209 protein-coding genes, 1 tRNA gene and 2 riboswitches (1 of these 212 cut by a window edge) are annotated in these 228,171 nt (G+C 71.2%); of the genes, 141 read left to right on the top strand and 69 right to left on the bottom strand.

Going from position 1 to position 228,171, the window contains the following annotated elements; all coding sequences use genetic code 11:
- Positions 1-325, bottom strand: the beginning of a protein-coding gene (gene thiO / locus DMB42_RS04010) for a glycine oxidase ThiO (protein ID WP_125630629.1). 854 nt of this gene lie to the left of the window's left edge; 325 of the gene's 1,179 nt are visible here — the first part of the coding sequence; its start codon is at positions 323-325; its stop codon lies beyond the left edge, outside the window.
- Positions 315-431: riboswitch (TPP riboswitch) on the bottom strand. Its footprint overlaps the gene before it by 11 nt.
- A gap of 58 nt (positions 432-489) precedes the next feature.
- Between thiO and DMB42_RS04005 the strand changes: the two genes are divergently transcribed.
- Genes DMB42_RS04005 through thiE form a run of 3 tightly spaced genes read left to right on the top strand, consistent with a single transcriptional unit; the run spans position 490 to position 2,671 of the window.
- Positions 490-1,653, top strand: a complete 1,164-nt coding sequence (locus DMB42_RS04005; protein WP_260477460.1) for an NAD(P)/FAD-dependent oxidoreductase — start codon at positions 490-492, stop codon at positions 1,651-1,653.
- A gap of 30 nt (positions 1,654-1,683) precedes the next feature.
- Positions 1,684-2,058 carry an Rv2175c family DNA-binding protein gene (locus tag DMB42_RS04000; RefSeq protein ID WP_125630625.1) on the top strand — a complete coding sequence of 125 codons (375 nt, stop codon included), beginning with the start codon at positions 1,684-1,686 and terminating at the stop codon, positions 2,056-2,058.
- Positions 2,036-2,671, top strand: a complete 636-nt coding sequence (thiE, locus tag DMB42_RS03995; RefSeq protein WP_125630623.1) for a thiamine phosphate synthase — start codon at positions 2,036-2,038, stop codon at positions 2,669-2,671. Before DMB42_RS04000 ends, thiE begins: the two co-directional genes overlap by 23 nt.
- Before the next feature lie 59 nt (positions 2,672-2,730).
- Here the strand turns inward: thiE and DMB42_RS03990 are convergent, their stop codons facing one another.
- Entirely contained in the window at positions 2,731-3,798 is a 1,068-nt protein-coding gene (locus DMB42_RS03990; RefSeq protein ID WP_125630621.1) for a polyprenyl synthetase family protein, read from the bottom strand.
- A gap of 85 nt (positions 3,799-3,883) precedes the next feature.
- Between DMB42_RS03990 and metF the strand changes: the two genes are divergently transcribed.
- Positions 3,884-4,804: a methylenetetrahydrofolate reductase [NAD(P)H] gene (gene metF, locus DMB42_RS03985; protein WP_125630619.1), complete on the top strand. Its 921-nt coding sequence runs from the start codon at positions 3,884-3,886 to the stop codon at positions 4,802-4,804.
- Positions 4,805-4,985: 181 nt separating this feature from the next.
- On the opposite strand, the gene DMB42_RS03980 is transcribed toward metF, so the two are convergent.
- Both DMB42_RS03980 and DMB42_RS03975 read right to left on the bottom strand, forming a co-directional pair.
- Positions 4,986-5,549: an N-acetyltransferase gene (locus tag DMB42_RS03980; RefSeq protein WP_125630617.1), complete on the bottom strand. Its 564-nt coding sequence runs from the start codon at positions 5,547-5,549 to the stop codon at positions 4,986-4,988.
- A gap of 10 nt (positions 5,550-5,559) precedes the next feature.
- Positions 5,560-6,036 (bottom strand): YbaK/EbsC family protein, encoded by a 477-nt coding sequence (locus DMB42_RS03975; RefSeq protein WP_125630615.1) that lies wholly within the window; start codon positions 6,034-6,036, stop codon positions 5,560-5,562.
- A gap of 124 nt (positions 6,037-6,160) precedes the next feature.
- Here DMB42_RS03975 and DMB42_RS03970 point away from each other — a divergent pair, with 124 nt between their 5' ends.
- Together DMB42_RS03970 and DMB42_RS03965 are read left to right on the top strand one after the other, a co-directional pair.
- A complete protein-coding gene (locus tag DMB42_RS03970) occupies positions 6,161-6,997 on the top strand; it encodes a L,D-transpeptidase family protein (RefSeq protein WP_125630613.1) in 837 nt (278 codons plus the stop codon).
- A 77-nt stretch (positions 6,998-7,074) separates the two neighbouring features.
- The gene (locus tag DMB42_RS03965; protein ID WP_125630611.1) at positions 7,075-8,778 is read left to right on the top strand and encodes a hypothetical protein; all 1,704 of its coding nucleotides are present in this window, start codon (positions 7,075-7,077) and stop codon (positions 8,776-8,778) included.
- On the opposite strand, the gene DMB42_RS03960 is transcribed toward DMB42_RS03965, so the two are convergent.
- Together DMB42_RS03960 and DMB42_RS03955 are read right to left on the bottom strand one after the other, a co-directional pair.
- Entirely contained in the window at positions 8,761-9,255 is a 495-nt protein-coding gene (locus DMB42_RS03960; RefSeq protein ID WP_125630609.1) for a hypothetical protein, read from the bottom strand. The genes DMB42_RS03965 and DMB42_RS03960 overlap by 18 nt on opposite strands.
- Positions 9,256-9,344: 89 nt before the next feature.
- A complete protein-coding gene (locus DMB42_RS03955) occupies positions 9,345-9,944 on the bottom strand; it encodes a TetR/AcrR family transcriptional regulator (RefSeq protein ID WP_125630607.1) in 600 nt (199 codons plus the stop codon).
- Between the two features lie 93 nt (positions 9,945-10,037).
- Between DMB42_RS03955 and DMB42_RS03950 the strand changes: the two genes are divergently transcribed.
- The 3 genes from DMB42_RS03950 (at position 10,038) to DMB42_RS03940 (ending at position 12,382) form a co-directional block, all read left to right on the top strand.
- A complete protein-coding gene (locus DMB42_RS03950; protein WP_125630604.1) occupies positions 10,038-11,216 on the top strand; it encodes a cytochrome P450 in 1,179 nt (392 codons plus the stop codon).
- 6 nt (positions 11,217-11,222) lie between these two features.
- A complete protein-coding gene (locus DMB42_RS03945) occupies positions 11,223-11,414 on the top strand; it encodes a ferredoxin (RefSeq protein ID WP_125630602.1) in 192 nt (63 codons plus the stop codon).
- Positions 11,415-11,995: 581 nt separating this feature from the next.
- Positions 11,996-12,382: an SAV_6107 family HEPN domain-containing protein gene (locus DMB42_RS03940; protein ID WP_229824032.1), complete on the top strand. Its 387-nt coding sequence runs from the start codon at positions 11,996-11,998 to the stop codon at positions 12,380-12,382.
- 277 nt (positions 12,383-12,659) lie between these two features.
- On the opposite strand, the gene DMB42_RS03935 is transcribed toward DMB42_RS03940, so the two are convergent.
- From DMB42_RS03935 to DMB42_RS03900, 8 genes are all read right to left on the bottom strand, one after another.
- On the bottom strand, positions 12,660-13,154 hold the full coding sequence (locus tag DMB42_RS03935) for a transcriptional regulator (RefSeq protein WP_026214021.1): 495 nt from the start codon (positions 13,152-13,154) through the stop codon (positions 12,660-12,662).
- Between the two features lie 301 nt (positions 13,155-13,455).
- Complete coding sequence (locus DMB42_RS03930; RefSeq protein ID WP_125630598.1) at positions 13,456-14,322, bottom strand: universal stress protein; 867 nt, start codon at positions 14,320-14,322, stop codon at positions 13,456-13,458.
- Between the two features lies 1 nt (position 14,323).
- Entirely contained in the window at positions 14,324-15,745 is a 1,422-nt protein-coding gene (locus tag DMB42_RS03925) for an amino acid permease (protein WP_125630596.1), read from the bottom strand.
- A gap of 9 nt (positions 15,746-15,754) precedes the next feature.
- The gene (arcC, locus tag DMB42_RS03920) at positions 15,755-16,690 is read right to left on the bottom strand and encodes a carbamate kinase (protein ID WP_125630593.1); all 936 of its coding nucleotides are present in this window, start codon (positions 16,688-16,690) and stop codon (positions 15,755-15,757) included.
- Complete coding sequence (gene argF, locus DMB42_RS03915; RefSeq protein ID WP_125630591.1) at positions 16,691-17,695, bottom strand: ornithine carbamoyltransferase; 1,005 nt, start codon at positions 17,693-17,695, stop codon at positions 16,691-16,693.
- 10 nt (positions 17,696-17,705) lie between these two features.
- Positions 17,706-18,950, bottom strand: coding sequence for an arginine deiminase (locus tag DMB42_RS03910; protein ID WP_125630589.1), 1,245 nt, complete (start codon positions 18,948-18,950; stop codon positions 17,706-17,708).
- Positions 18,947-20,362, bottom strand: a complete 1,416-nt coding sequence (locus DMB42_RS03905) for an amino acid permease (protein ID WP_125630587.1) — start codon at positions 20,360-20,362, stop codon at positions 18,947-18,949. Before DMB42_RS03905 ends, DMB42_RS03910 begins: the two co-directional genes overlap by 4 nt.
- Positions 20,363-20,466: 104 nt before the next feature.
- On the bottom strand, positions 20,467-20,682 hold the full coding sequence (locus tag DMB42_RS03900; protein WP_125630585.1) for a DUF3040 domain-containing protein: 216 nt from the start codon (positions 20,680-20,682) through the stop codon (positions 20,467-20,469).
- Between the two features lie 225 nt (positions 20,683-20,907).
- Here DMB42_RS03900 and pyrR point away from each other — a divergent pair, with 225 nt between their 5' ends.
- The 36 genes from pyrR (at position 20,908) to DMB42_RS03720 (ending at position 60,521) form a co-directional block, all read left to right on the top strand.
- Positions 20,908-21,453 carry a bifunctional pyr operon transcriptional regulator/uracil phosphoribosyltransferase PyrR gene (gene pyrR / locus DMB42_RS03895; RefSeq protein ID WP_125630583.1) on the top strand — a complete coding sequence of 182 codons (546 nt, stop codon included), beginning with the start codon at positions 20,908-20,910 and terminating at the stop codon, positions 21,451-21,453.
- Positions 21,450-22,367 (top strand): aspartate carbamoyltransferase catalytic subunit, encoded by a 918-nt coding sequence (locus DMB42_RS03890; RefSeq protein WP_125630581.1) that lies wholly within the window; start codon positions 21,450-21,452, stop codon positions 22,365-22,367. The genes pyrR and DMB42_RS03890 overlap by 4 nt, the downstream gene beginning before the upstream one ends.
- Positions 22,364-23,653: a dihydroorotase gene (locus DMB42_RS03885; RefSeq protein ID WP_125630579.1), complete on the top strand. Its 1,290-nt coding sequence runs from the start codon at positions 22,364-22,366 to the stop codon at positions 23,651-23,653. The genes DMB42_RS03890 and DMB42_RS03885 overlap by 4 nt, the downstream gene beginning before the upstream one ends.
- Positions 23,650-24,756: a glutamine-hydrolyzing carbamoyl-phosphate synthase small subunit gene (carA, locus tag DMB42_RS03880; RefSeq protein ID WP_125630577.1), complete on the top strand. Its 1,107-nt coding sequence runs from the start codon at positions 23,650-23,652 to the stop codon at positions 24,754-24,756. The genes DMB42_RS03885 and carA overlap by 4 nt, the downstream gene beginning before the upstream one ends.
- On the top strand, positions 24,743-28,030 hold the full coding sequence (carB, locus tag DMB42_RS03875) for a carbamoyl-phosphate synthase large subunit (RefSeq protein ID WP_125630575.1): 3,288 nt from the start codon (positions 24,743-24,745) through the stop codon (positions 28,028-28,030). The genes carA and carB overlap by 14 nt, the downstream gene beginning before the upstream one ends.
- Positions 28,031-28,067: 37 nt before the next feature.
- Positions 28,068-28,919 (top strand): dihydroorotate dehydrogenase electron transfer subunit, encoded by an 852-nt coding sequence (locus DMB42_RS03870; protein ID WP_229824031.1) that lies wholly within the window; start codon positions 28,068-28,070, stop codon positions 28,917-28,919.
- A complete protein-coding gene (locus DMB42_RS03865) occupies positions 28,909-29,886 on the top strand; it encodes a dihydroorotate dehydrogenase (protein ID WP_125630572.1) in 978 nt (325 codons plus the stop codon). Before DMB42_RS03870 ends, DMB42_RS03865 begins: the two co-directional genes overlap by 11 nt.
- Positions 29,883-30,581 (top strand): orotidine-5'-phosphate decarboxylase, encoded by a 699-nt coding sequence (pyrF, locus tag DMB42_RS03860; protein ID WP_125630570.1) that lies wholly within the window; start codon positions 29,883-29,885, stop codon positions 30,579-30,581. The genes DMB42_RS03865 and pyrF overlap by 4 nt, the downstream gene beginning before the upstream one ends.
- Positions 30,582-31,035: 454 nt before the next feature.
- Positions 31,036-31,359, top strand: a complete 324-nt coding sequence (gene mihF / locus DMB42_RS03855) for an integration host factor, actinobacterial type (protein WP_020541698.1) — start codon at positions 31,036-31,038, stop codon at positions 31,357-31,359.
- A 115-nt stretch (positions 31,360-31,474) separates the two neighbouring features.
- The gene (gmk, locus tag DMB42_RS03850; protein ID WP_260477501.1) at positions 31,475-32,068 is read left to right on the top strand and encodes a guanylate kinase; all 594 of its coding nucleotides are present in this window, start codon (positions 31,475-31,477) and stop codon (positions 32,066-32,068) included.
- 5 nt (positions 32,069-32,073) lie between these two features.
- Entirely contained in the window at positions 32,074-32,343 is a 270-nt protein-coding gene (gene rpoZ, locus DMB42_RS03845; RefSeq protein ID WP_043638590.1) for a DNA-directed RNA polymerase subunit omega, read from the top strand.
- Between the two features lie 8 nt (positions 32,344-32,351).
- Positions 32,352-33,545 (top strand): bifunctional phosphopantothenoylcysteine decarboxylase/phosphopantothenate--cysteine ligase CoaBC, encoded by a 1,194-nt coding sequence (coaBC, locus tag DMB42_RS03840; RefSeq protein WP_125630566.1) that lies wholly within the window; start codon positions 32,352-32,354, stop codon positions 33,543-33,545.
- Positions 33,546-33,774: 229 nt separating this feature from the next.
- Positions 33,775-33,993 carry a hypothetical protein gene (locus DMB42_RS54755; RefSeq protein ID WP_260477459.1) on the top strand — a complete coding sequence of 73 codons (219 nt, stop codon included), beginning with the start codon at positions 33,775-33,777 and terminating at the stop codon, positions 33,991-33,993.
- A gap of 128 nt (positions 33,994-34,121) precedes the next feature.
- The gene (metK, locus tag DMB42_RS03830) at positions 34,122-35,309 is read left to right on the top strand and encodes a methionine adenosyltransferase (RefSeq protein ID WP_125630562.1); all 1,188 of its coding nucleotides are present in this window, start codon (positions 34,122-34,124) and stop codon (positions 35,307-35,309) included.
- 307 nt (positions 35,310-35,616) lie between these two features.
- On the top strand, positions 35,617-38,145 hold the full coding sequence (locus DMB42_RS03825; protein WP_125630560.1) for a primosomal protein N': 2,529 nt from the start codon (positions 35,617-35,619) through the stop codon (positions 38,143-38,145).
- A 49-nt stretch (positions 38,146-38,194) separates the two neighbouring features.
- Complete coding sequence (locus DMB42_RS03820; RefSeq protein ID WP_125630559.1) at positions 38,195-39,664, top strand: hypothetical protein; 1,470 nt, start codon at positions 38,195-38,197, stop codon at positions 39,662-39,664.
- 37 nt (positions 39,665-39,701) lie between these two features.
- Positions 39,702-41,048, top strand: a complete 1,347-nt coding sequence (locus tag DMB42_RS03815) for a hypothetical protein (protein ID WP_125630557.1) — start codon at positions 39,702-39,704, stop codon at positions 41,046-41,048.
- 38 nt (positions 41,049-41,086) lie between these two features.
- Positions 41,087-41,635 carry a peptide deformylase gene (gene def / locus DMB42_RS03810; RefSeq protein ID WP_125630555.1) on the top strand — a complete coding sequence of 183 codons (549 nt, stop codon included), beginning with the start codon at positions 41,087-41,089 and terminating at the stop codon, positions 41,633-41,635.
- A gap of 2 nt (positions 41,636-41,637) precedes the next feature.
- Entirely contained in the window at positions 41,638-42,567 is a 930-nt protein-coding gene (gene fmt / locus DMB42_RS03805) for a methionyl-tRNA formyltransferase (RefSeq protein WP_125630553.1), read from the top strand.
- Complete coding sequence (locus DMB42_RS03800) at positions 42,554-44,020, top strand: RsmB/NOP family class I SAM-dependent RNA methyltransferase (RefSeq protein WP_125630551.1); 1,467 nt, start codon at positions 42,554-42,556, stop codon at positions 44,018-44,020. The genes fmt and DMB42_RS03800 overlap by 14 nt, the downstream gene beginning before the upstream one ends.
- A gap of 65 nt (positions 44,021-44,085) precedes the next feature.
- The gene (rpe, locus tag DMB42_RS03795) at positions 44,086-44,748 is read left to right on the top strand and encodes a ribulose-phosphate 3-epimerase (RefSeq protein ID WP_125630549.1); all 663 of its coding nucleotides are present in this window, start codon (positions 44,086-44,088) and stop codon (positions 44,746-44,748) included.
- 665 nt (positions 44,749-45,413) lie between these two features.
- Complete coding sequence (locus tag DMB42_RS03790) at positions 45,414-46,391, top strand: ABC transporter permease (protein WP_125630547.1); 978 nt, start codon at positions 45,414-45,416, stop codon at positions 46,389-46,391.
- Positions 46,392-47,231: an ABC transporter permease gene (locus DMB42_RS03785; RefSeq protein WP_229824028.1), complete on the top strand. Its 840-nt coding sequence runs from the start codon at positions 46,392-46,394 to the stop codon at positions 47,229-47,231.
- A complete protein-coding gene (locus tag DMB42_RS03780; protein WP_125630545.1) occupies positions 47,228-49,297 on the top strand; it encodes an ABC transporter ATP-binding protein in 2,070 nt (689 codons plus the stop codon). The genes DMB42_RS03785 and DMB42_RS03780 overlap by 4 nt, the downstream gene beginning before the upstream one ends.
- Positions 49,294-51,003, top strand: coding sequence for an ABC transporter family substrate-binding protein (locus tag DMB42_RS03775; RefSeq protein WP_125630543.1), 1,710 nt, complete (start codon positions 49,294-49,296; stop codon positions 51,001-51,003). Before DMB42_RS03780 ends, DMB42_RS03775 begins: the two co-directional genes overlap by 4 nt.
- Positions 51,004-51,090: 87 nt before the next feature.
- Complete coding sequence (locus DMB42_RS03770; protein WP_125630541.1) at positions 51,091-51,903, top strand: oxygenase MpaB family protein; 813 nt, start codon at positions 51,091-51,093, stop codon at positions 51,901-51,903.
- 77 nt (positions 51,904-51,980) lie between these two features.
- A riboswitch (FMN riboswitch) is annotated at positions 51,981-52,111 on the top strand.
- 104 nt (positions 52,112-52,215) lie between these two features.
- Entirely contained in the window at positions 52,216-53,406 is a 1,191-nt protein-coding gene (ribD, locus tag DMB42_RS03765; RefSeq protein ID WP_260477458.1) for a bifunctional diaminohydroxyphosphoribosylaminopyrimidine deaminase/5-amino-6-(5-phosphoribosylamino)uracil reductase RibD, read from the top strand.
- A complete protein-coding gene (locus DMB42_RS03760; RefSeq protein WP_125630539.1) occupies positions 53,406-53,996 on the top strand; it encodes a riboflavin synthase in 591 nt (196 codons plus the stop codon). Before ribD ends, DMB42_RS03760 begins: the two co-directional genes overlap by 1 nt.
- Positions 53,993-54,637, top strand: coding sequence for a nicotinamide mononucleotide transporter family protein (locus DMB42_RS03755; RefSeq protein WP_125630537.1), 645 nt, complete (start codon positions 53,993-53,995; stop codon positions 54,635-54,637). The genes DMB42_RS03760 and DMB42_RS03755 overlap by 4 nt, the downstream gene beginning before the upstream one ends.
- The gene (locus DMB42_RS03750) at positions 54,634-55,887 is read left to right on the top strand and encodes a bifunctional 3,4-dihydroxy-2-butanone-4-phosphate synthase/GTP cyclohydrolase II (RefSeq protein ID WP_125630535.1); all 1,254 of its coding nucleotides are present in this window, start codon (positions 54,634-54,636) and stop codon (positions 55,885-55,887) included. The genes DMB42_RS03755 and DMB42_RS03750 overlap by 4 nt, the downstream gene beginning before the upstream one ends.
- Entirely contained in the window at positions 55,884-56,351 is a 468-nt protein-coding gene (gene ribH / locus DMB42_RS03745) for a 6,7-dimethyl-8-ribityllumazine synthase (protein WP_125630533.1), read from the top strand. Before DMB42_RS03750 ends, ribH begins: the two co-directional genes overlap by 4 nt.
- 19 nt (positions 56,352-56,370) lie before the next feature.
- Complete coding sequence (locus DMB42_RS03740) at positions 56,371-56,844, top strand: PH domain-containing protein (protein ID WP_185844446.1); 474 nt, start codon at positions 56,371-56,373, stop codon at positions 56,842-56,844.
- Positions 56,845-56,932: 88 nt separating this feature from the next.
- Complete coding sequence (locus DMB42_RS03735) at positions 56,933-57,799, top strand: MoxR family ATPase (protein ID WP_125630531.1); 867 nt, start codon at positions 56,933-56,935, stop codon at positions 57,797-57,799.
- Positions 57,792-58,865 (top strand): VWA domain-containing protein, encoded by a 1,074-nt coding sequence (locus DMB42_RS03730; RefSeq protein ID WP_125630529.1) that lies wholly within the window; start codon positions 57,792-57,794, stop codon positions 58,863-58,865. The genes DMB42_RS03735 and DMB42_RS03730 overlap by 8 nt, the downstream gene beginning before the upstream one ends.
- Entirely contained in the window at positions 58,858-59,949 is a 1,092-nt protein-coding gene (locus DMB42_RS03725; RefSeq protein ID WP_125630528.1) for an XdhC/CoxI family protein, read from the top strand. Before DMB42_RS03730 ends, DMB42_RS03725 begins: the two co-directional genes overlap by 8 nt.
- Positions 59,949-60,521 carry an NTP transferase domain-containing protein gene (locus tag DMB42_RS03720; protein WP_125631210.1) on the top strand — a complete coding sequence of 191 codons (573 nt, stop codon included), beginning with the start codon at positions 59,949-59,951 and terminating at the stop codon, positions 60,519-60,521. The genes DMB42_RS03725 and DMB42_RS03720 overlap by 1 nt, the downstream gene beginning before the upstream one ends.
- On the opposite strand, the gene DMB42_RS03715 is transcribed toward DMB42_RS03720, so the two are convergent.
- Positions 60,518-61,405 (bottom strand): endonuclease/exonuclease/phosphatase family protein, encoded by an 888-nt coding sequence (locus tag DMB42_RS03715; protein WP_125630526.1) that lies wholly within the window; start codon positions 61,403-61,405, stop codon positions 60,518-60,520. The two genes, DMB42_RS03720 and DMB42_RS03715, sit on opposite strands and share 4 nt — an antisense overlap.
- A 93-nt stretch (positions 61,406-61,498) precedes the next feature.
- On the opposite strand from DMB42_RS03715, the gene DMB42_RS03710 reads away from it, so the two are divergent.
- Positions 61,499-62,539, top strand: a complete 1,041-nt coding sequence (locus tag DMB42_RS03710) for an LLM class F420-dependent oxidoreductase (protein ID WP_125630524.1) — start codon at positions 61,499-61,501, stop codon at positions 62,537-62,539.
- Positions 62,540-62,786: 247 nt separating this feature from the next.
- Positions 62,787-64,085, top strand: a complete 1,299-nt coding sequence (locus tag DMB42_RS03705) for a dicarboxylate/amino acid:cation symporter (protein WP_185844444.1) — start codon at positions 62,787-62,789, stop codon at positions 64,083-64,085.
- Between the two features lie 71 nt (positions 64,086-64,156).
- Here DMB42_RS03705 and DMB42_RS03700 read toward each other — a convergent pair whose 3' ends face one another.
- On the bottom strand, positions 64,157-64,366 hold the full coding sequence (locus DMB42_RS03700; RefSeq protein WP_125630520.1) for a helix-turn-helix transcriptional regulator: 210 nt from the start codon (positions 64,364-64,366) through the stop codon (positions 64,157-64,159).
- Positions 64,366-64,971, bottom strand: coding sequence for a DUF2975 domain-containing protein (locus tag DMB42_RS03695; RefSeq protein ID WP_125630518.1), 606 nt, complete (start codon positions 64,969-64,971; stop codon positions 64,366-64,368). The genes DMB42_RS03700 and DMB42_RS03695 overlap by 1 nt, the downstream gene beginning before the upstream one ends.
- A 152-nt stretch (positions 64,972-65,123) precedes the next feature.
- Between DMB42_RS03695 and DMB42_RS03690 the strand changes: the two genes are divergently transcribed.
- The 8 genes from DMB42_RS03690 to DMB42_RS03655 all read left to right on the top strand — a co-directional run bounded on the left by DMB42_RS03690 (position 65,124) and on the right by DMB42_RS03655 (position 72,029).
- The gene (locus DMB42_RS03690) at positions 65,124-66,683 is read left to right on the top strand and encodes a serine/threonine-protein kinase (protein WP_125630516.1); all 1,560 of its coding nucleotides are present in this window, start codon (positions 65,124-65,126) and stop codon (positions 66,681-66,683) included.
- A gap of 43 nt (positions 66,684-66,726) precedes the next feature.
- Entirely contained in the window at positions 66,727-67,764 is a 1,038-nt protein-coding gene (locus DMB42_RS03685) for a Xaa-Pro peptidase family protein (protein ID WP_125630514.1), read from the top strand.
- 25 nt (positions 67,765-67,789) lie between these two features.
- Positions 67,790-68,350, top strand: a complete 561-nt coding sequence (efp, locus tag DMB42_RS03680; RefSeq protein ID WP_125630512.1) for an elongation factor P — start codon at positions 67,790-67,792, stop codon at positions 68,348-68,350.
- A 1-nt stretch (position 68,351) separates the two neighbouring features.
- A complete protein-coding gene (nusB, locus tag DMB42_RS03675) occupies positions 68,352-68,762 on the top strand; it encodes a transcription antitermination factor NusB (RefSeq protein ID WP_125630510.1) in 411 nt (136 codons plus the stop codon).
- 168 nt (positions 68,763-68,930) lie between these two features.
- Positions 68,931-69,269 (top strand): MmcQ/YjbR family DNA-binding protein, encoded by a 339-nt coding sequence (locus DMB42_RS03670; RefSeq protein WP_125630508.1) that lies wholly within the window; start codon positions 68,931-68,933, stop codon positions 69,267-69,269.
- A 94-nt stretch (positions 69,270-69,363) separates the two neighbouring features.
- Positions 69,364-70,119, top strand: a complete 756-nt coding sequence (locus DMB42_RS03665) for a methyltransferase domain-containing protein (RefSeq protein ID WP_125630506.1) — start codon at positions 69,364-69,366, stop codon at positions 70,117-70,119.
- A gap of 32 nt (positions 70,120-70,151) precedes the next feature.
- Positions 70,152-71,393: a DNA polymerase IV gene (locus tag DMB42_RS03660; RefSeq protein ID WP_125630504.1), complete on the top strand. Its 1,242-nt coding sequence runs from the start codon at positions 70,152-70,154 to the stop codon at positions 71,391-71,393.
- Positions 71,394-71,633: 240 nt separating this feature from the next.
- The gene (locus tag DMB42_RS03655) at positions 71,634-72,029 is read left to right on the top strand and encodes a DUF3040 domain-containing protein (protein ID WP_125630502.1); all 396 of its coding nucleotides are present in this window, start codon (positions 71,634-71,636) and stop codon (positions 72,027-72,029) included.
- 78 nt (positions 72,030-72,107) lie between these two features.
- Here DMB42_RS03655 and DMB42_RS03650 read toward each other — a convergent pair whose 3' ends face one another.
- Genes DMB42_RS03650 through DMB42_RS03640 form a run of 3 tightly spaced genes read right to left on the bottom strand, consistent with a single transcriptional unit; the run spans position 72,108 to position 76,767 of the window.
- Complete coding sequence (locus tag DMB42_RS03650) at positions 72,108-74,534, bottom strand: DUF3488 and transglutaminase-like domain-containing protein (protein WP_125630500.1); 2,427 nt, start codon at positions 74,532-74,534, stop codon at positions 72,108-72,110.
- A complete protein-coding gene (locus tag DMB42_RS03645) occupies positions 74,531-75,793 on the bottom strand; it encodes a DUF58 domain-containing protein (RefSeq protein WP_125630498.1) in 1,263 nt (420 codons plus the stop codon). Before DMB42_RS03645 ends, DMB42_RS03650 begins: the two co-directional genes overlap by 4 nt.
- Positions 75,790-76,767 carry a MoxR family ATPase gene (locus DMB42_RS03640; protein WP_125630496.1) on the bottom strand — a complete coding sequence of 326 codons (978 nt, stop codon included), beginning with the start codon at positions 76,765-76,767 and terminating at the stop codon, positions 75,790-75,792. The genes DMB42_RS03645 and DMB42_RS03640 overlap by 4 nt, the downstream gene beginning before the upstream one ends.
- A 466-nt stretch (positions 76,768-77,233) precedes the next feature.
- On the opposite strand from DMB42_RS03640, the gene mraZ reads away from it, so the two are divergent.
- The 18 genes from mraZ (at position 77,234) to DMB42_RS03550 (ending at position 98,412) form a co-directional block, all read left to right on the top strand.
- Positions 77,234-77,665 carry a division/cell wall cluster transcriptional repressor MraZ gene (gene mraZ, locus DMB42_RS03635; protein ID WP_125630494.1) on the top strand — a complete coding sequence of 144 codons (432 nt, stop codon included), beginning with the start codon at positions 77,234-77,236 and terminating at the stop codon, positions 77,663-77,665.
- A 219-nt stretch (positions 77,666-77,884) separates the two neighbouring features.
- Complete coding sequence (gene rsmH, locus DMB42_RS03630; protein ID WP_125630492.1) at positions 77,885-78,850, top strand: 16S rRNA (cytosine(1402)-N(4))-methyltransferase RsmH; 966 nt, start codon at positions 77,885-77,887, stop codon at positions 78,848-78,850.
- Positions 78,840-79,331 carry a hypothetical protein gene (locus tag DMB42_RS03625; protein WP_125630490.1) on the top strand — a complete coding sequence of 164 codons (492 nt, stop codon included), beginning with the start codon at positions 78,840-78,842 and terminating at the stop codon, positions 79,329-79,331. The genes rsmH and DMB42_RS03625 overlap by 11 nt, the downstream gene beginning before the upstream one ends.
- Positions 79,328-82,009, top strand: coding sequence for a penicillin-binding transpeptidase domain-containing protein (locus DMB42_RS54750; protein ID WP_260477457.1), 2,682 nt, complete (start codon positions 79,328-79,330; stop codon positions 82,007-82,009). Before DMB42_RS03625 ends, DMB42_RS54750 begins: the two co-directional genes overlap by 4 nt.
- Positions 82,010-82,049: 40 nt before the next feature.
- Positions 82,050-83,582 carry a UDP-N-acetylmuramoyl-L-alanyl-D-glutamate--2,6-diaminopimelate ligase gene (locus DMB42_RS03615; protein WP_125631205.1) on the top strand — a complete coding sequence of 511 codons (1,533 nt, stop codon included), beginning with the start codon at positions 82,050-82,052 and terminating at the stop codon, positions 83,580-83,582.
- Positions 83,579-85,009: a UDP-N-acetylmuramoyl-tripeptide--D-alanyl-D-alanine ligase gene (murF, locus tag DMB42_RS03610; protein ID WP_125630488.1), complete on the top strand. Its 1,431-nt coding sequence runs from the start codon at positions 83,579-83,581 to the stop codon at positions 85,007-85,009. The genes DMB42_RS03615 and murF overlap by 4 nt, the downstream gene beginning before the upstream one ends.
- Positions 85,006-86,064 carry a phospho-N-acetylmuramoyl-pentapeptide-transferase gene (mraY, locus tag DMB42_RS03605; protein WP_125630486.1) on the top strand — a complete coding sequence of 353 codons (1,059 nt, stop codon included), beginning with the start codon at positions 85,006-85,008 and terminating at the stop codon, positions 86,062-86,064. The genes murF and mraY overlap by 4 nt, the downstream gene beginning before the upstream one ends.
- On the top strand, positions 86,061-87,431 hold the full coding sequence (gene murD, locus DMB42_RS03600) for a UDP-N-acetylmuramoyl-L-alanine--D-glutamate ligase (protein WP_125630484.1): 1,371 nt from the start codon (positions 86,061-86,063) through the stop codon (positions 87,429-87,431). Before mraY ends, murD begins: the two co-directional genes overlap by 4 nt.
- Complete coding sequence (gene ftsW, locus DMB42_RS03595; protein ID WP_125630482.1) at positions 87,421-88,722, top strand: putative lipid II flippase FtsW; 1,302 nt, start codon at positions 87,421-87,423, stop codon at positions 88,720-88,722. Before murD ends, ftsW begins: the two co-directional genes overlap by 11 nt.
- A 12-nt stretch (positions 88,723-88,734) precedes the next feature.
- On the top strand, positions 88,735-89,811 hold the full coding sequence (gene murG / locus DMB42_RS03590; RefSeq protein ID WP_125630480.1) for an undecaprenyldiphospho-muramoylpentapeptide beta-N-acetylglucosaminyltransferase: 1,077 nt from the start codon (positions 88,735-88,737) through the stop codon (positions 89,809-89,811).
- A complete protein-coding gene (gene murC, locus DMB42_RS03585; RefSeq protein WP_125630478.1) occupies positions 89,808-91,205 on the top strand; it encodes a UDP-N-acetylmuramate--L-alanine ligase in 1,398 nt (465 codons plus the stop codon). Before murG ends, murC begins: the two co-directional genes overlap by 4 nt.
- Positions 91,206-91,278: 73 nt before the next feature.
- A complete protein-coding gene (locus DMB42_RS03580; protein ID WP_125630476.1) occupies positions 91,279-91,941 on the top strand; it encodes a cell division protein FtsQ/DivIB in 663 nt (220 codons plus the stop codon).
- Positions 91,942-92,276: 335 nt separating this feature from the next.
- Positions 92,277-93,761, top strand: a complete 1,485-nt coding sequence (gene ftsZ / locus DMB42_RS03575) for a cell division protein FtsZ (RefSeq protein WP_125630474.1) — start codon at positions 92,277-92,279, stop codon at positions 93,759-93,761.
- Positions 93,762-93,912: 151 nt separating this feature from the next.
- Positions 93,913-94,605 (top strand): YggS family pyridoxal phosphate-dependent enzyme, encoded by a 693-nt coding sequence (locus DMB42_RS03570; protein WP_125630472.1) that lies wholly within the window; start codon positions 93,913-93,915, stop codon positions 94,603-94,605.
- A gap of 138 nt (positions 94,606-94,743) precedes the next feature.
- Positions 94,744-95,244 carry a cell division protein SepF gene (locus DMB42_RS03565; RefSeq protein WP_125630470.1) on the top strand — a complete coding sequence of 167 codons (501 nt, stop codon included), beginning with the start codon at positions 94,744-94,746 and terminating at the stop codon, positions 95,242-95,244.
- A gap of 80 nt (positions 95,245-95,324) precedes the next feature.
- The gene (locus tag DMB42_RS03560; protein ID WP_125630468.1) at positions 95,325-95,618 is read left to right on the top strand and encodes a YggT family protein; all 294 of its coding nucleotides are present in this window, start codon (positions 95,325-95,327) and stop codon (positions 95,616-95,618) included.
- A 107-nt stretch (positions 95,619-95,725) separates the two neighbouring features.
- On the top strand, positions 95,726-96,601 hold the full coding sequence (locus DMB42_RS03555; protein WP_125630466.1) for a DivIVA domain-containing protein: 876 nt from the start codon (positions 95,726-95,728) through the stop codon (positions 96,599-96,601).
- A 62-nt stretch (positions 96,602-96,663) separates the two neighbouring features.
- The gene (locus DMB42_RS03550; RefSeq protein ID WP_125630464.1) at positions 96,664-98,412 is read left to right on the top strand and encodes a hypothetical protein; all 1,749 of its coding nucleotides are present in this window, start codon (positions 96,664-96,666) and stop codon (positions 98,410-98,412) included.
- A gap of 100 nt (positions 98,413-98,512) precedes the next feature.
- On the opposite strand, the gene DMB42_RS03545 is transcribed toward DMB42_RS03550, so the two are convergent.
- Positions 98,513-99,181 (bottom strand): nucleotidyltransferase domain-containing protein, encoded by a 669-nt coding sequence (locus DMB42_RS03545; RefSeq protein WP_221761994.1) that lies wholly within the window; start codon positions 99,179-99,181, stop codon positions 98,513-98,515.
- An 86-nt stretch (positions 99,182-99,267) separates the two neighbouring features.
- Complete coding sequence (gene ileS, locus DMB42_RS03540; RefSeq protein ID WP_125630462.1) at positions 99,268-102,408, bottom strand: isoleucine--tRNA ligase; 3,141 nt, start codon at positions 102,406-102,408, stop codon at positions 99,268-99,270.
- 438 nt (positions 102,409-102,846) lie between these two features.
- Between ileS and DMB42_RS03535 the strand changes: the two genes are divergently transcribed.
- Genes DMB42_RS03535 through DMB42_RS03525 form a run of 3 tightly spaced genes read left to right on the top strand, consistent with a single transcriptional unit; the run spans position 102,847 to position 104,760 of the window.
- Positions 102,847-103,236 (top strand): TraR/DksA C4-type zinc finger protein, encoded by a 390-nt coding sequence (locus DMB42_RS03535; protein ID WP_185844443.1) that lies wholly within the window; start codon positions 102,847-102,849, stop codon positions 103,234-103,236.
- Positions 103,200-103,838: a signal peptidase II gene (lspA, locus tag DMB42_RS03530; RefSeq protein ID WP_260477456.1), complete on the top strand. Its 639-nt coding sequence runs from the start codon at positions 103,200-103,202 to the stop codon at positions 103,836-103,838. The genes DMB42_RS03535 and lspA overlap by 37 nt, the downstream gene beginning before the upstream one ends.
- Positions 103,831-104,760 carry an RluA family pseudouridine synthase gene (locus DMB42_RS03525; RefSeq protein ID WP_125630458.1) on the top strand — a complete coding sequence of 310 codons (930 nt, stop codon included), beginning with the start codon at positions 103,831-103,833 and terminating at the stop codon, positions 104,758-104,760. Before lspA ends, DMB42_RS03525 begins: the two co-directional genes overlap by 8 nt.
- Before the next feature lie 5 nt (positions 104,761-104,765).
- On the opposite strand, the gene DMB42_RS03520 is transcribed toward DMB42_RS03525, so the two are convergent.
- Genes DMB42_RS03520 through DMB42_RS03495 form a run of 6 tightly spaced genes read right to left on the bottom strand, consistent with a single transcriptional unit; the run spans position 104,766 to position 111,434 of the window.
- Complete coding sequence (locus DMB42_RS03520; protein WP_125630456.1) at positions 104,766-106,031, bottom strand: serine/threonine-protein kinase; 1,266 nt, start codon at positions 106,029-106,031, stop codon at positions 104,766-104,768.
- 9 nt (positions 106,032-106,040) lie between these two features.
- Entirely contained in the window at positions 106,041-106,352 is a 312-nt protein-coding gene (locus DMB42_RS03515) for an AzlD domain-containing protein (RefSeq protein ID WP_125630454.1), read from the bottom strand.
- Positions 106,349-107,011 carry an AzlC family ABC transporter permease gene (locus tag DMB42_RS03510; protein ID WP_125630452.1) on the bottom strand — a complete coding sequence of 221 codons (663 nt, stop codon included), beginning with the start codon at positions 107,009-107,011 and terminating at the stop codon, positions 106,349-106,351. The genes DMB42_RS03515 and DMB42_RS03510 overlap by 4 nt, the downstream gene beginning before the upstream one ends.
- A gap of 10 nt (positions 107,012-107,021) precedes the next feature.
- Positions 107,022-107,885, bottom strand: a complete 864-nt coding sequence (locus DMB42_RS03505) for an AraC family transcriptional regulator (RefSeq protein WP_125630450.1) — start codon at positions 107,883-107,885, stop codon at positions 107,022-107,024.
- A gap of 47 nt (positions 107,886-107,932) precedes the next feature.
- Positions 107,933-109,672, bottom strand: coding sequence for a serine/threonine-protein kinase (locus tag DMB42_RS03500; protein WP_125630448.1), 1,740 nt, complete (start codon positions 109,670-109,672; stop codon positions 107,933-107,935).
- Between the two features lie 10 nt (positions 109,673-109,682).
- On the bottom strand, positions 109,683-111,434 hold the full coding sequence (locus tag DMB42_RS03495; RefSeq protein ID WP_185844442.1) for a serine/threonine-protein kinase: 1,752 nt from the start codon (positions 111,432-111,434) through the stop codon (positions 109,683-109,685).
- A gap of 286 nt (positions 111,435-111,720) precedes the next feature.
- On the opposite strand from DMB42_RS03495, the gene DMB42_RS55935 reads away from it, so the two are divergent.
- Complete coding sequence (locus tag DMB42_RS55935; protein ID WP_125630444.1) at positions 111,721-112,629, top strand: chorismate mutase; 909 nt, start codon at positions 111,721-111,723, stop codon at positions 112,627-112,629.
- Positions 112,630-112,662: 33 nt separating this feature from the next.
- Here the strand turns inward: DMB42_RS55935 and DMB42_RS03485 are convergent, their stop codons facing one another.
- Positions 112,663-113,706, bottom strand: coding sequence for an SGNH/GDSL hydrolase family protein (locus DMB42_RS03485; RefSeq protein WP_185844441.1), 1,044 nt, complete (start codon positions 113,704-113,706; stop codon positions 112,663-112,665).
- A 126-nt stretch (positions 113,707-113,832) separates the two neighbouring features.
- Positions 113,833-115,197: an amino acid permease gene (locus tag DMB42_RS03480; RefSeq protein WP_221761993.1), complete on the bottom strand. Its 1,365-nt coding sequence runs from the start codon at positions 115,195-115,197 to the stop codon at positions 113,833-113,835.
- A gap of 169 nt (positions 115,198-115,366) precedes the next feature.
- Here DMB42_RS03480 and dnaE point away from each other — a divergent pair, with 169 nt between their 5' ends.
- The gene (dnaE, locus tag DMB42_RS03475; protein ID WP_125630441.1) at positions 115,367-118,894 is read left to right on the top strand and encodes a DNA polymerase III subunit alpha; all 3,528 of its coding nucleotides are present in this window, start codon (positions 115,367-115,369) and stop codon (positions 118,892-118,894) included.
- 118 nt (positions 118,895-119,012) lie between these two features.
- Positions 119,013-120,389 (top strand): amidase, encoded by a 1,377-nt coding sequence (locus tag DMB42_RS03470; protein ID WP_125630439.1) that lies wholly within the window; start codon positions 119,013-119,015, stop codon positions 120,387-120,389.
- Here DMB42_RS03470 and DMB42_RS03465 read toward each other — a convergent pair.
- The gene (locus DMB42_RS03465; protein ID WP_125630437.1) at positions 120,386-120,898 is read right to left on the bottom strand and encodes a hypothetical protein; all 513 of its coding nucleotides are present in this window, start codon (positions 120,896-120,898) and stop codon (positions 120,386-120,388) included. The genes DMB42_RS03470 and DMB42_RS03465 overlap by 4 nt on opposite strands.
- Positions 120,899-120,961: 63 nt before the next feature.
- Here DMB42_RS03465 and murA point away from each other — a divergent pair, with 63 nt between their 5' ends.
- Both murA and DMB42_RS03455 read left to right on the top strand, forming a co-directional pair.
- Positions 120,962-122,272, top strand: coding sequence for a UDP-N-acetylglucosamine 1-carboxyvinyltransferase (gene murA / locus DMB42_RS03460; RefSeq protein WP_260477455.1), 1,311 nt, complete (start codon positions 120,962-120,964; stop codon positions 122,270-122,272).
- A 19-nt stretch (positions 122,273-122,291) separates the two neighbouring features.
- Positions 122,292-124,613: a transglycosylase domain-containing protein gene (locus tag DMB42_RS03455; RefSeq protein WP_260477454.1), complete on the top strand. Its 2,322-nt coding sequence runs from the start codon at positions 122,292-122,294 to the stop codon at positions 124,611-124,613.
- A 16-nt stretch (positions 124,614-124,629) separates the two neighbouring features.
- Here DMB42_RS03455 and ybaK read toward each other — a convergent pair whose 3' ends face one another.
- Both ybaK and DMB42_RS03445 read right to left on the bottom strand, forming a co-directional pair.
- Entirely contained in the window at positions 124,630-125,085 is a 456-nt protein-coding gene (ybaK, locus tag DMB42_RS03450; protein WP_125631198.1) for a Cys-tRNA(Pro) deacylase, read from the bottom strand.
- Between the two features lie 61 nt (positions 125,086-125,146).
- Positions 125,147-125,884, bottom strand: a complete 738-nt coding sequence (locus DMB42_RS03445) for a helix-turn-helix transcriptional regulator (RefSeq protein ID WP_125630435.1) — start codon at positions 125,882-125,884, stop codon at positions 125,147-125,149.
- A 54-nt stretch (positions 125,885-125,938) separates the two neighbouring features.
- On the opposite strand from DMB42_RS03445, the gene DMB42_RS03440 reads away from it, so the two are divergent.
- The gene (locus tag DMB42_RS03440) at positions 125,939-127,060 is read left to right on the top strand and encodes an MFS transporter (RefSeq protein ID WP_260477453.1); all 1,122 of its coding nucleotides are present in this window, start codon (positions 125,939-125,941) and stop codon (positions 127,058-127,060) included.
- Here DMB42_RS03440 and DMB42_RS03435 read toward each other — a convergent pair.
- The 3 genes from DMB42_RS03435 to DMB42_RS03425 form a co-directional block, all read right to left on the bottom strand.
- Entirely contained in the window at positions 127,057-128,511 is a 1,455-nt protein-coding gene (locus tag DMB42_RS03435) for a serine protease (RefSeq protein ID WP_125630433.1), read from the bottom strand. The genes DMB42_RS03440 and DMB42_RS03435 overlap by 4 nt on opposite strands.
- 131 nt (positions 128,512-128,642) lie before the next feature.
- Complete coding sequence (gene ligD / locus DMB42_RS03430) at positions 128,643-129,656, bottom strand: non-homologous end-joining DNA ligase (RefSeq protein ID WP_125630432.1); 1,014 nt, start codon at positions 129,654-129,656, stop codon at positions 128,643-128,645.
- A gap of 48 nt (positions 129,657-129,704) precedes the next feature.
- Entirely contained in the window at positions 129,705-129,899 is a 195-nt protein-coding gene (locus DMB42_RS03425; RefSeq protein ID WP_125630430.1) for a hypothetical protein, read from the bottom strand.
- A 392-nt stretch (positions 129,900-130,291) separates the two neighbouring features.
- Between DMB42_RS03425 and hisD the strand changes: the two genes are divergently transcribed.
- The 9 genes from hisD to hisF are packed head-to-tail and all read left to right on the top strand — an operon-like array spanning position 130,292 to position 136,329.
- Positions 130,292-131,608 (top strand): histidinol dehydrogenase, encoded by a 1,317-nt coding sequence (hisD, locus tag DMB42_RS03420; protein ID WP_125630428.1) that lies wholly within the window; start codon positions 130,292-130,294, stop codon positions 131,606-131,608.
- Positions 131,609-131,640: 32 nt separating this feature from the next.
- Positions 131,641-132,726 (top strand): histidinol-phosphate transaminase, encoded by a 1,086-nt coding sequence (locus tag DMB42_RS03415; RefSeq protein WP_125630426.1) that lies wholly within the window; start codon positions 131,641-131,643, stop codon positions 132,724-132,726.
- Positions 132,723-133,316 carry an imidazoleglycerol-phosphate dehydratase HisB gene (gene hisB, locus DMB42_RS03410; RefSeq protein ID WP_125630424.1) on the top strand — a complete coding sequence of 198 codons (594 nt, stop codon included), beginning with the start codon at positions 132,723-132,725 and terminating at the stop codon, positions 133,314-133,316. The genes DMB42_RS03415 and hisB overlap by 4 nt, the downstream gene beginning before the upstream one ends.
- On the top strand, positions 133,313-133,468 hold the full coding sequence (locus DMB42_RS52950) for a hypothetical protein (protein ID WP_185844440.1): 156 nt from the start codon (positions 133,313-133,315) through the stop codon (positions 133,466-133,468). Before hisB ends, DMB42_RS52950 begins: the two co-directional genes overlap by 4 nt.
- Positions 133,465-134,100 carry an imidazole glycerol phosphate synthase subunit HisH gene (gene hisH / locus DMB42_RS03405; protein WP_221761992.1) on the top strand — a complete coding sequence of 212 codons (636 nt, stop codon included), beginning with the start codon at positions 133,465-133,467 and terminating at the stop codon, positions 134,098-134,100. The genes DMB42_RS52950 and hisH overlap by 4 nt, the downstream gene beginning before the upstream one ends.
- On the top strand, positions 134,097-134,426 hold the full coding sequence (locus DMB42_RS03400; RefSeq protein WP_125630421.1) for a hypothetical protein: 330 nt from the start codon (positions 134,097-134,099) through the stop codon (positions 134,424-134,426). The genes hisH and DMB42_RS03400 overlap by 4 nt, the downstream gene beginning before the upstream one ends.
- Positions 134,427-135,149, top strand: a complete 723-nt coding sequence (gene priA, locus DMB42_RS03395) for a bifunctional 1-(5-phosphoribosyl)-5-((5-phosphoribosylamino)methylideneamino)imidazole-4-carboxamide isomerase/phosphoribosylanthranilate isomerase PriA (protein ID WP_125630419.1) — start codon at positions 134,427-134,429, stop codon at positions 135,147-135,149.
- Between the two features lie 32 nt (positions 135,150-135,181).
- Entirely contained in the window at positions 135,182-135,571 is a 390-nt protein-coding gene (locus DMB42_RS03390; RefSeq protein WP_260477452.1) for a Rid family hydrolase, read from the top strand.
- The gene (gene hisF, locus DMB42_RS03385; RefSeq protein WP_125630416.1) at positions 135,568-136,329 is read left to right on the top strand and encodes an imidazole glycerol phosphate synthase subunit HisF; all 762 of its coding nucleotides are present in this window, start codon (positions 135,568-135,570) and stop codon (positions 136,327-136,329) included. The genes DMB42_RS03390 and hisF overlap by 4 nt, the downstream gene beginning before the upstream one ends.
- Before the next feature lie 39 nt (positions 136,330-136,368).
- Here the strand turns inward: hisF and DMB42_RS03380 are convergent, their stop codons facing one another.
- The 3 genes from DMB42_RS03380 to DMB42_RS03375 form a co-directional block, all read right to left on the bottom strand.
- Complete coding sequence (locus DMB42_RS03380; protein WP_125630414.1) at positions 136,369-137,730, bottom strand: glutamine synthetase family protein; 1,362 nt, start codon at positions 137,728-137,730, stop codon at positions 136,369-136,371.
- A 62-nt stretch (positions 137,731-137,792) separates the two neighbouring features.
- Entirely contained in the window at positions 137,793-137,954 is a 162-nt protein-coding gene (locus DMB42_RS52945; RefSeq protein ID WP_185844438.1) for a hypothetical protein, read from the bottom strand.
- Between the two features lie 163 nt (positions 137,955-138,117).
- The gene (locus tag DMB42_RS03375; RefSeq protein ID WP_125630412.1) at positions 138,118-138,747 is read right to left on the bottom strand and encodes a TIGR03085 family metal-binding protein; all 630 of its coding nucleotides are present in this window, start codon (positions 138,745-138,747) and stop codon (positions 138,118-138,120) included.
- 117 nt (positions 138,748-138,864) lie between these two features.
- On the opposite strand from DMB42_RS03375, the gene DMB42_RS03370 reads away from it, so the two are divergent.
- Positions 138,865-140,667, top strand: coding sequence for an ABC transporter ATP-binding protein (locus DMB42_RS03370; protein WP_185844471.1), 1,803 nt, complete (start codon positions 138,865-138,867; stop codon positions 140,665-140,667).
- A complete protein-coding gene (locus tag DMB42_RS03365) occupies positions 140,664-142,442 on the top strand; it encodes an ABC transporter ATP-binding protein (protein WP_125630409.1) in 1,779 nt (592 codons plus the stop codon). Before DMB42_RS03370 ends, DMB42_RS03365 begins: the two co-directional genes overlap by 4 nt.
- An 8-nt stretch (positions 142,443-142,450) precedes the next feature.
- On the opposite strand, the gene DMB42_RS03360 is transcribed toward DMB42_RS03365, so the two are convergent.
- Positions 142,451-142,852, bottom strand: coding sequence for an ATP-binding protein (locus DMB42_RS03360; RefSeq protein ID WP_125630407.1), 402 nt, complete (start codon positions 142,850-142,852; stop codon positions 142,451-142,453).
- A complete protein-coding gene (locus tag DMB42_RS03355) occupies positions 142,845-143,681 on the bottom strand; it encodes an MEDS domain-containing protein (protein ID WP_125630405.1) in 837 nt (278 codons plus the stop codon). Before DMB42_RS03355 ends, DMB42_RS03360 begins: the two co-directional genes overlap by 8 nt.
- A 152-nt stretch (positions 143,682-143,833) precedes the next feature.
- Between DMB42_RS03355 and DMB42_RS03350 the strand changes: the two genes are divergently transcribed.
- The 9 genes from DMB42_RS03350 (at position 143,834) to trpA (ending at position 150,198) form a co-directional block, all read left to right on the top strand.
- Positions 143,834-144,202, top strand: coding sequence for an STAS domain-containing protein (locus tag DMB42_RS03350; RefSeq protein ID WP_185844437.1), 369 nt, complete (start codon positions 143,834-143,836; stop codon positions 144,200-144,202).
- 8 nt (positions 144,203-144,210) lie between these two features.
- On the top strand, positions 144,211-144,546 hold the full coding sequence (gene hisI / locus DMB42_RS03345) for a phosphoribosyl-AMP cyclohydrolase (protein ID WP_125630401.1): 336 nt from the start codon (positions 144,211-144,213) through the stop codon (positions 144,544-144,546).
- Positions 144,547-144,554: 8 nt separating this feature from the next.
- Entirely contained in the window at positions 144,555-145,181 is a 627-nt protein-coding gene (locus DMB42_RS03340; protein WP_125630399.1) for a TIGR02234 family membrane protein, read from the top strand.
- A gap of 108 nt (positions 145,182-145,289) precedes the next feature.
- The gene (locus DMB42_RS03335; protein WP_125630397.1) at positions 145,290-145,934 is read left to right on the top strand and encodes a DUF4190 domain-containing protein; all 645 of its coding nucleotides are present in this window, start codon (positions 145,290-145,292) and stop codon (positions 145,932-145,934) included.
- A gap of 143 nt (positions 145,935-146,077) precedes the next feature.
- Complete coding sequence (locus DMB42_RS03330; RefSeq protein WP_125630395.1) at positions 146,078-146,650, top strand: CD225/dispanin family protein; 573 nt, start codon at positions 146,078-146,080, stop codon at positions 146,648-146,650.
- 31 nt (positions 146,651-146,681) lie between these two features.
- A complete protein-coding gene (locus tag DMB42_RS03325) occupies positions 146,682-147,113 on the top strand; it encodes a DUF2752 domain-containing protein (RefSeq protein WP_125630393.1) in 432 nt (143 codons plus the stop codon).
- Positions 147,114-147,232: 119 nt separating this feature from the next.
- Entirely contained in the window at positions 147,233-148,072 is an 840-nt protein-coding gene (gene trpC, locus DMB42_RS03320) for an indole-3-glycerol phosphate synthase TrpC (RefSeq protein WP_125630391.1), read from the top strand.
- Positions 148,073-148,092: 20 nt separating this feature from the next.
- Positions 148,093-149,316: a tryptophan synthase subunit beta gene (trpB, locus tag DMB42_RS03315; protein ID WP_396981095.1), complete on the top strand. Its 1,224-nt coding sequence runs from the start codon at positions 148,093-148,095 to the stop codon at positions 149,314-149,316.
- Positions 149,317-149,403: 87 nt separating this feature from the next.
- Positions 149,404-150,198 (top strand): tryptophan synthase subunit alpha, encoded by a 795-nt coding sequence (gene trpA, locus DMB42_RS03310; protein ID WP_125630389.1) that lies wholly within the window; start codon positions 149,404-149,406, stop codon positions 150,196-150,198.
- A 91-nt stretch (positions 150,199-150,289) separates the two neighbouring features.
- Here trpA and DMB42_RS03305 read toward each other — a convergent pair whose 3' ends face one another.
- Positions 150,290-152,020 (bottom strand): beta-galactosidase family protein, encoded by a 1,731-nt coding sequence (locus tag DMB42_RS03305; RefSeq protein ID WP_125630387.1) that lies wholly within the window; start codon positions 152,018-152,020, stop codon positions 150,290-150,292.
- A gap of 105 nt (positions 152,021-152,125) precedes the next feature.
- Here DMB42_RS03305 and DMB42_RS03300 point away from each other — a divergent pair, with 105 nt between their 5' ends.
- The 7 genes from DMB42_RS03300 (at position 152,126) to DMB42_RS03270 (ending at position 158,369) form a co-directional block, all read left to right on the top strand.
- On the top strand, positions 152,126-152,965 hold the full coding sequence (locus DMB42_RS03300) for an AraC family transcriptional regulator (protein WP_125630385.1): 840 nt from the start codon (positions 152,126-152,128) through the stop codon (positions 152,963-152,965).
- Between the two features lie 144 nt (positions 152,966-153,109).
- Positions 153,110-153,616, top strand: a complete 507-nt coding sequence (locus DMB42_RS03295) for a MauE/DoxX family redox-associated membrane protein (protein WP_125630383.1) — start codon at positions 153,110-153,112, stop codon at positions 153,614-153,616.
- On the top strand, positions 153,588-154,352 hold the full coding sequence (locus tag DMB42_RS03290) for a thioredoxin domain-containing protein (protein WP_125630381.1): 765 nt from the start codon (positions 153,588-153,590) through the stop codon (positions 154,350-154,352). The genes DMB42_RS03295 and DMB42_RS03290 overlap by 29 nt, the downstream gene beginning before the upstream one ends.
- A gap of 27 nt (positions 154,353-154,379) precedes the next feature.
- Entirely contained in the window at positions 154,380-155,408 is a 1,029-nt protein-coding gene (gene lgt / locus DMB42_RS03285; RefSeq protein ID WP_125630379.1) for a prolipoprotein diacylglyceryl transferase, read from the top strand.
- Positions 155,405-156,109, top strand: a complete 705-nt coding sequence (locus DMB42_RS03280) for a VIT1/CCC1 transporter family protein (protein ID WP_125630377.1) — start codon at positions 155,405-155,407, stop codon at positions 156,107-156,109. The genes lgt and DMB42_RS03280 overlap by 4 nt, the downstream gene beginning before the upstream one ends.
- A complete protein-coding gene (locus tag DMB42_RS03275; RefSeq protein ID WP_125630375.1) occupies positions 156,106-157,779 on the top strand; it encodes a hypothetical protein in 1,674 nt (557 codons plus the stop codon). Before DMB42_RS03280 ends, DMB42_RS03275 begins: the two co-directional genes overlap by 4 nt.
- Entirely contained in the window at positions 157,776-158,369 is a 594-nt protein-coding gene (locus tag DMB42_RS03270) for a hypothetical protein (RefSeq protein ID WP_125630373.1), read from the top strand. Before DMB42_RS03275 ends, DMB42_RS03270 begins: the two co-directional genes overlap by 4 nt.
- A 26-nt stretch (positions 158,370-158,395) precedes the next feature.
- Here the strand turns inward: DMB42_RS03270 and DMB42_RS03265 are convergent, their stop codons facing one another.
- The gene (locus DMB42_RS03265) at positions 158,396-159,934 is read right to left on the bottom strand and encodes a bis-aminopropyl spermidine synthase family protein (protein ID WP_260477451.1); all 1,539 of its coding nucleotides are present in this window, start codon (positions 159,932-159,934) and stop codon (positions 158,396-158,398) included.
- Positions 159,935-160,258: 324 nt separating this feature from the next.
- On the opposite strand from DMB42_RS03265, the gene gltB reads away from it, so the two are divergent.
- The 7 genes from gltB to pyk all read left to right on the top strand — a co-directional run bounded on the left by gltB (position 160,259) and on the right by pyk (position 172,228).
- Complete coding sequence (gltB, locus tag DMB42_RS03260; RefSeq protein WP_125630371.1) at positions 160,259-164,764, top strand: glutamate synthase large subunit; 4,506 nt, start codon at positions 160,259-160,261, stop codon at positions 164,762-164,764.
- A gap of 14 nt (positions 164,765-164,778) precedes the next feature.
- The gene (locus DMB42_RS03255; RefSeq protein WP_125630369.1) at positions 164,779-166,257 is read left to right on the top strand and encodes a glutamate synthase subunit beta; all 1,479 of its coding nucleotides are present in this window, start codon (positions 164,779-164,781) and stop codon (positions 166,255-166,257) included.
- A 106-nt stretch (positions 166,258-166,363) separates the two neighbouring features.
- The gene (locus DMB42_RS03250; RefSeq protein ID WP_125630367.1) at positions 166,364-166,945 is read left to right on the top strand and encodes a TetR/AcrR family transcriptional regulator; all 582 of its coding nucleotides are present in this window, start codon (positions 166,364-166,366) and stop codon (positions 166,943-166,945) included.
- 91 nt (positions 166,946-167,036) lie between these two features.
- Complete coding sequence (locus DMB42_RS03245) at positions 167,037-168,488, top strand: MDR family MFS transporter (RefSeq protein ID WP_125630365.1); 1,452 nt, start codon at positions 167,037-167,039, stop codon at positions 168,486-168,488.
- A 223-nt stretch (positions 168,489-168,711) separates the two neighbouring features.
- Positions 168,712-170,415, top strand: coding sequence for a S8 family serine peptidase (locus DMB42_RS03240; RefSeq protein WP_260477450.1), 1,704 nt, complete (start codon positions 168,712-168,714; stop codon positions 170,413-170,415).
- Positions 170,412-170,762 (top strand): DUF2784 domain-containing protein, encoded by a 351-nt coding sequence (locus tag DMB42_RS03235; protein ID WP_125630363.1) that lies wholly within the window; start codon positions 170,412-170,414, stop codon positions 170,760-170,762. Before DMB42_RS03240 ends, DMB42_RS03235 begins: the two co-directional genes overlap by 4 nt.
- A gap of 35 nt (positions 170,763-170,797) precedes the next feature.
- Positions 170,798-172,228: a pyruvate kinase gene (gene pyk / locus DMB42_RS03230; protein ID WP_125630361.1), complete on the top strand. Its 1,431-nt coding sequence runs from the start codon at positions 170,798-170,800 to the stop codon at positions 172,226-172,228.
- Between the two features lie 66 nt (positions 172,229-172,294).
- Here pyk and dapD read toward each other — a convergent pair whose 3' ends face one another.
- Positions 172,295-173,257: a 2,3,4,5-tetrahydropyridine-2,6-dicarboxylate N-succinyltransferase gene (gene dapD / locus DMB42_RS03225; RefSeq protein ID WP_125630359.1), complete on the bottom strand. Its 963-nt coding sequence runs from the start codon at positions 173,255-173,257 to the stop codon at positions 172,295-172,297.
- A 25-nt stretch (positions 173,258-173,282) separates the two neighbouring features.
- Entirely contained in the window at positions 173,283-173,705 is a 423-nt protein-coding gene (locus DMB42_RS03220) for a pyridoxamine 5'-phosphate oxidase family protein (protein ID WP_125630357.1), read from the bottom strand.
- Between the two features lie 211 nt (positions 173,706-173,916).
- Here DMB42_RS03220 and DMB42_RS03215 point away from each other — a divergent pair, with 211 nt between their 5' ends.
- Complete coding sequence (locus DMB42_RS03215) at positions 173,917-174,510, top strand: TIGR03086 family metal-binding protein (RefSeq protein WP_125630355.1); 594 nt, start codon at positions 173,917-173,919, stop codon at positions 174,508-174,510.
- A 97-nt stretch (positions 174,511-174,607) separates the two neighbouring features.
- Here the strand turns inward: DMB42_RS03215 and DMB42_RS03210 are convergent.
- Positions 174,608-174,680: transfer RNA gene (locus tag DMB42_RS03210), tRNA-Leu, on the bottom strand.
- 88 nt (positions 174,681-174,768) lie between these two features.
- On the opposite strand from DMB42_RS03210, the gene DMB42_RS03205 reads away from it, so the two are divergent.
- The 3 genes from DMB42_RS03205 to DMB42_RS03195 all read left to right on the top strand — a co-directional run bounded on the left by DMB42_RS03205 (position 174,769) and on the right by DMB42_RS03195 (position 178,337).
- Positions 174,769-175,353, top strand: a complete 585-nt coding sequence (locus tag DMB42_RS03205; RefSeq protein WP_260477449.1) for an ANTAR domain-containing response regulator — start codon at positions 174,769-174,771, stop codon at positions 175,351-175,353.
- A 151-nt stretch (positions 175,354-175,504) separates the two neighbouring features.
- Positions 175,505-176,797 carry an ABC transporter substrate-binding protein gene (locus DMB42_RS03200; protein ID WP_125630353.1) on the top strand — a complete coding sequence of 431 codons (1,293 nt, stop codon included), beginning with the start codon at positions 175,505-175,507 and terminating at the stop codon, positions 176,795-176,797.
- A 232-nt stretch (positions 176,798-177,029) separates the two neighbouring features.
- Positions 177,030-178,337 carry an ABC transporter substrate-binding protein gene (locus DMB42_RS03195; protein ID WP_125630352.1) on the top strand — a complete coding sequence of 436 codons (1,308 nt, stop codon included), beginning with the start codon at positions 177,030-177,032 and terminating at the stop codon, positions 178,335-178,337.
- Between the two features lie 3 nt (positions 178,338-178,340).
- Here the strand turns inward: DMB42_RS03195 and DMB42_RS03190 are convergent, their stop codons facing one another.
- A complete protein-coding gene (locus DMB42_RS03190; protein WP_125630350.1) occupies positions 178,341-179,054 on the bottom strand; it encodes a hypothetical protein in 714 nt (237 codons plus the stop codon).
- 325 nt (positions 179,055-179,379) lie between these two features.
- Between DMB42_RS03190 and DMB42_RS03185 the strand changes: the two genes are divergently transcribed.
- Entirely contained in the window at positions 179,380-180,675 is a 1,296-nt protein-coding gene (locus DMB42_RS03185; RefSeq protein WP_125630348.1) for an ABC transporter substrate-binding protein, read from the top strand.
- A gap of 47 nt (positions 180,676-180,722) precedes the next feature.
- Here the strand turns inward: DMB42_RS03185 and DMB42_RS03180 are convergent, their stop codons facing one another.
- The 6 genes from DMB42_RS03180 to DMB42_RS03155 form a co-directional block, all read right to left on the bottom strand.
- The gene (locus DMB42_RS03180) at positions 180,723-181,124 is read right to left on the bottom strand and encodes a hypothetical protein (protein ID WP_125630346.1); all 402 of its coding nucleotides are present in this window, start codon (positions 181,122-181,124) and stop codon (positions 180,723-180,725) included.
- A gap of 59 nt (positions 181,125-181,183) precedes the next feature.
- Positions 181,184-182,035 (bottom strand): ABC transporter ATP-binding protein, encoded by an 852-nt coding sequence (locus tag DMB42_RS03175; RefSeq protein ID WP_396980835.1) that lies wholly within the window; start codon positions 182,033-182,035, stop codon positions 181,184-181,186.
- Complete coding sequence (locus tag DMB42_RS03170; protein WP_125630344.1) at positions 182,032-182,970, bottom strand: ABC transporter ATP-binding protein; 939 nt, start codon at positions 182,968-182,970, stop codon at positions 182,032-182,034. The genes DMB42_RS03175 and DMB42_RS03170 overlap by 4 nt, the downstream gene beginning before the upstream one ends.
- Positions 182,960-183,958: a branched-chain amino acid ABC transporter permease gene (locus tag DMB42_RS03165; RefSeq protein ID WP_125630342.1), complete on the bottom strand. Its 999-nt coding sequence runs from the start codon at positions 183,956-183,958 to the stop codon at positions 182,960-182,962. Before DMB42_RS03165 ends, DMB42_RS03170 begins: the two co-directional genes overlap by 11 nt.
- Before the next feature lie 16 nt (positions 183,959-183,974).
- Entirely contained in the window at positions 183,975-185,264 is a 1,290-nt protein-coding gene (locus DMB42_RS03160) for a branched-chain amino acid ABC transporter permease (protein ID WP_260477448.1), read from the bottom strand.
- 389 nt (positions 185,265-185,653) lie between these two features.
- A complete protein-coding gene (locus DMB42_RS03155; protein ID WP_125631184.1) occupies positions 185,654-186,004 on the bottom strand; it encodes a PaaI family thioesterase in 351 nt (116 codons plus the stop codon).
- A 131-nt stretch (positions 186,005-186,135) separates the two neighbouring features.
- Here DMB42_RS03155 and polA point away from each other — a divergent pair, with 131 nt between their 5' ends.
- The 7 genes from polA to coaE all read left to right on the top strand — a co-directional run bounded on the left by polA (position 186,136) and on the right by coaE (position 196,283).
- Positions 186,136-188,826: a DNA polymerase I gene (gene polA, locus DMB42_RS03150; protein ID WP_125630340.1), complete on the top strand. Its 2,691-nt coding sequence runs from the start codon at positions 186,136-186,138 to the stop codon at positions 188,824-188,826.
- A 117-nt stretch (positions 188,827-188,943) separates the two neighbouring features.
- Entirely contained in the window at positions 188,944-190,047 is a 1,104-nt protein-coding gene (locus DMB42_RS03145) for a polysaccharide deacetylase family protein (protein ID WP_125630338.1), read from the top strand.
- 192 nt (positions 190,048-190,239) lie between these two features.
- Positions 190,240-191,721 (top strand): 30S ribosomal protein S1, encoded by a 1,482-nt coding sequence (rpsA, locus tag DMB42_RS03140; protein WP_125631182.1) that lies wholly within the window; start codon positions 190,240-190,242, stop codon positions 191,719-191,721.
- A 120-nt stretch (positions 191,722-191,841) separates the two neighbouring features.
- Entirely contained in the window at positions 191,842-192,963 is a 1,122-nt protein-coding gene (locus DMB42_RS03135; RefSeq protein WP_125630336.1) for an epoxide hydrolase family protein, read from the top strand.
- 194 nt (positions 192,964-193,157) lie between these two features.
- Positions 193,158-195,050: an alpha/beta hydrolase gene (locus tag DMB42_RS03130; protein ID WP_125630334.1), complete on the top strand. Its 1,893-nt coding sequence runs from the start codon at positions 193,158-193,160 to the stop codon at positions 195,048-195,050.
- 122 nt (positions 195,051-195,172) lie between these two features.
- A complete protein-coding gene (locus DMB42_RS03125; protein WP_125630332.1) occupies positions 195,173-195,634 on the top strand; it encodes a GNAT family N-acetyltransferase in 462 nt (153 codons plus the stop codon).
- A 46-nt stretch (positions 195,635-195,680) separates the two neighbouring features.
- Positions 195,681-196,283 (top strand): dephospho-CoA kinase, encoded by a 603-nt coding sequence (coaE, locus tag DMB42_RS03120; protein ID WP_125630331.1) that lies wholly within the window; start codon positions 195,681-195,683, stop codon positions 196,281-196,283.
- On the opposite strand, the gene DMB42_RS03115 is transcribed toward coaE, so the two are convergent.
- Positions 196,284-197,066 (bottom strand): SDR family NAD(P)-dependent oxidoreductase, encoded by a 783-nt coding sequence (locus DMB42_RS03115; RefSeq protein ID WP_125630329.1) that lies wholly within the window; start codon positions 197,064-197,066, stop codon positions 196,284-196,286.
- Between DMB42_RS03115 and DMB42_RS03110 the strand changes: the two genes are divergently transcribed.
- The gene (locus DMB42_RS03110) at positions 197,043-197,657 is read left to right on the top strand and encodes a TetR/AcrR family transcriptional regulator (RefSeq protein ID WP_125630327.1); all 615 of its coding nucleotides are present in this window, start codon (positions 197,043-197,045) and stop codon (positions 197,655-197,657) included. The genes DMB42_RS03115 and DMB42_RS03110 overlap by 24 nt on opposite strands.
- Here DMB42_RS03110 and DMB42_RS03105 read toward each other — a convergent pair.
- Positions 197,630-203,218, bottom strand: a complete 5,589-nt coding sequence (locus DMB42_RS03105; protein WP_125630325.1) for a TIR domain-containing protein — start codon at positions 203,216-203,218, stop codon at positions 197,630-197,632. The genes DMB42_RS03110 and DMB42_RS03105 overlap by 28 nt on opposite strands.
- 57 nt (positions 203,219-203,275) lie before the next feature.
- On the opposite strand from DMB42_RS03105, the gene DMB42_RS03100 reads away from it, so the two are divergent.
- Entirely contained in the window at positions 203,276-204,448 is a 1,173-nt protein-coding gene (locus DMB42_RS03100) for an SLC13 family permease (RefSeq protein ID WP_125630323.1), read from the top strand.
- Between the two features lie 10 nt (positions 204,449-204,458).
- Here DMB42_RS03100 and DMB42_RS03095 read toward each other — a convergent pair whose 3' ends face one another.
- Genes DMB42_RS03095 through DMB42_RS03085 form a run of 3 tightly spaced genes read right to left on the bottom strand, consistent with a single transcriptional unit; the run spans position 204,459 to position 206,967 of the window.
- Complete coding sequence (locus DMB42_RS03095) at positions 204,459-205,262, bottom strand: inositol monophosphatase family protein (protein ID WP_125630321.1); 804 nt, start codon at positions 205,260-205,262, stop codon at positions 204,459-204,461.
- Between the two features lie 10 nt (positions 205,263-205,272).
- Entirely contained in the window at positions 205,273-205,893 is a 621-nt protein-coding gene (locus tag DMB42_RS03090; RefSeq protein WP_125630319.1) for a hypothetical protein, read from the bottom strand.
- A 9-nt stretch (positions 205,894-205,902) separates the two neighbouring features.
- On the bottom strand, positions 205,903-206,967 hold the full coding sequence (locus DMB42_RS03085) for a hypothetical protein (protein WP_260477447.1): 1,065 nt from the start codon (positions 206,965-206,967) through the stop codon (positions 205,903-205,905).
- Positions 206,968-207,146: 179 nt separating this feature from the next.
- On the opposite strand from DMB42_RS03085, the gene DMB42_RS03080 reads away from it, so the two are divergent.
- Positions 207,147-208,085: a PIG-L family deacetylase gene (locus tag DMB42_RS03080; RefSeq protein WP_125630317.1), complete on the top strand. Its 939-nt coding sequence runs from the start codon at positions 207,147-207,149 to the stop codon at positions 208,083-208,085.
- Between the two features lie 40 nt (positions 208,086-208,125).
- Here DMB42_RS03080 and DMB42_RS03075 read toward each other — a convergent pair whose 3' ends face one another.
- The 3 genes from DMB42_RS03075 to DMB42_RS03065 are packed head-to-tail and all read right to left on the bottom strand — an operon-like array spanning position 208,126 to position 211,776.
- Positions 208,126-208,899, bottom strand: coding sequence for a sporulation protein (locus DMB42_RS03075; protein ID WP_125630315.1), 774 nt, complete (start codon positions 208,897-208,899; stop codon positions 208,126-208,128).
- 10 nt (positions 208,900-208,909) lie between these two features.
- Positions 208,910-210,151 carry an SPFH domain-containing protein gene (locus DMB42_RS03070; RefSeq protein ID WP_125630313.1) on the bottom strand — a complete coding sequence of 414 codons (1,242 nt, stop codon included), beginning with the start codon at positions 210,149-210,151 and terminating at the stop codon, positions 208,910-208,912.
- On the bottom strand, positions 210,148-211,776 hold the full coding sequence (locus DMB42_RS03065; RefSeq protein WP_125630311.1) for an SPFH domain-containing protein: 1,629 nt from the start codon (positions 211,774-211,776) through the stop codon (positions 210,148-210,150). Before DMB42_RS03065 ends, DMB42_RS03070 begins: the two co-directional genes overlap by 4 nt.
- Before the next feature lie 212 nt (positions 211,777-211,988).
- Between DMB42_RS03065 and DMB42_RS03060 the strand changes: the two genes are divergently transcribed.
- Both DMB42_RS03060 and uvrB read left to right on the top strand, forming a co-directional pair.
- Positions 211,989-212,222 carry a helix-turn-helix transcriptional regulator gene (locus tag DMB42_RS03060; protein ID WP_125630309.1) on the top strand — a complete coding sequence of 78 codons (234 nt, stop codon included), beginning with the start codon at positions 211,989-211,991 and terminating at the stop codon, positions 212,220-212,222.
- Between the two features lie 35 nt (positions 212,223-212,257).
- Positions 212,258-214,366, top strand: a complete 2,109-nt coding sequence (uvrB, locus tag DMB42_RS03055; protein ID WP_125630307.1) for an excinuclease ABC subunit UvrB — start codon at positions 212,258-212,260, stop codon at positions 214,364-214,366.
- Between the two features lie 199 nt (positions 214,367-214,565).
- Here uvrB and DMB42_RS03050 read toward each other — a convergent pair whose 3' ends face one another.
- Entirely contained in the window at positions 214,566-215,150 is a 585-nt protein-coding gene (locus tag DMB42_RS03050) for a TetR/AcrR family transcriptional regulator (RefSeq protein WP_125630305.1), read from the bottom strand.
- An 85-nt stretch (positions 215,151-215,235) separates the two neighbouring features.
- Between DMB42_RS03050 and DMB42_RS03045 the strand changes: the two genes are divergently transcribed.
- From DMB42_RS03045 to DMB42_RS03035, 3 genes are all read left to right on the top strand, one after another.
- Positions 215,236-216,114 carry an NmrA/HSCARG family protein gene (locus DMB42_RS03045; RefSeq protein WP_125630303.1) on the top strand — a complete coding sequence of 293 codons (879 nt, stop codon included), beginning with the start codon at positions 215,236-215,238 and terminating at the stop codon, positions 216,112-216,114.
- 341 nt (positions 216,115-216,455) lie between these two features.
- Positions 216,456-217,061 (top strand): PepSY domain-containing protein, encoded by a 606-nt coding sequence (locus DMB42_RS03040; RefSeq protein WP_185844436.1) that lies wholly within the window; start codon positions 216,456-216,458, stop codon positions 217,059-217,061.
- Between the two features lie 417 nt (positions 217,062-217,478).
- On the top strand, positions 217,479-218,423 hold the full coding sequence (locus DMB42_RS03035) for a heme A synthase (RefSeq protein ID WP_125630299.1): 945 nt from the start codon (positions 217,479-217,481) through the stop codon (positions 218,421-218,423).
- Positions 218,424-218,478: 55 nt separating this feature from the next.
- Here the strand turns inward: DMB42_RS03035 and DMB42_RS03030 are convergent, their stop codons facing one another.
- Positions 218,479-219,351 (bottom strand): serine protein kinase RIO, encoded by an 873-nt coding sequence (locus tag DMB42_RS03030; protein ID WP_125630297.1) that lies wholly within the window; start codon positions 219,349-219,351, stop codon positions 218,479-218,481.
- 249 nt (positions 219,352-219,600) lie between these two features.
- Between DMB42_RS03030 and DMB42_RS03025 the strand changes: the two genes are divergently transcribed.
- Positions 219,601-220,161 carry a hypothetical protein gene (locus tag DMB42_RS03025; protein ID WP_260477446.1) on the top strand — a complete coding sequence of 187 codons (561 nt, stop codon included), beginning with the start codon at positions 219,601-219,603 and terminating at the stop codon, positions 220,159-220,161.
- Positions 220,162-220,421: 260 nt separating this feature from the next.
- Here DMB42_RS03025 and DMB42_RS03015 read toward each other — a convergent pair whose 3' ends face one another.
- Both DMB42_RS03015 and DMB42_RS03010 read right to left on the bottom strand, forming a co-directional pair.
- Complete coding sequence (locus DMB42_RS03015; protein WP_125630295.1) at positions 220,422-221,627, bottom strand: hypothetical protein; 1,206 nt, start codon at positions 221,625-221,627, stop codon at positions 220,422-220,424.
- Positions 221,624-222,196, bottom strand: a complete 573-nt coding sequence (locus DMB42_RS03010) for a SigE family RNA polymerase sigma factor (RefSeq protein WP_125630293.1) — start codon at positions 222,194-222,196, stop codon at positions 221,624-221,626. The genes DMB42_RS03015 and DMB42_RS03010 overlap by 4 nt, the downstream gene beginning before the upstream one ends.
- A 330-nt stretch (positions 222,197-222,526) precedes the next feature.
- Here DMB42_RS03010 and DMB42_RS03005 point away from each other — a divergent pair, with 330 nt between their 5' ends.
- Both DMB42_RS03005 and DMB42_RS03000 read left to right on the top strand, forming a co-directional pair.
- On the top strand, positions 222,527-223,036 hold the full coding sequence (locus DMB42_RS03005; RefSeq protein ID WP_125630291.1) for a SigE family RNA polymerase sigma factor: 510 nt from the start codon (positions 222,527-222,529) through the stop codon (positions 223,034-223,036).
- Positions 223,036-223,701 carry a hypothetical protein gene (locus DMB42_RS03000; protein ID WP_125630289.1) on the top strand — a complete coding sequence of 222 codons (666 nt, stop codon included), beginning with the start codon at positions 223,036-223,038 and terminating at the stop codon, positions 223,699-223,701. Before DMB42_RS03005 ends, DMB42_RS03000 begins: the two co-directional genes overlap by 1 nt.
- Positions 223,702-223,947: 246 nt before the next feature.
- Here DMB42_RS03000 and DMB42_RS54105 read toward each other — a convergent pair whose 3' ends face one another.
- On the bottom strand, positions 223,948-224,637 hold the full coding sequence (locus DMB42_RS54105; RefSeq protein WP_221761991.1) for a TetR/AcrR family transcriptional regulator: 690 nt from the start codon (positions 224,635-224,637) through the stop codon (positions 223,948-223,950).
- A gap of 123 nt (positions 224,638-224,760) precedes the next feature.
- On the opposite strand from DMB42_RS54105, the gene DMB42_RS02990 reads away from it, so the two are divergent.
- Both DMB42_RS02990 and DMB42_RS02985 read left to right on the top strand, forming a co-directional pair.
- Positions 224,761-225,222: a DUF6640 family protein gene (locus DMB42_RS02990; RefSeq protein ID WP_221761990.1), complete on the top strand. Its 462-nt coding sequence runs from the start codon at positions 224,761-224,763 to the stop codon at positions 225,220-225,222.
- Positions 225,219-225,848 carry an NAD(P)-dependent oxidoreductase gene (locus tag DMB42_RS02985; protein WP_221761989.1) on the top strand — a complete coding sequence of 210 codons (630 nt, stop codon included), beginning with the start codon at positions 225,219-225,221 and terminating at the stop codon, positions 225,846-225,848. Before DMB42_RS02990 ends, DMB42_RS02985 begins: the two co-directional genes overlap by 4 nt.
- A 36-nt stretch (positions 225,849-225,884) precedes the next feature.
- Here the strand turns inward: DMB42_RS02985 and DMB42_RS56290 are convergent, their stop codons facing one another.
- From DMB42_RS56290 to DMB42_RS02965, 3 genes are all read right to left on the bottom strand, one after another.
- Positions 225,885-226,049: a DUF4186 family protein gene (locus tag DMB42_RS56290; RefSeq protein ID WP_125630285.1), complete on the bottom strand. Its 165-nt coding sequence runs from the start codon at positions 226,047-226,049 to the stop codon at positions 225,885-225,887.
- 26 nt (positions 226,050-226,075) lie between these two features.
- Complete coding sequence (locus tag DMB42_RS02975) at positions 226,076-226,483, bottom strand: VOC family protein (RefSeq protein WP_125630283.1); 408 nt, start codon at positions 226,481-226,483, stop codon at positions 226,076-226,078.
- Between the two features lie 800 nt (positions 226,484-227,283).
- The gene (locus DMB42_RS02965; RefSeq protein WP_125630279.1) at positions 227,284-227,622 is read right to left on the bottom strand and encodes a hypothetical protein; all 339 of its coding nucleotides are present in this window, start codon (positions 227,620-227,622) and stop codon (positions 227,284-227,286) included.
- Positions 227,623-228,171: the final 549 nt, after the last annotated feature.

Raw genomic sequence — 228,171 nt, 5'->3', positions numbered from 1 at the left:
CGACGTCGAGAGTGCCGTCGGCGCGCAGGTCGAGCCCGCGCCGCGCGGCCTCCCCCGGCCCGCTCCCCCCGAACTCCTCATCCAGGCCCGCGTCGGCGGCCAGCTCGTCGGCGAACGCCGGCCAGCGGCCCAGTGAGGCGGCCCCCAGCCGCAGCAGCGGCTCCTCGGTGTAGGAGACCTCGCTCACCGGGGCCAGCATCCCGGCCGCCGCGTGGGAGGCCCCGCGCGCCGGGGCCGGGTCGACCACCGTGACGGGCAGCCCCTCGCGGGCCAGCCGCCAGGCGACCGACAGCCCGATGACCCCGCCGCCCACGATCACATTCATCCGCGCTCCCTTCGCCGGCATGATCCGGATCAGGTGTCTTGCGGTCGAAGGCCCGGTCAAGCCTTCCTCTCAGCCCGGTCACGGCCGGACTCCCGCGCGTCTTGCGCCTCCAGCCTACGGCCTCGGCGCGACGAGCCGGCACGGCCCCCGTTATGGTCGTGAACGTGAACCATGTCGTAGTGGTGGGAGCGGGCCTGGCCGGGCTGCGCAGCGCCGAGGCCCTGCGCGGGCGCGGATTCGCCGGACGGATCACGCTGATCGGCCAGGAGCGCCATCGGCCGTACGACCGCCCGCCCCTGTCCAAGGCCGTTCTGTCCGGCGCCGCCGACTCCAGCTTCCTGGAGGCCGACCTGGAGTCGCTGGAGGTGGACTTCTGGCCGGGCGTCACCGCCAAGGCGCTGCGCGAGGGCGTCCTGGAGACGACCGAAGGGCAGCTCGGCTACGACGGCCTGGTCATCGCCACCGGAGCCGAACCGATCACCGTGCCCGGCGACGGCCCGCAACACGTCCTGCGCACCCTCGACGACGCCCACGAACTGCGCGCCAGGCTCGTTCCAGGGGCCCGCGTGGCGATCATCGGCGCGGGCTGGATCGGCGCCGAGGTCGCCACCGCCGCCCGCAAGGCCGGCTGCGCGGTGACCGTGATCGAGGCCGGCCCCACCCCGCTCGCGAACGCCGTGGGCCCGGAGATCGGCGCCCGCACCCAAGGCTGGTACGACGGCATCGACCTGCGCCTGGACACCATGGTCGACGAGGTGGACGAAGGCGGCGTACGCCTGGTGGGCGGCGAGTTCGTCGAGGCCCACGTGGTCGTCACCGGCATCGGCGTGCGCCCGGCGATCGAATGGCTGGCCGGCTCCGACATCGACCTGCACAACGGCGTCGTCACCGACGAGCACCTGCGCACGTCCATGCCGGGTGTGGTCGCCGCCGGCGACTGCGCCGCCTGGTGGTCGCGCCGCTACGGCACCAGGCTCAGGGTCGAGCACTGGGACACCGCGCTCGGCTCGCCCGAGGTCGCCGCCGCCACCCTGCTCGGCGAGGAGGCCGTCTACGACCCGGCGCCGTACTTCTGGTCCGAGCAGTTCGGCCACATGGTCCAGTACATCGGCCACCACCCCTCCGGCGACCGTCTGCTCTTCCGCGGCGGGCCCGAGGGCAAGTGGTCGGCCGTCTGGCTGACGCCCGGCGACACCCTCGCCGCGGTGCTCGCCGTCGACCGGCCACGGGACTACGTGCAGGGCCGTAGGATCATCGAGGGCGGACACCGCCTCGACACGGAACGCCTGGTAGATCCAGATGTCCCCCTACGGGATTGTGTTGTTTGAGCAAGGACGGCATGTGGTAGTTGTGGTTTCGTGACGCTTTCTGTTGCACAGATCGACCGGGAGACCGACCAGCTCGTAAGCGAGTGGCTCACTCTCCCCGAAGTGGCCCGGCGCCTCGACCTCTCAATCGGGCGGGCCAAGCAACTCCTCAAGGACCACAAGCTGCTCGGCGTGCGCCGCGGCGGCGGCGGGCCGCAGGTGCCCGCGGTGTTCCTCGACGGGAAGGACGTGATGAAGGGCCTGCCCGGCACACTGACCGTGTTGCAGGACGCCGGCTTCGACGATGTCGAGTCGCTGCGCTGGCTCTTCACCCCAGACGAGTCCCTGCCGGGGTCGCCCATCGAGGCGATCAAGGCCGGCCGTCACACGGAGGTCAAGCGGCGTGCCCAGGCCCTCGGTTTCTGAGGCCCGCCTCTATCTCTGCACCGACGGCCGCCGCGACCGCGGTGACCTTGCAGAGTTCCTCGATTCGGTGCTGGCCGGCGGCGTGGACATCATCCAGCTGCGGGAGAAGGGCCTGGAGGCACGCGAAGAACTCGCGCTCCTGGAAGTCTTCCGCGACGCCTGCGACCGGCACGGCAAACTGCTGGCCGTCAACGACCGGGCGGACATCGCCTACGCCGCCCGGTCCGACGTGCTCCACCTGGGGCAGGACGACCTTCCCGTGACGGTCGCGCGAGAGATACTCGGCGACGACATCGTCATCGCCCGGTCCACCCACTCCGCCGCCGAGGCGTCCGCCGCGGCCGTGGAGGAGGGCGTCGACTACTTCTGCTGCGGCCCTGTCTGGCCGACGCCGACCAAGCCGGGCCGCCACGCGCCCGGCCCCGATCTGCTGCGGCACGCGGCCTCGCTGGGAACGGCGCGGCCGTGGTTCGGGATCGGCGGCATCGACCTCGGCAACCTCGACGCGGTCATGTCCCACGGCGTGAGCCGCGTGGTGGTCGTACGCGCGATCACCGACGCGGAGGACCCGGGGGCGGCGGCGGCCGAGTTCGCCAAACGCCTGACCCCCTAGAACCGGCCCCTGGAGGGCACCGGACGTCCGTCCGGAGGCGGGCGCCCGCCTCCGGCGCGTCAGGTCTTGCGGGACGTCGCGGCGATGGCCAGCCCGGTCAGCGCCGTGCGCGCCTCGGCCGTGACGGGCGCCTGGTCGAGCGCCTCCAGGGCTTCGGCGAGGTATCCGGCGATCAGGTCCTCGCACTCCTGGAGCGCGCCGCTGTCCTCGATGATCTCGCGCAGCACGCGCACGCCGTCCTCGTCGAGCGCGGGGTCGCCGAGCAGCCGGCGCACCGTCGCGGCCGCCTCCGGCTGGGCCCCGGCCAGGGTACGGGCCACCAGCATCGTGCGCTTGCCCTCCCGCAGGTCGTCACCGGCCGGCTTGCCGGTCTGGGCCGGGTCGCCGAACACCCCGAGGATGTCGTCCCTGAGCTGGAAGGCGATGCCGACGCGGCGGCCGTAGCCGGTGCACAGCTCGTCCATCCAGGGGTGGAGCGCGCCGGCGGCCAGCACCAGGCCGAGCCTGAGCGGCTGCTCCACCGAGTACTTGCCGCTCTTGAACAGCGCCACCCGCAGGGCCGACTCGAAGGTGTTCTCGCCGTGGGCCTGCTCCAGCAGGTCGAGGTACTGGCCGCACATCAGCTCGGTGCGCATGTGGTCGTGGACGGGCTGCGCGGCGGCCAGCGACGCCGGCGGCAGGCCGCTGGTGCGCCACATCTCGCCCGACCAGACCAGCAGCAGGTTGCCCAGCAGGATGGCGGCCCCTTCGCCGAACTGCTCGGGCGAGCCGTGCCAGCCCTCCTTCTCGTGCAGGGTCTGGAAGCGGCGGTGGGCGGCCGGCATGCCCCTGCGCAGGTCGCTCTTGTCCATCACGTCGTCGTGCACGAGCGCGCTGGCCTGCAACAACTCCAGCGAGGCGGCGGCGGTGAAGATCCCCGGCACGTCGGCGCCGCCCGCGCCGCGCCAGCCCCAGTAGCAGAACGCGGGACGCAGGCGCTTGCCGCCCGCCAGCAGGTCGCCGGCGGCGCTCCGGAGTGGTTCGAGCTCGGCGTCGCCGGAGGCGGGCAGCTGCCGTTCGACGAACTCCCCGAGTGCGCGCTCCACCTGGGTGCGCAGGGTGTCCATGCTCGCGGCGTGAGTGGTCATGCCTTGAGACTAGTGGGCCCCGGCTAAGGGTCGGGTCCCCGGTCTAGGGGCGGCCGATCCGGACACCGGCCTGTACGCTTGGCACATGGCGCTTGGTCGACCCTCCATCCTGCCCGATCGTGTACCCACCGTCCGCGAGCTGCTCGCCGCCGGTGGCCGGTCGTTCTCCTTCGAGTTCTTCCCGCCGAAGACCGACGAGGGCGAGCGGCAGTTGTGGAAGGCGATCAGGGAGCTGGAGTCGCTGCGGCCCACGTTCGTCTCGGTGACCTACGGCGCCGGCGGCTCGACCCGCGACCGCACGGTCGACATCGTCGAGCGGCTGGCCCACGACACCACGCTCACCCCTGTGGCGCACTTCACGGCGGTCAACCACTCGGTGCGTGAGCTGCGTCACCTGATCGGCCGCTTCGCCGACGCCGGGGTGCGCAACATCCTGGCCGTGCGCGGCGACCCGCCCGGCGACCCGGGCGCCGACTGGGTGCAGCACCCCGAGGGCGTGCTCTACGCCGAGGAGCTGGTACGCCTCATCCGGCAGGCGGGCGAGTTCTGCGTCGGTGTGGCCGCCTTCCCCTACAAGCACCCGCGCTCGGCCTCCGTCGAGTCCGACACCGAGTACTTCGTGCGCAAGTGCCGCGCGGGGGCCGACTACGCGATCACCCAGATGTTCTTCCAGGCCGACGACTACCTGCGCCTGCGCGACCGGGTGGCGGCCCAGGGTTGTGAGACGCCGATCATCCCGTGCATCATGCCGGTCACCCAGATGAGCACGATCGCGCGTTCCGAGCAGTTGTCGGGCGCGCCGTTCCCGCCGGACGTGGCGGCCCGCTTCGAGGCGGTGGCCGACGACCCCGCAGCGGTGCGGGCGCTCGGCATCGACCATGGCGCGGAGTTGTGCCAGCGGCTGCTCGACGAGGGCGCCCCGGGCATCCACTTCATCACGTTCAACCGCTCCAGCGCCTCGCGCGAGGTGTTCCAGCGCCTGACGCCGGTCGCCGCGACCGCCTGACCGGTACGACGGGCACGAGCGGAGTCCCGCCACCCGCCCGCAGGGGGACCGGGCGGGTGACGGGCAGGGGGCGGTATCCACTAGGTAACGTGTCCGTCACTTTCCGTCATCAAGATGCCCTTGGGCATGGCCCGGCAAACCCCGCAAGTGCTGGCTTTACCTGCGGCGATGTGGGCCGGCGTCAGCCGAGGGGGAGCGGGCGGCCCACGATCGCGTACTCCTCGTGGCCGCCGGGGAAGACGAAGCGGGTCAGCAGGTCGGCGAATCCCATGCTCGCGTAGAGGTGGCGGGCCGCCGTGGGACGGTCGTGGGTGGACAACACGGCCGAACGCTCGGCGCGGCCGGCGCACAGCGTCCTGATCATCGCCCGGCCGACGCCCTTGCCCTGGTGGTCGGGGTGCACGTGGATCTCGGCCAGCTCGAAGGCGTGACCCATCCAGGCGTGCGCCGCCTGCTCGCCCTCGTGGTCGGCCAGTGCCCTGATCACCACGTCGTGCCACCACTGCCCGGTCGTGCCGCGGAAGCCGTACGCGAAGCCGACGGTCTGCGGGGGCGTTTCACCGGACGAGTCTCGCAATTCTGCGAAATAGCACTGGAAATGCGGATATGTGCCGTGATTTCGCATGATTGTCTTGCGGCCGGCGATCTGCTCGGGGGGCGGGTTCATCGCCGCCGTGTAAATGTCGATCACCGTGTCCAGCCGTTCGGTGAACTCGGCGGGCCCCGCCCCGCGAAACTCGATCACCCGTCGCACACTACTCGACGTCCACCGGGGCGCCGCCGGTGATCGTCACCAACTCCTCGAACGTCGTCGGGAACACCGTCAGCGGGTGTCCGCCGGCCGCCCACACCACCTCGTGCTTGCCGAGCCAGTTGTCCACCAGGGTGCGGACCGGGGCCGGATGGCCGACCGGGGCCACACCGCCGATCGGCTGGCCGGTGGCGGCCCTGACGAACTCCGGCGTGGCCCGGCGTACCCGGGCGACCCCCGCCGTGCGGGCGATCAGCTCGACGTCCACGCGGTGGGCGCCGCTGGTCAGGACCAGCAGCGGCGCGCCGTCGGCGTCGAAGATCAGGCTGTTGGCGATCGCGCCCACCTCGCAGCCGAGCTGGGCGGCGGCGGTCGCCGCGGTCGGCGCCTTCTCGGGCAGGACGACGATCTCCCCGGCGGCCCCCAGCGCGCGCAGGGCGGCCTCCACGACGACGGCGTTCGACGGCAACTTCTCAGACATGAGGACACTCTAAACAGATTGACCGCCTTATTACCTGTTCATGGTAGGTGGTGTAGGGTCCTTCGATCCGGATTTTTCGTGATAAAGAGAGGTGGTACGGGTGGGGGCTCGACGGTTGCCCGGAATGGCTGCTCTGTTGACGGCTGGGGCCGTCGTACTCACGGGCTGCGGCGCGCAGCCGGTCACATCCGCCGCGACGCCGCCCCTCTCCACAGCGACGACCGGTACGACGACCGGTACGGCGACCGGCACGGCGGGCTCCCAGGCGGGCCCGGCCGCGGCGCCTGCCGCAACACCCGCCGCCGCGCCCGTCGCGGCGCCGCGCAAGACGCTGAAGCTGGGCGCCAAGGGCACCTCCGTCGCCTGGCTCCAGCGGCGCCTGGCCGCCCTCGGCTACCTGCCCGGCAAGGCCGACGGCCGCTACGGCGGCACCACCCTGGCCGCCGTCTGGGCCTTCCAGAAGGTCAACGGCATCAAGCCGACCAGTACGATCGCCCGCGGGACGTGGGAGGCGCTGGAGCAGCCGAAGACCCCCAAGGTCCTGGTGCGCAACGGCAAGCCCACCCGCGCCGAGGTCGACCTGACCAAGCAGATCATGGTCTTCTACGTCGGCGGCCAGGTGAAGCTGATCACCCACGTCTCCTCCGGCAGCGGCGTCCCCTACTGCGAGACCACCACCTGGCAGGGCAAGGAGCAGCGCTTCTGCGGCTCGGCCCGTACGCCGACCGGCGACTTCCGCACCACGTGGCGCGCGAGCGGCTGGCACAAGTCGTACCTGGGGCAGTTGTACAACCCGATCTTCTTCAACGGCGGCATCGCCTTCCACGGCGCGCTGTCGGTGCCGCTCTACCCGGCCTCGCACGGCTGCGTGCGCATGCCGATGAACGTGGCCGAGGTGCTGCCCGGACTGCTCGGCAAGGGTGTTCCGGTGCACGTGCGAGGTGCGTTCAGGCGCGTGTGACGTCCGCATAACCGGATCCGGTTACGGCCGGGTTATCCGCCTTTTGCTGGACTTCCCCCGACTTCAAGGGGGATTCGATGACGATGTCCATGGTCCGTGTTCCGGCCCCTGTCCCGCTGAGGCGGGGCGGGGGCCGGTCGCGTACGTGGTGGCTGCTCGCGGCCGGGTGGGCCGCGCAGGTCGCGCTGCGGCTCTGGTTGTTCCGGCAACACGCCGGGCCCGTGGCCAACCCGGACGAGACCGGCTATTTGATCGCCGCCCGTTGGCTGGCCGGGGGGCCGGGGGCCGATCTCAGCGGGTCCACCTTCTACCAGGGCGGTTATCCGCTGGTGCTGGTGCCGGTGTTCTGGTTCGTACGGGATCCGGTGGTGGCCTACCGGCTGGTGGTCGTGGTGGGGGCGATGGCGGCGGCGGGGGCGTTCCCGCTGGCGTACCTGCTGCTGCGGCGGCTGGGGACGGGCGGGCGGGCGGCGACGGTCGCGGCGTTCGCGGGCGGGCTGGCGCCGTCGCTGCTGGTGTTCTCGGGGCTGGCGCTGGCCGACGCGATTCTGCCCACCGTCGTCCTGGCGTGGCTGGTCGCGCTGCACGACCTGGCGGCCAGGGGGCCGGCATGGGCGGGCGCGCTGGCGGGCGGCCTCGGCGCGTACGCCATGGCGGTGCACCTGCGGGGGACGGTCGTCCTGGCGGTGACCGTGCTGACGCTGGCGGGCCTGTACGTCGCCCGCCGCCGCGCTGGCGCGGTGGCCGGGCTGGCGGTCGCCGGGGTGGGGGCGGCGGCCGGGGTGCTGCTGAACCGGGTGTTGTCCGGGGCGCTGTACCCGGGCGGGGCGCGTGACCTGTCGGGACTGCTGGCCGAACGGGTGGGCGGGCTCGCCGGGCAGGCGTGGGCGCTGGCGGGGGCGGCCGGGCAGCTCTGGTACCTGATCGCGGCCACCTGGGGGCTCGCCGGGGTCGGGCTCGCGGGCGCCGCCGCCCTCGTGGCGCGACGGTCCGCGCCCGGGCCGCACCGCCTGCTCGCGGCCGTCCTGCTGGCCACCACCCTGGGCATCGCGTACGCCTCCTCCGCCGCGCTGCCCGACGAGCACCGGGTCGGCAACCACGCCTACGGCCGGTACCTGGCCTGCGTGGCGCTCGCCTGGACGCTGGCCGGGCTGCTCGTGCTGGTCAGAACCGGTCGCCGGGCGGTCGTATGGCACACACTCGCGGCGGCCGGGCTGCTCACGGCGACCGGCGGCGTGGTGGCCTGGTACGCGGGGGACCGGCTGCGGGGTTCGGCCTACATCGCGTTCGACTTCCCCGAGGTGATCTTCCTCACCCGGGTGCGGGACTCGTTCGACCTGATCGCGGCCTCGGCCGTGGCGCTCGCCCTGCTGGCGGCCCTGACGGGAGCGGCCCTCCTGACGGCCCGCCGGGCCTGGCCGGCGGTCGTGGCGGTGCTCGCGATGATCAACGTCGCCTTCGCCGCCGACCTGGCCCCGAAGTCCGCGCCCGCCGCCGGGGCCGACTGGCTGCCCGCGCTCACGGCCTCCGGCCGCGTGGCCGTGGACCGGCGGGTGCGGTGGAACGTCTGGGTCCCGCTGTCCTACCGCGTCTCCTGGACCGAGGTCGAGCACTACGACCGTACGCCGCCGGCCGGCGTCTGCACGGCCGTCGTACCGCCCGACGTGGGGCCGCCGCCGGAGGGGTGGGCCGCGACCGGCGCGGGCGGCGTCCGCCAGGGCTGGACCACCTGGGTGAACGACCGCTGCCCCGGTGACGGGACGTCAGCGCGCGGACGGTGACGCCGCGCCGTGCGCCCGGGCGGCCGTACGGACCGCGCCGACCACCTGGGCCAGGGCCGCCGCGAGCAGGAGAAGGGCCGAGCCCGCCTGCCACGGCGGCAGCGCGTCCGCGAAGGCCGGACTGCGGTAGAACGCCGCCAGCCTCGGCACGGGGTTGTAGAGGGCGACGGCGACCCCGAGCGCGTAAGGCACGACGAGGACGCCCGACAGGACCAGCAGCGGGCTCCTGCCCCGGCCCCGGCGGCGCAGCAGCACGCCCACCACGGCGAGCCCGGCCGCCGCGAGACCGGCCACCAGCGCGACGCCCTTGACCACCCACCAGAGGTCCGCGCCCAGCGCGGTCAGCCCGCCGGACGTGATCCGGCCGCCCGCGGCTCGCGAGGCCGTGCTGATCGCCGCGTGATTGACGGCCGCGTACGTCGCCACCAGGACCGGTCCCGACAGCAACAGCGCGAGGCTGCCCGGCCGTGCCCGCATCGATCTCCCCTCACGCAGCCTTCACCGTGCGGCCAGCCTGTCAGACCGCCGCGACCCCGCGCCACCCGGGCCGCGCCACCGGGGCCGAGCTAGCGGGAGAGGCCGCGCAGGGCGACGTCGGCGGCCCGGCGGGCGGCGTCGCGGGCCTCCTCCACCGGGAGGCCGTCGGCCAGCGTGGACATCACGGCCAGCTTCACCGCGCCTATCAGCGCGCCCACCACCGCCGCGGCCTCGACCGGGTCGAGCCGGTCGGGGTAGGCCTCCCGCAGCACCCGGGCGAGCCGGAGCTGGCTGTCGTACAGCAGGTGCAGCGCCCGCGCCTGCAGCGGCGGCTCGCTCATGATGAGCCGCAGGCGCATTGAGACGTGCTCGGACCAGACCTCCTGGCCCTCGCCCGACGGCGACAGCGTGTCCTCGATGAGGTCGCGCAGCAGGGCGGCCGGCTCCTGACCGGGCGCGGGCGCGCGCAGGAACGCCAGCGCGCGCTCGATCCCGTACTCGGAGTCGTAGAAGAGCACGTCCTCCTTGCTGGCGAAGTAGCTGAAGAAGGTGCGCGTGGAGACCTCGGCCGCCGCGGCGATCTCCGCCAGCGTGGTCTCCTCGTAGCCCTTCTCGTCGAACAGCCGGAGCGCGGCCTCGATCAGCGCTCGGCGCGTGCGCTGCTTCTTGCGCTCCCGCAGTCCCACCATGACGGAACTCTACACCGGTAAACGAATTTCATGCATTGAAGTTTTGCATCGGATGAGGTTTTCTGGAGAGCGAGCTCGGAAAGGAGCCGCAGCATGTCCGAACTGACCTTTCCCACCGCCCGCCGGCGGCCGTTCGACCCGCCGGACGAAGCCACGGCGCTGCGACAACAGGGGGCGATGCATCGCCTGACCTTCGCCGACGGCCACCTCGGCTGGCTGGTCACCGGCTACTCGGCGGCCCGCTCGATACTGGCCGACCCCCGCTTCAGCAACCGCCCCGAGAACCACCACCCCGTGGTGCCCGCCCGCATGCGGCTTCTGCAGAACGTGCCGCCCGGGTTCTTCCTGCGCATGGACGCGCCCGACCACACGCGCTTCCGCAAGCTGCTCATGGGACAGTTCACCGTCCGCAGGATGAAGGAGCTCGAACCCAGGATCGAGGAGATCACCGGTTCCTGCCTGGACGCCATGCAGGCCGCCGGACCGTCCGCCGACCTGGTGCAGTCCTTCGCGCTGCCGATCCCGTCGCTGGTGATCTGCGAGCTGCTGGGGGTGCCGTACGAGGACCGCGCGGAGTTCCAGGAGGACACCAAGGTCCTGGTCAACCTGGAGACCAAGGCCGACGACGCCCTGGCCGCGTTCTCCCGGATCGGGGCGTACCTGTCGGGGCTGATCGGGCGCAAGCGGGCGGAGCCGGCCGACGACCTGCTCAGCGGGCTCGTCGAGAGCGGGGAGCTGACGCACGAGGAGCTGACCGGGGTCGCGTTCCTGCTCCTGGTGGCCGGGCACGAGACGACCGCCAACATGCTGGGGCTGGGGACGTACGCGCTGCTCACCAACCCCGACCAGCTGGCCGCCATGCGCGACGACCCCTCGGTGGTGGACAACGGCGTCGAGGAACTGCTGCGGTACCTCACGATCATCCACCTCGGCCCGGTGCGCAGCGCCCTGGAGGACGTCGAGATCGAGGGCCACCTGGTCAGGGCGGGCGATTCGGTCGCCTTCCACCTGCCCGCGGTGAACCGCGACCCCTCCCGCTTCCAGGACGCCGACCGCCTCGACGTCCACCGGCCGGCCGGCGGGCACCTGACGTTCGGCCACGGCATCCACCAGTGTCTCGGGCAGCAGCTCGCCCGGGCCGAGATGCGCATCGCGTACCCGGCGCTGCTGCGGCGCCTGCCTGGCCTACGCTTGGCCGTAACACCCGAGGAGGTGCCGATGCGCTCGGACATGAGCATCTATGGAGTGCACCGCCTCCCTGTCACTTGGTAGGTCACGATGAAGATCACAGCGGATACGTCGGTGTGCATCGGGGCGGGCATGTGCGCCCTGACCGTGCCGGAGGTGTTCGACCAGAGTGAGGACGAAGGCACGGTGGTGCTGCTTCAGGAGGTTCCCGCGGAGGGGCAGGAGGAGGCCGTGCGGCGCGCGGTGTCCTTGTGCCCGTCCGGCGCCCTGTCCGTCTCCTGACCTGGCGCTCTGTCCAACCTCCTGACCTGGCGCCTGGCTCGTCTCCTGGCCTGGCGTCCGTGCCGGTCTGACCGTTCCGCCGCCGCCACCGTCCTCCGGTGGCGGCGGTTTCTTCTTGCCCGGGACGCCTGCTGATGATCGTGCCGCGAACAGGGGGAGGTTGTGGTACGGAACGGCGCTTGGCGTCCATGGTCATCGAACCTGTGTTCGTGGAACAGGTTGACACCGAGCGTGATCGAAATTATGTTCGACCTAGTGACGGTGAGGCTCGCGGCTCAACGTCACCCCAGGACCTGGTCGCGGGCCGTTCGCTTCCCCAAGCGATCCCCGCGGCCGGGCTCCACGGGCGAAGGGCGCGTCCTCGTCGTCGGCGGAGACGAGTTGGGCGTGTCCTGGCCGGACGGGGAGAGGGGAAGCTCCTCGTCCGGCCGGCTCGGCGGAAATGTCGGTGGCGTCTGCGATTGTTGGCCTCACCGGCGGAGACGCCGGCCGCCGCCCACGACTCCAAGGAGGCGCGCAAGATGGCACCACGGCCTAGAGACACCCCCGGGCCCCGGCTGTCGCCTGCGGTTCGGGCACACTTGACCGACTCACGTTCCTGCCTGGTGGAGGCGACCACCGCCCGCACCCCGGCATCCCGATACGTGGCCGCCCACCTGGCGGCCCTTCGAGCGGCGGCGGCGATCCTGGCCGCCCGGCCACGTCCCATGGAAGGCCGCAGGCGCCGCCTGCGCAGCGCGTGGGAGCTGCTGCCCGAGGCCGAGCCCCATCTCGCCGAGTGGGCCGCCTACTTCTCCGTGAGCGCCGCCAAGCGCGCGGCCGCGGAGGCCGGCGTGGTCCGTGGCATCAGCGCGGCCGACGCCGACGAGATCCTGGCCGAGGCCGAGACGTTCGTGTCCACGGTGGAAGACCTGCTCGGCGTGCCCGTCCAGCCCCAGCTTCCCGCAGAGGTCCCGCTGGCGGGCTGACCCCGCCGCCCGGCTCTCCAGGCGAGGCCGCCGCGCGGAGGGGCGTGGGTGGCGGGGTCCAGCAGGCCGACGACGCGAGGAAAGGCGGCCGGCGCTGACGCACGCCCGCGTCCTTGCCGGCGTACGCCGGGGTCGGTGGCGTACGTGGGCGCCTTCGAGGTGGCGTCGTGATGATCGCCGTTGCTCCGTGCGGGGAGTTCTCCTGCGAAGGCGCCCTGGTACGACGGAGGGCCCGCCAGGGGAATTGACGGGCCCTTCGGGGGTGAAGCGGTGAAACCTAGAACGACTCGACGGCCCGGCGGGCCTCGGCGTCGAGCACGCCCCAGCTGATGAGCTCCTCGGTCAACTCGCTGGGCGACTTGTCATAAATCACGGCCAACGAGCGCAGGTCCTCCTGGCGGATCGACAGGACCTTGCCGTTGTAGTCGCCACGCTGGCTCTGGATGGTGGCGGCGTAACGGGCAAGAGCTCCGGCCTTCTCCTTCGGCAGTGTCGCCAGGCGCTCCAGGTCGATCACAAGCTTGGGAGTCGGCCCGAGCGGGCTCGGCGCGGCGCCTCCGGGCAGCAGCTCGGAGACAGGCACCCCGTAGAAGTCGGCAAGCTCGGCAAGCTTCTGCACCGTGACAGCTCGGTCGCCACGCTCGTAAGAGCCCACGACCACGGCTTTCCACCTGCCGCGCGACTTCTCTTCGACTCCGTGCAGGGACAGGCCCTGCTGGGTGCGGATGGCGCGGAGTCGTGCACCCAGCGACTTTGCGTACTCAGACGGCATCGTGTTGGCCCCCCGGCTCTCGTATGTAGCGCTCTCAGTAGATTGTGCTCCCTTGCGGCATATGCCCCAGCCACCGGGGGGTACGGTGCCAGGCTCGGCACCATCGGTAGCCGTGGCCCTGGGTTTACCCCAGAACGCCGCGCGGTGTGGTTACGCACAGTGACGGTAAAGGGGTGGGAGCCTAAGGTCAAGCTGATTGGAAAAAAGATGCCGAATCCGGTCCGGGAGGGAACGCAACAAACGCCCCTCTTGTACCGATGGCCACACTACTTCGTCATAGTTTGACGAGTGAAATCGAACGTCAGGTCTCGCGGGTCAGAATCATGACCGGGCAGGTCGCGGCCTGGACGATCTTGATGGACGTGTCGCCCAGAAACACCCGCCGCAGCGGCCCGGCCTCGCTGGAGGCGCACACGATCAGCTCGCCGGGCAGCCACGTGGTCGTGCCGAGGGCCTGTGCCACGTTCCGGCCCTCCAGGAGCTCCACCTCGACCTGGAGCCTGCGCCGCTGGCCCCGTGCCGCCGCGCGCAGGTCCGACGCGGCCTGGTCGCGCAGCCGTACGAGCATCTCCTCCTCGATCCTGGCGCGGCGGCCGGTCCTGAGCACCAGCGTGACCAGCCGCAGCGAGATGTTCAGGGCGACGGCCGCCTTGGCCGCGCCCTTGACGGCGGCGTCGGCGCCGGGGCCGCGGCGGTAGGCGACGGTGATGCGTTCGAAGGCGGCCGGCGGCTCCTCGCCGTAGCCGCGCGGCGCCAGCAGCACGGGCACCGGCGAGGAGTGCAGGAGCTGGTCGGCGGTGCTGCCGACGGTGATGCGGGACCGGCCGCCGCCGGGCGCCGAGCCGATCACCACGACGTCCGCGCCGAGCCTGCGCGCGACCTCCACCAGCCCGCGGCCGCTGCCCTTGTTGGTGTGGCGCACGTACTCGGCCTGGTCGCCGGCCAGCTCGCGGGCCTGGGCGACGTCGTTCTCGGCCTGCTCGCGCAGGTACGCCCGCCAGGCGCCCTCGTCGGCGCGGGCGGGGCCGGGCGTGGTCGCCACCGGCGGCTGGACGGTCGCCACCGTCAGGCTGCCCGCGGTCTGCCGGGTCAGCAGGACAGCGAGCGCGAGCCCGTCCATGCCCCGCGGCTCGGCGATGTACCCGGCCAGCACCTTGTCGAACTTCATGTCACCGCACCTCGGCATTCAGCCGCGAATGTCCGTAGCCGTACAGGAAATAGCAGATCAGGCCGAGCAGCATCCACAGGCCGAAGGCGGCCCACGTGACGCCCGCCAGCCCGGCCATGACGATGACGCAGAACAGCGCGCCGAGCACCGGGGTGAGGGGGAAGAGCGGCGTACGGAAGCTGCGGGGCAGCTCGGGGCTGCGGTAGCGCAGGACCAGCACGCCGACGTTGACGATGAAGAAGGCGAACAGGGTGCCGATGCTGGTGGCCTCGGCGAGCTGCCCGCGCGGCACCAGCCCGGCCAGGACCGAGATGAACAGGGCCACGATCAGCGTGTTGGCGACCGGCACCTGGTGGCGCGGGTTCACCCGCTGGAAGACGCGGGGGATGAGCCCGTCGCGGGACATCGCGAACAGGATGCGGGTCTGGCCGTAGATGACCGTGAGCACGACGCTGGCGATGGCGATCACCGCGCCGAAGGAGACGATCAGGCCGGGCCAGGTCGCGCCGGTGGCCTGGTCGACGATCTGCGACAGGCTCGCCTCGCTGCTCTCGGGGTCGAACTCGGTCCACGGCTTGGCCCCGATGGCGGCCACGGCGACCAGGACGTACACGGTGGTGACGATGGCCAGGGACAGCAGGATGGCCAGCGGCAGGTCGCGCTTGGGGTTCCTGGCCTCCTCGCCGGCGGTGGAGGCGGCGTCGAAGCCGATGTAGGAGAAGAACACCTGCGAGGCGGCCGCGGTGATCCCGGCGACGCCCAGGGGGGCGAACGGGGTGAAGTTCCCGGCCTCGAACGCCGTGAACGCCACCGCGCAGAAGAACACCAGCACCGCGATCTTGATGAGCACGAACACGGCGTTGGCCATGGCCGACTCCGAGGCGCCGTAGAGCAGCAGCCAGGTGGCCAGCAGCACGATGAGGATCGCGGTGACGTTGACGACGCCGCCGTCCTGGCCGGGGGAGTGGGTGATCGCCGCCGGCAGCGTCCAGCCGAACAGGCTGCGCAGGAACGCGTTGAGGTACTCGCCCCACCCCACCGCCACGGCCGCGACGGACACCGCGTACTCCAGCATGAGGCACCAGCCGCACACCCACGCCACCAGCTCGCCCAGCGTCGCGTACGCGTAGGAGTAGGACGACCCGGACACCGGGATCGTCCCGGCCAGCTCGGCGTAGGACAGGGCGGAGAACAGCGCCGTGATCGCGGCCAGCACGAACGCCAGCACCACCGCGGGCCCGGCCTTGGGCACCGCCTGCCCGAGGATGACGAAGATGCCGGTGCCCAGCGTGGCGCCGACGCTGAACAGGGTGAGCTGCCACAACGTCATCGTGCGCCGCAGCTCGCCGCCCTCGCCCTGCCCGCCCTCGGTCACGATGCGCTCGGTCGGCTTGGTGCGCAGCAGCCGTGCGGCCAGTGTCACATCGGTCTCCTAGAGGGTGCTCGTCAGCGGCCACATCCCGTTGGGCGTGACGATGGTGCCCGCGGAGCCGGTGAGTATGTCCTCGGCGTCGTCGAGGCTGCCGATGGCGGCCATGTCGCCGGTGGTCTCGACGAACCGGCACACCGCGTCCACCTTCGGCCCCATCGAGCCGGCCGGGAAGCTGAGGCCACGCAGTTCGTGCGGGGTGGTGTGGGCGATCTCGGTCTGGCCGGGCGCGCCGAAGTCGCGCATCACCCGCGGGACGTCGGTCAGGATGAGGAAGGCGTCGCACTCCAGCGCCTCGGCCAGCATCGAGGCGGTGAGGTCCTTGTCGATGACGGCCTCGACGCCGGTCAGCCGGCCGCGCTCGTCGCGTACGACCGGGATGCCGCCGCCGCCCGCGCAGATCACCACGACGCCCTCGCGGATCATCTTGCGGATCAGCCGGGTCTCCACGATGCGCTGCGGGGTGGGGGAGGGGACGACGCGGCGCCAGTACTGGCCGTCGGGTTTGACCGTCCAGCCGTACTCGGCGGCCAGCTTGCGGGCCTCGTCCTCCTCGTAGACCTGGCCGACGAACTTGGTGGGGTCGGCGAAGGCCGGGTCGACGGCGGTGACCAGGGTCTGGGTGACCATGGCCAGCACCTGGCGGCCGGGCAGGGCGTTCTGCAGCGCCTGCTGCATCCAGTAGCCGATCATGCCCTGCGTCTGCGCGCCCAGCGTGTCGAACGGGTAGGGGCGGCTCAGGCTGGGGTCCGCGGCGCTCTCCAGCGCCAGCATGCCGACCTGGGGGCCGTTCCCGTGGGTGATGACCAGCTCGTGCTTGTCGGCGAGCTGGGCCAGCGTCCTGACGGCGGTGGCGATGTTGTCCCGCTGGACGTCGGCGTCCGGTTTCTGACCGCGCTTGAGCACCGCGTTGCCGCCGAGTGCGACGATGACCCGCATTCAGTCCCCCAGGGTTGCGACCATGACCGCTTTGATGGTGTGCAGCCGGTTCTCGGCCTCGTCGAAGACGATGGAGCGCGGCGACTCGAAGACGTCGTCGGTCACCTCCAGGGCCTCCAGGCCGGTCTTGGCGTAGATGTCGGCGCCGACGCTCGTCTCCCGGTCGTGGAAGGCGGGCAGGCAGTGCATGAACTTCACGTCCGGATTGCCGGTGGCCCGGATCGCCGCCTCGTTCACCTGGTACGGCAGCAGCAACTTGATCCGCTCGTCCCACACCTCCTTCGGCTCGCCCATCGACACCCACACGTCGGTGTAGAGGAAGTCGGCGCCCCTGACGCCCTCGGCCACGTCGTCGGTGAGGGTGATCCGGGCGCCGGTGGACTTCGCCAGCTCCACGGCCGGCCCGACCGCGAGGTCCCGGTCGGGCCGCAGCGACGGCGGGGAGACGAGGCGGATGTCCAGGCCGAGCAGCGCGCCGGTGACCAGCAGCGAGTGGCCGGTGTTGTTGCGCGCGTCCCCCAGGTAGGCGAGGGATACCTCGCGCAGCGGCTTGTCGGTGTGCTCCTGGACGGTGAGCATGTCGGCCAGCATCTGCGTGGGGTGCCACTCGTCGGTCAGGCCGTTCCACACCGGCACGCCGGACAGCGCCGCCAGGTCCTCGACGTAGGACTGCTTGCTGCCCCGGTACTCGATGCCGTCGAACATCCGGCCCAGCACCCGCGCGGTGTCCTTGACCGACTCCTTGTGCCCGATGTGCGAGCCGGCCGGGTCGAGGTAGGTGACGTGCGCGCCCTGGTCGTGGGCGGCCACCTCGAACGCGCAGCGTGTGCGGGTCGAGGTCTTCTCGAAGATCAGCGCGATGTTCTTGCCCCGGAGCCGCTGTCGCTCGATCCCCGCGTACTTGGCGGCCTTCAGCTCAGCCGACAGGTGCAGCAGGAAGCCGAACTCCTCCGGGGTGAAGTCCAGTTCCTTCAGGAAACTGCGGTTACGCAGGTTGAACGCCATGTCGCCCCTTCTAGACGCCGTCACGCTCCAGCGGGCAGCTCATGCACCGCGGGCCGCCCCGGCCCCTGCCGAGCTCGCTGCCGCGGATCGTGATGACCTCGATGCCGTTGTCGCGCAGGTGGTTGTTCGTGGTGGTGTTGCGTTCGTAGGCGACGACGACGCCGGGCTCGACGGCCAGGCCGTTGCAGCCGTCGTCCCACTGTTCGCGTTCGGCGGCGTACACGTCCTGGTGCGGGGTCAGGACGGTGATGTCGTCCATGTCCAGGGCGCGGGCGATGGCCTTGTGCATGTCCTCGGGCGGGTGGTCGACGACCCTGAGCTCCTTACGGGTCTCGCCCGGCTCGATCGTGTACGCCGGCAACATCCCAAGACCGGCGTACTTGGTGAACACGCCCACGTCGAGCATGGTCATGACCGTGTCGAGATGCATGAACGCGCGCGCCTTCGGCATGTCCAGCGCCACGATCCGGGTCGCCGAGCCGGCGCTGAACAGCCGCTGGGCCAGCATCTCGACCGCCTGCGGCTGCGTACGCTCGCTCATCCCGATCAGCACCGCGCCGCGCCCGATGACCAGCACGTCGCCGCCCTCCATGGTCGCCGGCGCCATCGCCTGGCCCGGCAGCCAGCAGTGGAAGCCGCCCACGCCGGGCCGGTCGAAGCCGGCGGCGAACATCGGGTGGAACATGTAGACGGCCTCCAGGTTGACCGTCTCGCGCATGCGGGCCTTCTTGCGCATCGCGTTGATCGACACGCCGTCGTAGATCCAGCAGGAGGTGTCGCGGGTGAACAGGTGGTTGGGCAGCGGCGGCAGGATGAAGTCGTCCTCGGCGGTGGTGTGGAAGGCCACCGACTTGGGGTCACAGCCCATCTCGACCAGCTCGCGCTTGGTGATGCCGCCGGTCAGGTGCACCTGGAGGGTGGCGGCGTCCATGCCGTCGAGCGTGTTGCGGATGTCGTCGATGGCGACCGGGCCGAGCCAGCGCTCGTCGATGACCGCGTCGAGGATGTGCTTGCGCGCCTCGGGGATGTCGACCACCTCCCGCAGGAGGTCGGCCAGCATGTGGACGACGATGCCGCGCCCGCGCAGCACCCGCTCGAACTCCTCGTGCTCCTCCACCGCGCGCTGCACCCACAGCACGTCGTCGAACAGGAACGCGTCCTTGTTGCTCGGCGTCAGCCGCTTGAGGGCCAGTTCCGGCTTGTGCAGCAGGACCTGACGCAGCCGGCCCACCTCTGAATCGACATGAAAGGTCATTTTTCAGATATCCCCTCAGGGCGACGGACATCACGCGGTCCGTACTCGCCGTGTCTGGCCTTCAGCCAGATGTAGACGGGCACCCCGACCAACAACATCAGCGTCCCGCCGAGCACGGCCGAGGGGCCGGAGCCGTACGCCATCCAGAACGAGAACAGCAGCGCGAGCACCGCGACGGCCAGGTCGCGGGCCAGCCGCCCCCGCTCGACCCGCCGCTCCCGGGTCACCAGCCAGAACAGCTGGGCGGCGGCCGAGAAGAAGTAGGGGATGACGGTGGTGAAGGAGGCCAGCAACACGATCGTGTTGAAGGCGTTCTCGGAGGTGTAGCCCACCAGCAGCATGAGCGAGGTGAGGACGGTCCCGGCCAGGATGCCGGTCAGGGGCGCGCCGCGCCGCGTGACGACGGCGAAGGCGGGCGGGAACATGCCGTCCTTGGAGGCGGCCAGCGGCATCTCGGCCACCAGCAGGGTCCAGCCGTTCAGCGCGCCGATGCCGGAGACGATCGCGCAGGCGGCCATGAGCAGCCCGCCGCCCGTGCCGCCGAACATGTGGTCGAGCGCGGCGGCGAAGGGCGCGGTGGAGCCGACCAGTTCCTCCTGCGGCACGGTGCCCATGACGGCGACCGTGCTGAGGATGTACATGACGGCGCAGACCAGCACGCCGATGACGCTGGCCCGGCCGATGGTGCGGGCGGGGTCCTTGACCCGTTCGGCGGCGATGGCCGCGCTCTCCACGCCGGAGTAGATGAACAGGGTCACCGCGCCGGCCATGGAGACGGCCGAGACCCAGCTCCCGCCGGTGGCGTTGAAGGAGGGGTAGTTGCCGCTGTGCACGAAGAACAGGCCCACCACCGACACGAACAGCAGCGGCGCGAACTTCAGGATCGTGGTGACCACCTGGAAGGCGGCCGCGTTGCGCACGCCCGCCAGGTTCACCACGGCCGGGATCCACACCCCGGCCAGGCCGATCAGGATCGAGCCGAGCGTGCCGCTCCAGTGGAGCCCGAACAGCCCGTGGGCCAGGTACTGGACGTAGCCCACCCAGGCCACGGCGATGGCCGCGTTGCCGATCCACGCCGTCAGCCAGAACGACCAGGCGATCCAGAACCCGGCGAACTCCCCGAACGCCTCCCGCGCGTAGGCGTAGGGGCCGCCGGCCGCCGGGACGCGCCCGCCCAGCCGGCCGAAGACGATGGCCATCGCGATGGCGCCCGCGGTGACCAGGACCATGGAGACCAGGCTCACCGTGCCGAACGCGGCCAGCGAGGCGGGCAGCAGGAAGATGCCGGTGCCGACGACGTTCCCCATGACCAGGGCGACGGCGGCGCCGAGGCCCAGGCCGCCCGCGGCGGGGGACTGCGTCCGGCGCGCCGCCGTCGTCACCCCGTTCGAGGGCGGACGTCGTTCCTGCATGCGTGCCCCCGCGCGAGTCCCCAGGAAGGGCCGACGCCGAGCGCGTACGGCCCTGGGTGACGTGCCCTACGCGGAGGACGCCGACACGGGGCCTGGCGGGGAAATTACCTGATCACGGTGTGCGGCAGGGCGTCGGGTGACCCCGACAGCAGCAGCACGACGGCGAACACCGCGAGGCACAACGCCATCAGCGCCACCGGCCAGGCCAGCGGTGACCGGGCGCCGTGCCGGGACATGGCCGCGAACAGCGCGGGGTCCTCTTCCCTGACCTGCCGGGCGATGGCCTTGAGCACCGACCGATCGCGTGCCGACAGCGCCATACGAAACCTCCCCCGAGAAGACCTAGAGGAGTTTTTATACCTGTATGTCGGTAATTGCCAAATTCGCCTGTCACACGGGACGGACGGCCGGTCGGGACGTCCGCCACGCCCGGCCGGCAGGGCGGGGCGCTCACGTTGTACCAGGTAGCGCCTGGTACTGTGTGTCCCGACCAACACCCTTTTAAGACCCGTCCCGTGAGGCGGGAAAGGTGGTGAGATCCCTCCATGTCCGATTCCAGGGCCGTACTCGAAGGCCCGGACATCCACCGGGCGCTGACCCGAATCGCGCACGAGATCCTCGAACGCACCAAGGGCGCCGGTGACGTCGTCCTTCTCGGCATCCCCACTCGTGGCGCCACGCTCGCCCGCCGGCTCGGCGACCGCGTCGAGCAGTTCGAAGGGCTCAAGATCCCCGTCGGCTCGATCGACATCACCATGTACCGCGACGACCTGCGCAGCGGTCCCGTCCGCCCGCTCGGGCGCACCGAACTGCCGCCCGACGGCATCGACGGCAAGGTGGTCGTCCTCGTCGACGACGTGCTCTACTCCGGCCGTACCGTCCGGGCCGCGCTCGACGCGCTCAACGACCTCGGCCGGCCCACCGCCGTACAGCTCGCCACGCTGGTCGACCGCGGCCACCGCGAACTGCCGATCCGCGCCGACTACGTGGGCAAGAACCTGCCCACGGCCAAGAGCGAGAAGGTCAAGGTCTACCTCTCGGAGATCGACGGCCGCGACGCCGTCCTGCTCATGAAGGAGGACGCCAGGTGAACCGGCATCTGATCTCGGCGGGCGACCTCACCAAGGACGACGCGCTGCTCATCCTCGACACCGCCGAGGAACTGGCGAGGGTCTCGGAACGGTCCATCAAGAAGCTGCCCACGCTGCGCGGCCGTACGGTGGTCAACCTGTTCTTCGAGGACTCCACGCGCACCAGGATCTCCTTCGAGGCGGCGGCCAAGCGGCTGTCCGCCGACGTCATCAACTTCTCGGCCAAGGGGTCGAGCGTGTCCAAGGGCGAGTCGCTCAAGGACACCGCGCTCACCCTGGAGGCCATGGGCGCCGACGCCGTCGTCATCCGCCACGGCTCCTCCGGCGCGCCCCACCGGCTGGCCGGCTGGGTGCGCGGCAGCGTCGTCAACGCCGGCGACGGCACCCACGAGCACCCCACGCAGGCGCTGCTCGACGCCTTCTCGATGCGCCGCCGCCTCGGCGGCCTCGAAGGCCGCCGGGTCACCATCGTCGGCGACGTGCTGCACAGCCGCGTCGCCCGCTCCAACGTGCTGCTGCTCAACACCCTCGGCGCCGAGGTGACTCTCGTCGCGCCGCCCACGCTGCTGCCCGTCTCGGTCGCCACCTGGCCGTGCGAGGTCTCCTACGACTTCGACGCGGTGCTGCCCAAGTCCGACGTGGTCATGATGCTGCGGGTGCAGAAGGAGCGGATGAACGCCGCCTACTTCCCCAGCGAGCGCGAGTACTCCCGCCGCTACGGCCTCGACCGCGACCGCTTCGCCAAGATGCCGGACGAGGCGATCGTCATGCACCCCGGGCCGATGAACCGGGGTATGGAGATCGCCGCCGAGGTGGCCGACTCACCGCGATCCACGATCGTGGAGCAGGTCGCCAACGGCGTGACCATCCGCATGGCCGTCCTGTACCTGCTGCTCGGGGGAGAGACCCAGTGATCATCAAGAATGTGCGGGTTCTCGGTGGGGAGCCGGTGGACATCCGGATCGCCGCCGGGCTGATCGCCGAGATCGGCGCCGGCCTCGACGGCGGGGGAGATGTCGTCGAGGGCCGCGGCGCGATCGCGCTGCCCGGCCTGGTCGACCTGCACACCCACCTGCGCGAGCCCGGCCGCGAGGACGCCGAGACCGTCCAGACCGGCACCCAGTCCGCGGCCCGCGGCGGCTACACCGCCGTGCACGCCATGGCCAACACCTCGCCCGTCGCCGACACCGCCGGCGTGGTCGAGCAGGTGTGGCGGCTCGGCCGCGAGTTCGCCCACTGCGACGTGCAGCCGGTCGGCGCCGTGACCGTCGGCCTGGAGGGCAGGCAGCTCGCCGAGCTCGGCGCGATGGCCGATTCCGCGGCCCGCGTACGGGTCTTCTCCGACGACGGCAAGTGCGTCAGCGACGCCGTGCTGATGCGCCGCGCCCTCGAGTACGTCAAGGCGTTCGACGGCGTCGTCGCCCAGCACGCCCAGGAGCCCAGGCTCACCGAGGGCGCCCAGATGAACGAGGGCGTCGTCTCCGGCAGGCTCGGCCTGACCGGCTGGCCGGCCGTGGCAGAAGAGGCGATCATCGCCCGCGACTGCCTGCTGGCCGCGCACGTCGGTTCCCGCCTGCACGTCTGCCACGTCTCCACGGCCGGCTCGGTCGAGATCATCCGCTGGGCCAAGTCCAAGGGCTGGGACATCACCGCCGAGGTCACCCCTCACCACCTGCTCCTCACCGACGACCTCGTCGAGGAGTCCCCGGTCGGCGCCTACAACCCGATCTACAAGGTCAACCCGCCGCTGCGCACGGACGCCGACGTCCAGGCGCTGCGGGCCGCGCTGGCCGACGGCACGATCGACGTCGTCGCCACCGACCACGCCCCCCACCCGGTCGAGGACAAGGAGACCGAGTGGCCGGCCGCGGCCATGGGCATGATCGGCCTGGAGACGGCGCTGAGCGTCGTCCAGGAGGCCATGGTCGAGACCGGCCTGCTCGACTGGGCCGGGGTCGCCCAGCGCATGTCGGTCACCCCCGCCCGCATCGGCCGCCTGGCCGGACACGGACGGCCGCTGGAGCCGGGCGCGCCCGCCAACATCACGCTGTACGACCCGTCGGCCCGCACGAAGGTTGACCCCTCCGCCTACGCCTCCAAGAGCAGGAACACCCCGTACGAGGGGATGACGCTGCCCGGCCGGGTGGTGGCCACGTTCCTGCGCGGCACGCCGACCGTTCTCGAAGGGAAGCTGGTTTGAACACCGCGGTGCTCGTCCTGGAAGACGGCCGCGTCTTCCACGGAACCTCTTACGGCGCCGAAGGCGAGACGTTCGGCGAGATGGTCTTCAACACCGGCATGACCGGCTACCAGGAGACCCTCACCGACCCCTCCTACCACCGGCAGATCGTCGCCATGACGGCCCCGCACATCGGCAACACCGGCGTCAACGACGAGGACCCGGAGTCGGGCCGCGTCTGGGTCGCCGGGTACGTCGTGCGCGAGCCCTCCAGGGTCGTCTCCAACTGGCGGGCCAACCGCTCGCTCGACGACTACCTCAAGGAGCAGGGCGTCGTCGGCATCGCCATCACCGGCACCCGCGCCCTGACCCGCCACCTGCGCGAGCGGGGCGCGATGCGGGCCGGCATCTTCTCGGCGCCCTCGGCCACGGTCGAGGAGCTCGTCGAGCGCGTACGGCGCGCGCCCGCCATGGAGGGCGCCGACCTGGCCAGTGAGGTGGCCACGGCCGAGCCCTACGTCGTGCCCGCCGTCGGCGCCCGGCGCTTCACCGTCGCCGCCGTCGACCTCGGCATCAAGGGCATGACCCCGCACCGGATGGCCGAGCGCGGCTGCGAGGTGCACGTGCTGCCCGCCACGGCCACGTACGAGCAGATCATGGCGGTCGAGCCCGACGGCGTGTTCTTCTCCAACGGCCCCGGCGACCCGGCCACGGCCGACGTGTCGGCCCTCCAGGCCGTCCTGGCGGCGCGGGTGCCCTTCTTCGGCATCTGCTTCGGCAACCAGCTCTTCGGCCGCGCGCTCGGGCTGTCCACGTACAAGCTGCGTTACGGCCACCGCGGCGTCAACCAGCCGGTCCAGGACGTACGGACGGGCAAGGTCGAGATCTCGGCCCACAACCACGGGTTCGCGGTCGAGGCGCCGATCGGCGAGTCGTTCGAGACCCCCTACGGGCCGGCCGAGGTCAGCCACGTCAATCTCAACGACCGCTGCGTGGAGGGCCTGCGCCTGCTCGACGGGCGGGCCTTCAGCGTCCAGTACCACCCCGAGGCCGCCGCGGGGCCGCACGACGCCGCTTATCTCTTCGACGAGTTCTGTGAGGTCATGAGCCGTGCCCAAGCGTGAGGACATCCGGTCGGTCATGGTGATCGGCTCCGGGCCGATCGTGATCGGCCAGGCGTGCGAGTTCGACTACTCGGGCACCCAGGCCTGCCGCGTGTTGCGGGCCGAGGGTTTCCGCGTGATCCTCGTCAACAGCAACCCCGCCACGATCATGACGGACCCGGAGTTCGCCGACGCCACGTACGTCGAGCCGATCACCCCCGAGTACGTCGAGAAGATCATCGCCAAGGAGCGCCCCGACGCGCTGCTGCCCACCCTGGGCGGCCAGACCGCGCTGAACACCGCGGTCGCGCTGCACGAGTCGGGCGTGCTGGAGAAGTACGAGGTCGAGCTGATCGGCGCCGATTTCGACGCGATCCAGGCGGGCGAGAACCGCGAGAAGTTCAAGGAGATCGTCGCCAAGGTCGCCCGCGAGCACGGGCTCAACGCCGAGTCGGCCAAATCGGTCATCTGCCACACGATGCGCGACTGCCTGGCCGCCGCCGGCGAGCTGGGCTACCCGCTGGTCGTGCGGCCCAGCTTCACCATGGGCGGCGTCGGCTCCGGCTTCGCCTACGACGAGGACGACCTGCGCCGCATCGCGCGGGCCGGCCTCGACGCCTCGCCGACCACCGAAGTGCTCCTTGAGGAGTCCATCCTCGGCTGGAAGGAGTACGAGCTGGAGGTCATGCGCGACAAGGCGGACAACGTCGTGATCGTGTGCTCCATCGAGAACATCGACCCGATGGGCGTGCACACCGGCGACAGCGTCACCGTCGCGCCCGCGCTGACGCTGACCGACCGCGAGTACCAGAACATGCGCGACGTCGCCATCGCGGTCATCCGCGAGGTCGGCGTGGACACCGGCGGCTGCAACATCCAGTTCGCGGTCGACCCGCGCACCGGACGCATGATCGTCATCGAGATGAACCCGCGCGTCTCCCGTTCCAGCGCCCTGGCCTCCAAGGCCACCGGCTTCCCGATCGCGAAGATCGCCGCCAAGCTGGCCATCGGCTACACCCTCGACGAGATCCCCAACGACATCACCAAGGAGACCCCGGCCTCCTTCGAGCCGACGCTCGACTACATCGTGGTCAAGGTGCCGCGCTTCGCCTTCGAGAAGTTCCGCGGGGCCGACCGTACGCTGACCACGCACATGAAGTCCGTGGGCGAGGCCATGGCCATCGGGCGCTCCTTCCCCGAGGCGCTGCAGAAGGCGCTGCGCTCGCTGGAGAAGAAGGACTCCTCCTTCACCTGGGCGGGCCCCGTACAGGACAAGGACGAGCTGCTGGAGGCGTGCCGCACCCCGCATGACGGGCGGCTGCGCACGATGCAGCAGGCCGTCCGCGCGGGCGCGAGCGCGGCCGAGCTGTACGAGGCCACCAGCATCGACCCCTGGTTCCTCGACCAGCTCTTCCTGCTGGAGGAGGAGGCCCAGGAGACCGCCGCCGCGGCCGAGCTGGGCGCCGACGCGCTGGCCCGCGCCAAGCACCACGGCTTCTCCGACGCGCAGATCGCCGAGATCCGCGGCGTGGACGAGGCCCGCGTGCGCGACCTGCGCCACGCGCTCGGCGTGCGGCCGGTCTACAACACCGTCGACACCTGCGCCGCCGAGTTCGCCGCCCGGACGCCGTACCTGTACTCCACCTACGACGAGGAGACCGAGGTCCCCCTCGGGGACCGGCAGAAGGTCATCATCCTCGGCTCCGGGCCCAACCGCATCGGGCAGGGCATCGAGTTCGACTACGCCTGCGTGCACGCCTCGTTCGAGCTGTCGCGGGCCGGGTTCGAGACCGTCATGGTCAACTGCAACCCCGAGACCGTCTCGACCGACTACGACACCTCCGACCGGCTCTACTTCGAGCCGCTCACGCTGGAGGACGTCCTGGAGGTCGTGCACGCCGAGCAGCAGACCGGCCCGGTCGCGGGCGTGATCGTGCAGCTCGGCGGCCAGACGCCGCTCGGCCTGGCGCAGGCGCTGAAGGACGCGGGCGTGCCCGTGGTCGGCACCTCGCCGGAGTCGATCCACCTGGCCGAGGAGCGCGGCGCGTTCGGACGGGTGCTGGCCGAGGCCGGGCTGCCCGCGCCCAAGCACGGCACCGCGCTGACGGTGTCGGAGGCGCTGGAGATCGCCGGCGAGATCGGCTACCCGGTGCTCGTCCGGCCCTCGTACGTGCTCGGCGGGGCCGGCATGGCCATCGTCTACGACGACGAGACGCTGACGACGTACATGGCGGCCCAGGAGGGCGGCCACCCGGTCCTGGTGGACAAGTTCCTCGACGAGGCCATCGAGATCGACGTGGACGCGCTCTACGACGGCGAGGAGCTGTTCCTCGGCGGCGTCATGGAGCACATCGAGGAGGCCGGCATCCACTCCGGCGACTCCGCCTGCGCGCTGCCGCCGCTCACGCTCGGCAGCCACGACGTCAAGCGCATCCGCGCCGCCACCGAGGCCATCGCCGCCGGGGTGGGCGTACGCGGGCTCCTGAACGTCCAGTACGCCATGTCCGCCGGCGTCCTGTATGTCCTGGAGGCCAACCCGCGGGCCAGCCGTACCGTGCCGTTCGTGTCCAAGGCCACGGCCATGCCGCTGGCCAAGGCGGCGGCCCGGGTGATGCTCGGCTCCTCGATCGCCTCGCTGCGCGCGGAGGGCATGCTGCCGGCCACCGGCGACGGCGGCACGCTGCCGCTGGAGGCGTCCATCGCGGTCAAGGAGGCCGTGCTGCCCTTCAACCGCTTCCTGGGCGTCGACATCGTGCTCGGGCCCGAGATGCGCTCCACGGGCGAGGTCATGGGCATCGACGCGTTCTTCGGCGTGGCGTACGCGAAGTCCCAGGCGGGCGCCTATGGCGAACTGCCGACCAAGGGACGCGCGTTCGTGTCCGTGGCCAACAGGGACAAGCGTGCGATGATCTTCCCTGTGAAGGCACTGGCCGACCTCGGCTTCGAGATCCTCGCCACCGAGGGCACGGCCGAGGTGCTGCGCCGCAACGGTGTCCATGCCAAGATCGTGCGAAAGCACAGCGAGGGGACCGGGCCCGGAGGGGAGCCTACGAGCGTGCAGGCGATTCTCGACGGCGAGGTGGACCTGATCGTCAACACGCCGTTCGGCAGCCCCGGCCAGTCCGGGCCGCGCCTGGACGGCTACGAGATCCGCACCGCGGCGGTGCTGCGCGGCATCCCGTGCATCACCACGATCTCGGGGCTGGCCGCGGCCGCGGCCGGCATCCAGGCGATCGTCCGCGGCGACGTCGGCGTGCGTTCACTCCAGGAGCACGCACAGGCACTACGCGGCTGACCCGCGCGGGAGGTGAAGACGACTGGCCGGCACACCTGTGCAGGTGACGGGCACGGTGCTGACGACGCGCCGGGTCGACGCCTACCATGCGCTGACGGTGGTGGCGCCCGGCATCGCCGAGCGTTACCGCCCCGGCCACTTCGTCTCCGTGGCGGTCGGCGGGGCGCACACGTCGATGGTGACGCGGCGCGCGCTGTCCATCCATGACGTCAAGTCCGACTACGGCGGCACGGTCGAGCTCGTCTTCACCGCCTCCGGGCCGGGCACGTCCTGGCTGGCCGAACGGCGCGCCCGCGACACGCTCGACCTGGTCGGGCCGCTCGGCCGGCCCTTCCCGCTGCCGCGCGACCCGGTCAACTGCGTGCTGGTCGGCGCCGAGTACGGCTCGGCCGTGCTGTTCCCGCTGGCCGACGCGCTGCTGGCGCGCGGCTGCCGGGTCGACTTCGTGCTCGGCGGCGCCGGGGCCGACCGCGTGTTCGGCGCCATGCGGGCCCGCCGCATCGCCGAGACGACGACCCTGACCACCGAGGACGGCTCGCTCGGCGTACGCGGCAAGGTCACCGACGCGCTGCCCTCGGTGATCGCCGACACCCGGGCCGACGCCGTCTACGCCTGCGCGCCCATGTCGGCGCTGCGGGCGGTGACGGCGGTGGCGATGGAGTTCGACATCCCGGTGCAGGTGGCCGTCGAGGAGTCGATGGCCTGCGGCATCGGGGTCTGCATGACGTGCGTCATCCCGGTCATCGGCGACGACGGCGCGACCAGGATGGTCCGCGCGTGCGCGGAGGGACCGGTGTTCCGGGGAGAGCGGGTGCGGTTCGAGGACGTGGGAACGATCCCGTTCGACGCACTCGGCGCCCCCGGAGGCGGTGCACGACATGTCAGTTGATATGCGTACTTTTCTGGCGCACGTGGAGCTGGCGAACCCGATCACCACGGCCGCCGGCTGCGCGGGTTCGGGCCGGGAGCTCGCCCAGTTCTTCGACCTCCACCGGCTCGGCGCGCTGACCACCCGGTCCATCACCATGGCCCCGCGCGCGGGCCGTCCGACCCCGCGCATGGCCGAGACGCCCTCCGGCATGCTCAACGCCGTCGGGCTCCAGGGGCCGGGCATCGAGGCGTTCCTGGAGCGCGAGCTGCCCTGGCTGGCCCAGCGCGGCATCAAGACCATCGTCTCGATCGGCGGCGGCACCGTCGCCGAGTACTCGGAGCTGGCCCGCAGGCTCGCCGACGCGCCCGGGGTGACCGCCCTGGAGGTCAACCTTTCTTGCCCCAACATGGAGGACAGAGGGCGTGTCTTCGCCCGCGAGGGCAGCGCCGCGGCCGAGGTGATCGCCTCGGTGCGGTCCATCATGCGCTACGACGTGCCCGTGGTGGCCAAGCTCGCGCCCGACGTGGCCGACATCGTCTCCGTCGCGCGCGCCTGCGTGGACGCCGGGGCGGACGCCCTGTCCATGATCAACAACCCGCTCGGCATGGCCATCGACACCGAGGCGCTGCGCCCGTCGCTGGCCGCGGTCACCGGAGGGTTGTCGGGGCCCGCCGTCCTGCCGCTGGCCGTACGGTGCGTGTGGCAGGTGCACGCGGCCCTGCCCGGGGTGCCGCTGATCGGCATGGGCGGCGTGATGACCGGCAGGGACGCCTTCCAGCTCATCCTGGCGGGCGCCTGCCTGGTCGGGGTGGGCACCGCGCTGTTCCACGACCCCTACGCGTGCCTGCGCATCGAGCGTGAGCTTGAGGACCTGCTGCGGGCCCGCGGCTTCCAGCGCCTGGCCGACGCCGTCGGCCTGGCCCACCGCCCGTCGGGGAGCGCTCCCCGGCACCTTCTAGTCGACTCGGAGGAGAGCTCCCCTTGACGCCCGCACCCATCGCCGTCGCCCTCGACGCCCCCGACCTGGAGACCGCCGCCCAGTGGGCGAGCCTGGTGACGCCGCACGTCAGCACCATCAAAGTGGGCCTCGAACTGTACCTGCGCTACGGCCCGGACGTGATCGCCTCCGTGCGCGGCGCCAGCGGCGTCCAGATCTTCCTCGACCTCAAGCTGCACGACATCCCCAACACCGTCGCCGGTGCCGCCAAGGCCGTCTCCCGGCTGCGCCCGGCGATCCTGACCGTGCACGCGACCGGGGGCGCCGCCATGATCCGGGCCGCGGTCGAGTCCGCCCCGCACACCAAGATCGCCGCTGTGACGATCCTCACCTCGCTGAACGAGTCCGACCTCGACCGCATGGGCCTGGCCGGGCCCGCCGACGAGGCCGTGCGGCGACTGTCGTCCCTGTCGGTCGAGGCCGGCGCAACGGCGCTGGTGTGCTCGCCCCACGAGGTCGCGGCCGTACGGGCCGAGGTGGGGCCGGACATCACCCTCATCACGCCCGGTGTGCGGCCTCAGGGGGCCGACGTACAGGACCAGGCGCGGGTGGCGACGCCCGAGCAGGCGCTGGCCGACGGGGCCGACCTGCTGGTGATCGGCCGTCCGATCACCGGCTCGGCGGACCCGGGAGCGGCCGCCGCGGCCATCGCCGCCTCGCTGCGCCGTACGACCGCCTCCTGACCCGCCCCGAAGGGCGAACCCACCCCATGGGTGCCCGCCGTCCGCGCGCGCCCATGGCTTCCCCGGTGCGCGGATGCGGCCACCCCGGAGCGGGCACGGCGGCAGACGCCGCCGGGCCGTCCGCGAGCCCTCGCTTCACAAGATCGTAATGCATCGCACGGGCGCTCGCGCACCCTTCCCGTTCCGGGTTTCGGTCCTGGTCCAGCCGTGATTTCGGACATGATCCGCCGATGTGAACATGATCACCACCGCGTTCCGCGACCCCCTCGCGGGAGGGGCCGCGAAGCGGGAAGTGGGGGCGATTTGATCGGCAGTGTGTAATTTTACGATCACGGACAGTGATGAAGTGGATTTTGTGACGAGAGAAACTGCCTTTGACGTTGCTTAGGGGGCGATGACCAGCTAGTTTCCCTTCCCGTCCGAGTACATCGACAGAAATTCGAGGTGACCCGGCGTGGCTCTTCCTCCCCTGACCCCTGAGCAGCGCGCCGCAGCCCTGGAGAAGGCTGCCAAGGCCCGTAAAGAGCGTGCCGAGGTCAAGAACCGGCTCAAGCATGGCGCGGTTTCTCTGGCTGAGGTGCTCAAGGATGGGCAGACCGACGACGTCATCGGCAAGATGAAGGTGTCGGCCCTGTTGGAATCGCTCCCCGGCGTGGGCAAGGTCCGCGCCAAGCAGCTCATGGAGCGGCTTGCCATCGCCGAGTCCCGCCGCGTGCGGGGTCTCGGTGCGAACCAGAGGGCTTCCCTCGAGCGCGAGTTCGGTGGCAACGAGAGCTAATCTCTGTTCCACAAGAAAGCGCAGGTTCAACGGGGGGTAGGAAGTGACCGACAGGTCTTGGTCCGGCGAAGCAAGGGCCCACGAGGCAGTCGGATCGGGAGCGAAGGTCGGCTTCCTGCCCTTGAGCAAGAGGCGTCTGACGGTCCTGTCAGGGCCGTCGGGCGTCGGCAAGTCCACGGTCGTCGCCGAGCTCCGGCGGGCACACCCCGAGGTGTGGCTGTCGGTCTCGGTGACCACCAGGAGGCCCCGTCCCGGCGAGGTCAACGGGGTCCACTACTTCTTCGTCGACGGCGAGGAGTTCGACCGCCTGGTCGAGGCCGGCGAGCTGCTGGAGTGGGCGGAGTTCGCGGGCAACCGCTACGGCACCCCGCGCGAGCCGGTGCTGGACAAGCTCGCCAAGGGTGTGCCGACCGTCCTGGAGATAGACCTGGAAGGCGCCAGGCAGGTGCGCACCACCATGCCGGACGCACTGCTGGTCTTCCTGGCCCCCCCGACGTGGGAGGAGCTGGAGAAGCGGCTGCGTGGCCGCGGCACCGAGCCCGAGGACGTCATCGAGCGCCGGCTGCGGGCCGGACGGGTCGAGATGGCCGCCGAATCGGAGTTCGACCTCACACTGGTGAACACGAGTGTCCAAGAAGTGTGCCACCGGCTGATAGCCTTGATGACTGACCCTCAGGGGGTCACCACCACCATCAACCGAGAGGTCTGACAATCGTGGCAGGCACCACCCCGGCCGCGGAGGGCATCACCAACCCGCCGATCGACGCGCTGCTCGACATCGTCGACAGCAAGTACTCCCTGGTGATCATGGGTGCCAAGCGCGCCCGCCAGATCAACGCCTACTACTCCCAGCTCGGCGAAGGCCTGCTGGAATACGTCGGGCCGCTGGTCGAGACGCATGCTCAGGAGAAGCCGCTGTCCATCGCGCTGCGCGAGGTCTCCGAGGGCCTGCTCAACGCCGAGCCCATCGAAGGCGCGGTCTGACCCCTTCGATGAAGGTCGTCCTCGGCGTCAGCGGCGGCATCGCCGCGTACAAGGCGTGTGAGCTGCTGCGGCTGTTCACCGAGTCCGGTCACGAGGTGCGGGTCGTGCCGACCCGCGAGGTGCTCCGGTTCGTGGGCGAGCCCACATGGGCCGCCCTGTCGGGCAACCCCGTGACCGCCGACGTCTGGGACGACGTTCACGAGGTGCCCCACGTACGTATCGGCCAGCGGGCCGATCTCGTCGTGGTGGCGCCGGCGACCGCCAACACCCTGGCCAAGGCGGCCCACGGGCTCGCCGACGACCTGCTGACCAACACGCTGCTGACCGCGCGCTGCCCGGTCGTGTTCGCACCGGCGATGCACACCGAGATGTGGCAGCACCCGGCCACCCGCGCCAACGTCGCGACGCTGCGCGAGCGCGGCGCCGTCGTGATCGACCCGGCCGTGGGGCGCCTCACCGGCGCCGACACCGGCCCCGGGCGCCTGCCCGACCCGGCCGAGATCTTCCGGGTCTGCCTGCGCGTGCTGCGCGGCCGGCCGCGCGACCTGGCCGGGCACAAGATCGTGATCTCCGCCGGAGGCACCCGCGAGGCGATCGACCCGGTGCGCTTCATCGGCAACCGCTCGTCCGGGCTGCAGGGTTACGCCCTGGCCCGCACCGCGGTCGCGCGCGGCGCCGAGGTGACCCTCGTGGCCGCCAACGTCTCGCTGCCCGACCCCGCGGGGGCCGCCGTGGTACGGGTGGGGTCCACGGCCGAACTGCGCGAGGCGGTGCTGGCCGCCTCGGAGAAGGCCGACGCGGTCGTCATGGCCGCCGCGGTGGCCGACTTCCGCCCGGCGTCCCGGCACGAGACGAAGATCAAGAAGACCGACGGCGAGCCCGATCCCATCCATCTGACGAAGAACCCGGACATCCTCGCCGAGCTGGGGCAGTTGCGCCGCGAGGCCGGCGCCGGCCCGCGCGTGATCGTCGGGTTCGCGGCCGAGACCGACGACGTACTCGCCAACGGGCAGGCCAAGCTCGCCAGGAAGGGCTGCGACCTGCTGGTCGTCAACCAGGTGGGGGAGGGGCTGGCCTTCGGCACGCCCGACAACGCGGCCACCGTCCTCGTCGCGGGCGGCGAGCCCGTAGAGGTGCCGCGCGGCCCCAAGGACGACGTCGCCGACGCCGTCTGGGATCTCGTCGCGCCCCGCCTGTCCTAGCCCGGCCGATCCGCACGAACGATTACCCGATCACCAGTTGCGACACCCCCGGACGCCTACGGATACTTGAGGCAAAGGGGGACGAATGCCGGTGGGTTCCGCTGTCAGGGATCGTTGCAGGAGACTACTGGAAGACCAAGGAGGAATCCGTTACGTCTTCCCCGCGTTGTCCGTGGGGCCGACGGGAACGGGACACTTCCTCATCGTCGTCACTGATTTATCCGTATCCGTGCTCACCACCAGAACCCTCAGGAGCGACCGGCCCGTCGCGGTGTACGCCACGTACCCGCGGCACACCAGGCTCGGCCCGATCCTGCCCGGACTGATCATCGAACTCGGACACACCGCGTTCGAGTTCGACGAGGAGTACGCGGCGGTGGTGTCCGCCGCCGACGCCGAGGTCTTCGCGCCGGAGACCCTGCCGCCCGATCCCCTTCCCGACCTGTGACCGGACACGGACACGGGACGGTTTCGCGACCGGGCACCCGGTAGGGCTAGACTTCGGCGAGGCCCTGGCGTGTTCTTCCGTCCCGGGCCCAACATCCGTCAGCAGCCGCTGCATGAGGAGCCACTGAGTTGTCACGTCGCCTGTTCACCTCCGAGTCGGTCACCGAGGGCCACCCGGACAAGATCGCCGACCAGATCAGTGACGCGATTCTCGACGCCATGCTCAAGGACGACCCCAAGAGCCGGGTCGCCGTCGAGACGCTGATCACTACCGGCCAGGTCCATGTCGCAGGCGAGGTCACGACCGAGACCTACGTCGACATCCCCGGCGTCATCCGGGAGAAGATCCTGGAGATCGGCTACGACGCCTCCCACAAGGGCTTCGACGGCGCCTCCTGCGGCGTGTCGGTGTCCATCGGCGCGCAGTCGCCCGACATCGCCCAGGGCGTCGACGACGCCTACGAGCACCGCGTGAGCGGCGACGCCGACGAGCTCGACCGCCAGGGCGCGGGCGACCAGGGCCTGATGTTCGGCTACGCCTGCCGCGAGACCCCCGAGCTGATGCCGCTGCCGATCACGCTCGCGCACCGGCTCGCCCAGCGCCTGTCCGAGGTCCGCAAGACCGGCACCGTGCCCTACCTGCGCCCCGACGGCAAGACCCAGGTCACCATCGAGTACGACGGCGACAAGCCCGTCCGCCTCGACACCGTGGTCGTCTCCACCCAGCACGCGGCCGAGATCGACCTCAAGGAGATGCTCGCCCCCGACATCAAGGAGCACGTGGTCGACCCGGTGCTCGCGGGGCTGGAGATCGACACCGAGGGCTACCGCCTGCTGGTCAACCCGACCGGCCGCTTCGAGATCGGCGGCCCGATGGGCGACGCCGGCCTGACCGGCCGCAAGATCATCATCGACACCTACGGCGGCATGGCCCGCCACGGCGGCGGGGCCTTCTCGGGCAAGGACCCGTCCAAGGTCGACCGTTCGGCGGCCTACGCCATGCGCTGGGTGGCCAAGAACGTCGTCGCGGCCGGGCTGGCCGACCGGTGCGAGGTGCAGGTCGCGTACGCGATCGGCAAGGCTCAGCCGGTGGGTCTGTTCGTGGAGTGCTTCGGCACCGAGAAGCTGCCGGTCGAGCAGATCCAGGCGGCCGTGCTGCGCGTGTTCGACCTGCGTCCGGCCGCGATCATCCGCGACCTCGACCTGCTGCGCCCGATCTACTCCGAGACCGCCGCTTACGGGCACTTCGGCCGTGAGGGCTTCTCCTGGGAGTCCACGGACCGCGCCGAGGCCCTTCGGACGGCTGCCGGTCTCTGACCCCTCCGGGGCGAGTGTTGACGTGAAGTGCCGCATCCGGCCCTTGAGGGGCGCGGATGCGGCACTTGTCGTTGCCGTGGGTACGGCCTGACGACGGGCTGGCTCCTGGGGTGGGTACGGCCGGGCGACGGGTTTGCTTGGGCGGTCTTTGCCTCGGCTCGTTTCGTCTTGGGATCGTTCCTGTGCTTGTTTCGTCTCACGACGGCTTTCTCGTGCCGGATTTTCGCTGCGTTCGTCTGCGGGGGGCTCGGTGGGGGTGGGGTGGTCGTGGGGATGGCGGGGGTCGGGGTCTGGTAGACGTTAGGGCGTGACCCACTCCGACGACGCCCTTCTGCCGCTCGACGCCGTGCGGCCCCCGGCGTCGTCGAAGGACACCAAGGGGGCGGTGGTCCCGGCGGCCGAGCGGGCGGTGGCGAGGGTGGTCGTGGACAGCCCGCTGCCGCACCTCGACCGTCCCTTCGACTACCTGGTGCCCGCCGCCATGCACGAGGCGGCCCGGCCGGGGGTGCGGGTACGGGTGCGGTTCGCGGGCAAGCTGATCGACGGGTTCCTGCTGGAACGGGTGGACGAGAGCGACCACGAGGGCAAGCTGACCCCGCTGGAACGGGTGGTCTCACCCGAGCAGGTGCTCACGCCGGAGATCGCCGGTCTGGCCCGTGCGGTGGCCGACCGTTACGCGGGCACACTCACCGACGTTCTCCGCCTGGCCGTCCCACCGCGCCATGCCAAGGCCGAGGCCGAGCTGCCGCCGTCCGAGCTGCCGCCGTCTGAGCCGTCGTCGTCCGAGCCGTCGTCGTCCGAGCCATCGCCGTCCGAGCGGTCGGGCCCGGCTCCCGCCACCGACGAGGAGAGCGCCGTCGTCGCGCCGGGCGCGGGCGAGGATGCCGGATCCCCCGGGGAGAGCCGGGAGGCGGCGGCCAGCGCGGGGCGTAGGAGCGCGTGGGACGCCTATCCCACCGGGGCCTCCTTCCTGGACGCGCTGCGCCACGGCCGTACGCCCCGGGCCGTCTGGTCGGCGCTGCCGGGCGCCACGGGCTGGGCGGGGGCGATGGCCGAGGCCGTCCTCGCCACGCTGGACGGCGGCAAGGGCGCGGTCGTCGTGGTGCCCGACGGCAAGGACGTCGCGCTGGCCGACGCCGAGTTCGAGCGGCTGCTCGGCCCCGGCAGGCACGTCGCGCTGACGGCCGACCTCGGGCCCGCCGAGCGGTACAGGCGGTGGCTGAAGGTCCTCAGGGGCCAGGTGCGCGCCGTCGTGGGTACGCGGGCCGCCATGTTCGCCCCCGTCGCCGACCTCGGCCTGGTGGCCATCTGGGACGACGGCGACGACCTGCACGCCGAACGCCTGGCCCCCTACCCCCACGCCCGCGAGGTGCTCGGCCTGCGTGCCCTCAGGACGGATGCGGCCATGCTGATCGGCGGCTACGCGCGTACCGCCGAGGCCACCCAGCTCATCGCGACGCGCTGGGCCCGGCCGATCGTGGCCGCGCGTACCGTGATCAGGGGTCTGGCGCCGCGGGTGCGTCCCGCGGGCGAGGACGCCGAGCTGGCCAAGGACCAGGCGGCCCGGCAGGCGAGGTTGCCCAGCCTGGCCTGGCGGGCGCTGCGGCAGGGGCTGGAGAGCGGGCCGGTGCTGGTGCAGGTGCCCAGGCGCGGCTACCTGCCCGCGCTGGCCTGCGGACACTGCCGCGCCCCGGCGCGCTGCGTCCTGCCGCCCACCCGGATCGCGCCCCACCTCGCCGCGACCCTGGCCCCCGCCGTGCCGGGAGCGGCCCCCCAGAGCCGGCCGGGCGCACACGGCGGTGCAGGCCCACACGGCATGCCTGAGACCCGCGACGGGGCCGAGGCGCTGAACGGGATGACGGCGGCCGGCGGGGTCCCGCTCAGACTGCCGGTGGCGGCGGCCACCCCGATGCCCGGTACGCCAATGCTCGGGACCGCGATGTCCGGGAGCCCGGCGTCCGGGGGCGTGATGGCAGGGGCAGGGGCCGGGGTTCAGTCGTACGGTCACGACGTGACGGCCGGTTCGCCGGAAGGGGCCGGGACCGGCGCGTACGCGGTGGGGGAGCCGTTGTGTCACGGCCCGCTCGCGCTCAGAGCCGGCCACGCCGCCCCCTACTGCCGCTGGTGCGGCCGGGTGGACGCCGGCTGGCGCTGCCCGTCGTGCGGCAGCCCCAGGTTGCGGGCCGTCGTGACCGGCGCCAGGCGCACCGCCGAGGAGCTGGGCCGGGCCTTCCCCTCGGTGCAGGTGCGCACGTCGGGCCGCGACGGGGTGCTGGCCCGCGTGCCCGCCGCCCGCGCCCTGGTGGTCGCCACGCCGGGCGCCGAACCCGTGGCCGAGGGCGGTTACGCGGCGGCCGTGCTGCTCGACGGGTGGGCGCTGCTGGGCCGGGCCGACCTGCGAGCGGGGGAGGAGACGGTGCGAAGGTGGATGAACGCCGCCGCGCTGCTGCGGCCGTCCGCCGAGCTGGTGGTGCTCGGGGACGCCGGGCTGCCCGCCGTGCAGGCGCTGCTGCGGTGGGACCCGATCACGCACGCCGAGCGCGAACTGGGCGACCGCGCCGAGCTGGGCTTCCCGCCGGCCGTACGGATGGCGACGCTGACGGGCTCGCCCGGCGCCGTACGCCAGATGCTCGACGAGGTACGCCTCCCGCCGGACGCCCAGGTGCTCGGCCCCGTCCCCGTGGACGAGTCGGGCCTGGAACGGGCCATGATCCGCGTACGGCGCGGGGGCGGGGCGGCGTTGTCGGCCGCGCTCAAGGGGGCCAGTGGGGTGCGTGCGGCGCGTAAGACACCAGATGTCGTGAGGGTGAGTGTCGACCCACTCGACCTGATTTAGACCGTTTCCCCGATTCGCTCATCTCTTTGACAGCCGTTAGCGTGCCTCTGTGTCGATCGAATGGGTGAACCAGGCCATCGACGACCTGCGCGCATGGGGGCGCGCGCGGGAAGTCGAAGTGGACGCGGACGAGGTCCGCCTGCTCTGCGACTACGCCAGCGACTATCTCGATGTCAATCAACTGCGCGACTTCACGCCGGAGACCTTCGACGAGCTGCTGCTGTCCATCTACCCGCGCAAGGTGATCGCTCCGCCGGAGAGCGCGTCCGAGACCGTGGCGGCGGCCCGCATGCTGGTCGACTACCTCAGCGACGCCGGTCACACGAGCCCGGCCACCGCGGCCGGTATGCGTGCCCGGCTCGACGACATCGCGCCCCGCATGCCCGAGGCCCTGGCCGACACGGCCAACTTCGGCATGGCCAAGAGCCTGTTCAGCTCGATCGGGCCCGAATCCCTCGAACAGGCGGTGCCGATCCCGTCCGGGGAGCTGCCCGACCTGGGCGAGGCGCCGTGCGACTGTCCGGGCTGCACCCCGCTGCCCGGCGTACGGCTGGCCTCGGAGGAGGAGCTGGTCGAGGCGCTGCGGAGCGTTCCCGTGCTGGGCGGCGGCCCGCCGCCGGGCGACGGCGAGCCGCTGAGCGCCTGGGCCGAGACCGTGGCCCGCCTCCTGGAGGACGACACCGGCGGCGAGATCACCGGCCACGCCGAGATCGACGAGGGCCTCTACGACCTGTTCGACATGCTCTACCGCCTCCAGGCGCCGGTGCCGCTCCAGGTCGTCGCCGACTACCTGGAGGAGGTCTCGGGCGAGGGCGGCGTCGACGTGGCGGGGGCGCTCGACCGGCTGGCCGCGTGGGGCATGGTCCGCCTGACGGGCGAGGCCGCCGAGCTGACGCCCCTGGCGGTCTGGGGGCTGCGCGAGCACTACCTCTCGCTCGGCCTCGACGCCCCGCTGGCCCCCGACCTGGGCGAGGCCGACGCGCGCGGCCTCATCGAAGGGCTGCTCGAAGGGCTGCCCGCCGAGCTGGCCGAGCAGGACATCGCCCGCTGGTTGTCCGGCCGCACCCCGGGCGAGGCCGCGGCCGAGCTGCTGAGCGCGGCCTCCGGCGCGCCCGCGGTGGCCCGCGGCATCGCGATCACCGTCGTCGACCGGCTCGGCGCGGAGGCCGAGCAGCAGCTCCTCGACCACCTCGACGACCAGGAGCTGCGCCCGCACGCCATACACTGGCTTGCCGCACGTGGTCTGGGTGCGCCGCCGCTCACCCAGGACGAGCTGCTGTGGGTGAGCGTCGACATGCTCGCGCTGGCGATGCCGGCCGCGCGCGAGGATCCGGAGATCTTCGCCGAGAACATGGCGGCCTCCGGTCCGCCGGCCCATCTCATCGAGGAGATGTGGCGGGTCGACCACCCCGACGTGGTCGAGGTCCTGGAGCTGCTCGGACGGTCCCTGGCCGACGACACGGCGGCCAAGGCGGCGCGCAAGGCGGCGTTCAAGGCGCGCTCCCGGGCCATCCGTTGAGTACGCCCTTGTGACTGCTGTGCAGTAAGTTTCCTGGGTGGCAAACAACGTCTTCGACCTCGCCGAGCTGCGCAAGCTGATCGATGAGCAGGCCGCCGTGCCTCCACGGCCACCTGAGGAGACCTCCGTGGAGCACGAGGCGCTGACCTTCCCGCCCGTCCTGCTGGCGAGCGACGCCGAGCTGGCCCGGGCGGTGCCCGCGGCGCCGCTCGTCGCCGACGCGATCCGCCTGACCGCCTGGACGGGCAGCCGCGAGGTCGGCGCCGACGGCATGCTCGGTGAGTCCGACGCCAGGGCCGCCACCGAAGAGCTGGGGCTCCAGGAGTCCCGGCTGCGGCTGATCTGGATCGTCGCGGTCAACACCGGGCTGCTGCGCATCCTCGGCGGCCGGGCCTCGCGCGGGCCGCTGTCGATGCAGCTCACCGTCGAGGCCACGCTGGAGTTCTGGGACGGCGTGGTGATGGACGTCCTCGACCGCGCCGACGACGGCCTGACCGGCTCGGCCGTGGTCGACGGCCACCTGGCCGAGATGCTGGCCACGATCTACTCGGTGCGTTCCGGCGTGGCCGTGGGAAACCTGGCCAGGGGCATCCTGCAGTCCCACGAGGTGGCCTGCGCGCCGGGCCCGGTCGAGATGCGCCGGCTGGCCGCCGCGCTGCCGGCCGAGTTGCTGGAGGCGGTGTCGCTGCTGACGTACTGCGGGCTGGTCGAGCAGACCGAGGCCGGGCGCACGGCGCTCACCCCGCTCGGGGTCTGGGCCGTGCGGCGCGACCTGCTGCGCGAGGGCCACGACGCGCCCACCGCCGCCGAGGTGCAGGTCTTCGCCGACCTGTCGGCGGCCGAGCTGGTCGAGGCGCTGGTGCGCGGCACGGCCACGCAGAGCGCCGTGGCGGGCTGGCTGGAGCGCCGGCCGCCCGAGGCGGCCGCGCGCGACCTGATCGAGATCGCCGCCTCCGGCACCGCCGGGCAGCGCGGCGCGGTCGGCGCCATCCTGGAGGAGCTGGGCCCGGAGGCCGAGGAGCCCGTGCGGCGGGCGCTCGACCACCCGCTGACGCGCCGCTACGCCGCCTCCTGGCTGCACATCCGCGACCTGGAGGCCCCGCCGCTCAGCCCCGAGGACCACACCTGGATCGCGGTCGACAACCTCGCCGCGCTCATGCACCTGTCCGGGCCCGCCGCGGGCCGCCTCGACATGCCCGAGCCCGGCGAAGACCTGATCAAGCTCGTCGGCGAGATGCCCGCGGTCGGCCACCCCGACACGCTGGCCGTGCTCGACATGCTCGCCGGCGCCCACGACGACCAGGCGGTGGCCAAGGCGGCGCGCAAGGCCGCGATGAAGGCGCGCACCCTGCGGCACGACCGCCCGCCGGCCCACCGCCGGTAAACTGGGCTGATCCACGTTCGAGAACAGGAGTGAGCCCCTTGGCGATCCAGTCGATCCGGCTGTTCGGAGATCCGGTGCTGCGCACCCCGGCGGCCCCGGTCGTCGACTTCGACAAGGAGCTTCGCAAGCTGGTCAAGGACCTCACCGACACGATGATGGACGCCCCGGGCGCGGGTCTCGCCGCACCGCAGATCGGCGTCGGCCTGCGGGTGTTCACCTACTACGTCGACGACCGGCTCGGCCACCTCATCAACCCCGACCTCGACCTGTCCGCCGACCTCGACGAGGAGGGCGAGGAGGGCTGCCTGTCCTTCCCCGGCCTGTCCTACCCGACGCCGCGCGCCGTGCGGGCCGTGGCCAAGGGCTTCGACATGCACGGCGAGCCGGTCACGCTGGAGGGCACCGACCTGATGGCCCGCTGCTTCCAGCACGAGACCGACCACCTCGACGGCATCCTGTTCATCGACCGGATGGACCCCAAGCAGCGCAAGCTGGCCATGAAGGCGATCCGCGAGGCCGAGTGGAGCGGCCTGTCCGCCCCCGTGATCAGGATGTCGCCCCACGCCACCGGCGGAAGGGCGCTCTGACGATGCGGCTGGTCTTCGCGGGCACACCCGAGACGGCGCTGCCGTCGTTGCGCATGCTGATCGACTCACCGCGGCACGAGGTCGTGGCCGTCATCACCCGTCCCGACGCCCAGGCGGGGCGGGGGCGCAAGGTCCACCCCTCGCCGGTGGCCGAGCTCGCCGAGGATGCCGGCATCGAGGTGCTGCGCCCGGCCAAGGTCGGCGATCCCGCCTTCCTCGACACGCTGCGCGCGCTGGAGCCCGACTGCTGCCCGGTGGTGGCCTACGGCGCGCTGCTGCCGCAGTCGGCGCTCGACGTGCCCCGCCACGGCTGGATCAACCTGCACTTCTCGGTCCTGCCCGCCTGGCGCGGCGCGGCCCCCGTCCAGCACTCGGTGCTGCACGGCGACGAGATCACCGGCGCGACGACGTTCCGGATCGTCAAGGAGCTCGACGCGGGCCCGGTCTACGGGGTCGTGACCGAGGAGGTCCTGACCCACGACACCAGCGGCGCCCTCCTCGAACGGCTGTCCGTCTCGGGCGCGGGGCTGCTGGCCGCCACGCTCGACGGCGTCGAGGACGGCACCCTTGAGGCCCGTCCCCAGCCGCTCGACGGCGTGACGACCGCTCCCAAGATCAGCGTCGCCGACGCGCGTATCGACTGGACCAAGCCCGCCATGCACGTCGACCGCCTCATCCGGGCCTGCACCCCCAACCCGGGGGCGTGGAGCGAGTTCAGGGGCCAGCGGGTGAAGCTCGGGCCGGCCAAGGTCGCCGTCCAGGCCGAGCGGCTCGCGCCCGGCCGGATCCTGGCCACCAAGAACCACGTGCTCGTCGGCACCGCCACCGCGCCCGTCGAGCTGGTCGAGGTCCAGCCCCAGGGCAAGCGGCTGATGAGCGCGGGCGAGTGGGCGCGCGGCGTGCGGATCGAGGGTGACGATGCCTTCGCGTGACCGGGGCGGGCCCACGGGCACCAAGCCGCGCGGCGCGGGGGGTCCCCGCCGTCCGGCCCGCGACCACGCCCGTAACGCCGCCTTCGACCTGCTGCGGGCCGTCGACGAGCGCGACGCCTACGCCAACCTGCTGCTGCCGCGGATGCTGCGCGAGCGCGGCATCCGGGGGCGCGACGCGGCCCTGGCCACCGAGCTGGCCTACGGCACGCTGCGCGGCCTCGGCACCTACGACGCGATCATCGAGATGTGCAGCGACCGCACCCCCGATCCGGACGTCCGTGACGCCCTGCGGCTGGGGGCCCACCAGCTCCTGCGCATGCGCGTCCCGCCGCACGCCGCCGTCGGCACCACCGTCGATCTCGTACGCCTGCGTGTCGGGCAGGGCGCGGCCAAGTTCGTCAACGCGGTCCTGCGCAAGATCGGCTCGCGCGAGCTGGAGGACTGGATCCCGATCGTCGCGCCCGACGCCGAGCGCGACCCCGGCGGCCATCTGGCCGTCGCCTACGGCCATCCCCGCTGGATCGTCTCGGCCTTCCGCGACGCGCTGGGCGGCGGCGGCGAGCTGGCCGACCTGCTCGACGCCGACAACGCCCGCCCGCTGGTGACCCTGGTCGCCCGGCCGGGGCGCAGCTCGGTGGCGGAGCTGGCCGAGTTCGGCGCCACGCCGGGCCGCTACTCGCCGTACGCGGCCTACCTGCGTGAGGGCGACCCCGGGCAGATCGAGGCCGTGGCCGAGACCCGCGCGGCCGTCCAGGACGAAGCCAGCCAGCTCGTGGCGCTCGCGCTGACCCGGGTGCCGCTGGAGGGCGAGGACGAGCTCTGGCTCGACATGTGCGCGGGCCCCGGCGGCAAGGCCGGCCTGCTCGACGCCGTCGCCTCCTACGGCGACCTGGAGGGCCTCGACGGCGAGCGCCGTAAGGACGACGGCCCGGAGGCGGGCGGCGGGGTGGCGTTCCCGGGTGGGGCGCGGGTGCTGGCCGCCGACGTGCAGTACCACCGGGCCCGGCTGGTCTGGCAGACCACCAGGAATGCCTCGGTGGTCACCGCCGACGGCACCGAACCCGCCTGGCGGCCCGGGGTGTTCGACCGGGTGATGCTCGACGCCCCCTGCACGGGGCTGGGCGCGCTGCGGCGGCGTCCGGAGGCCCGGTGGCGGCGCGACCCGGCCGGCATCGCCGAGCTGGGCGCGCTCCAGCGGCGGCTGCTCGGCACGGCCCTCGACGCAGTGCGCCCGGGCGGGGTGGTGGCGTACGTGACGTGCTCGCCGCACCTGGCCGAGACGCGCGTCGTGGTCGGCGACGTCGTCGGCCGCAGGGACGACGTGGAGGAGCTCGACGCGCGCGACTACCTGCCGGAGGTCGACGGGCTCGGCGACGGCCCGCACGCGCAGTTCTGGCCCCACCGCCACGGCACGGACGCCATGTTCCTGTCGTTGCTGCGCAAACGCCCCTGACCGCCGTCCATCGGGCGGGAGGGGGCGTCGAGGGGGGAACGGGCGATTCAATAGACTGGCGCATCATGGCCGTACAGATCTCGCCCAGCATCCTCGCCGCCGACTTCGCGCGGCTGGCCGACGAGGCCGCAGCCGTCCCCAACGCCGACTGGCTGCACGTGGATGTCATGGACTACCACTTCGTGCCCAATCTCACCCTCGGGCTGCCCGTGGTCGAGTCCCTGCGCAAAGCCACGCAGATCCCCCTCGACTGCCACCTCATGATCGCCGACCCCGACCGCTGGGCCCCCCAGTACGCCGAGGCCGGGGCGGGCAGCGTGACCATCCATGCGGAGGCGTCCAAGGCGCCGGTCCGTACCCTGCGGGAGATCCGCTCGCTCGGGGCCAGGGCGGGGCTGGCGCTCAACCCGGCCACGGCCGTGGAGCCGTTCGAGGGGCTGTTCGGTGAGATCGACATGCTGCTGCTGATGACGGTGGAGCCGGGCTTCGGGGGGCAGAAGTTCCTCGACATGGTGTTGCCGAAGGTGCGAGCGGCGCGGGCGATGATCGAGCGGCACGGCGGCTCGGTCTGGCTCCAGGTCGACGGGGGAGTGACGGCCGAGACGATCGAGCGGTGCGCGGAGGCGGGCGCCGACGTGTTCGTGGCCGGCAGCGCCGTCTACGGGGCCGCCGACCCGAAGGCGGCCATCGACGCCCTCCGGGCCGCCGCCGCGACCGCCACCCACTGACGCTGCCCGGTTCCCCGGTGCCCGGCGCTCTCGCCGGGCACCCGTCCGCGCCGCTCTGACCGGTTCTGCGCCGCTGTGGCCGGTTTCGTATCGCTCTGGCCGGGTCTGTGTCGTTCTGACCGCGTGCTCATCCGTACGTGGGGGCGGGGGCGTCTGGATCTCCGCGGGGTGCGGTCTCGCCGTGTGTCCGTGAGCGGAGCGTGAGCGAGGGGTGGTCGCACGGGGACGCCGACGGGGGCGGGCGGCAGCGTGCCCTCGGACCGATCCACGTCGGTCGCCCGCCTGAGATCAAAACCCGCAACATCGCGAAATATCAATCCCGTACCTATTGGTCAGTATGACGTGGGTCACTTAGGGATTGGGTTATTTTTTGTCAGGATTCTGTGACACAAGCTGATCCGGTAGCCCGCGTTACCGATCTTGAATGAGCGCGTTTCCGCAGGTCAGCACCCATATCGAAGCCCACCCCCACCTGAGGCCCTCCGGCGTTTAGTGACCTTACCGTTATGTCGAACTATTGCTGACTGTGATGTTTCGCTAGATATCCTGCTTTTTGATCGCCGTTCCGCGTCATGACTTTTCGCGGCGTAAGACGGTCTTTTACCATTGCGGGGGTCTTCTCCTACCGGGGTTTCCGGGCCCTCGTTCAGTGCGAACGGAGGGTAATGGGCAAGTACCTGCTGCGCAGGTTGGCGATCAATCTGATCCTGGTCGCGATCGCGGCCAGCCTGGCCTACATGCTCGCCGCGACGACCATGAACCCTCGCGGTGCGTACGAGGGCCGCCAACCTCCTGTCGCCGAGGAAGTCATCGACGCCACGCTCGACGCCTACAACCTCAACGACAAGACGCCCGTCCTGGAGCGCTACGCGACCTGGGCCAAGGGTGTCGTCACCGGGGACTTCGGCAAGACCTGGAACGGCGGTTCGGTCAACGACGAGATGGGCCGCCGGATCTTCGTCAGCCTCCGGCTGCTGCTGGTCGGCACGATCCTGGGCTTCGTCCTGGGGGTGGCGCTGGGCGCCTACTCGGCGGTCAAGCAGTACCGGATAAGCGACCGGGTGATCGGGGTCGGCTCGTTCGTGATCATGGCGGTTCCGGTGTTCGTGCTGGCCACCCTGCTCGCGATCGGCGCCTACAACCTCAACCGCGGGCTCGGCTTCACGCTGATCGAGTTCACCGGCGAGTACAACCCCAAACTGTCGGGCTGGGACCAGTTCGCCAACCGGCTGAACCACCTGATCCTGCCGACCATCTCGCTCAGCCTGGGCTCGATCGCCTTCTACAGCCGCATCCAGCGCAACATGATGCTCGACGTACTGGGCCAGGACTTCGTCCGCACCGCGATGGCCAAGGGCCTGCGGCGCAGGACCGCCCTGTTCAAGCACGCGCTGCGCACCGCGCTGATCCCCTCGGCCACGTACTTCGCCTTCGCCTTCGGGACCATGCTCACCGGCGCCACCTTCACCGAGAAGATCTTCGCCTGGAACGGCATGGGCGCCTGGCTGGTCGACTCGATCAACCAGAACGACGTGAACTCGGTCGCCGCGGTCAGCATGTTCGCCTCCGTCTGCGTCCTGTTCGCCGGCTTCCTGTCGGACCTGCTGGTGGCGGCCCTCGACCCTCGAGTGCGGGTGAGCTAAGTGCGTTCCAAGGTTGTTCTCGGGCGGATGCTGCGCAACAGGCAGGCCCGCTACGGCATCATCGCCCTCCTGCTGCTGGTGGCCCTCGCCTACATCGGCCCCTTCTTCGGCGCCTACGACTGGACGGACAAGGACTTCCTCGCCTTCCTGTCGGCCCCGTCGTCCGACCACTGGTGGGGCACCACCACGATCGGCCAGGACATGTACGCCGTCACCCTGCGCGGCATGCAGAAGTCGATCATCATCGGCCTCCTCGTGGCGCTGATCTCCACCGGCCTGGCGGCCGTGGTGGGCGCGTTCGCGGGGTACTTCGGCGGCTGGGTGGACCGCGTCCTCATGTGGGGCGTGGACCTGCTCCTCGTCCTGCCCAGCTTCCTGATCATCGCGATCGCCTCGCCGCGCCTGCGCGGCGCCTCCTGGCTCTGGTTCGTGGTCCTGCTGGCGGCGTTCGCCTGGATGATCACCTCCAGGGTGGTGCGCAGCATGACGCTCTCGCTCCGTGAGCGCGAGTACGTGCAGGCGGCCGTCTACATGGGCATCCCCCGCTGGAAGATCATTTTCCGGCACATCGTGCCGAACCTGTCCTCCTTGCTGATCATCGACGCGACGCTCAACGTCAGCGGCGCGGTGATCGGCGAGGCCGCGCTGTCCTTCTTCGGCTTCGGCATCCAGCCGCCCGACGTCTCTCTCGGCACGCTGATCGCCGAAGGCTCCCGCAACGCCACCGGCTACCCCTGGCTGTTCGCCTTCCCCGCCGGGCTCCTGGTGCTGCTGGTCCTCAGCATCAACCTGATCGGAGACGGCCTGCGCGACGCACTCGACCCGGGGAGCAACTCATGAGCATCCTGGAGGTCCAAGACCTCACCGTGACGTTCCCGGGCGGCATCGAGGCCGTACGCGGCGTCAGCTACGAGGTCGCCCGCGGCGAGGTCCTCGGCATCGTGGGCGAGTCCGGTTCGGGCAAGTCCGTGACGTCCCTGGCGATCATGGGCCTGCTGCCGCGCAACGCCCAGATCAGCGGCTCGGTCAAGCTGCACGGCCAGGAACTGATCGGGATGAAGGAAGAGGACCTGGTCAAGGTCCGCGGCAAGTCGATCAGCATGATCTTCCAGGACCCGCTGTCGGCCTTCACGCCCGTCTACACGATCGGCGACCAGATCTCCGAGGCCCTGCGCATCCACCAGAAGCTGGGCAAGGACAAGGCCGCCAAGCGCGCCGTGGAGCTGCTCGACCTGGTCGGCATCCCGCACCCGGGCGTACGGGCCAAAGCGTTCCCGCACGAGTTCTCCGGCGGCATGCGGCAGCGCGCGATGATCGCCATGGCCATCGCCAACGACCCCGACCTGCTGATCTGCGACGAGCCGACCACCGCGCTCGACGTGACCATCCAGGCCCAGGTGCTGGAGGTGCTCAAGACCGCCCAGCGTGAGACGGGCGCCGGCATCGTCATGATCACGCACGACCTGGGCGTCGTCGCGGGCATGGCCGACAGGGTGCTGGTCATGTACGCCGGCAAGCCGGTCGAGCAGGGGCACGTCGACGACATCTACTACCGGCCGCGGATGCCGTACACGATGGGGCTGCTCGCCTCGATCCCCAGGATCGACGGCGAGGAGGGGCCGCTGGTGCCGATCGAGGGCAACCCGCCCTCGCCGGCCTCGCTGCCGCCGGGCTGCCCGTTCGCGCCGCGCTGCCCGATGAAGATCGACTCGTGCGACGACGAGGAGCCGCCGCTCACCGACGTCGGCGGCGGCAGGCACGTGGCCTGCATCCGCTCCCGCGAGATCGAGTACAAGGGCCTGACCGGGGCCGACGTGTTCCCGGTGCCGGTCATCCCGGTCAGCGAGGTGGTTCGCGTGCCGCGCGAGCAGCGCGCGACCGTGCTGGAGCTCGACAACCTCATCCGGCACTACCCGCTGATGAAGGGCGCGGTGTTCAAGCGCCGCGTCGGCACCGTGCACGCCGTGGACGGCATCAGCTTCGACATCGCCGAGGGCGAGACGCTGGCCCTGGTCGGCGAGTCGGGCTGCGGCAAGACCACGACGCTGCAGCAGATCATGCAGCTGGCGCCGCCGCAGAGCGGCCGGATCGTCGTGCTCGGCCAGGACAGCGCCAAGCTCGGCCCGGCCGGGCGCAAGGCACTCCGTGGCGACCTGCAGATCGTCTTCCAGGACCCGATGGCGGCGCTCGACCCGCGCATGCCGGTCGGCGACATCATCGCCGAGCCGCTGCGCGCCCACGGGCGTACGAACGTCAAGGAGCGGGTCGCCGAGCTGCTCGAACTGGTGGGCCTGGCGCCGGAGTACGCCGAGCGCTACCCGCAGAGCTTCTCCGGCGGCCAGCGCCAGCGCATCGGCATCGCCCGCGCGCTGGCCCTGGAGCCGAAGCTGCTCGTCCTCGACGAGCCGGTCTCGGCGCTGGACGTGTCCATCCAGGCCGGCGTCATCAACCTGCTGGACGAGCTGAAGAACACGCTGGGGCTGTCGTACCTGTTCGTGGCGCACGACCTGGCCGTGGTCCGGCACCTGGCCGACCGCGTCGCGGTCATGTACCTCGGCAGGATCGCCGAGATCGGCACGGTCGAGGAGGTCTACGACCGCCCCGCGCACCCCTACACGCAGGCGCTGCTGTCAGCGATCCCGCTGCCCGACCCCGAGATGGAGCGCACGCGCAAGCGGATCCTGCTCGAAGGCGACCTGCCCAGTCCGGCCGACCCGCCATCGGGTTGCCGGTTCCGTACGCGCTGCCCCAAGTTCGCCCTGCTCACCGAGGCCGAACGCCGGCGCTGCGTGGACGAAGAGCCCTCGGTTGCCCGGCTCGCGAACGCCGTCGACCACGGCGCCGCCTGCCACTACGCGGAGGAAGTCGAGGTCATCACGGCCTCGGACGATCAGGAGGAAAAGTGAAGGTTCGTTACCGGGCGGCGGCGGGAATCGCCGTCCTCGCCATGGCCGCGGCGGCTTGTGGCGGTGGTGGCGGCGAGGCCAAGAAGCCGAGCGCCGAGCAGTCGCAGCAGGCTCAGCAGCAGATGTCGGAGACCCCGGGCATCTCGATCAACCCCGTCGCGTACGAGCAGGTCAAGGACGGCGGCACGCTCACCCTCTCGGTCGGCCAGTGGCCGAGCCAGTGGAACGGCAACCACGTCGACGGCAACCAGCGCGACACGGCGGACATGCTCGACTCGCTGATGCCGCAGCTGATGCTCGCCGACTCCGAGGCCAACTTCAAGGCCAACCCCGACTACCTCACCGACGTCAAGATGGACCTGTCGTCGGGCAAGCAGGTCATCACCTACACGCTGAACGACAAGGCCCAGTGGTCGGACGGTACGCCGATCACCTGGAAGGACCTTGAGGCGGCGTGGAAGGCCAACAGCGGCAAGGACAAGAAGTTCAAGCCGGCCTCCACCGACGGCTGGGACCGCATGGAGTCGGTCACCAAGGGTGACACCGACAAGGTCGCCATCGTGACGTACGGCAAGAACTACCCCGAGTGGCAGGGGCAGTTCTCCCGCTCGCCGCACCTCTACCCGGCCTCCCACATGGAGACTCCGGAGAAGTACGAGAAGGACTACCTGCAGAAGATCCCGGTCACCTCCGGGCCCTTCAAGGTCGAGAGCATCGACGAGGGCACCAAGACCCTGACCGTGGTGCGCGACGACAAGTGGTGGGGCCGCAAGGCCAAGCTCGACAAGGTCATCTACCGCACCATCGAGACGCCCGCCGCGCAGGTGAACGCCTTCGCCAACGGCGAGCTCGACGCGGTGGAGATCCCGCCGGGCAGCCCCGCCGACCTCAAGCGGGCCAAGGAAGTCCCGAACGTGGACGTCCGCAAGGCGCTCAGCCCGAACTGGCGGCACATCACCGTCAACAACCAGAGCCAGTTCCTGAAGGACAAGTCGGTCCGCCAGGCCGTCGCGTACGCGATCAACCGTGACGTGATCACGCAGTCCGACCTCAAGGACATGGACTGGCCGCTGCAGACGCTGGGCAACCACGTCTTCATGAACAACCACAAGGCGTACGTCGACAACTCCGGCGACCTGGGCAAGTACAACCTGCCCAAGGCCAAGGAACTGCTCGACGCGGCCGGCTGGAAGCTCGAGGGCGACGTCCGCAAGAAGGACGGCAAGGAGTTCTCGCTGAACTTCGTCGTCCCGGCGGGCCTGCCGTACGCCAAGACCGAGGGTGAGCTGACCCAGGCCATGCTCAAGGAGGCCGGGATCAAGCTGACGATCCGCCCGGTCCCCGATGACAAGTTCTTCACCGACTTCATCATCAAGGGCGACTTCGACCTGGTGCCGTTCTCCTGGATCGGCACGCCGCTGCCCCTCGGCGGCCTGCCGCAGATCTACAAGTCGGGCTCCGAGTCCAACTTCCCGAAGGGCAGCGACCCGGCGCTGGACGCCGCGATCGACGCCGCGGTCAGCGAGATGGACCCGACCAAGGCGTATGAGCTGGCCAACGCCGCCGACAAGCTGATCTGGGACCAGGTGCACACCATCCCGCTGTACCAGCGTCCTGACATCCAGGCGACCAAGAAGACGCTGGCCAACTACGGTTCCTTCGGGTACCAGGCCCGCGACTACACGGCGGTCGGCTTCACCGGCTGATCCTCGTAGCTGCGCGAAAACCCCCGGCCGGGCTCCGGCCGGGGGTTTTCGGCATGATTCGCCCCACATGTGGGTAACTGTTCACTTATGGACGACGACTATGGGATCTTCGGCCCCGAGTCGGTGACCTGGCGCGTGATGGGGGAGCCGATCCAGCTCGTCGGCGGCTTCCGCGCCCTGCTCATGCAGGGGCTGCATCCCAGGGCGATGCGCGGCGTGTTGCAGAACTCGGCGCTGCTCGACCCGGCCGAGGCGTGGGCGCGCTTCCTGCGTACCAGCGAGTTCGTCCGGGTGCGCACGTACGGCACACACGCCGAGGTGGAACGGGCCGGCCGCCGGGTGCGTAAAATCCACGCCACGCTGACCGCCCGCGACCCCGACACCGGCGAGACCTATCACCTCGACGACCCCGAAGCCCTGCGCTGGGTGCACGTCGGCGAGGTCGACTCCTACCTGACGGTCGCCCGCCGCGCGGGTGTGCGCCTGTCCGACGCCGACGCCGACAGGTTCGTGGCCGAGTGGCGGCGGGCCGCCGAGGTCGTGGGCCTGAGCGCGGACGGCGTGCCCGGCTCGGTGGCCGAGCTGCGCGACTACATCGCCGCCCGGCGCCCGGAGCTGCGCCTCGTGCCCGAGGCCGCCCATCCGCTGCGGTTGTCGCTGCACACCCCGCTGCCCGGCGCGCTGTCCGCGCTGCGCCCGGCGGTGCCCGCGCTGACCGTGCTGGCGCTGGCCACCCTGCCGCGCTGGGCCCGCCGTCTGTACGGCCTGCCCGCCACGCCCGTCGGCGACCTGTGGGCCTCCACCACGCTGCGCGCCCTGCACACCGGCATCGGCCTGATCCCCGCCCAGGTCCGCTACGCGCCTTCGGCCCGCCGGGCGCGCAAGCTCATGGCCGCGTAAAGCGAGCGCTTGCTCAAAAGCACGGGGGCGGTCGCATTTCCCGTACGCGGCATGGCAAACTGGTACAAGAAGAGAGCTAGCGTGCTCCGGGGTCGGTGAAAGTCCGAACCGGCGGTTACAGTCCGCGACCCGGCCGATGCCATCGGCCGGTTGACCCGGTGAAATTCCGGGACCGACGGTTAAAGTCCGGATGGGAGGAAGCGCGCGAGGTGTCCGGCGTCCAGCCGGGCGCCTGTTGTGGTGCCGTGACGGCACCGTACAACCCCCCGGGGCCCGCCGTGGCTTGAAGCTACTGGCGAGTAGGAGACCCGGGTGGACACTTCAGCCGCCGATGCCGCGCACATGGCGCGTGCCGTCGAGCTGGCCGCGCGCGGACATGGCAGCACCAGCCCCAACCCCGTCGTCGGCTGCGTCGTGTTGTCGCCCTCCGGGCAGGTCGTGGGCGAGGGCTTCCACCCGTACGCGGGCGGGCCGCACGCCGAGGTCGTGGCGTTGGCGCAGGCGGGGGAGCGGGCACGGGGCGGCACGGCGTACGTGACGCTGGAGCCCTGCGACCACACCGGCCGCACCGGGCCGTGCAGCCAGGCGCTGCTGGCGGCGGGCGTGGCCCGCGTGGTGGTCGCCGTGGCCGACCCCAACCCCAAGGCCGCGGGCGGCGCGACACGCCTGCGGGCCGCCGGCGTGAGCGTGACGCGCGGCGTGCTGGCCGAGGCGGCCGAGCGGGTCAACGAGGAGTGGCTGACCTTCGCCCGGCTCGGCAGGTCGCACGTGACCTGGAAGTTCGCCGCCACCCTCGACGGGCGGTCGGCCGCCGCCGACGGCACCAGCCAGTGGATCACCTCGCCGCAGGCGCGGGCCGACGTCCACCGCCTGCGCGCCGCCTCCGACGCCATCGTGGCCGGCATCGGCACCGTGCTCGCCGACGACCCCCACCTCACCGCCCGCCTCCCCGAACCCGCGCCGCCCGCCGAGTCCGGTGCCGAGCCGGGAGCCGAGTCGGGTGACGGGGGAGCGCTGCTGGCCGGGAGCCCGCCGCTCGCCGCCCGTCCCCTGGGCGCCCGCCCGCCCCTGCGGGTCGTCGTGGACACCGAGGGCCGGACGCCGCCCGCGGCCCGTGTCCTCGACGACGAGGCGCCCACGCTGGTCGCCGTCGCCGACGACGCCGCCACCGGGCTCAAGGCCGGCCTGCTGCGCCTGCCCCGCCACGACGGCGGCCTCGACCTGGCCGCACTCCTGCGCGAGCTGGCCGCCCGCGAGGTGGTCAGCGTGTTCCTGGAGGGCGGCCCCACCCTCGCCGGCGCGTTCCTGCGGCAGGGCCTCATCGACCGCGTGGTCGCCTATCTCGCCCCCGCCCTCCTCGGGGAGGGCAGGGCCGCGCTCGGCCCGGCGGGCGTCCGGACGATCACCGGGATCCACCACCTCACCTTCGACGAGTTTTCCCCCATCGGGCCGGATCTGCGGTTGATCGCCCGGCCCGCTCCGCATCAAGGCAGGGAGAAGTGATGTTCACCGGAATCATCGAGGAGAAGGGCGAAGTCGTCGCCATCGAGCCGGCGGGCGGCGGCGCCCTGCTGTCCGTACGCGGCCCCCTCGTCACCTCCGACGCCGCCCACGGAGACTCGATCGCCGTCAACGGCGTGTGCCTGACGGTCGTGGAGGTCAGGGACGAGGTGTTCACCGTCGACGTCATCAGGGAGTCGCTCGACCGCAGCTCGCTCGGCGGCCTCACCGCGGGCTCGGCGGTCAACCTCGAACGGTCCGTACGCGCCGACCAGCGCCTCGGCGGGCACATCGTCCAGGGCCACGTGGACGGCACCGCCCGCCTGCTGTCCCGCGCCCCCGGCGAGAACTGGGACGACCTGCGCTTCTCCCTCCCCGGCCCGCTCAGCCGGTACGTGGCCGAGAAGGGCTCGATCGCCATCGACGGAATCAGCCTGACCGTCACGACGGTTGACGACGACAGCTTCGGCGTGAGTCTCATCCCGACCACGCTGAAGCTGACCACGATGGGCGACCGCCAGGTGGGTGACGTGGTGAACATCGAGGTCGACGTGATCGCCAAGTATGTGGAGAGGCTGGTGGGCACCCGATGAGCTGGGTGGACGCATCGATTGACATCTTCGGTCTGCCGGTGAAGTGGACCGACCTGCTCGGCAACGTCTTCGCCCTCGCCACGGTGGCGTTCGCGATGCGCAAGTCCCTGTGGACGTGGCCGGTGCAGTTCACCGGCTCGGTGTTGCTGTTCCTGGCCTCGATCAGCGCGCACGTCACCGGCAACGCGCTCAAGCAGGCCCTGTTCGCCGCGCTGGCGATCTACGGGTGGTGGAGGTGGCGGCGCGGCACCCAGGAGCACGCCCTGACCGTCCGGCCGGCGACCAGCCGCGAGCGGACGACGATGATCGCGGCGCTCGCGGTGGGCACCGTGCTCGTGACCGTGTTGTTCAAGACGTTCGACCTGTCGTGGTACCCGGGCGCGCCGCTGGGCGTGGTGGCCTCCGACGCCTACATCTTCGTCGGCGGCGCGGTCGCCACGTGGGCGCAGGGCCGGGCCCTGGTCGACTTCTGGATCGTGTGGGTGCTGGTCGACCTGGTGGGCGTGCCGGTCGCGTTCAAGTCCGGTCTGTACGTCTCCGGCGCCGTCTACGGCGTCTTCTTCGTCATGGTCCTGGCGGGCTTCGTCAAGTGGCTGCGCGAGTACCGCGCCGCCCGTCCCGAACTGGTGGCAGCCGTATGAACGACATCCAGCTCGACCCGATCGAGCGCGCGATCGAGGACATCCGCGCCGGCCGGCCCGTCGTGGTCGTGGACGACGCCAACCGCGAGAACGAGGGCGACCTGATCTTCGCCGCCCAGAAGGCCACGCCGGAGTTGTGCACGTTCCTGATCCGGCACACCAGCGGCATGATCTGCGTGGCCATGGAGGGCAAGGAGCTCGACCGGCTCGGGCTGCCCCTCATGGTGTTCCAGAACCGCGAACGCCTGCGCACCGCGTACACGGTCACCGTGGACGCCCGCGACGGCGTCACCACCGGCATCTCCGCCGCCGACCGCGCCAGGACCATCCGCACCCTCGCCGACTCGGCCACCGAGCCCAACGAGCTGGTACGGCCCGGCCACGTCTTCCCGCTGCGCTACCAGGAGGGCGGCGTGCTGGCCCGGCGCGGCCACACCGAGGCGGCCGTGGACCTGGCCAGGCTCGCCGGGTTGTCGGGGGCGGGGGCGCTGGCCGAGGTGGTCAACGACGACGGCACGATGGCCAGGCTGCCCCAGCTCCGCCGCTTCGCCGACGAGCACGGCCTGGCGCTGGTCTCCATCGAGCAGCTCGTCGACCACCGCCGCCGGGCCGAGAGCATGGTCACCAGGGTCGCCGAGACCCGGCTGCCCAACGCGTACGGCATGTGGCGGGCCTACGGCTACGCCAGCGCCCTCGACGGCGGCGAGCACGTCGCGCTCGTCTACGGCGACCTCGGCGACGGGGACAACATCCTGGTCAGGGCCCACTCCGAGTGCCTGACCGGCGACGTGTTCGGCTCGCTGCGCTGCGACTGCGGCGTGCAGCTCGACCACGCGATGGGCGCGATCGCCGAGGAGGGCCGCGGCGTCGTCGTCTACCTGCGCGGCCACGAGGGCCGTGGCATCGGCCTGCTGGCCAAGCTCAAGGCGTACAGTCTGCAGGACAACGGCAGCGACACCGTCGACGCCAACGTCGAGCTCGGGCTGCCGGTGGACGCCCGCGAGTTCTCCAACGCCGGGCAGATCCTCGCCGACCTCGGCGTGCGCTCGGTGCGCCTGCTCACCAACAACCCGGCCAAGCTCAAGGGCATGGACGGCTACGGCATCAAGGTGCTCGGCCGCGAGCCCATGCCCGTGGCCATGAACCCGCACAACGAACGGTACCTGGAGGCCAAGCGCGACCGGCTCGGCCACGACATCTCCTCCAGCGTCCCGCACGAGATCCCGCGCGAGATTCCGGAGGCGTCATGAGTGGAGAAGGCCGTCCCGGCGCGGTCGCGGTGGACGCGGCGGGCCTGGTCGTGGGCGTGGTGGCGGCGAGCTGGCACGCCGAGATCACCGACCAGCTCGTGGCGCGGGCCGTGCAGGCGTGCGACGACAGCGGCGCCACCGCCACCGTCGTCCGCGTGGCCGGCTCGCTGGAGATCCCCGTCGTGGCCCAGGCGCTGGCCCGGCGCTGCGACGCGGTGGTCGCCCTCGGCGCGGTCATCAAGGGCGAGACCGCTCATTTCGAGTACGTCTGCGACTCGGTCACCAGCGGCCTGACCCGCATCTCGCTCGACGAGGAGACGCCCGTCGGCAACGGCGTGCTCACCTGCGAGACGATGGACCAGGCGCTCGACCGTTCCGGACTGCCCGGCAGCAAGGAGGACAAGGGCTACGAGTCGGCCATGGCGGCCCTGGAGACCGCACTCCTCCTGAGGGACCTCCACTGAGCTGCGGTAGGTTTCCCTCGTGCCCGAGCCCGTGACCTCACCGCCCCTGCCCGTGACCTGGCGTCCCAGCCGGGGCCGGATCGTGCCCTACGGCTTCGCCGTGCTGGTCGTGGCAGGGGCGGTCATCATGGCGATCTTCATCGCCGACCCGTTCAAGCTGCCCGACCGGATCGCGATCGTGGCCTTCGGCCTGGCGGTGGCGTACGTGCTCCACCTGCTGGGCCGGGTCCGCGTCGAGGCCGACGAACAGGGCCTGACCGTCGTCAACGCGCTGCGCGTCCACCGCTACACCTGGCCGGAGGTCATCGACGTGACCCTCCTGGTGGGCGACCCGTGGCCGAAGATCGACTTCTCCGACGGCCGGACGATCGGCGCCATGGGCATCCAGGGCTCGGAGAAGGCCCGTGCCCGGCGGGCCACGGCCGAGCTGGCCGCGCTGATCCGCGAGCGCGGCGAGGCGTCCGAATCCGGCGACCGACCCCTTTTCGGCTAGCGCGGCCCGCGCGGCCCGCGCGAGCCGATGTCGCCGGAGCGGGGTGGCGACGTAGCCTGAAGGCGTGCTGCGGCGGACAATCAGGGCAATGGACATCGAGTCGCCGGACAAGCTCATCGAGCTCCTCGACCGGCATGCCTACCTGGCCGACCGAGGGCTGGCCACGGCCGCCTTCCTGGCCTTGCGGATGGGACGGCCGCTGTTCCTGGAGGGGGAGGCGGGCGTCGGCAAGACCGAGCTGGCCAAGACCCTGGGAACGCTGCTCAAGGCCCCGCTGATCCGGCTGCAGTGCTACGAGGGCCTCGACGCGGCCCAGGCCCTGTATGACTGGGACTTCGCCCGCCAGCTCCTCCACCTCAAGGCCGCCGAGGCCGCCGGGATCACCGACGCCGCCCGGCTGGAGGGGGAGATCTACGACCGCCGCTTCCTGATCGCCCGCCCTCTGCTGAAGGCCGTCGAGACCCAGCCGAGCGTGCTGCTGGTGGACGAGATCGACCGCGCCGACGACGAGTTCGAGGCGTTCCTGCTCGAAGTGCTCTCCGACTTCACCATCACCATCCCCGAACTGGGCACGATCAGGGCCAGGACGCCCCCGGTGGTCGTGGTGACCTCCAACAGGACCCGCGAGGTGCACGACGCGCTCAAGCGGCGCTGCCTCTACCACTGGCTGGAGCACCCGAGCTTCGACCGCGAGGTCGCGATCCTGCTGCGCCGCCTGCCCGGCTGCACCGAGGAGCTGGCCACCCAGGTGGCGCGGACGGCCGAGCGGCTGCGGCAGGCCGGGCTGGTCAAGCCGCCGGGCGTGGCCGAGACGCTCGACTGGACCGAGGCGCTGCTCACGCTCGGCGCCAGGGAGCTCGATCCCGACCTGGCCGCGGCCACGCTGGGCGCGGCGCTGAAGTACCGCGAGGACATCGCCGCCGTCCTGGGCAACGGGCTGCTGTCGCATGGATGAGCTGGTCCGGACCGTGACGGGCTTCGTCAGGACGTTGCGCGCGGCGGGCGTGGGCGCCGACCACGAGCGTACGCAGAGCCTGCTCAAGGCCCTCGGCCACCTCGACGTCAACGACCAGGACGAGGTCTACTGGGCCGGCCGGCTCACCCTGTGCGCCACGCCCGACGACCTGCCCCGCTACGACCGCTGCTTCGCCGCGTACTTCGGGGGGCGGCGGGCGGCGGTGGCCCGTACCGGCACCACCAGCGTCACCAGGCACCTGGCGGCGGGCGACGGCGGCGACCTCGAGGGCGGCGAGGACAGCGCGGCGCCGGCCACGGCCAGCCGCGCCGAGGTGCTGCGGCACCGGGACGTGGCCCGGCTCACCGAGGCCGAGCGGGCCGAGGTGCACCGGATGCTGGCCATGCTCAGGAGCGGCCGGGCCGCGCGCCGCTCGCGCCGTTTCGAGCCGGCCCACCGGGGCGGGCTGGACCAGCGCCGCACCGTACGTGAGGCGCTGCGCAGCGGCGAGGTGGCCAGGCTCCGGCACCGGCGGCACACCACCAGGCCCCGGCGGGTGGTGTTGTTCGTGGACGTCAGCGGGTCGATGGCCCCCTACGCCGAGACCCTGCTGCGCTTCGCGCACGCGCTGGTCAGGAGCGAGCCGCGGGCCACGAGGGTCTACTCCGTGGGCACCCGGCTCACCGAGGTCACCGCCGAGCTGCGCCACCGCGACCCCGGCACGGCGCTGAACGAGGCGTCCAAGGCCATCCCCGACTGGAGCGGCGGCACCCGGCTCGGCGAGGAGTTCAAGGAGTACCTGGCCCGGCACAGCGCCCGGGGCGCGATCGTGGTGATCGCCTCCGACGGCTGGGAACGGGGTGACCCCGCGCTCCTGGGCGCCCAGCTCGCCAGGCTGTCCCGGCAGGCCCACCGGCTCATCTGGGTCAATCCACACAAGGGGTATGAGGACTACCGGCCGCTGACCGGGGGCATGCGGGCCGCCCTGCCGTACCTGGACGACCTGGTGGCCGGGCACAGCCTGGCCGCGTACGAGGAACTCAGCGAAAGGCTCGCCCATGCGTGACGTGCTCCCGGAGATCATGCGGTGGTGGAGGTCGGGGCTCAGGTTCGGGCTGGCGACCGTGGTGAGCACGTTCAGCAGCGCGCCGCGCCCGCCCGGGGCGGCGATGGCCGTACGCGGCGACGAGGTGGTCGGCAGCGTCTCCGGCGGGTGCGTCGAGGGCGCGGTCTTCGAGCTGGCCTCCGAGGCCGACGCGCCCGTCCTCCAGCGGTACGGGGTCAGCGACGACGACGCCTTCGCCGTCGGCCTGACCTGCGGCGGCATCATCGACATCCTGGTCGAGCCGGTCTCCATCGAGACCTTCCCCGAGCTGGGCGAGATCTGGGCGTCCGTCGAGGCCCACCATCCGGTCGCCGTCGCCACCGTCGTCGCCGGGCCCGGCACGATCGGCGCCCGCCGGATCGTCTGGCCCGACCGCTCCTCGGGCACGCTCGGGCTCGACCGCCTCGACGAGGCCGTCGACGACGACGCGCGCGGCATGCTCGCCCAGGGCCTGACCGGCATCAGGCACTACGGCGGGCACGGCGAGCGGCGGCTGGACGACCTGTCGGTGTTCGTCCAGTCGTTCGCGCCGCCGCCGCGCATGCTGGTGTTCGGGGCGATCGACTTCGCCGCGGCCGTGGCCAAGGTGGGCAAGTTCCTCGGCTACCACGTCACCGTCTGCGACGCCCGGCCGGTCTTCGCCACCGCCAAGCGTTTCCCCGAGGCCGACGAGGTGGTCGTCAAGTGGCCGCACGACTACCTGGCCTCGGTGCAGGTGGACGAGCGCACGGTGATCTGCGTGCTGACCCACGACCCCAAGTTCGACGTGCCGCTGCTGGAGGTGGCCCTGCGGACGCGGGCGGGCTACATCGGGGCCATGGGCTCGCGCCGTACGCACGAGGACCGGCTGGCCCGCCTGCGCGAGTCGGGGCTCACCGAGGACGAGCTGGCCCGGCTGAGGTCGCCCATCGGCCTCGACCTCGGCGCCCGTACGCCGGAGGAGACGGCCGTGTCGATCGCCGCCGAGCTGATCCAGCTCCGGTGGGGCGGCTCGGGCCGGCCGCTGTCGCGGACGGGCGGGCGCATCCACGGGGAGTCCGCGTGATCGCCGGCCTGCTGCTGGCCGCGGGGGAGGGCTCCCGGCTGGGCCGGCCCAAGGCGCTGCTGGAGCTCGGGGGCGAGCGGCTGGTGGACCGCGGCGTGCGCCTGCTGGAGGAGGGTGGCTGCCATCCCGTGGTGGTCGTGCTCGGCGCGGCGACCGTGCAGGTGCGCGGGGCGGTCACCGTGCGCAACCCGGACTGGCGCTCCGGCATGGGCTCCTCGCTGCGGGCCGGGCTCGCCGCGCTGCCGCCGGAGGCGGAGGCCGTGGTGGTCGCGCTGGTGGACCAGCCCCTCGTACGGGCCGGCGCGGTACGTGCCCTGAGGGAGTCGGGCGCCCGGCTGGCGGTGGCCACGTACGGGGGCCGGCGGCGGAACCCGGTGCTGATCGGGCGTGAGCACTTCGCCGGGGTGGCGGAACTGGCGGCGGGCGACGTGGGGGCTCGGCCGTACCTGAAGGCGCATCCCGAGCTGGTCACCGAGGTCGCCTGCGACGAGCACGGCGACCCGGCCGACATCGACACGCCACGCGACCTCGAAGCCGCCGCGGGAGCGCTGGAACCGCCCGGGACGCGCTAGAGGCGCAGGGAGGCGATGGCCGCGCGGTGGTCGCTGCCGGTCGCCGGGGCCACGCCCGCGCTGGTCGCCGTCATGCCCCTGAACAGAATGTGGTCGGGCCGGGTGATCGGGAACTCCGAAGGCCAGGTGAACCCGAACCCGTCGCCGGCGGCGCTCTGGGCGTCGGTCAGCGGCGGGGTCAGCCCGTGCATGCCGCGGTCGGTGGTGGCGGTGTTGAGGTCGCCGAGCAGCAGGACGCGCTTGCTGGGGTCGGCGTCGACGAGCTTGCGGGCGTGCGCCAGGGAGGCGTCGCGGGAGGCGGTGTGGCCGGGCCTGGCCGAGGCCAGGTGCATGACGTAGACGGTGACCTTGCCCTTGGGGGTGCTCACCACCGCGCGCAGCGCCCGCGGCCAGCCCATGCCGACGTCGAGCGGGCTGGTCTCGCTGACCGGGTAGCGGCTCCACAGGCCGACCGTGCTGACGGTGTAGTGGTAGCGGAACATCTTGTTGAGCTGCTTGGCCGCGGGGCCGCCGGGCGTCAGCTCCTGCGCGGCCAGCAGGCCGAGGTCCTCGGCGATGGCCTTGACCGCCTCGCCGGAGGCGCTGTTGCGCACGCCGACGTTGACCGTGCCGACGGACAGGTCGCTGGGGCCGCCGGGCGGCGTGGCCAGCACCGTCGAGCCGAACAGCGCCGCCCACACCAGGCCGGGCACGGCGGCCGCGAGCGCGGCCGCCCTGGAACGGGCCAGGACGGCGAGGAGCAGCAGCAGCGGCACCGCCAGCCCCATCCACGGCAGCAGGCTCTCCAGCACCGGCGTGAACCCGCCGAGAGCCGGGATCAGCTGATGTCCCGCCAGGGTCAGGGCGACCACTGCGGAGACGATGACGACGACCCGGCTCAGCACCCGAACCAGGCTAGTGCTTCGCCGTGCGACACGCCGACACGCTAACCTGTTGACGTCGCAACGGAACAACATTCGGTTCATCGGGAGCCCGGCATGCGCATCGGTATGGCACTCAACTACTCGGGCGGCTTCAAGGAGACGGTCGCCGAGCTGGCCGACTACGAGAAGGCCGGCCTCGACATCGTCTTCGTCGCCGAGGCGTACAGCTTCGACGCCGTCAGCCAGATGGGGTACATCGCGGCCAAGACCGAACGCGTGCAGATCGCCTCGGGCATCCTGCCGATCTACTCCCGTACGCCGACGCTGCTGGCCATGACCGCCGCGGGCATGGACTTCGTCTCCGACGGGCGTTTCACGCTGGGCATCGGGACCTCGGGGCCGCAGGTCATCGAGGGCTTCCACGGGGTGCCGTACACCGCGCCGATCGGGCGTACCCGCGAGGTCATCGAGATCTGCCGCAAGGTGTGGCGGCGTGAGCGGCTGGAGCACGCCGGCCGCAACTACACCGTGCCGCTGCCCGCCGGCGAGGGCACCGGCCTGGGCAAGCCGCTCAAGATCATCAACCACCCGGTACGACCGCGCATCCCGATCGTGGTCGCCGCCATCGGCCCCAAGAACGTCGAGATGACCGCCGAGCTGGCCGAGGGCTGGGAGCCGATCTTCTACTACCCGGAGAAGGCCGCCGAGGTGTGGGGGCCCGCGCTGGCCGCCGGCAAGGCCAGGCGCGACCCCCAGCTGGGCGAGCTCGACGTGATCGCCCAGGCGACGCTGGCGATCGGCGACGACGTGGCCGGGCTGCGCGACTTCGGCCGGGCGATGGCGGCCCTCTACATCGGCGGCATGGGCGCCAAGGGCAAGAACTTCTACAACGACCTGGCCAGGCGCTACGGCTACGAGAAGGAGGCCGAGCAGATCCAGGACCTCTACCTGGAGGGCAAGAAGGACGAGGCCGCCGCGCTGGTGCCCGCCGAACTGCTGGAGAACATGTCGCTGATCGGCAGCGAGGGGTTCGTCCGCGACCGGATCCAGGCGCTGAAGGAGTCGGGGGTGACGACGCTCAACGTGGCGCCGCTGGGGCGTACCCATGAGGAGCGCGTCCGGCTGCTGGAGACGGTCAAGGAGCTGGCGGGCTGACGCCGGACGGCTCCGGAAGGGTGTGACGCACGTCACAATGCGCAGGGGAATATGCCCCGATTCGCATGGTGTTGTACGTCCCTGTGAGGTTCTCCGTGGTGATCGTGCGGCTCGTCGAGCGTCTGCACGTGGATCTGTGCCGTCTGCACGGATCCCTCTGTCGCTGACCAGCGCGTCCCCAGACCCCCCTTCCTCACCCGCATGCCCCCTTCGCTTTGGCATGCCTGACTTCCGGAGCCTTCCTCCCGTGAAGAGATTCACCTTCTCCCTTCAGCTTCTGCTCGGTCTCGTGGCCGGCATCGCCCTGGGGTTCGTCGCCAAGATCTGGGACGTGGCCTGGCTGGCCGAGACGCTGACCCAGGTCGGCAAGCTCTTCGTCCAGCTGCTCAAGCTGGCCGTGCCGCCGCTGGTGTTCACCGCCGTACTGGTCAGCGTGGCCAACCTGCGCAACGTCAACGGCGCCGCCCGGCTGGCCTCCAAGACCCTGATGTGGTTCCTCATCACCGCGTTCGTCTCGGTCGCGTTCGCGATCGGGCTCGGCCTGATCATCAACCCCGGCCAGGGCGTCACCCTCGACACCGGCGCCGCCAAGGCAGTGGACACCGAGGGCGCCGGCACCTGGCTCGACTTCGTCACCGGCATCCTGCCCACCAACATCGTCACGGCCTTCACCGAGGTCAACGTCCTCCAGATCGTCTTCCTGGGAGTCGTGCTCGGCGCGGCCGCCCTGGCGGTGGGGGAGAAGGCCGAGCCGTTCCTCAACCTCAGCCGTTCGATCCTCGAGCTGGTGCAGAAGGCCCTGTGGTGGGTCATCCGCCTGGCCCCGATCGGCACCGCCGGCCTCATCGGCAAGGCCGTGTCCACCTACGGCTGGGACCTGCTGGCCCCGCTGGCCAAGTTCAGCGTCGGCGTGTACGTCGGCTGCTTCATCGTCCTGCTGGCCGTCTACCCGACCCTGCTCGCGGTCTGGGGCAAGGTCAACCCGATCACGTTCTTCCGCAACGCCTGGCCCGCCATCGAGCTGGCCTTCGTCTCCCGTTCCTCGGTCGGCACGCTGCCCCTGACCCAGCGCGTCACCGTCGAGCGCAACGGCGTGGACCGCGACTACGCCTCCTTCGCGGTGCCCTTCGGCGCCACCACCAAGATGGACGGCTGCGCCTCGGTCTACCCGGCGCTCGCCGCGATCTTCGTGGCCCAGGTGTTCGGCGTGCACCTCGGGGTGGGGGACTACCTGCTGATCGCGTTCGTCTCGGTCGTCGGCTCGGCCGCCACGGCCGGACTGACCGGCGCGATCGTCATGCTGACGCTCACGCTGAGCACGCTGGGCCTGCCGCTTGAGGGCGTCGGCCTGCTGCTGGCGATCGACCCGATCCTCGACATGATCCGTACCGCGACCAACGTCGCGGGCCAGATGGTCGTCCCGGTCCTGGTGGCCCGCTCGGAGGGCCGCCTGGACGAGGCGGTGTTCAACGCGCCGCCGCAGCCGCTCGACGACGCCCCCGTCGCCGTGCGCGCGCCGCGCGGGCCGGAGCCGGCGACGGCCTGAGCGAGTTCTCCGCCAAGAGTTCTCCGCTGTGTTTTTCCGCTGAGGGCGGGTGGCCGTACGGCCACCCGCCCTCAGTCGTAGGTCAGCAGGTCACCCGGCTGGCAGCCGAGCGCCTCGCACAGGCGCGTCAGCGTGGAGAAGCGGATGGCCTTGGCGTGGCCGTTCTTGAGTATCGACAGGTTCACGACGGTGATCTCGACCTTCTGCGACAGCTCGGTGAGCGTCATGCCGCGCTGGGCGAGCAGTTCGTCCAGGCGTACCCGGATGGCGCGTCCGGGCATCAGATCGTGGCCTCGACCTCGTCGAGCATGACCACGCCCCGGCGGACGATCTCCGAGACCCCGAGCGCGCACAGCCCCGCCACGAGGGCCACGAGCGTCCCGCCCGGCGGCGGGTCGAACATCTGACCGGTCATCAGCAGCATGCCGGAGAGTATCGCCTGCGCCACCGTGCCGGACACCGCCGACACGAGCGAACCGGCGATCAGGATCCAGCCCAGCCGCCGCAGGTGCCCGGCCGTCGTCGCGGAGAACAGCGCCCGGTCGCCCGAGCGTGCCCTGCGCAGCGCGCGGACCACGGTGAACAGCGCGAGCAGCCCGGTCGCCGTGGGCGGCGCCCATTGCAGGAGGTAGAACAGCGCCGCCGCGGGCGAGGCCCCCACGGGACGTACGGTCACCTCCGCCGCGGCGCTGACGATCTCCGCGCCCGGCACCGGGAGCACGGGCACCGGCACGTCGTGGACGTGCAGCGGGATACCGATCCCGGTGGCCGTGCCGAAGAAGGCGATCATGACGGTGGCGCCCAGGGCGGTGAGCGCGCCCAGACAGCCGAGTACGAGGCCGAGGCTCAACACGATCTCGAGCCGGTTGATCCACTTCGTTGCCATAACGATAATCGTAAATAACGATAGTCGTTATGTCGAGGGGTGGGCGGCGACGCGTGGCGCGGCGCGCGAAGTGTGGATCATGGGGCGGCGAGGGGTCGGAGGGGCCTATGGTGGGTCGGAAATAGCCCAATATTCGAGTTTTTGGCGGGGATATGTCCGACGCTACGCCTTCGATGGTCGCCGACCGGTACCGGCTTGACGAGCTCATCGGCAGCGGTCCGATGGGTGAGGTGTGGCGGGCCTACGACACGCGCGCCGACTGGGTCGTGGCCGTGAAGGTCCTGGGCGCGGGGGCGGCCGGCGAGGCCGCCAGGGAGGCGCTCAAGCAGCACGCCCAGACGGTGGCCAGGGTGATCCACCCCAACGTGGCCATGGTCCTCGACGTGGGCGACCAGGACGGCACGCCCTTCCTCGTGACCGAGTTCCTCACCGGGACCAGCGTGGGCGAGGACCTGGCGGCCGAGGGGCCCTTGAAGATCGTCGAGGTGTGCGACCTGGTGGGCCAGGCGGCGGCGGGGCTGGAGGCCGCGCACCGCGCCGGGGTCTTCCACGGGCAGATCGACTCCGGCAGCTTCCGCCGGGCGGCCAGCGGCGTGCTGAAGGTGGTCGGGTTCGGGCTCCCGGACGAGGAGCCGTCCCAGGCCGAACGCCGCTACCTCGCCCCCGAACGGTCCGCCGGCCGCCCCGCCTCCGCCGCCGCCGACCTGTACGCCCTCGGCGCCGTCTGCTACGAACTCCTCACCGGCCGCCCACCCGGCGCCACCCCGGACCTGCCGGTGACCGGCATGCGAGCCACCCCCGCCGCCCCCGCGGAAGCACCTGGGGGCCCGGAGCCGGCGCCCGGTGGCGGCGCGCAGGGGATCGTCCCGCCCAGCGCGTTGCGGCCCGAGGTGCCCGCCGAGCTGGACCGGCTCGTCCTCGCCATGCTCGCGCCCGACCCCGCCAGGCGTCCCACCAGCGGCGAGACGATCCGCCGCGCCCTGGCGGCCATCGCCCGGCCCGGCGCGGCCCCGGGCGCGCCCCCGACGGGCGGCCACCCCGCCGCGACGCCCGGCGGCCGCCCCGGCGACACCGAGGTGTACGCCTTCGCCAACGCCCCCCGCGCCGGCGACACGGCCCTGTACGAGGCCGCCGACCTGGACCCCGCCCCCGCCCCCGCGCCCGCGCGCAACAAGCTGCTCCTCCAGATGGGCGTCGCCGTGGCCGCCATCGCCGCGGTGACGATCGCGATGGTGTTGTGGGCGGGCTCCCGCGAGGAGACCCCGGTGGCCGTTCAGTCCCCGAGCGCGACCCCCAGCGCCGTCCTGTCCCCGGACATCACCTTTACCGCCGGCCCGGCCCCCGAGCAGCCCGACCCCACCCCCACCGACCTCACCCCGGGCGACACCGCCACCAGCCTGGTCGCCACCGTCGCTCCCAAGGCGACCCTGGACGCCGGGCAGGCCCCGCCCGGCGGCTGGGACCACTGGCTGGTGGAGTTCGACAAGACGCTGACGGCCCAGGAGCAGATCGGCGACATCCACCCCAAGGTGGCCGAGAAGGCCCACGACAAGCTCAGGAAGGCCGCCCGCAAGCTCCAGGAGGGCGGTCTGGGGCCCGCCCGCGGCCAGATCGCCGGCGTCTACAAGGACCTGCGCCACGCCCAGCAGAAGGGCGAGGCCCCGCTCTCGGGCCCGCTCGCCTCGTTCCTGGACGACTTCGTGCTCGCCTGATCGGGGGGTGGGTGAGGGGCGCGGGCGCGCGTACATTGGCGGGATGACCATCGACTACCCGGCGCGCCGGGCGCGGCTGGCCGCGGCGCTCCCGGCGTACCAGGTGCCCGCGCTCCTCGTCACCAACCCGGTCAACGTCCGCTACCTCACCGGGCTGGTCAGCTCGAACGCCGCCGTCCTGGTCGGGGCCGACGGCACGGCCCTGCTGGCGACCGACAACCGCTACATCGACAAGACCCGCGCCCTCGGTCTGCCCGCGGTCGAGGCCCCCGACGTGGTCGGCCGGCTGGCCGCGCCGAGCGTGGGCATCGAGGCCGCCTCCATGAGCGTGGCCACCTTCCGCCGCCTGGGCGAGGGCCTGGTGCCACTGGGCCCGGTGGTCGAGGAGCTGCGCGCGGTCAAGGACGAGGCGGAGCTCGACCTCATCCGCACCGCCTGCGCCATCACCGACCAGGCCTTCGCCGACGTACTGCCGAGGATCGCGCCCGGCCTCACCGAGCGGGCCGTGGCCCGGCTCCTCGACAACCGGATGACCGAGCTGGGGGCCGACAAGCCGGCGTTCGACACGATCGTCGCCGCCGGCGAGAACGGCGCGATCCCGCACCACGCCCCCACCGACCGTGAGCTGCGCGCCGGCGACCTGGTCACGATGGACTTCGGCGCCCGCTACCACGGCTACCACGCCGACATGACCAGGACGGTCTGCCTCGGCGCGCCCGCCGCCTGGCAGCGCGACCTCTACGACCTGGTGGCCCGCGCCCAGCGGGCCGGCCGGCACGCCCTGGCCCCGGGAGCCGAGGCCAAGGAGGTCGACGCCGCCGCGCGCGGGCTGATCGAGGCCGCGGGCCGCGGCGGCCACTTCAGGCACGGCCTGGGACACGGCGTCGGCCTGGAGATCCACGAGGACCCGTTCCTGGGCCCCTCCAGGACCGCTAGACTAGAGGATCGAGTTCCGATCACTGTCGAGCCCGGGATCTACCTCCCGGAGCGGGGCGGGGTTCGCATCGAGGACACTCTCGTGACCCGTGAGGGCGGCCCGGAACTTTTCACCAAGACCACCAAGGAGCTGCTCGTCCTTTAGAGCGGCCACACGCGGGAGAGAACGAGTGGCGACGACCAACGACCTCAAGAACGGCATGGTGCTGAAGCTCGAGGGCGGTGAGCTCTGGAGCGTTGTCGAGTTCCAGCACGTCAAGCCGGGCAAGGGCGGCGCGTTCGTGCGCACCAAGCTCAAGAACGTCCTCTCCGGCAAGGTCGTCGACAAGACCTTCAACGCCGGCGTGAAGGTCGACGTGGCCAACGTCGACAAGCGCGAGATGCAGTACTCCTACAAGGACGGCGACGACTTCGTCTTCATGGACACCGAGACCTACGACATGGTCAACGTGCCCTCCCGGACCGTCGGCACCGCCGCCAACTACATGCTGGAGAACACCCTCGCCACGATCGCCTTCAACGAGGGCTCCGCGCTCTACGTCGACCTGCCCGCGGCCGTCGAGCTGACCATCTCCAACACCGAGCCCGGCCTTCAGGGCGACCGCTCCACCGGCGGCACCAAGCCCGCCACGCTGGAGACCGGCGCCGAGATCAAGGTGCCGCTGTTCATCACCACCGGTGAGAGGGTCAAGGTCGACACCCGCAGCGGCGAATACCTCGGCCGGGCCTGAGGTGTCTGCACGCGGCAAAGCACGCAGACGCGCCCTTGACATCCTCTTCGAGGCGGAGCTGCGCTCGGAGGACCCGCTGAGGATCCTCGCCGAGCGCGTCGAGCGGCAGGAGCCGCCGGTCAACGAGTACACCTCGGCCATCGTCGAGGGCGTGGCCCGCCACCACGCCCGCATCGACGAGCTGATCACCACCTACTCCGAGGGCTGGACGCTCGACCGCATGCCCGCCGTCGACCGCAACCTGCTGCGCGGCGGCACGTACGAGCTGCTGTGGATGCCCGGCGTGCCCGAGGGCGTGGTCATCAGCGAGTGGGTGCACCTGGCGGGCGAGCTGTCCACCGACGAGTCGCCGCAGTTCATCAACGGCCTGCTGGCCCGGTTCAAGCAACTCAAGCCAAGCCTCACCCTTTAGACAAAGGTCGCGAAGGCCGTTTCGGGGTACGTTCCAGTCATACGGCCCGTACGCCTCGCGAGAGGCGAGGCCCCGGCCGCGGGGCCACCGGCCAGTCCGGGGAAGCGGCGCGTCACCAGCCGCGACGCGCCCTTTTCCGGACCCTCGTCCCCGTGTGAGCATCGACGCATGGTGACGGAAGACGAGGTGCGCGCCACCGCCCTGGCGCTGCCCGAGACCGCCGAGAAGCCCATGTACGGCACGCCCGCCTTCTACGTCCGCGGCAGATGGTTCGCCCGGATGCGCGAAGAGGGCGACGTGCTCGTCGTGCCGGTGGGCGGCGAGGAGCACAAGCAGGAGCTGATCGCCGCCGACCCCGGCGCGTTCTTCACCACGCCCCACTACGACGGCCATGCCGTGGTCCTGGTGCGCCTCGCGGCGGTCGAGGCCGACGAACTGGCCGAGCTGCTGACCGACGCCTGGCGGCTGCGGGCGCCGAAGAGGGTGGTGGCGGCGTTCGACGGTTAGGGTCTGGCCTGCGGGCGGGCGCGCGTACCGCGTAGGCTGGGCCCGTCCGCACAGGGCGAGGGCCGCCCGCGGAGGAGAGAGAGGCGAGCCGACGTTGCGAGCAGAAGGCGTCACCACGAGGACCCCGGCGGCGCGCACCGCCGTCGTCTGGGACGCGTTGCGGTCGGTCCTGGCCGAGCGGGCGCGGGCCACCGGCCGTGACGCGCTCGACATCGTCGACGCCGGCGGGGGCACCGGCGGGTTCGCCGTGCCGCTGGCCGAGCTCGGCCACACCGTCACCGTCGTCGACCCCAGTCCCGACTCGCTGGCCGCGCTGGAACGCCGGGCCAAGGAGAAGGGCGTCGGCGTGCGCGGCCTGCAGGGCGACGCCGCCGACCTCGGCGACCTGCTCGACCGCGACTGCGCCGACCTGGTCCTGTGCCACAGCGTCCTCGAGTACGTCGACGACCCGATCGGCGCGCTGACCGCCGTGGCCCGGGTCCTGCGTCCGGGCGGGGCCGTCAGCGTGCTGGCCGCCAACCCCGTGGCCAGCGCGATCCACCGGGCGCTGGCCGGGCAGTTCGACGAGGCCAGGGCCGTGCTGGCCGACCCGGGCGGCACGTGGGGCGACCGCGACCCCACGCCCCGGCGCTTCACCGCCGAGGCACTGTCGGAGCTGCTGACCGTCACGGGCTTCGCCGTCGGCGCCGTCCACGGCGTACGCGTCTTCGCCGACCTGGTGCCCAGCAGGCTCGTCGACGGCGAGCCGGGCGCGGCCGACGAGCTCGTGGCGCTGGAGCAGGCCGCCGCCGTCCACCCCGTGCTGCGGGACGTCGCCACCCAGGTCCATGTCCTCGGCCACCGCGCCTAGACTGGAACGCCTGTTCGGATAGACTCGGAAGAGTGTCCCGCAAGCAGATCACAGGCATCGGCCCCGCGCCGCGGACCGGGGCCGATGACAGCGGCTGCCCGATTCTCCACGTCGACATGGACGCCTTCTTCGCCAGCGTCGAGCTGCTGGATCGGCCGGAGCTGCGGGGCCGCCCGGTGATCGTCGGCTCGCCGGCCGGGCGCGGCGTCGTGCTGAGTGCCACCTACGAGGCCAGGGCCTTCGGCGTGCACTCGGCGATGCCGATGAGCCGTGCGCGCCGGGTGTGCCCGCAGGCGACGATCATCCCGCCCAGCCACGGCAAGTACTCCGAGGTCTCCCGGGGCGTCATGGAGATCTTCCATTCGATCACCCCGCTGGTCGAGCCGATCGCCTCCGACGAGGCGTTCCTCGACGTCGGCGGCGCCCGGCGCCGGCTGGGGCCGCCCGCGGCGATCGCCGCCATGATCAGGGAACAGGTGCTCGACCGCTACGGCATCACGTGCTCGGTGGGGGTGGCGAGCAGCAAATTCGTGGCAAAGCTGGCCTCCAAGCAGTGCAAGCCCGACGGGCTGCTGGTGGTGCCCGAGACGCAGGTGGTCGACTTCCTCCATCCGCTGCCGGTCTCGGCGTTGTGGGGGGTGGGGGAGCGTACCGAGCAGTCCCTCGTACGGCTCGGCATCCGCACGGTGGGCGACCTGGCCAGAGTCCCCCTGAACACGCTCCAGCGCGAGCTGGGGCAGGCCGTCGGCGGCCATCTGGCGGCGCTGGCCTGGGGGCGCGACGAGCGTCCGGTGACCGCGCACGTGCCCGACAAGAGCATCGGCAACGAGGAGACCTTCGCCGCCGACATCGACGACCCCGAGGTGATCCGGCGCGAGCTGCTGCGCCTGGCCGAGCGGGTGGCGGCCAGGATGCGTAAGGGCGGCCACGTGGGAAGAACTGTAAGTGTGAAGCTGCGCCGGGCCGATTTCACCACGATCACCCGGTCGCGCACCCTGCGGGAGCCGACCGACGTGGCCCAGGTGATCTACGCCACCGCCTGCGAGCTGTTCGAGGCCGCCGGTCTCGAGCGCGTACGTCTGCGCCTGGTCGGGGTCAGGATGGAGAATCTCCGCCCGGCAGGTGAGGCCACCCGTCAGCTCAGTCTGGGCGAGCGGGAGACCGGCTGGCGCGAGGCCGAACAGGCGATGGACAAGGCGATCCGGAGATTTGGTCCCGATGCGGTGCTCCCAGCGTCGCTGGTACGTGGCAAGCTTGATGAAATAGAGACATGACGCCCATGTCCTACTTGATCGGTCAGTCGGGTAGGAGAAGGATGTCGCGATTTTGGGGAGAGGGGCGCGAGATGGTCCAGAATGGAGCCATGACGTCACCTCCGGTTTGGTCTGCGTTGGACGTTTGCTTTCGCCTACGTCTACAGCCTCGTATTCTGGGGATAACCGACCGCGAGGTTCGGACACCCCGTGTCGTCCGTTGCCGTCTTCCCCGTCCTGGGGCTGTCCTTGGGAGGCGCCGTGCCGCTCTCTGAGCACGAGCAGCGCTTGCTCGACCAGATCGAGCAGGCCCTCTACGCCGAGGACCCGAAGTGGGCCAACACCGTAAGGATCAGTGACCCGCGCAGCCATTACAAGCGTCGCCTGATCAAAGCCTCCATCGGCTTTGCCCTGGGCGTCGTCATCATGATGGTCGGCGTGGTCATGAGTCAGATCCCGCTCGGCGTCGGCGGTTTCGTGGTCATGCTCGCCGCGTGTCTGTGGGGTCTGTCCAGCTGGAAGCGCATGAACGGATTCGGCGACTCCCCGCCGGCCCCGGGCGCCGGTGGCACGGGCCGGCAGGCCAGGCGCGCCAACCGGGGCACCTTCATGGAGCGCATGGAAGAGCGCTGGCGCCGTCGTCACGACGAGCGCTGACCCGCTTTTCACCGAACACGAAGCGTGCGGCCGTTCCCCTGGCGGGGAGCGACCGCACGCTCGGTCCTGGCGGGCTGATCAGGCGCCCTTGGAGGCCGCCGTCCGCCGCAGCCTGATGTTCTCCAGCAGGTCGAACCCGTCCAGCAGGCGCTCGCCCAACCCCCGCAGCCGCCGCAGCGTCGACGGGGGCAGCAACACCGCCCGCATCCGCCGTCCCCGCGACACCGTCGCCGCCAGGGCCTGCCGCACCTTGCGCAGGTCCTTTCTCATGGGCGCGATCGTGCCCGGGTCCCTGGCGAACAACACCCGCTCGACCGTCGTCGCGATGGCCGTCATGGCCGCCGCCGACTCGGCGTCGAACTCGTACTGGTGGGTCAGCCGCCGGGCCAGGGCCCTCGGGGTCTCGCTGGCGTCGCGGCCCATGCCGTAGTCGTACAGCACGTCGTCCAGCTCGGCCCACACGGCCGCGACCGACGGATGGTGAGCGGTCGCGATCCTGGCCGTCATGTCGTCGCCCGGTCGCGCGACCTTCCAGCCCAGCGCGCGTACCCGCCGGTTCCTGGTGAGCAGGCGCAGGGCCGCCGGGACCAGCAGGAGCAGCAGCAGCGCGCCCGCGCCGATGCCGATCTTGCCGATCAGCGGCATCGAGTCGTCCGGCGGCAGCCCGCCCGTCGCGATCAGGCCCTCACGGTCGAGCTCGCGCGGGTTGCGCCGGGTCGAGGGGTTGATCGGGTCGTCGGCGCCCGAGTCGGACGCGCCGGTGCTCGGGGACGTGGACGGCGTCGTCGCCGGCGCCCGCGGGATCGTGTAGTCCGGCACCCGCGCGCTGCCCTGGCCCAGCGTCCCGGCCGGCGTCGCCTCGAACGGCAGCCAGCCCACGCCCTCGAAGTACAGCTCGGGCCAGGAGTGGGAGTCGCCGGTCGTGACCGTCCAGTTGTCGCCGACCTTCGTGCCGCCGGTGTAGCCGATCGCCACCCGCGAGGGGATGCCGACGATCCTGGCCAGCACCGCCATCGAGGCCGCGAACTGCTCGCAGTAGCCCGTACGGTCGCGCAGCAGGAAGTCCCGCAGCGCGGAGTTGCCGTGGCCCTGCGTCCTGAGGTCGTAGCGGAAGTCGCCGTCCTTGGTGAAGAACTGCTGGAGCTTCACCGCCGCCTCGAAGTTGGAGTTGGTCTCCGCGGTCAGCGAACGGGCCAGCCTGACGATGTCCGGCGGCAGGTTGTCCGGCAGCTTCAGGTACCGCCGGTCCACGCTCGGCTGGACGCCCTCCAGCGACTCCAGCAGCTCCGGCGTGGCGTCCGGCTCGCTGGTGGCGACCTCGTACTCCAGGCCGGCGGCCTCGTCGGGGATGGAGAAGACCATCAGCGTGCCGACGTCGGCCCGCCAGTCGCCGTCCACCCGGATCTGCCGCGGCGGGTACGGCAGCGGCAGGAACTGCAGCCGCTCGATCTCGTCGCTGATCCGGATCCTGGTGACGACGTTGCGGACCTTCGTGTTCGGGCTCAGTCCGGGAGGGGCCGGCAGCGGGCCGTTCTCCGTCCTGTTGTCCGGCGAGCCCTTCGGCTCGGTCATGCCGAACTGCTGGCCGTCGAAGGTGTCCAGCGCGTAGATCCGCAGGTATCTGGGCTTGTTGTCGTTGTTGCTGTAGGTGAGGATCGTGCGCCGCTCGGGCAGTTCGAGCTGCCCGCGCAGGCTCGCGATCGGGCTGGCGATGCTGATCGAGTTGCCCTTGCCGCCCCCACGTCCGCCCACGCCGAACTGGAAGAAGGAGACCGGCTCCATCACCGGCAGCGCGGCGGGCAGCAGCACGGCCAGCGCGATGGCGGCGAACCCGATGCGCTTGCCCGACAACCGCAGGCCGCTCGTGTCGGCCCTGGCCACGCCGGTCTCCGGACGCGGCCCGGTCGCCACGCGGGTCCGGCGGACGAGCACCGCCCGGCCCCAGTGGCCCACCCGCTCGCGTCCGTCGGCGATGAGCAGGCTGACGAAGCCGAGCGCGGCGATGATGAACGCGGGCCAGCTGATCGGCTCGGCCAGGATCGTCGCCGGGACCGTGGCCAGCGCCAGCAGCGGCAGCCCGGCCAGCGCCGCCCGCCGCAGCCGCGCGGCCAGCAGGTCCACGGCGACGGCGATCACGCCCACGCCGCCCGCGGTCAGCAACGTGATCCCGTCCGTGGACGGCACGGGCGCGGCGAAGCGCTGGATGTCGGCCCAGCCGGCGCTCAGCAGCCTGCCCAGCTCCCACACCGACGACTTGGTCGGGATCACCAGCGCCCACGCCTTGCCCGCGGTGAAGACCACGGTCAGGAAGATCCCCAGCGCGGCCAGCCCCACCAGCGGCGCGGCCCAGGCGGGCAGCGTCAGGCGGGAGCTGAGCAGGCCCGCGGCCATCACGGCCAGCACCGCGCCGAGCGACGTCCAGAACCAGGCGCCGCCCTGGAAGAGCGGGTAGAGCAGGATCGCCGCGGCGAACGCGGCCACCCCCGAGGCGGCCGTCAGTCTCATGCCGCACCTCCCGTGGAGTCGAGCGCGTACCTGCCGCGGTTGGCGGCGTCCTGCCAGACCGAGGCGATGGAGGTGCCGGCGGGCAGGCGCACGATGCGCCAGCCGTAACCGGCCAGGACGCCCTGCACGGCGTCGAAGTTCTCGTGCGAGCCCCGGCCGGCGCCCTCCCACGTGCCCGCGTCGAGCAGCACCGCGACGCCGGTGACGCCGCTGTGCCGCAACCGGGCCAGGTCCCTGGCCTCCTCGGGGTCGAGCGCACCGAGCACGGCCACGATCAGGCCGTCGCCGCCGCCCTGGCGCAGGGCCGAGACGCCCATCTCCAGCGAACGGGCCGAGCTGTGCCGCACCATGGCGAGCGTGTCGAGCAGCGAGTAGCTCAGCCCCTGGTCCGTCAGGTGCTCGGCGCCCTGGTCGGTCACCAGCCGCAGGCCCAGACCCTCATGGGCGAGGTGCACGCCGATCGAGGCGGCGGCCGAGACCGCCACCTCGAAGGAGGAACGCGGGCCCTCGCCGCGGTGGGCGTGCCTGCGGGTGTCGAGCAGGAGCGCGCCGCGGCTCTGCCACTGCTGCTCCTCGCGCCGTACCATCAGCTCGCCGTACCGGGCGGTCGAGCGCCAGTGCACCCGGCGCAGGTCGTCGCCCTGCCGGTACTCGCGCGGCGCCACGTCGTCGTCGCCGGCCGCGGCCACGCTCCGGGTGCGGCTGTCGCCGCCGCCCGTCCACTCGCCCGACAGCCGTACGTGCGGTAACGCCACCACCTGCGGCGTCACCACGAGCGTGTCGCTGATCGTGAACGCACGCGTCAGCTCCACCAGCCCGAACGGGTCGGCGATGCGCACCGACAGCGGCCCGATCGTGTACCTGCCGCGCAGGTCGGACCGCACCCGGTAGTCGATCTCGCGTACGCCCTTGGACTCGACCCGGTCCAGCACGAACCGCGGCCGCACGCCCAGCGCGTACGGCACGGTGTCCTCGATCAGCAGCAGCCCGGTCGGCAGCCTGGTCACGTTCTCCAGGCGCAGCGTCACCGTGGCCTCGCCGCCCACCTCCGCCCTGGGCGGGTCCAGCCGCCGCGCGCAGCTCAGCCGGTACCTGGTACGCGCCACCACCAGCGCGGCCAGCAGCGGCAGCGCCGTGACCAGCACCCCGATCCTGAACAGGTCGTTCTCGCCCAGGATCAGGGCCATCAGCAGCGCCGCGACCCCCGAGGCCAGGAACGACCTGCCCCGGGAGGTCAGCGCCCGCAGTCCGGCTCTCACGACGCCCGCGTCTCCGGCACCGGCACCCGCCGGACAAGGTCGGTCACCACCTGCTCGGGCAGGCGGCGCTGGCCCTGGGCCTCGACGCTGGGCAGCAGCCGGTGCGCCAGCACGGGCACCGCCAGGTCCTGAAGGTCGTCCGGGATGACGTAGTCGCGCCCGGCCAGCGCCGCGTGCGCCCTGGCCGCCCGTACGAGCTGCAGCGTGGACCGGGGGGAGGCGCCCAGCCGCAGGTCGGGGGAGTGGCGGGTGGCCACGACGAGGTCGATGGCGTACTTCTTGACCGGCTGCGAGACGTACACGCCGCGCACGGCCTCGATCAGCGCCCGTACCTCGGCGGTCGTGGCCACCGGCTCCAGCTTGTCCAGCGGCGAGGTGCTGCCGTGCACGTCGAGCATCTCCAGCTCGGCCGTCGGCTCCGGGTAGCCCATCGCGACCCTGGCGGTGAACCGGTCGCGCTGGGCCTCGGGGAGGGGATAGGTGCCCTCCATCTCGATGGGGTTCTGGGTGGCGATCACCATGAAGGGCGCGTCCAGCGGGTACGTCACCCCGTCCACGGTGACCTGGTGCTCCTCCATGCACTCCAGCAACGCCGACTGAGTCTTGGGCGAGGCGCGGTTGATCTCGTCGCCCACGACGATGTTGGCGAACACCGGCCCGGGCTTGAACTCGAACTCACGCGTCTGCTGGTTGTAGGCGCTCACCCCGGTGATGTCACTGGGCAACAGGTCGGGCGTGAACTGCACACGCCGCACCGGGCAGTCGATGGACCGCGCCAACGCCTTGGCCAGCATCGTCTTGCCGACGCCAGGCACGTCCTCGATCAAAAGGTGGCCCTCGGCGAGCAGGACCGTCAGCGTGAGGCGGACGGCGTCGCTCTTTCCCTCGATCACCGATTCGATGGCCTGCCGGATTCGGTGGGCTGTGGAGACCAGCTCGTCGAGCTGGGGAGGGACGTCACGGGTTACTGCCACCAGGCCTCCATAGTGCGACGGCCGTCCCGCACGGTGCCATTACGGGAGCCATGCCATTCCTTTTCCATTGTCTGTACGACCCTACGACGCTGTGGGTTCTTGAGCGACATTTGTGGATATTCCAGGGAACCCCGGTGATGTTCCTGTTCTTGTCGCATAGCAGTGCGAATCCCGTGACACTGCCCCCGCTGGTCCGCCCCACTTTCCTCCACGGCGGCCTTCGCGCTCGCTCCCGTCCCCTATTTCGCCGGGCTTTAGAACCCTCGACACGCCCATGAGGGTTGGCCCGGCCCCCCACGCCCCCCACCCCGCACCAGGCCGCTGACCTGCGGTAACGCAACGGAAACTGATGATGAAGACGGTTCGAATCAGTTGACGGTGGGGAGAAGTGGAGTATGGTGGTGCGCAGTGGAGGGCCCGGTGCGCCAGCGCTGAGCGCTTCGCTGAGGCACGGGAGGTGGCGCCGATGTTCCTCGGCACCCATCAACCGCGTCTTGACGACAAGGGACGGCTGTTCCTGCCGGCTAAGTACCGTGAGGAGCTGGCGGAGGGTCTTGTGATCACCAAAGGCCAGGAGCGATGCCTCTACGTCTTTCCAGTAGAGGAGTTCCAGCGCATAACCGAGGCTCTCAGCACCGCCCCGGTCACCGCCAAAGCGGTGCGTGACTACAGCCGCGTCTTCTTCGCCAGCGCGTCCGACGAGAAACCAGACAAGCAAGGACGCATCACGATCCCGCAGAGCCTGCGTCAGTACGCGGGCCTGGAGCGTGACTGCGTCGTCATCGGGGCCAACACCCGGTTGGAGATCTGGGACTCGCAGGCCTGGGACACCTATCTCAACGCGCAGGAGCAGGCGTTCGCCGATCTGTCGGAGGAGGTGCTGCCAGGGATCTTGTAGTGATCACGGTCGATCCGTCGGTGATGTCGTTCGGCGAGGTCTCCACCCGCAACCACTGCCTGCCAACTGATGCACCTTCCCCGGTGTCAGAGGGCGGGCGTCCACGAAGAGGGTGCGGATGGGGACCTGGCCGGACGGCGCCGGGTGGGGACCCAGGAATGACTGACGATGGACCGGATACGCGTCATCCGCGAGCAGGACGCGAGAGGGGGGTTGGAGATGGACAACAACGTAGGCACGAGCGGTCACGTTCCGGTGATGCTCGAGCGCGTACTGGAACTGCTTGGCCCGGCGCTGTCGGGGCCCGAGCCGGTCGTCGTCGACGCCAACCTCGGGCTCGGCGGCCACTCCGAGGCCCTGCTCGCCGCCTTCCCCTCCCTGCGCCTGATCGGGATCGACCGCGACCCCTTCGCGATCGACTTCTCCACCCGCAGGCTCGCCCCGTACGCGGACCGCATCACCCTGGTGCACGCCTCCTCCGGCGACCTGGCCCAGGTGATCGCCGAGGCCGGGCACACCACGGTCGACGGCGTGCTGTTCGACCTCGGGGTCTCCTCGCCGCAGCTCGACGAGGCCGAGCGCGGCTTCGCCTACTCCTACGACGCCCCGCTCGACATGCGCATGGACACCGAACAGGAGCTGACGGCCGAGGTGGTCGTCAACACCTATCCGGCCGCTGACCTGGCACGAATCCTGCGCGACTACGGCGAGGAACGTTTCGCGCCGAGGGTCGCGGGGCTTATCGTCAAGGAACGCGCCAAGGAGCCCATCAGCTCCACCAAACGGCTCGCCGACATCGTGCGCGACGCGATCCCCGCGGCGACCAGGCGTACCGGCGGCAACCCCGCCAAGAGGACTTTCCAAGCACTGCGCATCGAGGTGAACGCGGAGCTGTCCGCCCTGGAGGCGGCGCTGCCCGCGGCGCTCGACGCGCTGGCGCTGGGTGGGCGAGTCGTCGTGCTCTCCTACCACTCCCTTGAGGACCGGCTCACCAAGCAGGCCCTCACGGCGCGAACCAAGGACACCAGCCCGCCAGGGCTGCCTGTCCCGCTACCGGCACACCAGCCGAGGTTCCGCCTGCTGACGAGGGGAGCCGAGCTCCCCAGCGATGAAGAGCTCGCCCGTAACCCGCGGGCGGCCTCGGCCCGGATGCGGGCGGCAGAGAGGATCCGCCTTGACGATTGAGCAGGAGACCGGCCGGGTCGCGCCCGTCCGCCGCGCCGTGCCCAAGCCGGGCACGCGCAGGCCCGGCGTCTCCCACCAGACCAAGCCGCGGCCCCGTCCCGGCACCGACGGCCGGCGGACGGCGGCGGCGCGTCCCGGCGAGAGCGCCGAGCCCGCCCGCCGTCCCGCCGTACGGCGTCCTTCGGCCAAGCGGCAGCGGACGCCGTTCGTGCTGCTCGTCGTCGGGTTGATGTGCGGTGGTCTGGTGAGCCTGCTGCTGCTCACCACCATGCTCGGGCGCGACACCATCACCGACGCGAAGCTGCGCGACGAGATCGCGGTGGCGCGCCAGGAGAAGGAAGCGCTCCAGAAGAAGTACGAGGAGAAGATGCAGCCCCAGAACCTCGCGCGGCAGGCCGAGGCGCAGGGCGACCATCTGGACAAGACGCTCGGCATCTGGACCACCGGCGAACCGAGCGGCCAGGCGGATCCGGAGCGGTGAGGGAATCAGGCGGCAGGGGACAGGGTCCCGGCCGCGGCGCTGGCGGCGCCGGCTCTCAAGGAGGGCCCGGCGCCGCTCGTCGTACGCCGGGCGGTCCGGGGCGGGCAGGGCGTGACGGCTCTGCCCGTTCCGAGGGGGCGGGCCGCCCGGCGTCGCCGGACGACTCGCCGCGCAAGCGGCCCCCGGACCCGTTCGACCTGCCGTTCGACGACGCCGCGCGCGGGCGTCCGCCACAGGGCTCCGGCGACGACGACGAGCGCGGCGGCGCCCGCCGCGGCCCCGCGGGCGGTTCCCGCGGCCGGCAGCGCCGCGACGACGGCGACCGCGGGCGTTCCCGCGACGACGACGAGGGCACACGCTCGCGCCGCGAGCCGGGCGACGGCCCCCGCCGCCGCCCCCGCGACGACTCCGACCGCTCCCGCGGCCGTACCGGCTCCCAGGGCCGGGATGACGACGACCGTCCTCGTGGGCGTACCGGCTCTCAGGGGCGGGATGAGCGGGCACGGGGGAGTGCTCCGCAGGAACGGTCCCGGCGGCGTGGCGACGGGCCGGAGGCGCCGTCGCCCGGCGCCGGCGCGCGCAGTCCGCGGACCCGCCGGGACGACGCCGCGCCGCGCCGTACGCAGGCGGGCGGCCCCGGCCCGGACCAGCCCCGCGGCTCCCGCCCGGACCAGTCACGCACCTCCAGGACCGACCAGGCGCGCGGCTCACGGCCCGACCAGTCACGTACCTCCAGGCCGGACGAAGCGCGGAGCTCCAGGTCGGAGGCCCGGAGTTCCAGAACGGACCAGGCGCGGGGCTCGCGGCCGGAGGGGCCCCGAGGGGCCAGGCCGGAGCAGGCGCGGGGGCACGAGCGAGGCGTGTTGCGCCGCGGTACGGAGACGCCGCCCCCCAGGGGACCGCGCCGCCCGCCCACCCCGCCGCGCCCGCCCAGGCCCCCGCTGGTGTTGCGCCTGGGCAGCCCGCGCAGGCGCATCAACATCGGCCTGATCGGCATGACCTTCGTCCTGTCGATCTTCGCCGGCCGGCTGATCCAGATGCAGGGACTCGACTCCAAGGTCTACGAGGCCGCCGCCGTCGGCCAGCGCCAGCACGTCGAGGAGATCCCCGCCAAACGCGGCACGATCACCGACGTCAACGGCAACGCCCTGGCCCGTACGTCGGAGGCCCGCGAGGTGTCCATCGACCCCAGCAAGATCCCGGAGGGCGCGCGCGCCGGCGTGGCGGCGTACCTGGCCCGGCAGCTCGGCAAGACCGTGGAGGAGATGACCGCCAAGCTGTCCAAGAGCAAGTCCCGCTACCAGCTCCTGGCCAGGGACGTCGACCCGGTCGTGGCCACGCGCCTGATGCAGCAGGCCGAGGTGCCGGGGCTGAGCTCGACCAAGACGTACCGGCGCGACTATCCGGCGGGCGACCTGGCCGGCAGCCTCATCGGGTTCGTCGGCGACGAGGGCAACGGCCTGGGCGGCATGGAGCAGGCGAAGAACACGATGCTGGCCGGCCGCGACGGCAAGCAGCGGGTCGAGACCGGCCGCGACGGCCAGCGCATCCCCATGACCAGCAGCGAGCGCACCGCGCCCGTCGACGGCCAGGACGTGCGCCTCACGATCGACCGCGACATCCAGTGGGCGGCCCAGAAGTCGGTCGCCGACGAGGTACGGCGGTCGGGGGCGAGCAGCGGCGCGGTCATCGTCATGGACGTGCGCACCGCGCAGATCATCGCCATGGCCAACGCGCCGGAGCTCGACCTGGCCAACTGGCGCAGGGCCCCCGCGTCCTCGTACGTGAACAAGGCCGCCGCCGACGTGTTCGAGCCCGGCAGCACCAACAAGGTGATCACCGCCGCCGCCGCGCTGGAGGCCAAGGAGGTCACCCCCGACACGGTGTTCCAGGTGCCCGACAACATCAAGTGCGCCGACCGCGTGCTGCGCGACGCGCACCCGCACAAGCCGGAGGCGATGACCTTCCGCCAGGCCATGGCCCAGTCCAGCAACGTGGCCACGATCATGGCCGCCCGCAAGGTCGGCAGCGAGCGCCTGTACGCGATGCTCAAGGCGTTCGGGTTCGGCGCGACCCCGGCGGGCGGCGTGCCGAGCGCCGAGGCGGGCCTGCTGCCCAACTACAAGAACTGGTCGGGCAGCCAGAGCTGCACGGTCGCGTACGGCCAGGGCGTGTCGGTGACCGCGTTGCAGATGGCCAGCGTCTATCAGACGATCGCCAACGGCGGCGTACGCGTCGATCCGCAGATCGTCGCGGGCACCACCGACGCGACCGGCAGGTTCGTCCCCGCTCCCGCGGGCAGGCAGACCAGAGTGGTGAGCGAGACGACGGCCAAGGAGATCGCGACGATGCTGGAGACCGCGGTGAGCGCCGAGGGCACCGGCACGCTGGCCGCCATCCCCGGCTACCGGGTGGCGGGCAAGACCGGCACGGCCAACCGCTACGACTCCGAGCTGGGCCGGTACGACGGCTACACGGCCTCCTTCGTCGGGTTCGCGCCCGCCGACGCGCCCCGGCTGGTGGTGCTCTCGGTGCTCCAGAACCCCAAGAACGGCCACTTCGGCGGTCAGCTCGCCGCCCCCGTGTTCAAGGATGTGATGACGTTCGCCATCAAGAGCAGGAAGATTCCTCCCACAGGCTCGGACGTGCCACCGGTGCGTACGCGCGCGGGACAGTGAGCAGGGAAGGTACGCTCTCGCCGTGCGTCCCCCGTCGTCTATGCGTCCCAAGACCAGCCCGCCCCGTCCACTGACCGGGCTCGCGACCATGCTCGACGCCGATTCCGGCACGTCGAGGTCGCCCCACGCCGCCCTGACCGGCGTCACCATCGATTCCCGTGCCGTACAGCGCGGCGATCTCTACGTGGCGCTGCCGGGCAACCGCGTGCACGGCGCGACCTTCGCCGCCGAGGCGATGGCGCGCGGAGCCGTGGCCGTCCTCACCGACCGGGAGGGGCGGGAGGCGTCCGTGGCCACCGGCCTGCCGGTGCTGATCGTGCCCGACCCGCGCGCGCTGCTCGGGCAGGTGTCCGCCTGGGTCTACGGCCAGCCGGCCCACGACGTCCAGGTGATCGGCGTGACCGGCACGAGCGGCAAGTCCACCACCACGTTCATGCTGGAGGCCGGGCTGCGGGCGGCGGGACACACGACGGGCCTGGTCGGCGGCGTCGAGATCCACGCCGCCGACCTCAGCTTCGAGCCCACGCTGACCACCCCGGAGGCCCCGCAGCTGCACGCGCTGTTCGCGCTGATGCGCGAACAGGGCGTCAGCGCGGCCGCCATGGAGGTCTCCAGCCACGCCCTGGCGCTCGGCCGGGTCGACGGCGTCTTCTACGACGTCGCCCTGTTCACCAACCTCTCCCAGGACCACCTCGACTTCCACAAGGACTTCGAGGACTACTTCGCCACCAAGGTCAGGCTGTTCCAGCCCGAGCTGTGCCGCGTCGGCGTGACCAACATCGACGACCGCCACGGCCGGGAGCTGCTCCACCGGGCCAAGGTGCCGATGACCACGTTCTCGGCGCTCGGCGCCGCGGAGGCGGAGTGGCGGGCGCTGGAGGTCAGGCTCGGCGCCGACGGCAGCGCGTTCCGGGTGGCCGGCCCCGGCGGGGGCGAGGCCGACGCGCAGATCTCGCTGCCGGGGCCCTTCAACGTCGCCAACGCGCTCGGCGCGATCGTGTCCCTGGTGGAGTCGGGGGTGCCGCTCCAGACCGCCGTGCACGGCGTGGGCACCCTCACCGGGGTGCCGGGGCGCATGCAGCGCATCACGTCCGCCGAGGAGGAGTTCCAGGCGCTCGTGGACTACTCCCACAAGCCGGGCGCCGTTGAGTCGGTGCTGCGTTCGCTGCGGGAGGTGACCGCGGGCACGCTGACGATCGTCCTCGGTTGCGGCGGCGACCGCGACACCGGCAAACGCCCCATCATGGGCGAGACCGCCGCCCGGCTGGCCGATGTGGCCATTTTCACCAACGACAATCCACGCTCGGAGGATCCGCTCGCCATCCTGGCCGCGATGATGGAGGGAGCGCTCGCCGTTCCGCCCCGCGACCGCGCTCATGTGATCATGGAACCTGACCGCGCGGCCGCGATCGACCTGGCCGTCGGCCGGGCCGGGCGCGGCGACGTGATCGTCGTGGCGGGCAAGGGTCACGAGCAGGGCCAGTACGTCTCAGGCGAAGTGATCCCCTTCGACGACCGCGAAGTGGTCGCCGAGGCGATCGACGCACGCAAGGAAAGCAGGAAGCACCGATGATCCCGTTGCCTCTGGCCAGGATCGCCGAGATAACCTCGGGCGCCCTGTCGGGCATGGCAGACCCCCGCGCGGTGGTGCGCGGGCCCGTAGTGATCGACTCACGGGCGGTGGAACCGGGATCGTTGTTCGTCGCCTTCGCCGGAGCGCGGGTCGACGGCCACGACTACGCCGCGCAGGCGATCCGCGCCGGAGCGGTCGCCGTCCTGGCGACCAGGCCGGTCGAGGGGCCGGCGGTGATCGTCCCCGACGCCGCGGTCGCGCTGGCCGAGCTGGCCGCCGCGCAGGCGGCCGCGCTGCCGCAGGCCACCGTGATCGGCGTGACCGGCTCGGCCGGCAAGACCAGCACCAAAGACCTGCTGGCCAGGCTGGCCGGCCGGATGGGGCCGACCATCGCGCCCCAGGGCAGCTTCAACAACGAGCTCGGCCACCCGCTGACCGTGTTGCGCGCCGACGTCGACACCCGCTTCATGGTGCTCGAACTGGCCGCCCGCAACGTCGGCCACATCAAGGAGCTCACCCGCATCGCGCCGCCCACGATCGGCGTGGTGCTCAACGTCGGCACCGCCCACCTCGGCGTGTTCGGCGGCAAGGAGTCCATCGCCAAGGCCAAGGGCGAGCTGGTGGAGTCGCTGCCGCGCACCGGGGTCGCCGTGCTCAACGCCGACGACCCGCTGGTGTCGCAGATGGCCTCGCGCACCGACGCGCGGGTGACGTACTTCGGGCGCGGCGAGGACGCGGCCATCCGGGCCGAGGGGGAGACGGTCGACGCGCGCGGGCGGGCCTCGTTCACGCTGCGCACGCCGTCCGGGTCCGCGCACGTCTCGCTCCAGCTCTACGGCGCCCACGCCGTGGAGAACGCCCTGGCCGCCGCCGCGGCGGCCTACGAGCTGGGCCTGCCGGTCGCCACCATCGCCGAGGAGCTGTCGGAGGCCACCCCGCGCAGCCGCTGGCGGATGGAGGTCACCGACCGGCCCGACGGCGTGACGGTGGTCAACGACGCCTACAACGCCAACCCCGACTCGATGCGGGCCGCGTTCGCCATGTTCGGCGTGATGGGCCAGGACCGGCGGCGGTTCGCGGTCATCGCGGCGCTGCGCGAGCTGGGCGACGAGAGCGCGGCGCTCAACGCCGAGCTGGGGCGCCTGGCGGGCGGTTCCGGCCTGACGGGCCTGATCGTCGTCGGGCCGGACGCGGGGCCCGTGCTGGAGGGCGCGAACGCGGCCGCGGCGGCCGCGGCGGGACCGCCTGGTGCTGGAGGGCCATATGCTCCCCAGATGACCCGGATCGTACACGTCCCCGATGCTGAGGCGGCGGCGGCCGAGCTGACCGGCCTGCTGCGCCCCGGCGACGCGGTGCTCGTCAAGGGCCCGCGCGCGATGGGCCTGGAACGCACGGCGGAACTCCTTCTCGGGGGTGCCGCCAAGTGATCAACATCGTCATCGCCGGCGCGGTGGGCCTGGTCCTGTCGATGCTGGGGACCCCCTTGGCGATCAGGCTGTTCTCGCGGCGCGGCTACGGCCAGGAGATCCGCGAGGAGGGACCGTCCGGCCACCACGGCAAGCGCGGCACCCCCACCATGGGCGGCACGGTGTTCGTGCTGGCCGCGCTGCTGGCCTACGGCGGCTCCCACCTGGCCACGCTCACGCCGCCGACGGTGTCGGGCATGCTCGTGCTGTTCCTGATGACCGGCCTCGGCGCGGTCGGCTTCCTCGACGACTTCATCAAGATCTACAAGCAGCGCAGCCTGGGCCTGCGCAGCGGCGCCAAGGCCCTCGGCCAGCTCGTCGTCGGCGCGGTGTTCGCGGTGCTGATCACCCGCCAGCCCAACGTCTACGGCATCACCCCCGCCGAGACGCGCCTGTCGTTCCTGCGCGACATCGGCCCCTCGATCGGCATCGTGGGCTTCACCATCTGGGTGCTGTTCATGATCGTCGGCTTCTCCAACGCGGTGAACCTCACCGACGGCCTCGACGGCCTGGCCAGCGGCGCGACGGGCGTGGTGCTCGGCGCGTACGTGCTGATCGGCAACTGGCAGCTCCGCAACAACTGCATCGACCAGCTCGGCCCCAACTGCTACTGGGTACGAGATCCGCTCGACCTGTCGGTGGTGGCCGCGGCCGTGGTGGGGGCGCTGGTCGGGTTCCTGTGGTGGAACGCCCCGCCGGCGAAGATCTTCATGGGCGACACCGGCTCCCTGGCCCTGGGCGGCGTGCTGGCCGGCCTGGCCATCGCCACCCGTACGCAGCTCCTGCTGATCATCCTCGCCGGGCTGTGCGTGATCATCACCTCGTCCGTCATCATCCAGGTCGGGTTCTTCAAGATGACCGGTAAACGGGTGTTCAGAATGGCGCCGCTGCAACACCACTTCGAGTTGAAGGGCTGGGCCGAGACCACGATCGTGGTCCGGTTCTGGCTGATCGCCGGGCTCTGCGCGGCGCTCGGGCTCGGGCTGTTCTACGTCGAGTGGATGCCCAAGCCATGACCTACACCTGCGTGGCCGGTCTCGGCGTCTCCGGCACCGCCGTGGCCAGGGTGCTGGCCGAGCGCGGGGAGCGGGTCGTGGTGGTGGAGGCCGTCGAGGGAGAGCGGCAGCTCGCCGCCGCGGCCGAGCTGGCCATGGCAGGGGTCGAGACCAGGTTCGGCGAGATGACGCTGCCGCAGGGCGTGGACAGGCTCGTCACCACCGGCTGGGCGCCGCACCACCCGCTGATCGCCGCCGCGCTGGCCGCCGGCGTCGAGGTGGTGGGGGAGGTGGAGCTGGCCTGGCGGCTGCGCCCGCCGCACGCGGCGCCCTGGCTCGCGCTGACCGGCACCAACGGCAAGACCACCGCCGTACGCATGCTCACCTCGATCCTGCTGGCCGCCGGGCACAAGGCCCTGGCCGTGGGGAACGTGGGCGTACCGGTCGTCCGCGCGGTCGCCGAGCCGTACGACGCGCTGGCCGTCGAGCTGTCCAGCTTCCAGCTCCACTGGTCCAGCACGCTGGCCCCGCACGCGGCGGCCATCCTCAACATCGCGCCCGACCACCTCGACTGGCACGGCTCGATGGCCGCGTACGCCGCCGCCAAGGGCCGCGTCTACGAACGCGCCGGGACCGTGATCTTCAACGCCGACGACCCCGAGTGCGCCCGGCTGGCCGAGCCGTACGAGGGCGCCGTCGGGTTCACCCTGCGGGTGCCGCGCAGCGGGCAGCTCGGCGTGGTCGAGGACCTGCTGGTCGACCGGGCGTTCGTGGACGACCCGGTCGAGGCGGCCGAGGAGCTGGCCACGCTGGCCGACATCCGGCCCCTGGCCCCCCACAACGTCGCCAACGCCCTGGCCGCCGCCGCCCTGGCCCGCTCGCTCGGCGTGCCGTCGGAGGCCGTACGCCTCGGGCTGCGCGCGTTCAAGCCCGACCCCCACCGCCTGTCGCACGTCGAGCGGGTCGGCGACGTCGACTACATCGACGACTCCAAGGCCACCAACCCGCACGCCGCCGCGGCCGCGCTGAGCGCGTACTCCTCGATCGTGTGGGTGGCCGGCGGTCAGCTCAAGGGCGCCGACGTCGACGACCTGGTACGGCGGGCCGCGCCCCGGCTGCGCGGCGCGGTGCTGCTCGGCGTCGACCGGGCCGCGATCGCCGAAGCGCTCGCGCGACACGCGCCGAATGTCCCCGTCGTGGACATCGCGGGCCAAGACACTGGTGTGATGGACACCGTCGTCACCGAAGCCGCGCGCCTGGCCTCGCCCGGGGACACCGTGCTGCTCTCCCCCGCGGGCGCCTCGCTCGACATGTTCCCCGGCTACCCGGCGAGAGGGGAGGCCTTCGCCCGCGCCGTCCGCGAGCTGAGGCGGCGGCGTGAGCACTAGCACCGGGACCGCGGGCCCCCGCCCCGCCGCGGGCGGGTCCAAGACGCAGGAGAGCCCGGCGAGCTGGATGCGCGAGCAGCGCGCCGCTCTGAAGGAGCTGCTCGACAAGCCCCTGACGACCTACTATCTGATCATCATGTGCAGCGCGCTGCTGCTCGCGCTCGGCCTGATGATGGTGTTGTCGGCCTCCGCCGTCGAGGCGCAGCAGAAGACCGGCAACCCGTTCTCGTGGTTCATCAAGCAGTCGCTGTCGGCCGGCATCGGCCTGCCCCTCATGTACGCCTGCTCACGCCTGCCGCTGAAGTTCTTCCGCTGGGCGGGCTACCCGCTCATGGCGCTGTCGGTGCTGGCGCTGGTCATGGTGCTGTTCATCGGCGAGTCGGAGCTGGGCGCGCAGCGGTGGATCTATTTGGGCCCGTTCACCCTCCAGCCGTCCGAGCCGGCCAAGCTGGCGCTCGTGTTGTGGGGGGCCGACATGCTGGCCAGGCGGGCCAGGCAGGGCCGGATCGAGTGGCGGCAGATGCTGATCCCGCTCATGCCAGGCACCGCGATCCTGGCCGTCATGGTCATGCTCGGGCGCGACCTGGGCACCACCCTGGTGCTGTTCATGATCTTCCTGTCGCTGCTGTGGGTGGTGGGGGCGCCGATCAAGTTGTTCGGCGGCATCCTGGCGCTGGCGGTGCTGGCCGCGGCGATCATGATCAAGGTGGAACCGTACCGGATGGCGCGCATCGGGGCCTTCCTCAACCCGTGGGCCGACGCCCAGGGCGCCGGCTACCAGGCCGTCCAGGGGCAGATCGCGATGGGCTCGGGCGGCTGGTTCGGGCTGGGGCTCGGCAGCAGCCGCCAGAAGTGGAGCTGGCTGCCCCACGGCGAGAGCGACTTCATCTTCGCCATCCTCGGCGAGGAGCTGGGGCTGATGGGCACGCTGATGGTGGTGGCGCTGTTCGGCCTGCTCGGCTACGCCGGGCTGCGGGTGGCGATCCGGGTCAACGACGCCTTCGTACGCCTGGCCGCGGCCGCCATGGTGGCCTGGGTCGTCGGGCAGGGGACCGTCAACATGGGAGCCGTCCTCGGCGTCCTGCCGATCACCGGGATCCCGCTGCCGCTGGTCTCCTACGGCGGATCGTCGCTGCTCCCCACGCTGGCCGCGCTGGGCATCCTGCTGTCGTTCGCCAAACGCGAGCCGGGCGCGCGTGAAGCCTTGGCCGCCCGTGGCCCCGGACCGGCCCTACGGGCCCTAAGCTGGCTTGGCCTGGGGGGTACGTCCAGAGGCCGAGTGAGACGTTAGGGAGTGACCGAGATGAGGGTGGTCCTCGCCGGTGGGGGGACGGCCGGGCACATCGAGCCCGCGCTCGCCCTTGCGGACGCGCTGCGGCATCTTGACCGCAGCGTCGGCATCACCTGCGTGGGCACCGAGCGCGGGTTGGAGACGCGGCTCGTGCCCGCCAGAGGCTACGAGCTCGAACTGGTGCCGGCCGTGCCGCTGCCCAGGGCGATCACCCCGAGCCTGCTGACCGTTCCGGGCCGGCTGGCCGGGGCGATCAACGCGGTGTCGGGCGTGCTCGACCGGGTCGGCGCCGACATCCTGGTCGGCTTCGGCGGCTACGTCGCCACGCCCGCCTACCTGGCGGCCAAGCGCAAGGGCCTGCCGATCGTCGTCCACGAGGCCAACCCGCGTCCCGGCCTGGCCAACCGGCTGGGCGCCCGGCTCACCGACCACGTCTTCACCGGCTTCCCCGACGCCGCGCTGCCCAAGGCCGAGTTCATCGGCACCCCGCTGCGCCGCGGGATCGTCACGCTCGACCGCCTGTCCACCGGCGACAAGGCACGTTCCTGGTTCGGCCTGGAGAACGACCGGCCCACGCTGCTGGTCTTCGGCGGCTCCCAGGGCGCCCGGTCGATCAACGAGGCCGCGCTGGCCGCCGCGCCGGTGTTGCGCCGGGCGGGCATCCAGGTGCTCCACGTCATCGGCCCGAACAACACGGTCGAGCACGAGCCGCCGCCCGGCGACCCCCAGTACGTGCTCCTGCCCTACGTCGACCGCATGGACCTCGCCTACGCCGCCGCCGACGTGGCCCTGTGCCGCAGCGGGGCCCTGACCTGCGCCGAGCTGACCGCCGTGGGGCTGCCGGCCGCGTACGTGCCGCTGCCCCACGGCAACGGCGAGCAGACCGTCAACGCCGAGCGCGTCGTACGCGGCGGCGGCGGCCTCATGGTCGACGACGCCGGCCTGTCACCCGATTGGATCATCCAGAACGTGCTGCCCATCCTCCGCGACCCCGAACGGGTCGTCGTCATGTCGGAGGCCGCCTCCAGGCTGGGGCGCAAGGACGCCGATATCATGCTTGCCAGGAAAGTGTTGGAGATAGCCCGATGAGTCTCGTCAAGCTGGTCGATCCCGTCGCCGTCGAAGAGCTCGGCCGCGTGCACTTCATCGGCATCGGCGGGGCGGGCATGTCGGGCATCGCCCGCATCCTGCTCAAGCGCGGCGTCCGGGTGACCGGAAGCGACGCGCGCAGCTCCGAGCTGGTGACCGAGTTGCGCGAGCTGGGCGCGACCGTGCACATCGGCCACGCCGCCTCCCACATCCGCGACGTCGACACCGTGGTCGTCTCCACCGCCATCCGCGACTCCAACCCCGAGCTGGGCGAGGCGCTCAAGCAGGGCCTGCGGATCATCCCGCGGGCCGCCGCGCTGGCCTCGGTGATGGCCGGCCGCACCGGCGTGGCCATCGCCGGCACCCACGGCAAGACCACCACCACCTCCATGCTCACCGTGGCGCTGCAGAAGTGCGGCGCCGAGCCGTCCTACTGCGTGGGCGGCCAGCTCGTCACCACCGGGCTCGGCGCCGACGAGGGCACGGGCGGGGTGTTCGTGGCCGAGGCCGACGAGAGCGACGGCTCCTTCCTCATGCTGGCCCCCGACATCGCCGTGGTGACCAACGTCGAGGCCGACCACCTCGACAACTACGGCGACCCGCGGGCGGTCCACGACAGCTTCGCCCGCTTCGCCGAGCGCGTCGGCTCGCTGCTCATCGTCTGCGCCGACGACCCGGGGGCCGCCGAGCTGACCGCGCGGGCGCGCGAGCGCGGGCTGCGGGTCAGGACCTACGGCGAGCAGGGCGAGGACTACCGGGTGACCGGCGTACGGCCCGACGGCTTCGGCACGGTGTTCTCCATCGAGGGCAGGGGAGACGTGCGGCTGGCCGTCCCCGGGGCGCACAACGCGCTCAACGCCACCGCGGCCATCGCCGTGGCCGACGAGCTGGGGCTGGCCTTCGAGGACATCAGAGACGGCCTGGCGGCCTTCACGGGGGCCAAACGGCGCTTCGAGGCCAAGGGCGAGGCGGGCGGCGTCGCGGTGTTCGACAGCTACGCCCACCACCCGACCGAGCTGGCCGCCGACCTGCGCGCCGCGCGCGACGTGGTGGCCTCCTACTCGGGCACGGGCCGGGTCATCGCGATCTTCCAGCCCCACCTCTACTCGCGTACCCGCTTCTTCGCCGACGACTTCGGCGCCGCGCTCGCGCTGGCCGACGAGGTCATCGTGCTCGACGTCTACGGCGCGCGGGAGGACCCCGAGCCGGGCGTGTCCGGCGCGATGGTGGCCGGGCGCGTGCCGCTGCCGGCCGAGCGGGTGGCCTACGCCCCCGACCGGGCCGCGGTGCCCGACCTGGTGGCCGGGCGGGCGCGGCCCGGCGACATCGTGCTCACGATGGGCGCGGGCGACGTGACCGAGCTCGGGCCGCAGCTCGTGGCGCGCCTGTCCTGAGCCGTACGCGCGTGGCGGGCCGCTGCCGGCCGGCCCGTCGGCGTACGGTCGAAGCCGGCGTGCGAGGAGGGCGATGAAGGCGCGGACGGCGTTCCTGGTGCTGCTGACGGCGGGCGTGGTCGGCTCGGCCGCCTGGCTGGTGTTCTTCTCACCGGTCCTCGGCGTGCGGTCGATCGAGATCGTGGGAAATCTCACAGTGCCCAGCGAGCGCATCGAGCAGCAGGCGGGCGTGGCCGACCTGCATCCCCTGGCCACGGTCGACCTGGCCGACGTCGAGACCCGCGTGCTCGGCATCAGGCAGCTCGCGACGGCCAAGGTCGACCGGGTCTGGCCGGGCACGCTGCGGATCGAGGTGGTCGAGCGCGAGCCCGTCGCCGTGATCCCGGCGGGCGGCCGGTTCGCGGTCGTCGACAAGCAGGGCGTGGTGATCGAGGTCAAGGACACCTCGCCGTTCATGCTGCCGCTGCTCAAGGTCGACCGTCCGGCGGCGGGCGACCCGGCCACCATGGCGGCGCTCCAGGTCGTCCAGGCGCTCCCGCCCGTGGTGGCGGGCAAGGTCCGGCTGGTACGCGCCGCCTCGGCCGAGGGCGTGACGCTGGAGCTGTCCGACGGGCGTACGGTCCTGTGGGGCGGAGCCGACCGGCCGGAGGAGAAAGGCCGCATCCTGGTCTCGCTCCTCAAGCGCAAGGCCACCCTGTACGACGTCAGCTCTCCCGATGTCGTCACCCTGAAGTGATCACGAGTGTCAGAGTCTGGCAACTCCGTGGCAAGGGCATCGCGTGCCTGTGCGAGGTGGGGGTCGCGGCGTGAGAGCCTGTAGATCGGACCTTCGGCAGAGGAAGGCCCCGACCAGGCACGACTTCGGAGCGAATCGGACAGCCCGCGACACGCCGGACGTGCTTGCGGCGCGGTTAGTTGACCCGCCTGGTAGGGGACTCCTACTGTCCGTATCAATCCTCAGGTTGACATAAATCTAAATCTCAACCTGAGGTTGAGAGTTACGCAAACTGAGAAGACGCGGAGACGATCCGCACCGAAATGGCAAGTCAACGAGCGGAAAGGCCCCTCGTCGTGGCAGCACCGCAGAACTACCTCGCGGTCATCAAGGTCGTCGGCATTGGCGGCGGCGGAGTGAACGCCGTCAACCGGATGATCGAGGAGGGACTCAAGGGCGTCGAGTTCATCGCCATAAACACCGACGCCCAGGCGCTGCTGATGAGTGACGCCGATGTGAAACTTGACGTGGGCCGCGAGCTCACGCGCGGACTGGGCGCCGGAGCCAACCCCGACGTGGGGCGCAAGGCGGCCGAGGACCACCGGGAGGAGATCGAGGAGGTCCTCAAGGGGGCCGACATGGTCTTCGTCACGGCCGGCGAGGGCGGTGGCACGGGCACCGGCGGCGCGCCGGTCGTGGCCAACATCGCCCGGTCGCTCGGCGCGCTGACGATCGGCGTGGTGACCCGGCCCTTCAGCTTCGAGGGGCGGCGTCGCGCCTCGCAGGCCGAGGCCGGCATAGAGACGCTGCGCGACGAGGTCGACACCCTCATCGTGATCCCCAACGACCGGCTGCTGTCGATCTCCGACCGGCAGGTGAGCGTGCTCGACGCGTTCAAGGCGGCCGACCAGGTGCTGCTGTCCGGTGTCCAGGGCATCACCGACCTGATCACCACGCCCGGCCTGATCAACCTCGACTTCGCCGACGTCAAGTCGGTCATGTCGGGCGCGGGCTCGGCGCTCATGGGCATCGGCCACGCGCGCGGCGACGACCGGTCGGTCGCCGCCGCCGAGATGGCGGTCTCCAGCCCGCTGCTGGAGGCCAGCATCGACGGCGCCCACGGCGTGCTGCTGTCGATCGCGGGCGGCTCCGACCTCGGCCTGTTCGAGATCAACGAGGCGGCCCAGCTCGTCTCGATGGCCGCCGCCCCCGACGCCAACATCATCTTCGGCACGGTGATCGACGAGGACCTCGGCGACGAGGTGCGGGTCACCGTGATCGCGGCGGGCTTCGACGACGTGCCGCCGCCCGTCGAGAAGCCGCTGCCGAGGCCCGCCGCCAGGCCGGCCGCGCCGCCCGCGGCGCCGGTCTCCTCGGCCGTACGGCCCGGTGTCGCCGCCTCGCCCAGCGTGAAGTCCGAGCCGCCCGCGCCGAGGCCGGAGCCGCGTCCCGAGCCCCGCCCGGAGCCGCGGGCCGAGCTGCGGTCGGAGCCCCGCCAGGAGTTCCGCGCCGAGCCTCGCCCGGAGCCGCGCCAGGAGTTCAGGCCCGAGCCCCGGCAGGAGTTCAGGCCGGAGCCGCGTCCCGAGCCTCGCCCGGAGCCGCGCCAGGAGTTCAGGCCCGAGCCGGTCCGCCCGGTGGAGCCGGTCCAGTCCGCCGAGCCCGTCGGCGCCGGTCTCGGCGACGACGAGCCGCAGGCCCCGGTCTCCATCCCGAGGCCCACGCCCGAACCGGCCAACCCGCCCACGCCCATCACCTCCCGCATGTCGGAGCCTCCCAAACGTCCTCGGGTGATCTTCGAGGAGCAGGAGGAGGAGCTCGACGTCCCCGACTTCCTCAAGTAGCTCACCACCCACCGCCGCTCCCTGCAGGCATCCGGGAGCGGCGCCGTCGTGTGTGCCGTGAGCAGACCCGCGGCACGGAAAGGGGGCCATCGTGGCGTACGGCACACGTGCCGAGGTGCGGGACGATGGAGGCAGGGAGAGGGAGAGACGCGTGCGTAGTGACGAGATCGCGGCCGGTCTCACCGAGATCGACACCCGCATCGGCGAGGCCTGCCAGGCGGTGGGCCGCGACCGCGGCGAGGTCACCCTGATCGCGGTCACCAAGACCAGACCGGCCGACGACGTGCGCATCCTGTGCGAGCTGGGTGTGCGCGACGTCGGCGAGAACCGCGACCAGGAGGCGGCGGCCAAGGCGCACGAGCTGGCCGGCCTGCCGCTCACCTGGCACTTCGTGGGCCAGCTCCAGACCAACAAGGTGCGTTCGGTCGTCGGGTACGCCGACGTGATCCACTCGGTCGACCGCCTCAGGCTGCTGGAGGCGATCAGCAAGGAGGCCGTGCGGCAGGGCCGCAACGTCGGCTGCCTGATCCAGGTGGCGCTCGACGACGACCCCTCCAGGGGCGGCGCCCGGCCCGCCGACGTGCTCGCGCTGGCCGACGAGGTGGCGCTGACCGAGGGCGTGTGGCTGGGCGGCGTCATGGCGGTGGCGCCGCTGGGGGAGGAGCCCGCCCGGGCCTTCGCCGTTCTGCGCGACGTGGCGACCCGCGTCCAGGAGCAACATCCGCGGGCCACGATGGTCTCCGCGGGCATGAGCCAGGACCTCGTCGAGGCGGTCGCGTACGGTGCGACACACGTGCGGATCGGTACGGCGTTGCTCGGCCGTCGCAGGCCCTTCGTCAGGTAATGTCCCCTCAAGTGGGTCTTCAGGCCCATGATCAAGTAGAGGTCGATCCGCGGTGAGCTCCAAGGGGGTACGGCTGCCGCCTCGGCCCCGGCGACGGGTCCGAGCCAGTGCGACCATGAGCAGGAGGACGACGTAGCGATGGCCGGCGCGATGCGCAAGATGGCGGTCTACCTCGGTCTCGTGGAGGACGACCGCTACGAGAGGTACGAGACCTACACCGACGAGTACGCCTACGACGACGATGTCCAGCGGACCGGCGAGGAACGGCCCGTGGCGGTCCAGGACCGCGACGAGGAGGCCGACTCGGGGGTGCCCGCGCCCAGGCCCGCCACGACGATCCTGGAGCGCCGTACGACCGACCTGGCGCGCATCACGACCCTCCATCCCCGGACCTACAATGAGGCCCGAACCATCGGAGAGCACTTCCGCGACGGCACCCCGGTCATCATGAATCTGACCGAAATGGTTGACAGCGACGCGAAGCGGCTCGTGGATTTCGCGGCAGGTCTGGTCTTTGGCCTACATGGAAGCATTGAACGTGTTACCAACAAGGTGTTCCTGTTGTCCCCTGCCAATGTCGAGGTGACCGCCGAGGACAAGGCCCGAATCGCGGAACGCGGGTTCTTCAACCAGAGTTAGAGTCTCTGTATGTCCATCGCACCCAACCGGGTCCGTGCGCGGCCGGTAGGGCACATCAGAAGTGGAGGCGCGGCCGGGCCGTGGAGATCGTGAGTGGGATCTTGGTCGTAGTCCTGTCTCTGTATTTGGTGTTGCTCATCGGCAGGATGATCTTTGAGACGGTGCAGGCGTTCGCCCGGCAGTGGCGGCCTTCCGGGGTCGTGCTGGTGCTGGCGGAGGCCACATACACCGCGACCGACCCACCTCTCAAGTTCCTCCGCCGTTTCATTCCCCCGCTCCGGTTGGGTACGGTGGCCTTTGACCTAAGCTTCACTGTCCTGTTCATCGTCGTTCTGATCTTGATCCAGATCGCTGGGTCACTGGGCGGCCGGTGAGGCGGGCTGGTGGGGTGCCGGTCGTGATCCAACTCGTGTCCGCGCTGAAGTGATTCGGGTTCACCGTCCCTCCGGACAGACTCCAAGCGCGCCAAGGAGACCAAAAAATGCCGCTGACGCCCGCTGATGTGCGGAACAAGCAGTTCAGTACCACCCGGCTGCGGCCGGGCTACGACGAGGAAGAGGTCGACGCCTTCCTCGACGAGGTGGAAGCTGAGCTTGACCGCCTGATCCAAGAGAACGAGGAGCTTCGCGCCAAACTGGCCGAGTGCCTGCGTGGGAAGGTGCCGGGCGGCATGGGCATGCCCATGGCCTCCGCACCCGTTCAGGAGCAGCCGAAGCCAGAGATGATGGGGCCGCCGCAGCCGGAGCCCATGCGGGCCCCCGAGCCGCCGCCCATGCGAGCCCCCGAGCCGCAGCCCGTGGCCATGAGCATGCCTCCCGCCGAGGACAACATGGACACCGCGGCCCGCGTGCTGGCCCTCGCCCAGCAGACCGCCGACCAGGCGATCTCCGACGCACGCCGCGAGGCGGACGAGACGGTGACCCGCGCCCGCCGCGAGGCCGACGAGATCCTCACCAAGGCCCGCCGCCAGGCCGAGCAGGTCATCGGCGACGCCCGCGCCCGCGCCGAGACGCTTGAGCGCGACGCGCAGGAGCGCCACCGCCAGGCCATGGGCTCGCTGGTGCAGACCCGCGACGAGCTCGAGCGCAAGGTCGAGGAGTTGCGCAGCTTCGAGCGCGAGTACCGCAGCCGCCTCAAGCTCTACCTGGAGAACCAGCTCGCCGAGCTCAACGTCTCGGCCGAGGGCAGCGGCGGCTTCCCCGTCATGTCCGGTCCTCAGACCCAGGCGCCCGCCATGTCGCACGCGGTTCCCCAGGGTGGCCAGCAGCCTCTCCCCGGTGGTCCCAACCCGTTCGGCGGCGAGGCCCCGCAGGGCGTTTTCCCCGGCGGCGACGGTCCGCACAACGACCGCCGGTAAAGTAGCGGGTCACTAGGACCTGTCACTCGAAAGAGCCCCCTGTGATCCTTATCAGTGCTGGTTTGGTGCTCGCGGCGGTCGTGTTGCTGATCGCGGGCTTCGTACTGGCTAAGCCGTTCCTGATCATGTGGTCCATCGTGGTCAGCGTGCTGTCCGCGCTGTTCCTGGTGATCGGGGCGTTGCTGCGGCGTCACGAGCTGTTTCCCGGTGGTGGGCGGGCCGCTGCGCCGGCCACCCCTCCGGCCCCGCTCCCGCCGCCCGGCCTGCCGTACAACCAGACCGGTCCTGCGGGGCCCCAGCCGCATCCGCGGCCACAGCCCCACCCGCACCAGCCGCCCCCGCAGACGCTCCAGCGGACCGCCGTACCGGCCTCCGCGCCTCGCCGCCCCGCGGCGAGCGGCATCTCGCCGGACGCGATCGTGCTGGTGATCCCGGGTCGCAGGAGATACCACATGCCAGGCTGCCGCCAGCTGGCCGCACGGGATCACGAGGAGCTCACCTACGAGGAGGCACGCGAGGAGGGCTTCACGCCCTGCACGACGTGCCTTCCAGACGCCGCGCTCGGCGGACGGCAGTTGCCCCCTGCCGCCGACTCCGAGCCAGCCGTCGCCCCCGGCCCCGGTACCACCCCCTCCGCCGTGGCGGAGAACCGGGCCGAACCCAAGACAGAGAGCCGGGCCGAGAACCGGGCCGAGCCCCGGACGCAGAGCCGGGCCGAGACCTCCGCGGAGACCCAGGACCTGCGTCCGCCGGTCGTCCCGCCGAAGCCCGACACGAAGGCTTCCACCCCCACCCCGGAGCCCCCCGCCTCCCGCGAGGAGGGCGCCACCGGGTGGTTCGGCCGTCCGGCCGCCGCCGCTCAGGCGGGCGACCAGGCCAAGCAACCCTCCTCCGCCGCCGCGCCCGCCCCGGGGGCCGACTCCGGTGACGAGCAGGCGGAGATCCAGACTTCGTACTTCCGGCCGCCGCACGACCGCGAGCGGCCCGCACGTCCCGGTTCCCCGGACGACGCCAAGAGCCCGTCGGCTCCGGCCTCGTCGTCCCAGGGCAAGCCGGACGCCACATCGGGCGATGCTTCTTCGGGCAAGTCGGATGCTTCTTCGGGTAAGTCGGCTGAGAGCGCGCCGGGGAGGCCGTCTTCGGCGGCCCGGCCGTCGCCCGCCGACCGGCCCGGACAGTCCCCTGACGAGGACGACGACTCCTCCGGCCCGGACACGGCCCCGCAGCCTCGCGTGACGTCTTCCGGGATGCCGGTCCACCCCGAAGGTTCGGGTGGGGCTTCCGGGCCGTCTGAGCGGCCTTCTGGGGCTGCGCCGGCCCCGTCGAGCGGTCGGCCCCCGTCGTCCGCCGAGTCGGAGGCCAAGCCCACGGGCCCGCTTCCCGCCGGAGCACCCGCCGCCGGCGGTGCGGCCTCGAAGCCCGCCGATGCCCCCAAGACGGCCGCGTCCCCCGCATCGAGCGGAAACCCGAAGCCCAGTACGCCCCCGAAGAGCAGCACACCCTCCGCGTCCAAGGAGGAGAAGGCGTCGGAAGGGGCCGGGTCCGCCGGAGCGGGTGAGGGGTCCAAGAAGGCCGCTCAGGGCGATGAGGACGCTGAAGGCGCTGGTGGCAAGGGTGGGGCCGGTGCTGCGGGCGGTCGGGGTGGGACGGTCAAGGTCATCGTCGGTACGAGCCGTTTTCACAGCACCGCGTGCCCGCTGATCAGAGGCGCGGGTGAGTCGGGCGTGGAGACCATGACGCTCGCGGAGGCCGAGGCCGCCGGGCTGACCAGTTGCTCCGTGTGCCAGCACGACCGCGAGACGGTCAAGTAGCGCTCACCCTGTTCTGCACAGCCCTGTTCCGACCGGCCTCAGGGGAGCCGTCGTGAGGTGTCGTCTCCCCGAGGGGAGCCCCGGGAGGGCCTTCGGGGGCTCAGGGGCCTGGCGGTGTCTCGCGGGCTCGGATGCCCTGTGATTGCGAGTCCCCGTGCGAGGGCGGTCGGCGTAGGGGGAGCCAGGGGTGGGTGGGGTGTGCGGTTTCGAGGGCCGTTTCGAGCCAGTGGCGTTGGGCCTCGGTCAATAGCGGCAGGACGGTGGCGAAGTCGGTCTCGTCCTTCGGGCGGATGCCCTGGGATTTGTAGAGGAGTTGCACCTCGGGGGGGAGGTGGTGAAGGCCGTTCCGCTCGATGGTCAGGGTGGACAGCGGGCGGCGGACGCGGGCGTCGCGGCGGTAGGTCCACTCGTCTCCGGCGGACTCGTCGAGCATGAGCTGGAAGCGCCAAGGGGCGTCGGGACGTTCGCGTACCCAGATGTCGTGGGCGGTGGCGGGCAGCAGCTCGTCCGGCGGCCAGGGGCGTAGGGTGCCGGGCCGGACCGCGGCGTGGACGTCCCAGCCGGTCAGCAGGCGCCGGGCCGCGAGCTGGTCGCGGCGCAGCAGTGCGATGTCGACGTCGTCATGCCCGCGGTACGGCCGCCCCACGGCTAGCTCCAGGGCGTAGCCGCCGGCCACCCACCAGGGCGCCTCCAGGCCGCGCATCAGCGTGACGACCTCGTCCAGCGTGGCGGCCTCCCATGGGCCCCACGGCGTGTCGATCCTCGTCATCCGATCATCATGCGCCAGATCCGTACGAAAAGCGCACGGGAGCGAAAGGTGCACGGGGGCGGACGTGTGCCGCCCCCGTGCCCGCGTCAGGCGCGGCGGAGCTGGAAGACGAGCCCCAGGTCCTCGTCCCGGTGGGACGGGAGGTCGTCCTGCGAGCCCTCCGTCAGGGACGTGGCCAGTACCTCCTCGGACACCGTCCGGCCGTCGGAGCGCAGCGCGGCGGCCAGGTCGGGCGAGGAGGAGGTCCACCACAGGTCGATGCGGTCGGTGATGGACAGGCCGGAGGACTTGCGGGCCTCCTGGACCAGGCGGATGACCTCGCGCAGGAGCCCCGCGCGGCGGAGGTCGTCGGAGAGCTCCAGGTCGAGCGCGACGGTCTCGCCGGTGCCGGTGCCGATGGCGCCGGTCTCCACCGCCCAGCCCGCGCGCGGCTGCTCGTTGACGATCACCTCGTCGGGGCCGAGCATGATCTCGCCGAGCTCGTCTGCCTCGATCATGACGGGGGTGCCGCCCCGGAGCGCACGGGCCACGCGGGTGGCGTCGGCGGCGGTCACCGCGGCGGCCACCAGCTTGGTCTGCGAGCCGAACCGCTTGCCCAGCGCCCGGAAGTTCGGCTTCACCGTGTACGACACGAGATCGGCGTCGAATCCGGACATGTCCTCAAGCGTCTGGACGTTCAGCTCGTCCGCGACCAGCCCCCGCAGCTCGCCGGGCAGCGACGGCCACCCGTGCGCGCCCACCAGGGCCCGGCGCAGCGGCTGCCGCGTCTTCACGCCCGAGGACGCACGGGCCGAGCGGCCCAGCTCGACCAGGCGGCGGACCAGGGCCATCTGGTCCGACAGCGCCGGGTTCAGCAGGTCCTGGCGCACCTGCGGCCAGGCGGCCAGGTGCACCGAGGAGGGCGCGCCGGGCGCGCGCAGCACGTCCCAGAGGTAGTCGGTGACGAACGGCGTGATCGGCGCCATCAGCCGGGTGACCGTCTCCAGGCACTCGTACAGGGTCGCGAACGCCTCGCGCGAGCCCTGCCAGAAGCGGCGGCGCGAGCGGCGGACGTACCAGTTGGACAGGTCGTCGAGGAACTCGGCCAGGCGGCGGCCGGCACGCTGGGTGTCGTACTCGTCGAGGGACGCGGTGACCTCGGCGACCGTCCGGTTCAGCTCGGCCAGCACCCACCGGTCCAGCAGCGGGCGCTCGGCGGCCGGGGGAGCGGGCTCGGCCGGGGTCCAGGACTCGGCGTTGGCGTACAGGGTGAAGAACGAGGAGGTGTTCCACAGGGTCAGCAGGACCTTGCGGACGATCTCCTCCAGGGTGTTGTGCCCCACCCGGCGGGCCGACCACGGCGAGCCCGAGCAGGCCATGAACCAGCGCAGCGCGTCGGCGCCGTGCTGGTCCATCAGCGGGATCGGCTCCAGGATGTTGCCCAGGTGCTTGCTCATCTTGCGGCCGTCCTCGGCCAGGATGAGCCCGAGGCAGAGCACGTTCTCATAGGAGGACTGGCCGAAGACCAGCGTGCCGACCGCCATCAGCGAGTAGAACCAGCCGCGGGTCTGGTCGGTGGCCTCGCAGATGAACTGCGCCGGGTAGACGCCCTCGGGCTTGCCGCGTTCGCCCCACTGGGCGAACGGCATCGAGCCCGAGTCGTACCAGGCGTCGATCACGTCGGGCACGCGGGTGGCCAGCGCGCCGCAGGAGGGGCAGTCGAAGGTCACGTCGTCGACGTACGGGCGGTGGGGGTCGAGCGCCGAGACGTCGCGGCCCGCCAGCCCGCTCAGCTCCTCCAGGGAGCCGACGCACGTGACGTGGGACTCGTCATCGGAGCACACCCACAGCGGCAGCGGCGTGCCCCAGTAGCGCGAGCGCGACAACGACCAGTCGACGTTGTTGCGCAGCCACTCGCCGAACCGGCCCCACTTGATGGTCTCGGGGTACCAGTTGGTGTTGGCGTTCTCCGACAACATCTGGTCCTTGACCGCGGTGGTGCGGATGTACCAGGAGGGGAGCGCGTAGTACAGCAGCGCGGTGTGGCAGCGCCAGCAGTGGGGGTAGGCGTGCTCGAAGTGGCTGCCGCGGAACAGCAGGCCGCGCCGGCGCAGGTCCTCGGTCAGCTCCTCGTCGGCGTCCTTGAAGAAGCGGCCGCCGACCATGGGGACGTCGTCGAGGAAACGGCCGTCGGGGCCGATCGGGTTGACGATCGGCATGTCGTACCGCTTGATGACGGCCATGTCGTCGGCGCCGAAGGCCGGGGCCTGGTGCACCAGGCCGGTGCCGTCCTCGACGGTGACGTAGTCGCCGAGCACGATGTAGTGGGCCTCGGGGATGTCGACCAGGTCGAAGGGGCGGCCGTAGCGGGTGCGCTCCAGCTCGCGGCCGGTGTAGCGGGCCACCTCGGTCACGTCCTCGCCGAGGACGGACAGCAGCGGCTCGGCCACCACCAGCACCTCGCCGTCGGCGGTCCTGGCGGCGACGTACGTGACGTCGGGGTGCACGGCGACGGCCGTGTTGGACACCAGCGTCCACGGGGTGGTCGTCCAGATGAGCAGCGAGGCGCCCAGCTCGGCCAGCGGCCCGGACGTCACGGGCATGCGCACGAAGACCGACGGGCTGGAGACGTTCTCGTAGCCGCCGGGCTGGCCCAGCTCGTGGTCGGACAGGCCGGTGCCGCAGCGCGGGCAGTACGGCGTGATGCGGAAGTCGCGGAACAGCAGCCCCTTGTCGAAGACGACCTTCAGCGACCACCAGACCGACTCGATGTAGGACGGGTCCATCGTCCGGTACGCCTGGGACAGGTCGATCCAGTAGCCCATGCGCTCGGTCATCTGCTCGAACGCGTCCACGTGCCGCAGCACCGACTCGCGGCACTTGGCGTTGAACTCGGCGATGCCGTATTCCTCGATGTCCTTCTTGCCGGTCAGGCCCAGCTCACGCTCGATGCCGACCTCGACCGGCAGGCCGTGGCAGTCCCAGCCGGCCTTGCGCGGGACGCTGAAGCCGCGCATCGACTTGTAGCGCGGGAACAGGTCCTTGAACACGCGGGCCTCGACGTGGTGCACGCCGGGCAGGCCGTTGGCGGTGGGCGGGCCCTCGTAGAAGACCCAGGCGGGGTTGCCGGCGTTCTGCTCGACGGACCGCTCGAAGATCTTCCCGTCCCGCCAGCGGTCGAGGACCTCGCGCTCGAGCGCGGGCAGGTCGACCTGCGCGGGAAGAGAGCGGAATGATGGGGAAGACATGTCGGGCGGGACCTCCACGCGATCGGCCGGATGTGGCTTGCGTGAAGGGACGAAGCCTCGCGGCTCCGCGGTACCACCCTTCTTGGCCTCCGGGGAGGCCCTCTTCATTCGCTCTGCTGCCGGGTCTAGTGAGCTCAACCGAGCCGTTCTTCCGGCGGCTCCGGGGTGATATCCCTCACAGCGGGGCCCCATCAACGCCTTGCAGTCTCAAACCATAACGCAGAGTGGAGCGTAAGACTTCCAGGTTTCCCATGGGTGTGCGGCGGGTTGGTAGACGGGGAGGAAATTTGTGGGAATGGACGCCCCTGGGGAGGAGTTGAATGCGCGAGGCGGGATAGTACGGGTGAGGTAAACCAACCGGCGGGTCGTTTGCCGTTCCGTTATGAGGATCCTAAGCTGCCCGCACCATTCACGGCCTTGATCAGCATGGAGGCAGCCATGGCGGCAGTCACGCAGACCGCTACACCGTCGATGTGGTCGGAAGAGGAGCTGGCCGAGGTACGCGGCAGGCTGCGGAACGAGATCGACGAGCTGGAGGCGGACATCCTCCGCCACGAGTCGGAGATAGCCTCGGGAGACGTCACGCAGGGAGCGGGCGACGACCAGGCGGACGCCGGCGCCAAGACGTACGAGCGCGAACGCGAGATCGCCCTTACCCTGAATGCGCGCGACCTGGTCGCGCAGAACGAACGTGCGATCGCCAGGATCGACGCAGGGACCTATGGAGTGTGCGAATCGTGCCACAAGCCGATCGGCAAGGAACGTCTTCAGGCGTTCCCGAGGGCGACGCTGTGCGTGGCCTGCAAGCAGAAGGAGGAACGCCGGTAGGCAGGCCGCGCGGACGTCTCCTCGCGATCCTCACCGCGCTGGCGGTCGTCGTCTACGCGGCTGACCTGATCAGCAAGACGATCGTGTTGCGCACGCTCGAAGGCAAGGCGCCGCTCGTCGTCATCCAGGACGTCCTGCAGTTCCGGGTGATCTTCAACTCGGGCGCCGCGTTCAGCATCGGCACCGGGATGACGTTCGTGTTCACGTTCATCGCGGCGGGCGTGGTGGTGGCGATCATGCGTACCGCGCGCAAGCTCCGCAGCCTGCCGTGGGCGATCACCCTCGGACTGCTCCTCGGCGGGGCGCTCGGCAACCTGACCGACAGGCTGCTGCGCTACCCGTCGGGGTTCGGCCGGTCCTCGCAGTTCCAGGGGCACGTCGTCGACTTCGTCGAGGTGCTGCCCGGTCACTTCCCGGTGATCGACTACTTCCCGGTGTTCAACGTCGCCGACTCGGCGATCGTCTGCGGCGGCATCCTGGCGGTGCTGCTGGCCTGGCGCAACGTGCAGATCGACGGCACCGTGGAGACCCCGGAGGACACCGCGAAGGACGACGGCGAGAACACCGCCAAGGACGGCGCCAAGGAGGCCCAGGATGGCTGAGCGCCGGAGTCTCCCCGTGCCGGACGGGCTGGAGGGCGAGCGGGTCGACGCGGCGATCTCGCGGTTGTTCGGCTTCTCGCGCACCCGTGCCGCCGAGCTGATCGCCGCCGGCGAGGTGCAGCTCGACGGCGGGCAGCCGGCCAAGTCCGACCGCGTGCACGCGGGCGCCTGGCTGGAGGTGACGCTGCCGCCCCCGGTCACCACGCCGATGCCGGTGGCCGAGCCGGTGCCGGGCATGACGATCGTCTACGAGGACGACGACATCATCGTGGTCAACAAGCCGATCGGGGTGGCCGCCCACCCGACCGTCGGCTGGACGGGCCCGACCGTGATCGGCGGCCTGCTCGGCGCCGGCCACACGATCGCCACCAGCGGCGCGGCCGAGCGGCAGGGCATCGTCCACCGCCTCGACGCCAACACCACGGGCGCGATGGTCGTGGCCAAGAGCGAGCACGCGTACTCGATGCTGAAGCGGGCCTTCAAGGAGCGCACCGTGGACAAGCGGTACCACGCGCTGGTCCAGGGGCATCCCGACCCGTTCAGGGGCACCGTCGACGCGCCCATCGACCGGCATCCCTCGGGCGAGGGCAAGTTCGCCGTGGTCGCGGGCGGCAAGCCGTCGGTCACCCATTACGACACGATCGAGGCGTTCCGGGCGGCGTCGCTGCTCGACATCAAGCTGGAGACCGGCCGTACGCACCAGATCCGCGTGCACATGTCGGCGCTGCGCCACCCCTGCGTCGGCGACATGCTCTACGGCGCCGACCCCACGCTCGCGGCCCGGCTGGGCGTCACCCGGCAGTGGCTGCACGCGGTCGCGCTCGGCTTCGAGCACCCGGCGACCGGCGACTGGATGTCCTTCAGCACCGACTATCCCGAGGACCTGCAGAAGGCGCTCGACGCCGTCGCCGCCGACACCTGAGCGGGTCACTCCTCCTCGCCGCCCTGCGACGGCTCGACCTCGCCGGGGGTTCTGGAGGGGTTGCGGCTGTCCTCCTCGGTGGCGGACTTGGTCGGTGTGGGCTTCTTGGCGGGGGACCTGGTGGGGGTGCCCGTGCGTTCGCCGCTGGTGGGCGAGGGGGCGCTCTGCCGCGGTACGGAGGGGCGCGCGGAATCCTCGCCGCGTGTGGAGTCCTCGCCGGTCGAGGGTGTGTCCCCGGTCTTCGGGGAGTCGTTCGCGGGTGGGGTGGCGACGGCGGGCATCGTCGGCGCGTTGCCCCGTACCGGCTGGTCCGACTGTTTGGTCCACCAGGCCGCGCCGCCCGTGACCAGGCCCACCAGCAGCGCGCCCGCCGCGATGACCAGGATCGGCGTCCTGCGCCTGCGGCGTACGGCCGCCGGCGGCACGGGGACCGGGCCGGTCTGCTCGGGCGCGCCGCCGGTCAGGACCACGCTCAGCCGCTGCTCGGCCTCCTCCAGCGACATGCGCTCGGAGGGGTTCTTGCGCAGCAGGCCAAGCAGCACGGGGGCGAGCACGCCGGCGCGGGCCAGCGGCTCGGGTTCGGCGTGCAGGACCGCGCCGAGCGTGGCCAGGGCGTGCTCCCGGTGGAAGGGGGAGTGGCCCTCGACCGCCATGTACAGCGTCACGCCCAATGACCACAGGTCGGAGGCGGATCTGGCCTGGCCGCCGGCCGCCCGTTCCGGGGCCATGAAGGCGGGGGTGCCGATGAGGACGCCGGTCCTGGTGACGGGGGCCTCGTCCTCGGTGGTGGCGATGCCGAAGTCGGTGAGCACCGCCCGGCCGTCCTCGGTCAGCAGCACGTTGTCCGGTTTGACGTCCCGGTGCAGCACGCCCGCCGCGTGCGCGGCGCGCAGCGCCTCAAGCAGTTGCAGCCCGATGGCGGCGACCTTGCGCGGCGGCAGCGGGCCGTCGGCGCGTACGGTCTCGCCCAGGGTGCGCGAGTGGACGAGCTGCATGACGATCCACGGATGGCCGCCCTCCTCCAGCACGTCGTACACGGCCGCCACCCCCGGGTGCGCCACCCGGCCGGCCGCGCGCGCCTCGCGGAACGTCCGTACGGCGAACACCTCGCGCTCGGGATCGGTCAGGTCGGGCGGCGGCAGCACCTCCTTGACGGCCACGTCCCGGCCGAGCACCTCGTCGTGCGCCTGCCAGACGGTGCCCATGCCGCCCTGGCCGATCGTCCTGAGCAGGCGATAGCGGCCACCGACGATCCCCGCAGAATCGGACATGCACGGCGACTACCCGAGAAACATCCGGGCAAGCGCGGTGACGACGGCCGCGGCCGGCAGGCTGACCAGGAACGGCGCCCGGAGCAGCAGCGCGACCACGGCGGCGGCGAGTCCCGCCGTACGGGCGGGGTCGAAGGCGGGCCTGCCCTGCTCGGTGAACATCTGCACCGCGATCAGCGCCGCGAGCAGCGCCACCGGCACCAGCTCGGCGAACCTGCGCATCGCCGGATGGTCCAGCACCCGGCGCGGCGCGGCCAGCCCGGCCAGCTTGAGCGCGTAACAGCCCAGGCAGACCGCGACGATCGCCCACCACAACGTCATCGCACCATCACCACCAGCACCGCCACCGCCGACAGCAGCACCGGCACGCCCGGCGGGAAGAACGGGCTGGCCGCCAACGCGACCGCCGCGCCGGCCGCGGCCAGTACGCGCAGCCGTCCGCTGGCCGCCAGGCGCGGCCACAGGATGGCCAGGAACGTGGCCGGGCCCACGGCGTCGAGGCCGAGCACGCGGGGATCGCCGAGGAAGGACGTGCCGACCGCGCCGGCGAGGGTGGTGAGGTTCCAGGCGACGTACAGGCTGGCGAAGGTGGTGACGAAGCCGGTGCGCGCCGACGGCTCGTCCGGCTGGGCCAGTGTGACGGCGGTGGTCTCGTCGATCACGCCGTGCGCGGCCAGCAGCCGGCGCGGGCCGCGGACGTTGAGCAGGTCGGCCAGGCGCAGGCCGTAAAGGGTGTTGCGGCCGCCGAGCAGCAGCGCGCCCGCGGCCGCCGCCATCAGGTCCCCGCCCGCGCCGACCGCGCCGGCCAGCGCGAACTGCGAGGCGCCGGTGAACGCCAGCAGGCTCAGCACGCACGCCTGCGGCACGCTGAGCCCGGCGGTGATCGCCGCCGCGCCGAACGCGAGGCCGGACAGCCCCACGGCCAGGCCCACACCCAGGCCGTCCCGCAGCGCGGCGGAACGGTGAGTTGTCTGTTGCATGGGATGAAGACTATGAAACGGGCAAAAGTCCGGTCTTGTACGTTCCTGCGGCTCGCTGGTAAGCGGCGGGCGGCACGCCCACGACCCGCTTGAAGTGCCGGTTCAGGTGGGCCTGGTCGGTGAAGCCGACGTCGGCGGCCACCTGCGCCGGGCGTACACCCTGCTGGAGCAGGCGGCGGGCCTGCCGGATGCGCAGCGAGGTGAGGTAGGCGTGCGGCGGCAGTCCCGTCACGGCCTTGAACGCGCGCAGCAGCGGGAACGGCCGCACCCCCACCGCCTCCGCCAGCGCCTCCAGGGTGGGCGGGTCGAGCAGGCTCTCGTGCAGCAGCGCGACGGCCTCGCGGACCGCCTGCCGGCCCGCGTCCGGCGCGCCCGTGCTCGGCCTGGGCGCGGCGTACCTGGTCAGCAGCCGGGCGAACAGCGTGCGCGACAACGTGGACGCCGCCAGCGCGTCGCCGCGTTCGGCCGCCTGGTGCGCCCGTCCGAGCAGCGCCGCCACCTCCGGGTCGCGTACCACCTGCTCGGGGAAGTACGGGGTGGCGAGCGGCGCGTCCAGCTCGGCCGCGATCCCCGCCAGCGCCTCCACCGACGGATAGAGCATCCGGTACGCCCACCCGCCCGGGGTGCCCGCCTGGCCGGTGTGCACCGAGTCCGGGTTGACCAGCACCAGCTCGCCCGCGCCCGCCCGATGGAGGGTGCCGCGGTAGTCGAACTCCTCCACGCCCGACACGATCAGGCCGATGGCGTAGCCGTCGTGGACGTGACGGGAGAAGCGGTGGGTGACGTAGCGGGCCTTGAGCAGGTCGGTCTCGGGGACCGCCGGATTCCGCCAGAACCGGGCCCGTTCCGTCGCGCCGTCGTCCGCCGGGCTCATGCCGCGCTCATTCCCGGCTCATCCGCGCTCATACCGGCCGTCCCGCCTCATTCTGGGCGGAAGGTCTTGGCGAAGGTGTCGAACCAGTGGCGGTCGGCGGTCCAGCGGGCGTCGGAGGTCTCCCAGTACAGGGCGTAGGGGCGGCCGGCGGCGGTGTGGAAGCCGCGGTTGATCACGTGGATGAGCCGGCCGTCGCGCATGCGGGTGAACTCCCAGTCGGCGGCGCGCAGGCCCAGGTAGGAGGTGGGGGTGATGCCGATCCGGGTGTAACGGTCGAACTCGCCCTTGGCCTCGATCTCCTTCTCCAGGCCGATCCAGTGTTGCTCGGGGTCCTTCCACGGGATGTCGGGGACGGTCCACTCGATGATCATGACGCCGGTGGTGCCGGGGCCGGAGACGCGGATGCTGTCCCTGGACGGGGTCTTGACGGCCTGCCACGACTTGGGCACGGCGACGGAGAAGTGGCCGGCGGCGCTGGTGAGGGTACGCCAGCCGGCGGGCACCGGGTGGGCCGTGACGGTGGGCGTCGGCTGGTCCGACGGGTCCCCGCTGGGCTCCTCACTGGGCTCCCCGCTGGGATCCTCGGTCGGTTGCCGCGTCGGGTCCTTCGTCGGCTGCTGCGTGGGTGGCTCGGTCGCCTGGCCGGTCGCGGGGGGCTCGGTCCGGCCGTCGGCCGTCGGGGTGGGGGTGGTGGCGCCCGCGAGCTGGTCGTAGAGCAGCACGCCGCCACCGCCCAGGAGCGCCAAGGCGGCCACCGCGGCGGGCACCACGATCCGCAACGTCCTGCCGCGCCGCCGCTCCGGACCACCCGGGACGGTGTGGCCCGGCACCTGCTGCCCGCCCGTGACGGGCCGAGAGTCCTGCGGGGTGGGGTAGGGGCCGCCGGGCATGGGGTGCGGACCACCGGGGGTGGGATGGGAAGGGCCGGGAGCGAGAGGGAACTGGGCCGACCACATGGGGGTCTGGTCGGCCGGCAGGGGCTGGCCGGTGGCGACCTGGTGGAGCAGGCGGGCGGCCTCTCCCGCGGGCATCCTGGCCGCCGGGTCCCGCCGCAGCAGCCCCATGATGACCGGCTGCAACGCCCCCGCGCGTACCGGCGGTTCGGGCTCGTCGCGCAGCATGGCCGCCGCCGTGGCCGCCCACGAGTCGCGCTTGAACGGCGGACGCCCCTCCACCGCCGCGTACAGCGTCGCGCCCAGCGACCACAGGTCGGACTCGGGCCGGGCGGGCTCGCCGTTCAGTCGCTCCGGCGGCATGTACGCGGGCGTGCCCACCAGCCCGCCGGTCGCCGTCAGGCCCGCCTCGGCCTCCATGGCGGCGATGCCGAAGTCGGTCAGCACGACCCGGCCGTCGTCGGCCAGCAACACGTTCTCGGGCTTCACGTCACGGTGGAGCACCCCGGTGGCGTGGGCGGCCCGCAGCGCGTCGAGCACCCGGCCGCCGACCATCGCCACCAGCGGGACGGGGAGCGGGCCGCGTTCGCCGATCACCTCGGCCAGGGAGCGGGACCGTACGAGCTGCATGACGATCCACGGCCGGCCGTCCTCCTCGACGACGTCGTGGATGACGATCACCGACGGGTGGTCGAGGCGGCCGGCCGCCCTGGCCTCCCTGATGGTCCTGCGGTTGAGGTCGGCCCGCTTGGCGTCGCCCACGCCCGTGTAGCGGACCTCCTTGATCGCCACCGTACGGTCGAGCAGCTCGTCGTAGGCACGCCAGACCACCCCCATGCCGCCCTCTCCGAGGGGCTCGATGAGGCGATACCGGTTGCTGACCTGCCTTTCCACGCAGGGAAGCCTACTTCGCGGGCTTGAAGGTCGCGGCGAAGCCCTCGAAGAGGTGGTAGTCCTTCTTCCAGTGGCTGTTGAGGGTGTGCCAGTAAATGGCGTACGCCCTGCCGTTGTCGGTGATGAAGCCACGGTCGCGCACCCGCGTCTTGCCCGTGTCAGTGTTCCAGGTGAAGTCCCAGTCGGCGGCGGCCTTCATGTAGTCGACCTTCTTGATGCCGAGCTTCTTGTAGCCGCCGAAGTTGTTCTTGAGCGACGGCTCCTGCCTCTTCCAGTCCTTGTACGGGTCCTTGCCCGGCCTGGCCGCCTCCTCGATCATGAGGTAGGCGTTCGAGGCGGCGCCCGGGCCCTTGAACTTGACCTGCCGGCCGCCGCGGTCCCAGACGTCCCAGCCCTTGGGCAGCCCGATGGAGAAGCCGAGCTGCTTGTCCTTGTACATCTTCCAGCCGCTGGGCAGCGGGTCGGCCTCCTTGGTCTTGTCCGGCGTGGCCGCCGGCGTGGCCGTGGCCGTGGCCGACGGCGAGGCCGGCTGCGACTCGGTGCCCGACTTGGGGTCGGAGGCGGAGGCCGAGGGGTGAGCCTTGGAGGACTGCCTGGCCTGTGGCGGCCTGGAGGCCGGCTCCTCGGGGGCCGAGCTCAGCCCGAGGTAGCCGCCGATCCCGGCGACCAGCACGACCGCCGCGGCGGCCGCGGCGATCAGCCCGTACTTGCGCCCCTCCTGCCGGGAGGCCACCGTGGGCCGGCCCGTGGGCGCGCCGTCCTCGGGCGAGGGCGTGAGCCGCCGGCCGGTCTCGACCGGCGGCGGCGTCGCGGCGGCCCTGGATCGCGGCCTGGGGGCGGGGTTGGGCAGGTCGGGGTCGGTCGGGGTGTCGTCCTCGTCCTCGACGGGCGCGGGCACGCGCAGCTTCTGCCTGGGGAAACGCCTGGTCTCCGGCGGGCTCGCCGCCGCGATGGCCTCGCGCAGCAGCCGCGCGGTCTCCTCGTACGACAGGCGCTGCACCGGCTCCTTGACCAGCAGCCCGCTGATCACGTCGGTCAGCGGGCCCGCGTGCGGCGCGGGGTCGGGCTCGTCGGTCAGGACGGCGTGCATCGTGGCCAGCGCCATGCCGCGCTCGTGCGGCGAGCGGCCCTCGACGGCCGTGTAGAGCGTCGCGCCGAGCGACCACAGGTCGGACTCGCGGCGCGCGGGCAGGCCCTTGAGCCGCTCGGGCGCGATGAACGCCGGGGTGCCGGCCAGGCCGGTCACCGTGAGCTGCGTCTCGGTCTCCAGCGTGGCGATGCCGAAGTCGGTGAGCACGACCCGGCCGTCGTCGGCCAGCAACACGTTCTCGGGCTTCACGTCGCGGTGGAGCACGCCGGACTCGTGCGCGCGGTGCAGCGCGTCGAGCACGGCCACGCCGATCTCGGCCACCCGCTTGGGCGGCAGCGGCCCCTCCTGCTTGATCACCGCCCCGAGGGAGCGTGACTGCACGAGCTGCATGACGATCCAGGGCCGGCCGTCCTCCTCGATCACGTCGTGGACGACGATCACGTTGGGGTGCTCGAACCTGGCCGCGGCCCGCGCCTCGCGCATCGTACGCCGGTTGAGCAGCTGCACCTCGTCGCCCAGGGCAGCGGCGTAGCGGACCTCCTTGACCGCGACCGTGCGGTCGAGGAGCTCGTCGTGGGCACGCCAGACGATTCCCATGCCGCCCTTGCCGATGGGCTCCTGGAGCTGGTACCGGCCGGCGATGCGGCGTCCGTCCTGCTTGCGATCCGACATCAACGGCCTCAAACCCTCCCTCTCGGCCAAGAAATACTCCCATAGCGAGGGATCATCGGCGACTCGCCGGAAGGTCAGTCCGCGATGTGAGAAGGAACGTCCAGCAGGTGGAGGGGCGGTGTAAGGTTCAGACATGACTTGTCGCTACACGTTTATCGAGCCGGCTCCGGGAGGGCCGGTCGTCAGCTAGCGACCACCTGGAGTCGGCACAAGGCAGAGACGCCCCGTCTCTGCCTTTTTGGTTTTCCTGCCGGCTTCGCGGGGCCGGCCCGAGCGGGGAGTCGAGATGACATCGACCTTGGAACGGCACATGGTGACGATCGGCGGGCAGCGTGTGGGTGACGGCCCGGCCGTGGTGATCGGCGGGCGGGTGAGCCTGCGCCCTCATCGGGGGCAGGCGGACGCGCGTGAGGTGCTGCGGGAGCGGGCCACGCTGGCCGAGCCGTACTCGGCGGCGGACCTGCCGGCGATCGCGGCGCTCGCCGACGCCGTGGTGGTGGGCGCGTCGTGGACGCGGGACATCCCGCTGGTGCGCGCCGCGGCCGGGCTCGGCCTGCCGGTGGTGGTGGAACGGCGGCCGTCGGCCTCGGTGGAGGAGTGGGTGGAGCTGGCGGGCTACTGCGCGGCCGAGGGCAACGACCAGGTGGTCCTGTGCGAGGGCGGCCGGCTGGACCTCGGGGTGCTGCGGGCCGCGCGGGCGGTGTCGGGGCGCCCGGTGCTGGCCGACGTCTCGCGTGACCCGGGGTTGTCGGCGGCGGCGGTGGCGGCGGGCGCGGACGGTCTCGTCGTCGCCGGGCCCTCGCGTACCTTGCACCAGGAAGGCGATGCGGCCGGCCAGGCGGGCGCGGGTGCTGTCGGGGTGGCGGACCTGCGGGCGGCCGAGGAGGCCGTGACGCTGGTCGGGGCGCTGCTGCGGCCCGAGGCGCCCGGCACGCTGGCCGAGTGCAGGGAGGCGATCGACCGGGTGGACGCCGCGCTGGCCACCCTCCTGGAGCGCCGGGCCGCCCTGGCGGGCGTCGTGCAGCGGCTCAAGCCCGTCGGCGGGTTCGCCGGACGGGACCTGGCACGGGAGCGGGCGCTGGTGGCCAGGATGGCGACGCGGGCGCCGCAGCTCGGGGAGGAGCGGCTGGCGGCCGTCATGAACGCCGTCATCGAGGCGGGCCTCCACCTGTCGGAGGAACGCGCCCGCCCCTGACCCGGTCCGCCCCCTGGCCCGCCCGGGAGCCGGTCAGGGGGCGGCCGTCTGGAAGTTGTGCAGGGGCCGGCCGGGGCCGGCGGCGATCTGGCGGTTGATCAGCTCGGCGAAGCGGCGGTAGCCGTCGCCGGTCGGGTGGTAGCTGCGGGCGTTGACGGTGAGGGCGTCCACGTCCAGGGCCAGGCTGTTGAGGTACGGCTGCGCGGTGCCGGCCTCGTGGCCGGTGAACGCCTCGTAGGCATCCACGTACTCCACGCTCCCGGGGGCGCCGAGCCCGGCCAGGCCGCGGTCGTACTGGGCCGTCACGGCGCCGACCGTGTCGTTGAGCTTGCGGGTCACCGTGTTCAGCCATCGCTGGTCGGCCACGCCCAGATTGTCGACGGCCTGGGACGGCGAGGCGGGGAACGGCCTGGGATAGCCGAGGACGATCACCCGGGCCCGCGGCGCGCGGGCGCGCAGCTCGCCGAGCACCTTGAACAGGCTGGGCCGCAGCTCGTCGATGCGCTGGGCGACCTCGGCGTCCTGGTCGACGCAGGCCGACGACCACGGCAGCTTGACGATGCAGCCCGTGAGGACGTCGGTGAACCCGGCGTCGTTGCCGCCGATGCTCAAGGTGATCAAGCTGGCCGAGGGGTCGACGCGGGTGATCTGGGGTTGCTGGCCGTACTGGCCGGACAGGAGCTGGCGGGTGGTGGCGCCGCTGCAGGCGTAGAAGGCGTTGCCGCCGCTGAAGTCGTGGGCGCCGGCCACCAGCGGGACGTAGGAGCCGCGGGCGCGGTGGCAGCGGTCGGCGCCGCCGTTGACCGGGCTGCCGTCCTGCTCGTAGACACCCTCGCCGGAGGAGTAGGAGTCGCCGAGTGCGACGTACGTGCCGCTCAGCGCGACCTGGACGGGCGTCAGCCGGGTCAGCCGCGGCAGGCGGCCGCGCGGCTCCTGGAGCGGGTCCGTGGCGCAGCCGGGGGAGAGCACGGCGCAGGCGAGCTTCGGGTAGACGCCCAGCGGCACGCCCAGCAGCGCGAGCGCGGCCCCCAGGGCGGCGGCCACCGCCACCACCCGCACGACCCCCCACCGCTTCACGGCGGGCGCCTCGGGAGACGGGGGCGCCGTCTCAGGGGGCGCCGTCTCAAGGGGCGCGGGATCCAGTGTGTCGTCCAGCTTGTCCAGTGTGGCCTCCCCCGAGCGGCGACTCCTGCCCGGACGAGACTAACCCGCCTCCTGCGTGGCCGGCCGCGGCCGACGGCGGCGGCGTACGGCCATCCAGCCGAGCGAGATGGCCGCGGCCAGGGCCGGGCTCAGGAAGAACGCCACCTGCTGATCGCGGTCGGCGAACGGCATCAGCAGGACGACCAGCGCCAGGAACCCGAGCGTCAGCCAGTTGGTGTACGGCGACCCCGGCATCGGGAACGACGACCGGTGCCCCGTCCCGCGCAACCGCATCTGGCAGTACACCAGCACCCCCCAGGTGCTGATCACCCCCAGCGAGGCGACGGCGGTGGCGATGTTGAAGGCGCGCTCGGGCAGGTAGTAGAACAGCGCCACGCCGCCCAGGAACATGGCCGCGGTGAACACGATCCCGCCGATCGGCACGTGACGGGAGCTCAGCGCGGCGGCGAAGGCGGGCGCCTCCCGCTTGGTGGCCATCGAACGCAGGATGCGGCCGGTGGCGTACAGGCCGGAGTTGCAGGACGAGAGCGCGGCCGTGATCACGACGAGGTTCATGGCGTCGGCCGCCCACGGCACCCCCAGACCGGCGAAGAACGTGACGAACGGCGAGGTGCCCGCGCTGTAGGCCGTCCACGGCAGGACCATCGCCAGCAGCAGCACCGAGCCCACGTAGAAGACCGCGATGCGCCAGATCACGCCGTTGATCGCCCGCGGCATGACCTCGTGGGGCCGGGCGGTCTCGCCGGCGGTGATGCCGACCAGCTCGATCGAGGCGTAGGCGAACACCACCGACTGCAGGCTCATCAGCACCAGCGGGAAGCCCGTGGGGAGGAAGCCGCCGTGCGCGACCAGGTTGGAAGGCCCCGCGTCGCCGACGGCGAACACCACCAGCACCAGCGCGACCACCAGGAAGATCACGATGGCCACCACCTTCAGCATCGCGAACCAGAACTCCAGCTCGCCGAACAGGCGGACCGACAGCAGGTTGACCACCAGCACGAACCCCAGCGCGAGCAGCGCCGTCAGCCACTGGGGGAAGCCGGGGGCCCAGTAATGGATGTACGCGGCGATGGCGGTCAGCTCGGCGATGCCGGTGAAGGCCCAGTTGACCCAGTACATCCAGCCGCTGGCGAAGGCCGCCCAGGGGCCGATGAACTCACCGGCGTACTCGACGAAGGAGCCCGAGGCGGGACGGTAGAGCACGAGCTCCCCGAGCGCTCGCATGACGAAGAAGGCGGCCAGCCCGGCGGCGGCGTAGGAGAGCACGAGCGCGGGCCCGGTGGCGGCCAGCCGGCCGCCCGCGCCGAGGAACAGGCCCACCCCGATCGCGCCGCCGATCGCGATCATCTGGATCTGGCGGTTGCCCAGCGCGTGGCTGTATCCCTCGTCGGACTGCGTGCGCACCCGGTGTCTCCTTCATTACTTTGCGTGAGGGAGACGATATCGAGGCCGGTGGCCACGCCGCTTCCGGCGCGCCGGTCGGGCGGGGCGCGCGAGGCGGCTCCGGGATGTCGGTCCGGCCCACTAGAGTCGGAGCGCACCATCGCATCCAGGCCCGGGGAGGCGCCGCTCCATGCCGTCCAGCGACTCGTTCGTCCATCTGCATGTGCACACCGAATACTCCATGCTCGACGGGGCCGCGCGGCTCAAGCAGATGTTCAAACAGGTCGGCGACCTGGGCATGCCCGCCATCGCGATCACCGACCACGGCAACATGCACGGCGCGTACGACTTCTACCGCCAGGCCACGGCCGCCGACATCAAGCCGATCATCGGCATCGAGGCCTACGTCGCGCCGGAGTTGCGGCACAACAAGAAGCCGGTGTTGTGGGGCGAGCCCCACCAGAAGAAGGACGACGTCTCGGCGGGTGGCTACTACACCCACATGACGATCTGGGCGCGCAACAAGACCGGCCTGCACAACCTCATGAAGCTCAGCTCGCGCGCCTACACCGAGGGCTTCGTGCGCAAGTGGGCGCGCATGGACGCCGAGATCCTGGCCGAGCACTCCGACGGCCTGATGGCCACCACCGGCTGCCCGTCGGGCGAGGTGCAGACGCGGCTGCGGCTCGGCCAGTACGACGAGGCGCTCAAGGCCGCCGCGAAATATCAGGACATCTTCGGCAAGGACAACTTCTTCCTGGAGATCATGGACCACGGGCTCGACATCGAGCGCCGGGTCCGCGACGGCCTGACCCGCATCAGCGCCGACCTCGACATCCCGCCGCTGGTCACCAACGACTCCCACTACACCTACGAGTCCGACGCCTCCTCCCACGACGCCCTCCTGTGCATCCAGACGGGCAAGCAGCTCTCCGACCCCGACCGCTTCCGCTTCGACGGCTCCGGCTACTACATCAAGACCGCCGACGAGATGCGCGCGGTCGACTCCTCCGACCTGTGGGCCGAGGGTTGCCGCAACACGCTCCTGGTGGCCGAGAAGGTCGACCCGGCGGGGTTCTTCGAGTTCAAGAACCTCATGCCCACCTACCCCATCCCCGACGGCATGACGGAGAGCGAGTTCTTCCGCGCCACCGTGTGGGAGGGCATGGACCGCCGCTGGCCCGGGGGCTACGACGCCGAGCACAAGAAGCAGGCCGACTACGAGATCGGCATCATCGAGCAGATGGGCTTCCCGAGCTACTTCCTCGTGGTCGCCGACTTCATCATGTGGGCCAAGCAGAACGGCATCCCGGTCGGCCCGGGCCGTGGCTCGGCGGCCGGCTCGCTGGTGGCGTACGCGATGGGCATCACCGACCTCGACCCGCTCCCGCACGGCCTGATCTTCGAGCGCTTCCTCAACCCCGACCGCGTCTCCATGCCCGACGTCGACATCGACTTCGACGAGCGCAGGCGCGGCGACGTCATCCGCTACGTGACCGAGAAGTGGGGCGCCGACAAGGTCGCCATGATCGCCACGTTCGGCACCATCAAGGCGAAGGCCGCCATCAAGGACGCCGGTCGCGTCCTGGGCTATCCCTACGCGCTGGGCGACAAGGTGTCCAAGGCGTTCCCGCCGGCCGTGATGGGCAAGGACATCCCGCTGTCGGGCATCTTCGACAAGGACCACCCGCGCTACAACGAGGCCGGCGAGCTGCGCAAGCTCTACGAGGAAGACGTCGACGTCAAGTCGACGATGGACCTCGGCAAGGGCCTGGAGGGCCTGATCAGGCAGACCGGCGTGCACGCCGCCGGCGTGATCATGTCCCGCGAGGTGATCACCGACCACATCCCGATCATGCGCCGCGACTCCGACGGCGCGATCATCACGCAGTTCGACTACCCGACCTGCGAGACGCTCGGCCTGCTGAAGATGGACTTCCTGGGCCTGCGCAACCTGACGATCATCGACGACTGCCTGAAGATGATCCAGTCCACGATCGGTGAGCAGATCGACCTGCTGAAGCTGCCGCTCGACGACCGCAAGACGTACGAGCTGCTGGGCAGGGGCGACACTCTGGGCGTGTTCCAGCTCGACGGCGGCGGCATGCGCTCGCTGCTGCGGCTGATGAGGCCCGACAACTTCGAGGACATCTCGGCCGTCGGCGCCCTCTACCGTCCCGGCCCGATGGGCGCCAACTCCCACACCAACTACGCCCTGCGCAAGAACGGCCAGCAGGAGATCACCCCGATCCATCCCGAGTTCAAGGAGTCGCTGGCCGACATCCTCGACACGACCTACGGCCTGATCGTCTATCAGGAGCAGGTCATGGCCATCGCGCAGAAGGTCGCCGGGTTCTCGCTCGGCAAGGCCGACCTGCTGCGCCGTGCGATGGGCAAGAAGAAGAAGTCCGAGCTGGACAAACAGTTCGAGTCCTTCGAAGGGGGCATGAAGGACAACGGCTACTCGGCCGATGCCGTCAAGACCCTGTGGGACATCCTGCTGCCCTTCTCCGACTACGCCTTCAACAAGGCCCACTCGGCGGCCTACGGCCTGATCTCCTACTGGACGGCCTACCTCAAGGCCAACTATCCGGCCGCGTACATGGCGGCGCTGTTGTCGAGCGTGAAGGACGACAAGGACAAGTCGGCCCTCTACCTCAACGAATGCCGCCGCATGGGCATCAAGGTGTTCCCGCCGGACGTCAACGACTCCGACTTCGACTTCACCCCGCGCGGCACCGACATCCGCTTCGGCCTGTCGGCGGTGCGCAACGTCGGCGGCAACGTCGTCGACGGCATCATCTCGGCGCGCAAGTCCAAGGGCCGCTTCGCCGACTTCAAGGAGTTCCTGCGCAAGGTGCCCGCGATCGTGTGCAACAAGCGCGTGATCGAGTCGCTGGTCAAGGCCGGGGCCTTCGACGCGCTCGGTCACGTGCGCAAGGGCCTGGTCATGGTGCACGAGCAGGCCGTCGACGCCATCATCGACATCAAGAAGAACGAGGCCATCGGCCAGGACTCCCTGTTCGGCGCGATCGACGGCGGCGAGGACCAGACCTTCGACGTGCAGATCCCGGTGGGGGAGTGGGACAAGAACACACTGCTGCAGTTCGAACGCGAGATGCTCGGCCTCTACGTCTCCGACCATCCGCTGTTCGGCGTGGAGCACATCCTGGCCGCGGGGGCCGACTGCTCGATCGCCGCCGTCCAGGACGAGAGCCGGGCCGACGGGCACGTGGTGACGGTGGGCGGCATCCTGAGCGGGGTGCAGCGCAAGGTCACCAAGAAGGGTGACACGTGGGTGCTCACCCAGCTCGAGGACCTCGAAGGCGCGATCGAGGTGATGATCTTCCCGTCGTCGTACCAGCTGTGCTCGACGATCCTGGCCGAGGACGCGATCGTCTTCGTCAAGGGGCGCATCGACAAGCGTGAGGACGTCGCCAAGATCATCGCGATGGAGGTGACCGCACCCGACCTGACCCAGGAGGCGGGCGGGCCGCTGCTGGTGAGCCTGCCGCTGACCCGGTGCACGCCGCCGGTGGTCGGGCGGCTGAAGGAGATCCTCACCACGCATCCGGGCACGTCCGAGGTGCACCTCCAGGTGCACAACGGGCCCAGGACGACGGTCATGCGGGTCGACGACCGGCTGCGCGTCACGCCGTCGCCGGCGCTGATGGGCGACCTCAAACAACTCCTCGGCCCCGCCTGCCTCGGCGCCTGACCCCGCGGCCCACACCCCGCCGCCCCCGAGCCCGGTTGTTGGGGGGTGACAAGGGAGGTGGGGCGGGTGGGGTGATGTTGCCGTCGTCAGGCGGGCACGGCTGGGGCAGGATCGCAGGGTGAGCGAACTGCACTATCTGACCGCGACGGAGATGGCCCACCTCGTCAGGACCGGGCAGCTGAGCGCCGTGGAGCTGCTCCAGGCCCACCTCGACCGGATCGAGCAGGTCAACCCCGAGGTGAACGCCATTGTGACCCTGGTGGCCGAACGGGCGCTGGAGGCGGCGGCACGGGCCGACGCCGCCGAGCCCGTGGGGCCGCTGCACGGCGTCCCGGTCGCCCACAAGGACCTGGTGGACACCGCGGGCATCCGCACCACGTACGGCTCCCCGCTGTTCGCCGCGAACGTCCCGGGGCAGGACGACCTGATCGTCCGCCGGCTGCGCGCCGCCGGGGCGATCACGATCGGCAAGACGAACACCCCCGAGTTCGGCACCGGCTCGCACACCGTCAACCAGGTCTTCGGCGCCACCAGGAACCCCTACGACCTCGGCAGGTCCGCCGGCGGCAGCAGCGGCGGGGCCGCGGCGGCCCTGGCCACCGGCATGGTCCCGCTGGCCGACGGCTCCGACATGGGCGGCTCGCTGCGCAACCCCGCCTCCTTCTGCAACGTGGTGGGCCTGCGTCCCACGCCGGGCCGCGTCCCCGACCCGAGCGACACGGCCGCCTGGTACACGCTGGCCGTGCCGGGGCCGATGGCGCGGACGGTCGACGACCTCACGCTGATGCTCGGGGCCGTCGCCGGGTTCGACGCGCGGTCGCCGTTCGCGATCAAGGAGGTGTTCGCGCCCGAGCCCGAGCAGGGGGTGCGCGGGATGCGGGTGGCCTGGAGCCCCGACCTGGGCGGGCTGCCGGTGGACCCGCGTACGGCCGCGGTGACCGCGACGGCGCCGGCCGTGTTCGAGCAGCTCGGGGCGCACGTGGAGGAGGTCGCGCTGGACCTGTCCGACGCCGAGGACGCCTTCCGGATCTACCGGGCCTGGTACTACGCCCTGTCCTTCGGCGACCTGACCGGCCTCGGCCCCAACACGAGCTGGAACGTCGAGCAGGGCCGCCTGGTCTCCGGCGCCGACCTGGCCCGCGCCGAACGGCTGCGCAGCGGCCTCTACCAGCGGATGGCCGACTTCTTCGACACCTACGACGTGCTGATCGCGCCGGTCAGCCAGGTGCCGCCGTTCCCGGTCGATCAGCCGCACGTGAGCGAGATCAACGGTGAGCGCCTGCCGGACTACCTGGCCTGGATGCGCTCGGCGTACTGGATCAGCGTGCTGCACGCGCCGGCGGCGTCGGTGCCGGCGGGATTCACGCCCGAGGGGCTGCCGGTCGGGGTGCAGATCGTCGGGCGGCCGTTCGCCGACGCCCGGGTGCTGCGCGTGGCCCGCGCGTTCGAGCAGGCCACCGGCCACGGCCTGCGCCGCCCGCCGCTGTGGGGCTAGTGCTCGATCCCGTACGGCTGCCGCAGCGGCGACTCCCGGTAGCCGTGCATGCCTTCGAGCAGCCCGAACAGGCCGACCGCGAGCAGCGGCCAGGCCACCAGCACGCCCTGCGCGGTCAGCTTCAGCGCCCCGGGGACGATCCGCACCCCGGGCTCCGCGGCGGCCTCCACCACGACCGCCCCGATCGTGAACGTGGACCCGGCCCACAACGTCAGGAAGCTCCCCGCCACCCCGCCCGCGCACAGCCCGAGCAGCACCGCCAGCATCCACCGCCGCCCGGCGAACCACGCCAGGCCGCCGCAGAGCAGCCCCAGCGCGCCCGTGATCACCGCGAACCACCCGTCGGCCGCGATCAGCGCCTGCGTGGTGAGATCGGCCAGCACCGGCCCGCGCTCGGTCAGCTGGTACGGCGCCCGCGGCGAGATCGCGGACCAGCTCAGCCCGGCGGCGACCCCGAGTGTGGCGAGTATGAGGACAGTTACCGCAAAAGCGCGTACTTCCCTCGTCACGCCACTCCCCCTCACAACTGCATCCGAACCAGCTTGATGGTATCTCCCGGTTAGGCTCACTTCGTGATTGCAGAAGAGGTCTGGCTGATCGAGCCTTCCGGCCCCCTCCGCGGGGACGTCGTCGTACGGGGCTCCAAGAACGGTGTGTCCAAGCACATGGTCGCGGCCATGCTCGGTGACGGGGAGAGCATCATCGGCAACGCCCCCGAGGTGGGCGAGGTGGGCATCACCGCGGCGATGCTGGAGGCGCTCGGCATCCACGTCGAGATCTCCGGCTCCGAGATCCGCATCGCGCGCGGCGCGGAGATCAGGCCACGGGTGCCCGACGCGTTCACCGGGCTCAACCGCATCCCCATCCTCATGCTCGGCCCGTTGCTGCACCTGGCGGGGGAGGCATTCGTCCCGCTGGTCGGCGGCGACCCGATCGGCCGGCGGCCGGTGAACTTCCACGTGGAGGCGCTGCGCGCGATGGGGGCCGAGGTGGAGGTGGGCGACGGCGGCATCTCCGCCAAGGCCAAACGGCTCAACGGGGCCCGGCTCGAACTGCCGTACCCGAGCGTGGGCGCCACGGAGACGATCCTCATGTCGGCGGTGCTGGCCGAGGGCAAGACCGTGCTGAAGAACGCGGCCATGGAGCCCGAGGTGGTCGAGCTGGCGCTGTTCCTGCAGCGGATGGGCGCCAGGATCGAGTTGTCGCCCGACCGCCGGATCGTCATCGAGGGCGTGGAGCACCTGCGCGGCGCCTCGACCTGGCTGACCGGCGACCGCATCGAGGCGTTCTCCTACCTGGCGGCCGGGCTGGTCACCGGGGGAGAGGTACGCGTGCACGGCTGCCCCCAGGACCGCCTGGTCACCGCCATCACCACGCTGGCCAGGATGGGCGCCGAGTTCGACATCAACGACGAGTACCTGTGCGCCACCGCGCCGCCCGAGGGCCTGCGCTCGGCGGCCGTGCAGACCGACACCCACCCCGGGTTCATGACCGACTGGCAGACGCCGCTCATGGTGTTGTTCACGCAGAGCCAGGGCATGTCGGTGCTGCACGAGACGGTCTTCGAGAACCGCCTGGTCTACGTGCCCGCGCTGCAGAAGATGGGCTGCGAGATCGAGGTGTTCGACCAGTGCCTGGGCGGGCCCGCCTGCCGCTACCACGACACCAACGCCCGCCACTCGGCCGTGGTGCGCGGGGTGTCCAAGCTCCGGGGCGCCGACGTGACGCTGCCCGACATCAGGGCCGGGTTCTCGGCCGTGCTGGCGGCGGCGGTGGCCGACGGGACGTCCACGCTGCGCGGGGTGCACCACATCGAGCGGGGATACCACAGGCCGTACGAGCAGTTCGCCTCGCTTGGTCTGAACATCCGTAGAGAACGGTAAAGAGCGAGGAAGCGGGCGTTTGCCGCTGATCTGCTGGTTGCAGATCATCTGCGTGACCGTACTCAGATCCATCGCCGGCCTCGCCATGGCGGGGGCGCTCGGCGGGGTGCTGGCGGCGGCACTGGCCGTACCGGTGGTGAGCGGTGCCGGGCTGGCCGGCAAGAGCGTCGTCGACACCTTCGTCGACCTGCCGCCCGCGCCGCGCGAGGAGCCCCTGGCACAGGTGACCAGGCTGCTGGACAAGGACGGCAGGCAGTTCGCCCAGTTCTACGAGGCCAACAGGACGGCCGTGCCGCTCGGGGCCGTCACGCCCGTGATGCGCAAGGCCATCGTGGCCATCGAGGACGCCCGCTTCTACGAGCACGGCGGCCTCGACGTCAGGGGCACGCTGCGGGCGCTGCTCACCAACACGCAGGCGGGCGGCATCCGGCAGGGCGGCTCGTCGCTGACGCAGCAGCTCGTCAAGAACATCCTCGTGGAGAGCGCGCGTACCGACGCCGAACGGGACCGGGCGCGCGCCCCCAACCTGGCCCGCAAGATCACCGAACTGCGGTACGCCCTGGCCCTGGAACGCAAGTACCGCAAGGACGAAATCCTCGAACGGTACCTGAACATCGCCTACTTCGGCGCGGGCGCCCACGGCGTGGAGGCGGCGGCCCGGCGCTTCTTCTCCACCACGGCCTCCAAGCTGACGCTGACGCAGGCGGCCACGTTGGCCGGGGCGGTGCGGATGCCGTACTCGACCGATCCTTCGCTCGGCAGGTCGCACCAGGCGCGGCTGAAGGAGCGGCGCGACCTCGTGCTGGACCGCATGGCCGGGCTCAAGCTGATCACGCAGGCCCAGGCGAGCGCCGCCAAGAGCAGCCCCCTCGCCCTGCGCCTGCGGCCCGAGCCCGGTGGCTGCGGGCAGAGCGCGTACCCCTACTACTGCCTGTACGTCCAGCACGAGCTGCTGTCGAACCCGGCGTTCGGCAACACCCCGGCCGAACGGCGGGCCAGGATGGCGAGGGGCGGCCTGGTGATCAGGACCGGCCTCGACCCGATCGCGCAGCGCGCCGCCGAGCGCGCCATCCAGCGGCACGTCGCGCCCGAGGACACCGAGGTCGCCGCCGAGGCCATGATCGAGCCGGCGACCGGCCGGATCAGGGCGATGGCGGCGAGCAAGCAGTTCGGCCGCAACCGCGGCAACAAGAAGAACGGCCCCAGAACCACCTTCAACCTCCCCGCCGACGTGGCGCACGGCGGTGGCCAGGGTTTCCAGGCCGGATCGACGTTCAAGGTGTTCACGCTGGCCACGGCGTTGCAGCAGGGCTGGCGGTTCGGCGACGGCTTCATGACGCCGGGGGAGCTGGTGCCCGCGCAGGGCTACCGCAACTGCGCCGGACGCCCGGTCAACGACCCCGAGACACGCATTCTCAACGCCAGCGGCGAGGGCTCGGGCGGGCCGCACAGCATCGAGACCGGCACCTGGAAGTCGGTGAACATCTTCTACATGATGCTGGAGCGCAAGGTCGGGCTCTGCGCCGTGGTCAAGACGGCCAAGGCGCTCGGCGCGGTGCGGGCCGACGGCGGGCCGCTGCGCGAGGTGCCGACGTTCACGCTGGGCGTCAACGAGATGGACCCGGTGACGGTCGCGGGGGCGTTCGCCACGTTCGCGGCGCGCGGCGTGCACTGCCGGCCGCTGGCCATCGTGGAGATCACCGACCGGAGCGGCCGGCGTACGCACGTGCCGCCCTCCTGCGAGCAGGTCTTGGAACGGCCCGTCGCCGACGCCGTCAACTACGTCCTGTCCGGGGTGTTCGACAAGGGCACCATGCAGGGGCAGAGCATCGGCCGCCCGGCCGCCGGCAAGACCGGCACCAACAACGGCTACACCTCGGCCTGGTTCGCCGGGTACACCCCGGACCTGGCGGCGGCCGTGAGCGTGGGGGACATCCGGGGCTCCTACCGCTACCCGCTGCAGGGCGTGCAGATCGGCGACCAGTACTACGGCGCGGTGCAGGGGGCGTCGCTGCCCGGCCCGATCTGGGTGCAGTCGATGGAGCAGGCGCTGACCAACACCGAGCCGAGGGGTTTCCCCGGACCGGACATGGGCCGCTTCGGCGGCGGGTTCACGCCGGGCCTGAAGGAGGCCGAGGCGGCGGAGGAGAAGAAGAAACGGCCCGGCGAGCGGGCCTTCTTCCGGCACCACCGGCGCCTGTTCGAGTGGCTGCTCGGGCAGCGCCCGCGCGACCCGGGGTTCCAGCGGGGTGGGCAGCGCCCGGCCGATCCGGGGTTCCGCAGGGGCGGGCAGCGCCGGCCCGACCCGGGGGTCCGCCGGCCCCGCCACCGCATGTGGTAGGCGGCCGGCGGGGTGCTCAGCCCGCCTTGCCGATGGGCGCGGTGACCGCGCGGGTGAGGGTGATCAGGTTGTCGGGGGCGGTCTCGATCTGGAGCCCGCGCCGGCCGGCCGAGAAGTAGATCGTCTCGAAGTCGAGCGCGGAGGAGTCGACCACGGTCGGAAGCTGCTTGCGCTGGCCGAGCGGGCTGATGCCGCCCACCACGTAGCCGGTCACCCGTTCGACCTTGGCGGCGTCGGCCATGGCGGCCCGCTTGCCGCCCAGCGCCGAGGCCAGGGCCTTGAGGTCGAGCTTGCCCGACACGGGCACGACCGCCACCGCGAGGCCGCTCTCGACCTCGGCCACCAGCGTCTTGAAGATCCTCTCGTACGGCACGCCCAGCGCGTCGGCCGCCTCCTCGCCGTAGGCCTGGGCGCTCGCGTCGTGCTCGTACGGGTGGAGCGTGAAGTCGGCCTTGGCCTTGGTCAGCGCCATGGTGGCCGGAGTGCCGCCGCCCTTGCCCTTGGATTTGCTCACGTTCCCGAGTGTAGCGAATCTACAATGTAAAGGCGCGGCCCGGGGTGTACCCCAGCGCGCGCCGGAACACGTCGATGAACGCGCTCGCCGAGGCCCAGCCGCAGCGATGGGCCACCACGGTCACCGGCAGGCCGTCGGCGAGCAGCAGCAGGGCGTGGTGCAGGCGGAGCTGGGTGCGCCACTGGGGGAAGCTCATGCCGAGCTCGCGGCGGCACAACCGGGCGAGCGTGCGCTCGCTGGTGCCGGTCCGGACGGCGAGCTGGGCCAGCGTACGCCCGTCGGCGGGCTCGTCGTGCAGGATCGCGCAGACGGCGGCCAGTCGCGCGTCCCTGGCGGTGGGCACGTGGAAGGGCTGCTCGGGGGCCCGCCTGAGCCGGTCGAACAGCACGGCGAGCAGCCGTTCGCGCTCGTCGCCGGTGGGGGCGTCGTCGTCGGTGCAGGCGACGATGAGCTCGCGCAGCAGCGGGCCGACGGCGAGCACGGCGGGCCGGTCGAGGATCAGCGGGTTGCCGGTGAGGCCGATCAGGCGCAGGTCGGTGCTGCCGTGGGCGCGGTGTTCGTGCACGGTGCCGGCGGGCACCCAGATCGCGCGGTTGGCGGGGGCGACCCAGGTGCCCGCTTCGGTGGTGACGGAGAGCATGCCGGCGCGGGCGTAGGCGATCTGGTGCGTGTCGTGCCGGTGGGCGTCGATGCCCGTGCCGGGCGCCAGGGGACGGCGGCCGGTCGGCGCCACCGGGGTGTGGCGGATGTTCGGCATAGATTGGCATTTTATCGGAAGCAGGCCAGATTCCGCCGGGAAATCATCGGGAGCGTGAACAGGATCTGGTCGCTGGCGGCGGGGCACGCGTGCGTGGACTTCTATCAGGGGGCGGTGCCGGCGCTGGTGCCGTTCCTGGTGGCCGGGCGGGGGTACGGCTATGTGGCGGTGTCGGGGATCGTACTGGCGGCCACGTTGTCGTCGTCGGTCGTGCAGCCGGTCTTCGGGGTGCTGACCGACCGGTGGCGGATGCCGTGGCTGATCCCGCTGGCCACGGTGGTGGCCGGGACGGGGGTGGCCCTCGCGGGGGTGACGGGCTCGTACGCGCTGACGTGGCTGGCGGCGGCGCTGTCGGGGCTGGGGGTGGCCGCCTACCATCCGGAGTCGGCGCGGCTGGCCAGGATCGCGAGCGAGGGCGGCCACGTGCCGATGAGCTGGTTCTCCCTGGGCGGGACGCTCGGGTTCGCCTCGGCGCCCGTACTGGTGACGCCGCTGCTGTCGGTGTGGGGGCTCGGGGGGGGGCCGCTGCTGGCGGCGCCGGCGGTGCTGGGCGCGGCGCTGACGCTGCCGGCGGTGCGCGTGCTGACCGGCGCGCGTGGCGGGTCGCGGGCGGTCGCGCGGGCCGGCGGCCGTGACGACTGGCCGGGGTTCGCCCGGCTGACGCTGGTGATCGTCTTCCGCTCGGTGGTGTACGTCGGCCTGAGCGCGTTCGTGGCCCTGTACGTCGGCGGCGGCGCGGCGGGCGCGGTGGCGCTGTTCGTGTTGTTCGCGGGCGGCGCGGCGGGCACGGTGCTGGGCGGCCGGCTGGCGGTGCGGTGGGGACGGGTGCCGGCGATGCGCGTGGCCTACGCGGCGGCCGTCCCCGCGGTGGCCGGGGTGGTGCTGGCGCCGGGCCCGCTGGTCTACCTCTTCGTGGCGGCCTCCTCCGTCGCCCTGTACGTCCCGTTCTCGCTGCACGTGACCCTGGGCCAGGACTTCCTGCCGAACCGCGTGGGCACGGCCGGCGGCGTCACCCTGGGGCTGGCGGTGAGCGTCGGCGGTTTGACCAGCCCGCTGGTGGGCGTGATGGCCGAGGCCACCACGCTGCGGACGGCGCTGGCCTGCCTGATCGCCTTCCCGGTGCTGGCCTGGCTGCTGGCGCGCACGCTGCGGGAACCGGCGCTGGAGCCCGCCTAACCGGCGGTGCGCAGGCGGACGACGGCGGAGTTGTCGCGCTGGGCGGGGTCCAGGCGGGTGGAGGTGACGTGCATGGCGACCGGCAGGGCGGCGCCGGCGTGGCGGCCGACGGCGAGCTTGGCGGTGAGGCGTACCGGCCGGCCGGGGTGGATGACGTCGATCGTGCACTCGGCCCGCCGGTCGCCGCGGCGGCAGGAAGCGCCGTTGACGGAGGTCAGGGAGGCGCCGGGCGGAAGTGTGACGGTGACGGGCACCTGGGCGGCGGCCATGAGCCCGTGCATGGTGACGGTCGCGGTCACGGTGGCGGTGCCGCCGCGGCGTACGGGCCCGTCGGGGCCGGTCGCGTCGAGGGACAGGGAGTCGTAGACGCCCTGGGGGTCGGCCTCGTGCACGATCGCGCCGTAGCCCTCCAGGTTGAGCGCGGTGGCGACGGAGTTGCCGTCGGGCTCGCCGTCCTCCTTGCCGGAGGACAACACGCCGACCAGGTCGCTGCTGCCGCGCACGACCCACGGCCCGCCGCTGTGGCCCTTGGCCAGATGGCAGTTGTACGTCTCCATCCGCCCGGTAGGCGCGTCCGTCCCGGCCAGGCGGGCGGCGAGCATGTCGGCTTCGGCGTCCTCCTCGCTGGCCTGCTGGGTACGTCCCAGGCACCACAGCTGGTCGCGGCCGTCGTAGGGGCGGCGGCCGAGTACGCCGGGGTAGCCGGCGGTCGAGATGGTGAAGCGGCCGCCCTCGTTGCGCAGCGGGGTGAAGGCGCCGACGGTGTCCTGGAGCGTCCGGTTCCGGCCGCCGACCTCGACGAGCGCGACGTCGTAGACGGAGTTCCAGTCGCCGCCGGTCCGCCCGGTGTAGGCGTCGGGCTTCCAGGCGCGCCGCCCGCCCCACCTGCCGTACGGTTCGCGCTGCCGCGCGGTGTCGGCGCGGCCGTCGTAGGCGGGGACGAAGGCGAAGTGGGTGTGCCAGCGGCCCTCCCCGGAGCCGTCGGGACTGCTGTAGACGCAGTGGGCGGCGGTGATCACGAGGAGCCGGCTGGCCGAGCGGACGACGGAGGCGGTGCAGGAGTCGTCGCGGCCGGAGCCGTTGACGAAGAACAGCCGTCCGGTGACGCGGCTGCTGTCGTCGGCGGTGTACGGCCGGCGTACCCGCGCGTAGCCGTTGGCGTCGCCTTCGGGGGTGAGCCGTTTGCCGCCCGGTACGCTGCGCCGTTCGGCGGCGGCCCCGCCCCCGGTTGCGCTGAGGGGCAGGTCGACGGCCTTGGCCTTGGCCTGTTTGCCGGGTGTCCAGTAGCGGGCGGAGCGGCCGGGGCGCATGAGCGGTGAGGACGCGGCGCCGGCGTTCTGGCTGGGGGTCCGGGCGTGGGCCTTGAGGGGCGGCGGTTCGGCGGCGGCGGGTGTGGTGGCGAGCGAGAGGGCGGCCAGCGCGGCCAGCGTGGTGACCAGAGTCTTCGACACGATGTCCCCTTGAACGGTCGCAAGCAATTCCGATCACTGTAAGTCACGAATTGATCGCTTAGAGTGCTGAAACGGGACGTGTCGCGCCTTCGGGGGGCGTGGGTGCGGCTGGGGCGCCTCCGGTCAGGAGGTCAGCCGACGGCGGCGTCGCCGGGGGAGCCTCCGGGGGGCAGGAACTCGGCGGTGCCGGCGTCGTGCGGCTCGCGGTCGGGGCGCAGGCCGCGCCAGGAGGGGTGGCGCAGGCGGTTGTCGCCGGTCACCTCGGCGTACTGGACCTCGCCGACCACCCGGGGCTCGACCCAGTGGGCGTGACGGGAGTGCTCGCGCGGCACGGGCTCGTCGAAGGGCGGGCCGGGGCGTTCCAGAGGGGCGAGGAGGTCGTGGAGGTCGCGCAGCATCTGCTGGGTGAAGCCGGTGCCGACGTGCCCGACGTAGAGCAGGCGGCCGTGCCGGTCGTAGGCGCCGAGCAGCAGCGAGCCGATCATGCCGGACCGCCGTCCGCCGCCGGGTTGCCAGCCGCCGATCACGACCTCGGCGGCGCTGACGTTCTTGATCTTGGTCCATTCGCCGCTGCGCCGCCCCGGCCGGTACGGGGACCCGAGCCGCTTGCACACGATCCCTTCGAGCCCGAGCTGCCGGGAGGAGTCGAAGGCGCGGTCGGCGTGGTCGGAGAACCAGACCGGCACCTCCCAGCGGAAGCCGGGCCGCAGGGTGTTCTCCAGCAGCTCGCGGCGTTCGCTGTAGGGGCGGCCGATCACGCTGTCGTCGTCGAGGTGCAGGATGTCGAAGGCCATGAACGTCACCGGCACGGCCCGGGTCAGCTCGGCCACGGAGGCGGGGTTGCGCTGGTGCATCCGGGGTTGCAGCGCGGCGAAGCTGGGCCGTCCGGTCTCGTCGAAGGCGACGATCTCGCCGTCGATCACGGCCGCCCGCCTGCCCGTCGAACCGGCCATGAGCTGCAGTTCGGGGTAGGCGGCGGTGATGTCCTTGTTGTTGCGGGACATCAGGCGCACCGACCCGCCTTCGACGTAGGCGAGGGCGCGGACGCCGTCCCACTTCATCTCCACGGCCCAGCCGGCGCCCTGAACGGAGGTCAGGGTGCCCAGCTGGGCCATCATCGGCGCGTAGGCCGGCAGCCGCACCATGGACCATGCCGTACCCCGGGCCTCTGATCGACAGTGGCGGACCGGGGTCTACAAATGGTCAAGTGGGGTGTCTTCTACCAGTTCAGCGAGATCTACGCCGTGTTCGCCCAGTTCGGAGACGGTCGTGCAGTAGCCGCGCAGGTACCTGCGGCCGTTGACGCGGTGTGAGACGCGCAGCAGCGGACGATCATCGAGGATGATCGCCTCCACCAGGATGCCGCCCGGGCCTCGCCACTGTCCCATGCCGCCAGGGTAGGCGAACGGACATAATGGACAGGTAATACGAAAGGCGTGAGGGTGTGGCCGCTGCCGCGCCGAGCAGGGCAAACCAGGGCAAGGTTAATTTGAACTCGCCCAGAGTTTTTCTTGCCTCAAGGTGTTAGACACCAGCCGGGCAGGGCAGAAGGGGGCCACAAGCCATTCCCCTGCTGTGGCCGCGCCCCCGTGGCGGCCACGGCGTCCTGCCCCGGCTTGGCCCGGTCCGGGGCTCGGGCGGCCGCGAGGCGGTGTCGGCGAACGCCGTGCTCGCGGCCGCCCGCTAACGTTCTTGGACTCCGTCCCGTGCGGGTCCCGTAGGTGTGTCCCGCATGGTGGACAGAACCGGATCCGCGGTCCGGACTCCGTAGACTGTCAGGGTGATTTCCCGTATTGACATGCGCGGTTCCCTTCCGGAGGACCTGCGCGACGTGCTGCCCCGCGCCGAGCTCGACGTCGAGGCCGCCCTGGAGAAGGTGCGGCCCATCTGCGACGACGTGCGCCATCGCGGGGCGGCGGCCGTACGGGAGCTGACCGCCAGGTTCGACGGCGTCGAGATCGCCTCCGCCCGTGTCCCCACCGCGGAGATCCGGCGGGCGCTCGACGAGCTCGACCCCCGGGTCAGGGCCGCGCTGGAGGAGTCGATCAGGCGGGCCCGGCTGGTCCACCGCGACCAGCGCCGCTCCGACGTCACCACGCAGGTCGTACCCGGCGGCACGGTGACCGAGCGCTGGGTGCCGGTCGACCGCGTGGGCCTCTACGTGCCCGGCGGCCGGGCCGTCTACCCCTCCAGCGTGGTCATGAACGTCGTACCGGCGCAGGAGGCGGGCGTCGCCTCGCTGGCGGTGACGAGCCCGGCGCAGAAGGAGTTCGGGGGGCTGCCCCACCCGACCATCCTGGCCGCGTGCGCGCTGCTCGGCGTCGACGAGGTCTACTCCGTGGGCGGCGCGCAGGCCGTGGCCATGTTCGCCTACGGCACCGAGGAGTGCCCGCCCGCGACCATGGTGACCGGCCCCGGCAACATCTGGGTCGCCGCCGCCAAGCGCCTGCTCAAGGGCCGCATCGGCATCGACTCCGAGGCCGGTCCGACCGAGATCGCCATCCTGGCCGACGAGACCGCCGACCCGGTGCACGTCGCCGCCGACCTGATCAGCCAGGCCGAGCACGACACGATCGCCGCCGCCGTCCTGGTCACCACCAGCCCCGAGCTGGCCGAGGCGGTCGAGAAGGAGCTGCCGGGCCAGGTCTCGGCCACCCGCCACTCCGAGCGCATCACCGAGGCGCTGGGCGGCCGGCAGTCGGGCATCGTGCTGGTCTCCTCGATCGAGGACGGCATCAAGGTCGTCGACGCCTACGCCGCCGAGCACCTGGAGATCCACACCGCCGGCGCGGCCGAGGTCGCGGCCCGGATCCGCAACGCCGGAGCGATCTTCGTCGGCACGTACGCGCCGGTGTCGCTCGGCGACTACCTCGCCGGGTCCAACCACGTGCTGCCCACGGGTGGCTGCGCCTGCCACTCCAGCGGCCTGTCGGTGCAGTCGTTCCTGCGCGGCATCCACGTCGTCGACTACACCCGCGAGGCCCTGGCCCAGGCGGCCGCCCACGTCTCGGTGCTGGCCGACGCCGAAGACCTGCCGGCGCACGGCGCCGCCGTCCGCGCCCGCTTCGACTGGCGAGTCCCCACGGAGACAGAGTGAAACCCGCTGTGAATTCCGCTGCGAGTCCCGGCGTGAGCCCCGCCGCTGTGACGCTCGACGACCTGCCGATCCGCGACGACCTGCGGGGCCGTTCGCCCTACGGCGCGCCCCAGATCGACGTGCCGGTCCGGCTCAACACCAACGAGAACCCCTACCCGCCCTCGCCCGCGCTGGTCGCCGACCTGGCCGAGGCCGTCGGCGTGAACGCGGCCGAGCTCAACCGCTACCCCGACAGGGACGCCACCGAGCTGCGCGCCGGTCTGGCCGCCTACCTCGGCCACGGGCTGACCACCGAGCAGGTGTGGGCGGCCAACGGCTCCAACGAGGTGCTCCAGCAGATCCTTCAGGCGTTCGGCGGCCACGGGCGCACCGCGATCGGGTTCGAGCCGTCGTACTCGATGCACCCGATCATCACCACCGGCACCAGCACCGAGTGGATCGGCGCGGCCCGCGAGGACGACTTCTCGCTCGACCCGGGCAAGGCCGTCGCGGCGATCGAGGAGCACCGCCCCGACATCGTCTTCCTTGCCTCGCCCAACAACCCGACGGGCACCGCGCAGCCGTTGTCGACGATCGAGGCCGTGCTCGCCGCCGCGCCGGGCGTGGTCGTGGTCGACGAGGCCTACGCCGAGTTCGCCCGCGAGGGCACCCCGTCGGCGCTCACGCTGCTGCCGCGCCACCCCAGGCTGATCGTCACCCGGACGATGTCCAAGGCGTTCGCCATGGCGGGCACCCGGCTCGGCTACCTGGCCGCGCACCCGGCCGTGGTGCAGGCGCTGCTGCTGGTGCGGCTGCCGTACCATCTGTCGACGCTCACCCAGACGGCGGCGCTGGTGGCGCTGCGGCACCGCGACGAACTGCTCGGCACGGTCGACGCGCTGCGCCGCGAGCGCGACGCGACGGTGGCGTGGCTGCGCGGCAAGGGGCTCGACGTGGCCGACTCCGACGCCAACTTCGTGCTGTTCGGGCGTTTCCCCGACCGGCGGAAGGTGTGGGAGGGGCTGCTGGCGCACGGCGTGCTCATCCGCGAGGTGGGCCCGCCAGAATGGCTGCGTGTGTCGATCGGCACCGGCGAGGAGATGGCGGCCTTCCGCGCCGCGATGGAGGAGGTTCTGTGAGTCGCGTAGGGCGCGTGGAGCGGGCAACGAAGGAGACCTCGGTCCTGGTCGAGGTCGGCCTCGACGGCACCGGCCTGGTCGACGTCTCGACCGGGGTGGGCTTCTTCGACCACATGCTGGCCCAGCTCGGCAAGCACGGTCTGTTCGACCTGACCGTCAAGACCGAGGGTGACCTGCACATCGACTCCCACCACACGATCGAGGACACCGCGCTGGCGCTGGGCGCGGCCTTCCGCCAGGCGCTGGGCGACAAGTCGGGCATCCGGCGGTTCGGCAGCGCGTCGTGCCCGCTGGACGAGTCGCTGGCCCAGGTCACGGTCGACCTGTCCGGGCGGCCCTACCTCGTGCACACCGAGCCCGAGGGCATGGCCCCGATGATCGGCCCCGACTACGACACGACGATGACCCGGCACATCCTGGAGTCGCTGGTCGCCCAGGCGGCCATCTGCCTGCACGTCCACGTGCCGTACGGGCGCAACGCTCACCACATCGTCGAGTCCCAGTTCAAGGCGCTGGCCAGGGCGCTGCGCGAGGCGTCCGAGCTCGACCCGCGCGCCTCGGGCGTGCCGAGCACCAAGGGCGTGCTATGACCGACAACCTTCTCGCCGGCGTGATGGTGTTCATCGGGCTGTTCCTCGGCGGAGGCGTGTTCTCGCTGGCCAAGCAGGGGCTCAAGGTGGGCGCCGCGATCTGCGGGCTCGGCGCGGTGATGGCGATCACGGCGGGGGTGTTGTGGTGGTGAGCAGGAAGGTCGTGGTGCTCGACTACGGTTCGGGCAACCTGCGCTCGGCCGAGCGGGCGCTGGCCAGGGTGGGCGCGGACGTCACCGTGACCGCCGACTTCGACGTGGCGCTGGAGGCCGAGGGCCTGGTCGTGCCGGGGGTCGGGGCGTTCGCGGCGTGCATGGCCGGGCTCAGGGCCGTACGCGGCGAGCAGGTCATCGGCCGCCGCCTGGCCGGTGGGCGTCCGGTGCTGGGCATCTGCGTCGGCATGCAGATCCTGTTCGCCAGGGGCGTCGAGCACGGCGTCGAGACCGAGGGCTGCGGCGAGTGGCCTGGCACGGTCGAGCGGCTGGAGGCGCCCGTGCTGCCGCACATGGGGTGGAACACGGTCAAGGCGCCCGGTGACAGCGTGTTGTTCGCCGGCCTCGACGCGGCCACCCGTTTCTACTTCGTGCACTCCTACGGCGTGCGCGAGTGGGAGCTCCACCCCGCCGACGAGGGCTTCGGCGAGCCCGTCGTGACGTGGGCCGAGCACGGCGTGCCGTTCGTGGCCGCCGCCGAGAACGGCCCGCTCATGGCCACCCAGTTCCACCCCGAGAAGTCCGGCGACGCGGGAGCCGCGCTGCTGGGAAACTGGCTGCAGACCCTGTGAGCAAGGAGCGTTCGCGCCGGCGGGCCGGGCGGGAGGCCGAGCGGGCGCGCGCGATCCGGCTCAACGAGGAGCGGCAGGCGCGCCGGGCCCGGCGCCGCGCGTTCGCCGCCCGCCTGGTCCCGCGCCCGGTCAGGTTCGCCCGGCAGGGCGGCCTGATCGCCCGCCGCCGCCGCGCGCAGAACGTCGTGGTGGCGCTCGGCTTCCTGATCGTGCAGGCGATCGCGTGGCTCGTGTGGGGCTCGCCGGCGCTGAGCCTCGCCGTGTTCGTCTTCTCCCTGCTGCTCGCACCCGTTGTCGTGACTCTCGCTTTCGACCGGAGGACCTGAATGTCGCTCGTATTGCTTCCCGCCGTTGACGTGGCCGATGGCCAGGCCGTACGCCTCGTCCAGGGGGAGGCCGGGACCGAGACCGGCTTCGGCGAGCCGCTCGCCGCGGCGCTGGCCTGGCAGGCGGCGGGCGCCGAGTGGATCCATCTGGTCGACCTCGACGCCGCGTTCGGCAGGGGCTCCAACAAGGAGCTGATCAGCGAGGTGATCGGCAAGCTCGACGTCAACGTGGAGCTGTCCGGCGGCATCCGCGACGACGAGTCCCTGGCCGCCGCCCTGGCCACGGGCTGCCGCCGGGTCAACATCGGCACCGCCGCGCTGGAGAAGCCCGACTGGTGCCGCCGGATCATCGCCGAGCACGGCGACCGGATCGCGGTCGGCCTCGACGTACGCGGCACCACCCTGGCCGCGCGCGGCTGGACCGAGGAGGGCGGCGACCTGTGGGAGGTGCTCGACCGCCTGGAGGCCGACGGCTGCCCCCGCTACGTCGTCACCGACGTCACCAAGGACGGCATGCTGCAGGGACCCAACCTCGACCTCTACCGCCGGATCTGCGCGCGCACCGACAAACCCGTGATCGCCAGTGGCGGAGTGTCCAGTCTTGATGACCTGGTGTCACTGGCTTCTCTCGTCCCGGACGGAGTGGAGGGAGCCATCGTGGGCAGAGCCCTGTACGCTCACGCGTTCACTCTGGAGAACGCGCTGGCCGCGGTACGCGTTTAGGTTCGCCGGGAGGGGGCGGAATGAGCGTAAGCATGGAAAGCACCGGTCCGAGGGTGTTTTCGGGCGGCGTCTGGGAGGAGAAGTACGGCTACGCGCGCGCCGTGGTCGTGGGAGAGCGCGTGATCGTGTCCGGGTGCACGGCCACGATCGACGGCGAGGTACGCCACATCGGCGACGCCTACCGTCAGGGCCTCACCGCGATCGACATCGCGCTCGACGCGGTCGAGATCGGCGGCCTGACCCGCGAGGACGTCGTGATGGTCCGCTACTACGTGGTGGAGCAGCGCCACTTCGACCTCGTCGGCCGGGCCATCTACGAGGTCTTCGGGCACGTGCGGCCCGCCTGCACAGGAGTGAGGGTCGCCGGGCTGGTCGACCCTCGAATGCTGGTCGAGATCGAAATCGAGGCACTACGAGCATGACCGTGGCGGTAAGAGTGATCCCCTGTCTCGACGTGGACGCCGGGCGGGTGGTCAAGGGCGTCAACTTCGAGAACATGCGCGACGCGGGAGATCCGGTCGAGCTGGCCAGGCGCTACGACGAGGAGGGCGCCGACGAGCTGACCTTCCTCGACATCACCGCCTCCTCGGGCGAGCGGGAGACCATGCTCGACGTGGTGCGCCGCACCGCCGAGCAGGTGTTCATCCCGCTCACCGTGGGCGGGGGCGTGCGCGTGGTCGACGACATCAACCGGCTGCTGCGGGCCGGGGCCGACAAGGTGTCACTGAACACCGCGGCCATCGCCCGGCCCGAGCTGCTGACCGAGGCGTCGCGGCGGTTCGGCGCGCAGTGCGTCGTGTTGTCGGTCGACGCCCGCCGGGCGCCCGGCATGCCCAGCGGGTTCGAGGTGACCACCCACGGCGGCCGGCGTGGCACCGGGATCGACGCCGTGGAGTGGTCGGCGCGCGGCGAGGAGCTGGGCGTGGGCGAGATCCTGCTCAACTCGATGGACGGCGACGGCACCCTCGACGGCTACGACCTGGAGCTGCTGCACGCGGTGCGCGCGGCGGTGCGGGTGCCGGTGATCGCCAGCGGCGGCGCCGGCCGCCTGGAGGACTTCCCGCCGGCCATCGCGGCCGGGGCGGACGCCGTGCTGGCGGCCAGCGTGTTCCACTTCGGCACCCTGAAGATCGGCGACGTCAAGGAGACCCTGCGAATGGCGGGCTACCCGGTCCGCTGAGGCCGCCCGCCGGTCCCGTCCGCGCGGACCGGCGGCCGGTCAGAACACCCGCATGTGGTGGAAGAGCTCGTAGGAGGCGTCCTGGGCGGCGAACGCGGCCGCCTCCGAACGCTTGACCGCCAGGTACGCGCTGCGGCGCAGCGGCCCGAGCGCCTCCATGAGCAGTTCGTCGTCCTCCAGCGCGTCGAGCGCCTCCTCCAGCGAGGCGGGCAGGCGCTGGTAGCGGTCCGGCCGGGTGTCGGGGTCGACCTCGACGGCCTCGCCCGGGTCGAGCTTGCGCCGGATGCCGTCGAGCCCGGCGTGGATGACCGCCCCGAGCGACAGGTACGGGTTGGCCGAGGAGTCTGACGGTTTCAGCTCCAGGTTCGGCTCGCCGCTCTCGCCCAGGGGTGAGCACACCCGGACGGCCGCCTCCCGGTTGTCGGGGCCGTAGACCGCGTACGCGCTGGACCACATGCGGGGCGCGAGCCGGCGGAAGCTGTTGACGCTGCCGCAGGTCAGGGCGGTGAGGGCGGGCAGGTGGGCGATCAGGCCGCCGATGAAGTGCGTACGCGCCTCGCCGTCCTCGGCGAACAGGTTCTGGTTGTCGCGCCACAGTGACAGGTGCAGGTGGGCGCCGTTGCCGGCCTGGTCGGCCAGGGGTTTGGGGGCCAGCGAGGCCCACATCGCCATGCGCATGGCCACGCCGCGCACGGTCTCGCGGTAGAGCACGTGGTTGTCGGCGGCGCGCAGCGCGGGCGCGTGGCGTACCGACAACTCCTGCTGGCCGGGGCCGAGCTCGGGGTGGTAGTGCTCGACGTGCAGCCCCTGGGTCTCCATCGCGCGCATGAGCTTGATCGTGTAGTCGTGCGCGGTGTCGAAGCCCGTGTTGGCATAACAAAGAGAGTCGTCGAGCGGCACCAGCCGGTCGGGGCCGCCGCCGGGGTCGGGCAGGCGCCGGCCGAGCGTGAACTCGGGCTCGAACGCGGCCTCGATCCGGTAGCCGTCGCCGGCCAGCTCGGTCACGGCGTCCTTGAGGAACGTCCGCGCGCAGGCTTCCCACGGCGACCCGTCGGGCCGGCGCAGGTCCGACAACATCGCGGCGGCACCCGGCGCATGCGGCAGCAGAACGAACGTCGCCGGGTCGGGGACGATGCGTACCTCGCCCACCGGACCCAGGTGCTCGACCTCCTGAAGCTGGTCGAGCATGTTCATCGCCATCATGGCCACCGTGTGCCCGATGCCCGAGCCGAGCCGTTCGGCCAGCCGGGACCGGGACGCCGCCTTGCCACGGACCACGCCGCCGTGGTCGGCGTACAGGAAACGAATCAGCTCGACGCCCTCGAGCTCCGCCCGTTCCAGGACGCGCCTGGCGTGCGGATCGAGCTGATTGATCTTGGTGCCGCTGGGGCGATCTCTCATCCTGCCTGCGTAACACGATCTGTCAGCGCGGGGAAGCACCTAACGCCGACAGAACGCAGCCATCAGGTCAGAACATTTGTGAAGAAGACCGCCAATTGGTTGGCTCCTTGGACAATTCCGTCAAACACGCCGTTGACCGCGGCCGCCGCCTGGGCCGGCCGGGTGAACAGGTAGAAGACCACGAACGCCACCAGAACGTACGTAGCCACCTTCTTGACCTGCATGGGGGGCCTCCTGCAGTCCATTCCCAGCCGTATATACCCGGATCTGGGCGATCACGGTCATCTTCTGTGAAGATGTCCAAGATCCTAACCGGGGGGCTTCTTTCCTGTGCCATCGTACGGGCTGAAGGTTTAAGACGAGAGGTTTCTGGGCCGAGGGGTTCGGTCAGAATCCGAGCCGCGCTCCGGCCGCCTGGGACACGGCGGCGTCGTCACCGGTCAGCTCCACCCTGGCGTGCGCCTGCCGGCCGAAGCAGAACAGCAGCAGCTCCGAGGCGGGGCCGCTCACCTGCACCTTCGCGCCGTCCTTGGCGCCGCCGAGAGCCACCCCGCCGCCGGTGCGGCGCAGCACCAGCCGGACCGGTGAGCGGCGCAGCATGAGCCGGGCGCCGGTCGCGACCCGCTTCCAGATGAGCCGGTCGAGCTCGGCCGGCAGCTCGCGCGGCTCCCACCCGGGCTGGGCCCGGCGTACGTCCTCGTGGTGGACGAAGAACTCCAGCGTGTTGACCGCCTCGTCGAGGAAGGGCAGCAGCCCGTAGACGCCGCCCGGCCGGCGTACGACGCCGACCAGCTCGGGGTAGGGGTGCCTGGCCTTCAGGCCGTTCTGGACCGAGGCCGTGTAACCCGCCAGCGCGCCGATCGCGATGCCGCCCATGGCGTCCGGCCGGCGCTCGCGCAGCACGAGGTGGGCGGCCAGGTCGTAGGTGGTCCACCCCGCGCACAGCGTGGGCGCGTCGGGGCCGAGCCGGTCGAACAGGTCGCAGAGCGCGGAACGTTCGCCACGAGCGAGAGTCACGTGACCAAGCCTACCTGTGGGAATAAGGAGCTGATCAGACGTGATAGGGACATAGGTAGAAATTTCGACGTTTGAAGGGACAAACACCGAGTGGCGAGCAAGGTCACCTCGGCCGTCATGCGTCAAGGGCTGCGTGTCCTTGGGGTGGCCATTCGCACGGAGAGAGCCGTGTTCGCGATGGCCGCGCTGGCCAGCGCGGTCTACGGCGGCATGACCGTCGCCTCGGCCTGGGCACTGGGCTGGGCGACGCAGAACGTGGTGCTGCCCGCCTTCGACCGGGGCCAGACCGCCGCCGGCGCCCTGTGGACCGCGGCACTGCTGATCATCGGCACCGCGCTGCTGAAGGCGATCGGCGTGGCCGGACGGCGCATCCTGGCCGGTGTCGTGCAGTACCGCATGCAGGCCAGGTCACGCAGGGACGTGACCAAGCAGTACCTGCGCCTGCCGCTGTCGTGGCACCACCGGCACCCGACCGGCCAGCTCCTGTCGAACGCCAGCGCCGACGCCGAGGCCGCCTGGGCGCCCCTCGCGCCGCTGCCGATGGCCGTCGGCGTGCTGGTCATGTTGTTCACCGCGGCCGTCGCGATGGTGTTCACCGACCTCGTGCTCGCGCTGGTGGGCTTCCTGATCTTCCCGGCCATCGCCGTGCTGAACCTGATCTACCAGCGCCGCCTCAGCCCGCTCGCCACCCGCGCCCAGCAACTGCGCGCCGAGGTCAGCGAGATCGCCCACGAGAGCTTCGACGGCGCCCTGGTCATCAAGACCCTCGGACGTGAGGAGCTGGAGACCGACCGCTTCCGCCGCCGCGCCCACGAGCTGCGCGACGCCAACATCGCCGTCGGCCGCGTGCGCGGGCTGTTCGACCCCATGCTGGAGGCGCTGCCCACGATCGGCGTGCTCCTCGTGCTCGCGGTCGGCGCGCTGCGCCTGTCCACGGGCGCGATCGACTCCGGCGACCTGGTGCAGGTCGCCTACCTGTTCACGCTGCTGGCCTTCCCGATCAGGGCGCTCGGCTGGGTGCTGGCCGAGCTGCCGCGCAGCGTCGTCGGCTGGCAGCGGGTGCAGGCCGTGCTCGACGCCGAGGGCTCCATGGAGTACGGCGACTCCTCCGTGACGTCGTCCGGCCCCGCCGAGCTGAAGGTGGCCGGCGTGTCGTACGCGTACGGCGAGGCCGAGGTGCTGCACGACGTCACCTTCGACGTGCCGCAGGGCCGTACCGTGGCGCTCGTGGGGCCGACCGGGTCGGGCAAGTCGACCCTGGTGCAGCTTCTCGTCCGGCTCGTCGACCCGGCCGCCGGACAGGTGCTGCTCGACGGCGTGGACGTACGCGACCTGCCCTACGGCGCCATCGCCGACTCCGCATCGCTGGTGCCGCAGCAGACGTTCCTGTTCGACGACACCGTACGCGGCAACATCGCGCTCGGCCTGGACACCGGCGACGAGGACGTGTGGGCGGCGCTGCGCCTGGCCCAGGCCGACGGCTTCGTCGGCCGCCTCGGCGACGGGCTCGACACCCGCGTCGGCGAGCGCGGCGCGTCGCTGTCCGGCGGCCAGCGCCAGCGCCTGGCCCTGGCCCGCGCGGTGGTCCGCCGCCCGCGCCTGCTCATCCTCGACGACGCCACCTCCAGCGTCGACCCCCAGGTCGAGGCCAAGATCCTGCACGGGCTCCGCGACACCGCCGAAGCCTCCACCGTCGTGGTCGTCGCCTACCGGATGGCCACCATCGCCCTGGCCGACGAGGTGGTCTACCTGGACCACGGCCGCGTCGTGGACCGCGGGACCCACGAGCAACTGCTCGTACGCTGCCTCGGCTACCGCAACCTGGTGACCGCCTACGAGCGCGAGGAGGCCGAGCGGGCCGCCATCGACCTGTCGCTGGCCGAGGACGCCGAAGAGGAAGAGGAAGAGGTCAGCGCATGAGCGAGGCGCTCCAGGGCAACGTCGAGCGGTCCGCGCTGGCCACCATCTGGCACGGCCTGTCGCTCACCCCCGAGTTCCGCAAGGGCCTGGCCGGCACGCTGGCGCTGGCCGTCGTCGCGACCGTCGGCAAGATCATCGTCCCGATCGCGGTGCAGCAGACGATCGACACCGGCATCAAGGGCGGCACGCCCGACCTGCCGTACATCACCCGGGCTGTCCTGGTGTGCGCCGCGGCCGTGGTGCTGACCGCGCTGGCCGGCTACATCATGAACGTGCGCCTGTACAAGGCCACCGAGTCCTCGCTGGCCAGCCTGCGCGTACGCGGCTTCCGGCACGTGCACGACCTGTCGGTGCTCACCCAGAACAGCGAGCGCCGCGGCGCGCTGGTCTCGCGCGTCACCAACGACATCGACCAGATCAGCACGTTCATGCAGTGGGGCGGGCTGATGATCATCGTGGCGTTCGGCCAGCTCTTCGTGGCCAGCGTGCTCATGCTGGTCTACTCCTGGCAGCTCACGCTGCTGGTGTGGGTCTGCTTCGTCCCGCTGGTGATCGCGTTGCCGCGGTTCCAGCGGTTGTTGTCGCGGGCGTACACGACCGTGCGTGAGCGGACCGGCGACATGCTCGCCGCGGTCAGCGAGTCCGTCGTCGGCGCCGCCGTCATCCGGGCCTACGCCTCCGAGCGGCGCACCGCCGAGCGCATCGACAAGGCCGTGGACGCCAACAGGACCGCCCAGATCAAGGCGCAGACCATCGTCGGCTTCGTCTTCCCGCTGACCGAGATCGTGGCCGCGCTGGCCATCGCCGGGATCGTCCTGCTCGGGGTCCGGCTCGGCGTGTCCGGCGACATCACGGCGGGCAAGCTGGTGGCCTTCCTCTTCCTGGTCACGCTGTTCGTCTCGCCCCTGCAGACCGCCACCGAGGTGCTGAACGAGGCCCAGAACGCGGTGGCCGGCTACCGCCGCATCCTGGGCGTCCTGGACACCCCGCCGGACGTCGCCGACCCCGGCGAGAAGGGCGTACGGCTGCCCCGGGGCCCGATCTCGGTGGCGTTCGAGGGCGTGCACTTCTCCTACCCGGGCGGTCCGCCGGTCCTGCGCGAGATCGCGCTGGAGATCCCGCCGCGCTCGCGCATCGCCGTCGTGGGTGAGACCGGGTCGGGCAAGACCACGTTCGCCAAGCTCCTGACCCGCCTCATGGACCCGGTCGGGGGGCGCGTCACCGTGGACGGCCACGACCTGCGCGACGTGCGCTTCTCCTCCCTGCGCGAACGCATCGTCATGGTCCCGCAGGACGGCTTCCTGTTCGACGGCACCCTGGAGGACAACGTCCGGTACGGCAGGCCGGCGGCGACCCGCGAGGCGATCGAGCTGGCGCTGACCGAGCTGGGCCTGGCCGACTGGGTCGAGGGCCTGCCCGCGGGCCTGGACACGCCCGTCGGCCAGCGCGGCGAGTCGCTGTCGGCGGGGGAGCGCCAGCTCGTCGCCCTGGCCCGCGCCTACCTCGCCGACCCCGACCTGCTGCTGCTGGACGAGGCCACCTCGGCCGTCGACCCGGCCACCGAGGTACGCCTGGCCCGCGCCCTGGAAGGCGTCACCAGGGGGCGTACCGCAATCTCGATCGCCCACCGGCTCTCGACCGCCGAGAACGCCGACGAGGTGCTGGTGTTCGACGCCGGCCGCCTGGTGCAGTTCGGCCCGCACGCCGACCTGGTCACCCAGCCGGGCGTGTACGCCGACCTGCACGCCTCCTGGGTCTCGGCGGCGCACTCGTAGGCGTACTCCTAGGCGCGGTCCTGGTCGAGGGCGGCGGCGAACGTCACGCTCGTGCCCCCGGGCCCGGACACGATCGTGATGTGGTCGCACAACATCCGGGTCAGCCACAGCCCCCGCCCGCGGAACTCGAACCCCGCGGGCGGGCGCGCGCCGCTCATCCAGCCGGGCGGCAGCCCCGGGCCCTCGTCGGTGACCTCGCACCACAGGCGCCCGTCGCGCGACCACAGCCGCAGCCGCCCGTGCCCGCCGCCGTGCAGGACCGCGTTGGTGGTGACCTCGTTGACCGCCAGCACGAAGTCCTCCAGCCGCCGCCCGCTCAGCCCCTCGTAGGCGGCCTGCTCGGCCACGGCCCTGCGCAGGCACGTGATGCGCCCGCGGGCGAAGGTCGCCCGGAGCACCTGCCTACGCATCGCCCACCCGGCGGACGACCACGAACTCGTCGGCCCTGACGAGCCGCAGCACCCGGGCCACCGGCTCGGCGCAGACGACCGAGGTGGACCCGTACGGCCTGGCCGCGGCCGTGAACGTCAGCAGCTGGGCCGAGCCGGCGTCGATGAAGCCGAGCTGGGAGGCGTCGATCACGACCTGCCCCGGCTCCTTCTCCAGCCGCGCCAGCACCGAGGCGAACGCCGGCCTGTTGGTGAGGTCGAGGTCGCCCCACACCCGTAGCCCCGGCGGCGAGGAGGTGTTGGCGAAGCGCATCAGGGCCTGCTCGGGGGCGATGGGATGGACCGCGGTGGCCCGCTCGATGGCGTCGAGGGGGAACAGGCCGCGGTCGTACTGGCACACCGCGGCCAGCCAGCGTTCGCCGAACAGCTCGTTGGCCGCCGCCTCGAAGGCCGCCTGGGCCCGCGCGTCGCGCGCTCCCCATGAGGCGTCGATCAGGGCGTACACGACGGCCTGGCCGTGCCGGCGGGCCCGGTGGTGGGCGTCGGCCAGGCCGTGCAGCACGCGGTCCGGATCGAGGGCGCCGCCGGTGAGGTGGGCGTCGGCGCAGGCCAGGATCTCCACCTGGCCGGCCGCCTCGGCGTCGTCGAACCCGGGGACGAGCGGCGCCAGCCAGCCGCGGGTGCGCTCCGGGGTCTCCGCATGGGTGATGATCAGGACCTTGGTCCGGCGGCGCAGGCCGTTGAGCGTGAACAGCCTGGTGGCCGCCATGCGCTGCCGGTCTCCGTCGAACGGCAGGCAGACGTGGTCCCCCAGATCGGGATCGAGGACCGAGCCCGCGACGTGCACCACGATGGTGTCCTCCCTCGTACGCGCCGCCTCGAAATTACCGTGATGCCCGTGATCACGTAGCGCGTTCTCCGCAAAACACACCGTGACGCGATGCTGCGAGGTGTACCTTTTCGGCGGGGCCGCCCAGTGGAGGGGTTATGAGGAGCATGGGCGTGGAAGTTCTGGAGATGACGCACAGCCGGCACGGGGAGCTCGTGGTGGTCACCCTCGCGGGCGAGGTCGACGTCGACAACGTCTCCCGGGTCAGGAAATGCCTCGACGAGGCGGTGGAGGCGCACGGTCCGCGGCTGGTGGTCGACCTGACCGGGCTGACCTTCATCGACACCACGGGGCTCGGGGTCCTGGTGCGGCAGCTCGCCGCGTTGCGCGACAGGAACGGCACGATGGCGCTGGTGGCCTCCGACGGGCAGGTGCTGCGCCGGTTGCGCAGGACCAACCTCGCCGCCCTGTTCCCCATCCACGAGACCCTCTCGCAGGCCCTGGCACAGCCGGGGGCGGGAGCACGGGGGCGGGCTGGTTGAATGGCAACATGTCCCTCGACCCCGAGATCGCCGCGCGGCTGAAGCGCAATGCAGAAGGCCTCGTGCCCGCCATCGCCCAGCAGCACGACACCGGCGAGGTGCTCATGATGGCCTGGATGAACGACGAGGCGCTGCACCGCACGCTCACCACCGGCCGCGCCACCTACTGGTCGCGCAGCCGTGAGGAGTTCTGGGTCAAGGGCGACACCTCCGGTCACGTGCAGCACGTCAAGAGCGTGGCGCTCGACTGCGACGGCGACACCATCCTGCTCAAGGTCGACCAGGTCGGCGCCGCGTGCCACACCGGCGACCGCACCTGCTTCGACGCCGGTCTGCTGGGTTAGGGCGCGACATGGTCTCCGGCAAGGGGCGGCGCGAGCTGTGGGGCTGGCTGGCGCTGACCGTCGTGGGAAGCTGCCTGGTGCTGCTGGCGGCGGGGCAGATCTGGGTGCGGGTGCTCGGCGCGCAGGCCGCCGACGCGGTCGCGCCCACCGGCGGTGAGCTGGGGCCCGTACTGACGCCGCTGGCGCTGGCGGGGCTGGCGGGCGCGGTGGCCGTGCTGGCCACCAAGGGCGTCGGGCGGCGGGTCGTCGGCGTGCTGGTCGCGCTGTGCGGCGCGGGCGCGGCGGGCGGCACGTGGGCGGCGCTGTCCTCGGCCAACGTCACCGGATGGCTGCGCGAGCGCAACGCGCTGCGCGCGGTGGCCGGCCTGCCCTGGGAGCCGGTGCCGGCCTGGCCGGTCGTGGCCGGGCTCGGCGGGCTCCTGCTCCTGGCCGGCGGCGTGCTGGCGGCGCTGCGCGGCGGCAGGTGGGCGGGCATGTCGGCGCGCTACGAGAGGGCGGGCGACAGGGCCGGCGCGATGGCGGGCGCGAGGGCGGGCGGGGCCGCGGCCCCGGCGCGCAAGGGGCATGAGGACCGCGAGCTGTGGGACGCGCTCGACCGCGGCGACGACCCCACGGAGTCCCCGGATCGCCCCTGAGGGCGGTAGTCACGAAATCTCCACGGTTCTGAACCTCTGTCTGCTTGGCAAACCTTTTCTCAATATGCTGCCGTTGCAAATCGCCAAAAGACAACGAGGAGCCAGCTCATGAGCTACGGGGACCAGGGCGGCAGCGGCGGCTACGGCTCGCAGCCACCCGGCGGCGGTTACGGTCAGCAGCCGCCCACGGGCGGCGGCGGTTACGGTCAGGGCCCGGGGTACGGCCAGCAGCCCCCGAGCGGCGGCGGCTACGGCCAGCAGCCCCCGAGTGGCGGCGGCTACGGCCAGCAGCCGCCCAGCGGCGGCGGCTACGGCTACAACCAGCAACCCCCGAGCTACCCCCAGGAGCCCCTCGGCTACGGCCAGCAGCCCCAGCCCCCGAGCGGCGGCTACGCCCAGCCCGGCTACGGGCAGCAGGGCTACGGCCAGCAGGGCTACGGCCAGCCCGGCTACGGCTACGGCCCCCCGCAGCAGCCGCGCTCGACCAACGGCATGGCGGTGGCCTCGCTCATCCTCGGCATCGTCGGCCTGATCACCTGCGGCGCGACCAGCATCATCGGCGTCGTCCTCGGCCACATCGCGCTCAGCCGCATCAAGCGCACGGGGGAGGAGGGGCAGGGCATGGCGATGGGGGGCCTGGTGACCTCCTACATCATGGTCGCGCTCTTCGTGCTCTTCTGGATCTTCTTCGGCGGGTTCTGGCTCACCCTGATCGGCCTCGGGTCGGCCGCCTCCGTCAGCGACTACTCGTAGGCGGAGGGGCGCAGCGTGACGCCTCGCTTGCGGTGTGATTACGAATTGTCCGCAAGATGGGCGTTAGTCCACGTAGGGGATGGTTTCTCGCTAGGCTGCCGCGCGCAACTCGCTTCACGATGACGACATGAGGAGTCATGAGCATGAGTTACGGAAACCAGGGCGACGGTGGTTACGGCGCCCAGCCGCCCGGCGGCGGTTACGGTCAGCAGCCGCCGAGCGGTGGTGGCGGCTACGGCCAGCAGCCCCAGAGCGGCGGCGGTTACGGTCAGCAGCCCCCCGGTGGTGGCGGCTACGGCCAGCAGCCCCCGAGTGGCGGCGGTTACGGTCAGCAGCCCCCCGGTGGTGGCGGCTACGGCCAGCAGCCCCCGAGCGGTGGCGGTTACGGGCAGCCGCCCGGTGGCTACCCCGGTGGCGCGTACGGCCCCGGCGGCGGCGCGACCCCGCCGGACAACCAGCTGGTCCCGGCCATCCTCACCACCCTGTTCTGCTGCCTGCCCCTCGGCATCGTGGCGATCGTGAAGTCGTCGCAGGTCAACTCCAAGTGGCAGATCGGCGACTACCAGGGCGCGATGCAGGCCGCCGAGGAGGCCAAGACCTGGTGGAAGCGCAGCCTGATCTTCGGCATCATCGCCATCGTCCTGCTCATCATCTTCTACGTGGTGGTGTTCGTCCTGCTGGCCGCCTCGACGAGCAGCATCCCGAGCTCGTACTAGGGCTCGTGCCAGGGGACGGGATACTGAGAGCATGAGCATCGCAACAACCGGGCGGCGGGGGACGGGGCGGCTGAAGGGCCTCCTCGCGCCGCTCGGTGTTGCGGCCGCGACGGGGGCCGTGTTCGGCGTGGTCGGCGTGGTCGACCCCAACCAGCCCGGCCACTACCCGACCTGCCCGTTCCTGTGGGTCACCGGCCTCTACTGTCCCGGCTGCGGCACGCTGCGCACCGTCCACGCGCTGGCCCACCTCGACCCGGTGTCCGCCCTCGGGCTCAATCCGCTGGCCGTCGCCATGATCCCGTTCCTGCTGTTCTGGTGGGGGCGGTGGGTCGTACGGGCCTGGCAGGGGCGGCCGAGACGGACGACTCTGGCCCACCCGGCGTGGCTGTGGGCCTTCCTCGCGATCGTCATGGTCTACTGGGTCGTCCGAAACCTCCCCTTCGGAGCATTCCTCGCGCCCTAGTACGGGCCCTGTGGTGAGGTGACCCCGGTGGGGCCGATACCATCGCAGGACAAGGCCGGGAGCGGACGCGAGGCGAACTCTCTGCCACCCCCACTGTCAACCGGAGGGACCCCAAGCGCGTGAGTGAGCGGACGGAAGGACCGAGTGTCCTCGACGACATCCTCGAAGGGGTGCGCGCCGATCTCGCCGCACGTCAACAGGCCGTGTCGATCGACGAGCTCAAGCGGAGAGCCGAGCGGGCCCAGGGGCCCAGAGACGCCATGGCCGCCCTCGGGGGTGACAGGATCTCGGTGATCGCCGAGGTCAAGCGGTCGAGCCCGTCCAAGGGCGCGCTGGCCGCCATCGCCGACCCCGCCGCCCTGGCCGCCGACTACGAGGCCGGTGGGGCGCACGTGATCAGCGTGCTGACCGAGCGGCGCAAGTTCGGCGGCAGCCTGGAGGACCTCGCGGCCGTCCGCGCCCGCGTCGACATCCCCATTCTGCGTAAAGACTTCATCCTCACCTCCTACCAGCTCTGGGAGGCCCGGGCCCACGGCGCCGACCTGGCGCTGCTGATGGTCGTCTGCCTGGAGCAGGAGGCGCTGGTGTCGCTGATCGAGCGGGCCGAGTCCATCGGGCTCACCCCGCTGGTCGAGGTGCACACCGAGGAGGAGCTGGAGCGGGCGGTGGCCGCCGGGGCGCGGGTCATCGGGGTCAATGCGCGTAATTTGAAGACTCTTGAGGTCGACCGCGACGTCTTCGCCAAGCTGGCGCCGAAGATCCCGGATAATGTGATCAAGATCGCCGAGTCGGGCGTGCGCGGCCCGCACGACCTGCTCGCCTACGCCAGGGGCGGCGCCGACGCCGTCTTGGTCGGGGAGAGCCTGGTCACCGGCAAGGATCCGCGCAAGGCCGTGGAGGCGCTGGTGACCGCCGGCGCCCACCCGTCGACGCGCCCCGACCACTCAGCAGAGGGATAGCAGTGGCTAACGAAGGCTCCATCCTCACCGCCGCCGACCTGGCCGGCAATGGTGCGCACGGCAACGACCCCGACCTGCACGGCAAGTTCGGCATCTTCGGCGGCCGTTACGTGCCCGAGGCGCTCATCCCGGCGCTCGACGAGGTGGCCGCGGTCTACGAGAAGGCCAAGAACGACACGGAGTTCCTGCGCGAGTTCGACCACCTGCTGCGCACGTACGCCGGGCGGCCGACCACGCTGACCGACGTACCGCGCTTCAGCGGGGAGGCCGGCGGCGCGCGCATCGTGCTCAAGCGCGAGGACCTCACCCACACCGGCGCCCACAAGATCAACAACGTGCTGGGCCAGGCGCTGCTGACCAAGCGCCTGGGCAAGAAGCGGGTGATCGCCGAGACCGGCGCCGGCCAGCACGGCGTGGCCACGGCCACCGCGGCCGCCCTGCTCGGCCTGGAGTGCGTCATCTACATGGGCGCGGTCGACTGCGAGCGCCAGGCGCTCAACGTGGCGCGGATGAAGCTGCTCGGCGCCACCGTGGTGCCGGTCCACAACGGCTCCAAGACGCTGAAGGACGCCATCAACGAGGCGTTCCGCGACTGGGTGACCAACGTCGACACCACCCACTACCTGTTCGGCACGGTCGCCGGCCCCCACCCCTTCCCCGAGATCGTGCGCGACTTCGCGCGCATCATCGGCCTCGAGGCCCGCCGCCAGATGCTGGAGCTGACCGGCAAGCTGCCCGACGCGGTGTGCGCGGCGGTCGGCGGCGGCAGCAACGCCATCGGCATCTTCCACGCCTTCCTCGACGACGAGGGCGTGGCCCTGCACGGCTACGAGGCGGCCGGGCACGGCCTCGACAGCGGCGAGCTCACCGTCACCCTGACCGCCGGCTCGGTGGGCGTGCTCCACGGCTCGCGCACGTACGTGCTGCAGGACGACGAGGGCCAGACGATCGAGTCCCACTCGATCTCGGCCGGGCTCGACTACCCGGGCGTCGGCCCCGAGCACGCCTGGCTGAAGGACTCCGGCCGCGCCACCTACCACGGCGTCACCGACGACGAGGCCATGTCGGCGTTCTCGCTGCTGGCCAGGACCGAGGGCATCATCCCGGCCATCGAGTCCTCCCACGCGCTGGCGGGCGCGCTGAAGCTGGGCCGCGAGCTCGGCCCCGAGTCGACGATCCTGGTCAACCTCTCCGGGCGCGGCGACAAGGACATGGGCACCGCCATGAAGTACTTCAACCTCTGACGCCCCCTCGCCCGCGCGGCGCGGGGGATTCTGGGACGGCCTGCGGCAGGGCATCATGGTGGGACTCGACCTTCGAAACGGACAGACATGACGACTCTTCAGACGGTTTTCGCCAAGGCGAAGGCGGACAACCGGGCCGCGCTCGTCGGCTACCTGCCTGCCGGCTTCCCGTCCAAGGACGGTGCGATCGCCGCCGCCGCGGCCCTGGTCGAGGCGGGCTGCGACGTCATCGAGATCGGCCTGCCCTACTCCGACCCGCTGATGGACGGGCCGACGATCCAGGACGCGGTGCACCGGTCGCTGACCAACGGCACCCGCATCGCCGACGTGATGCGCACGGTCGAGGGGGTGGCCGCCACGGGGGCCGCCACGCTCGTCATGACGTACTGGAACCCGATCGACCGCTACGGCGCCGACCGGTTCGCCCGTGACCTGGCCAACGCGGGCGGCGTGGGCACGATCACGCCCGACCTGACGCCGGAGGAGTCCGAGCCGTGGCGCACGGCCTCGGCCGAGGCGGGCATCGACACGGTGTTCCTGGTGGCGCCCAGCTCCACCGAGGAGCGCATCAAGGCCGTGGTCGACTGCTGCACCGGCTTCGTCTACGCCGCGTCGCTGATGGGCGTCACGGGGGCCAGGGAGAGCGTGAACTCGGCGGCCGAGGGGCTGGTCAAGCGTACTCGGGAGCACACCGACCTGCCCGTGTGCGTGGGTCTGGGCGTCGGCACCGGTGCGCAGGCGGCCGAGGTGGCCGGCTACGCCGACGGCGTGATCGTGGGGTCGGCGTTCATCCGCCGCATCCTCGACGCGCCCGACGAGGCGGCGGGCCGCGAGTCGATCACGACCCTCGCCAAGGACATGGCCCGCGCCGTCCGCCGTTGAACCACACACGTCAAGAAGGCGCGTCCCCGGGAAGTACGGGGGCGCGCCTTTCTCATGCGTTCGGTGGGCCGAGCGGCCCCGCTGCGTTCGGTCAGCTGAGGGTGGGGGTGGGGGTCAGGTGGAGGGTTTGGGCTGGTTGGTCCAGTTCGAGGACGATGATGTCGTTCGTTCCGGAACGCAGTAGCGGGGCGGGGACGTAGAGGGTGTGTTGCGGGCCTTTGGCCCAGTAGCGGCCCAGGCAGAAGCCGTTCACCCAGACGTACCCCTTGCCCCAGCCCGGCAGCGCCAGGAACGTGTCCGCCGGCTCGGCCACCTCCAGCTCGAACCGGAAGAACGAACGCGGCCCGTCGGACGACACCCCGTCGGCGAACGGCACCGCCGAGACGTCCTCCAGCGGGATCGGCCGCGCGCTCCAGCCGTTCAGGTACTGCTGGTGGTGCAGCACCCCGCCGGTCAGGCCCTTGCTCTCGCCGGTGAGCGGCCCGTAGTTCGTCCGTCCCATCGACTCCACCAGCACCTCCACCGTCGCGGGGCCGGACACCGTCACCTCCGGCTCCTCGGCGTCCCGTTCGAACACCCCGGCCAGGACGCCGTCCACGAGCACGTGCGCCCGGTCGCGCAGCCCGGGCAGCCTCAGCCGGTACGCCCCCCGCGGCCCCGGCACCTCCCCCCGGTACAACACCAGGCCGTGCTCCAGCCCCAGCTCCTCGAACGACGGCGGCACCGGCGCCGACACCTCAGGCCCCGCCACCGCCTCCAGCGCCTCGCGCAGCGACACCGACTGCACCGGCCGCAGCGTCGCCGCCGGCAACACGTCCGGAACCGGCGGCACCTCGGGCGGCTCGCCCGCGAACCGCGACAGAACCTCCCGGAACCGCCAGAACTTCTCCGTCGGCGCGCCGCGCTCGTCGATCGGCGCGTCGTAGTCGTAGGACGTGACGGTCGGCCGCCAGTCGCCCATGGCCCGCTCGCCGGTCTGGTTGGCGCCCGCCCAGGTGCCGAAGTTGGTGCCGCCATGGGCCATGTACAGGTTCACCGACGCGCCGAGCTCCAGGATGCGCTCCAGGACGGCGGCCGCGTCGCCGGCGTCCCTGGCCATGTGCTGCTGACCCCAGTGGTCGAACCAGCCGCACCAGAACTCCATGCAGAACAGCGGGTCGTCCGGGCGGTGCTCGCGCAGCGTGGCGAAGGCCCGGTCGGGGTCGGAGCCGAAGTTCACGGTGGCCAGCACGCCGGGCACGGTGCCGCCCGTCAGATACCAGTCGGCCGGGCCGTCGGAGGTGAACAGCGGCACCTCGACGCCCCTGGCCCGCAGGCCGTCCGCCAGGTGGCGCAGGTAGGCATGGTCGCTGCCGTAGGAGCCGTACTCGTTCTCCACCTGGACCATGATCACGTTCCCGCCGCGGGTCACCTGCCGCTCGGCGACCTGCGGGAGGATCCGGTCGAAGAAGCGGTCCACGTGGCCCAGGTACTCGGGGTCGGAGGTCCTGATCCGGCCGGTGAGCCAGGCGGGCAGGCCGCCGTTGTCCCATTCCGCGCAGATGTACGGCCCCGGCCGCACGATCGCCAGCAGGCCCGCCTCCGCCGCCGCGTCCAGGAAGTCACCCAGCTCCGACATCCGGCGGAACTCACCCTGGCGCGGTTCGTGCAGGTTCCACGGCACGTACGTCTCGACCGTGTTCAGCCCCATCGCCCGCAGCATCGCCAGCCGGTGCCGCCACTGCGCGGGATGCGTCCGGAAATAGTGCATCGCCCCCGACAACACCCTGAACTCCGCGCCGTCGAGCCGGAACGTCCCGTCCTCGACCGAGAAAACACCCATGACTCTTTCCTCCGATAGGATTTCGCCCCGCAGCCTTGCCGATACCGCAGGTCAACGGCCATGGACAAACCCGGGGCACCTGTTGGACTCACCCGCGGAGACCGTATGACGCCGCCCTACAACACGTGGATGCACTACCTCACGCCCGGTCCCGCGCACCGCGGGCTCGGCCTGGTGTGCCTCGGCGTCGGGCGTCAGGAGGGGCGGCTGCCCACGGTCGGGCCGCGCACGCTGCAACACCACGTCGCGGTCCTGGTCACCGCGGGCCGCGGCTGGTTCTCGCAGGCCGGCGGGCCGGTCATGGACGTCGTCGCGCCCGCCGTCATCTGGCTCCTGCCCGGCGTACGCCACCACTACGCCCCCCACGAGACCGGCTGGGACGAGTGGTTCGTCGACTTCGCCGGCCCCGCCGCCACCGCCTACCAGGACCTCGGCTTCGTCGATGCGGCCAACCCGGTCACCCCGCTCACCACCGCGGAGCCGGCCGCGCACGCCATCGGGCGCATCGCCCAGGCGTGCCGCAGGGGCGGCCCGTACCTGGAGGTGGAGACCTCGGCCGTCGTGCACGAGGTCCTGGTCGCGCTCAGGCGCAGCCGCGCCGACGAGGACCCGTACGGCGACCCGGTGCTGGCCGGGCTGGCCAGGGACGCCTGCCTGCCGGTGCCGGTCGCCGAGCACGCCAGGCGCCTCGGCATGCCGCTGACCGAGCTGCGCCTCGCCGTACGCCGGCTGGCCGGGTGCAGCCCCAAGGACTACGTACTGTCGATCAGGCTCAACCGGGCCAAGGACCTGCTGGCCACCACCGACCTCCCGGTCGCCGCCGTGGCCCGGCGCGTCGGCTACGACGATCCCGCCTATTTCACCAGGTTGTTCACCCGCCGCGCCGGTCTGCCGCCCAGTGAATTTCGAGCGCAGCAGTATCGTGGAATTCCTACCACTTCGTGAACGGGACTCAGCCTTAGCCGACTCTTATCCCGAGCGTGATCGGATGAGATCCCGGTACTGTGCGCATTCCCGGCGCAGAGAAAGAGGAGATCACCTGTGGCCGCGTCACAACCGTCACACAACGGCAGATCGGCGATACCCTGGGTGACGACCGTCGCCCGGCTGGTCCTGGGGGGTGTGCTGATCGTCGCGGGGGCGCTGAAGATCGGCAATCCCTCCGACTCCGTGGTCGCGGTCAAGGCGTACCAGTTGCTGCCCGAGTCGATCGCCGAGATGGTGGGCTACACCCTGCCGATCCTGGAGATCGTCGTCGGCGTGCTCCTGGTCGTCGGTCTGCTGACCAGGGTGGCCGCGGTGATCGCCGGGCTGCTCATGTTCGCCTTCGTGTTCGGCATCGCCTGGGCCTGGGCGCACGGCCTGCGGATCGACTGCGGCTGCTTCGGCGGCGGCGGCCAGCTGGAGACGGGACAGGAGCCGGCCTATCTGCTCGACATCCTGCGCGACTTCGGGCTGGTGCTGCTCGGCGCGTGGACAGCCTGCTTCCCGCCGGGACGGTTCGCCCTCGACGGGGCGCTCGGACTCGCGGGTGCTGAGGACACAGGTGACGAAGAGGAGAACGAAAATGAGCAAAGCGCAGCGCACCAAGTCTGACCGCAGCATGTCGGCGCGGGACAAGATCAGGGAGCAGCAGGCCGCCGCACGCGCCCAGGACCGGCGCAAGAAGGTGGTGACCTACACGACGGCGGCCGTGGTCGCGGTGGCCGCGGTCGGCCTCGGCGTCTGGTACGCGGCCAGCTCCTCGCAGTCGGAGCAGGCCGGCGCCGGGCTCGCGCCGATCACCCTGCAGCCCGACGGCAGCGCGGTGATGGCCAAGGCGGGGGTCACGCAGCCGGTGGTCGACATCTACGAGGACTTCCAGTGTCCGGTCTGCAAGGAGCTGGAGCGGGTCAGCGGGCAGACCTTCAAGAACCTGGCCGCCGAGGGCAAGGCCAAGGTCGTCTTCCACCCGATCACGATCTTCTCCAGGGAGCCCACGAAGTCCAACTCCGTACGGGCCGCCGCGGCCGCCCGCTGCGTCGCCGACGGCAAGCAGTGGATGGCCTTCCACGACCTGATCTACAAGAACCAGCCGGCGGAGACCGTCGAGGGCTTCAAGACCGACCAGCTCGTCGAGTGGGGCAAGGACGCCGGCGTCACCTCGCCCGATTTCGAGAGTTGCGTCACGTCCCAGAAGCACGCGTCCGCCGTCCTGGCCGACAGTACGAAGATCATGAAGGACCAGGCGATCGAGGGCACGCCCACTGTCAAGCTCAACGGCACCAGCATGGGCGAGGCGGCATTCTCGCCGCAGCAACTTCGCGATGCGGTCACGAAGGCCGCGAAGTAGTCGCAGGCTGCGCTACCCTCACCTGACATGCCCCTAGCCTCGATTCCCAGCCCTTCTCAGGGGGTCTGGTATCTCGGAATCATCCCGATCCGGGCCTATGCACTGTGCATCGTGCTCGGCGTCGTCGTCGCCGTCTGGCTGAGCGAGCGGCGCTGGGTCGCCCGCGGCGGCCAGAAGGGGACGATCATCGACATCGCCGTCCCCGCGGTGATCTTCGGCCTGATCGGCGGACGGCTCTACCACGTCATCACCGACTGGCAGACCTACTTCGGCAGCCGTGCGATCAAGGAGCCGTACCAGGCCCTGTTCATCTGGGAGGGCGGGCTCGGCATCTGGGGCGCGATCGCGCTCGGCGGCGTCGGCGTGTGGTGGGCCGTGCGAAAGCGCGGCATCTCCATGAGCGCCGTCGCCGACACGGTCGCGCCGGGCATCGCCTTCGCCCAGGCCATCGGCCGCTGGGGCAACTGGTTCAACCAGGAGCTCTACGGCGGCCCGACCACGCTGCCGTGGGGTCTGGAGATCGACGTCGACCACGGCGGCGAGCCCGGCGTCCTGTACCACCCGACCTTCCTGTACGAGTCGCTGTGGGACGTCGCCCTCGGCTTCCTGCTCATCCTGGCGGGCAAGCGGTTCGCGCTGCGGCACGGGCGGCTGTTCGCCCTCTACGTCGCGGGCTACACCCTCGGCCGCTTCTGGATCGAGGGGTTGCGCATCGACCCGGTCGGCGGGGTCGACCACGCGGTGACCTTCCTCAGCCTGCGGCTCAACCAGTGGACGGCCCTCGTGCTGTTCGTCGGCGCCCTGGTCTACCTCTGGCTGACCAGGAACAAGGACACCGAGGAGATCGTCCTGCCGATCGGGTTGGCCGCCGACCCGGCGCACGAGAGCGGCCAGGCCGACCCCGGCTCGTCCGACGCGCCGGCCGACGTCCAGTCCGGCACGCCTGCCGAGGCCGCGGCCGAGCGCACGGAGACGGCCGGGGACGACCCGGACACGCCGGCGGCCGACGTGGTCGCTGACGTGGACGACGAATCCAAGGAGAAGAACCCGCGATGACCGGCGGCGCGGAGGTCCACCACCGGCATCGCGACGTCAGCGGGGGCTGGTTGCGGCCCTCGGTGTTCGGCGCGATGGACGGCCTGGTGTCGAACTTCGCGCTCATCGCCGGCGTCGCGGGCGGCACCGCCAGCACCAGGGTCGTCGCCCTCAGCGGCGTGGCCGGGCTGGCGGCCGGAGCCCTGTCCATGGCGGGCGGCGAGTACGTCTCCGTGGCCAGCCAGCGCGAGCTGGCCCAGGCCGAGATCGCCGTCGAGAAGCGTGAGCTGGCTCGCAACCCGGAGGACGAGCTGGCCGAGCTGGCCCAGTCGTTCGTGGACAAGGGGGTGGAGCCCGATCTGGCCGCCGCGGTGGCCGGGCAGCTCTCCCGCGATCCGGAGCAGGCCCTTGAGGTCCACACCCAGAACGAGCTGGGTGTCGTTCCCGGTGCGCTGCCGTCGCCCAGGCTGGCGGCGGTCTCGTCGTTCCTGTCGTTCAGTGTGGGGGCGGTTCTGCCGCTTCTGCCGTATTTGTTCGGAGTAGAGGGTCTTACGGTGTCGGCCGTGGTGTCCTGCGTGGCGTTGTTCGGGGCGGGCGCGCTGGTGTCCGCCGTGACGGCGCGCAGCTGGTGGTACTCGGGGTTGCGTCAGCTCGTGGTGGGCACGGTGGCGGCGGGGATCACGTACGGGCTGGGCAACATGATCGGGGCGTCGGGGCTGTGAGATCGGGACGACGATCAGGCGGCTCCGGCGGGACCGGCGGCACGGGCGGCAGCGGCACGGGCGGCTCCGGCGGCGCGAGGTCCGGGAGGACCCGCCGCCGTTCCGCGCCCCGCCAGGCCGAGGCCGCGCCTCCTGAACAGCAGGCGGCCGGCGGCGAGGACCTTTGGGCCGCCCGCCGCGCGGCCCGCCCCCAACAACCCGCCGACCCGGGCTGGCCCCCCCACCCGCCGGCCCCGCAGGGCTCGGACACACAATGGCCCGCCCACCCCACCCCACAAGGTTCCGACACACAGTGGGCCGCCCGTCCGGCCCCGCAGGGTTCCGACACGCAGTGGGCCGCCGGTCCCGCGTTCCAGGGGTCCGGCGCGCAGTGGGCCGCCCGGCCTGAGGCGCAGGGGTCGGATGCGCAGTGGGCGGCACGGTCCGAGGGGCGTGAGGCGCCCTGGCCGCCCGCCCGCCCGTCCACCGGCCGTGTGGACGCCGCCGAGGCGGAACGGTTCCTGGACGGCCCGCTCGGAGCCATGCCCGCCGAGCACTCCGACGCGCCGCGCGGAAGGCGTTCCCAGAGGGGGAGGCGTTCCCAGGAGGGTGCCGAGGCGTCCCGGGGGAGGCGTTCCCACGACGGCGGGGAGGGGGCACGCGGGGGGAGGCGTGCGTCCGACAACGACGACGCCGTCTGGGCCGCGAGCACCGACGACCTGGCCGAGGCGGCCCGGGCGGGGCGGCGCGGCCGGGCCGCCGCGGACGGCGGCGACCAGTCCGATGCCTTCGCGGCGTCCGGGACGCACACCGAATCCGGTTCCTGGGAGGCGTCCGGTGCGTCGGGTGCTTCCGGAGCGTCGGGTTCCGAGGAGTTCGCGGTCGCCTCCGGGTCGCGCAAGCGGCGTCGCACCCCGCGCTCCGACTGGCAGTTCCCGCTGCTCACCGAGATGGGCCTGCGTCCGGAGCGGCAGCGGCTGATCGTCATCATCGCCACGGTCATCGGCGTCGTCGCGGGCGCGACAGGGCTGGTGGCGGTCGTCGGCTCGCTCGGCGACTACGCCCCCGAACGGCAGGCCAACGCCGCCGTCCTCGGTCCCGACGCCGCGCTGCCGATGGTCTACCAGGGGTGGAGCGCGCCCAAGCTGTTCGCGTCCCTGGCCGACCGGGCCAAGGACAGCCGGGAGCTCACCGAGAAGGAGGTGTTCGGTCAGAGCGAGCTGGTCGTCTCCAAGAAGCTCAAGCTCAAGCTCGTGGCCAAGCGCCTCGACGCCGACTGCTCGGCCGCTCTGTGGGGGACCACCCTGCTGGAGAAGGCGTCCGACGCCGAGTGCACCCAGGCGGCCCGCGGCCTGTACGCCAGCTCCGACGGCCGGTACGTCGGCCAGTACACGCTGCTCAACCTCAAGGACGGCCAGTCCGCCGGCGACCTGGTGGAATCCTTGAAGACCCATTACCGCGGCGGCTGGGCCCGCCCGCTGACCGCGTCCAAGGCGACCTTCCGCGCGGGCGGCTACTCCGAGGGCGGCGGCTACGCGCTCGGCCACTACGTCGGCCTCGTCTGGCTCGGCAAGACCGACGGCCTCGACCCGACCGCCAAGGACGACTTCGTCTCCCTGACACTGGCCATGCGCGGCGCGGAGAAGTCCGTCTACCGTCGCGTCGTCGCGATCACGGGCCCGGCTTCGTGACGTCCCGGCGGGTCGTCGTGGCCGCGGGCGCGGCCGTCGGGGTTCTGGCGGTCGCCGTGGCGGGGTGGTTGTGGTTGCGTCCGGGGGAGCCGCGTCCGGCGGCCTTCCACGGGGAGCCCACCTCGGCCTTCTACGCGGCCGTCGACTCCCGGCAGGCCGACGCCGCCCCGCTGACCGCGCAGGAGGTCTTCACGGCGGCGACCGCGAACCTCGGCTCGCTGCGGCGAACCTCCACCCAGGAGCACGCCGACTGCGACGAGATCCTGTGGGGCGCCCCGGCGAGCGGCTGCACCCAGGCGCTGGGGGCCGCGTACGCGGGCAACGGGCTGGCCGGGCAGTTCGCCATCTTCAACCTGCCCGACGGGCGGGCGGCCGACGCCCTGGTGAACGCCCTGGGCAAGGACGGTTTCGTCCGCCAGGACGCCGCGTTCGACGCCGCCCGCAGCCGTGCCCAGGCCCGTGCCATGGGGCACTACGTGACGGTGAGCTGGGTGGGCGGCACGGCCTCCGCCGACGACCTGGTCACGGCCCTGGTGGCACTCGACGGCCTCGGCCGCGTCGTCCAGAACCGCATCCTCGCCGCCACCTGACCCCGGCCGCGAAACCCCCCGGGTCGTCAGGGGGTTGTGGTGGTGAGCGCGGTGACGGTGGCGGAGACGGCCGCGGGGAGCTCCGCCAGGCGGTGCAGGGGGGCTTCGAGCGGGGTCAGGTCGTCGGACCAGGGGGCGCTCTGGCGGATGAGGGTGCGGGCCTCGTTCTTGGTGAGGGACGTGCCCTGGTCGCGGGCCGCCGCGATGAGGGCCTCCCGCCAGGTGTTGGCCAGCTTGGCGTGGCCGTTGTCCAGGATCCTGCGCAGGACCGCGTCGGCCGCGCCCGCGGGCTGCGGGCGGCGTACGGCGTCGAGCGCCCCGCCGGAGCGGCGCGACTCGTAGACGACGGACAGCGACTCGGGCAGCGGCAGGTTGTCGCCCCACACCCGCACCCGGGCGGCGCGGGTGGCGAGCAGCACGCGGGGGAGCGCGGCCTCCAGCCCCGGCGGCAGCGCGACGGCCACCCGCTCGGCGACCGCCGCGTACGGCTTGGCGAGCCACGTCGAGAGGCGCACCCGAGGCTGGGGAAGCTCCTTGGGCCAGTCGCCGACCAGCAGATCAGCCTCGAATCCGGCCAGATCGGGCGCGGGGAACGCCGCCGGGGCGGACTCGACCGACTGGGGGCCCTGCGTGTAGATGGCCGTGGCCTGCCGGCCCAGCCGGGCGTTCACCGCCGGGCGGGTCTTGCTCGTGGGACGCAGCAGGTAGAGGTCGGCCGCCGACCCGATCGCCTCCGCACCGAAATATCTGTTGAAATCTGGGTAAATCGCCTCGTAGGAGAGGTTGAGCTCCGAGAACGCCTGCTGGACCTTGAAGGCCAGCATCGGCGTACGCTCGCTCGCGCCATAGGCCACCAGGACTCGCCCGTCGTCCTTCAGCCCCTCCAGCGCCCGCGCGGTGAACAGCCCGATGCCCTCCGGCGTGTACGGCGGGTCGGTGAAGGCCAGGTCGTGCTCCCTGGCCGAGCCCGGCAGGCCCAGCCGCAGGTCGGCCCAGCGGGTGCGGACCCCGAGCCCCTGCTCGTCGATGTAGGCCAGGATGCGCTCGTCGACGTCGACCACGGTCACGTCCGTCTCAGGATGGACCAGTTTGACGGCCAGCGAGGTCAGGTCGTGGTCGCCGACGCACAACAGCTTCGCCCCTGGCAGCCAGAAACGTGCCCCGAGCAGCAGCGCCCGCCGCAGCGCCGTCTCCGGCGTGGCCGAGACGTGGTCGAGCGTGTGACGGGCCTTGGGGGCGCCCGCGACCAGCTCGGTCAGGCGTTCGAGCACGTGGGGGTAGTGGGGGAGCAGGTGGGCCACCGGGTCCGCGGGAGGCGGCGCCATGGCCAGCAGGTCCTGGTAGGCGGGCGTGTCGCCCGGGGCCACGCGGAAGGTGTCGCCGGAGCGCTCCAGGCGCAGCTCGCGCAGCAGGGCCTCGACCGTACGCCTCGACGTGGCGGTCTCCCTGACCAGGCCGGCCAGGGACCACCACTGGCCGTCGCACAGGAGTGTGAGGGCGTGCCGCAGCCGCCTGCCGTCGACCCCCGCCTCGGCGAGCAGGCGCTCCACCCCGTCACGATCCATGGAGCAACCCTATCGAGGGCCCGGCCCGCCTCCGCCCGCCCTCGGGAGCGGCCGCCGGCGGTGTGCGAGGGGGCGCCGGCGGTACGCCAGGGGCCTCCGGGAGCCATGGGACGTCAGGGGCCTGACCTGGGAATTCGGGAGGCCCGGTCCGGGGTTTGGGATGGTGAGTTCGGATGCTGGAATTGTCCCGAATGTTCGCAATGCGGACGTGCTGGGCACCATTCCGGCAGGGTGCGGTAATCTCTACCCACGATATGCAGCAGGGCCAACGTCGTCCCCGCCTGTAAGCCAGTTCTGACAGACGAAGACGACGGGAGGGATTCAATGCCTGCTGCCCACCTCGGATTCCCCGAGCCTCAGGGCCTCTACCACCCCGCCAACGAGCATGATGCCTGCGGTGTCGCCATGGTCGCGGACGTCGCCGGGCGCCGGGGGCACTCGATCGTGGTCAAGGCGCTGACGGCGTTGTGCAATCTCGACCACCGGGGAGCCAAGGGTAGCGAGCCGGACACCGGCGACGGAGCCGGGATCCTGACGCAGATCCCCGATGGGTTCTACCGCGCGAGCGTGCCGTTCGCGCTTCCCGAGGCCGGCGCGTACGCGGCCGGCATGGCCTTCCTGCCTGCCGACGAGCAGGCCAGGGGCATCGCCACCGCCATGATCGAGGAGATCGCGGCCGAGGAGGGCCTCACGGTGCTGGGCTGGCGGGACGTCCCCGTCGACCGCGCCCTGCCGGGCCCGAGCGCCCGCGCCGTCATGCCGCACTTCGCCCAGCTCTTCGTGGCGGGCCCCGGCGGCGAGCACGGCCTCGACCTCGACCGGCTGGCCTTCTGCCTGCGCAAGCGCGCCGAGCACGAGGCCGGCGTCTACTTCCCCTCGCTGTCGGCCCGTACGGTGGTCTACAAGGGGATGCTCACACCCGACCAGGTCGAGCCGTTCTTCCCCGACCTGAGCGACGAGCGGTACGAGAGCGCGATCGCGCTGGTGCACTCGCGTTTCTCCACCAACACGTTCCCGAGCTGGCCGCTGGCCCACCCCTACCGGTACATCGCGCACAACGGCGAGATCAACACGGTCAAGGGCAACCGCAACTGGATGCGGGCCCGCGAGGCGATGTTGTCCTCCGCCCACATCCCGGGCGACATCTCGCGGCTCTTCCCGATCTGCGACCCCGACGGCAGCGACACCGCCAGCTTCGACGAGGCCCTGGAACTGCTGCACATCGGCGGCCGGAGCCTGCCGCACGCGGTGCTGATGATGATCCCCGAGGCGTGGGAGAACCACACCGAGATGGATCCCGCGCGCCGGGCCTTCTACGAGTTCCACTCCTCGATGATGGAGGCCTGGGACGGCCCCGCGTCGATCACGTTCACCGACGGGACCCTCGCCGGCGCCGTGCTCGACCGCAACGGCCTGCGTCCCGGGCGGTTCTGGGTGACCGCCGACGGCCTGGTCGTGCTGGCCTCCGAGGCCGGCGTGCTCGACTTCAAGCCCGAGGACGTCGTCCGCAAGGGCCGCCTCCAGCCGGGTCGCATGTTCCTCATCGACACCGCCCGCGGCAAGATCATCGAGGACGACGAGATCAAGGCCGAGCTGGCCGCCGCGCTCCCGTACGAGGAGTGGCTGCACGCCGGGCTGGTCAGGTTCGAGGAACTGCCGGCGCGGCAGCGGGAGATCCCCACGCACGAGGCGCTGGTCAAGCGGCAGCAGACCTTCGGTTACACCGAGGAGGAGCTGCGGATCATCCTGTCGCCGATGGCCAGGTCCGGTGCCGAGCCGATCGGCTCGATGGGCACCGACACGCCGGTCGCGGTGCTGAGCGAGAAGCCGCGCCTGCTGTTCGACTACTTCACGCAGCTGTTCGCGCAGGTCACCAACCCGCCGCTGGACGCGATCCGGGAGGAACTGGTCACCTCGCTGGCCAGCGTGCTCGGCCCCGAGGGCAACCTGCTCGACCCGGGCCCGACCTCCTGCCGCCAGCTCGTGCTGCCGTACCCGGTGATCGACAACGACGAGCTCGCCAAGATCATCCACATCAACGACGAGCACGACCTGCCGGGCTTCAACCCCCACGTCATCAGCGGCCTGTACGAGGTCGGCGGCGGCGGCCAGGCGCTGCTGAGCGCGCTGGAGGAGATCAGGGCCGAGGCGTCCAAGGCCATCGCGAACGGCGCGCGCATCATCGTGCTGTCCGACCGCGGCTCCTCCGACGCGCTCGCCCCGATCCCGGCGCTGCTGCTCACGGGCGCGGTGCACCACCACCTGATCCAGGAGAAGACCCGGACCAAGATCGGTCTGGTCATCGAGACCGGCGAGGCCCGCGAGTGCCACCACATGGCGCTGCTCATCGGCTACGGCGCCGGCGCGGTCAACCCGTACCTGGCGATCGAGACCGTCGAGGACCTGGTCGACACCGGGGTGCTCCCGATCGACAAGCACAAGGCCGTACGCAACCTGATCAAGGCGTACGGCAAGGGCGTCATCAAGGTCATGTCCAAGATGGGCGTGTCCACGGTGGCCTCCTACACCGGCGCGCAGATCTTCGAGGCGCTCGGCCTCAGCCAGGAGGTCGTCGACGCCTGCTTCACCGGCACGACCTCCCGCCTGGGCGGAGTCGGCTTCGACGTACTGGCCGAGGAGACCGCCCAGCGCCACCGCCACGCCTACCCGAGGGCGGAGAACGCCCACCGCAGGCTCCAGGTCGGCGGCGAGTACCAGTGGCGGCGCGAGGGCGAGCCCCACCTGTTCAACCCCGAGACCGTCTTCAAGCTGCAGCACGCCACCCGCACCCGCCGTTACGAGATCTTCAAGGAGTACACGAACCTCGTGGACTCCCAGGCCGAGCGGCTGATGACCCTGCGCGGCCTGTTCAAGCTGCGCAAGGGGCAGTCGATCCCGCTCGACGAGGTCGAGCCCGTGGAGAGCATCGTCAAGCGTTTCTCGACGGGCGCGATGTCGTACGGCTCGATCTCGATGGAGGCGCACGAGACGCTCGCCATCGCGATGAACCGGCTGGGCGGCAAGTCCAACACCGGCGAGGGCGGCGAGGACCCCGAGCGCCTCTACGACGCCACCCGCAGGTCGGCGATCAAGCAGGTCGCCTCCGGCCGGTTCGGCGTCACCAGCGAGTACCTGGTCAACGCGGCCGACCTGCAGATCAAGATGGCCCAGGGCGCCAAGCCCGGCGAGGGCGGCCAGCTGCCCGGCCACAAGGTCTACCCGTGGATCGCCAAGACCCGCCACTCCACGCCCGGCGTCGGCCTCATCTCGCCGCCGCCGCACCACGACATCTACTCGATCGAGGACCTCGCCCAGCTCATCCACGACCTGAAGAACTCCAACCCGGAGGCCAGGGTCCACGTGAAGCTGGTGGCCGAGGTCGGCGTCGGGACGGTCGCGGCCGGCGTGTCCAAGGCGCACGCCGACGTCGTGCTCATCTCCGGCCACGACGGCGGCACCGGCGCCTCGCCGCTCACCAGCCTCAAGCACGCGGGCGCGCCCTGGGAGCTCGGCCTGGCCGAGACCCAGCAGACGCTGCTGCTGAACAACCTGCGCGACCGCATCGTCGTGCAGGTCGACGGCCAGCTCAAGACCGGCCGCGACGTCGTCATCGCCGCCCTGCTGGGCGCCGAGGAGTACGGCTTCGCCACCGCGCCGCTGGTCGTCTCCGGCTGCGTGATGATGCGGGTCTGCCACCTCGACACCTGCCCGGTGGGCGTGGCCACGCAGAACCCCGAACTGCGCAGGCGTTTCAGCGGCAAGCCCGAGTTCGTGGTCAACTTCTTCGAGTTCATCGCCGAGGAGATCCGCGAATACCTGGCCGAGCTGGGCTTCCGCTCGCTCGACGAGGCGATCGGGCACGTCGAGATGCTCGACACGACGGCCGCCGAGCACCACTGGAAGGCCGGCGGCCTCGACCTGTCGCCGATCCTGCACCAGCCCGACCTGCCCGAGGGCACGCCGCTGCGGCGTACCGTCGAGCAGGACCACGGCCTGGCGCACGCGCTGGACAACACCCTGATCCAGCTCCCCGAGGGCGCGCTCACCGACGGCACCCCGGTCACGCTGGAACTGCCCATCCGCAACGTCAACCGTACGGTCGGCACGATGCTGGGCTACCAGGTCACCAGGCGCCACGGCGGCGCGGGCCTGCCCGACAACACCATCGACATCGGCTTCACCGGCTCGGCGGGCAACTCCTTCGGCGCGTTCATGCCCCGCGGGATCACGCTGCGCCTGACCGGCGACGCCAACGACTACCTCGGCAAGGGCCTGTCGGGCGGGCGGATCACCCTCCGGCCGCACGAGGAGGCCCCGCTCGACGGCCACATCATCGCCGGCAACGTCGCCCTGTACGGCGCCACCTCCGGCGAGGTGTTCATCCGCGGCGTGGTCGGCGAGCGCTTCTGCGTCCGCAACTCCGGCGCCACGGCGGTCGTCGAGGGCGTGGGCGACCACGGCGGCGAGTACATGACCGGCGGCCGGGTGGTCGTGCTCGGCCCGACCGGGCGCAACTTCGCGGCCGGCATGTCCGGCGGCGTCGCCTACCTGCTCGACCTGCGGCCCGAACGGGTCAACCGGGAGATGGTCGCCATCGAGGCGCTGACCGAGCAGGACGGCGAGTTCCTCAAGGAGACGGTCGAGAAGCACTTCGCCGAGACCGCGTCCCCGGTGGCCAAGCAGCTGCTGGCCGACTGGGACGCCGCGCTCGCCCGGTTCGGCAAGATCATGCCGACCGACTACAAGAGGGTGCTGGAGGCCGCCGAGGCCGCCCGCGCCGAAGGCAGGGACATCGACGAGGCCGTCATGGCGGCCGCGGTGCAGGGTTAAGGGAGGCGTACTCGATGGCTGACCCCAAGGGTTTTCTCACGCACGAGCGGGAGCTGCCGGCGCGCCGCCCCGTGGACGTCCGCATCGGCGACTGGCGGGAGGTCTACCAGGACTTCCCGCAGGAGCGGCTGACCCGGCAGGCGTCGCGCTGCATGGACTGCGGCATCCCGTTCTGCCACAACGGCTGCCCGCTCGGGAACCTCATCCCCGAGTGGAACGACCTGGTCTACCGCACCGACTGGCGCGAGGCGGCCGAGCGGCTGCACGCCACGAACAACTTCCCGGAGTTCACCGGCAGGCTCTGCCCGGCTCCCTGTGAGGCGGCGTGCGTGCTCGGCATCAACGCCGACCCGGTGGCGATCAAGCGGGTCGAGGTCGAGATCATCGACCGCGCGTTCGCCGAGGGCTGGGTGATCCCGCAGCCGCCGCGGGTCCGTACCGGCAAGAAGGTGGCCGTCGTCGGCTCGGGCCCCGCGGGCCTGGCCGCCGCCCAGCAGCTCACCAGGGCCGGGCACGACGTGGTGGTGTTCGAGCGCGACGACCGCGCCGGCGGCCTGCTGCGCTACGGCATCCCCGAGTTCAAGATGGAGAAGCGCCACATCGAGCGGCGCCTGGAGCAGATGCGGGCCGAGGGCACCAGGTTCCGCACCGGCGTGCACGTCGGCGTGGACGTCACCGCCGCCGAGCTGCGCGAGCAGTTCGACGCGGTGGTGCTGTCGGGCGGCGCGACCCAGTGGCGCGACCTGCCGGTGACCGGGCGCGAGCTCAAGGGCGTCCACCAGGCGATGGAGTATCTGCCGCCGGCCAACAAGGTCCAGGAGGGCGACTACGCGGTCTCGCCGATCTCGGCCGAGGGCAAGCACGTCGTGGTGATCGGCGGCGGTGACACCGGCGCCGACTGCATCGGCACCGCGATCAGGCAGGGCGCCGCGTCGGTGACCCAGCTGGAGATCATGCCGCAGCCGCCCGCCTCGCGGCCCGGCAGCCAGCCGTGGCCGACGTTCCCCATCCTGTTCAAGATGGAGAGCGCGCACGAGGAGCTGGCCGACGGCGACGGGGAGCGCGTGTACGCGGTCTCCACCACCGAGTTCGTCGGCGACGCCGAGGGCAACGTCAGGGCGCTGCGCCTGGTCGAGGTCGAGGGGCCGCAGAACGGCTTCAAGCCGGTCCCCGGCACCGAGCGGGAGATCCCGGCCGAGCTGGTCACGCTGTCCATGGGCTTCGTCGGGCCGGAGAAGGGCGCCCTGCTCCAGGACCTCGCCGAGGTCGCCGGAGAGGGCTTCTACGACGCCCGCGGCAACGTCGCGCGGGACAAGACGTACATGTCGAGGGTGGAGGGCGTGTTCGTGGCCGGTGACATGGGCCGCGGGCAGTCGCTCATCGTCTGGGCCATCGCCGAGGGCCGTTCGGCGGCCTCGGGCGTCGATCGGTACCTGAGCGGGGAGACGGCGCTGCCGTACCCGATCCTGCCGACGGCGCGTCCGCTGGTCTGACGTACGCCTCAGGAGGGCCCCGGAACCGCGCGGTTCCGGGGCCCCTCGTCTTTTGCACAGTCTGCAAGGCTTGCAGAGTGTGCAACTCTTGCGTAGAGTGCAAGGCATGGAGAGTCCGGAGCAGCGCCGTGAGCGCCGGAGGGCCGAGAAGCGGCAGGCCATCCGGATGGCCGCGGTGCGGCTGGCCCTCGACCACGGCCTCGACGCCGTGACGGTCGAGGCCGTCAGCGCCGCGGCCGACATCTCGCCGCGCACGTTCTTCAACTACTTCGCCTCGAAGGAGGACGCGCTCGTCATGGAGCCGGTCTGGCGGCCGGACGACATCGTCGACCTGCTCGGCGGCCGACCGGCCGACGAGCCCGCCTTCCGGTCGCTCAAGGCGGTGGCCCGGGAGCTGGCCGTGCGGATACGGCCGATCTGGGACACCATGCAGCCGTTCATGGAGCTGAACAGCCGCTATCCCGAGCTGGCCGCCAGGGCGCGGGCCGTCGACCAGACCGAGCTCATGGAGAAGGTCCTCGGCGCCGTACGGGAGCGGTCCGGCGTCACCACCGGCATCCACGCCCGGATGTTGCTCATCGCCACCTTCGGCGCGATGATCTCCGCCGTCCAGGAGTCGGCGGCGACGGGCGAGCCGGTGGAGACACTGCTCGACGAGGCGTTCGCGCTGCTCGAACGCGGACTCTGACCCATCTGAAGAAGAAAGCGGCGATCGGGGTGGCACCCCCGACCGCCGCGGATTCCTCCTGCCCTCGCGAAAGAAGCAAGGAGACAACTGAATGGTATCGACAATCGAACGGGACGCCGGAACGCGGCGCGTCCCGTGGCTCAGCATGGGCTCGCTGCTGCTGTGCCTGTTCCTGGCCGCCGTGGACCAGACCGTGGTGGCCACGGCCACCCCCACCATCGTGGGCGAGCTCAACGGCCTGGAGAGCGTGTCGTGGCTGGTCACGGCATTCTCCCTGACCTCCGGCATCGTCTCGCCCCTCTACGGCAAGCTCAGCGACATGTACGGCCGCCGCCGCCTGTACCTGTCGGCCATCGTGCTGTTCCTGCTCGGCTCGGCCCTGTGCGGGCTGGCCCAGACGATGGGCCAGCTCATCGCCTTCCGCGCCTTCCAGGGCATCGGCGCCGGCGGCCTCATGGTGCTGACCCTGGCGATCTCGGCCGACATCGCCACGCCCCGCGAACGCGCCAAGTTCCAGGGCCTGTTCGGCGCGGTCATCGGCGTGGCCGCCGTCGTCGGCCCGGTCATCGGCGGCTACCTCACCGAGCACATCTCCTGGCGCTGGATCTTCTACATCAACCTGCCGCTCGGGGCGGTCGCGCTGGCGGTCGCGTTCGCCGTGCTCCGGCTGCCGCGCCGTACCTCGCCGCACCGGATCGACTGGCTGGGGGCCGCGCTGATCTCCGGGGTGCTGACCTGCCTGACGTTGTTCGCCTCGTGGGGCGGGACGACGTACGCGTGGTCCTCGCCGGTCGTGCTCGGGCTGGGCGCGGGGGCGGTCCTGCTGACCGTGCTGTTCGTGCTGGTGGAACGGCGGGCCGAGGAGCCGGTGTTGCCGCTCGGGCTGTTCCGTGACCGTACGTTCACGATCGCCACGGCGGCCGTCGTGCTCATGGCGACCGGGTTGGTGGGGGCGGCCACCTTCCTGCCGCTCTTCCTGCAACTGGCCGGCGGGGCCAGCGCGTCGAACTCGGGCTTGCTGCTGCTTCCCCTGATGGCGGGCATGATCGTGGCCTCGGCGGTGGCGGGGCGCCTGGTGACCAGGCTGGGGACGTACAAGTGGGTCGTGGTGTCGGGGGCGGGGCTGGCGGCGGTGGCCGGGTTCCTGCTCTCGACGATGGGACTGGGGACCGGGGCGGTGACGTCCGGGGTGTACATGGTGCTGTTCGGGGCCGGGCTCGGCATGGTGCTGCAGAACCTCATGCTCGCCGTCCAGGTCAGCGCGCCCGCCGCCGACCGGGGCGCGGCCACCTCGGTGGTCTCCTTCGCCAGGAACGTGGGCGGCGCCGTCGGCGTGGCGGTGCTCGGCGGCGTCTTCAGCGGCAGGCTGGGGCCGGGGGAGGCGGCCGTGGACCCGGGCTCGGTGGGGGCGATGTCCGAGTCCGCGCGGCTGGCCTTCGCCGACGCGATCGGCGGGGTCTTCCTGTGGATCGCGCCGATCCTGCTGGCCGGTGGCGTCCTGCTGACCTGCCTGCGGAACGTGCGCCTGCACCGCGACACCTGACCGGCCGGGAAGCCTGGCGGGAAGCCGCGCAGGGGGAGCCGCGCAGGGGGAGCCGCGCAGGGGGAGCCGCGCAGGGGGGAGCCGCGCAGGGGGAGCCGGGCCCTGGGCGAACCGCCTGGGGCCCGTTTCGCCCCCCATCAGCCGAAATTTCGTATGTAAGTTGCATCAGCCGTTTAGTGTCGGGAAGATGCAGATTCTGCGACAGTCGGCGGATGGGGGAGCAATGCGGCGAGTCGCCTCTGGCCTGATGGTGCTGGCCGTCGCGGCTGCCCTGACCGCGTGCTCGGCGGTCGCCGACGACCGCGCCGTCTCCGAGCGGCCGCCACCCGCGCAGGACGGCCCCACCGGCTCCCCGCAGCCCGCACCCCCCTCCGGCAAGGCCCAGAACCTCGTCTTCTACGCCGACGGCAAGCAGACCCAGGCCCTGGACGCGGTCAAACGCGCCGGCGGCACGGTCGTCGAGGAGAACGGCAAGCTCGGCTACGTACTGACCGAGGGCGGCGGCGACGGCTTCGCCGAGAGCGTCGGCGCCGACCCCGCCATCGTGGGCGTCTCACCCGACCGCCGCATCGGCTCCACCTCCTCCTACACCACCCGCCCCACGGGCCGCGCCACCGGACGCTTCCCCGACGCCGGGTCGCTCGGCGGCAAGGGCGCCGCCCAGGAGCCGCTGGCCCACCTGCAGTGGGACATGAAGATGATCGGCGCCGACCGGGCCCACGCCAAGGCCCCCGGCAACAAGAAGGTGCTGGTCGGCGTCATCGACACCGGCATCGACGGCAAGCACCCCGACATCGCCCCCAACTTCAACCGCGAGCTGAGCCGCAACTTCGTCATCGACAAGCCCAAGGACGAACGCGGCGAGACCCTCGACGGCCCCTGCGAGACCCCCTCCTGCAAGGACCCCGTGGACGAGGACGACGACGGCCACGGCACCCACGTCGCCAGCACCATCGCCTCCCCGATCAACGGCATCGGCATCGCCGGCGTCGCCCCCGACGTGCAACTCGTGAGCATCAGGGCCGGCCAGGACTCCGGCTTCTTCTTCCTCAAGCCCAGCCTGGACGCCCTCACCTACGCCGGCGACATCGGCGTGGACGTCGTCAACATGAGCTACTACGTCGACCCCTGGCTGTTCAACTGCGCCGCCAACAAGGCCGACACCAGGAAGGAGCAGCTCGAACAGCAGGCGATCATCGTCGGCATGCAGCGTGCCCTCGACTACGCCCGCGGCAAGGGCGTCACGCTCATCTCCGCCCTCGGCAACGGCTCGACCGACCTCGGACGTCCCAGTGTCGACAAGCAGAGCCCCGGCTACCCGCGCGGCGACGAGAAGACCCGCAAGATCGACAACTCCTGCGTCAACGTGCCCGCCGAGTCCAAGGGCGTGATCTCGGTCTCCGCCGTGGGGCCGTCCGGCCGCAAGGCCATCTACAGCGACTACGGGATCGAGCAGACCGACCTGGCCGCGCCCGGCGGCGACGTGCTGGACGGCAAGGGCGCCGAGGCCGTCCGGTCGATCCTGGCCGCCGCCCCCGAGCACGTGCTCAAGGCGGGCGGCCGGCTCGACGCCTCCGGCAAGCCCAAGGGCGCCGACGTCGTACGCGACTGCCACGAGGGCTCGTGCTCCTACTACCAGTACCTCGACGGCACCTCCATGGCCGCCCCGCACGCGACCGGCGTCGCGGCGATCCTGATCAGCCGCTTCGGCAAGCCCGGCCCCGGCGGCCTGGCGATGGACCCCGCCACCGTCGAGGACCTGCTCTACAGGACCGCCACCCCGACGCCCTGCCCGACGCCCCGCGCCTACGTCTACAAGATGTACGGCGAGAGCGAGACCCACCAGTGTGAGGGTGGCCAGGACGACAACGGCTTCTTCGGGCACGGCATCGTGAACGCCTGGAAGGCGGCCACCATCGAGCCATGATGTACCGCCTGCTCGCCGACGCGGCGATGGTGGCGCACTTCGCCTTCCTCGCCTATCTGGCCGTGGGCGGGTTCCTGGCCTGGCGCTGGCGGCGTACGATCTACGTCCACCTCGCGGTCGTCGGCTGGGCCGTGCTCTCGCTCGTCACCGGCGTGGAATGCCCGCTGACCGTGGTCGAGGACTGGGCGCGGCGCAAGGCCGGGCAGCCGGGCCTGCCGCCGAGCGGCTTCGTCGACCACTACATCCAAGGCGTGATCTACCCTGAACAGTACGCGAACTTGGTACGGCTGGGACTCGCCGTTCTCGTGTTGTTCTCCTACGTCGGGTACGTTCTCCGTCGTCAGTGACTGCCAAGTGGTCTGTACCAATTAAGGTAGGACTCGTGACTCGTCGCGCGAAAATCGTCTGCACCCTAGGCCCAGCCACTTCGTCCAAAGAACGCCTCCACGAGCTGATCTCCGCGGGCATGGACGTGGCACGGTTCAACCTCAGTCATGGCGACCATGACATGCACAGAGAGGTCTACGACCGGGTCAGGGAGGTGGCGGCCGACCTCGGCCGCGGCGTAGGCGTGCTCGCCGACCTTCAAGGCCCCAAGATCCGCGTCGGCACCTTCGAGGAAGGGCCGGTGCGCCTCGGCTTCGGCGACGTCTTCACCATCACCACCGAAGACGTTCCCGGAGACCGCGAGCAGGTCTCGACCACCTACAAGGGCCTGCCCGGCGACGTGCGTCCCGGTGACACGATCCTGGTCGACGACGGCCGCCTCGTCCTGGAGGCCACCCGCGTCGACGGCGACCGTGTCATCACCCGCGTCGTCATCGGCGGCATGATCTCCAACAACAAGGGCCTCAACCTGCCGGGCATCAACGTCAGCGCCCCCGCCCTCACCGACAAGGACGAGGCCGACCTGCGCTGGGCGCTCCGCACCGGCTTCGACATGATCGCGCTCTCCTTCGTCCGCCGTCCCTCCGACGCCGACGTGGTGCGCAACATCATGGAGCAGGAGGCCGTACGCCTGCCGCTGCTCGCCAAGATCGAGAAGCCGCAGGCCGTCGAGCGCCTGCCCGAGATCGTCGAGGCGTTCGACGGCATCATGGTCGCCCGCGGCGACCTCCGCGTCGAGCTGCCGCTGGAGCAGGTGCCGATCGTGCAGCGGCGCATCATCGAGCTGTGCCGGGAGAAGGCCCGCCCGGTCATCGTGGCCACCCAGATGCTCGACTCCATGATGAGCGCCCCGCGCCCCACCCGCGCCGAGGCCTCCGACGTCGCCTACGCCGTCATGGACGGCGCCGACGCGGTCATGTTGTCGGGCGAGACGTCGGTCGGCAGCTACCCGATCGAGTCCGTCTCGACGATGGACCGCATCGCCTGCGCCGCCGAGAAGTCGTCCCTGCACGCCACCCACACCCTGGAGCGCATGCCGGAGACCACCGGCGGCGCCATCGCCAGGGCGGCGGCCGAGGTCGGGGCGATCGTGGGCGCCAAGGCGCTGATCGCGTTCACCATGTCGGGGGAGACGGCCCGCCGTCTGGCCCGCTACCGCTCGCCGATCCCGCTGCTGGCCTTCACCTCGGCCCCGCACGTGCGCGGGCAGCTCTCGCTGACGTGGGGCGTGGAGACGTTCCACGTGCCGTTCGTGCACCACACCGACGACATGGTGCGGCAGGTGGAGGCGTCGCTGCTGTCGCTCGGACGGCTGGAGAAGGGCGACAAGGTGGTCATCGTGGCCGGTTCGCCTCCCGGCACGCCGGGCAGCACCAACGCCCTGCGCGTCCACACCATCGGCTCGGCCGTCTCCCACGCCAACTGACTCTCGCGCCCCCTCCGAGGCGAGCTCGCGTGCCCGCGCGAGCTCCCGCGGAGGGGGCTCGCGGTTTCAGTGGGCGTGCAGGGCGGCGTTCAGGGTGATGCCCGAGCCGGTGCGGGGGAGGGCCTCCACGGCGCCCGTCCGGGAGTTGCGGCGCAGCAGTACGCCGTTCGAGCCCGACAGCTCCGCGGCCTTGACCACCTTCCCGTCGGGCAGCGTCACCTGGGTGCCCGCGGTCACGTAGAGGCCCGCCTCCACCACGCAGTCGTCGCCCAGCGAGATGCCGATGCCGGCGTTCGCGCCCAGCAGGCAGCGCTCGCCGATCGAGATGACCTGCTTGCCGCCGCCCGACAGCGTCCCCATGATCGAGGCGCCGCCGCCCACGTCGGACCCGTCGCCGACCACCACGCCCGCCGAGATGCGCCCCTCGACCATCGAGGTGCCCACCGTGCCCGCGTTGAAGTTCACGAAGCCCTCGTGCATGACCACCGTGCCCGACGCCAGGTGGGCGCCCAGCCGCACCCGGTCGGCGTCGGCGATGCGCACGCCCTCCGGCAGCACGTAGTCGACCATGCGCGGGAACTTGTCCACCCCGTAGACCGTCACCGCGCCCTTGGCCCGCAGCCGCAGCCGCGTCCGCTCGAAGCCCGGCACCGGGCACGGCCCGAAGTTGGTCCACACCACGTTGGCCAGCAGGCCGAACTGGCCGTCCAGGTTGACGCCGTGGGGGCGTACCAGGCGGTGGGAGAGCAGGTGGAGCCGCAGGTAGACGTCGTGCGCGTCCACGGGGGGCTCTGAGAGCTTGGCGACGCCCGTACGCACCGCCACCACCTCCACGCCCCGCGCCGCGTCGCGGCCGGTCAGCGCGGCCAGCTCGCCGGCCTCCTCGGCGGAGAGCCGCTCGGTGCCCGTGGCAGGCGGCTCGCCCAGCTCGGGCGCCGGGAACCAGGTGTCGAGAACGGTGCCGTCGTCGGCGATGGTCGCGAGGCCGACGCCGAACGCGCCGGTCGAGGTGGGATCGAAAGCAGTCACACAGCCAAAAATACCGGTCGTCCGATCAGCCCAGGGATCCCAGGTCGGCCGACAGCCACCGCTCGGGCCGCATCCGGAACGTCACCAGGACGTGCAGGTCCGAGCCCTGCACGTAGCCCGACACCGCCTCGGGCGGCAGGTAGCGGGAGGCGATCCGGGTCAGCTCCTCGATCGTCGTGGGATCGGAGCGCACCACCGGGCCCTCGACCGACACGTACCGGTAGGTCGGGCTGGCCCGCTGGACCAGCATCGAGAACCGGCCCGCCTTCGCCACCAGCCTGGCCTTGTGCGACTCGCTGTCGGTCAGGAACCTGATCTCGCCGCCGGGGCTGTAGTCGTACCAGACGGGCACGGCGAGCGGCGCGCGCCCCGCGCCCGAGTCCACGGCCAGGCTCGCGATGTGCGGCTCGGTCAGGAACGCCTCCCGCTCGGTCACGCTCAAGGACATCCCGCGCCACCCCCGTCTCGGCCGTCATAACTCGTCACACAGGACTATTCCCGGCGATCCGCCTGCGAAATCCCGCCGCCCGAGCGCGTCTGAGGGCCCGCCGCCGAAAAACAGTCGCACCCCGCCGGAGGGGCCGCCATCATCGTCAGGTTGGCCACCCCCGGGCCGTACGGGCCACAGGTGGGTTCTTCGACGATGACGGGACAGTGCCTTGGTAGACATCATCGAGCTCAACCGGCGGTCGGTACGCGCCACCGCCGACCTGGTCGCCACGATCAAGCCCGCCGACCTCGACCTGCCGACCCCCTGTACGGGATGGGCCGTCCGCGACCTGCTGGAACACCAGATCGTGCAGAACCACGGGTTCGCCCTGGCCGCCTCGGGCGCGCGTACGGACTTGCCGAGCTGGCGGCCGAGCCCGCTGGGCGAGGACCCGGTGGCCGAGTACGCCGCCTCGGCGCAGGCCGTCGTCGCCGCCTTCGCCGCGGACGGCGTGCTCGACCGGTCGTTCTTCCTGCCCGAGATCCGCGACGGCGGCCCGTTCCCGGCGGCGATGGCGATCGGCTTCCACTTCATCGACTGCGTCGTGCACGACTGGGACCTCGCCAAGGCGCTGGGAGTGCCGCCGAACGTCGAGGACGACCTCGCCGAGGCCGCACTCCCGCTGGCCGCGCAGGTGCCCGACACGCCCGTCTCGCGCGGCGCCGGGAAGGCGTTCCTGGCCGGGGTCGAGCCGGGCGAGGACGCCACGGCCCTCGACCGCGTGGTCGCCATGCTGGGCCGCAGCCCCTCGTGGACGCCCTGACCCCGGTCAACATTTCGGGCCCGGGTGTCGACCCGGCAGTCATGGGCGGGGAAAAGCGAACCGCCCGGCCTGTGGAGGGGCCGGGCGGTAAGGCCGGTGCCCCGGGTGGGATTCGAACCCACACTGTATGGATTTTGAGGCCATCGACTCTGCCGTTGGTCTACCGGGGCGGCTCCGCCGGTCGGCGATCTCGTGGCGTGATGCCCGAGGCCGCACCGGCGTGGATCTAATCTACCGGACGTCTGTACTCTTCTGCTCGTGAGTACGCAGCGGCGAGTAGTGATCGCGGAAGACGAGGCCCTGATCCGCCTGGACCTCAAGGAGATGCTCCAGGAGGACGGTTACGTCGTCGTGGGCGAGGCCGGTGACGGGGAGCAGGCGATCCAGCTCGCCGCCGAGCTGCGGCCCGACCTCGTCATCCTCGACGTGAAGATGCCCGTGCTCGACGGCATCTCGGCGGCCGAGCGCATCGTGGCCGACCGGGTCGCGCCGTGTCTCATCCTCACCGCCTTCTCCCAGCGTGACCTGGTGGAACGGGCCCGTGACGCGGGGGCGATGGCCTACCTGGTCAAGCCGTTCACCAAGGCCGATCTGGTGCCGGCGATCGAGATGGCGGTCAGCAGGCACGAGGAGATGGTGGCGCTGAGCGCAGAGGTCTCCAGCCTCTCGGAGCGCCTGGAGACCCGGAAGCTGGTCGAGCGGGCCAAGGGCCAGTTGATGGCGCAGCACGGCTGGACGGAGCCGCAGGCGTTCCGGTGGATCCAGAAGGCGTCGATGGACCGGCGGCTGAGCATGCGGGAGGTTGCTCAGATCGTTATAGACGACGCGGCCGAGCGGGCGTGAATAGGGCGTATATCAGGTGATTTAGCCCCGCGGGTTGTGGCGCGGTCACGACTGGGCATCCAACCGGCTTCGGCTTCTTTCGGCGCAGGCGTCCCGGCGCATGCTGATGGGCGGACGGAAGGTCCGCTCATCTCGAACGGAGACGCTTTCGATGATCCGCATTTCCCGCGCGCTGGCCGTCGCCACAGCGGCGAGCCTGGCACTGGCGGCATGTTCGACCGGGGGCACGACCGCCGGAACGGGCGCCACAGGCTCCACATCCGCGAAACCCTCCTCGGCCGCCGCGGCCAAGGGGGACGGCACGCTCACGATCGGCACCGTGCTGCCGCAGACGGGCAACCTGGCCTATCTGGGGCCACCCGAGTTCGCCGGGGTCGATCTGGCGCTCAAGGAGATCAACGAGGCCGGTGGCGTGCTCGGCAAGCCGGTGGCGAAGATCGACACCGACTCGGGCGACACCACGACCAACATCGCCTCGCAGTCGGTGGACAAGCTGCTCAGCCAGAAGGCCGACGCGATCATCGGCGCGGCGTCCTCGTCGGTGTCGGAGTCGATCATCGACAAGGTCACCCGGGCGGGCGTGGTGCAGTTCTCGCCGGCGAACACCTCCGACAAGTTCACCACGATCAACGACCAGGGGCTGTACTTCCGTACCGCGCCGCCGGACAAGCTGCAGGGGCGGGTCCTGGGTGACCTGGTGGTCGCCGACGGCAACGACACGCTCGGCATCCTGGCCATGCAGGACTCCTACGGCTCCGGCCTGGCCGACCAGGTGACCAAGACCGCCGAGGCGGCCGGGGCCACGGTGGCCGAACGGGTCGACTACGACCCCAAGGCCGCCGACTTCTCGGCCGACGTCGCCAAGATCAAGGCCAAGAACCCGAAGGCGATCGTGCTGATCGGCTTCGAGGAGACGGCGAAGGTCGTGCAGGAGCTGGTCAAGCAGGGCCTGACGGCCGACAAGTACAAGTGGTACATGGTGGACGGCAACATGTCGAACTCCAACTACCTCAAGATGCCCAAGGGCACGCTGGCGGGCGTCAAGGGCACGATCCCGGGGGCGGCGGCGCCCGAGGCGTTCCAGAAGCGGTTGCTGGCGATCGATCCGAAGCTGACGAACTACACCTACGCCGCCGAGTCGTACGACGCGGCGACGCTGATCGCGCTGGCCGCCGAGGCGGGCAAGGACGACGCGGGCACCGCGCTCGGCCCCAAGCTGATCGAGGTCAGCAAGGGCGGCGAGAAGTGCCAGGACTTCAAGTCGTGCGCCGACCTGCTCAAAGCGGGCAAGGACATCGACTACGACGGCGTGAGCGGCCCGGTGGACTTCGACGACGCGGGTGACCCGACGGTGGCCACGATCGGCGTCTACCAGTACGGCAAGGACAACAAGTACGACGCGGCCAAGGCGATCGAATATCGCAAGGGCAACATCGCCGGCTAGACCAACCCGCCATAGAACCACCCCAGTCCGGAAATTTCGGGCTGGAGTGGTTCATATGGAGTCATGACCGTAACGCTGATGAAACATGCAATTACAGAGAGTGATTGCGACATTACAAATTAGCATAAAAGTACCCGAATCCCCCACATCTCCCCGCCAAAGAGGCATGCTGAGCTCGGAAAACGCAGCGAGGGAGATCGTTCCCCCGCTGGGAATAAGGGGAGTCTCTTTTATGATCCGCATTGCTCCAGCAGGGCGCTTCCTGGCCGTCGCGGCAGCCGCGAGTCTGGCCCTGACGGCCTGTGGCGGCGGTGGCGACACGGCCGCGCAGCAGACCACGTCCGCGGCGCCGTCCTCATCGGCCCCGGCCGCCCAGACGGACGCGGCCAAGGGCGACGGCACGCTGACGATCGGCACCGTCCTGCCGCAGACCGGTTCGCTGGCCTTCCTCGGCCCGCCCGAGTTCGCCGGCGTCGACCAGGCCGTCAAGGAGATCAACGACGCGGGCGGCGTGCTCGGCAAGCCGGTCACCAAGATCCACACGGACTCCGGTGACACCACCACCAACGTGGCCTCGCAGTCGGTGGACAAGCTGATCGCGCAGAAGACCGACGCCATCATCGGCGCCGCCTCCTCGTCGGTGTCGGAGTCGATCATCGACAAGGTCACCGGTGCCGGCGTGGTGCAGTTCTCGCCCGCCAACACCTCCGACAAGTTCACCACCCTCAGCGACCAGGGGCTGTACTTCCGTACCGCGCCGCCGGACAAGCTCCAGGGCCGCGTGCTCGGCGACCTGATCGCCGCCGACGGCAACGACACCATCGGCATCCTGGCCATGCAGGACTCCTACGGCTCCGGCCTGGCCGACCAGGTGACCAAGACCGCCGAGGCGGCCGGCGCCAGCGTCGTGGAGCGTGTGGACTACGACCCGAAGGCGGCCGAGTTCTCCGCGGACGTCGCCAAGATCAAGGCCAAGAACCCGAAGGCGGTCGTGCTGATCGGCTTCGAGGAGGGCGCTAAGGTCATCCAGGAGCTCGTCAAGCAGGGCCTGACCAGCGACAAGGTCAAGTGGTACATGGTGGACGGCAACATGTCGAACACCAACTACCTCAAGATGCCCAAGAGCACGCTCAAGGGCGTCAAGGGCACCATCCCCGGCGCCGAGGCCCCGGAGGACTTCAGGAAGAAGCTCCTGGAGATCGACCCGAAGCTCGAGGACTTCACCTACGCCGCGGAGTCGTACGACGCCACGATCCTCATCGCCCTGGCGGCCGAGGCGGCCAAGGACGACAGCGGCAAGTCCATCGCCGCCAAGCTGCCCGAGGTCAGCAAGGGCGGCGAGAAGTGCAAGACCTTCAAGGAGTGCGCCGACCTGCTGAAGGCCGGCAAGGACATCGACTACGACGGCATCAGCGGTCCGATCGAGTTCAACGACGCCGGTGACCCCGCCGTGGCCACCATCGGCGTCTACCAGTACGGCGAGGACAACAAGTACGCCTCCAAGGCGCTGGAGTACCGTACCGGCAACATCGAGGGCTGACCCTCACCCGCCGCCCAGGCCGCACACGCGCAACGAGTACTGGATCAGCCGATCCTGCAGCGGCTTGGGCGGCACCACGATCACCACCCGCTCGGGCCCCCCGTCCACGGTGGCCCGCACCGGGAACAGGAACGCCTTCTTGGCCTCGGCGAAGGCGTGCGGGTCGCAGCGGCCGGGGGTGAGCGTGACCGGCACCTCCAGCCGCTGCTGCCCGGCCTCCAGCTCGTCGACGGGCCGCTTGGGGGCGTCCGGCGTGATGATGTAGTGCGTGGTGCCGTCGAGCTCGGTCAGCGTCACCTTGCCGACGCCGCGCCGCGTGACCACCAGCTTGCCCCGCATCGCCTTGCCCACCTGCTTCCAGTCGGGGCCGAACTCGATGCCGGCGGCCTCCTTGACGAGGAACTCCGAGCATTCGTCCCGCAGCAGCCGGGTCAGCAGAGGGCTCGGGTGCGGCACCTTGAACACCACCCGGCGCGGCTGCTCCGACCCGGCCCGGATGTTGGCCACGACGGTGGCCGGCTGGAGTTGCGGCAGGCCCGTGGGCAGGCAGTTCGCCGGACCGTAGGTGATGCGCAGATCGGTGCGCTCGGTCCGCTTGATCGTCGCGTCGGCCTTTTGCGGCGGCAACGTTTTGAACGACGGCGTCACGAGCTGGACGTCGGCGAAATACACGGGTATGCCGGCGGTATTACGGACGGCCACCTCCAGCGCGTGCACGGGCTCGTCCGAACGCCATTGCTCCAGCGTGACCGATACGCCGGCGGGAGGATCCGAGGAAGGCGGCGGGGCCGGCGGGGAAGCGGTGCACCCGGCAAGAAGGACCGCCGTGACTAGGACAGGCGAAATTCGCTTCACCCGACGCACATTAAGCCTGCTAGCGCAGGTCCGTAAGTTGAGGACTGATTACGACTCCGCATCCAAGTGCCGACAGTTCATCACGCCATCTGGTTGGAGTCCGCAACGATTTTGTACGTTTCCGTCATTCGATCGGGAGCGCTCGGCGGTGCTGACGATCCCGGCCTGGAAATGAAGGAGACACTTCATGATCCGCATTGCTCCAGCAGGGCGCTTCCTGGCCGTCGCGGCAGCCGCGAGTCTGGCCCTGACTGCCTGCGGCGGTGGCGGCAGCAACACCGCCACGCAGAGTTCGCAACCGGCCGCCCCGTCCTCGTCTGCCCCCGCGGCCAAGGGCGACGGTACTCTCACGATCGGCACGCTGCTGCCCCAGACCGGTTCGCTGGCCTTCCTCGGCCCGCCCGAGTTCGCCGGCGTCGACCTGGCCATCAAGGAGATCAACGAGGCCGGCGGCGTCCTGGGCAAGCCCGTCACCAAGTACGACACCGACTCCGGCGACACCACCACGAACATCGCCTCGCAGTCGGTGGACAAGCTCCTGGCCCAGAAGGCCGACGCCATCATCGGCGCCGCGTCCTCCTCGGTGTCGGAGTCGGTGATCGACAAGATCACGGGCGCGGGCGTCATCCACTTCTCGCCGGCCAACACCTCCGACAAGTTCACCACCATCGAGGACAAGGGCCTGTACTTCCGCACCTCGCCGCCGGACAAGCTGCAGGGCCGCGTGCTCGGCGACCTGGTGGTGTCCGACGGCAACGACACCGTCGGCATCCTGGCCATGCAGGACTCCTACGGCACCGGCCTGGCCGACCAGGTGCAGAAGACGGTCACCGACGGCGGCGGCGAGGTCGTCGAGCGGGTCGACTACGACCCCAAGGCGGCCGACTTCTCCGCCGACGTGGCCAAGATCAAGGCCAAGAACCCCAAGGGCATCGTGCTGATCGGCTTCGAGGAGACCGCCAAGGTCATCCAGGAGCTGGTCAAGCAGGGTCTGCCGGCCGACAAGCACAAGTGGTACATGGTCGACGGCAACACCTCCAACACGAACTACGTCAAGATGCCCAAGGGCACCCTCGACGGCGTGAAGGGCACGATCCCGGGCGCGGCGGCCCCGGAGGAGTTCCAGAAGCAGCTCCTCGCCGTCAACCCCAAGCTGGAGGACTACAGCTACGCCCCCGAGTCCTACGACGCGATGAACCTGCTCGCGCTGGCCGCCGAGGCCGCCAAGAGCGACGCGGGCGTCGACATCGCCGCCAAGCTGGCCGAGGTCAGCAAGGGCGGGGAGAAGTGCAAGGACTTCAAGACCTGCGTCGACCTGCTGAAGGCCGGCAAGGACATCGACTACGACGGCGTGAGCGGCCCGGTCGAGTTCAACGACGCCGGCGACCCCGCCGTCGCCACCATCGGCATCTACCAGTACGGCAAGGACAACAAGTACGCCACCAAGGCGCTGGAGTACCGCACCGGTAACATCTCCGGCTGATCAGCGTTCCCGCGAAGGGCCCGGTCCGCGAGGATCGGGCCCTTTCGTCATGCGCACCCGGCCACGATCTGGTCGGCGGCCGTCCGGTACTGCTTGAGCAGCGCGACCTGGCGCTCGTGCGGCACGTCGTTCCTGGACAGGCCCGCGGTGGCCTCCTTGACGCGCTGTACGGCCGCGTGCAGCGAGGCCGGCAGCCGGTCGCCGAACTGGAGCGTGATGCCGCGCAGCTCGGCCAGCCGGCCGATGACGGCGTCCTCGAAGTACTGCTGCTCCTCCTGGCCCTTGGGCTTGAGCATCAGGCCGGCGTACCCGATGGCCGAGACCACGCGCGCGCACGGGCTGTCGGTGGGGTCGCCGCCGGTGCTGTACTTCTGGGCCGAGGAGGCGTCCTCCTGGCAGCCGACGAGCAGAACGGGCAGGATGAGCGCCACTGTCACCAATCGCTTCACAACGCTCATTAAAAAACGGAGAAGGGGCCCGGGGGGAGCCCCTTCTCCGTTCGATCCGGTTACGCCTTGGCCAGCGTGCCCAGGTACAGCTCGATGACCTTCGGGTCGTTGGCGAGCTGCCTGCCGGTGCCGGTGTAGGCGTTGCGGCCCTGGTCGAGCACGTAGCCGCGGTGGCAGATCTGCAGGCAGCGGCGGGCGTTCTGCTCCACCATGATCACCGTCACGCCCGCCTTGTTGATCTGCTGGGCCTGGATGAAGACCAGGTCCTGGAGCTTGGGCGACAGGCCGGCCGACGGCTCGTCGAGCAGCAGCACCGACGGCTCGGTCATGAGCGCCCTGGCCATGGCCACCATCTGCCGCTCACCGCCGGACAGGGAGCCCGCGCGCTGCTTGCGCCGCTCCTTGAGCGCCGGGAACAGCTCGGCCACGAACTCGAAGCGCTCCTTGAACTTGCCGGGCACCTGGAAGGCGCCCATCTCCAGGTTCTCCTCGATGGTGAGGCTGGGGAAGACGTTGTTGGTCTGCGGCACGTAGCCGACGCCGCGGGAGACCAGCGCGTGCGCCTTCATGTTCGTGATGTTCTCACCCTTGAGCAGCACCGTGCCGCTGCGGATGTTGACCAGCCCGAACATGGCCTTCAGCAGCGTCGACTTGCCGGCGCCGTTGGGGCCGATGATGCCGATCAGCTCGCCCTCTTTGACGTAGAGGTCGGAGCCGTTGAGGATGTTGACGCCCGGCAGGTAGCCGGCGATCAGCTCGTCGCACCGCAGCACGGCGTCCGCTGCGCCCTCCAGGTGCGCGCTGCGGTCGGTGACCGCCGCCTTCGACTCCGGAGCCTCCGCAGCGGCCACGGCGGCCGCCTCGGCGCTCTCAGAGGCGGTCTCGGGGGCGGTCTCGGGGACGTCGCTCACTTCTGCGTCTCCTCTTCGATTTCGGCCTCCAGCGCCGCCTCCGCCTCCTGCAGCTGGGCCTCCAGCTCGGTGTCCGACAGCGGGGCGTCGTGGTGCGCGCCGAGGTAGGCGTCGATCACGCGCTCGTCCGACATGATCGTCTCGGGCGGGCCCTCGGCGATGACGGCCCCCTGAGCCATGACGATCACCCAGTCGCTGATGTCGCGGACCATGTCCATGTCGTGCTCGACGAACAGCACCGTCATGCCCTGCTCGCGCAGGTCCTTGACGTGGCCGAGCAGCGACTGGGTCAGGGCCGGGTTCACGCCCGCCATGGGCTCGTCCAGCATGACCAGCTCAGGCTGGACCATGAGCGCGCGGGCCATCTCCAGCAGCTTGCGCTGGCCGCCGGACAGCGACCCGGCGAAGTCCTCCCGCTTGGCGGCCAGCTTGAAGCGTTCGAGCAGCTCCTCGGCGCGGGCGGTGATCTCGTCCTCCTGGCCGCGCCACATGCTCGGGAACAGCGCCCGCCAGAAGGTCTCGCCCTTCTGCTGCTGGGCGCCGAGGCGCATGTTCTCCATCACGGTCAGGCGGGACAGCGCCTTGGTGAGCTGGAAGGTGCGCACCATGCCCGCGCGGGCGACCTTGTGGGCCGGCACCCCGTTCATGTTGCGCCCGTTGAACGTCCACGAACCCGCGTCGGCCGTGTCGAAGCCGGTGAGCTGGTTGAAGAAGGTCGTCTTGCCGGCGCCGTTGGGGCCGATCAGCGCGGTGATGGAACCCCGCTGGATCTCGACGTGGCCGACCTCGACCGCGGTCAGGCCGCCGAAGCGGCGTACGACGTTGTCGACGGTGAGGATCGGGTCCGGCTTGGGCACACCCGGCTCGCGGGCCAGGTCCTTGAAGACGGCCAGCGCCGCGGCCTTGCGGTCGGTGGCCGTGGTTTCAGCGTGCATCGATTGCTATCTCCCTCTTGTCACCGAAGATGCCCTGCGGCCGGAAGATGAGCAACAGGATGAGTCCGAGGCCGACCAGGATCCACCGGACGGCGCCCACCTGGTTCGTGTCCATGAACGTGATGATCCCGGCGCCGACGGCGTCCGTGAGGGTGTTGTAGATGAGGACGAGCAGCACCCAGAAGATCGACGCGCCGAGGACCGGGCCGAGGACGCGGGCCGCGCCGCCGAGGATGACCATCGTGTACGCGTAGAAGGTCGTCTCCGTGCCGAACACGTCGGGCTGGATGGAGGCGTAGGCCAGGCCGTAGATGAAGCCGCCCAGGCTGCCGACGACGCCGCCCAGGACCAGCGACTGCATCTTGTAGGAGAAGACGTTCTTGCCGAGGCTGCGCACGGCGTCCTCGTCCTCGCGGATGGCCTTCAGCACGCGGCCCCAGGGGCTTTTCATCAGCAGGTAGACCAGCACGCAGCACAGCGCGATGAGCACCCAGCCGACGGTCAGCACCCACAACACGCGGTGGTTGAAGAACAGCGGGACGGGGCCGAGGTTGAAGCCGTACTCGCCCGCGGAGTAGGGGTTGAGCGCGTAGAAGCCGTCGGAGAAGCCGCGGTGGCCGTCCGAGCCGGTGAAGACGTCCTTGAAGGCCACCGAGCGGAAGACGAGCCGGACGATCTCGGCGGCCGCGATGGTGACGATGGCCAGGTAGTCGGCGCGCAGTTGCAGCGTGGGGATGCCGAGCAGCAGAGCCAGGATCGCGGCGGCGACGACGCCGACCACGACGCCGACCCAGAAGGGCAGGCCGATGACGACGACCGTGACGGCCAGGCCGTAGCCCGCCACGCCCATGAACGCCGCCTGACCGAAGTTGAGCAGGCCGGTGTAGCCGAATTGGATGTTGATGCCGATGGCGGCGAGCGCGTACAGCACGGTCTCGACGCCGACGGCGGCCTTGAGCGTCGTGCTGATGATCGTGATCCAGTCCATTCTGATCCTCCCCCGATCAGCCGATTCGCTCGCGGCGGCCCAGGATGCCCTGGGGCCGGACGAGGAGCACGATGATGAGCACGGCCAGCGCGCCGACGCTCTTCAGCTCGGGCGGCACCCACAGCGTCGAGACCTGGATGAACAGGCCGACCACGAGTGACCCGACCAGGGCGCCGAACGCTGTGCCGAGGCCGCCGAGCGTGACGCCGGCGAAGATGAGCAGCAGGATGTCCTGGCCCATCGTGAACTTCAGGTTCTGCGAGAGGCCGAGCATGACGCCGGCCAGACCGGCGATGGCGGCGCCCAGGGTCCAGATGATCCGGATGACCCGGTCGACGTTGATGCCCGAGGAGGCCGCGAGCGCGGGGTTGTCGGCCACGGCGCGGGCCGCCTTGCCGGTACGGGTGCGCAGCAGCGCGATGCCGACGGCGATCAGCACCACCAGTTCGATGCCCATCGCCACGAAGTTCTTGGGAGCGGCGGAGATCGGCCCGATCTGAAAGCCCGGCTGGGCGGTGTACTGGGCGTAGGCCTCGTTCTGGCCGCCGAAGAAGATCAGCATGACGTAGCGGAGGACGAGCGCGAAGCCGATGGAGATGATCATCATGGCGATGTTGCCGGTGCCGCGCCTGCGGAGCTGGCCCCAGAACAGGCGGTCCTGCCCGTAGCCGAACAGGCCCGCGAGCAGCACGGCGAGCACCGTCGCCGGGATGAGATGGATCCCGAATCCCACGTTGAACATGTATGCGAAGATCGCGCCGAGCGTGACCAGCTCACCATGGGCGAAGTTGGTCAGGCCGGTCGTGCCGTAGATGAGCGACAGGCCGAGCGCGGCCAGGGCGATGATCAGGCCGAGGTTGAACCCCTCGAACGTGAGCTGCGCCGCCTGGTCCCAGAACCCGCTCTGCTCGCTCTCCTCGCCGCCCGCGGGCTGCCCGGCCACACCCTTGGCCTGCAACGCGAACAGGACGGTGGAGCAGTTGCCCTCGAAGACCGTCGGCGTGCGGACGTTGTTGCCCCCGCGCACCTCGGCGTTCTTCGGAAGGCTGCCGACATCCAGGGTCACCTTGAACTTGCCCTTGTCGGTCGGGACGTCCCACGTGCCTTGTGCGTTTGTTGTGACCTCCTTGACGGGTTGTCCGCCCTCGGTGGTCACGGCGATTTTTACGCCGTTCACTGGCTGGCCTTGGAGTTTGAGCGTCCCCTTCAAACCCTGGCATCCGGCCGGCCCCGCCTGGGCGGGGGCGGCGAGCAGGAAGATGAGTCCACCCAGGAAGGCCGTGAACGCGATCACGGCTCTGCGCAATGGTGCTCCCTCAAATAGGTCAAGGCGGGGTTGTACCCCTCCATCTCGACACGCGCGCATCGCAGGCACAACTGGGATGCAATGGCGGGAGCTTATTCCGCAGACGCCCGTTTCAGTATGGTTCGTCACCAATTAGTGACATGCGTGTGGCACACATGTGAGGAAACAACGCGGCAGGTCAGGGGCTAAATGAGGGAAGACGCCTGGCCGGGCGGAGAACGAAACGGTAACGAAGAGAAGAAAACGTGGACGAGCCCGCGGAGCGGCCTTTGGGGCCATGTAGGGCTTCCCCGGCCGTACACGTTATCTACCGGGCCTCCCCGCGGGCTCTGTTCGGACAACCGTAGCGATCGATGGGGCCGATGCGCAAAGGTTCGATCAAAGTGACCTCAGGGGCGCCGGTCACGCAGCATGCACGTCAGTCTGGAGGTGCACACCCGCCGTCCCTCCTCGTCGGTGACCTCGATCTCGTACGTCGCCAGGGTGCGCCCGCCGTGCAACCGCGTCGCGACGCCGGTCACGTACCCGGAGGTCGCCGAACGGTGATGGCTGGCGTTGATCTCGATGCCCACGGCGATGCGGTCGGGGCCGGCGTGGATCGCCGCGGCCACCGAGCCCAGCGTCTCGGCCAGCACCACCGACGCGCCGCCGTGCAGCAGGCCGTAGGGCTGGGTGTTGCCCTCGACCGGCATCCTGCCGACGACGCGCTCGGCGCCGGCCTCGACGAACTCGATGCCCATACGGTCGGGCAGCGTGCCCTTGTGCACCGCGCCGTACGCCGAGAAGTCGAAGGGGTCGGTCTGCGTCAAGGGGATCTCTCCACTCTTCCGAGCTCGGGTTTTCTGTCGTTGACGCAGACTAGGCTGCGTACGTGCCGAAGAGTGAAGTGACCCCCAGCCGCCCGTGCCTGTTGCTGCTTGACGGGCATTCCCTGGCCTACCGCGCCTTCTACGCGCTCAAAGACGCCAACCTCATGACCACCGACGGTCAGCACACCGAGGCGGTCTACGGGTTCACCTCGATGCTGACGAACATCCTGCGCGACGAGCAGCCGACCCATGTGGCGGTGGCCTTCGACAGGTCGGAGCCGACGTTCCGCCACGAGGAATACTCCGACTACAAGGCCAACAGGAGCGAGACCCCGGAAGACTTCCGCGGTCAGATGCAGCTCATCTACGAGCTTCTCGACACGCTGCGCATCCCCCACCTGTCCAAGGCGGGCTTCGAGGCCGACGACCTGATCGCCACCCTCGCCACCCGCGCGGCCGATCAGGGGATGAACGTCCTGATCGTCACCGGTGACCGCGACGCGCTGCAACTCGTCAACGAGCACGTCACCGTCCTGATGACGCGCCGCGGCATCAGCGACATGACCAGGTTCACGCCCGAGGCGGTCGAGGAGAAGTACGGCCTGACCCCCGTCCAATACCCCGACTTCGCCGCGCTGCGCGGCGACCCCAGCGACAACCTGCTGTCCATCCCCAGCGTCGGCGAGAAGACCGCGGCCAAGTGGGTGCGCGAGTTCGGCTCGCTGACCGCGCTGGTCGACCGCGTCGACGAGGTCAAGGGCAAGGTCGGCGAGAAGCTGCGCGAGCACGTCGCCCAGGTGCTGATGAACCGCCGCCTGACCGAGCTGCTGCGCGACGTGCCGCTCGACGTCGAGCTCGGCGACCTCACGCAGGGCGGGTGGGAGCGCGAGGAGATCAACAAGCTGTTCGACACCCTGCAGATCCGCGGCGAGCTGCGCGAGCGTGTCTTCAAGGTGCTCGGCACCGGCGAGGCCGAGCCCGAGCAGGGCTTCGAGGTCGAGACCGTGATCCTCGGCCCCGACCGCGTGGCCGGCTGGTTGTCGGCGCTGCCGCAGGGCCGCGCCGGGCTGGCCTTCAAGGGCTCCTACGGCAGCGGCACGGGCCGCATCGACGCCATCGCCGTCGCCTCGCCCGACGGCACCGCCGCCCACATCGACCCCGTCAAGCTCACCGAGGGCGACGAGGCGGCGCTGCGGGCCTGGCTGGGCGACGCGAGCAGGCCCAAAGCCGTCCACGACGCCAAGGGCCCGATCCTGGCCCTGTGGGCCCAGGGCATGGAGCTGCGCGGGCTGAGCTGCGACACCGCGCTGGCCGCCTACCTCGCCATGCCGGGCCAGCGCACGTTCGCGCTGGAAGACCTGGCCAGGCGCTACCTCCACCGCGACCTGCGGGCCGAGGAGGAGTCCGGCGGCCAGGCCGCGCTGTTCGGCGACGACGAGGACGCCCCGGCCAAGGACCTCGCGCTGCGCGCCCACGCGGTGCGCGAGCTGGCCGACTCCCTGGAGGGTTTCCTGGCCGGTCGCGGCGGCACCCAGCTCCTGGCCGACGTCGAGCTGCCGCTGCTGTCGGTGCTGGCCGAGATGGAGCGGGCCGGCATCGCCGTCGACAGCGAATACTTCGCGGGCCTGGAGGCCGAGTTCGGCGCGGCGGTCAAGCACGCCGTCGAGGAGGCCCACCGCTCGGTCGGCGAGCAGTTCAACCTGGGCTCGCCCAAGCAGCTCCAGGAGATCCTGTTCACCCGGCTCAACCTGCCCAAGACGAAGAAGATCAAGACCGGCTACAGCACCGACGCCGACCAGCTCGCCTGGCTCGCCACCCAGACCGAGCACGAGCTGCCGACGATCATGCTGCGCCACCGTGACCAGCAGAAGCTGCGCACCACGGTCGAGGGTCTGATCAAGGAGGTCGCCGACGACGGGCGCATCCACACCACGTTCAACCAGATCATCGCCGCGACCGGCCGCCTGTCCTCGGAGAAGCCCAACCTCCAGAACATCCCGATCCGCACCGCCGAGGGCCGCCGCATCCGGCAGGGCTTCGTGGTGGGCGAGGGCTACGAGCGGCTGCTGACGGCCGACTACAGCCAGATCGAGCTGCGCATCATGGCCCACCTGTCGGGCGACGAGTCGCTGATCGCCGCCTTCGAGTCGGGCCACGACTTCCACCAGGCCACCGCGGCCCGGGTGTTCGACCTGCCGCCCGAGCAGATCGACTCCGAGCTGCGGGCCCGGATCAAGGCGATGAACTACGGCCTGGCCTACGGCCTGTCCGACTTCGGCCTGTCCGGGCAGCTCAACATCCCGGTCGCCGAGGCGCGGGCGCTGAAGGAGGAGTACTTCACCGAGTTCGGCGGCGTACGCGACTTCCTCCAGGCCATCGTGGCCCAGGCGCGCACCGACGGCTACACCGAGACCATCATGGGCCGCCGCCGCTACCTGCCCGACCTGACCAGCGACAACCGCCAGCGCCGGGAGATGGCCGAGCGCATGGCGCTCAACGCCCCCATCCAGGGCTCGGCGGCCGACATCATCAAGGTCGCCATGCTCCACGTCCGCCAGGCCATCGCCGAGGAGGGGCTCGCCTCCCGGATGTTGCTCCAGGTCCATGACGAGCTGGTGTTCGAGGTCGCGCCGGGCGAGCTGGAGACGCTGCGGCAGCTCGTCAGCGACCAGATGAACGCCGCCTACAGCCTGCGCGTGCCGCTGGAGGTCTCGGTGGGCGTCGGGCGTACGTGGCAGGACGCCGGCCACTGATGATGTTTATCCGGATACGGCGGGGCAGTCCGACATTTCGTGAACGGCGAGGCCCCGCCGTCTCCTGGGCTTCTCGTCTACGCTGAAGACACTTTTAGCCGAGTAGCCGGGAGTTTCGTGCGGGTACCAGCCTCTTACACGCGGATCATCGCCATCGCGAACGTGGCGGTCGTGACCGTGGCCATCGCCGGGCTGAGCCTCTTACCTGACGGTGAGACCCCCGCTACCCCCAAGGCGTCGGCCAGGGTCGGCCTGAGCGCCCCCGTCACGCCCCCGCAGGCGCGGCCCTCGGACGCCTCCCAGCCTCCCGGCGTGGTCGCCACCCCCGAGTTCGCCCGCCAGGTCCGCGCCAACGAGGCGGGCCTCGTGCCGGTCATCATGTACCACCGGATCCTGCGCAAGCGCGTGGCCTCGATCGACCGTACGCCCGCCCAGCTCAGGAAAGAGCTGGAGAAGCTGGCCAAGCAGGGCTACGTGCCCATCACGGCCAGAGAGTTCGTCACCGGCGACATCAAGGTGCCGGCCGGGCGTTTCCCCGTGGTGCTGACGTTCGACGACGGGCATCCGAGTCATCTCGCGCTCGACGCCTCCGGCAACCCCAAGCCCGACACCGCCGTGGGCGTGCTCCTCGACGTGGCCGCCCGATATCCCTCCTTCCGGCCGACCGCGACGTTCTGGGTCACGCGCGAGCCGTTCGGGCTGCGTGACCGGGAGCGGCAGACGGCGGCCGTGCGGTGGCTGGTCGACCACGGCTTCGAGGTCGCCAACCACACCTGGTCGCACCCCGACCTGCGCAGGCTCGGCAAGAAGAAGGTCCGCGAGCAGATCGTCCGGCTGGAACGCCTGCTCAAGAAGGTGGGCGCGCCGCCCGACAAGACCCTGGCCCTGCCGTACGGGTCGCTGCCGCGGCCCAAGAAGCTGGCCCGTACCGGCTCGTGGGACGGCACCCGTTATGATTTCGCGGGCGTGTTCCTCGCCGGAGCCGAGCCGTCTCTTTCGCCCTACGCGAAAAAGTTCGACCCTGGAGCGATCCAGCGGATCCAGAGCAACGGCAAGCGGGGCGAATGCCGCAAGTGGTGCTCGCAGTACTGGCTGGAGTGGCTGAACAAGCACCCTGGTGAGCGCTACGTCTCCGACGGGGATCCCGGGCGGATCTCCATCCCGGGGAAACTAAGGGGTAATATCAACCCCAAGCGGGAGTCCCAGATCATCGCATACTGATGTGTCCCCGGATTGACCCCGTGGCCAAGGTCTCATATGCTGATCGCTGCGCTGTGGGCTCGCGCGCGCCTCAGACGGAGCGGGCTCGCGCTCGGTCACGTCGATGTCGTAATTCCTCGGCTTGATGCGGAAGAGGGCCTGCCGCGCATCCGCCACATCGACATCCTGTCCGCGTTCGGAGCAATTCCACACATGACGTCCAGCACTGAGGCCACCTCGAGCACCCCGCAGGTAGCGGTCAACGACATCGGGTCCGAGGAAGCCTTCCTCGCAGCGATCGACGAGACCATCAAATACTTCAACGACGGCGACATCGTCGAGGGCACCGTCGTCAAGGTCGATCGAGACGAGGTCCTTCTCGATATCGGCTACAAGACCGAGGGTGTCATCCCCTCGCGCGAGCTTTCGATCAAGCACGATGTCGACCCTGCTGACGTCGTGGAAGTCGGCGAGCACGTCGAGGCCCTGGTTCTCCAGAAGGAGGACAAAGAGGGCCGCTTGATCCTGTCCAAGAAGCGTGCGCAGTACGAGCGCGCCTGGGGCACGATCGAGAAGATCAAGGACGAGGACGGCATCGTCACCGGTACCGTCATCGAGGTCGTCAAGGGTGGTCTCATCCTCGACATCGGCCTGCGCGGCTTCCTCCCCGCCTCCCTGGTCGAGATGCGACGCGTCCGCGATCTGCAGCCGTACGTCGGCCGCGAGCTCGAGGCGAAGATCATCGAACTCGACAAGAACCGCAACAACGTGGTTCTCTCCCGCCGCGCCTGGCTGGAGCAGACGCAGTCCGAGGTGCGCCAGACGTTCCTCAACACCCTGCAGAAGGGCCAGGTCCGCAAGGGCGTCGTGTCCTCGATCGTCAACTTCGGCGCCTTCGTCGATCTCGGCGGGGTCGACGGTCTGGTCCACGTGTCCGAGCTGTCCTGGAAGCACATCGACCACCCGTCCGAGGTCGTCGAGGTGGGCCAGGAAGTCACGGTCGAGGTCCTCGACGTCGACATGGAGCGCGAGCGCGTCTCCCTGTCGCTCAAGGCCACGCAGGAAGACCCGTGGCAGCAGTTCGCCCGTACCCACCAGATCGGTCAGGTCGTGCCGGGTCGCGTCACCAAGCTGGTGCCGTTCGGTGCGTTCGTCCGGGTCGAGGAGGGCATCGAGGGCCTGGTCCACATCTCCGAGCTGGCCGAGCGCCACGTGGAGATCCCGGAGCAGGTCGTCCAGGTCGGCGACGAGATCTTCGTGAAGATCATCGACATCGACCTCGACCGTCGTCGCATCAGCCTCTCGCTGAAGCAGGCCAACGAGGGCGTGGGGACCGAGGTCGAGTTCGACCCGACCCTCTACGGCATGGCGGCCACGTACGACGACCAGGGCAACTACATCTACCCCGAGGGCTTCGACTCGGAGACCGGTGAGTGGCTCGAGGGCTTCGACAAGCAGCGTGAGGAGTGGGAGCGGCAGTACGCCGAGGCCCAGACGCGCTTCGAGGCTCACCGCAAGCAGATCGAGGAGGCCCGCAAGGCCGAGGCGGAGGCCGGCGAGGCCGCTCCCTCGTCCTACAGCGGCGAGACCGCTCCTCCGTCGGGCAGCTCGTCGTCGGCTCCGGCCAGCGGCGCGCTCGCCTCTGACGAGGCGCTCGCTGCCCTCCGCGAGAAGCTCGCGGGTGGCCAGAGCTAAGGCTCAGCCTTGAATCAGCCCCGCACGGGTCTCCCGTGCGGGGCTTTTTCACGTCATTCGCCAGAACGGCCTGTCCATCGCGGAAGGAACCTTGCCGCGAGGGTTCCTAGGGTTCCCTCCATGACACCGTTTCGCATCGACATCCCGCAGGCCGACCTCGACGACCTCGACGATCGGCTGCGCCGCACCCGGTGGGCCGGGCCGCTCCCCGGCGGATGGGACCGGGGCGTGCCGGTCGACTACCTGCGCGAGCTGGTCGCATACTGGGCCGGCGCGTTCGACTGGCGGGCCCAGGAGGCCAGGCTCAACGCCTTCGACCAGTACACCACCGTGATCGACGGGCAGACGATCCACTTCGTGCACGTCCGCTCGCCCGAGCCGCACGCGCTGCCGCTCGTCCTCACGCACAGCTGGCCGAGCTCGTTCGTGGAGTATGCCGAGGTCGTCGGGCCGCTCACCGACCCCCGGGCGTACGGGCTCGACCCGGCCACGGCCTTCCACGTCGTGGCGCCCTCGCTGCCCGGGTTCGCCTTCTCGCCGTTCCCCGACCCGCCGGACGAGCGGCCGTGGAGCATCGCGCGCGTGGCGCGGACCTGGGCCGAGCTGATGTCCCGCCTGGGCTACGACCGGTACGGCGCCCACGGCAACGACGCCGGGGCCCTGGTGACGCCCCAGCTCGCCGCGTACGACAGCGAGCACGTGGTGGGCTCGCTCATCACCGCCGGGCTCGGCATCCCCACCGGCGCGCCCGGGGAGCTGGACGGGCTGGAGGAGGACGAACTGGCCCAGCTCGCCGAGCTGACCGCGTGGACCACCGGCGGCAGCGGGTACGGCCCCTACCTGGCCAAACGGCCCCAGACGCTGGCCCACGGGTTCGCCGACTCGCCGGTGGCGCAGCTGGCGTACCTGGTGGAGCGGTTCAAGGAGTTCGACGGCTGGTCGCCGCTGGAGGAGCCGGTCCATCGGGACCTCGTGCTGACCAACGCCACCCTGTACTGGCTGACCGGCACCGGCGGCTCCTCGTCCTGGCCCTACTACGAAGGGGCCGCCGGGCTGCCGATCGACCAGCGCGAGGTGCCGACCGGCGTCTCCCACGGCGGGCCGGAGGTCATGCGCCGCATCGCCGCGCGCAAGAACGACCTCCGGTGGTGGGGGGAGGCCGTCAGCCCCAGCCACATGGTGGGTTTGAGCGCCCCGGAGACGGTCGTGGCGGGCGTGCGGACCTTCTTCGGCATGCTCTGAGCCCCGAGTGGCTCTGACCTCGAGCCGCTCGAGCCGTTCTGAGCCTCGAACGCACGCAGGCCCGCCGGGCGGGCGCCAGATTTTACCTGGCGAGCTTTCGGGACTCCTCCACCTGCGAAGACGGCCGCTGGGAAACTGGCAGGCGGCTGGAGGCACGAACGTTCGGGGGCGATGCGGTGCGCATGGTTCGGCGCGTGATCCCGGTGGAGGCGGCGGTCGCCGTCCTGGTTCCGGCGGCGGGCGGTGGGGTCGGCCAGGCGGCGGCGCTCACGCCCCCGGGCCCGCCCTCATGGCCGGAACGGGAGGTGACCAGGCTCGCCGGCCCGGAACGGGACGTGACCGGGCTTGTGGAGCCGGAACGGGAGGTCACCGGGCTCGCCAGGCCGGAGGCGGTGGCGAGCGGGCCGGTCGTGGGTGGGCCGGTGGCGGGCGGGCCGGTGGCGGGCGGGCCGGCGTGGGCGGAGTGCGGGGACGGGTTGCGGTGCGCCACATTGTCCGTGCCCGCCGACTGGGCCAGGCCGCGCGAGGCCCGTACGGTCGTCGAGCTGGCCATGCTGCCCGCCCAGGACCCGGCGCGGCGGCTCGGCGCGCTGGTGGTCAACACCGGTTCGGCCTCGGTCGTACGCGAGGTCAGGCAGCGGCCGGACACCGTGGGCGAACTGGCCAGATGGTTCGACGTCGTGCTGGTCGAGGCACGCGGGGCCGGCGAACGGGGGAGCGCGGGGGCGTGTCCCGGGGCGCGGCCCGATCCGGCGCGGCTGCTGTTCGCGGCGGGGCGGCGGGCCTGGCGGGCCTTCGCCCGGGACAACGCCGCCTACGACCGCGGCTGCCGCGCCGCGCTCGGCCCGGCCTACGCGGGGCTGACGTCGTGGCAGGTCGCCCACGACCTCGACGCCGTACGCGCCGCGCTCGGCGAGCCCCGGCTGCGCTACCTCGGTAACGGCTACGGCAGCGTGTACGGGCAGGCGTACCTGGAGTTGTTCCCCGGCCGGGCCGGGCGGATGTACCTGGAGGGGCTGCCCGACCACACCGGGACCGGGCTCGAAGGGCGGTTGCTGGCCCACGCCCGTGCCCAGGAGCGGCAGCTGGGGTACTTCCGCGACTGGTGCCGTACCCGTCCGGGCTGTCCGCTCGGTCACGCGGACGCGATCCGGGTGTTCGACGGCCTGCTCAGGCGCGCACCCCTGCGTGCCGGCGCGGACGGCCGTACGGTGAGCGGGCGGGAGATCGCCGCCGCGGTGTGGGCGGGGCTGGCCCCCGCGCGGTGGCCGGCGCTGGCGCACGCCCTGTCCAGAGCGAGAACGGGCGACGCCGCCGGCCTGGCCGCCATGACACCGGCCGACCAGGCCGCATCGACCCCGGCCCCCACCCCAGCCCCCGCCCCCGGAACACCGGCCGCCCCGCCGATGCCGGTTCCTGTGCCCGTGCGGGTGTTCGGGAGGGGAGAGGCAGCTTCCGGCCCGGGGCGAGGGGCCGCGGGTGGGGAGGCGCTTCCCGGCCCTGTGCGGGTGCTTGAAAGCGGGGAGGCGGCTTCCGGCCCTGCGGGGGCGTCCGGGAGGGGGGAGGCGGTTTCTGGCCCTGTGCGGGTGCCTGGGAGGGGGGAAGCCGCTTCTGGCTCTGTGCGGGGGGCTGCGGGTGGGGAGGAGGGAACGGTGGAGGGGGTTCGGTGGTGTCATGACTTTGGGTTGGTTGTGCCTGGCTATCGGTGGTTTCTGGGGGTTGAGGCGCGGTTGCGGAAAGTGGCGCCGCGGGTGGGGTGGCTGAGCGGGCGGGTGGAGGCCGCCAGGTGCCTGGGGGCCGCGCGGTCGCCGGGCTGGCCGCCGCACCCGGTCGCGGCCGGGCTCAGGACGCCCTCCGCGCTGGTCGGGATGGGACGGCTGGACAGCCGTACGCCGTCCGCGGCCTGGGCGGCCGGGCAGCTCCCCGGTGCGCGGGTCCTGTGGCACGGTGACGGGCAGGGCGCGTACCTGGCGCAGGGCGTGAGCCGGCTGCGGGCGACGTGCCTGCGGAGGAAGGTGCACGACTACCTGGTCAACGGTGTGCTGCCGAAGCCCGGCACGTTCTGCCAGGGCGAGCTGACAGGGTGACCGGCGGGGTGACCGGTGAGGTGAGCTGGCAGGGTGATCGGCAGGGGGACCGGTGAGGCGAGCCGGCGGGTGGGCCGGTGGGGAGCGGCGGTGGGGGCGGGGCTAGCCGGTAGGGTGCTGGCGTGACGGTCGAACGGGCGGTGGCGTCGGACGCGGGCGAGATCCTCACCCTGCAGCGGGCGGCGTACGTGAGCGAGGCCCAACTCTACGGCGACCCCTTCATCCCCCCGCTCGTGGAGTCGCTGGAGCAGATGCGCAAGGCCGTCGAGGCGGCCGTCGTGCTCAAGGTCGTCGAGGCGGGCCGGATCGTCGGCGCCGTACGCGGGCAGGTGGCCGGCACCACCTGCCTGGTCGGGCGGCTCGTGGTGGCCCCCGACCGGCAGGGCCAGGGGCTCGGTACGGCCCTGCTCGAAGCCCTGCACGAGCAGGTGCCGCAGGCGGAGGCGTTCGACCTGTTCACCGGCCACCTGTCGGAGGGCAACCTGCGGCTCTACCGGCGGCTCGGCTACCGGGAGACCCGCCGCGAGCGTATGGACGACCACCTGACCCTGATCCACCTGCGCCGCACCCTTCCCGGGGTGTGACCGCGCCTGGGGTGACCGGTCACGCCGGGATGGGTAGTCTTTCCCGGTGTTGAAGATTGGGCTCACCGGCGGCATCGGATCGGGCAAGAGCGAGGTGTCCAGGCGGTTGTCGGCCAGGGGCGCCGTGGTGATCGACGCCGACAGGATCGCGCGCGAGGTGGTCGAGCCCGGCACCGTGGGGCTGGCCCGGGTGGTGGCCGCGTTCGGGGAGGGCGTCCTGCGTCCGGACGGCTCGCTGGACAGGGAGAAGCTGGGGTCGGTGGTCTTCGCCGACGCCGAGCGGCTGGCCGCGCTCAACGCGATCGTGCATCCGCTGGTGGGGGAGCGGGTGGCCGAGTTGCAGGGGCAGGCCGCCGACGACGCGATCCTGGTCTACGACGTGCCGCTGCTGGTGGAGAACAAGCTGGCCCCCATGTACGACGTGGTGATCGTCGTCGACGCGGCAGACGAGGTGCGCATCCGGCGACTGGCCGATCATCGGGGCATGTCCGGGTCCGACGCCAGGGCCCGCATCGCCGCCCAGGCGAGCCGGGACGAACGCCTGGCCGCCGCCGTCCTGGTGATCCTCAACGAGGGGTCGCTCGACGACCTGGAGGCCCGGGTCGAGGAGGTCTGGGACGAGCTCGTCCGCCGCGCCGCCCGGGGGTAGTCAGAGCAGGTGGCGGGTCAGCTCGTACAGGCGGCGGGCGGCTTCGGGGTCGAGGGTCGGCAGCGACGGGTCCACGGGGGTGCGGCGGTCGTAGGCGAGCAGGCGGCCCGGCGGCGGGTCGGCCATGAGCTCGATGATCGGTTCGATGCTGCGTTCCACGGGCTGGGCGAGGAGCCTGGCCAGCAGTTTGACGATCGTCCTGGTGGGCTGGGTGAGTGAGCCGGTGCCGCTGTCGGTGAAGCCGGGGTGGTGGAGCAGGAAGCGGGTGCGTCCGCCGGGGTGGGCGGCGGCGTACGCGACGCCGAGCAGATCGGTGGCGCGGACGGCCTGGAGCATGGCCTTGAGGCCGCTGTAGCCGTTCTTGAGGGTGAGGTCGTCCCAGTGGAGGCGGCCCTTGGTGATCCCGACGCCGCAGATGCTCACGATCGTCGGTGAGTCGCCGCGCTCCAGCAGGTCCGTCAGGCCGTGGCTGAGCAGGAAGCGGCTGACGTAGTAGAGGGCGAAGGTGGCCTCGAAGCCGTCGGGGGTCTCGGTGCGCCGGGGGAAGTGGCGCAGCGCGGTGAGCACCAGGCCGTCGAGGGCGTCGTACCGGGCGCCGATCGCGTCGATCACCCGCCGGTTCGCCGCGACCGAGGTCAGATCGGCCTGGACGAACGCCGCCCGCGAGGCGGCGCCGAGCCGGGCCGCGTCGTCGAGGAAGCGCTGCCCGCGCCCGGGATCGCTGCCCACGACCGTCACCCGGTCGCCCGCCCGCAGGTGGTGCAGGGCAAGCCCTCGCCCCATGCCGGAAGTGCCACCCGCGCCCGCCTGCTGGAGACGGCCAGGCTGCGCTTCGCCCGCGAGGGCTACGACGCGACCAGCGTCCGCGACGTCGCCCGCGACGCGGGCGTGGACGCCACCTTGATCTTCCGCTACTTCGGCTCCAAGAAGCAGCTCTTCGACGAGGCCACGGCGACCGCGCCCGGCGGCCCAGACCTGCTGGCGGGCCCGCCGGAGGAACTGGTCGCCCGCATGGCGCGCGAGGTCGTCTTCCACGACTGGAGCACCTACGGCGGCGAGCACCCCCTGCTCGCCATGCTGCGCTCGTCGGCCCACGACGACACCAGGCAGCGCATTCGCGAAGAGGTGTGCGCCACCTACGTCCGCGCCCTGGAGGACCTGGCCGAGGGCGCCGACGCCGGGCTGCGGGCCGAGCTGCTCAGCGCCTGGCTGGTCGGCATCGGCATCCTGCGCTCGGTCGTCGGCACCCCGGCGCTGGCCGCCGCCGAGGCCGCCGACCTGGCCCCGTACGTCGAGACCGTGGCGAGCGGCCTGCTCGGCCGCCCGATGTCGGGCGAGGTCAGCACTCAGAACGGCGAGTCGAGCGGCACCTGACGCACCCCCGGCAGATACGGGTCGAGCTCGCCCAGCTCGAACCGTGACATCCCGATGACGTGCCAGAACTGCCCGCCCGGCTCGCCGTGGACCTTGTAGCGGCCGTCGGGCGTCAGGGCGGCCCACCCCTCGGGCAGCCCGAGCAGCGTCGCCCGCCGCTCGCCGCCCTCCCAGAGGATCACCACGCCGTCGTCGCCCGCGCTGGCCAGCAGGTCGGACGTGGGGCTGTAGGCCACCGACCACACCCGGCGCGCGTGGCCGGGAAGGGTGTGCAGCAGCCGCCCGGTCTCGGTCTCCCACACCCGTACGATCAGGTCGTCGCCCCCGGTCGCCAGGTGGCGGCCCGTGGCGTCGAAGGCCAGGCTCCACAACCGGCCGTCGTGCCGGTCGAGCGTGTGCGCCAGGCGCGGCTGCCAGGGCTGGCCCGGGCGCAGCTCCCAGATCATCGCGCGGCCGTCGTTGCCCGCGCTGGCCAGGTAGCGGCCGTCGGGGGAGAAGGCCACCGAGTACACCCGGTCGGTATGGCCCTCCAGCGTCGCCACCCGGCCGCCGGAGGCGACGTGCCACAGGCGGACGAGTTTGTCGTCGCAGCCGGTGGCCACGTAGTCGCCGTCGGGGCTGAAGGCGATCGAGCGCACCCGGCCCCGGTGGTCGACCAGGTCGACGGCCATGCGGCCGGTCGGGCGGTACCAGATCTTGACGCTGTCGTCGTCGTTGGCCGTGGCCAGCATGTCGCCGTCGGGGCTGAACGCCTCGGCCCAGACGTGGTCGGTCTCGGCGTGGAGCTCGCGCTCGTAGTCGCCGGTCGTGGCGTTCCAGAAGTGCACGCCGCCGTCGTTGCTGGAGGTGGCCAGCACCGGGCCTGCCGGGGAGAACAGGGCGGAGATCAGCCGGTCGGCAGTGCCGGTGAACTCCCGCAGCCGCCGCCCGGTGCGCGGCTCCCACACGCGGACGACGCCGTCGTTGCCGCTGGTGGCCAGCATCGAGCCGTCGGCGCTGAAGCGTACGGACGAGATCCGCCGGCCGTGGCCGCGCAGCACCCGCTGGCACTGCCCGGTGGAGGGGTCCCACAGGCGGACGGTGCCGTCGTTGCTGCTGGTGGCGAGCTGCTGGCCGTCGGGACGGAACGCGAACGGCCAGACCGAGCTGCGATGACCCGCCAGCTCGACGCGCTTGCCGCCGCCCACCGGCTGCAGCCGGACCGTGCCGCCGGAGTCGCCGCTGGCCACCGTACGGCCGTCGGGGCTGAAGGCCACCTGGTAGACGGCCGCGGTGTGGGCGGTGTGGACGCCGAGCGGCTCGCCGATCGCCTCCCACAGCCGTACGCTGCCGGCCGTGTCGCCGCTGGCCAGCATCGAGCCGTCGGGGGAGAAGGTGAGGCAGTAGACGCTGCCGGCGTGGCCGGTCAGCACGTGCAGGGGCGACCAGGTCGCGGTGTCCCAGAGCCGGATCGTGCCAGCCTCGTCGCCGGTGGCCAGCAGGGTGCCGTCAGGGCTGTGCACGGCCCGGTAGACGCTGCCGCGGTGACCGTCGAGCGTGCCCGCCGGCTCGCCGGTGGACAGGTCCCACACCCGTACGACGCCCGCCGAGTCGCCGGTCACGAGCTGAGAGCGGCCGAAGGAGGCGGTGTAGACCGGCGCGCGATGGCCCGGCAGCTCGTGCACGAGCCGCCCGCTCGCGGTCTCCCACACCCGTACGACGCCGTCGCCGCCGCCCGCGGCCACCAGGTCGCCGGAGGCGCTCAGGCGCACCGGCCACACGCCGTCGGGGTGGCCGGTCAGGGTACGCAGGCGGCGGCCGGTGAGCGTGTCCCAGAGCAGGACCGTTCCGTCGCTGGCGCCGGTGGCCAGCAGGTCGCCGGCGAAGGTGACGGCGTAGACGCGGCCGCGGTGGCCCTGGAGGGTGCGTACGGGCGAGCCGCCGGCGCACAGCAGCACGCCGCCGTCCTCGTTGCCGATCGCCACGGTCGAGCCGTCGGGGCTGTAGGCGATGGGCTCGGGCAGGCGGGAGGTCTGGAAGTGGTAGCCGTACGGGACGCCGATCCCGGCGGGCGCGAACTCCACCTCCACCGGCTGGCCCGGCACCACCGCCGCGCCGGGCAGGTGGGGCAGCGTGCCGGTCACGTTGATCAGGGAGGCCCGGTGCCAGCGGGCGCCCTCGACCGCGACGTCGCTCAGGTCGACCTGGGCCAGGCGCGCTCCCGACAGGTCGGCGCCGGTCAGGTCTGCGCCGGTCAGGCGGGCGCCGTCGAGCCGGGCGCCCGCGAGGCTGGCGTCGCGCAGGACCGCCCTGGACAGGTCGGTGGCGACGAGGGTGGCCTCCGACAGGTCGGCGCCGGTCAGGTCGACCTCCTGGAGGTCGCGCGCCGACAGGTCCTCGCCCTTGAGGTTCGCGCCGCGCAGGTCGGCCTTGGCCGGGGTACGCAGCCTGGCCGAGATCTTGACCGCGTTCGCCCTGGACACGTCGTCGGCGGGCGGGTCGGCCACCCAGGCGCGCAGGGCCCGTACGTCGGCCAGGTCGCACAGGAACTCCACCGTCAGCGCCGACAGCGGCCGGCGGGCCAGCGGGAGCGGGTTGTCCAGGGTGGCGGCGATGTGCCGGGCGATGAGCCATTCCATCACCGAGGCGTGGATGAACCCGAACATGCCCTCCTCGGTGCGTACCAGCAGGCTGCCCGAGCCCATCGCGTGCGCGGCGTGGGCGGGGGAGAGCTGGCCCGAGGCCAGGTCGGTCAGGGTCTCGCCGATCTCGGTCAGCTCGTCCACGCCGAGCAGAGTCTCGCCGCTGTCCCACAGGCGCAGCGCCAGCGCGGTCACCACCCGCCACAGCTCGCCGATGGTCAGCGCCCCCGGGGAGCCGGGGACCCGGGCCCGTCGCTCCTCGAAGGACAGCCAGCTGCTGAGGATCTCCTCGTACAGCAGGGCGGGGCTGAGGGTGTGCTGGGCGCCGGCGACCGTACGCAGGCGGTCGGCGTCGAGGTCGGCGATGAAGCTGAGCATGCGCGGGTTCTGGGCCAGCGCGAGCAGGTCCTTGATCTCGGCCATGAGCGACATGCGCGCGCCGGCCTCGACGCCGTCGTCGAACCTGTTGGCCAGGTAGGAGCGGATCTGGTCGTGCGTGAAGTCCTCGACGCTGAGTACCCGGCGCTGCGGCAGCACGCCCACCATCTCGCCGAGCGAGGTGAGCACCTGGCTGTGCGACTTGAAGTGCTGCGTACGGCTGGCCACCACGATCTTGGCCTTGTCCTCGGCGGCGGCGAGCAGGGTGGCCAGGTGGTCGGCCGCCCGGTCGTAGGTCAGCCGGGTGACCAGCTCGTCGAACCCGTCGAACAGCAACACGATCCGGCCCTGCCGGAGCAGGTAGCGGAACGCCTTCAGGTCGATGAACTCCTCGCCGTGCCCGGCCAGGTGCGCGGCGACCAGGGCGTCGACCGAGTGCGCCTTGTCGAGGGCGCGCAGCTCGATGAAGATCGGCGTCAGGTGCGGCAGCTCGATCGGGATGCGCCTGGCCAGCTCGCGCAGCGCGAACGTCTTGCCGTGGCCGAAGTCGCCGAGCATCAGCAGGAAGCGGCCGTGGTCGGTGGCCAGCAGCCGCATCAGCTCGTCGGTCAGGCCCTGCCTGATCTGGTTGCCCGGCCGGTCGAGCTCGCGGTAGCGCTGGGGGACGTACAGGCCGGGCGGGTAACGGCGGTCGCCGGTGAGCCTGGTCGTCTGTTCGGCGACGTACCCCGACAGGTCGAGCAGGCCCTGGAACTCGGTGAAGCTGCGGATCCGCACGCCCTTGCGCATGAGGTCGTCGCGGAGCGCGCGCGGGGCCGGCGGGCCCTGGTAGACCAGCTCGGCGGCCAGGTCGGCGGCGTGCGCGCGGCGGGCGAAATCCGTCGCGGCGGCCTCGGCCAGCTCGCCGACGTGCGCGCCGATCATGAGCTGGCGGACGAACCCGTCCTCGGGGTGGGTGACCACCAGGTGGTCGGGGAACCGGCGGATCCTGGCCCGCTCGTGCCGGGCCTCGCACACCTCGGTGATGCGGTCGAGCAGCAGCTCGACCGGGCTCGGCTCGCGTTCCTCCGGCTTGGGGGCGGGCGGCGGGGCGTCGGGGGTCTCGCCGGTGAACGTGGCCCGGACCGCCCGCCAGCCGTGCCGGGCGCGTACGGGCTTGTCGGCGTCGGGCGTCCAGGTGCGCATGCCGTCGGGCGTGATCTCGACCACCTGGTGGCGGCCGGAACGCGGGGCCACGACGGCGGCGAAGCCGGGCCTGGGCTCGGTCGCGTCACCGGCGCCTGACCCGTGGAAGAGCAGGTTGAGCCGGTGGGTGAGCAGCCGGTCGAACGTGGGCGCGTCGCGCAGCGCGGCCGGCGGATGGCCGATCGCGCCCAGCCGCAGCCAGGCGCTCTCCTCGTAGGGGCGCAACCGCTCGGCGAACCACGCGGCCTGCGCCTCGCCCAGCTGCGCGTACGCGTCGCGCTCCAGGTGGCTCATCGCCATCGTGGAGTTGAGCCCGGCCACGACCACCTTCAGGTCGGGCACCTCGAACAGCGTCCACGGCTGGCCGCCGTCGAACACCCGGTCGTCCAGGCCCTGGTAGACCTCGCGGAACAGGCCGGCGAAATGCCGCCACTTGGGCCAGTAGGGGGGCTGCGGGCTCACGTCGTCGGCCTCGCAGGTCATGAAGTACGCGCTGGCCGCGGCCTTGGTGACGTCGCGCGGGCCGGGCAGCAGCACCAGCCGGTGGGGCTCCAGCCCGATCAGCAGCCGCAGGTCGGTGACGAACTGCGTGGCCTGTCCGAACTGCCCGAGAGTGCCGGACTCGGTCAGGTCGCCGCTCACCACCATGAGGTCGGGGCGCGGCATGCCGCGGTCGTACATGGCGGTCAGGTCGGCCCAGATGCGGGCCTGCATGTCCTCAGGCGTGAACGGCTCGCCGGGGTCGGGCAGTGCCCTGCCGAACCGCGGCCCGCCGATGTGCAGGACGTTGACCGACTCGCGGCCCCGGCCGTCGCCGCCCGCGGGCGGGAACTTGGGGGCCGTGACCGGGGTACGGCGGGCCCTGGCCAGGTCGCCGGGCGGGGGCAGCGTCGGGGCCGGGGGCGCGACCGTGCGCCCGGTGGGGAAGGCGGGGGCGGCCTCCGGCTTGGCCCGTCCGGCCATGGCCTCCTTGACCCGGCCCAGCAGCAGCGCCCTGGCCTGCCCCGAGTCGGTGACGCCGAGCAGGTCGACCCAGGTGATCGTGGACAGCAGCCCTTCGAGCTGGACGTCCTCCAGCCGGATCGTGACGAGCTTGTTGGAGGGGTTGTCGGGGTCGGCGCGCATCGCCGCCTGCCACTCCATGCGGCCGTAGCGGGAGGTCAGGTAGTTGCGCGAGAGCACGGCCACGACGAGCTGCGCCTCGCTGACCCCGCGGTCCATGAAGTCGATGAAGTTGGTCCCCGGCACGAAGTCCCACGCCTGGATCATGGTGCGGAAACCCGCGGCCTCCAGCTCCCAGGCGATCCAGGTCGCCCAGGCGGTGTCGGCGGGGGAGTAGCTGACGAAGATCTCGGTCGGCCTGCCGTCACGTGCCATCTGCTCAGTATCCACCGTGGAATCGGCCTTTTGGAGTCAGTGTGCGATCATCGTCGAGTGTGGCGGCGTCTCGGCGTGCTCGATCTGATCAGGATCGGGCTGCTTGCTCTCGGTCTGGTCTTCGTGGCGACCGGTCTGCTGCCGTGGCGCGACGCCGTCGAGAGCCTCGGTGACATCGGCCCCCTGCTGATCTTCCTGGTCGCCATCATCGTGCTGGCCGAGCTGACCAAGGAGGCGCAGGTCTTCGACGCCATCGCGGCCAGGATGGCGGTGCTCGGGCGCGGTAACTACACCGCGCTCTTCTTTCTTTGTACGGCCTTCGCGTCATTTGTCACGATATTTCTGAACCTCGACACCACCGCCGTCCTGCTCACCCCCGTCATGCTGGCCCTGGCGCCCCGGGCCCGCATCGCCGCCCTGCCGCTGGCGATGACCACCATCTGGCTGGCCAACACCGCGAGCCTGCTGCTGCCGGTCTCCAACCTCACCAACCTGCTCAGCATGAACAAGCTCGGCCTCGACGCCCAGGCGTTCGCCGCCCGCATGTGGGCCCCACAGCTCGCCTCGATCGCGGTGACGATGGTGTTCCTGTGGGTGTTCTTCTGGCGTCGCGGCGAGCGCCGCGACCTGCGCTACACGCCGCCGGTGCTGGAGCCGGTGGCCGACCGGGTGCTGTTCGGCGCCGCCTCGGTGGGCTGCGTGTTGTTCATCGTCATGCTGCTGCTCAAGGCGCACGTGGCGATCGCCGCCGCCGCCGCGGCCCTGCTGGTCGTGGCGGCCTTCCTGGTACGCGACCGGGCCCGGCTGACCTGGAGCCTGCTCCCCTGGCAGCTCGTCGTCTTCGTGACCGGCCTGTTCCTGGTCGTCCCCACGCTCAGCGCCCACGGGCTCGACGCGCTGATGACGTGGATGATCGGCACGGAGGGCGACCCCTACCGCACGGCCGCGGTCGGCGCGGGCCTGTCCAACGCGATCAACAACCTGCCCGCCTACCAGGCCATCGAGGGGGTCATCCCGGCCGCCGACCAGGACCGCCTGCTGGCCTTGCTGGCCGGCACGAACGTGGGCCCGGTGATCACGCCGTGGGCCTCGCTGGCCACGCTCTTGTGGTTCGAGTCGTGCCGCCGCCACGACGTCAGGGTCCCGCTCCGCCGCTTCCTGCTCACCGGCACCGGCCTGGCAGTCACCGGCCTGCTGGCCACGGTCTGGGCCCTGGTGACGTTCGGCTGACGGTCGCGGCTCAGCCGGGCAACAACGACAGCAGCCCGGGGAGCGCGCGCGGGTGCGCGGCCACGAAGCTGCGGTCCTCGGCCGAGCCGTCGATGCTCTCCTCGAACGGCCCGCCGTCGAGCGCCCTGATCTCGATCCCGGCCTCCTGGGCCAGCAGCGCCCCGGCGGGCAGGTCGACCGCCTCGGCCAGGTAGCCGACGATGCCGTCGATGTCGCCGCGGGCCAGCATCGCCCACGACAACAACGGCGCCCACAGTTGCAGCACCCGCCGCGCGCCGAGCTCCAGCGCCGCCTTCAACGCCAGTACGGTGGCGTCGTCCCTGGTCACGGCGTAACCCTGGGTCCAGGCCAGCAGCGGGCCGTGCGGACTGGCCGTGTACGGCGGCGCCAGCCGCGCCCCCGTGGACGCCACCGCACCCCGCCCCCGGATGGCCGACCACGTCTGGGCCGTCACCGGATCGTGCACCACACCCAGCACCGGACGCCCGCCCTGGCACAGCGCCACCCCCACCACGTACGTGGGCAGCCCGATGGCCACGTTGTTGGTGCCGTCGAGCGGGTCGACCAGCCACGTCCACTCGCCGCCCGCCGCGCCGATCAGCCCCGCCTCCTCGGCCACGATCGCGTGCGTGGGGAAGGCCGTCAGGATGCGCTCGACCAGCAGCTTCTCCGAGGCCAGGTCGAGATCGGTGACCACGTCCCCGGCGTCGCCCTTGGCCCGGATGTCGACGGCCCCGCGCGTGCCCGCCGCGAGCAGCGCCCCGGCGGCCTGGGCGGCCTCCACGGCCACCGAGCGAGCGTGATCCAGGTCCATCGGGTACCCCTCAGGTCAGGCGGGCGGTGATCAGGCGGACGGCCAGCGCCGTCTCCTCGGCGTTCAGGTGCTCCCTGGGCACGTGGTGGCCGCCCCCTCCGAGCGGGCCCAGCGACAGGTCGCGGCTGCCGGGCCGGCCGCGTCCGAGCGCGATCGTGGCCGCCTCCCCGCCCTCCGGGACCACGCTGCTGTGGAAACGGTCGGCCGACAGCGTGTAGGTGTCGCCCGGCCCGAACAGCTCCACCAGCCCGGTCGCGTGCCGCACGGTGCGGCCGGTGGGTGAGATCCGGTCGCCGTCCGCGCCGCTGACCACCTCGAACACCCGGTGCGTGGCGTCGGGGCCCGCGTCGGTGACCACCGCGTGCACGTTGCGCACCTGGCCGTAGAGCACGTGGCTGACCAGGTCCCAGCTGTGGCAGTGGATCTGCGAGGTGGTGCTCTCGGCGTGCTTGAGCGAGTCGGACCACAGGTGGAGGCATACCCCCTCGCCGCCCTCACGCTCCAGCGGCAGGCAGACGAACCCGAGCGGGTGGCGTACGGCCTTGGGGCGCGCGGCCCCCGTCAGCACCCCGAGCGCCCACGACCTGGCCTGGCCGTCGCGGACCCGCTGGTAGACCGACCGGTAGCTCATGAGCCCTACTCACGTTACGTGTCGTCGGAGTGCCCCGGGACGGGTCTCGCCGTACGGATCGACGGCGCGCAGGGCCTTGCGCGCGATGTCGACGACGTCGCGGCCGTCGTAGGCCTTGGGAAGAGGCACCCCGATACGCCCGAACAGGTCCTGGACCTCCTCGATCGTGGGCTCGTCGCTGAGCGGCGCCTTCTTGTACATGTCCATCGGCACCCGCCGCGCCTGCTCGAAGCTGAGCCGCAGCTCGGTGTCGCAGTTCTCGTAGTAGAACGTGCCGGCCAGCGCGGTCATCGCCCGGTTGGGGTCCTCGACCGTCATGATCAGCCGGGTGGCCGACAGGTCCCAGCGGAACGTCGTCATCGACGCCGACAGGCCGACCTCGATGTCGAGCAGGCCGTAGCGCTGGCGGTACCAGAACGCGGCCAGGATCGTCGCGTACGACTCCTTCCTGACCCGGTCGGTCGTCCACGTCTCGCCGGTCGCGTCGGGGGAGTCCGACAGGGAACGCCGGTAATGGGCGTACGTCTCGCACACCTCGACGTTGGACGGGTCGATCACCTCGACCCGGACCACGAGGTGCCGCTTCTCCCGGCGGGCGGCCGCCACGCACTCGGGCAGCGTGACCGCGCGCAGGTAGGTGCCGGTGCCGCCCTTGAAGCTCCACCGGGTGGTGTCCTTGCGCGCCTCGGCGTGCATCTGGGCGATCTCCTGCTTGCTGCCCAGCACCCTGACGAGCTGGAGCGCGTCGAGGGCCTTGCGGGTGCCGTGGACCAGCGTCTCGATCTCCTCCAGCCGCGACAGCCGTACGGGCAGCTGGGCCAGCGCGCCGGAGGTGATGGTCTCCTCGACCGGGGCCTGGCGGACGCGGTCGCGCAGCAGGGCGGTGGCCACCAGAGCCATGATGACCAGCGTCGCCGCGTTGACGAGCTGGGTCTGCACGTCGGTGGGCACGATCTTGTCCGGCATGATGCCGAGGACGCCGATCACCACGGCCAGTAACAGCGCGATGGCGCCGTCGGCGTTCTGGGCCGCCCAAGGAGCGACCCGCTTCAGCGCCGCCGTGAACCGTGCCATCGTTCGCCCCGCCGTTCGACGATCAGTCAATCCCCTAGGTCATCGTAACGACCGTCGGCATGCTACTTCCAGCTCACGGGAAGGAGGTATCTCCTACCCGGGAATGACATGACATCTCCCCCTAGCAGCTCAGGACCGGGACCTGACCAGGTTCGATACTGGAACGCACGGGGGTGGGGATGAAGGGGATCAGGGTGTTCTCGGCGGCGGCGCTGGCGCTGGTGCTGGTGGCCGTGCTGGCGTGTCCCGCGGTGCCCGCCGCGGCGCGGGCAGTGGCCGACCGGCCGTCGCTGTGGGAGCAGTTCGTGCAGGTCGTGGCCCATCCGGACGACGACCTGCTGTTCATGAGCCCCGACCTGTACGGCGCCGTCCAGCAGGACCGCCCCACGGTGACCGTCTACCTGACCGCGGGCGAGGGCCAGGCCGGCTGGGACGACGACCGCGACCCGGTCGCCTACGCCCACGACCGCGCGGAGGGGCTGCGGGCCGCGTACGCCTTCCTGGCCGGGGCGCGCAACGTCTGGCGGACCCGGACGATCACGGCGGGCGGCGTCCCCGTACGTCTGGAGGAGCTGGCCGACCGGCCGGCGATCAGGCTCGCCTTCGCCGGGCTGCCCGACGGCGGCGACCCGCGCGCCGACGGCGGCCGCGACGCCCTGACCAGGTTGTGGGAGGGCCGCTCCTGCGTACGGCGCTTCGGCCAGGCAGGCGTGCCCGGCCAGAGAGGTGCGCCCGCTGAGGGAGGTGTGTCCGGCCCTGAGAGGCATTGTGTGGCCAAGGGCGATGTCGTCGCCATGCTGAGTGCCCTCTATGCCCGGTTCCGTCCGACGGTGCTGCGTACACTCGACCCCGAGCCGCCCCGGCGGCGCGGCCTGTGCGACCACCCCGACCACGTGGCCTCGGCCCGCTTCGCCCTGGCCGCGGCCCGCGGCCTGCGGCTGCGCGTGGTCTCCTACCGCGGCTACCCGATGACCGGCTGGGCCCCCAACGTCGTGGGGGCGCTGCGCGAGCTGAAGCGCCGGGTCTTCGGCGTCTACCTCGGCCACGACTACCGCGTCGGGCACACCTGGCGCTACCGGGCCTGGACCGAGCGCATGTACCGCGTCCCGGGCCCCTGAGCCGGGGTTCCACCCGGCCCAGGGGCCGCCTGCCGGAACCCTAGAACCAGCCCCGGCGGCGCGCCATCTGCTCCAGGCCGTGCTGCAACGCCTGCTCGGCCTGGCCCGGGTGGTCGTCGTAGCGCACGGTGAAGCGGTTGTAGGAGTCGTGGCTGGAGGTCAGGAAACCGCCGCGCTTGTCGGCCTCCAGGATGACGTCCATCTGCCGCGGCCCGGCGATGAACGTCAGCTCCAGCTCGTTGAAGTGCCGCCGCCACTGGCCGCCCGCGTAGTACTCGATCTCCTGGAAGAACGGCATCGTCGAGCCGTACAGCGTGCCGCGCTCCAGGTCGGCCTTCTTGAAGTGGAAGCCCATGCGGTCGAGGGCGGCGATGACGTGCTCCTGGGCCGGCAGCGGGCTGACGAACAGCGGGTCGAGGTCGCCCTTGTCGATCGCGCCCGCGAGCGCCAGCTCCGTCTGCACGCCGAGCCGCATGCCGTGCAGCGGGTGCCCGCCGATCGCGCTGATCGGCGTCTCCCACGGCATCATGATCTCGAACGGCTGCTGGTGCTGGGCGCCCGAGGCGAGCTGGAACGTCCCGGCCACCTGCTGGCGCAGGAAGCTGTAGGTCGTCTTGTACTCGTTGTCGCCGCTCTCGACCTCCACCACGGCGGTCAGGTCGATGTAGATGCCCTCGACCTTGTAGTCGGAGCCGCCGCCGCGGAAGTGCACGACGCCGCGCAGCGGCCCGCCGGGGCGCACGCCCGCGCCGGCCAGGACCGTGTCGACCTCGACGCCCGCGCCGAAGGCGGCCATCAATTTGCGGAACACCATGGGGTCTCTCCTATGCGGTGGGGGTCTGGCCGTTTCCGGCGACGGTTCCCTGGCCCGAGATGCGGGGGAGCAGCTGGGCCAGGATGAGGGTGGACAGCGCCGAGTCGGCCTGGCCCTGCTGGGTCCGTACGACCAGGGGCTGGGGGGCGTTCTCGGCGAGCTTGGCGCCCACGTCAAGGCGCTTGCGGGCCAGCTCGTACTGGAGCACGGCCCGGTTGTCGCGGTAGGACTCGGCCAGCCTGCGCAGGGCCTTGGCCTCGTTCTCGGCGGCGGTCAGGTCGGCCCTGCCGCGCGCCTCGATCTCCCACGTCACGCGCTGGGCCTCGGTCTCCTGCTCCTCCAGCATGCGCGCCACGTTCTTGCGCGCGGTGTTGTGGGCGGCCTTGACCTCGACCACGCGGGCGTCGCGGGTCTTCTTGGAACGCTCGATCTCCATGAGCAGCGTGTCGATGCGGCGCTTGCGGGTCAGCTCCCACTCGCGCTCGTAGGCCGACAGCTCCTTGGCGACCTTCTCGCGGGTGGCCAGGTGCTGCTGGTACTGGTCGGGCAGCTGGACGTCGGGGATGTTGGCGCCGGTGATGCGCACGCCGTACCGGCCGAGCTGGCGGTTGAGCGCCTCCTGCATGTCGCCGACGTCGGAGCCGCGCAGGTCGTAGGCGCGCTCGGTGTTGACGCGGCGGCTGCGCTGCCTGATCGCGTCCTGCACGGCGCTGGAGAGCACGAGGTCGAAGTTGCCCGCGCCGATCGTCCGGACGAACGCCACCGGGTCCACGATGCGGAACTTCAGGAAGAACTCGATCGACTTCAGCGGCACGTTCTCGGCCGTCGGGCAGGCCGAGATCGGCGCCGAGTACGGGATCTCGGTGGAGGTGTCGACGACCGCGTCCACCCGGTCCCACGGCAGCCACAGGTAGTGGCGGCCCGGCGGGAGCGTGCCGGTGATCGCGCCCCAGCGGCTGCGTACGCCGGTCGTGCCCTCCTCGATCTCGATGATCGCCTTGCGCCACATCGTGACCAGGGCCACGAACAGGAAGAACAGCGCGGCCAGCGCGGCGACCAGGGTCAGGTCGGTGAGCGCGGCCATGCCGCCGAAGTACAGGCCCAGGAAGACCAGCGCCATCCAGGCGAAGCCGCGCCGGTCCTTGGGGATCACGACCGGCACGAGCTGGCCCTGCTCGCCGCCGCGCAGGAGCTGGCGGATGTCGGACCAGGAGGCCAGCGACTCCTTGATCTTCGAGAACTCGCGGCTCATCGGACCTCATCCTCACTACGGTTGCCGGGCAGCAGGCGCTCGACCGTACGTTCCAGGTCGTGGTCCGGCTCGGGCGTGGCCTGCGGCTCGGTCACGTCGGCGGCGGCCTTCTTCAGCAGGGCCGCGATCTCGTCCTCGCGGCTGCTGACGCGGGCCGCGATCTCGTCGAGCCGGCCGCGGATGGCGGCCATGTCCTCGGCGGAGAACAGCGCCGCGCCCTTGCCGCCCACGAGCTGCTGGGCCAGGGCCAGGAAGTCGATGTCGGTCTGCTCGCCCACCTGAACCACCTGCGGCAGCCGGGTGGCCACCGACTCCAGCTTGGTCAGCAGGTCCTGCTGGAAGCGGTAGTCGAGGATCTCGGGGGCCTCGGCTGCCGACAGCGCCCGGATGTCCAGGGCCTGGGCCTCCAGGAGCGCGGCGTTGGCGTTCGCTGTGGACTCGGCCTCGACCAGGCGCTGCCTGGCCTGGGCGGTGGCCTGGTGGCTGGCGCGTTCGAGCGCGGTGTCCATCCGGGCCTGGTATCCGGCGATCTCGGCCTGGATCGCGCTCAGCGTCTCCTGCAGCCCGGCCAGCTCCTTGACCAGGTCGCCCTCGTTCTGCTCCTTGCGGAGCTGGAGCTCGTACTCGTAGGTGTAGGCCTCCTTGGCCACCCGGACCATCTCGGGGGCGGCCAGGTCCATCCGGTACTCCTGGCTCGACGGCTCGGCGTGGGTGATGTTCACGTCGGTGAGCCGTACGGCCGGCAGGAACTGCTGGTTCAGGCTCTCCAGCATGCCGAGGGTGCTCTCGCCCACCAGGTCGTAGATGTCCTCCGCCCGCTGGGCGTAGATCAGGGAGCGGGTGACCTCGCTGATGGCGTTCTGCAGCTTGGACTGGAAGCCGCTGACCGAGCCGAGCACGAAGATGAACTCGGCCGGGTTCTCGATCCTGAACTGCAGGAACAGGTCGACGCTGGCCTTGACACCCTGCTGGGTCGGCGCCTCCCTGATCGGGGCGTTGAACGGGTACTCGCGCGTGGTGTTGACGATGTAGCTGACCCGCTTCCACGGGTTGAACAGCGTCACCCGGCCCGGGTCGGCGATGTGCACCAGCTTGCCGAACTTGGTGATCAGCGCCTTGCAGCCCTCGGGCACCATCACCACGCTCCTGCGCCACCACAGGAACGCGGCGGCCAGGACCAGCACCACCCAGTAGTGGGGGCCGAAGAAGATCGCCGACCCCGGGACGATGCCGCCCAGGGCGCCGATCAGGCCGAGCACCACGAGGACGCCCAGCGGGATGACCACCTTGGCGGTGCCGCTCTTGGGGATCACCACCGGGGAGATGACGTGCATGCCGTTCTCGGCGAAGCTGCGGTTGACGATCTCGCCGGCCTCGTTCAGCGAGGCGGACCTGGCCTCGATCTGCGTGCCGACGGAGGCGCCTCCGTCACGGGCGGCGGCGAAGTCGTGCGGGTTGAGCGTGAAGCCGGGGGCCTGGCCGGTGAGCTGGCCGCCGAACTGGCCCGCGTGGTCGGCGACCTGTCCCATGGCCTGGCTCATCGCCTGCCGCACGTCACCTCCTTGAGCGACCGCTTGGGCTATGCCCTGACCTGCCTGGATCAGTGCCTCTCGGGGTCGTGACATCGAACCTTCCTTTTCCGCTACAGGCGAATCCGACCGTATCGGGTGTGACTTGCTGATCGCTTGCAATGTGTCGTCATATGTCTAGTACGTCCCGTAGCAGACGTGCTATGGACAGAGCAGACCTGTTACATCGGCGGTCACTGAATGCATCGACGCATGCCGCCGGCCGGGACTCGTCCGCGTGGGGGCGGCGGCTGGGAGGATGGGAGGCGATGAGCGAGACCGTCTACAACCGCATCGCGCTGCTGCGCGCCGAACGCGGGATCACCCGCAGGCAGCTCGCCGACGCCCTGGGCGTCCACTACCAGACCGTCGGCTATCTGGAGCGGGGCGAGTACAGCCCGAGCCTTTACCTGGCGTTGCGGTTGGCCGCGTACTTCGAACTGCCGGTCGAGGTGGTCTTCTCCACCAGCCCGTTCCCGCGCATCGGGGAGCGTACGGCCTGACGGTTTCTGTCGGTGGCGCCGCCTACAGTGGCAGCATGCGTCCGGTCACAGATTTGCAGCGGAAGGTGGCGCCCTTCGAGGTCGTCACCGAGATGACTCCATCAGGCGACCAGCCCACGGCCATCGCCGAGCTGGAGCGCCGCGTCCAGGCCGGTGAGAAGGACAGCGTCCTGCTCGGCGCGACCGGCACCGGCAAGACGGCCTCGATCGCCTGGCTGATCGAGCGGCTGCAGCGGCCCGCGCTGGTCATGCAGCCCAACAAGACGCTCGCCGCCCAGTTCGCCAACGAGCTGCGCGAGATGCTGCCCAACAACGCGGTCGAGTATTTCGTCTCCTACTACGACTACTACCAGCCCGAGGCGTACGTGCCGCAGAGCGACACGTACATCGAGAAGGACTCCTCGATCAACGACGAGGTCGAGCGGCTGCGCCACTCGGCCACCAACTCGCTGCTCACCCGCCGCGACACCATCGTCGTCGCCTCCGTCTCGTGCATCTACGGCCTGGGCACCCCGCAGGAATACGTCGACCGCATGGCCAGGCTGCGCGTCGGCATGGAGGTCGACCGCGACCAGCTCCTGCGCCGCCTGGTCGACATGCAGTACACGCGCAACGACCTGGCCTTCACCCGGGGCACGTTCCGGGTGCGCGGCGACACGATCGAGATCATCCCGAAGTACGAAGAGCTGGCCGTGCGCATCGAGATGTTCGGCGACGAGATCGAGAAGCTCGCCACCATGCACCCGCTGACCGGCGAGGTCATCACCGAGGACGACGAGCTCTACATCTTCCCCGCCTCCCACTACATCGCCGGTGAGGAGCGCATGGCGGCGGCCGTGGCCGGCATCGAGTCCGAGCTGGCCGCCCGGCTGTCGGAGCTGGAGCGGCAGGGCAAGCTGCTGGAGGCTCAGCGGTTGCGCATGCGCACGACGTACGACATCGAGATGATGCGCCAGATCGGCACCTGCTCCGGCATCGAGAACTACTCCCGCCACCTCGACGGCCGCGACGCCGGCACCGCGCCCAACACGCTGCTCGACTACTTCCCCGAAGACTTCCTGCTGGTCCTCGACGAGTCCCACCAGACCGTCCCGCAGATCGGCGCCATGTACGAAGGCGACGCCTCGCGCAAGCGCACGCTGGTCGACCACGGGTTCCGGCTGCCGTCCGCGATGGACAACCGGCCGCTGAAGTGGGAGGAGTTCCTGGAGCGCATCGGGCAGACGGTCTACCTGTCGGCCACGCCGGGGTCGTACGAGCTGGGGCGGGTCAAGGGCGACGTCGTCGAGCAGGTCATCCGGCCCACGGGCCTGGTCGACCCCGAGATCGTCGTCAAGCCCACCAAGGGGCAGATCGACGACCTGGTCCACGAGATCCGCGAGCGGGCCGACCGCGACGAGCGTGTCCTGGTCACGACGCTGACCAAGAAGATGTCCGAAGACCTGACCGACTATCTCCTCGAGCTCGGCATCCGGGTCCGCTACCTCCACAGCGAGGTCGACACCCTGCGCCGCATCGAGCTGCTGCGCGAGCTGCGCGTGGGGGAGTTCGACGTACTGGTCGGCATCAACCTGCTGCGCGAGGGCCTCGACCTGCCCGAGGTGTCGCTGGTGGCCATCCTCGACGCCGACAAGGAGGGCTTCCTGCGTTCGGAGACCTCCCTGATCCAGACGATCGGCCGCGCCGCCCGTAACGTGTCGGGCCAGGTCCACATGTACGCCGACAAGATCACGCCGTCGATGGAGCGGGCCATCGACGAGACCAACCGGCGCCGGGCCAAGCAGACGGCCTACAACGAGGCCAACGGCATCGACCCGCAGCCGCTGCGCAAGAAGATCGCCGACATCCTCGACTCCCTCCAGCGCGAGGACGCCGACACCGACAAGCTGCTCGGCGGCGGTCGCCAGCAGTCGCGCGGCAAGGCCCCGGTGCCCGGCTTCGCCGCCCGCCAGGCCGGCCAGCACGCCAAGGCCATCGCCGGCGAGATGCCGCGGGCGCAGATGGAGTCGCTGATCGAGTCGCTGACCGAGCAGATGCACCAGTCGGCCGCCGACCTGCAGTTCGAGGTGGCCGCGCGACTGCGCGACGAGATCAAGGAGCTCAAGCGCGAACTCCGCGACATGCGCGAGGCAGGCGTGAAGTAGCAACAAAAGGAGCAGGAGCCGACGGCTGGTAGGAGCACACCCTCCCCACGACCGGCCGGCTCGCGCGCAAGCTCGTCGCCGCCGGCCAGGCCCGCCAGGCGATCCGGCATCTCGACAGCGCCGGGGGCGATATCCCGCCCGCCGGCGCAGGTCAGACCCCTCCCGCTCAGCCCCTCGCTGAGGACCGTTCCGATCCTCCTCAAGCGTCGGTTGCCGTGCGCATCCCGTCGATGCCGAAGGACAACAGGCGCTCGCCCTGTGCGGGCGAGGTCTGTTCCCTGGCCCAGGCGGCCGCGTTGATCAGGGCGTAAAGGTCTGAGGCGGTGACATCGGCGCACAAGGTTCCGGCGGCCTGCGCGCGATCGACGAGCTGCTCGCCGGCGGTGAGCACCGCTTGGCAGGCGGCATGGAGTTGCGAGGTCTCATCCTCGATGCTGCGCATCAGCGAGGTCGCCAGCCCTCGATAGACCGTGGTGTGCGCCATCGCCGCTCGCGCCCAGATGGTCAACGCCTCGTCCGCGGACGGGTGATCGAGGAGATCGCGGGCTGTGTCGGACAACGTTCGCATGCGGTCGCGCAGCAACGCCTCCAGAAGAGCCTGCCGGGTGGGGAAGTGGCTGTAGAGAGTTCCGTTCGCCACTCCGGCGCGCCGGGCGATCTCCTCCAGTGAGGCTTCGACGCCCTGTTCAGCGAAGATCGTGGCCGCTTCGGCGAGCAGACGTTCGTAGTTGCGACGCGCGTCAGCGCGCATCCTGCGCTGTGGCGGCGGATCGGCGGTCGTCATGAAGCGCTCCCGGATTGCCAAGTTGAGACTGTCTCAATATATTTCTTGAGACAGTCTCAGTTTACTGCCCCTCGAAAGGTCCCTGGTGAACACTGCCGACAGGCCCATCCTCGTGACCGGTGCGACCGGACGCCAAGGCGGCGCCACCGCCGCCCATCTTCTGGCCGCAGGCCGCCCGGTACGCGCCCTCGTCCGCGACCCGGACTCCCCAGCCGCCCAGACGCTGAGAGCCCAAGGCGCCGAACTGTACGCCGGGAACCTCGACGACCCCGGCTCGCTCGCGGCGGCCGCCGCCGGCGCCCACGGCGTCTTCGGCGTCACGCCCGACGACGACGACGTCGAACGCGAGATCCGCCGTTGCGGCTATCTCGCCGACGTCGCGGCGGCAGCCGGCGTCTCCCACTTCGTTTTCGCCTCGGTCGGCGGGGCCGACCGAGGCACCGGCATCCCCTACTGGGAGAGCAAATGGCAGATCGAACAGCACATACGTGCGCTCGGCCTGCCCGCGACGTTCCTGCGGCCGGTGCGATTCATGGAGAACCACGCCATTCCCGGACTGACTCTCGGCGGCATCGTCGACGGCGAGCTCACGCACCTGTTCGCCCCGGAGACACCGGTGCAGCTCATCGCCGCCACCGACATCGGCGCCTTGGCCTGCCTCGCTTTCACCCGCCCGCAGGAGTACGTCGGACAGGCGATCGAGATCGCCGGCGATGAGCTGACCCCCAAGCAGACTGTGGAACTCATCAGTCGCAGCCTCGGGCGTGAGATCACCTACCGGCAGGTCTCCATCGACGGCATCGGACTGGGGCAGGAGGCGAAACGTGCTTTCGCTGACGAGCGCGGTCTGTGGCGAGCCGACATCGCGGCACTGCGCGAACGCCACCCTGGCCTCCTGAACTTCCAGGCATGGCTCCAACATGGCGGGGCCGAACAGATCCAGGCCTTGTTCGGAACCCACTAGCGCCGCCCGTCGTGCCTTACGGCATTCGACCGGCAGTCACCGCCGAACGTGTCATCGACGTGCCCGATGACTGTCTGTCGCGCTGGAGAGTCGTTCAGAGCCGTCTACTGTCACAGATTGCCCGCATTGGAATACGGAATGTGTTCGTAGGGTGCGGGCGCGTGGGGCCGGGCTTGTGGTCTGCGGGGGCCGGGCTCGTCGCTCGCGTGTTCGGGTGGCGTTCCGGTTTGCCGCGTGTGTCGCTGGGGCTGGGCGCTTGCCGTGTTCGGGATTGCCGTCCGTGGGGGCGGGGGTTCTGACCTGCGGGAATGGAGGTGGGTTCCTGGGGCAGCGGTCCTGGTATGAACAAGTCGATCATCGGGGCGCTGGTCGGTGCGGCGGTGCTGGCCGCCGGCTGCGGCAGCGCCGTTCGGCAGCTCGACCAGTTCGCCGTCGAACCGTCACCGGCTCCCACTATGGGAAGCCCGCCGGCCACAGGGACCATGTCCCCGTCGCCGGGCAGCTCGACCATGATGCCGGGGGCCGGACAGCTCAAGGAGGCCGCGAAGGTCGCCCTTGACGCGGTGCCCGGTTCCAAGCTCGTATCCATCGAGAGCGAGCAGAACGGCAAGCTCTGGGAGGTCAAGGTCGTCGGCTCGGACGGCACCGAACACGAGATGGACGTGCAGTCCGGCAAGGTCGTCAAGGGCCCGACAGCCAAGCAGGAGGACGCGCAGGTCAAGGCCAAGCGCCGTGACCTCGTCGCAGCCGCCAAGCTCGACTACGTGCAGGCAGCCGACAAGATCGTAGCCGCCGTGCCCGAGGGGCATGTCACCGAACTCAAGCTCGGCACCGAGAACGGCAAGGGCGTCTGGGAGGCCGACGTGGTGACCCCGGACGGGACCAAGCACGAGGTGATGGTCGACGCCGCCACCGGCACAGTCACCAAGAAGAACGCCACTAGCTGACCAAGGGGAGTTGGCCGCCTCCGACCGACGGACGGTCGGAGGCGGCCACCCGCCTGGGCGGCGGTCGGAGGTGGGCGCCTGCCTGACCATGGGCAGCCGCGGCTGCCTCGCGGCCGGCTCGCGACTGCCGGAGCTGACCCTGAACCGCGTGGCAACCCCACCACCCGCGACCTCCGCCTCGGTCGCGGCCAGCCGCCGGGGGATGGCCCTTCTCGCCTCGGCCGTCGCCGGCCGCCGGGGAACGGCCTTCCCGTCTCGGGCGCGCCGGCTGCCGGGGAGCTGCCTTCCCACCTAGGGGGCAGGGTGACCGGGGTGGGGTGGGAGCTCTACGGGTTGTAGAGTAAAGTCTTGATCGCGTTTTTGTGGTCTGCGCCGGTGCGCGGCGGTTCGTTGAGCAGCAGAGAGAGCTCTTCCCCCATGACGACTCCTTTCCAGTGGCTGGCCGCCCGGGTCGGCTTCGAGCGTGGCGCCCTGCGGCTGGCCGCGAGCGCGGCGCTGGCGACCAGCTTGATGATCATCGTGACCGGCGGCGTCGTCCGGCTGACCGGGTCCGGGCTGGGCTGCGACGGATGGCCGCGCTGCTCCGACAACGGTTTCGCCGCCACTCCCGAGCTGGGGGTGCACGGCGCGATCGAGTTCTCCAACCGGGTGTTGTCCGGGGTCGTGTGCGTCGCCGTCGGCTGGCTCATCGTCGTCTCCCGGTTGCAGCGCCGCCCCGTGCCCGCGCTGACGCGGTGGGGATGGGTGCAGTTCTGGATCGTCATCCTGAACGCGGTCGTCGGCGGGCTCACCGTGTGGGCTCGGCTGAGCCCGTACCTCGTCGCCGCGCACTTCCTGGCCGCCACGTTGTTCCTGACCGCCACCACGGTCGTCTGGCACAAGACCACGCTGCTCGACCGTCCCGCACGGCCTCTCGCCGCGCCGGTGGGCCGCCTGCCGGTCGCGTTGCTCGCCACCGTGGCGGTGCTGGTCGTGTTCGGCACGATCGTCACCGGCACCGGACCGCACGCGGGCGACTCCTCCGACGTGCCGCGCATGCCGTTCAACTGGACGGTGATGACCTGGCTGCACGGGGCCGCCGCCACCCTCGCCTTCGGCCTCGCCGTCGCCTTGTGGCTCCGGACGCGGCGCGACCCGCGCTCGGCCGCGCACCGGCGTACGACGCTGTTCCTCGTCGCGCTCCTCGCCCAGGGGCTCGTCGGCCTGACGCAGGTCCCGACGGACCTCGCCGAGGTCGTCATCCTCGCCCATCTGCTCGGCTCGGCGTTCGTGTGGGTGGGCGCGGTACGCGTACTCCTCGACACCCGGACCCCGGCGGCCGTGGGGGAGAAGCAGCTCCGGCTCGTCGACGCGCTCCGCTAGCGGTACGGCCCCGGGCGGGCGCTCGGTGCCTGGCCCCCGCCCCAGGGTCGCGCGGTCATGTCCTGCCGGACTCCTTGCGGAGGAGGTCGGCGAGCGTGTCCGGGTCCGCCGCGGCCACGCCCTTGGCGGCGAACCAGGTGGCCACGTTGCGGGCGTCCCGGTCCAGGAACGAGGGGCCCGCCGGGTGGGCGATCACGTCCACGATCTGCGGCAGGTCGATGATCAACAGCCGCCCTTCGTGCACCAGCAGGTTGTACGGCGACAGGTCCCCGTGCGCCAGCCCCTCCCCGGCCAAGGTCACCATGGCCTCCACGAGCTGCTTCCACAGGTCGTCGAGGCCGTCGGAAACCTGGGCCAGGCGCGGGGCGGCGTACCCGTCGGGGGTGCCGACGAACTCCTGGAGGATCTCCGTCCCCACGATCTGCACCGGGTACGGCACCGGCACCCCCAGCTCCCAGAGCCGGCAGAGCGCCTCGAACTCGGCGACGGCCCACTGTGCGGCGATCACCTGCTTGCCGAAGGCGGTGCGGTTGGCCATGGCCCGGTTCATCCGGCTCTCGCGGGCCCTGCGGCCCTCCAGGTACCCGGAGTCCCGGTGGAACAGGCGGTGCTCGGACGAGCGGTAGCGCTTGGCGGCCAGCAGGCAGACCCGGTCGGTGCCGGGCACCCCTCGCGAGATCAGGTGGACGTCGGCCTCTTTGCCGGTCTTGAGCAGGCCGTGCTCGGTGTCCACGGCGGCCAGCTCGGTGACCAGCCAGTCGGGGTACGGTTTCGGGCCCTTCTCGGTGGGCGTGCTCTGGTCCCAGGTGGACCAGCGGTCGCCCTCGGGCGGGCCGTCATCGGTCTCGGGGGTGCTTTCGAGCCATTCGATGTCGTCGGAGTCGAGCGCGAACTTGCCACGGCTGCGGTGTTGCGAGTGCTTAGGCACGGTGGGATGTCTCCAGGTTTGAGGCCCACCGGCTCGCCGAGCGGATCAGGTCAGCGAACGCCTGGTGGGAAGGTCTGAGGGCGCGGAAAACGGCACGCGGGCAACGGTCGTCACGGTCTCAGCCTCCCTTCGCGTCGCTGCGATCAACGCGGCCGAGTATGCCGCGCCCGGCACGACCCCCGCAACCGAATAAAACGGCGGCCGAAAATTGCCGTGCGACCCGATCTGACCGCCTTGTACGGTGCGGACATGCGGCGATGCGAGATGTGCGGACACTGGGAGCCCGCCGGCGCGCCGGACTGCGAGCGCTGCGCCGGCCTGGTGGACGAGCTGGTCGAGGAGGGCTGGCACGCCTTCCTGCGCCAGGAGTTCGGCGACGTGGAGCCGCAGGACGAACGGCTCATCGCCCGCATGGTGGTGGACGAGCCCGACCGGCACCCCTGGCGGGTGGTGGACGCCGCCTACGACCGCCTGACGTGCGCCGAGTGCGGCGGCAGGCTGAGCCGCGGCCCGGCCGGATGCGCCCCCTGCGACCTGGCCAACGGGTTCCGCTACTCGGCCGTCGAGATCGACCGTCCAGGGGTTCCGCCCGGCAACGAGCACGCGCTGCGGGTCAACGTGGCCGTGACGCGCCGCCCGTACGGGATCTCGGCGTCGGAGGTGCTGGTGCGCCGGCTGTCGCTGCCGGTGCTGATCGAGGGCCGGCTGCCGACGACCGCGCAGGCCCAGGCCACCAAGGCGCTGGTCAGGAAGGGCGTCACGGAGGCGGAGCTGGCCGCGCTGATCTACGAGGGGTGGGGCCGGGCCTGATTTGGGTGCTGCGTTCCTCGAAGGGTGAGCATCTTCTTGCTGGTCCACCGCTCTGAGTGGAGACATCTGCATGGCAGGAGGGCTGTGCCCATGCCGATGCGGGTCGCCGACGGCACCGGCGTCCGCCCGTGCCTGCAACGTGGCCAAGATCCGTGCCCAGGTGCCATCACGCTGCCAGTGGTGGAACCGGCCGTACACGGGGGACCAAGGTGCGTACGCGATCACCGGCACGTCTCACACGTGATCTTTCGAAGCGCGGCCTAGGTGATCCGGGTGAGATCGATGATCACGTAGTCGTCGCCCAGGGGATAGGCGACCAGATTGTTCGCGCTGATGCCCGGCTCCACGCTGAAACTGCCCTTCCCGCCGGGGGTCAGATGCAGGCCCAGGTCCCCGGACTTGCCTGTGGCCAGGTCCAGTAGCAGCTGCCGTCGTACGCGCTGGTCCAGAGTCCACACGGTCATGAAGCGGTCGTAGGCGACGCCGGTCATGGCCGGCTCCTGGATCTGCCGTTCGTTCGAGCCGTCGCGCAGGCGATAGAAGGGCTTGTCGCCCGCGGCAACGCCTACGCACGTCGTCACACCGCAGCGGACGTACTGGTCTCCGGGACGTACCAGCGCCTTGCTCGTCTCTCCGGTTTCGACGTTGCGGATCTCCTCGAAACTGGGCTCGTTGTCCGGTGTGCGCTGGCCGGGGGTCCCCACCCACGGCCAGCGCAGGATGTGATGGCGTTCGGCGTCGGCGACCGGGGTCACAGCGCCGCCCGTCAACGGGAGCGTGAAGACGCCGCCTTCCGTGACGGAGAAGGCCACCCCGTCGCCGACGACCACCACGGTGTCGGCACGACCCTCGACCGGGGCGTCCGTGGGGATGGGCTCAGGCTTCCCACCCGCAATGGGCACCGACCAGAACGTGGTCCGCATGTCGTCGATGGTCTGCCAGACGATGCGGTCCTGGCCCGCCGCGTAGTTGGAGGCGTACACGCCCTTGGGGGTGCGGATGTTCGCGATCTTCCGATGCCCGCCGGTGGTGAGGTCGTAGGCGTAGATCGCGTCCGCCTTCTCGAAGCTCTCCCAGGTTTCGAGGAGGACGGTGTGGTCGTCGATGAAGATGCGCGGCTGGTACTTCTTGACGCCGGGCAGCTTCGCCGGGATCTTCCATACGGCCTGCGGCCACACCTGCTCGATGGGGCTGGGAACGGGGGCGCGGGTAGTCACGTCGGACGCCGAAGGCGTGGCGACCGGGTCCAGCACCACCGGGGCGTTGTCGCCCTGCCCCCGCACCGCCCATCCGACGCCGCCCGCCACCACGACGACGGCGAGGGCCGCGGCCACGGCATGGCTACGCCCCCGGCGACGGCGCGACCGGCCGACGATCTGCTCCGGGAATCCAGCCGGCGCCTGCGGCGCACCCTCGGCCCCGCGCATGAGGACGCGGTGGAGATCGTCTTCCAGATCCTTCGTCATGGGACGTTCCTCTCAGCAGATGTGGTGCGGGCTTGCGGCCTCGTCATGCGGTCGTGGCCGGCGGGTGCGGGACGGCCCTTCGCGGGCGACGTGCGGCGCGTGGTCATCTCCGAACGCAGCCTCGCCAGTCCGAGCGAGGCATGGCTGCGAACGGTCCCCTGAGAGATCTTGAGCAGGTCGGCGATCTCTGCGTCGGTCAGCTGCTCGTAGAAGCGGAGCACGAGAACGGCGCGCTGCCTGCGCGGCAGCCCGGCCAAGGCGTGCCAGAGATCCTGGTCACCGTCGGAGGGCAGCGTGTCGTGGAGCGGGATCTCCGGTAAGGCCCAGGACAGATGCTCTCGCCGCCTCAGCCGCCACCGGCTGATGTGCAGCCTGGCCATGATCACCTTGGCATAGCGCTCCGGGTCCTCCTTGCTGCGCACCCGCGCCCACGCGCGGTGCAGCCTGATCAGGGCCTCCTGTGTCAGGTCCGCCGCGTCGTGGGGATTGCCGCTGAGCGCGTAGCCGTAACGCATGAGTGCGTTGGCCCGCTCGGCGACGAACTCCGTGAAACGGGAGTCGTCTTCCACCTGTCGTCTCCACCCTCTCCCTGGTCTGTCATCTCACAGACGGGGATGGGGTGCGTTTTGTTGAAGAACATCCGCAACTCCGAGAAAACCGCGATTCCGGCCCGGATCCCGGCCGCGTTGCAGGCATTCGCGGACGTTGTGGGGAAGACCGGCTGAACGGTGAGCATGGACTCCGTCATCGTCCGGGCTCACCGGCACGCGGCCGGAGCACGCCGAGGAGGTCACTGTCGGTGCTGATGTCGGTGCCCACGTTTAGTTGTGGGTTCCATGCAACCCATGTCCGGGCCGGCGGCATCTCCTCTGATGTGAAGCCATCTATCTGGGAGCCCCATGAGCCTCGATGAGGAGTACACCGCCTATGTGAGGGGCCGGCTGTCCTGGTTGCGGAAGATCGCTTACGCGTTGTGCCAGGACTGGCACCGCGCGGACGACCTGGTACAGACAGCGATAACGCGGCTCTACGTCAAATGGCGAAAGGCGCGGGCGGCCGACGACCTCGACGCCTACGTACGGGTGATACTGATCCGGGTCTTCCTCGCCGAACAGCGAAGGGGCTGGTTCTCGCGGGTACGGGTAACGTCCGCGGTGTCCGACCAGCTGCTCGAAGGCGGCGACCGGGACATGGCCATGGACATCCACCGCGCCCTCACCGCCGTCCCTCCGCGCCAGCGCACCACTCTCGTCCTGCGTTTTCATTGCGATCTGAGTGTGGAGCAGACCGCCCACGTGTTGGGCTGCTCCACCGGAACCGTCAAGAGCCAGACCGCCCGCGGCCTCGCCACCTTACGCGCGATGCTCGGCGAGCCGGAATCCCGTCTAGCACGTGCGGAGGAATGCTGATGGATGGCAAGCAGGTGTTCGACGCGTTGGCGCGCGAGGAGCAGCCGCCTACCGCCGTGGACGTGAACCATGCCATTGCGGCAGGACGCGCCATGCGCAGACGTCATCGTGCGGCCGTCGCCGGGATCACGGCGGCGGGGACGGTCGCGGCCGTCGTTGCGGCCTGGACGGTCGGCCCGTGGCCGGGGCAGCGGGACGCCGGCGCCGACCGCGTGCCCGCCGCGCCGTCCGCCACGGCCACGCCACGGCCCACCTACAAGGGATTCGCGGAACTGAAGAAGAAGTACCCCCCCAAGGGAAAGATCGCCTCCGTGCCACCGCTTGTCATGTGGCTGAGCGACGGGCCCCGCAAGAACGGGCTCTTCCTTTGCGAGAGCGGGCCGAACGGTAGCTCCTGCTCCGCATTTCCGCCGCTCGCCGCCAACGAGTTCGCCCGCAGGCAGGGCAGGCTTCACGGTAAGGGCGTCTGGTTCGGTATATCGAAGGACGTCGTTCACGGGATGACGGCTGTCACGAAGGACGGTAAAAAGTTCCCAGGGAACCTCGCACGAAGTGTCGGAGCGGGGCTCGGGGTGTGGGCCGTGGAGTATCCCTCCGGAGCCGACGTACGGAAGCTCGTCTTCATCGGCGCCAAGGGGGAGGTCCTGCAGCGAATCCCACTCTAGTGACGAGTCTGATGGTCCACCGACCATACGACCGGAACGATGCCACCTGAAACCGCCAGATCAAGATGGCACTCCTGCTTCTCCACGTCGAAGATCACCCGGAGAAAGATCTAGTAGTGCTTTGGCCTCGGGCAACGCGGCCGCAGGCCCTCCGTCGGGGCCGCGGAGGCGATCGCGTAGCGGCTGCGGCAGTCGAGGTGGGCGTCGCCCAGCGTGGGCACACCGAAATGATCTTGAAGGTTGGCCTCAGGCGGGTGATCGGCGCGCGGGGTCGCGGAGCGTGACGCGAAGATTTTCGACCCGGGGTTCATCCAGGTGCCGGCAGGCGGCCTCGATGGTGCCGAACAGTTCTTCGACCAAAGGTGTCAGCGAGGCCCGGACCTCGCTGGTGCCCTCCCCCGCGAGCAGTCGGTGCCGGAACTCCCCGTCCAGCACCCGGTCGATGGCCGATGCGAGTGCCGCCACCAACCTCGGGCGTAGCGGATCTTCCTGCGGCGGCATGTCCTCGGCCAAGGTGGCGGCGAGGAGATCTTCTCGCTCACGGCGCAGCTCCAGTTCCCTGCCGCGCAGTGCAGGGCTGGCGTCCATGGTCCGCTGGTACTCGACGCTCTGCACGAGCAGGCCGGCGACGTGATAGTCGCTGAGCAGCCGCAGGTAGCCGCGGGCCAGAGCCTGTGCGATCGATTCGTCGTCTCGCCGGCTCCTGATGGCCGCGCTCGGTGCTGCCACAAAGCTGTCGCGCTCCTGGAAGAAGAGGTCCTCCTTTGTCGGGAAGTGGTTGAAGACCGTCTGGACCGCCATGTCGGCCTCCCTGGCCACATCGGCGATGGTGACGGCGTCGAATCCCCGCGCGAGGAAGAGCCGCATCGCTGCCTCGCCGATGGCCTGCCGCGTCTGGTGCTTCTTGCGGTCTCGCCGACTCGTCATCTCGCTCATAGGCCAAGCGTACGAGCTCTTGCGGCGGTCGATACATAAATAGTGTGACTCTATTCGTGTATCGACAACGTCGATGTAGTCACTACACTCATGGCACGTCTCCAATCATCGTGAGAGGTAAGCGTGACGACATCGAAGCGACACTGGGCCCTGCCGCGCGTTCTCATCGCCCTGATGGCGGTCGAGACCGCCCTCGGAGCGCTCCTGTTCGACCTGGTCCTCCATGACACGGCCCACGAGCACATGTACAACCCGGCCTGGCCCCCACACGCCAAGTTCCACGACGCGCAGTACATCGTCACGTCGCTGGCTCTCGGACTGCTCGCCCTGCTCTTGCTGGTCCGCCGCCATGGGGACACGCACTCCCGCCTGCTGTGGTCGGCAGGCATCGTGGCCGTACCCTGGGCCGGCATGTTCCCCGCGCTGCTGTTCCCCGGCACAGCCACGTACGACCCGGAATTCAAGGACGAAACCCAGTTCGTTCTCGGCTTGCACGGCCAGCTGTTCATGGCCGCCGTCACATGCGCGATCCTCGCCATCGCGGTGATCCTCGCCGTGACGCGCCGCCGCCAGGGCACGTCGTGAGGCTGTTCGTCTTCGGCGCGAGCGGTGGCCTCGGCGCGCGGTTGCTCGACCAGGCCCTCGGCTCCGGCCACCGCGTCACCGCTGTGGCACGTAGCCCCGAATCGATCCCCGGCCATGCCCGCCTGACGATCCTGCCGGGCAATGTGCTGGAACCTCATGGCTGGCGCCGGGCGCTCGCCGGCCACGACGCGGTGCTGTCGTGCCTCGGAAGCGCCGATCGACGTCCCACGACCGTCTACTCGCAAGGTATGACCGGCATCATCGCGGCCATGCGGGACAGCGGAGTGCGCCGACTGACCTGCGTCACCTCAGCCAGTCTCAGCCTGCCCCCGACCGCACCACTGAGCCGGAGACTGCTGATCGGCGGTGTGGTCCGGCCGCTGTACCGCCACCTCTACACCGATATGACCAAGATGGAGGACATCGTCACCACCAGCGACCTGGACTGGACCATCGTCCGACCGCCGAAGCTGACCGACGGCAAGCTCACCCGCGAGTACCGCACAGCCGCCAACCAGCACCTGCCACGCCCGCGTACTCTGTCACGTGCCGATCTCGCGCACTACATGCTCAACCATCTCGATGATCAGGCGAGTTGGCGGTCCACCATCGAGATATCCCGTTGACCTACGCCCTGAGCATCATCGCGCCGGCTCGTATGCTCAAGGCGGCGGCGCAGCTGCCGGTCGGTGCTCGACCAGCTCCTCGGCGTGTCCGCGGACTGTTGTGATGCCGCGCAGGTCGACCACCGTACGGTCCCGGCCACGGAGCAGGAACTTTGCGCGGAAGTGGTGCTGCCCGAGCTGGTGCAGCCTGGCATCCGACACCGGTTCGGGGCTGTTTCCGTGGTCGATCAGGACTGCTGGTGGGTGATGTCGACCATCCAGGTGATCCCGAACCGGTCCACGAGCGAGCCGGCCTCGTCCCCCCACGACTGCTTCTCCAAGGGCAACGTCACGGTGCCGCCGACGGACAGCCTCTCGAAGTAGCCGCGGAGTTGGGCGTCGTCACCGCTGAGGAAGATCGCAACGTTGTTGCCCGGGGTGTGGGTCATCTTTTCCCGGACGTCCCAACCCATCAGCGTGTAGCCGTCCGGGGTACGGAGCGTGGCGTGCATGATCTTGTCGGCGGGTGCGTCCGGCGAGCCGAACTCGGCGTACGTGCCCATCTCCAGTTCGCCGCCCAAGACGTCGCGGTAGAACTCCATCGCCTGCCGGGCGTCCCCGTTGAAAGCGAGGCACGGGTTGAGTTGAGACCCCATCTGATGCTCCTCCGTGGTGAATTGCGAACGGCCAGGACCACAGCAGCGGGCACCCGCGGTTATCCGGACCTGGCAGTGCTCGACCGCCGGGGTGCGGCCCCCGGTGGGAACTGCTCGCGCGCCTGAACCCGTTAAGCCTCCCAACGAATTACGACATCCTGTGTCGTGTATTGCCGTCAAGCTCTCAAATGCGCGCCGACCGATTGGTTTCGATGGTCAGGCTGCTGCGGCAGCGCGGTTTCGGTCGCTCCCCAGACATCGGGCGCGAGGAGTTGATCAAGTACTTCACGCCGACCTCGTGCGAGCACGCGTTCTTGGATGCGCCGGGTCGGGGCCGGAAGCGCACTCGGGACTGGCTGAACAACTGTGCACGTTGGTTGCGGGGCCCACGCGAGCGGCGCCGGTTCCTGGCCGCGGTGGGCCGCCGCTCGGCGGTTCAGGGGCTGGAACGGCGTGAGGAGCGCCGCTACGGGCCCGGCAGCCGGCGTATGGCACCCGTACGAGGCGATGGACGGCGAGCCGACGCTTGAGGTGCTCAGCGTTCACGGCGGTGCTTCCAGGAATGGCGAGATGGCTTCAGAACAAGGCCACATCAGCTGAACAGGGCGAAATGTCGGCGGTACCGGTCGGGTCGCTCCGGACTGAGACGTCCGGGGCGACCCGACCGGCCGCGCCCGTCTTACCGGGAGCCTCATCTCACCTCAATCCGCTCTCCTGCGACCACGCTGACCACACGCTGACCACACGCTGACCAGCGCTGCGAGGTCGGAGAGGGCTCACTGGTGAAGACGGAAAGCCGCTCAGCAGTACTTGATGCCGCGGTAGGAACCGTCGTTCCAGCTCAGTAGGGCCATTTCGCCGTGATCGAGGTACACACACTGCGGGTCGGGCCCGCTCTTCACGTCGATGGTGAATCCCCTGTTGAATTCCCAGCCGCAATACATGATGATCGCCCATCCGGTGTTGCCCGACCACCCCCTGTCCAGCAGGCCCACATTGGCCCAGCCGCGGTCCGAACACTGGTCCAGGGCCGATGCGGAACCGGCCGACGCGGGACCGGCCCCGATGACTCCGGTTATGGCCGCGGCGGTGGTGAACGCCAAGCTCAGAGCCGCGATCTTGGTTTTGACGGTTGTCATGTTCATCTCCTTCGATTCTTGAACAGCCCATGTCGGTGGGAGCTGTCAGGACAGCCTTGATCTGCGAGTTGAGGCGGAGACCGCTGAGATGGTGAGCCACGCGCATGGGGTGGCGGTCCACTCGTGGCGGGCGATCGGCACACCGGGCGGCTGTTGATGGGTGCCCGATGAACGGGACCGGTCATCGTCTGGTCACCGTCGGCCGGTTGCAGGGCGCATCGTGATGGATGTCAGTGGTTACGCTGCGATCTACGCTCTGGGCTGTGATGAGGGTCGAGCGAGGGTGATCCCAGCGATGCCGGGACTGCGCTTCCAGATGGCTGAGAAGTTCTCCGATCGTCGCGAGAGGAGGTGAACTTTCGCCTCAACTCTCGCATGATCGACCGCGTCACGTGTTAGGGCTGGGCGCACGTCTTGTTGCGACTGAACGCACGGACCAAACCCCGCGGGTCAACGGGCCCGCAGCCGAAGTGAGGTCCAGCGATTGCCTGCGCACCACCAACGCGGGTATGGCTGAGAGGCGGCGGCCAAGCTCACCACGCGTACATC

Source organism: Nonomuraea sp. WAC 01424 (genome assembly GCF_003947315.1).
Taxonomy (GTDB): domain Bacteria; phylum Actinomycetota; class Actinomycetes; order Streptosporangiales; family Streptosporangiaceae; genus Nonomuraea; species Nonomuraea spiralis.
Note: the sequence above shows the minus strand (reverse complement) of the source record. Positions and strands in the feature narration are given on the sequence as shown.

What these genes read in the sequence shown, in the direction of transcription:
- DMB42_RS03990 (WP_125630621.1), bottom strand. Translation starts at nt 3,798, where the DNA reads ATGACCACTCACGCCGCGAGCATGGACACCCTGCGCACCCAGGTGGAG.
- metF (WP_125630619.1), top strand. Translation starts at nt 3,884, where the DNA reads ATGGCGCTTGGTCGACCCTCCATCCTGCCCGATCGTGTACCCACCGTC.
- DMB42_RS03975 (WP_125630615.1), bottom strand. Translation starts at nt 6,036, where the DNA reads ATGTCTGAGAAGTTGCCGTCGAACGCCGTCGTCGTGGAGGCCGCCCTG.
- DMB42_RS03970 (WP_125630613.1), top strand. Translation starts at nt 6,161, where the DNA reads ATGGCTGCTCTGTTGACGGCTGGGGCCGTCGTACTCACGGGCTGCGGC.
- DMB42_RS03965 (WP_125630611.1), top strand. Translation starts at nt 7,075, where the DNA reads ATGACGATGTCCATGGTCCGTGTTCCGGCCCCTGTCCCGCTGAGGCGG.
- DMB42_RS03960 (WP_125630609.1), bottom strand. Translation starts at nt 9,255, where the DNA reads ATGCGGGCACGGCCGGGCAGCCTCGCGCTGTTGCTGTCGGGACCGGTC.
- DMB42_RS03955 (WP_125630607.1), bottom strand. Translation starts at nt 9,944, where the DNA reads ATGGTGGGACTGCGGGAGCGCAAGAAGCAGCGCACGCGCCGAGCGCTG.
- DMB42_RS03950 (WP_125630604.1), top strand. Translation starts at nt 10,038, where the DNA reads ATGTCCGAACTGACCTTTCCCACCGCCCGCCGGCGGCCGTTCGACCCG.
- DMB42_RS03945 (WP_125630602.1), top strand. Translation starts at nt 11,223, where the DNA reads ATGAAGATCACAGCGGATACGTCGGTGTGCATCGGGGCGGGCATGTGC.
- DMB42_RS03935 (WP_026214021.1), bottom strand. Translation starts at nt 13,154, where the DNA reads ATGCCGTCTGAGTACGCAAAGTCGCTGGGTGCACGACTCCGCGCCATC.
- DMB42_RS03930 (WP_125630598.1), bottom strand. Translation starts at nt 14,322, where the DNA reads ATGAAGTTCGACAAGGTGCTGGCCGGGTACATCGCCGAGCCGCGGGGC.
- arcC (WP_125630593.1), bottom strand. Translation starts at nt 16,690, where the DNA reads ATGCGGGTCATCGTCGCACTCGGCGGCAACGCGGTGCTCAAGCGCGGT.
- argF (WP_125630591.1), bottom strand. Translation starts at nt 17,695, where the DNA reads ATGGCGTTCAACCTGCGTAACCGCAGTTTCCTGAAGGAACTGGACTTC.
- DMB42_RS03910 (WP_125630589.1), bottom strand. Translation starts at nt 18,950, where the DNA reads ATGACCTTTCATGTCGATTCAGAGGTGGGCCGGCTGCGTCAGGTCCTG.
- DMB42_RS03905 (WP_125630587.1), bottom strand. Translation starts at nt 20,362, where the DNA reads ATGCAGGAACGACGTCCGCCCTCGAACGGGGTGACGACGGCGGCGCGC.
- DMB42_RS03900 (WP_125630585.1), bottom strand. Translation starts at nt 20,682, where the DNA reads ATGGCGCTGTCGGCACGCGATCGGTCGGTGCTCAAGGCCATCGCCCGG.
- pyrR (WP_125630583.1), top strand. Translation starts at nt 20,908, where the DNA reads ATGTCCGATTCCAGGGCCGTACTCGAAGGCCCGGACATCCACCGGGCG.
- DMB42_RS03865 (WP_125630572.1), top strand. Translation starts at nt 28,909, where the DNA reads ATGTCAGTTGATATGCGTACTTTTCTGGCGCACGTGGAGCTGGCGAAC.
- coaBC (WP_125630566.1), top strand. Translation starts at nt 32,352, where the DNA reads ATGAAGGTCGTCCTCGGCGTCAGCGGCGGCATCGCCGCGTACAAGGCG.
- fmt (WP_125630553.1), top strand. Translation starts at nt 41,638, where the DNA reads ATGCGGCTGGTCTTCGCGGGCACACCCGAGACGGCGCTGCCGTCGTTG.
- DMB42_RS03800 (WP_125630551.1), top strand. Translation starts at nt 42,554, where the DNA reads ATGCCTTCGCGTGACCGGGGCGGGCCCACGGGCACCAAGCCGCGCGGC.
- rpe (WP_125630549.1), top strand. Translation starts at nt 44,086, where the DNA reads ATGGCCGTACAGATCTCGCCCAGCATCCTCGCCGCCGACTTCGCGCGG.
- DMB42_RS03790 (WP_125630547.1), top strand. Translation starts at nt 45,414, where the DNA reads ATGGGCAAGTACCTGCTGCGCAGGTTGGCGATCAATCTGATCCTGGTC.
- DMB42_RS03780 (WP_125630545.1), top strand. Translation starts at nt 47,228, where the DNA reads ATGAGCATCCTGGAGGTCCAAGACCTCACCGTGACGTTCCCGGGCGGC.
- DMB42_RS03770 (WP_125630541.1), top strand. Translation starts at nt 51,091, where the DNA reads ATGGACGACGACTATGGGATCTTCGGCCCCGAGTCGGTGACCTGGCGC.
- DMB42_RS03760 (WP_125630539.1), top strand. Translation starts at nt 53,406, where the DNA reads ATGTTCACCGGAATCATCGAGGAGAAGGGCGAAGTCGTCGCCATCGAG.
- DMB42_RS03755 (WP_125630537.1), top strand. Translation starts at nt 53,993, where the DNA reads ATGAGCTGGGTGGACGCATCGATTGACATCTTCGGTCTGCCGGTGAAG.
- DMB42_RS03750 (WP_125630535.1), top strand. Translation starts at nt 54,634, where the DNA reads ATGAACGACATCCAGCTCGACCCGATCGAGCGCGCGATCGAGGACATC.
- ribH (WP_125630533.1), top strand. Translation starts at nt 55,884, where the DNA reads ATGAGTGGAGAAGGCCGTCCCGGCGCGGTCGCGGTGGACGCGGCGGGC.
- DMB42_RS03735 (WP_125630531.1), top strand. Translation starts at nt 56,933, where the DNA reads ATGGACATCGAGTCGCCGGACAAGCTCATCGAGCTCCTCGACCGGCAT.
- DMB42_RS03730 (WP_125630529.1), top strand. Translation starts at nt 57,792, where the DNA reads ATGGATGAGCTGGTCCGGACCGTGACGGGCTTCGTCAGGACGTTGCGC.
- DMB42_RS03725 (WP_125630528.1), top strand. Translation starts at nt 58,858, where the DNA reads ATGCGTGACGTGCTCCCGGAGATCATGCGGTGGTGGAGGTCGGGGCTC.
- DMB42_RS03710 (WP_125630524.1), top strand. Translation starts at nt 61,499, where the DNA reads ATGCGCATCGGTATGGCACTCAACTACTCGGGCGGCTTCAAGGAGACG.
- DMB42_RS03700 (WP_125630520.1), bottom strand. Translation starts at nt 64,366, where the DNA reads ATGCCCGGACGCGCCATCCGGGTACGCCTGGACGAACTGCTCGCCCAG.
- DMB42_RS03695 (WP_125630518.1), bottom strand. Translation starts at nt 64,971, where the DNA reads ATGGCAACGAAGTGGATCAACCGGCTCGAGATCGTGTTGAGCCTCGGC.
- DMB42_RS03690 (WP_125630516.1), top strand. Translation starts at nt 65,124, where the DNA reads ATGTCCGACGCTACGCCTTCGATGGTCGCCGACCGGTACCGGCTTGAC.
- DMB42_RS03685 (WP_125630514.1), top strand. Translation starts at nt 66,727, where the DNA reads ATGACCATCGACTACCCGGCGCGCCGGGCGCGGCTGGCCGCGGCGCTC.
- DMB42_RS03670 (WP_125630508.1), top strand. Translation starts at nt 68,931, where the DNA reads ATGGTGACGGAAGACGAGGTGCGCGCCACCGCCCTGGCGCTGCCCGAG.
- DMB42_RS03650 (WP_125630500.1), bottom strand. Translation starts at nt 74,534, where the DNA reads ATGAGACTGACGGCCGCCTCGGGGGTGGCCGCGTTCGCCGCGGCGATC.
- mraZ (WP_125630494.1), top strand. Translation starts at nt 77,234, where the DNA reads ATGTTCCTCGGCACCCATCAACCGCGTCTTGACGACAAGGGACGGCTG.
- rsmH (WP_125630492.1), top strand. Translation starts at nt 77,885, where the DNA reads ATGGACAACAACGTAGGCACGAGCGGTCACGTTCCGGTGATGCTCGAG.
- DMB42_RS03615 (WP_125631205.1), top strand. Translation starts at nt 82,050, where the DNA reads ATGCGTCCCAAGACCAGCCCGCCCCGTCCACTGACCGGGCTCGCGACC.
- murF (WP_125630488.1), top strand. Translation starts at nt 83,579, where the DNA reads ATGATCCCGTTGCCTCTGGCCAGGATCGCCGAGATAACCTCGGGCGCC.
- murD (WP_125630484.1), top strand. Translation starts at nt 86,061, where the DNA reads ATGACCTACACCTGCGTGGCCGGTCTCGGCGTCTCCGGCACCGCCGTG.
- murG (WP_125630480.1), top strand. Translation starts at nt 88,735, where the DNA reads ATGAGGGTGGTCCTCGCCGGTGGGGGGACGGCCGGGCACATCGAGCCC.
- murC (WP_125630478.1), top strand. Translation starts at nt 89,808, where the DNA reads ATGAGTCTCGTCAAGCTGGTCGATCCCGTCGCCGTCGAAGAGCTCGGC.
- DMB42_RS03580 (WP_125630476.1), top strand. Translation starts at nt 91,279, where the DNA reads ATGAAGGCGCGGACGGCGTTCCTGGTGCTGCTGACGGCGGGCGTGGTC.
- DMB42_RS03565 (WP_125630470.1), top strand. Translation starts at nt 94,744, where the DNA reads ATGGCCGGCGCGATGCGCAAGATGGCGGTCTACCTCGGTCTCGTGGAG.
- DMB42_RS03555 (WP_125630466.1), top strand. Translation starts at nt 95,726, where the DNA reads ATGCCGCTGACGCCCGCTGATGTGCGGAACAAGCAGTTCAGTACCACC.
- DMB42_RS03545 (WP_221761994.1), bottom strand. Translation starts at nt 99,181, where the DNA reads ATGACGAGGATCGACACGCCGTGGGGCCCATGGGAGGCCGCCACGCTG.
- ileS (WP_125630462.1), bottom strand. Translation starts at nt 102,408, where the DNA reads ATGTCTTCCCCATCATTCCGCTCTCTTCCCGCGCAGGTCGACCTGCCC.
- DMB42_RS03535 (WP_185844443.1), top strand. Translation starts at nt 102,847, where the DNA reads ATGGCGGCAGTCACGCAGACCGCTACACCGTCGATGTGGTCGGAAGAG.
- DMB42_RS03525 (WP_125630458.1), top strand. Translation starts at nt 103,831, where the DNA reads ATGGCTGAGCGCCGGAGTCTCCCCGTGCCGGACGGGCTGGAGGGCGAG.
- DMB42_RS03520 (WP_125630456.1), bottom strand. Translation starts at nt 106,031, where the DNA reads ATGTCCGATTCTGCGGGGATCGTCGGTGGCCGCTATCGCCTGCTCAGG.
- DMB42_RS03515 (WP_125630454.1), bottom strand. Translation starts at nt 106,352, where the DNA reads ATGACGTTGTGGTGGGCGATCGTCGCGGTCTGCCTGGGCTGTTACGCG.
- DMB42_RS03510 (WP_125630452.1), bottom strand. Translation starts at nt 107,011, where the DNA reads ATGCAACAGACAACTCACCGTTCCGCCGCGCTGCGGGACGGCCTGGGT.
- DMB42_RS03505 (WP_125630450.1), bottom strand. Translation starts at nt 107,885, where the DNA reads ATGAGCCCGGCGGACGACGGCGCGACGGAACGGGCCCGGTTCTGGCGG.
- DMB42_RS03495 (WP_185844442.1), bottom strand. Translation starts at nt 111,434, where the DNA reads ATGTCGGATCGCAAGCAGGACGGACGCCGCATCGCCGGCCGGTACCAG.
- DMB42_RS55935 (WP_125630444.1), top strand. Translation starts at nt 111,721, where the DNA reads ATGACATCGACCTTGGAACGGCACATGGTGACGATCGGCGGGCAGCGT.
- dnaE (WP_125630441.1), top strand. Translation starts at nt 115,367, where the DNA reads ATGCCGTCCAGCGACTCGTTCGTCCATCTGCATGTGCACACCGAATAC.
- ybaK (WP_125631198.1), bottom strand. Translation starts at nt 125,085, where the DNA reads ATGGCGCTGACCAAGGCCAAGGCCGACTTCACGCTCCACCCGTACGAG.
- DMB42_RS03445 (WP_125630435.1), bottom strand. Translation starts at nt 125,884, where the DNA reads ATGCCGAACATCCGCCACACCCCGGTGGCGCCGACCGGCCGCCGTCCC.
- ligD (WP_125630432.1), bottom strand. Translation starts at nt 129,656, where the DNA reads ATGGTGCGGCTGCCGGCCTACGCGCCGATGATGGCCCAGCTGGGCACC.
- DMB42_RS03425 (WP_125630430.1), bottom strand. Translation starts at nt 129,899, where the DNA reads ATGGGACAGTGGCGAGGCCCGGGCGGCATCCTGGTGGAGGCGATCATC.
- DMB42_RS52950 (WP_185844440.1), top strand. Translation starts at nt 133,313, where the DNA reads ATGACCGACAACCTTCTCGCCGGCGTGATGGTGTTCATCGGGCTGTTC.
- priA (WP_125630419.1), top strand. Translation starts at nt 134,427, where the DNA reads ATGTCGCTCGTATTGCTTCCCGCCGTTGACGTGGCCGATGGCCAGGCC.
- DMB42_RS03390 (WP_260477452.1), top strand. Translation starts at nt 135,182, where the DNA reads ATGGAAAGCACCGGTCCGAGGGTGTTTTCGGGCGGCGTCTGGGAGGAG.
- hisF (WP_125630416.1), top strand. Translation starts at nt 135,568, where the DNA reads ATGACCGTGGCGGTAAGAGTGATCCCCTGTCTCGACGTGGACGCCGGG.
- DMB42_RS03380 (WP_125630414.1), bottom strand. Translation starts at nt 137,730, where the DNA reads ATGAGAGATCGCCCCAGCGGCACCAAGATCAATCAGCTCGATCCGCAC.
- DMB42_RS52945 (WP_185844438.1), bottom strand. Translation starts at nt 137,954, where the DNA reads ATGCAGGTCAAGAAGGTGGCTACGTACGTTCTGGTGGCGTTCGTGGTC.
- DMB42_RS03370 (WP_185844471.1), top strand. Translation starts at nt 138,865, where the DNA reads ATGCGTCAAGGGCTGCGTGTCCTTGGGGTGGCCATTCGCACGGAGAGA.
- DMB42_RS03365 (WP_125630409.1), top strand. Translation starts at nt 140,664, where the DNA reads ATGAGCGAGGCGCTCCAGGGCAACGTCGAGCGGTCCGCGCTGGCCACC.
- DMB42_RS03360 (WP_125630407.1), bottom strand. Translation starts at nt 142,852, where the DNA reads ATGCGTAGGCAGGTGCTCCGGGCGACCTTCGCCCGCGGGCGCATCACG.
- hisI (WP_125630401.1), top strand. Translation starts at nt 144,211, where the DNA reads ATGTCCCTCGACCCCGAGATCGCCGCGCGGCTGAAGCGCAATGCAGAA.
- DMB42_RS03340 (WP_125630399.1), top strand. Translation starts at nt 144,555, where the DNA reads ATGGTCTCCGGCAAGGGGCGGCGCGAGCTGTGGGGCTGGCTGGCGCTG.
- DMB42_RS03335 (WP_125630397.1), top strand. Translation starts at nt 145,290, where the DNA reads ATGAGCTACGGGGACCAGGGCGGCAGCGGCGGCTACGGCTCGCAGCCA.
- DMB42_RS03330 (WP_125630395.1), top strand. Translation starts at nt 146,078, where the DNA reads ATGAGTTACGGAAACCAGGGCGACGGTGGTTACGGCGCCCAGCCGCCC.
- DMB42_RS03325 (WP_125630393.1), top strand. Translation starts at nt 146,682, where the DNA reads ATGAGCATCGCAACAACCGGGCGGCGGGGGACGGGGCGGCTGAAGGGC.
- trpA (WP_125630389.1), top strand. Translation starts at nt 149,404, where the DNA reads ATGACGACTCTTCAGACGGTTTTCGCCAAGGCGAAGGCGGACAACCGG.
- DMB42_RS03305 (WP_125630387.1), bottom strand. Translation starts at nt 152,020, where the DNA reads ATGGGTGTTTTCTCGGTCGAGGACGGGACGTTCCGGCTCGACGGCGCG.
- DMB42_RS03300 (WP_125630385.1), top strand. Translation starts at nt 152,126, where the DNA reads ATGACGCCGCCCTACAACACGTGGATGCACTACCTCACGCCCGGTCCC.
- DMB42_RS03290 (WP_125630381.1), top strand. Translation starts at nt 153,588, where the DNA reads ATGAGCAAAGCGCAGCGCACCAAGTCTGACCGCAGCATGTCGGCGCGG.
- lgt (WP_125630379.1), top strand. Translation starts at nt 154,380, where the DNA reads ATGCCCCTAGCCTCGATTCCCAGCCCTTCTCAGGGGGTCTGGTATCTC.
- DMB42_RS03280 (WP_125630377.1), top strand. Translation starts at nt 155,405, where the DNA reads ATGACCGGCGGCGCGGAGGTCCACCACCGGCATCGCGACGTCAGCGGG.
- DMB42_RS03265 (WP_260477451.1), bottom strand. Translation starts at nt 159,934, where the DNA reads ATGGATCGTGACGGGGTGGAGCGCCTGCTCGCCGAGGCGGGGGTCGAC.
- gltB (WP_125630371.1), top strand. Translation starts at nt 160,259, where the DNA reads ATGCCTGCTGCCCACCTCGGATTCCCCGAGCCTCAGGGCCTCTACCAC.
- DMB42_RS03255 (WP_125630369.1), top strand. Translation starts at nt 164,779, where the DNA reads ATGGCTGACCCCAAGGGTTTTCTCACGCACGAGCGGGAGCTGCCGGCG.
- DMB42_RS03250 (WP_125630367.1), top strand. Translation starts at nt 166,364, where the DNA reads ATGGAGAGTCCGGAGCAGCGCCGTGAGCGCCGGAGGGCCGAGAAGCGG.
- DMB42_RS03245 (WP_125630365.1), top strand. Translation starts at nt 167,037, where the DNA reads ATGGTATCGACAATCGAACGGGACGCCGGAACGCGGCGCGTCCCGTGG.
- DMB42_RS03240 (WP_260477450.1), top strand. Translation starts at nt 168,712, where the DNA reads ATGCGGCGAGTCGCCTCTGGCCTGATGGTGCTGGCCGTCGCGGCTGCC.
- DMB42_RS03235 (WP_125630363.1), top strand. Translation starts at nt 170,412, where the DNA reads ATGATGTACCGCCTGCTCGCCGACGCGGCGATGGTGGCGCACTTCGCC.
- DMB42_RS03220 (WP_125630357.1), bottom strand. Translation starts at nt 173,705, where the DNA reads ATGTCCTTGAGCGTGACCGAGCGGGAGGCGTTCCTGACCGAGCCGCAC.
- DMB42_RS03200 (WP_125630353.1), top strand. Translation starts at nt 175,505, where the DNA reads ATGATCCGCATTTCCCGCGCGCTGGCCGTCGCCACAGCGGCGAGCCTG.
- DMB42_RS03195 (WP_125630352.1), top strand. Translation starts at nt 177,030, where the DNA reads ATGATCCGCATTGCTCCAGCAGGGCGCTTCCTGGCCGTCGCGGCAGCC.
- DMB42_RS03185 (WP_125630348.1), top strand. Translation starts at nt 179,380, where the DNA reads ATGATCCGCATTGCTCCAGCAGGGCGCTTCCTGGCCGTCGCGGCAGCC.
- DMB42_RS03170 (WP_125630344.1), bottom strand. Translation starts at nt 182,970, where the DNA reads ATGCACGCTGAAACCACGGCCACCGACCGCAAGGCCGCGGCGCTGGCC.
- DMB42_RS03165 (WP_125630342.1), bottom strand. Translation starts at nt 183,958, where the DNA reads ATGGACTGGATCACGATCATCAGCACGACGCTCAAGGCCGCCGTCGGC.
- DMB42_RS03155 (WP_125631184.1), bottom strand. Translation starts at nt 186,004, where the DNA reads ATGGGCATCGAGTTCGTCGAGGCCGGCGCCGAGCGCGTCGTCGGCAGG.
- rpsA (WP_125631182.1), top strand. Translation starts at nt 190,240, where the DNA reads ATGACGTCCAGCACTGAGGCCACCTCGAGCACCCCGCAGGTAGCGGTC.
- DMB42_RS03135 (WP_125630336.1), top strand. Translation starts at nt 191,842, where the DNA reads ATGACACCGTTTCGCATCGACATCCCGCAGGCCGACCTCGACGACCTC.
- DMB42_RS03115 (WP_125630329.1), bottom strand. Translation starts at nt 197,066, where the DNA reads ATGGGGCGAGGGCTTGCCCTGCACCACCTGCGGGCGGGCGACCGGGTG.
- DMB42_RS03105 (WP_125630325.1), bottom strand. Translation starts at nt 203,218, where the DNA reads ATGGCACGTGACGGCAGGCCGACCGAGATCTTCGTCAGCTACTCCCCC.
- DMB42_RS03095 (WP_125630321.1), bottom strand. Translation starts at nt 205,262, where the DNA reads ATGGACCTGGATCACGCTCGCTCGGTGGCCGTGGAGGCCGCCCAGGCC.
- DMB42_RS03090 (WP_125630319.1), bottom strand. Translation starts at nt 205,893, where the DNA reads ATGAGCTACCGGTCGGTCTACCAGCGGGTCCGCGACGGCCAGGCCAGG.
- DMB42_RS03085 (WP_260477447.1), bottom strand. Translation starts at nt 206,967, where the DNA reads ATGGCACGGTTCACGGCGGCGCTGAAGCGGGTCGCTCCTTGGGCGGCC.
- DMB42_RS03080 (WP_125630317.1), top strand. Translation starts at nt 207,147, where the DNA reads ATGAAGGGGATCAGGGTGTTCTCGGCGGCGGCGCTGGCGCTGGTGCTG.
- DMB42_RS03075 (WP_125630315.1), bottom strand. Translation starts at nt 208,899, where the DNA reads ATGGTGTTCCGCAAATTGATGGCCGCCTTCGGCGCGGGCGTCGAGGTC.
- DMB42_RS03070 (WP_125630313.1), bottom strand. Translation starts at nt 210,151, where the DNA reads ATGAGCCGCGAGTTCTCGAAGATCAAGGAGTCGCTGGCCTCCTGGTCC.
- DMB42_RS03065 (WP_125630311.1), bottom strand. Translation starts at nt 211,776, where the DNA reads ATGTCACGACCCCGAGAGGCACTGATCCAGGCAGGTCAGGGCATAGCC.
- DMB42_RS03060 (WP_125630309.1), top strand. Translation starts at nt 211,989, where the DNA reads ATGAGCGAGACCGTCTACAACCGCATCGCGCTGCTGCGCGCCGAACGC.
- uvrB (WP_125630307.1), top strand. Translation starts at nt 212,258, where the DNA reads ATGCGTCCGGTCACAGATTTGCAGCGGAAGGTGGCGCCCTTCGAGGTC.
- DMB42_RS03050 (WP_125630305.1), bottom strand. Translation starts at nt 215,150, where the DNA reads ATGACGACCGCCGATCCGCCGCCACAGCGCAGGATGCGCGCTGACGCG.
- DMB42_RS03040 (WP_185844436.1), top strand. Translation starts at nt 216,456, where the DNA reads ATGAACAAGTCGATCATCGGGGCGCTGGTCGGTGCGGCGGTGCTGGCC.
- DMB42_RS03035 (WP_125630299.1), top strand. Translation starts at nt 217,479, where the DNA reads ATGACGACTCCTTTCCAGTGGCTGGCCGCCCGGGTCGGCTTCGAGCGT.
- DMB42_RS03025 (WP_260477446.1), top strand. Translation starts at nt 219,601, where the DNA reads ATGCGGCGATGCGAGATGTGCGGACACTGGGAGCCCGCCGGCGCGCCG.
- DMB42_RS03015 (WP_125630295.1), bottom strand. Translation starts at nt 221,627, where the DNA reads ATGACGAAGGATCTGGAAGACGATCTCCACCGCGTCCTCATGCGCGGG.
- DMB42_RS03005 (WP_125630291.1), top strand. Translation starts at nt 222,527, where the DNA reads ATGAGCCTCGATGAGGAGTACACCGCCTATGTGAGGGGCCGGCTGTCC.
- DMB42_RS03000 (WP_125630289.1), top strand. Translation starts at nt 223,036, where the DNA reads ATGGATGGCAAGCAGGTGTTCGACGCGTTGGCGCGCGAGGAGCAGCCG.
- DMB42_RS54105 (WP_221761991.1), bottom strand. Translation starts at nt 224,637, where the DNA reads ATGAGCGAGATGACGAGTCGGCGAGACCGCAAGAAGCACCAGACGCGG.
- DMB42_RS02975 (WP_125630283.1), bottom strand. Translation starts at nt 226,483, where the DNA reads ATGGGGTCTCAACTCAACCCGTGCCTCGCTTTCAACGGGGACGCCCGG.
- DMB42_RS02965 (WP_125630279.1), bottom strand. Translation starts at nt 227,622, where the DNA reads ATGACAACCGTCAAAACCAAGATCGCGGCTCTGAGCTTGGCGTTCACC.